Annotated in this window: 201 protein-coding genes, 8 tRNA genes, 2 pseudogenes and 1 riboswitch (2 of these 212 cut by a window edge); of the genes and pseudogenes, 116 read left to right on the top strand and 95 right to left on the bottom strand. The window is 71.0% G+C overall.

The window, feature by feature from the left end:
• The 6 genes from ACFY3I_RS24285 to ACFY3I_RS24260 form a co-directional block, all read right to left on the bottom strand.
• On the bottom strand, positions 1–1,809 hold the 5' portion of the coding sequence (locus ACFY3I_RS24285; RefSeq protein WP_390862593.1) for an ATP-binding protein. 921 nt of this gene lie to the left of the window's left edge; 1,809 of the gene's 2,730 nt are visible here — the first part of the coding sequence; its start codon is at positions 1,807–1,809; the stop codon falls past the left edge of the window.
• A 311-nt stretch (positions 1,810–2,120) separates the two neighbouring features.
• Positions 2,121–2,942, bottom strand: coding sequence for an SDR family NAD(P)-dependent oxidoreductase (locus tag ACFY3I_RS24280; RefSeq protein ID WP_365285584.1), 822 nt, complete (start codon positions 2,940–2,942; stop codon positions 2,121–2,123).
• Positions 2,939–3,748 carry an alpha/beta hydrolase gene (locus ACFY3I_RS24275; protein ID WP_390862590.1) on the bottom strand — a complete coding sequence of 270 codons (810 nt, stop codon included), beginning with the start codon at positions 3,746–3,748 and terminating at the stop codon, positions 2,939–2,941. The genes ACFY3I_RS24280 and ACFY3I_RS24275 overlap by 4 nt, the downstream gene beginning before the upstream one ends.
• Before the next feature lie 217 nt (positions 3,749–3,965).
• Positions 3,966–5,894: a copper resistance protein CopC gene (locus ACFY3I_RS24270; protein ID WP_390862588.1), complete on the bottom strand. Its 1,929-nt coding sequence runs from the start codon at positions 5,892–5,894 to the stop codon at positions 3,966–3,968.
• A gap of 94 nt (positions 5,895–5,988) precedes the next feature.
• Positions 5,989–6,591: a GNAT family N-acetyltransferase gene (locus ACFY3I_RS24265; protein ID WP_365285588.1), complete on the bottom strand. Its 603-nt coding sequence runs from the start codon at positions 6,589–6,591 to the stop codon at positions 5,989–5,991.
• Positions 6,584–8,827, bottom strand: coding sequence for a penicillin acylase family protein (locus tag ACFY3I_RS24260; protein ID WP_390862584.1), 2,244 nt, complete (start codon positions 8,825–8,827; stop codon positions 6,584–6,586). The genes ACFY3I_RS24265 and ACFY3I_RS24260 overlap by 8 nt, the downstream gene beginning before the upstream one ends.
• Before the next feature lie 133 nt (positions 8,828–8,960).
• Here ACFY3I_RS24260 and ACFY3I_RS24255 point away from each other — a divergent pair, with 133 nt between their 5' ends.
• The 4 genes from ACFY3I_RS24255 (at position 8,961) to ACFY3I_RS24240 (ending at position 11,448) form a co-directional block, all read left to right on the top strand.
• Complete coding sequence (locus ACFY3I_RS24255) at positions 8,961–9,635, top strand: HhH-GPD-type base excision DNA repair protein (protein ID WP_390862582.1); 675 nt, start codon at positions 8,961–8,963, stop codon at positions 9,633–9,635.
• Between the two features lie 462 nt (positions 9,636–10,097).
• Positions 10,098–10,823 carry an HdeD family acid-resistance protein gene (locus ACFY3I_RS24250; protein WP_365285594.1) on the top strand — a complete coding sequence of 242 codons (726 nt, stop codon included), beginning with the start codon at positions 10,098–10,100 and terminating at the stop codon, positions 10,821–10,823.
• A gap of 94 nt (positions 10,824–10,917) precedes the next feature.
• A complete protein-coding gene (locus tag ACFY3I_RS24245; protein WP_390862580.1) occupies positions 10,918–11,262 on the top strand; it encodes a hypothetical protein in 345 nt (114 codons plus the stop codon).
• Between the two features lie 57 nt (positions 11,263–11,319).
• Positions 11,320–11,448 carry a hypothetical protein gene (locus ACFY3I_RS24240; protein ID WP_365285598.1) on the top strand — a complete coding sequence of 43 codons (129 nt, stop codon included), beginning with the start codon at positions 11,320–11,322 and terminating at the stop codon, positions 11,446–11,448.
• 84 nt (positions 11,449–11,532) lie between these two features.
• Here the strand turns inward: ACFY3I_RS24240 and ACFY3I_RS24235 are convergent, their stop codons facing one another.
• Complete coding sequence (locus tag ACFY3I_RS24235) at positions 11,533–13,077, bottom strand: helicase HerA-like domain-containing protein (protein WP_390862578.1); 1,545 nt, start codon at positions 13,075–13,077, stop codon at positions 11,533–11,535.
• A 115-nt stretch (positions 13,078–13,192) separates the two neighbouring features.
• On the opposite strand from ACFY3I_RS24235, the gene ACFY3I_RS24230 reads away from it, so the two are divergent.
• Both ACFY3I_RS24230 and ACFY3I_RS24225 read left to right on the top strand, forming a co-directional pair.
• Positions 13,193–13,489: a type II toxin-antitoxin system VapB family antitoxin gene (locus tag ACFY3I_RS24230; protein ID WP_003999914.1), complete on the top strand. Its 297-nt coding sequence runs from the start codon at positions 13,193–13,195 to the stop codon at positions 13,487–13,489.
• 140 nt (positions 13,490–13,629) lie between these two features.
• Positions 13,630–14,274, top strand: coding sequence for a LytR C-terminal domain-containing protein (locus tag ACFY3I_RS24225; RefSeq protein ID WP_390862577.1), 645 nt, complete (start codon positions 13,630–13,632; stop codon positions 14,272–14,274).
• Between the two features lie 236 nt (positions 14,275–14,510).
• Here the strand turns inward: ACFY3I_RS24225 and upp are convergent, their stop codons facing one another.
• A complete protein-coding gene (gene upp / locus ACFY3I_RS24220; protein WP_365285604.1) occupies positions 14,511–15,146 on the bottom strand; it encodes a uracil phosphoribosyltransferase in 636 nt (211 codons plus the stop codon).
• Between the two features lie 116 nt (positions 15,147–15,262).
• Between upp and ACFY3I_RS24215 the strand changes: the two genes are divergently transcribed.
• The 9 genes from ACFY3I_RS24215 (at position 15,263) to ACFY3I_RS24175 (ending at position 21,317) form a co-directional block, all read left to right on the top strand.
• Positions 15,263–15,469, top strand: coding sequence for a hypothetical protein (locus ACFY3I_RS24215; RefSeq protein WP_365285606.1), 207 nt, complete (start codon positions 15,263–15,265; stop codon positions 15,467–15,469).
• 360 nt (positions 15,470–15,829) lie between these two features.
• Entirely contained in the window at positions 15,830–16,357 is a 528-nt protein-coding gene (locus tag ACFY3I_RS24210) for a hypothetical protein (RefSeq protein WP_365285608.1), read from the top strand.
• 56 nt (positions 16,358–16,413) lie between these two features.
• On the top strand, positions 16,414–16,845 hold the full coding sequence (gene tadA / locus ACFY3I_RS24205; protein ID WP_365285610.1) for a tRNA adenosine(34) deaminase TadA: 432 nt from the start codon (positions 16,414–16,416) through the stop codon (positions 16,843–16,845).
• A gap of 273 nt (positions 16,846–17,118) precedes the next feature.
• A tRNA-Ser gene (locus ACFY3I_RS24200) sits at positions 17,119–17,203 on the top strand.
• Positions 17,204–17,427: 224 nt separating this feature from the next.
• On the top strand, positions 17,428–17,598 hold the full coding sequence (locus ACFY3I_RS24195) for a hypothetical protein (protein ID WP_390862726.1): 171 nt from the start codon (positions 17,428–17,430) through the stop codon (positions 17,596–17,598).
• A gap of 22 nt (positions 17,599–17,620) precedes the next feature.
• A complete protein-coding gene (locus ACFY3I_RS24190; protein WP_390862575.1) occupies positions 17,621–17,914 on the top strand; it encodes a Dabb family protein in 294 nt (97 codons plus the stop codon).
• A gap of 204 nt (positions 17,915–18,118) precedes the next feature.
• Positions 18,119–19,000 (top strand): RNA polymerase sigma factor SigF, encoded by an 882-nt coding sequence (locus ACFY3I_RS24185; RefSeq protein ID WP_365285968.1) that lies wholly within the window; start codon positions 18,119–18,121, stop codon positions 18,998–19,000.
• A 548-nt stretch (positions 19,001–19,548) separates the two neighbouring features.
• Complete coding sequence (locus ACFY3I_RS24180; protein WP_365285616.1) at positions 19,549–20,475, top strand: RNA polymerase sigma factor SigF; 927 nt, start codon at positions 19,549–19,551, stop codon at positions 20,473–20,475.
• Positions 20,476–21,074: 599 nt separating this feature from the next.
• Positions 21,075–21,317, top strand: a complete 243-nt coding sequence (locus ACFY3I_RS24175; RefSeq protein WP_365285618.1) for a hypothetical protein — start codon at positions 21,075–21,077, stop codon at positions 21,315–21,317.
• A gap of 142 nt (positions 21,318–21,459) precedes the next feature.
• Here the strand turns inward: ACFY3I_RS24175 and ACFY3I_RS24170 are convergent, their stop codons facing one another.
• Positions 21,460–21,666: a hypothetical protein gene (locus ACFY3I_RS24170; protein WP_365285620.1), complete on the bottom strand. Its 207-nt coding sequence runs from the start codon at positions 21,664–21,666 to the stop codon at positions 21,460–21,462.
• A gap of 194 nt (positions 21,667–21,860) precedes the next feature.
• On the opposite strand from ACFY3I_RS24170, the gene ACFY3I_RS24165 reads away from it, so the two are divergent.
• The 4 genes from ACFY3I_RS24165 to ACFY3I_RS24150 all read left to right on the top strand — a co-directional run bounded on the left by ACFY3I_RS24165 (position 21,861) and on the right by ACFY3I_RS24150 (position 26,483).
• Entirely contained in the window at positions 21,861–22,454 is a 594-nt protein-coding gene (locus ACFY3I_RS24165; RefSeq protein ID WP_390862572.1) for a MarR family winged helix-turn-helix transcriptional regulator, read from the top strand.
• 19 nt (positions 22,455–22,473) lie between these two features.
• Positions 22,474–25,017 (top strand): MFS transporter, encoded by a 2,544-nt coding sequence (locus ACFY3I_RS24160; RefSeq protein WP_390862570.1) that lies wholly within the window; start codon positions 22,474–22,476, stop codon positions 25,015–25,017.
• 111 nt (positions 25,018–25,128) lie between these two features.
• Positions 25,129–25,950 (top strand): YceI family protein, encoded by an 822-nt coding sequence (locus ACFY3I_RS24155; protein WP_365285626.1) that lies wholly within the window; start codon positions 25,129–25,131, stop codon positions 25,948–25,950.
• Between the two features lie 59 nt (positions 25,951–26,009).
• Entirely contained in the window at positions 26,010–26,483 is a 474-nt protein-coding gene (locus ACFY3I_RS24150) for a PPOX class F420-dependent oxidoreductase (protein WP_365285628.1), read from the top strand.
• Between the two features lie 89 nt (positions 26,484–26,572).
• Here the strand turns inward: ACFY3I_RS24150 and ACFY3I_RS24145 are convergent, their stop codons facing one another.
• The 7 genes from ACFY3I_RS24145 to ACFY3I_RS24115 form a co-directional block, all read right to left on the bottom strand.
• Complete coding sequence (locus ACFY3I_RS24145; protein ID WP_365285970.1) at positions 26,573–27,307, bottom strand: TetR/AcrR family transcriptional regulator; 735 nt, start codon at positions 27,305–27,307, stop codon at positions 26,573–26,575.
• A 242-nt stretch (positions 27,308–27,549) separates the two neighbouring features.
• Positions 27,550–29,817 carry a glycosyltransferase family 39 protein gene (locus tag ACFY3I_RS24140; RefSeq protein ID WP_390862568.1) on the bottom strand — a complete coding sequence of 756 codons (2,268 nt, stop codon included), beginning with the start codon at positions 29,815–29,817 and terminating at the stop codon, positions 27,550–27,552.
• On the bottom strand, positions 29,814–31,367 hold the full coding sequence (locus tag ACFY3I_RS24135) for a glycosyltransferase (RefSeq protein WP_390862566.1): 1,554 nt from the start codon (positions 31,365–31,367) through the stop codon (positions 29,814–29,816). The genes ACFY3I_RS24140 and ACFY3I_RS24135 overlap by 4 nt, the downstream gene beginning before the upstream one ends.
• 14 nt (positions 31,368–31,381) lie before the next feature.
• Complete coding sequence (locus ACFY3I_RS24130) at positions 31,382–33,022, bottom strand: ATP-binding protein (RefSeq protein ID WP_390862564.1); 1,641 nt, start codon at positions 33,020–33,022, stop codon at positions 31,382–31,384.
• Complete coding sequence (locus ACFY3I_RS24125) at positions 33,019–33,759, bottom strand: response regulator transcription factor (protein ID WP_186581467.1); 741 nt, start codon at positions 33,757–33,759, stop codon at positions 33,019–33,021. The genes ACFY3I_RS24130 and ACFY3I_RS24125 overlap by 4 nt, the downstream gene beginning before the upstream one ends.
• 306 nt (positions 33,760–34,065) lie before the next feature.
• Complete coding sequence (locus tag ACFY3I_RS24120) at positions 34,066–34,938, bottom strand: DUF2797 domain-containing protein (protein WP_390862561.1); 873 nt, start codon at positions 34,936–34,938, stop codon at positions 34,066–34,068.
• A gap of 322 nt (positions 34,939–35,260) precedes the next feature.
• Complete coding sequence (locus tag ACFY3I_RS24115; RefSeq protein ID WP_390862559.1) at positions 35,261–35,629, bottom strand: HGxxPAAW family protein; 369 nt, start codon at positions 35,627–35,629, stop codon at positions 35,261–35,263.
• Positions 35,630–35,777: 148 nt separating this feature from the next.
• Between ACFY3I_RS24115 and ACFY3I_RS24110 the strand changes: the two genes are divergently transcribed.
• Together ACFY3I_RS24110 and ACFY3I_RS24105 are read left to right on the top strand one after the other, a co-directional pair.
• Positions 35,778–36,281 carry a MarR family transcriptional regulator gene (locus tag ACFY3I_RS24110; protein WP_365285640.1) on the top strand — a complete coding sequence of 168 codons (504 nt, stop codon included), beginning with the start codon at positions 35,778–35,780 and terminating at the stop codon, positions 36,279–36,281.
• Between the two features lie 184 nt (positions 36,282–36,465).
• On the top strand, positions 36,466–36,987 hold the full coding sequence (locus tag ACFY3I_RS24105) for a hypothetical protein (RefSeq protein WP_365285642.1): 522 nt from the start codon (positions 36,466–36,468) through the stop codon (positions 36,985–36,987).
• A 357-nt stretch (positions 36,988–37,344) separates the two neighbouring features.
• Here ACFY3I_RS24105 and ACFY3I_RS24100 read toward each other — a convergent pair whose 3' ends face one another.
• Entirely contained in the window at positions 37,345–37,566 is a 222-nt protein-coding gene (locus ACFY3I_RS24100) for a hypothetical protein (RefSeq protein WP_365285644.1), read from the bottom strand.
• 384 nt (positions 37,567–37,950) lie between these two features.
• Between ACFY3I_RS24100 and ACFY3I_RS24095 the strand changes: the two genes are divergently transcribed.
• Positions 37,951–38,748, top strand: a complete 798-nt coding sequence (locus ACFY3I_RS24095) for a hypothetical protein (protein ID WP_390862556.1) — start codon at positions 37,951–37,953, stop codon at positions 38,746–38,748.
• 73 nt (positions 38,749–38,821) lie between these two features.
• On the opposite strand, the gene ACFY3I_RS24090 is transcribed toward ACFY3I_RS24095, so the two are convergent.
• Positions 38,822–38,894, bottom strand: a tRNA-Arg gene (locus ACFY3I_RS24090).
• A 195-nt stretch (positions 38,895–39,089) separates the two neighbouring features.
• Positions 39,090–39,180: transfer RNA gene (locus ACFY3I_RS24085), tRNA-Ser, on the bottom strand.
• A gap of 168 nt (positions 39,181–39,348) precedes the next feature.
• Here ACFY3I_RS24085 and ACFY3I_RS24080 point away from each other — a divergent pair.
• Together ACFY3I_RS24080 and ACFY3I_RS24075 are read left to right on the top strand one after the other, a co-directional pair.
• A complete protein-coding gene (locus ACFY3I_RS24080; protein WP_390862554.1) occupies positions 39,349–39,762 on the top strand; it encodes an SSI family serine proteinase inhibitor in 414 nt (137 codons plus the stop codon).
• Between the two features lie 268 nt (positions 39,763–40,030).
• Positions 40,031–44,029, top strand: coding sequence for a PAS domain-containing protein (locus ACFY3I_RS24075; protein ID WP_390862552.1), 3,999 nt, complete (start codon positions 40,031–40,033; stop codon positions 44,027–44,029).
• Between the two features lie 111 nt (positions 44,030–44,140).
• On the opposite strand, the gene ACFY3I_RS24070 is transcribed toward ACFY3I_RS24075, so the two are convergent.
• From ACFY3I_RS24070 to ACFY3I_RS24035, 8 genes are all read right to left on the bottom strand, one after another.
• Positions 44,141–45,796, bottom strand: a complete 1,656-nt coding sequence (locus ACFY3I_RS24070; protein ID WP_390862551.1) for a long-chain fatty acid--CoA ligase — start codon at positions 45,794–45,796, stop codon at positions 44,141–44,143.
• A gap of 121 nt (positions 45,797–45,917) precedes the next feature.
• Positions 45,918–46,475, bottom strand: a complete 558-nt coding sequence (locus ACFY3I_RS24065; RefSeq protein WP_365285682.1) for a SigE family RNA polymerase sigma factor — start codon at positions 46,473–46,475, stop codon at positions 45,918–45,920.
• 337 nt (positions 46,476–46,812) lie between these two features.
• Positions 46,813–47,979, bottom strand: a complete 1,167-nt coding sequence (locus ACFY3I_RS24060) for a lipid-transfer protein (RefSeq protein WP_390862549.1) — start codon at positions 47,977–47,979, stop codon at positions 46,813–46,815.
• On the bottom strand, positions 47,976–48,407 hold the full coding sequence (locus ACFY3I_RS24055) for a MaoC family dehydratase (protein ID WP_390862721.1): 432 nt from the start codon (positions 48,405–48,407) through the stop codon (positions 47,976–47,978). The genes ACFY3I_RS24060 and ACFY3I_RS24055 overlap by 4 nt, the downstream gene beginning before the upstream one ends.
• Positions 48,408–48,417: 10 nt before the next feature.
• Positions 48,418–49,461, bottom strand: coding sequence for an acyl-CoA dehydrogenase family protein (locus ACFY3I_RS24050; protein ID WP_390862547.1), 1,044 nt, complete (start codon positions 49,459–49,461; stop codon positions 48,418–48,420).
• A gap of 1 nt (position 49,462) precedes the next feature.
• Positions 49,463–50,407, bottom strand: coding sequence for a bifunctional MaoC family dehydratase N-terminal/OB-fold nucleic acid binding domain-containing protein (locus ACFY3I_RS24045; RefSeq protein ID WP_390862545.1), 945 nt, complete (start codon positions 50,405–50,407; stop codon positions 49,463–49,465).
• Positions 50,391–51,560 (bottom strand): acyl-CoA dehydrogenase family protein, encoded by a 1,170-nt coding sequence (locus tag ACFY3I_RS24040; protein WP_390862543.1) that lies wholly within the window; start codon positions 51,558–51,560, stop codon positions 50,391–50,393. Before ACFY3I_RS24040 ends, ACFY3I_RS24045 begins: the two co-directional genes overlap by 17 nt.
• Positions 51,561–51,731: 171 nt before the next feature.
• On the bottom strand, positions 51,732–52,049 hold the full coding sequence (locus tag ACFY3I_RS24035) for a hypothetical protein (RefSeq protein WP_365285692.1): 318 nt from the start codon (positions 52,047–52,049) through the stop codon (positions 51,732–51,734).
• A 358-nt stretch (positions 52,050–52,407) separates the two neighbouring features.
• Between ACFY3I_RS24035 and ACFY3I_RS24030 the strand changes: the two genes are divergently transcribed.
• Positions 52,408–53,289 (top strand): bifunctional DNA primase/polymerase, encoded by an 882-nt coding sequence (locus tag ACFY3I_RS24030; protein ID WP_390862541.1) that lies wholly within the window; start codon positions 52,408–52,410, stop codon positions 53,287–53,289.
• A 71-nt stretch (positions 53,290–53,360) separates the two neighbouring features.
• On the opposite strand, the gene ACFY3I_RS24025 is transcribed toward ACFY3I_RS24030, so the two are convergent.
• A tRNA-Ser gene (locus ACFY3I_RS24025) sits at positions 53,361–53,447 on the bottom strand.
• A 212-nt stretch (positions 53,448–53,659) separates the two neighbouring features.
• Here ACFY3I_RS24025 and ACFY3I_RS24020 point away from each other — a divergent pair.
• Entirely contained in the window at positions 53,660–53,914 is a 255-nt protein-coding gene (locus ACFY3I_RS24020; protein ID WP_390862539.1) for a DUF6332 family protein, read from the top strand.
• Positions 53,915–54,108: 194 nt separating this feature from the next.
• Here the strand turns inward: ACFY3I_RS24020 and ACFY3I_RS24015 are convergent, their stop codons facing one another.
• A complete protein-coding gene (locus ACFY3I_RS24015; RefSeq protein ID WP_365285698.1) occupies positions 54,109–55,596 on the bottom strand; it encodes a trypsin-like peptidase domain-containing protein in 1,488 nt (495 codons plus the stop codon).
• A gap of 258 nt (positions 55,597–55,854) precedes the next feature.
• Between ACFY3I_RS24015 and ACFY3I_RS24010 the strand changes: the two genes are divergently transcribed.
• The 3 genes from ACFY3I_RS24010 to ACFY3I_RS24000 all read left to right on the top strand — a co-directional run bounded on the left by ACFY3I_RS24010 (position 55,855) and on the right by ACFY3I_RS24000 (position 58,702).
• Entirely contained in the window at positions 55,855–56,682 is an 828-nt protein-coding gene (locus ACFY3I_RS24010; RefSeq protein WP_365285700.1) for a glycerophosphodiester phosphodiesterase, read from the top strand.
• Between the two features lie 229 nt (positions 56,683–56,911).
• Positions 56,912–57,550: an ATP-binding protein gene (locus ACFY3I_RS24005; RefSeq protein ID WP_390862537.1), complete on the top strand. Its 639-nt coding sequence runs from the start codon at positions 56,912–56,914 to the stop codon at positions 57,548–57,550.
• 162 nt (positions 57,551–57,712) lie between these two features.
• Complete coding sequence (locus tag ACFY3I_RS24000) at positions 57,713–58,702, top strand: DUF5926 family protein (protein ID WP_365285704.1); 990 nt, start codon at positions 57,713–57,715, stop codon at positions 58,700–58,702.
• Positions 58,703–59,112: 410 nt separating this feature from the next.
• Here the strand turns inward: ACFY3I_RS24000 and ACFY3I_RS23995 are convergent.
• Positions 59,113–59,658 (bottom strand): annotated as a pseudogene (locus tag ACFY3I_RS23995) (hypothetical protein); the annotation flags it as partial.
• 54 nt (positions 59,659–59,712) lie between these two features.
• The gene (locus ACFY3I_RS23990; RefSeq protein ID WP_365285706.1) at positions 59,713–60,387 is read right to left on the bottom strand and encodes a bifunctional DNA primase/polymerase; all 675 of its coding nucleotides are present in this window, start codon (positions 60,385–60,387) and stop codon (positions 59,713–59,715) included.
• Positions 60,388–61,000: 613 nt separating this feature from the next.
• On the opposite strand from ACFY3I_RS23990, the gene ACFY3I_RS23985 reads away from it, so the two are divergent.
• Positions 61,001–62,386: a PP2C family protein-serine/threonine phosphatase gene (locus ACFY3I_RS23985; RefSeq protein ID WP_365285708.1), complete on the top strand. Its 1,386-nt coding sequence runs from the start codon at positions 61,001–61,003 to the stop codon at positions 62,384–62,386.
• 130 nt (positions 62,387–62,516) lie between these two features.
• Complete coding sequence (locus ACFY3I_RS23980; RefSeq protein WP_390862535.1) at positions 62,517–64,010, top strand: aminopeptidase P family protein; 1,494 nt, start codon at positions 62,517–62,519, stop codon at positions 64,008–64,010.
• A 91-nt stretch (positions 64,011–64,101) separates the two neighbouring features.
• Here ACFY3I_RS23980 and ACFY3I_RS23975 read toward each other — a convergent pair whose 3' ends face one another.
• Together ACFY3I_RS23975 and ACFY3I_RS23970 are read right to left on the bottom strand one after the other, a co-directional pair.
• Positions 64,102–64,677: a GNAT family N-acetyltransferase gene (locus ACFY3I_RS23975; protein WP_390862533.1), complete on the bottom strand. Its 576-nt coding sequence runs from the start codon at positions 64,675–64,677 to the stop codon at positions 64,102–64,104.
• Between the two features lie 38 nt (positions 64,678–64,715).
• Positions 64,716–65,165, bottom strand: a complete 450-nt coding sequence (locus ACFY3I_RS23970; protein ID WP_365285714.1) for an ATP-binding protein — start codon at positions 65,163–65,165, stop codon at positions 64,716–64,718.
• A gap of 240 nt (positions 65,166–65,405) precedes the next feature.
• On the opposite strand from ACFY3I_RS23970, the gene ACFY3I_RS23965 reads away from it, so the two are divergent.
• The 9 genes from ACFY3I_RS23965 to ACFY3I_RS23925 all read left to right on the top strand — a co-directional run bounded on the left by ACFY3I_RS23965 (position 65,406) and on the right by ACFY3I_RS23925 (position 75,519).
• Positions 65,406–66,260 (top strand): hypothetical protein, encoded by an 855-nt coding sequence (locus ACFY3I_RS23965; RefSeq protein ID WP_390862531.1) that lies wholly within the window; start codon positions 65,406–65,408, stop codon positions 66,258–66,260.
• 161 nt (positions 66,261–66,421) lie between these two features.
• The gene (locus ACFY3I_RS23960; RefSeq protein ID WP_390862719.1) at positions 66,422–67,159 is read left to right on the top strand and encodes a YcnI family protein; all 738 of its coding nucleotides are present in this window, start codon (positions 66,422–66,424) and stop codon (positions 67,157–67,159) included.
• 128 nt (positions 67,160–67,287) lie between these two features.
• Complete coding sequence (locus ACFY3I_RS23955) at positions 67,288–67,941, top strand: SCO family protein (protein ID WP_390862530.1); 654 nt, start codon at positions 67,288–67,290, stop codon at positions 67,939–67,941.
• On the top strand, positions 67,938–68,450 hold the full coding sequence (locus ACFY3I_RS23950) for a copper chaperone PCu(A)C (RefSeq protein WP_390862528.1): 513 nt from the start codon (positions 67,938–67,940) through the stop codon (positions 68,448–68,450). The genes ACFY3I_RS23955 and ACFY3I_RS23950 overlap by 4 nt, the downstream gene beginning before the upstream one ends.
• A 14-nt stretch (positions 68,451–68,464) precedes the next feature.
• Positions 68,465–70,558: a copper resistance CopC/CopD family protein gene (locus ACFY3I_RS23945; RefSeq protein WP_390862526.1), complete on the top strand. Its 2,094-nt coding sequence runs from the start codon at positions 68,465–68,467 to the stop codon at positions 70,556–70,558.
• Between the two features lie 8 nt (positions 70,559–70,566).
• Positions 70,567–71,874 (top strand): iron uptake transporter deferrochelatase/peroxidase subunit, encoded by a 1,308-nt coding sequence (gene efeB, locus ACFY3I_RS23940; RefSeq protein WP_365285721.1) that lies wholly within the window; start codon positions 70,567–70,569, stop codon positions 71,872–71,874.
• 107 nt (positions 71,875–71,981) lie between these two features.
• The gene (gene pheA, locus ACFY3I_RS23935; RefSeq protein ID WP_390862524.1) at positions 71,982–72,917 is read left to right on the top strand and encodes a prephenate dehydratase; all 936 of its coding nucleotides are present in this window, start codon (positions 71,982–71,984) and stop codon (positions 72,915–72,917) included.
• 530 nt (positions 72,918–73,447) lie between these two features.
• Complete coding sequence (gene serS, locus ACFY3I_RS23930; protein WP_390862523.1) at positions 73,448–74,725, top strand: serine--tRNA ligase; 1,278 nt, start codon at positions 73,448–73,450, stop codon at positions 74,723–74,725.
• The gene (locus tag ACFY3I_RS23925; RefSeq protein WP_390862521.1) at positions 74,722–75,519 is read left to right on the top strand and encodes an HAD family hydrolase; all 798 of its coding nucleotides are present in this window, start codon (positions 74,722–74,724) and stop codon (positions 75,517–75,519) included. The genes serS and ACFY3I_RS23925 overlap by 4 nt, the downstream gene beginning before the upstream one ends.
• A gap of 51 nt (positions 75,520–75,570) precedes the next feature.
• Here the strand turns inward: ACFY3I_RS23925 and ACFY3I_RS23920 are convergent.
• The 6 genes from ACFY3I_RS23920 to ACFY3I_RS23895 all read right to left on the bottom strand — a co-directional run bounded on the left by ACFY3I_RS23920 (position 75,571) and on the right by ACFY3I_RS23895 (position 79,716).
• Positions 75,571–75,658, bottom strand: a tRNA-Ser gene (locus tag ACFY3I_RS23920).
• 278 nt (positions 75,659–75,936) lie between these two features.
• Positions 75,937–76,134, bottom strand: a complete 198-nt coding sequence (locus ACFY3I_RS23915) for a hypothetical protein (RefSeq protein ID WP_390862519.1) — start codon at positions 76,132–76,134, stop codon at positions 75,937–75,939.
• A gap of 80 nt (positions 76,135–76,214) precedes the next feature.
• Positions 76,215–76,934 carry an ABC transporter permease subunit gene (locus ACFY3I_RS23910; protein WP_390862517.1) on the bottom strand — a complete coding sequence of 240 codons (720 nt, stop codon included), beginning with the start codon at positions 76,932–76,934 and terminating at the stop codon, positions 76,215–76,217.
• Between the two features lie 10 nt (positions 76,935–76,944).
• The gene (locus ACFY3I_RS23905; RefSeq protein ID WP_365285733.1) at positions 76,945–77,856 is read right to left on the bottom strand and encodes an ABC transporter ATP-binding protein; all 912 of its coding nucleotides are present in this window, start codon (positions 77,854–77,856) and stop codon (positions 76,945–76,947) included.
• Entirely contained in the window at positions 77,853–78,761 is a 909-nt protein-coding gene (locus tag ACFY3I_RS23900) for an ABC transporter permease (RefSeq protein ID WP_365285735.1), read from the bottom strand. Before ACFY3I_RS23900 ends, ACFY3I_RS23905 begins: the two co-directional genes overlap by 4 nt.
• Positions 78,751–79,716, bottom strand: coding sequence for an ABC transporter ATP-binding protein (locus ACFY3I_RS23895; protein WP_390862717.1), 966 nt, complete (start codon positions 79,714–79,716; stop codon positions 78,751–78,753). The genes ACFY3I_RS23900 and ACFY3I_RS23895 overlap by 11 nt, the downstream gene beginning before the upstream one ends.
• A 225-nt stretch (positions 79,717–79,941) precedes the next feature.
• On the opposite strand from ACFY3I_RS23895, the gene ACFY3I_RS23890 reads away from it, so the two are divergent.
• From ACFY3I_RS23890 to ACFY3I_RS23860, 7 genes are all read left to right on the top strand, one after another.
• Positions 79,942–80,793, top strand: a complete 852-nt coding sequence (locus tag ACFY3I_RS23890; RefSeq protein WP_390862515.1) for a M24 family metallopeptidase — start codon at positions 79,942–79,944, stop codon at positions 80,791–80,793.
• Positions 80,790–82,550, top strand: coding sequence for an SDR family oxidoreductase (locus ACFY3I_RS23885; protein ID WP_390862513.1), 1,761 nt, complete (start codon positions 80,790–80,792; stop codon positions 82,548–82,550). Before ACFY3I_RS23890 ends, ACFY3I_RS23885 begins: the two co-directional genes overlap by 4 nt.
• Positions 82,547–83,497 (top strand): MerR family transcriptional regulator, encoded by a 951-nt coding sequence (locus ACFY3I_RS23880; protein WP_390862512.1) that lies wholly within the window; start codon positions 82,547–82,549, stop codon positions 83,495–83,497. The genes ACFY3I_RS23885 and ACFY3I_RS23880 overlap by 4 nt, the downstream gene beginning before the upstream one ends.
• Positions 83,498–83,672: 175 nt before the next feature.
• Positions 83,673–84,242, top strand: coding sequence for an RNA 2'-phosphotransferase (locus tag ACFY3I_RS23875; RefSeq protein WP_390862715.1), 570 nt, complete (start codon positions 83,673–83,675; stop codon positions 84,240–84,242).
• 19 nt (positions 84,243–84,261) lie between these two features.
• Complete coding sequence (locus ACFY3I_RS23870) at positions 84,262–84,726, top strand: hypothetical protein (RefSeq protein ID WP_390862510.1); 465 nt, start codon at positions 84,262–84,264, stop codon at positions 84,724–84,726.
• Positions 84,727–84,768: 42 nt separating this feature from the next.
• On the top strand, positions 84,769–85,671 hold the full coding sequence (locus ACFY3I_RS23865; protein WP_390862508.1) for an LLM class flavin-dependent oxidoreductase: 903 nt from the start codon (positions 84,769–84,771) through the stop codon (positions 85,669–85,671).
• A 110-nt stretch (positions 85,672–85,781) separates the two neighbouring features.
• Positions 85,782–86,669, top strand: coding sequence for an HAD-IIB family hydrolase (locus tag ACFY3I_RS23860; protein ID WP_390862506.1), 888 nt, complete (start codon positions 85,782–85,784; stop codon positions 86,667–86,669).
• Between the two features lie 40 nt (positions 86,670–86,709).
• Here the strand turns inward: ACFY3I_RS23860 and cydD are convergent, their stop codons facing one another.
• The 4 genes from cydD to hisC form a co-directional block, all read right to left on the bottom strand.
• Positions 86,710–90,249 carry a thiol reductant ABC exporter subunit CydD gene (cydD, locus tag ACFY3I_RS23855; protein ID WP_390862504.1) on the bottom strand — a complete coding sequence of 1,180 codons (3,540 nt, stop codon included), beginning with the start codon at positions 90,247–90,249 and terminating at the stop codon, positions 86,710–86,712.
• A gap of 22 nt (positions 90,250–90,271) precedes the next feature.
• The gene (cydB, locus tag ACFY3I_RS23850) at positions 90,272–91,279 is read right to left on the bottom strand and encodes a cytochrome d ubiquinol oxidase subunit II (RefSeq protein WP_390862502.1); all 1,008 of its coding nucleotides are present in this window, start codon (positions 91,277–91,279) and stop codon (positions 90,272–90,274) included.
• Positions 91,280–91,297: 18 nt separating this feature from the next.
• Positions 91,298–92,806, bottom strand: a complete 1,509-nt coding sequence (locus ACFY3I_RS23845; RefSeq protein ID WP_390862500.1) for a cytochrome ubiquinol oxidase subunit I — start codon at positions 92,804–92,806, stop codon at positions 91,298–91,300.
• Positions 92,807–93,121: 315 nt separating this feature from the next.
• Entirely contained in the window at positions 93,122–94,201 is a 1,080-nt protein-coding gene (gene hisC / locus ACFY3I_RS23840; RefSeq protein ID WP_390862498.1) for a histidinol-phosphate transaminase, read from the bottom strand.
• A gap of 437 nt (positions 94,202–94,638) precedes the next feature.
• Between hisC and ACFY3I_RS23835 the strand changes: the two genes are divergently transcribed.
• The 3 genes from ACFY3I_RS23835 (at position 94,639) to ACFY3I_RS23825 (ending at position 98,292) form a co-directional block, all read left to right on the top strand.
• Positions 94,639–95,751 carry a LacI family DNA-binding transcriptional regulator gene (locus ACFY3I_RS23835; RefSeq protein ID WP_365285757.1) on the top strand — a complete coding sequence of 371 codons (1,113 nt, stop codon included), beginning with the start codon at positions 94,639–94,641 and terminating at the stop codon, positions 95,749–95,751.
• A 402-nt stretch (positions 95,752–96,153) separates the two neighbouring features.
• Positions 96,154–97,242 carry a metallophosphoesterase gene (locus ACFY3I_RS23830; RefSeq protein WP_390862496.1) on the top strand — a complete coding sequence of 363 codons (1,089 nt, stop codon included), beginning with the start codon at positions 96,154–96,156 and terminating at the stop codon, positions 97,240–97,242.
• A gap of 180 nt (positions 97,243–97,422) precedes the next feature.
• Positions 97,423–98,292: a hypothetical protein gene (locus ACFY3I_RS23825; RefSeq protein ID WP_390862494.1), complete on the top strand. Its 870-nt coding sequence runs from the start codon at positions 97,423–97,425 to the stop codon at positions 98,290–98,292.
• A gap of 39 nt (positions 98,293–98,331) precedes the next feature.
• Here the strand turns inward: ACFY3I_RS23825 and ACFY3I_RS23820 are convergent.
• The 3 genes and pseudogenes from ACFY3I_RS23820 to thiC form a co-directional block, all read right to left on the bottom strand.
• Positions 98,332–98,427 (bottom strand): annotated as a pseudogene (locus ACFY3I_RS23820) (thiamine biosynthesis protein ThiC); the annotation flags it as partial.
• Positions 98,428–98,451: 24 nt separating this feature from the next.
• Positions 98,452–98,979 (bottom strand): hypothetical protein, encoded by a 528-nt coding sequence (locus ACFY3I_RS23815; RefSeq protein WP_390862492.1) that lies wholly within the window; start codon positions 98,977–98,979, stop codon positions 98,452–98,454.
• A 134-nt stretch (positions 98,980–99,113) separates the two neighbouring features.
• Entirely contained in the window at positions 99,114–100,934 is a 1,821-nt protein-coding gene (thiC, locus tag ACFY3I_RS23810; protein WP_390862490.1) for a phosphomethylpyrimidine synthase ThiC, read from the bottom strand.
• Positions 100,927–101,104, bottom strand: a riboswitch (TPP riboswitch). It overlaps the preceding gene by 8 nt.
• Before the next feature lie 71 nt (positions 101,105–101,175).
• Between thiC and ACFY3I_RS23805 the strand changes: the two genes are divergently transcribed.
• Positions 101,176–102,702: a YibE/F family protein gene (locus tag ACFY3I_RS23805; RefSeq protein ID WP_390862489.1), complete on the top strand. Its 1,527-nt coding sequence runs from the start codon at positions 101,176–101,178 to the stop codon at positions 102,700–102,702.
• A 227-nt stretch (positions 102,703–102,929) separates the two neighbouring features.
• On the opposite strand, the gene ACFY3I_RS23800 is transcribed toward ACFY3I_RS23805, so the two are convergent.
• The 4 genes from ACFY3I_RS23800 to ACFY3I_RS23785 all read right to left on the bottom strand — a co-directional run bounded on the left by ACFY3I_RS23800 (position 102,930) and on the right by ACFY3I_RS23785 (position 105,165).
• Positions 102,930–103,367, bottom strand: a complete 438-nt coding sequence (locus ACFY3I_RS23800; RefSeq protein WP_365285771.1) for an SsgA family sporulation/cell division regulator — start codon at positions 103,365–103,367, stop codon at positions 102,930–102,932.
• Between the two features lie 99 nt (positions 103,368–103,466).
• Complete coding sequence (locus ACFY3I_RS23795; RefSeq protein WP_365285773.1) at positions 103,467–104,255, bottom strand: IclR family transcriptional regulator C-terminal domain-containing protein; 789 nt, start codon at positions 104,253–104,255, stop codon at positions 103,467–103,469.
• Positions 104,256–104,465: 210 nt separating this feature from the next.
• Positions 104,466–104,678, bottom strand: coding sequence for a DUF5326 family protein (locus ACFY3I_RS23790; protein ID WP_351748160.1), 213 nt, complete (start codon positions 104,676–104,678; stop codon positions 104,466–104,468).
• 169 nt (positions 104,679–104,847) lie between these two features.
• Positions 104,848–105,165, bottom strand: coding sequence for a cupin domain-containing protein (locus ACFY3I_RS23785; protein ID WP_365285775.1), 318 nt, complete (start codon positions 105,163–105,165; stop codon positions 104,848–104,850).
• A 60-nt stretch (positions 105,166–105,225) separates the two neighbouring features.
• Between ACFY3I_RS23785 and ACFY3I_RS23780 the strand changes: the two genes are divergently transcribed.
• The 5 genes from ACFY3I_RS23780 (at position 105,226) to ACFY3I_RS23760 (ending at position 108,964) form a co-directional block, all read left to right on the top strand.
• A complete protein-coding gene (locus tag ACFY3I_RS23780) occupies positions 105,226–105,603 on the top strand; it encodes a phage holin family protein (protein ID WP_365285777.1) in 378 nt (125 codons plus the stop codon).
• Between the two features lie 7 nt (positions 105,604–105,610).
• Positions 105,611–106,102, top strand: coding sequence for a low molecular weight protein-tyrosine-phosphatase (locus tag ACFY3I_RS23775; RefSeq protein ID WP_365285779.1), 492 nt, complete (start codon positions 105,611–105,613; stop codon positions 106,100–106,102).
• Positions 106,099–107,259, top strand: a complete 1,161-nt coding sequence (locus ACFY3I_RS23770) for a cystathionine gamma-lyase (protein WP_390862486.1) — start codon at positions 106,099–106,101, stop codon at positions 107,257–107,259. Before ACFY3I_RS23775 ends, ACFY3I_RS23770 begins: the two co-directional genes overlap by 4 nt.
• 230 nt (positions 107,260–107,489) lie before the next feature.
• On the top strand, positions 107,490–108,395 hold the full coding sequence (locus ACFY3I_RS23765; RefSeq protein ID WP_390862484.1) for a LysR family transcriptional regulator: 906 nt from the start codon (positions 107,490–107,492) through the stop codon (positions 108,393–108,395).
• Positions 108,396–108,481: 86 nt separating this feature from the next.
• On the top strand, positions 108,482–108,964 hold the full coding sequence (locus tag ACFY3I_RS23760; protein WP_365285785.1) for an NUDIX hydrolase: 483 nt from the start codon (positions 108,482–108,484) through the stop codon (positions 108,962–108,964).
• 4 nt (positions 108,965–108,968) lie between these two features.
• Here the strand turns inward: ACFY3I_RS23760 and ACFY3I_RS23755 are convergent, their stop codons facing one another.
• On the bottom strand, positions 108,969–110,339 hold the full coding sequence (locus ACFY3I_RS23755; RefSeq protein ID WP_390862482.1) for a globin domain-containing protein: 1,371 nt from the start codon (positions 110,337–110,339) through the stop codon (positions 108,969–108,971).
• A gap of 283 nt (positions 110,340–110,622) precedes the next feature.
• Positions 110,623–111,255 carry an HAD family hydrolase gene (locus ACFY3I_RS23750; RefSeq protein WP_390862481.1) on the bottom strand — a complete coding sequence of 211 codons (633 nt, stop codon included), beginning with the start codon at positions 111,253–111,255 and terminating at the stop codon, positions 110,623–110,625.
• A gap of 192 nt (positions 111,256–111,447) precedes the next feature.
• Here ACFY3I_RS23750 and ACFY3I_RS23745 point away from each other — a divergent pair, with 192 nt between their 5' ends.
• Positions 111,448–112,314 carry a GNAT family N-acetyltransferase gene (locus tag ACFY3I_RS23745; protein WP_390862479.1) on the top strand — a complete coding sequence of 289 codons (867 nt, stop codon included), beginning with the start codon at positions 111,448–111,450 and terminating at the stop codon, positions 112,312–112,314.
• Between the two features lie 68 nt (positions 112,315–112,382).
• Here the strand turns inward: ACFY3I_RS23745 and ACFY3I_RS23740 are convergent, their stop codons facing one another.
• On the bottom strand, positions 112,383–112,799 hold the full coding sequence (locus ACFY3I_RS23740) for a heme-binding protein (RefSeq protein ID WP_390862477.1): 417 nt from the start codon (positions 112,797–112,799) through the stop codon (positions 112,383–112,385).
• A 70-nt stretch (positions 112,800–112,869) separates the two neighbouring features.
• Positions 112,870–114,075 carry an MFS transporter gene (locus ACFY3I_RS23735; RefSeq protein WP_390862475.1) on the bottom strand — a complete coding sequence of 402 codons (1,206 nt, stop codon included), beginning with the start codon at positions 114,073–114,075 and terminating at the stop codon, positions 112,870–112,872.
• A gap of 141 nt (positions 114,076–114,216) precedes the next feature.
• Between ACFY3I_RS23735 and ACFY3I_RS23730 the strand changes: the two genes are divergently transcribed.
• Both ACFY3I_RS23730 and ACFY3I_RS23725 read left to right on the top strand, forming a co-directional pair.
• On the top strand, positions 114,217–114,675 hold the full coding sequence (locus ACFY3I_RS23730; RefSeq protein WP_365285797.1) for a MarR family transcriptional regulator: 459 nt from the start codon (positions 114,217–114,219) through the stop codon (positions 114,673–114,675).
• A gap of 9 nt (positions 114,676–114,684) precedes the next feature.
• Entirely contained in the window at positions 114,685–115,137 is a 453-nt protein-coding gene (locus tag ACFY3I_RS23725; protein WP_365285799.1) for a GNAT family N-acetyltransferase, read from the top strand.
• Between the two features lie 64 nt (positions 115,138–115,201).
• On the opposite strand, the gene ACFY3I_RS23720 is transcribed toward ACFY3I_RS23725, so the two are convergent.
• Entirely contained in the window at positions 115,202–116,587 is a 1,386-nt protein-coding gene (locus ACFY3I_RS23720; RefSeq protein ID WP_390862473.1) for a serine hydrolase domain-containing protein, read from the bottom strand.
• A 55-nt stretch (positions 116,588–116,642) separates the two neighbouring features.
• Positions 116,643–118,118: a replicative DNA helicase gene (gene dnaB, locus ACFY3I_RS23715; protein WP_365285803.1), complete on the bottom strand. Its 1,476-nt coding sequence runs from the start codon at positions 118,116–118,118 to the stop codon at positions 116,643–116,645.
• Between the two features lie 460 nt (positions 118,119–118,578).
• Between dnaB and ACFY3I_RS23710 the strand changes: the two genes are divergently transcribed.
• Positions 118,579–119,916, top strand: a complete 1,338-nt coding sequence (locus ACFY3I_RS23710; RefSeq protein ID WP_390862471.1) for an MATE family efflux transporter — start codon at positions 118,579–118,581, stop codon at positions 119,914–119,916.
• Positions 119,917–120,078: 162 nt separating this feature from the next.
• Here the strand turns inward: ACFY3I_RS23710 and rplI are convergent, their stop codons facing one another.
• The 4 genes from rplI to rpsF all read right to left on the bottom strand — a co-directional run bounded on the left by rplI (position 120,079) and on the right by rpsF (position 121,785).
• Positions 120,079–120,525: a 50S ribosomal protein L9 gene (gene rplI, locus ACFY3I_RS23705; RefSeq protein ID WP_351934107.1), complete on the bottom strand. Its 447-nt coding sequence runs from the start codon at positions 120,523–120,525 to the stop codon at positions 120,079–120,081.
• Positions 120,526–120,543: 18 nt separating this feature from the next.
• Complete coding sequence (gene rpsR, locus ACFY3I_RS23700; RefSeq protein WP_006381652.1) at positions 120,544–120,780, bottom strand: 30S ribosomal protein S18; 237 nt, start codon at positions 120,778–120,780, stop codon at positions 120,544–120,546.
• A 46-nt stretch (positions 120,781–120,826) separates the two neighbouring features.
• Positions 120,827–121,420 carry a single-stranded DNA-binding protein gene (locus ACFY3I_RS23695; protein ID WP_365285808.1) on the bottom strand — a complete coding sequence of 198 codons (594 nt, stop codon included), beginning with the start codon at positions 121,418–121,420 and terminating at the stop codon, positions 120,827–120,829.
• 74 nt (positions 121,421–121,494) lie between these two features.
• Entirely contained in the window at positions 121,495–121,785 is a 291-nt protein-coding gene (gene rpsF / locus ACFY3I_RS23690) for a 30S ribosomal protein S6 (RefSeq protein WP_005482942.1), read from the bottom strand.
• A gap of 266 nt (positions 121,786–122,051) precedes the next feature.
• Here rpsF and ACFY3I_RS23685 point away from each other — a divergent pair, with 266 nt between their 5' ends.
• From ACFY3I_RS23685 to ACFY3I_RS23675, 3 genes are all read left to right on the top strand, one after another.
• Positions 122,052–122,354 carry a hypothetical protein gene (locus ACFY3I_RS23685; RefSeq protein ID WP_351934103.1) on the top strand — a complete coding sequence of 101 codons (303 nt, stop codon included), beginning with the start codon at positions 122,052–122,054 and terminating at the stop codon, positions 122,352–122,354.
• 165 nt (positions 122,355–122,519) lie between these two features.
• The gene (femX, locus tag ACFY3I_RS23680) at positions 122,520–123,641 is read left to right on the top strand and encodes a peptidoglycan bridge formation glycyltransferase FemX (protein WP_390862469.1); all 1,122 of its coding nucleotides are present in this window, start codon (positions 122,520–122,522) and stop codon (positions 123,639–123,641) included.
• A gap of 65 nt (positions 123,642–123,706) precedes the next feature.
• Positions 123,707–124,738 (top strand): alanine racemase, encoded by a 1,032-nt coding sequence (locus ACFY3I_RS23675; RefSeq protein ID WP_365285812.1) that lies wholly within the window; start codon positions 123,707–123,709, stop codon positions 124,736–124,738.
• A 99-nt stretch (positions 124,739–124,837) separates the two neighbouring features.
• Here ACFY3I_RS23675 and ACFY3I_RS23670 read toward each other — a convergent pair whose 3' ends face one another.
• Both ACFY3I_RS23670 and ACFY3I_RS23665 read right to left on the bottom strand, forming a co-directional pair.
• Positions 124,838–126,337 (bottom strand): glycosyltransferase family 87 protein, encoded by a 1,500-nt coding sequence (locus ACFY3I_RS23670; RefSeq protein WP_390862467.1) that lies wholly within the window; start codon positions 126,335–126,337, stop codon positions 124,838–124,840.
• Positions 126,338–126,468: 131 nt separating this feature from the next.
• Positions 126,469–128,766, bottom strand: a complete 2,298-nt coding sequence (locus tag ACFY3I_RS23665) for a transglycosylase domain-containing protein (protein ID WP_390862465.1) — start codon at positions 128,764–128,766, stop codon at positions 126,469–126,471.
• 747 nt (positions 128,767–129,513) lie between these two features.
• Between ACFY3I_RS23665 and ACFY3I_RS23660 the strand changes: the two genes are divergently transcribed.
• From ACFY3I_RS23660 to ACFY3I_RS23650, 3 genes are all read left to right on the top strand, one after another.
• Positions 129,514–130,194, top strand: coding sequence for a helix-turn-helix transcriptional regulator (locus ACFY3I_RS23660; RefSeq protein WP_390862463.1), 681 nt, complete (start codon positions 129,514–129,516; stop codon positions 130,192–130,194).
• A 42-nt stretch (positions 130,195–130,236) separates the two neighbouring features.
• A complete protein-coding gene (locus ACFY3I_RS23655; RefSeq protein ID WP_390862461.1) occupies positions 130,237–131,319 on the top strand; it encodes an inositol-3-phosphate synthase in 1,083 nt (360 codons plus the stop codon).
• A 118-nt stretch (positions 131,320–131,437) separates the two neighbouring features.
• Positions 131,438–132,700, top strand: coding sequence for an MFS transporter (locus ACFY3I_RS23650; protein WP_390862459.1), 1,263 nt, complete (start codon positions 131,438–131,440; stop codon positions 132,698–132,700).
• 108 nt (positions 132,701–132,808) lie between these two features.
• Here the strand turns inward: ACFY3I_RS23650 and ACFY3I_RS23645 are convergent, their stop codons facing one another.
• On the bottom strand, positions 132,809–134,254 hold the full coding sequence (locus tag ACFY3I_RS23645) for a CCA tRNA nucleotidyltransferase (RefSeq protein ID WP_390862457.1): 1,446 nt from the start codon (positions 134,252–134,254) through the stop codon (positions 132,809–132,811).
• Positions 134,255–134,542: 288 nt separating this feature from the next.
• Here ACFY3I_RS23645 and ACFY3I_RS23640 point away from each other — a divergent pair, with 288 nt between their 5' ends.
• From ACFY3I_RS23640 to trxA, 7 genes are all read left to right on the top strand, one after another.
• The gene (locus ACFY3I_RS23640; RefSeq protein WP_390862456.1) at positions 134,543–136,981 is read left to right on the top strand and encodes a DUF6049 family protein; all 2,439 of its coding nucleotides are present in this window, start codon (positions 134,543–134,545) and stop codon (positions 136,979–136,981) included.
• Positions 136,982–137,027: 46 nt separating this feature from the next.
• Positions 137,028–139,376 (top strand): murein biosynthesis integral membrane protein MurJ, encoded by a 2,349-nt coding sequence (gene murJ / locus ACFY3I_RS23635; RefSeq protein ID WP_390862454.1) that lies wholly within the window; start codon positions 137,028–137,030, stop codon positions 139,374–139,376.
• A gap of 119 nt (positions 139,377–139,495) precedes the next feature.
• A complete protein-coding gene (locus tag ACFY3I_RS23630; RefSeq protein ID WP_390862452.1) occupies positions 139,496–141,217 on the top strand; it encodes a protein kinase family protein in 1,722 nt (573 codons plus the stop codon).
• Between the two features lie 62 nt (positions 141,218–141,279).
• Positions 141,280–142,005 carry an RNA polymerase sigma factor SigM gene (gene sigM, locus ACFY3I_RS23625; protein WP_390862450.1) on the top strand — a complete coding sequence of 242 codons (726 nt, stop codon included), beginning with the start codon at positions 141,280–141,282 and terminating at the stop codon, positions 142,003–142,005.
• Positions 142,002–142,913, top strand: a complete 912-nt coding sequence (locus tag ACFY3I_RS23620; RefSeq protein ID WP_390862448.1) for an anti-sigma factor family protein — start codon at positions 142,002–142,004, stop codon at positions 142,911–142,913. The genes sigM and ACFY3I_RS23620 overlap by 4 nt, the downstream gene beginning before the upstream one ends.
• Positions 142,914–143,118: 205 nt before the next feature.
• Complete coding sequence (gene trxB / locus ACFY3I_RS23615; protein WP_365285837.1) at positions 143,119–144,087, top strand: thioredoxin-disulfide reductase; 969 nt, start codon at positions 143,119–143,121, stop codon at positions 144,085–144,087.
• 46 nt (positions 144,088–144,133) lie between these two features.
• A complete protein-coding gene (gene trxA / locus ACFY3I_RS23610; protein WP_365285839.1) occupies positions 144,134–144,466 on the top strand; it encodes a thioredoxin in 333 nt (110 codons plus the stop codon).
• A gap of 117 nt (positions 144,467–144,583) precedes the next feature.
• Here trxA and ACFY3I_RS23605 read toward each other — a convergent pair whose 3' ends face one another.
• The 9 genes from ACFY3I_RS23605 to rpmH all read right to left on the bottom strand — a co-directional run bounded on the left by ACFY3I_RS23605 (position 144,584) and on the right by rpmH (position 151,543).
• On the bottom strand, positions 144,584–145,201 hold the full coding sequence (locus ACFY3I_RS23605) for a GNAT family N-acetyltransferase (protein ID WP_390862446.1): 618 nt from the start codon (positions 145,199–145,201) through the stop codon (positions 144,584–144,586).
• A gap of 307 nt (positions 145,202–145,508) precedes the next feature.
• A complete protein-coding gene (locus ACFY3I_RS23600) occupies positions 145,509–146,621 on the bottom strand; it encodes a ParB/RepB/Spo0J family partition protein (RefSeq protein WP_365285843.1) in 1,113 nt (370 codons plus the stop codon).
• Positions 146,618–147,691 carry a ParA family protein gene (locus ACFY3I_RS23595; protein ID WP_390862713.1) on the bottom strand — a complete coding sequence of 358 codons (1,074 nt, stop codon included), beginning with the start codon at positions 147,689–147,691 and terminating at the stop codon, positions 146,618–146,620. The genes ACFY3I_RS23600 and ACFY3I_RS23595 overlap by 4 nt, the downstream gene beginning before the upstream one ends.
• Positions 147,692–147,989: 298 nt before the next feature.
• Positions 147,990–148,706 (bottom strand): 16S rRNA (guanine(527)-N(7))-methyltransferase RsmG, encoded by a 717-nt coding sequence (rsmG, locus tag ACFY3I_RS23590; RefSeq protein ID WP_365285845.1) that lies wholly within the window; start codon positions 148,704–148,706, stop codon positions 147,990–147,992.
• Positions 148,707–148,823: 117 nt separating this feature from the next.
• A complete protein-coding gene (locus ACFY3I_RS23585) occupies positions 148,824–149,333 on the bottom strand; it encodes a R3H domain-containing nucleic acid-binding protein (protein ID WP_365285847.1) in 510 nt (169 codons plus the stop codon).
• Positions 149,334–149,348: 15 nt separating this feature from the next.
• Positions 149,349–150,647: a membrane protein insertase YidC gene (gene yidC, locus ACFY3I_RS23580; protein WP_390862444.1), complete on the bottom strand. Its 1,299-nt coding sequence runs from the start codon at positions 150,645–150,647 to the stop codon at positions 149,349–149,351.
• 3 nt (positions 150,648–150,650) lie between these two features.
• Positions 150,651–151,016 (bottom strand): membrane protein insertion efficiency factor YidD, encoded by a 366-nt coding sequence (yidD, locus tag ACFY3I_RS23575; protein ID WP_351316546.1) that lies wholly within the window; start codon positions 151,014–151,016, stop codon positions 150,651–150,653.
• Positions 151,013–151,384, bottom strand: coding sequence for a ribonuclease P protein component (gene rnpA, locus ACFY3I_RS23570; RefSeq protein WP_365285851.1), 372 nt, complete (start codon positions 151,382–151,384; stop codon positions 151,013–151,015). The genes yidD and rnpA overlap by 4 nt, the downstream gene beginning before the upstream one ends.
• Positions 151,385–151,405: 21 nt before the next feature.
• On the bottom strand, positions 151,406–151,543 hold the full coding sequence (gene rpmH, locus ACFY3I_RS23565) for a 50S ribosomal protein L34 (protein WP_005482975.1): 138 nt from the start codon (positions 151,541–151,543) through the stop codon (positions 151,406–151,408).
• 373 nt (positions 151,544–151,916) lie between these two features.
• Between rpmH and dnaA the strand changes: the two genes are divergently transcribed.
• The 9 genes from dnaA (at position 151,917) to ACFY3I_RS23520 (ending at position 164,784) form a co-directional block, all read left to right on the top strand.
• Complete coding sequence (gene dnaA, locus ACFY3I_RS23560) at positions 151,917–153,896, top strand: chromosomal replication initiator protein DnaA (protein ID WP_390862442.1); 1,980 nt, start codon at positions 151,917–151,919, stop codon at positions 153,894–153,896.
• 945 nt (positions 153,897–154,841) lie between these two features.
• A complete protein-coding gene (gene dnaN / locus ACFY3I_RS23555) occupies positions 154,842–155,972 on the top strand; it encodes a DNA polymerase III subunit beta (RefSeq protein WP_365285855.1) in 1,131 nt (376 codons plus the stop codon).
• 185 nt (positions 155,973–156,157) lie between these two features.
• Positions 156,158–157,033, top strand: coding sequence for a phosphogluconate dehydrogenase (NAD(+)-dependent, decarboxylating) (gene gnd / locus ACFY3I_RS23550; RefSeq protein ID WP_390862440.1), 876 nt, complete (start codon positions 156,158–156,160; stop codon positions 157,031–157,033).
• Positions 157,034–157,062: 29 nt separating this feature from the next.
• Positions 157,063–158,184 carry a DNA replication/repair protein RecF gene (gene recF / locus ACFY3I_RS23545; RefSeq protein WP_365285859.1) on the top strand — a complete coding sequence of 374 codons (1,122 nt, stop codon included), beginning with the start codon at positions 157,063–157,065 and terminating at the stop codon, positions 158,182–158,184.
• The gene (locus ACFY3I_RS23540; RefSeq protein ID WP_365285861.1) at positions 158,181–158,708 is read left to right on the top strand and encodes a DciA family protein; all 528 of its coding nucleotides are present in this window, start codon (positions 158,181–158,183) and stop codon (positions 158,706–158,708) included. The genes recF and ACFY3I_RS23540 overlap by 4 nt, the downstream gene beginning before the upstream one ends.
• Positions 158,709–159,127: 419 nt before the next feature.
• Positions 159,128–161,167 carry a DNA topoisomerase (ATP-hydrolyzing) subunit B gene (gyrB, locus tag ACFY3I_RS23535; RefSeq protein WP_365285863.1) on the top strand — a complete coding sequence of 680 codons (2,040 nt, stop codon included), beginning with the start codon at positions 159,128–159,130 and terminating at the stop codon, positions 161,165–161,167.
• A 42-nt stretch (positions 161,168–161,209) separates the two neighbouring features.
• The gene (gene gyrA, locus ACFY3I_RS23530; protein WP_365285865.1) at positions 161,210–163,822 is read left to right on the top strand and encodes a DNA gyrase subunit A; all 2,613 of its coding nucleotides are present in this window, start codon (positions 161,210–161,212) and stop codon (positions 163,820–163,822) included.
• A gap of 18 nt (positions 163,823–163,840) precedes the next feature.
• Positions 163,841–164,596 (top strand): DUF3566 domain-containing protein, encoded by a 756-nt coding sequence (locus tag ACFY3I_RS23525; RefSeq protein ID WP_390862438.1) that lies wholly within the window; start codon positions 163,841–163,843, stop codon positions 164,594–164,596.
• Positions 164,597–164,707: 111 nt separating this feature from the next.
• A tRNA-Ile gene (locus ACFY3I_RS23520) sits at positions 164,708–164,784 on the top strand.
• Between the two features lie 254 nt (positions 164,785–165,038).
• On the opposite strand, the gene ACFY3I_RS23515 is transcribed toward ACFY3I_RS23520, so the two are convergent.
• The 3 genes from ACFY3I_RS23515 to ACFY3I_RS23505 form a co-directional block, all read right to left on the bottom strand.
• Positions 165,039–169,091 carry a hypothetical protein gene (locus ACFY3I_RS23515; RefSeq protein ID WP_390862436.1) on the bottom strand — a complete coding sequence of 1,351 codons (4,053 nt, stop codon included), beginning with the start codon at positions 169,089–169,091 and terminating at the stop codon, positions 165,039–165,041.
• A gap of 407 nt (positions 169,092–169,498) precedes the next feature.
• Positions 169,499–169,957 (bottom strand): hypothetical protein, encoded by a 459-nt coding sequence (locus ACFY3I_RS23510; protein ID WP_390862435.1) that lies wholly within the window; start codon positions 169,955–169,957, stop codon positions 169,499–169,501.
• Between the two features lie 116 nt (positions 169,958–170,073).
• Positions 170,074–170,523: a DoxX family protein gene (locus ACFY3I_RS23505; RefSeq protein WP_390862433.1), complete on the bottom strand. Its 450-nt coding sequence runs from the start codon at positions 170,521–170,523 to the stop codon at positions 170,074–170,076.
• 182 nt (positions 170,524–170,705) lie between these two features.
• Here ACFY3I_RS23505 and ACFY3I_RS23500 point away from each other — a divergent pair, with 182 nt between their 5' ends.
• The 3 genes from ACFY3I_RS23500 to ACFY3I_RS23490 are packed head-to-tail and all read left to right on the top strand — an operon-like array spanning position 170,706 to position 173,096.
• Positions 170,706–171,917: an amidohydrolase family protein gene (locus ACFY3I_RS23500; protein WP_390862431.1), complete on the top strand. Its 1,212-nt coding sequence runs from the start codon at positions 170,706–170,708 to the stop codon at positions 171,915–171,917.
• A 39-nt stretch (positions 171,918–171,956) separates the two neighbouring features.
• Positions 171,957–172,166: a ferredoxin gene (locus ACFY3I_RS23495; protein ID WP_365285877.1), complete on the top strand. Its 210-nt coding sequence runs from the start codon at positions 171,957–171,959 to the stop codon at positions 172,164–172,166.
• A 3-nt stretch (positions 172,167–172,169) separates the two neighbouring features.
• The gene (locus ACFY3I_RS23490; protein WP_390862430.1) at positions 172,170–173,096 is read left to right on the top strand and encodes an FkbM family methyltransferase; all 927 of its coding nucleotides are present in this window, start codon (positions 172,170–172,172) and stop codon (positions 173,094–173,096) included.
• 54 nt (positions 173,097–173,150) lie between these two features.
• Here ACFY3I_RS23490 and ACFY3I_RS23485 read toward each other — a convergent pair whose 3' ends face one another.
• The 3 genes from ACFY3I_RS23485 to ACFY3I_RS23475 form a co-directional block, all read right to left on the bottom strand.
• Positions 173,151–173,993, bottom strand: a complete 843-nt coding sequence (locus ACFY3I_RS23485; protein ID WP_390862428.1) for a glycosyltransferase family 2 protein — start codon at positions 173,991–173,993, stop codon at positions 173,151–173,153.
• Positions 173,990–174,778 carry a GntR family transcriptional regulator gene (locus tag ACFY3I_RS23480; protein ID WP_390862426.1) on the bottom strand — a complete coding sequence of 263 codons (789 nt, stop codon included), beginning with the start codon at positions 174,776–174,778 and terminating at the stop codon, positions 173,990–173,992. Before ACFY3I_RS23480 ends, ACFY3I_RS23485 begins: the two co-directional genes overlap by 4 nt.
• Before the next feature lie 215 nt (positions 174,779–174,993).
• Complete coding sequence (locus ACFY3I_RS23475) at positions 174,994–175,341, bottom strand: DUF6344 domain-containing protein (protein ID WP_365285885.1); 348 nt, start codon at positions 175,339–175,341, stop codon at positions 174,994–174,996.
• A 362-nt stretch (positions 175,342–175,703) separates the two neighbouring features.
• Between ACFY3I_RS23475 and ACFY3I_RS23470 the strand changes: the two genes are divergently transcribed.
• Together ACFY3I_RS23470 and ACFY3I_RS23465 are read left to right on the top strand one after the other, a co-directional pair.
• On the top strand, positions 175,704–175,832 hold the full coding sequence (locus ACFY3I_RS23470; RefSeq protein ID WP_003999697.1) for a DLW-39 family protein: 129 nt from the start codon (positions 175,704–175,706) through the stop codon (positions 175,830–175,832).
• A gap of 184 nt (positions 175,833–176,016) precedes the next feature.
• Positions 176,017–177,459 (top strand): hypothetical protein, encoded by a 1,443-nt coding sequence (locus ACFY3I_RS23465; RefSeq protein ID WP_390862424.1) that lies wholly within the window; start codon positions 176,017–176,019, stop codon positions 177,457–177,459.
• Here ACFY3I_RS23465 and ACFY3I_RS23460 read toward each other — a convergent pair.
• Together ACFY3I_RS23460 and ACFY3I_RS23455 are read right to left on the bottom strand one after the other, a co-directional pair.
• Positions 177,423–179,063: a protein kinase gene (locus ACFY3I_RS23460; protein ID WP_390862422.1), complete on the bottom strand. Its 1,641-nt coding sequence runs from the start codon at positions 179,061–179,063 to the stop codon at positions 177,423–177,425. The genes ACFY3I_RS23465 and ACFY3I_RS23460 overlap by 37 nt on opposite strands.
• Before the next feature lie 162 nt (positions 179,064–179,225).
• A complete protein-coding gene (locus ACFY3I_RS23455; protein ID WP_390862421.1) occupies positions 179,226–179,774 on the bottom strand; it encodes a helix-turn-helix domain-containing protein in 549 nt (182 codons plus the stop codon).
• A gap of 183 nt (positions 179,775–179,957) precedes the next feature.
• Here ACFY3I_RS23455 and ACFY3I_RS23450 point away from each other — a divergent pair.
• A tRNA-Ala gene (locus ACFY3I_RS23450) sits at positions 179,958–180,030 on the top strand.
• Between the two features lie 118 nt (positions 180,031–180,148).
• Here ACFY3I_RS23450 and ACFY3I_RS23445 read toward each other — a convergent pair.
• Positions 180,149–181,249: a sensor histidine kinase gene (locus ACFY3I_RS23445; protein WP_390862419.1), complete on the bottom strand. Its 1,101-nt coding sequence runs from the start codon at positions 181,247–181,249 to the stop codon at positions 180,149–180,151.
• Positions 181,242–181,940: a response regulator transcription factor gene (locus ACFY3I_RS23440; protein WP_390862417.1), complete on the bottom strand. Its 699-nt coding sequence runs from the start codon at positions 181,938–181,940 to the stop codon at positions 181,242–181,244. The genes ACFY3I_RS23445 and ACFY3I_RS23440 overlap by 8 nt, the downstream gene beginning before the upstream one ends.
• Before the next feature lie 135 nt (positions 181,941–182,075).
• Here ACFY3I_RS23440 and ACFY3I_RS23435 point away from each other — a divergent pair, with 135 nt between their 5' ends.
• A complete protein-coding gene (locus ACFY3I_RS23435) occupies positions 182,076–183,266 on the top strand; it encodes an endonuclease/exonuclease/phosphatase family protein (protein WP_390862416.1) in 1,191 nt (396 codons plus the stop codon).
• A gap of 107 nt (positions 183,267–183,373) precedes the next feature.
• Here ACFY3I_RS23435 and ACFY3I_RS23430 read toward each other — a convergent pair whose 3' ends face one another.
• Complete coding sequence (locus tag ACFY3I_RS23430) at positions 183,374–184,069, bottom strand: DUF5324 family protein (RefSeq protein ID WP_365285899.1); 696 nt, start codon at positions 184,067–184,069, stop codon at positions 183,374–183,376.
• A 325-nt stretch (positions 184,070–184,394) separates the two neighbouring features.
• Between ACFY3I_RS23430 and ACFY3I_RS23425 the strand changes: the two genes are divergently transcribed.
• Positions 184,395–184,928, top strand: coding sequence for a peptidylprolyl isomerase (locus ACFY3I_RS23425; protein WP_365285901.1), 534 nt, complete (start codon positions 184,395–184,397; stop codon positions 184,926–184,928).
• 82 nt (positions 184,929–185,010) lie between these two features.
• Positions 185,011–185,892, top strand: a complete 882-nt coding sequence (locus ACFY3I_RS23420) for a rhomboid family intramembrane serine protease (protein ID WP_390862414.1) — start codon at positions 185,011–185,013, stop codon at positions 185,890–185,892.
• A 264-nt stretch (positions 185,893–186,156) separates the two neighbouring features.
• Here the strand turns inward: ACFY3I_RS23420 and crgA are convergent, their stop codons facing one another.
• Positions 186,157–186,411 (bottom strand): cell division protein CrgA, encoded by a 255-nt coding sequence (gene crgA / locus ACFY3I_RS23415; RefSeq protein ID WP_046727637.1) that lies wholly within the window; start codon positions 186,409–186,411, stop codon positions 186,157–186,159.
• Positions 186,412–186,563: 152 nt separating this feature from the next.
• Here crgA and ACFY3I_RS23410 point away from each other — a divergent pair, with 152 nt between their 5' ends.
• From ACFY3I_RS23410 to ACFY3I_RS23385, 6 genes are read left to right on the top strand one after another with little or no spacing between them, the layout of a single operon-like run.
• The gene (locus ACFY3I_RS23410; protein WP_390862412.1) at positions 186,564–187,352 is read left to right on the top strand and encodes a DUF881 domain-containing protein; all 789 of its coding nucleotides are present in this window, start codon (positions 186,564–186,566) and stop codon (positions 187,350–187,352) included.
• 27 nt (positions 187,353–187,379) lie between these two features.
• A complete protein-coding gene (locus ACFY3I_RS23405; protein ID WP_365285907.1) occupies positions 187,380–188,063 on the top strand; it encodes a class E sortase in 684 nt (227 codons plus the stop codon).
• A gap of 52 nt (positions 188,064–188,115) precedes the next feature.
• The gene (locus ACFY3I_RS23400; RefSeq protein ID WP_351869280.1) at positions 188,116–188,277 is read left to right on the top strand and encodes a hypothetical protein; all 162 of its coding nucleotides are present in this window, start codon (positions 188,116–188,118) and stop codon (positions 188,275–188,277) included.
• Positions 188,274–188,912 (top strand): aminodeoxychorismate/anthranilate synthase component II, encoded by a 639-nt coding sequence (locus ACFY3I_RS23395; RefSeq protein WP_390862410.1) that lies wholly within the window; start codon positions 188,274–188,276, stop codon positions 188,910–188,912. The genes ACFY3I_RS23400 and ACFY3I_RS23395 overlap by 4 nt, the downstream gene beginning before the upstream one ends.
• Positions 188,909–189,919: a class E sortase gene (locus tag ACFY3I_RS23390; RefSeq protein ID WP_390862408.1), complete on the top strand. Its 1,011-nt coding sequence runs from the start codon at positions 188,909–188,911 to the stop codon at positions 189,917–189,919. Before ACFY3I_RS23395 ends, ACFY3I_RS23390 begins: the two co-directional genes overlap by 4 nt.
• Positions 189,920–189,938: 19 nt before the next feature.
• Positions 189,939–190,688: a class E sortase gene (locus ACFY3I_RS23385; RefSeq protein ID WP_365285913.1), complete on the top strand. Its 750-nt coding sequence runs from the start codon at positions 189,939–189,941 to the stop codon at positions 190,686–190,688.
• An 86-nt stretch (positions 190,689–190,774) separates the two neighbouring features.
• On the opposite strand, the gene pknB is transcribed toward ACFY3I_RS23385, so the two are convergent.
• The 6 genes from pknB to ACFY3I_RS23355 all read right to left on the bottom strand — a co-directional run bounded on the left by pknB (position 190,775) and on the right by ACFY3I_RS23355 (position 198,988).
• Positions 190,775–192,769 (bottom strand): Stk1 family PASTA domain-containing Ser/Thr kinase, encoded by a 1,995-nt coding sequence (gene pknB, locus ACFY3I_RS23380; RefSeq protein WP_390862406.1) that lies wholly within the window; start codon positions 192,767–192,769, stop codon positions 190,775–190,777.
• Between the two features lie 169 nt (positions 192,770–192,938).
• The gene (locus ACFY3I_RS23375) at positions 192,939–194,423 is read right to left on the bottom strand and encodes a peptidoglycan D,D-transpeptidase FtsI family protein (RefSeq protein ID WP_390862404.1); all 1,485 of its coding nucleotides are present in this window, start codon (positions 194,421–194,423) and stop codon (positions 192,939–192,941) included.
• Positions 194,420–195,862, bottom strand: coding sequence for an FtsW/RodA/SpoVE family cell cycle protein (locus ACFY3I_RS23370; protein ID WP_365285919.1), 1,443 nt, complete (start codon positions 195,860–195,862; stop codon positions 194,420–194,422). Before ACFY3I_RS23370 ends, ACFY3I_RS23375 begins: the two co-directional genes overlap by 4 nt.
• A 27-nt stretch (positions 195,863–195,889) precedes the next feature.
• Positions 195,890–197,467 carry a Stp1/IreP family PP2C-type Ser/Thr phosphatase gene (locus tag ACFY3I_RS23365; RefSeq protein ID WP_365285988.1) on the bottom strand — a complete coding sequence of 526 codons (1,578 nt, stop codon included), beginning with the start codon at positions 197,465–197,467 and terminating at the stop codon, positions 195,890–195,892.
• A 98-nt stretch (positions 197,468–197,565) separates the two neighbouring features.
• A complete protein-coding gene (locus ACFY3I_RS23360) occupies positions 197,566–198,093 on the bottom strand; it encodes an FHA domain-containing protein (protein ID WP_390862402.1) in 528 nt (175 codons plus the stop codon).
• Between the two features lie 10 nt (positions 198,094–198,103).
• Complete coding sequence (locus ACFY3I_RS23355) at positions 198,104–198,988, bottom strand: DUF3662 and FHA domain-containing protein (protein ID WP_365285924.1); 885 nt, start codon at positions 198,986–198,988, stop codon at positions 198,104–198,106.
• A gap of 408 nt (positions 198,989–199,396) precedes the next feature.
• Between ACFY3I_RS23355 and ACFY3I_RS23350 the strand changes: the two genes are divergently transcribed.
• From ACFY3I_RS23350 to ACFY3I_RS23335, 4 genes are all read left to right on the top strand, one after another.
• Positions 199,397–199,480: transfer RNA gene (locus ACFY3I_RS23350), tRNA-Leu, on the top strand.
• 375 nt (positions 199,481–199,855) lie between these two features.
• Positions 199,856–201,313 carry a DUF2252 domain-containing protein gene (locus ACFY3I_RS23345; protein WP_390862711.1) on the top strand — a complete coding sequence of 486 codons (1,458 nt, stop codon included), beginning with the start codon at positions 199,856–199,858 and terminating at the stop codon, positions 201,311–201,313.
• 256 nt (positions 201,314–201,569) lie between these two features.
• Complete coding sequence (locus tag ACFY3I_RS23340; protein WP_365285926.1) at positions 201,570–202,382, top strand: hypothetical protein; 813 nt, start codon at positions 201,570–201,572, stop codon at positions 202,380–202,382.
• A 39-nt stretch (positions 202,383–202,421) separates the two neighbouring features.
• Positions 202,422–202,751 (top strand): rhodanese-like domain-containing protein, encoded by a 330-nt coding sequence (locus tag ACFY3I_RS23335; protein ID WP_365285992.1) that lies wholly within the window; start codon positions 202,422–202,424, stop codon positions 202,749–202,751.
• Between the two features lie 65 nt (positions 202,752–202,816).
• Here ACFY3I_RS23335 and ACFY3I_RS23330 read toward each other — a convergent pair whose 3' ends face one another.
• Complete coding sequence (locus ACFY3I_RS23330; protein WP_390862400.1) at positions 202,817–203,950, bottom strand: acyl-CoA dehydrogenase family protein; 1,134 nt, start codon at positions 203,948–203,950, stop codon at positions 202,817–202,819.
• 171 nt (positions 203,951–204,121) lie between these two features.
• Between ACFY3I_RS23330 and pepN the strand changes: the two genes are divergently transcribed.
• The 4 genes from pepN to ACFY3I_RS23310 all read left to right on the top strand — a co-directional run bounded on the left by pepN (position 204,122) and on the right by ACFY3I_RS23310 (position 209,725).
• The gene (pepN, locus tag ACFY3I_RS23325; RefSeq protein WP_390862398.1) at positions 204,122–206,557 is read left to right on the top strand and encodes an aminopeptidase N; all 2,436 of its coding nucleotides are present in this window, start codon (positions 204,122–204,124) and stop codon (positions 206,555–206,557) included.
• A gap of 443 nt (positions 206,558–207,000) precedes the next feature.
• Complete coding sequence (locus ACFY3I_RS23320) at positions 207,001–207,798, top strand: DUF5819 family protein (protein WP_390862397.1); 798 nt, start codon at positions 207,001–207,003, stop codon at positions 207,796–207,798.
• Positions 207,795–208,994, top strand: a complete 1,200-nt coding sequence (locus ACFY3I_RS23315) for an HTTM domain-containing protein (RefSeq protein ID WP_390862395.1) — start codon at positions 207,795–207,797, stop codon at positions 208,992–208,994. Before ACFY3I_RS23320 ends, ACFY3I_RS23315 begins: the two co-directional genes overlap by 4 nt.
• The gene (locus ACFY3I_RS23310; protein ID WP_390862393.1) at positions 208,991–209,725 is read left to right on the top strand and encodes a TrmH family RNA methyltransferase; all 735 of its coding nucleotides are present in this window, start codon (positions 208,991–208,993) and stop codon (positions 209,723–209,725) included. Before ACFY3I_RS23315 ends, ACFY3I_RS23310 begins: the two co-directional genes overlap by 4 nt.
• Positions 209,726–209,734: 9 nt before the next feature.
• On the opposite strand, the gene paaN is transcribed toward ACFY3I_RS23310, so the two are convergent.
• A complete protein-coding gene (paaN, locus tag ACFY3I_RS23305) occupies positions 209,735–211,426 on the bottom strand; it encodes a phenylacetic acid degradation protein PaaN (protein ID WP_365285938.1) in 1,692 nt (563 codons plus the stop codon).
• A 148-nt stretch (positions 211,427–211,574) separates the two neighbouring features.
• Here paaN and ACFY3I_RS23300 point away from each other — a divergent pair, with 148 nt between their 5' ends.
• Positions 211,575–213,089, top strand: a complete 1,515-nt coding sequence (locus ACFY3I_RS23300; protein ID WP_390862391.1) for a 3-hydroxyacyl-CoA dehydrogenase — start codon at positions 211,575–211,577, stop codon at positions 213,087–213,089.
• Positions 213,086–213,673, top strand: a complete 588-nt coding sequence (locus tag ACFY3I_RS23295) for a TetR/AcrR family transcriptional regulator (protein WP_365285942.1) — start codon at positions 213,086–213,088, stop codon at positions 213,671–213,673. The genes ACFY3I_RS23300 and ACFY3I_RS23295 overlap by 4 nt, the downstream gene beginning before the upstream one ends.
• Positions 213,674–213,690: 17 nt before the next feature.
• Here the strand turns inward: ACFY3I_RS23295 and ACFY3I_RS23290 are convergent, their stop codons facing one another.
• Positions 213,691–214,191 carry an Lrp/AsnC family transcriptional regulator gene (locus ACFY3I_RS23290; RefSeq protein ID WP_390862389.1) on the bottom strand — a complete coding sequence of 167 codons (501 nt, stop codon included), beginning with the start codon at positions 214,189–214,191 and terminating at the stop codon, positions 213,691–213,693.
• A gap of 175 nt (positions 214,192–214,366) precedes the next feature.
• On the opposite strand from ACFY3I_RS23290, the gene pdhA reads away from it, so the two are divergent.
• The 7 genes from pdhA to ACFY3I_RS23255 all read left to right on the top strand — a co-directional run bounded on the left by pdhA (position 214,367) and on the right by ACFY3I_RS23255 (position 222,396).
• Complete coding sequence (gene pdhA / locus ACFY3I_RS23285; RefSeq protein WP_365285944.1) at positions 214,367–215,512, top strand: pyruvate dehydrogenase (acetyl-transferring) E1 component subunit alpha; 1,146 nt, start codon at positions 214,367–214,369, stop codon at positions 215,510–215,512.
• On the top strand, positions 215,509–216,513 hold the full coding sequence (locus ACFY3I_RS23280; protein WP_390862386.1) for an alpha-ketoacid dehydrogenase subunit beta: 1,005 nt from the start codon (positions 215,509–215,511) through the stop codon (positions 216,511–216,513). Before pdhA ends, ACFY3I_RS23280 begins: the two co-directional genes overlap by 4 nt.
• Positions 216,513–217,862 (top strand): dihydrolipoamide acetyltransferase family protein, encoded by a 1,350-nt coding sequence (locus ACFY3I_RS23275; protein WP_390862385.1) that lies wholly within the window; start codon positions 216,513–216,515, stop codon positions 217,860–217,862. Before ACFY3I_RS23280 ends, ACFY3I_RS23275 begins: the two co-directional genes overlap by 1 nt.
• A gap of 83 nt (positions 217,863–217,945) precedes the next feature.
• The gene (locus ACFY3I_RS23270) at positions 217,946–218,863 is read left to right on the top strand and encodes an NTP transferase domain-containing protein (protein WP_390862383.1); all 918 of its coding nucleotides are present in this window, start codon (positions 217,946–217,948) and stop codon (positions 218,861–218,863) included.
• Positions 218,860–220,254, top strand: a complete 1,395-nt coding sequence (locus ACFY3I_RS23265; RefSeq protein WP_390862381.1) for a molybdopterin molybdotransferase MoeA — start codon at positions 218,860–218,862, stop codon at positions 220,252–220,254. Before ACFY3I_RS23270 ends, ACFY3I_RS23265 begins: the two co-directional genes overlap by 4 nt.
• Complete coding sequence (locus ACFY3I_RS23260) at positions 220,251–221,348, top strand: potassium channel family protein (protein WP_365285954.1); 1,098 nt, start codon at positions 220,251–220,253, stop codon at positions 221,346–221,348. The genes ACFY3I_RS23265 and ACFY3I_RS23260 overlap by 4 nt, the downstream gene beginning before the upstream one ends.
• A 67-nt stretch (positions 221,349–221,415) precedes the next feature.
• Positions 221,416–222,396 carry an NAD(P)H-quinone oxidoreductase gene (locus ACFY3I_RS23255; RefSeq protein WP_390862379.1) on the top strand — a complete coding sequence of 327 codons (981 nt, stop codon included), beginning with the start codon at positions 221,416–221,418 and terminating at the stop codon, positions 222,394–222,396.
• Between the two features lie 83 nt (positions 222,397–222,479).
• Here the strand turns inward: ACFY3I_RS23255 and ACFY3I_RS23250 are convergent, their stop codons facing one another.
• Positions 222,480–222,998 carry a hypothetical protein gene (locus tag ACFY3I_RS23250; protein WP_365285958.1) on the bottom strand — a complete coding sequence of 173 codons (519 nt, stop codon included), beginning with the start codon at positions 222,996–222,998 and terminating at the stop codon, positions 222,480–222,482.
• A gap of 184 nt (positions 222,999–223,182) precedes the next feature.
• Here ACFY3I_RS23250 and ACFY3I_RS23245 point away from each other — a divergent pair, with 184 nt between their 5' ends.
• A complete protein-coding gene (locus ACFY3I_RS23245; RefSeq protein ID WP_365285960.1) occupies positions 223,183–223,725 on the top strand; it encodes a bacterial proteasome activator family protein in 543 nt (180 codons plus the stop codon).
• Between the two features lie 108 nt (positions 223,726–223,833).
• Here the strand turns inward: ACFY3I_RS23245 and ACFY3I_RS23240 are convergent, their stop codons facing one another.
• Positions 223,834–225,468, bottom strand: coding sequence for a protein kinase (locus ACFY3I_RS23240; RefSeq protein ID WP_390862377.1), 1,635 nt, complete (start codon positions 225,466–225,468; stop codon positions 223,834–223,836).
• 330 nt (positions 225,469–225,798) lie between these two features.
• Here ACFY3I_RS23240 and ACFY3I_RS23235 point away from each other — a divergent pair, with 330 nt between their 5' ends.
• Positions 225,799–227,251: the 5' portion of a protein kinase gene (locus ACFY3I_RS23235; protein ID WP_390862375.1), read on the top strand. 125 nt of this gene lie beyond the right edge of the window; only the first 1,453 of its 1,578 coding nucleotides appear in the window; its start codon is at positions 225,799–225,801; the stop codon falls past the right edge of the window.

Below are 227,251 nucleotides of genomic sequence, written 5' to 3'. Positions count from 1 at the left end.
CACCAGGGCGCTCCAGGCGTCCGCGCCGACCGTACGGGCCAGCAGCCCCAGACGTCCCTGGGCCCGCAGCGGCGCGCCGCCGGCCGCCGAGAACGCCCGGGCCAGGTCGAATCCCCCGGCGAGGAGCGCGGCGGTGCTGAGCATCCGGTAGGCGCGGCCGTCGTCGCCCTCCCGCGGGGTGACGTGCCGGGCGCGGTCCAGCACGAAGGCACCGCGGTCGACCGGCGCGGCGTAGGCGCAGATCGCCAGCCTCCACGGATCCAGTTCGTCCAGCTCCATCCGCTCCACGGCCCGCAGGACCCGGCGGCGGCCCTCGGCGCCCGGTTCGGACCAGAAGCACGACTGCGCGGCGCTCCACAGGATCCGCAGCGCCAGCGCCTGGTCCTCGGCGGCCATCTCCTCGGCGAGGGCCGTCAGCGGGACGGCACCGGAGGAGTGGCTGCGCAGCCCCTCGTCGAAGCTGCCGCGCAGCCAGACGACGGTGGCGTGCTGCCGTCGTGACAGCGGCCCGGTGAGCGCCTGGTCCAGCAGTCGGGTCACGGTCTCGGGACGACCGAGCTCGACGGCGAAGTCGGCAGCGCGCAGCAGCCGTTCGGCGCGGTGGTCGGGATCCTCGCTGAGCGCGGCGGCCTGTTCGAGGGCCGTGACGGCCGCCGCGATGCCACCACGGCGTGCGGCCCGGTGGGCGGCCTCCTCCAGTGCGGCGGCCACCGTCTCCTCCGGGCGGTCGGCGGCGGCGGCCCGGTGCCGCGTCTGCCGGTCCGGGTCGGCGTCGAGCACGGTGGCGAGGGCCGCGTGCGCGGCGTGCCGCAGGCCGGTGGGCATGGTCTGGTGGATCGCCGACCGCATCAGCGGATGCCCGAAACGCAGTTCGGTGCCGACGACCTGGACGAGCCGGGCGCGCACCGCCGGTTCGAGGTCCGCCGGCCCGGCCGGCACACCGGTGAACTCCCGGGTCGCGCGGTAGATCTCGGGGAGCGACGGTCTGTCGTCGAGGGCCGCGATCCGAAGCAGGCCACGGGTGGTGTCCGGCAGGGTCTCCAGGCGGTCGGTGAAGGCCCGTTCGAGCCGCTCGGTGAGGGGCAGCCGGGCGAGGTGCGGGTCGGCGGACGCGCCGAGGGTGCGCGACAGCTCGGTCAGGGCCAGGGGGTTCCCGGCCGCCTCGGCCAGGAGGCGGCGGTGCGCGGCCGGACGCAGCTCCGGGGCGCGGCCCGCCAGGAGTTCCGTGGCCTCGCCGTCGGTCAGCGGTGCCAGGTCGACGGTGGTGAGCTCGTCGGCGTTCAGGCGCGAGCGGTAGCCGTCGCGGGCGGCTCCCACCACGACCACCGGCTCCGTGCCGATCCTGCGTGCCACGAAGGCGAGGACGCCGACGGTGGCGTCGTCGAGCCACTGGACGTCGTCGGCCAGGACCAGCACCGGCGCGACCGCGGCCGCGTCGGCCAGCAGGTTGAGTACCGCCAGACCGACCAGGAAGACGTCGGGAACCCCGGCTTCGGCGCGCCCGAACGCGGTGTCCAGGGCCTGCCGGTGCGGCGCGGCCAGTTCGGCGGCTCCCGCGTCCAACGGGCGGAGGAGGAGCTGGAGGCCGGCGTAGGGGATGTCGCTCTCGGCCTCGGCACCACCGGTGCTCAGCACCTGGTGGCCGAGCCGGCCGGCGAGGGCCGCGGTCTCGCCGAGCAACGCCGTCTTGCCGATGCCGGGCGCGCCCTGGAACAGCACCGCGCTCCGGTGGCCGCGTGGCTCGGCCAGCATCCGGCGCAGCAGGTCCAGTTGGTCGTCCCGGCCGACGAGCTTCACGTTGACCCCCATCAGCGGGGTCCCGGGGCTCGGTCCGCCTGGAAGATCAGGATACTGCGCCGCGGCCCGCCGGCTGAGGGAGAAAGCGGGCCGCGGGCAACCCGCCCCGACCGCCCGGCACTTCCGCCGGGCGGTCGGGGGACGGGCGGGCTGCTCCACGACACCTGTCCACGGCGGCGCCGACGCGGGCCCCATGTCGGTGCGACCGTCCTCGAACGGCGCGTCGACCGGGGCCCGCCGGGGCGTACTTCGCCTTCCTTCCCCAGGGATCTACCGCACCCCCCAGGGATCTACCGCACCGGACCGCGCCGGTCGGGTGCTGTTCAGAGCGTGTCGGTCAGGCCTCCGTCGATCACGAAGTCCGCGCCGGTGGTGTTCCCCGAACGCCGGCCGGCCAGGTACAGCACGAGGTCGGCGACCTCGGCGGGGGTGCTGAAGCGGCCGGTGGCCGCCGCCCCGGCGGCGTCGCGGGCGACCTCGGCCGGATCGATGCCCGCCGACCGCCCGACCGTGTCGGCGACGCCGCCCGCGCCCTTCCACAGGCCGGTCTCCACCGGTCCGGGACTCACCGTGTTGACCCGGACGCCCTGCGGTCCGACCTGCTTGGACAGGGCCTTGCAGAAGTTCGTCAGCGCCGCCTTGGCCGCGCTGTAGTCGATGACCAGCGGATCGGGCAGGCGGCCGTTGACGGAGGAGACGGTGACGATCCGTCCGTCGCCGCTCGCGATCAGGTGCGGCAGGGCCGCCCGGGTGGCGCGCACCGCGGCCATGAGGTTGATCGTGAGGGCCCACTCCCAGTCGGCGTCGGTCACCGCCTGGAAGCCGTCCACCCGGGGGCGCACCGCTCCCACGTTGTTCACCAGCACGTCGACTCCGCCGTACGCGGCGACCGCCTCCGCCACCAGCGCGGCCGGGGCGTCCGGCTCCGTCAGGTCCGACTCTACGACGGTGAGTTCGGCACCGGCCTTGACCAGGGCGTCGAGGGCGTCGGTGCGGGTCCTGGAGCCCGCGACGACGCGGGCGCCGGCGCCGAGGAGGGCCTCGACCACGGCCAGGCCGATCCCGCGCCCGGCCCCGGTGACCACGGCGCTCTGTCCGGCCAGCCCGAGGTCGTGGGCGGCGGGGCCGGCGGGGCCGGCCGTCATCGCCCGGCCGCCAGGTCCTGCCAGCCCAGCCAGGCCAGGACCGTGTCGGCGACCTCGCGCCAGCCGCTGTCGATGGTGAGGGAGTGCCCGCGGTCGGGGAAGTTAATAATGTCGGTGACCGCGTCGGAGTGCCGGTACTGCTTGAGGGTGGCGCGGGTGACGGTCTCGGGCACGGTGTGGTCCTTGCCGCCCGAGATCAGCAGCAGCGGGCCGCGGCCGGAGTTCGCGGTGTCCACCTTCGCCGGGGAGTGCGGGTTGAAGTTGGCCGAGGCCGCTTCGTAGAGCGGCTTGCCGGGGGCGGGGATGGTCCAGCGGTCGTACAGCGCCGCGGACTCCTCCTCGGAGACCGCGTTGCCGAAGGCGAACCGGAACTGGTCGGCGGTCAGGGACACCGCGCGGTGCTTGTTGGCGGGGTTCCTGAACACCGGGAGGGTGGCCTTGAGCGCCGACAGCGGCAGCGGCAGGACGCCCTTGATCTGGGCGGCGTCGATCGCGACGGCCGCGGCGGCGCGGTCCTGGCCGAGCAGCTTCTGCGCGATCATGCCGCCGAAGGAGTGTCCGATCAGGACGGGCGGTGCGGGCAGTTCGGCGATCAGTGCCGCGTAGTGCTCGACGACGTCGTCGATGCCGTGGTCGGCGATGCTCTCCGGGTTCGTCCGGGCGTCCGCCACGGTGTCGGGGTCGCCCGGCCAGCCCGGGGCGGAGGGTTCGTAGCCCTCCTGCCGGAACAGGTCGACCCACGGCTGCCAGGAGGCGCTGTGCAGCCACAGCCCGTGGATGAAGTAGACGGGGATCGGGGCGGTCATGGCTCGGCCCTCCAGTGTGACGGCGTGTCGTTCCTGCGGGAGCCCACACAACCGGGTCCGCCGCGCACTCGAACCGTGGTGGCACCCCAGTCCCGCCGGACTGGCGGGACCGGAAGGACTGGACGGACCGGCAGGACCGGACGGACCGGCAGGACCGGACGGACTGGCGGGACCGGCGGACCGGGACGGCCCCGGGCGGACCGGCGGACCCGGACCGTCAGCCGGCGATCCGGATCTTGTGCGCCACCGTCACCTGGTCCAGGTCCGACACCCGTACCGTCAGGTTCATCGTCCACTCGCCCGCGATCGGCAGGCTGACCGAGTCGGTGGCCCAGTAGCCGCCGCGGTCCGTGAGGCCGGCGGGGAGGGGGCCGATCTTCTGGGCGGCGAGGGTGAAGGAGAGGCGGAGTTCGGGGACGGCGGAGATGCCGTCGTCGGGGCCGAAGACGACCGCCTGGACGGAGTTGGGGCCGACCCGGCCCGGATCCAGGGTGATCTGCACCTTGCCGTGGCCGTTCGGGGTGCCGACGTCGAAGGGGACCATCGCCACGGCGGCCGCCGGGATGCCGCCGGCCGTGGCGGCCCCCGTGCCGGACTCGGCCGCCTCGGCGGCGGCGCGGCCGGGCAGGGTGCCGGTCAGGATCGTGGTGACGACCAGGACGGCGACGCCGATGGCGACCTCGGCGAGCACCGAGCGGCGCAGGGCCCGGTGATGCGCCGCCGGGAGCGGCTCCGCCACGGAGACCGGCTCCGCCGCCGAGACCGACTCCGCCGCCGAGACCGGGGCATCGTGGCCCGTCGCCGCCCCCGGACCCGGCGCTGCCTCCTGCGACGGCGCGGCCTCGCGGGCCGGTGCGCCGACCGTCTGCGGGACCCGGTCGCGGATGTCCGCCGCGGCCTCGGCGGGCCCGTTCGCCGGCATCGCCGTCCAGCGGCGGGACTGGGAGGCCGCCGCCAGCAGCAGGGTCACGGCGACGAGCTTCACGAGCAGGAGACGGCCGTACGTCGTACCGGTGAGCGCCTGCCAGGAGCCCAGGCCGCGCCAGGACTGGTAGACGCCGGTCACCACGAGGACCGTCACCGAGGCGAAGGCCACCCGGGAGAACCGGGTGACGACCGCCGCCGGAAGGGGGCCGGCGGTGGACCGGCGCAGGATGGTGAGGAGGGCCGTCAGCCCGCCCAGCCACAGCGACATGGCCAGCAGGTGCAGCACCGAGGACGTCATCGCCAGGGGTACCTGGATGCCGGCCGACGCGTGTTCGGACGCCGCCCAGGTCAGGGTCAGCGCGACGGCGAGGACTGCGGACGTGACCCGGAACGTGCGGGACGACGGACGCAGCCGCTCCGGCCGTCCGCGGAGCGCCAGGACGTACAGCCCCGCCACGACCGCCAGGAGGGCGACCCTGGCCAGCAGGACCAGGCCGGGGCGGCCCGTCGCGGTCCTGGCGAGCGCGGAGAGGTCGAAGGCGGTCGCCGGGGAGCTGCCCTCCTCGTACGGGGAGCGCAGGACGAAGAGGAGGAGCGTGGCCGCCAGCAGGGCCCACCAGGCGGTCCGGACCGGCTTGTGCAGCGGGGCCGGGTCCGGCGGGCGGCACAGGGCCAGGAAGGCGACGGTGCCGATCAGCAGGGCCACGGCCAGGTAGGCGCCGTAGCGGCCGATGTCGTAGAGGCTGCCGGTGACCGGGTTCTCGTCCGGGCCGGCGGGGACGGCCGCCGTGGTCGCCGACGGCTTGCCCACGGAGAAGGTGAGGGCACCCGAGACGGGGTGGCTGTCCGCGGACACGACCCGCCACGCCACGGTGAACGTGCCGGTTCCGAGCTTCTCCGGGAAGGTGATCCGCGCGGTGTCCGCGCCGGCGGGGCCGTGTTCGGGGTCGCCGGTGGTCACGCGGTGGTTGGTGGGGTCGTACACCCGGAACGAGTCGTCGAGCAGGCCGACGGACTCGGTGAAGGTCAGGGTGACGGCCCCGGGCGCCGACTTCAGGACCGCGCCGTCGGCCGGGTCGCTGCCGCGCAGGGCCGCGTGGGCGGAGGCGGGGGCCGCCGAGGCGAGGAGGAGGGCGGTGAGGAGGGCGCCGAGGAGGGCGAGGGCGCGCCACGCTCCGCGGGGAGCCGTCGTGCGTCGCAGGCCGTGTTCTTCGCTCACGTCACCGTCCTGAGTCCGGAAGCAGGCGTTCACGGGTCATACGGATGGGGGGCCTGCAGCGCTCATTGTGCTGAAAGGTCCCCCGGCCGGGTGATCAGGTCGTCGCGACGGCCTCCGGGAAGGCCGCGGACCGGTCGAGAAACGCCAGTTGGGCATGTTTCGCGGGTATCTGGACGTCCGGGAGGTCGATCTCGGGGAGCACCACGGCCGGGCCGCGGGTGAAGCCCTGGCGGGTGAAGCGGGCGATCGCCTTCGCGTTGCGGACGTCCGGGTCCACGACGATGCGGTGGCGGTCGAGGGTGCGCAGGGCGAACTCCGTGAAGGCGGACAGCAGGCCGTCCGTCCAGCCGGGGCGGGGGCCGTCGGGTCCGGCCGGGGCGAGGAGGACGTGGATGCCGATGTCGCCGGGGCGGACGTCGTAGCACTCGCTCACGCGGTCGGCCGCCGGCTCGTACGTCTGCAGGAGCGCGACCGGGGCGTCGTCCCGCTCGGCGAGGAGGGCGAGATAGGCGTGGTGGGTGTCGAGCGTGGCCATGTGGGCGTAGATCCCGGCGACCCGGTCGCGGGTGAGGCCGGTCATGCCCCAGAAGGCGGCGCGTTCCTCGCTGACCCAGGAGTGCACGACGTCCGCGTCCCGTTCCGGGTCCAGCGGCCGGAGCCGGACGGTGCCGAAGCCGTCGACGGTGTGGTCAGTCATCGGTTTCCTCCACGAGTTCCAGGCGGTCCCAGTCGGTGACGACCGGGGTCAGCTCACCCCTGAGCCACAGGGCGAGCTGATCGGTGTGGTGCGGTGCGCCGGGGACGCCGTCGGCGCCGAACGGCACCACCCAGCGGCTGTTGTCGCGGTCGGCCAGGTCCCAGACGTACCGGGCGGCCGGGCCGCGCGCGGAGAGGTCGGTGAGTCCGGGCACGGCCGAGGTGCACAGCACGCAGTCGTGGTCACCGGACAGGGCGGGCCCCTCGTACGACGGCTCGGGCAGCGCCCGCCACGGGGCGAGGCGATGGGTGTCGCCCCAGGTGGCGGCGCGGGGGCCGGTGTCGGTTCCCGGGCCGGTGTCAATACCGGGGCCGGTGCCGGGGCCGAGGTCGGTGCCGGGGTCGGTGCCCGTGGTTCGCTCGGCGGCGGCTTCCTCGACGGCCGCACGGACGAGGGCGGGACGGTCGATGCCGTACAGCTCCTCCGCCCTCAGGAGGTGTTCCAGCGCGAAGGCGACACGCGGGGTGAGGGCCAGCCAGGGGAGCAGTATCTCGGGGTGGCCGGGGGGCTCGGCGAGGGCGGCGAAGGCGGGGTGCGCGGCGAGCCGGCGTACGACCGCGGTGCGCAGGGCGGCGTAGGCGGCGGCGCCGGTGCTGTCGGCGTCCATCCTGCGGTCCCAGGCGAGCAGCAGGTCGCGGAGGCCGCCGGCCCTGGGGGTGAGGCCGTCGAGGGCGGCCAGGCGGTCGAGGAGGGGTGCCGCGGAGGCGAGGTGGGTGTCGGTGTGGATCGCGGACAGGTCGGCGGCGGACCAGGTGGGGCGCTCGCCGAGGAGGGCGCGGATACGGTCGGCGCGGTGCGGCGGGGCGAACTCGACGCCCAGGGGTGCGGCGGGGCCGCGCTGGTTCGCCATCACGGCCACGCCGTCGGTGAGGTCGCCGTACGGCATCTCGTGCCAGCCCTGCCAGGCGTGGCCCGGGAGCCAGGCGGGGGCGAGGCGGGTGCGGTTGGTGCGGGAGCGGACGGGGACCCGGCCCGCGACGCGGTGCAGGGTGCCTCCGGCGGTGTCGGCGGCGTGGACGACGTTGACGGGTTCGGCCCAGAGGTCGAACGCCCGGTCGACGTCGGCGACCCGGCGGGCCCGGAGGAGCGGGAGGAGGGCGCCGAAGCCGAGGTCGGCGGTGACGCGGGGCGGGTAACGCAACGCCAGTGCCTCGACACCGGTCTCGGGGTCCGGCTCGGCACCGGTCTCGGCGCCGGTCCCGACACCCACCTCTGCACCGGCCTCGGGGTCCGGCTCCGCACCGTGCGGGGCAGCGGGCGTGGGGGGTGTTATCAGGGGGCCTCGATCGGTCTCGATCAGTTCGACGCGTACCGGCTCCCGCCCCGCCACCTCCACCGTCTCGGTGTGGCGTTCGGCCCGCCGCCAGCCGCCGTCCGGTCCCAGTGCCTCCACGCCCGCCTCCGTGAAGCGCAGGCGTTCGCGGTAGAGGTCCTGGTAGTCGGCCATGGCGTTGGTGATGGACCAGGCGACCGTGCCCGCGTGGGCGAAGTGGGCGATGCCCGGTACGCCGGGGACGGCCAGACCGATCACGTCGAACTCCGGGCAGGAGAGGCGGATCTGCTGGTAGACGCCGGGTGCCTCGATGAAACGGTGGGGGTCGCCGGCCAGGAGGGCGTGACCGGTGGTGGTGCGGGAACCCGCCAGGAGCCAGCCGTTGCTGCCCGAGGTGCCCGGCCCGTCCGTGGCGAACAGGGGGACCGCGTCCTCGCCGAGATGCCGAATCGCCTCCTCGCGCCACAGCTTGGCGGGGAAGCCGGCGAACAGGATGTGGGCGGTCAGCCAGACACCCAGCGGATGCCAGGGCTCCCAGGTGCCGGGGGTGAGGCCGGTGCGGGCGAACTCGGGGGTACGGGCGGCGCCTGCCGCCAGACCCTCGTTCACGCCGGTCACGTACGCCCGTACCCAGTCCGCGGTCTCCGGGTCGCGTCCCTCCAGCGCCTCGAAGCACCGTCTCGCGGTGTCCGCCAGGCGGGCCCGGCGGGCGAACACGTCCCAGGGCACGGCCGGGGATCCGAGGAAGGACGCGGACGTGCCCTGGGCCCGGTGGCGTTCGACCTCCAGTTGCCAGGCCCGGTCACGGGCGGTGACCCGGCCCTGCGCACGGGCGAGTTCGCGGGTGTCGGTGGCTCGCAGGTGCGGGACGCCCCAGGCGTCTCGGTACGTCGTGATGGTCACCCTGCGGAACCCCTTGTCTAAGGTTAGGCTTGCCTAATCTGAATCCTGGGAATCGTACGTGAGGGGTGCGGGGGCGGGGCGGCGGGGCCTCCGCGAGCGCGCGGGGCGGATGCGGGCACGGGATCATCGACCCATGGACGCCAACGCCAAGGCCACCCCCCGGGCCGACACCGACACGGCCGCCGACACCCACACCGGGGCCCACACCGGGGTCCTGCGCCTCGCCCAGGACCCCGAGGCCGACGAACTCCTCGGCCGCAGCAGGCTCGCCGCACTCATCGGGATGCTGCTCGACCAGCAGGTCCCGATGGAATGGGCGTTCAAGGGGCCGGCCACCATCGCCCGGCGGATGGGGACGGACGAGCCGGACGCGCACGAGATCGCCGCCCAGGACCCCGAGGCGTTCGCCGCGCTGCTGTCCGAGAAGCCGGCGGTGCACCGCTACCCCGGCTCCATGGCCAAGCGCGTCCAGCAGCTCTGCCAGTACCTCGTCGACCACTACGACGGTGACGCCGAGAACATCTGGCGCGACGCCGGCAGCGGCGCGGAACTGCTGAAACGGCTCCAGGAACTGCCCGGGTTCGGCAGGCAGAAGGCGCAGATCTTCCTCGCCCTGCTGGGCAAGCAGCTGGACGTACGGCCGAAGGGCTGGCGGGAGGCCGCGGGCGCGTACGGGGAGGCGAAGTCGTTCCGGTCCGTGGCCGACATCACGGGACCCGAGTCACTGGCGAAGGTACGGGCGTTCAAGCAGGAGGCGAAGGCGGCGGCCAAGGCGGCGAAGGCCGCGGAGAAGCAGCCCGGAAAGTAACTCGGAGAACGGCCGCTCGAACCAGCCCGGTACGCGGCCGGGCGAACCGGCATGACAGGCAGCCAGGCGGACCTTCCCCGCAGGCAGCCGGGCGTACCGGCGTGACACGCGGCCGGGCAATCCGGCCTAACGGGCAGCCAGGCGGATCGGCCTGGTACGCGGCCGGGCGAACCGGCCTGACAGGCAGCCAGGCGGGTCGGCCCGGCAGGCAGCCCCGGGAGGGACGTCCCGGAAAGCGGCCTGGCCGCACCGTCCGGCAGGCGGCCCGGCCTGGGACCCGGAAGGGACGAGCCGGGCAGGCGGCGTGGCGGGACGTCGGCGTGACGGGACGGCGGCATGGCGGGGCGGCTCGGAAAGCGGGCCGGTGAAGCCGTCCGGGAGGCCGGACGGACGGGGACCGGCCGTCACCCGATCGGCCGCTTCCTGCTGGCAGGGGTGAACCCGCAGGTTTCAGCTGGAACCATGACCGAGCCTCCCAGCACCGGCCCCGCCGACGACGACCGCGCGGCTCACGCCACCGCGGCCGCGGCCTCGACCTCAGCCCCCGCGTCGGCGCGCGCCTCCGTCTCCACGCCCGCACATCCGCCGGCCCCCGCCCCCTCCCGGCACGAGCCCGAACCGCCCTTCCAGGGACCCCTGCACGCCCTCTCGAAGGCGGCCTGGGAGACCGTACTGCTCACCGGGCTCTCCTCCCTGATCCTGGGGATCCTGGTCCTCATGTGGCCGGGTGCCTCACTGCTCGCCGCCGGCGTGCTCTTCGGCGTCTACCTGCTGGTCAGCGGTGTCTTCCAGCTGGTCTCGGCGTTCGGCACGCACAAGACGACCTCGCTGCGCGTGCTGGCCTTCATCAGCGGCGCGGTGTCGATCCTGCTGGGCCTGTTCTGCTTCCGCGGTCCGCTGGAGTCGATCCTGCTGCTCGCCCTGTGGATCGGGATCGGCTGGCTGATCCGGGGCATCACCCAGACGATCGCCGCCGTGCACGACCCCGCGATGCCCGCCCGCGGCTGGATGGTCTTCCTCGGGGTCGTCACCTTCATCGCCGGCGTCGTGCTGATCGTCTCGCCGTTCGAGTCGGTCGGCGTGCTGACGCTGGTCGCCGGCATCTGGCTGGTGGTCGTCGGCCTCGTGGAGATCATCTCCTCGTTCGGCATCCGCAGCCGGGCCAAGCACATCCCGCAGACCCTGTGAACGGCGTCAACCTCGCGCCCCACGGGTACGCCGAGCGAGCGGATCTCGTGCCGGGTGCGATGAACACCGCTCGCCGCGCGGGGAGATGACCCTCATGAGCGGCGGTTCCCCCTCCGGGCACCCGCGGCCGGGACACACCTGGCTGCGGGCGCTCGTGCTGCTGCTCGCCCTGCTGCTGGCCGGCGCCCCCACGGCGGCCGGCGCCAGCGCCACGACCACCGCCCCGGCCGCCGCCGCGGAGACGACCGAGCACGACGTCCTCGACACCCCGCTGCGGCTCCCCGCCCGCGCCGTCCACCGCGCCGACGTACCCCAGCGTCCCGCGCCGCTCCCCGACGCGGCGCCCGCGGACCCGGCGGACCGCCACCGCCCGTGCGCGACGGCACCACGCCGGCCCTGCGCCACGCCCCTGCTGCGCACCGTGGTCCTGCGCTGCTGACCGACCGACAGGTCTCGCATCCCTCAGGTCAGTCGGCACTACGCAAGGAACACAGTCATGTCCTCAGACCCGTACGCGGTCCTGCGCGCCCTGCTGCGCGCGGAGGCCGTCCGCAGCACCCCGAAGCCGGAGGCGAAGACGGCGCGACCGCCGAGCCTGCGTCCTCAGGAGCAGAAGCGCGGTTGACCCCGGCCGGCAGCCGGGCGGCCCGTGCGGGGCGCCCGGCCCGCCGTCCGGCGCGCGTTCCGGACCGGCCCGCCCGGGCCCGGCTCACCTGCGCCGGCGTGCCGTTCCGAACAGTGAGCGGGTGATCTCGCGGCCGAGCTGCGTGCCCACCGAACGGGCGAGGGACCTGAACATCCCGCTGCCGACCACCTGTTCGACGAGCGAGGGCTCCGCCCGCGGTGCGGGCTCCGCGCGGGGCGCGGACGCCGGCGTGGCGGCCGGGTCCCGCCGCAGCTTCTCGTACGCCGACTCCCGGTCCACAGCCTGTGCATAACGTCCGTGGAGGGCGGACGCCCGCACCGCCTCGTCGAGTTCCGCCGCGCCCACCGGGGCCATCAGGGACTCCGGGGCCCGCAGCCGGGTCGCGGCGACCGGCGTCGGCGCGCCGTTCTCGCCGAGCACGGTGACCACGGCCTCGCCGGTGCCGAGGCCGGTGAGCAGCTCCTCCAGGTCGTACGACGACTTCGGGAAGGTCTGCACGGTGGCCCGCAGCGCCTTCTGGTCCTCGGGGGTGAAGGCCCGGAGCGCGTGCTGGACACGGTTGCCGAGCTGGGCCAGGACATCGGACGGTACGTCCTTCGGGCTCTGCGTGACGAAGAAGACGCCGACCCCTTTCGAGCGAATCAGGCGCACCGTCCGGGTGATCGAGTCCAGGAACGCCCTGGAGGCGTCCTCGAAGAGCAGATGCGCCTCGTCGAAGAAGAAAACCAGCTTCGGCCGGTCCACGTCGCCGATCTCGGGGAGGTCGTGGAAGAGGTCGGCCAGCAGCCACATCAGGAAGGTGGAGAAGAGCAGCGGCTTCTCCTGCACGGCGGGCAGCTCCAGGACCGAGACGACGCCCCGGCCGTCCGGGGCGGTACGCAGGAGGTCGGCCGTGTCGAACTCCGGCTCGCCGAAGAAGTCCGCCATGCCCTGCGCCTCGAAGGCGGTCAGGGACCGCAGGATCACCCCGGCGGTGGCCGTCGACAGCCCGCCGATGTCCTTGAGTTCGGCCCGTCCCTCGTCCGAGGTGAGGAAGGCGACCACCGCCCGCAGGTCCTTGAGGTCGAACAGCTCCAGGCCCTTGGTGTCGGCGTAGTGGAAGATCAGGCCGAGGGACTGTTCCTGGGTCTGGTTGAGCTGGAGCACCTTCGAGAGCAGGACCGGGCCGAAGCTGGTGATGGTGGCGCGGACCGGGATGCCGTGGCCGAGACCGCCGAGCGCCAGGAACTCCGCGGGGAAGCCGGTCGCCGTCCACTCCTGGCCCACCTCGGCCGCCCGCCCCGCGACCCGTTCGGTGCCCTGACCGGGGCGGGCGATGCCCGACAGATCGCCCTTGACGTCCGTCAGGAACACCGGGACGCCCTGCGCCGAGAGCTGCTCGGCCATCAGCTGGAGCGTCTTGGTCTTGCCGGTGCCGGTGGCGCCCGCGACCAGGCCGTGCCGGTTCAGCACGGCCAGCGGGATACGCACCGGCACGTCGGGACGGCACCGGCCGCCCCACAGAAGGGCGCCGAGGTCCAGGGCCTGACCGGTGCAGGCGTACCCGGCGGCGATCGCGGCGGCGGCCGGGGGAGGATCGCCGGCCGCGGCGGCTTCACCGGCACTCATCATCGGATCCCCTGTTCCCGTTTTGCGTTTTTGATGACCTTTACGGTGTCTTTTCCAGCGTCGCACTCGGCCGCCATGGCTGCGCCCGGAACGTCAGGACCGGTAGGCTTTCCGTGTGATCTTCAAGCGCATCGGAAACGGCCGGCCGTACCCCGACCACGGCCGGGAGAGCACCCGGCAGTGGGCGGACGTCGCACCGCGCCCGGTCCGCCTCGATCAGCTCGTGACGACCAAGGGCCAGCTCGACCTGGAGACCCTGCTCGCCGAGGACTCGACGTTCTACGGCGACCTCTTCGCGCATGTCGTGAAGTGGCAGGGCGACCTGTACCTGGAGGACGGGCTGCACCGCGCGGTCCGCGCCGCCCTCCAGCAGCGCCAGGTGCTGCACGCGCGCGTGCTCGAACTGGACTGACCCGCCCGGCGCGCCGTCGGTCCGGTCGACACCCGCGCGCCGTCCGGCGTTTGACGCGGGTTGCCCCTTTCGGGTTGGACCGAGGGACGTCGGATGATCATCTATTAGTCAACGCACCCGTGGCGCACTACGCTGCGCTCATGAGCATGCTGACTCCCCCCGGCATGGGCGGCCAGTACCGGATCACTGGGGACAAATACCCTCGCATGCGCCCGCGCCGGCGGCGAGCCCGGCTCGTCCTCTCCACGGTCGCCTCCGTCACCGCGCTCGGCCTCGTCGGCTGGGGCACCCTGCAGCTCATCGACGTCTTCACGGGCGGCGACAAAGAGGCTGCGGCGGCCGGTTCGACGGCGTGCGTGAAACAGGCGGCGGCGAGTACGGGCCCCGCGACCGGCGCGGCGGCGCTGCCGAAGCCGGCCCAGATCACGGTGAACGTCTACAACGCGACGACCCGTACGGGCCTGGCCAAGACCACCGCGGACGCGCTCGGGAAACGCGGCTTCAAGATCGGCGACGTCGGCAACGCGCCGGCGAAGTTCGACGCGAAGGTCAAGGGCACGGCGGTACTGCTCGGCCCGGCCACCGCCCTGCACACGTCCCTGCCGGTGCTGGCCACCCAGCTCACGGCACCGGACCAGCGCACGGAGGCCGGCCGCAAGGGTGCCGCGGTGGACCTGATCCTGGGCGACGCGTTCAAGACCCTCACGCCCCAGGCGACGGCCGCGAAGGCCATCACGGCCCTCTCCCACCCCGAGCCGACGGCAACGACCAAGAAACACTGCTGACACCCGGCCACACGAACCGGGGTGAACCCTCCACCCCGGCCCGCACCAACCAGCGTCAGGGGCGCGGGGAACCGCGCGACCGACCACACGAACCCGGGTGAACCCTCCACCCCGGCCCACACCAACCAACCTCAGGGGCGCGGGGAACCGCGCGACCGGCCCAGACGGACCGGTCGCCGCCACACGACCCGCACCCCCCACGGCACCACCGCGAACCGCGCCACCGCGAACGGCCCCTACTCGGCCGCCCCGTACAGGCGGTCACCCGCGTCGCCCAGCCCCGGGACGATGTACCCGTGCTCGTTGAGGTGGTCGTCGACGGCCGCCGTGACCACCGTGACCGGCGTCCCGGCCAGCTCCCGCTCCATGACCTCGACGCCCTCCGGCGCGGCCAGCAGCACCACCGCCGTCACGTCGTCCGCACCCCTCCTGATCAGCTCACGGATCGCCGCGACCAGCGTGCCGCCCGTGGCCAGCATCGGGTCCAGGACGTACACCTGGCGCCCGGAGAGGTCCTCCGGCATCCGCGAGGCGTACGTGGACGCCTGGAGCGTCTCCTCGTTGCGGATCATGCCCAGGAAGCCCACCTCGGCGGTCGGCAGCAGCCGGACCATGCCGTCCAGCATGCCGAGCCCGGCCCGCAGGATCGGCACCACCAGCGGGCGGGGACGGGCGAGCTTGACGCCGGTCGTGCGTGCGACCGGCGTCTGCACGTCGACGGCCTCGGTCCGCACGTCACGCGTCGCCTCGTAGGCGAGCAGGGTGACCAGTTCGTCGGCGAGCCGCCGGAACGTCGCGGAGTCGGTGCGCTGGTCGCGCAGGGTGGTGAGCTTGTGGGCGACCAGAGGGTGGTCGACGACGTGGAGACGCATGCCCACAACAGTAACCGCGCCCGCGCACGCCTCGCGCGGGGCCGCCCGGGGCCCGGCCTGCATCAAACCCCCCGTCCGGGGGAAAGCGGGAGTGACCGGACTGGGGTGGTGTGACCGTGTCTGATCAGACTGAACCGCAGGAGTGGCCCGACCGGGCGTACGGCGCGCCCGAGGGCGAGACGGAAGCCGAACGGCGTCGCCGCCGCGCCCGCTTCCTGCGCGATCTCGCCGAGGCCAGGGCGCTGCGCGACCGGGTCCAGCCCCGCCGCGTCAAGACGGCCCGGCTGCGACACGCCATGCGCATGCGGACGTTCCGCTGGTAGGAGTCGTAAGACCGCGGGAACGGCGAGGGTCGTACGGCCGATCCTCCGGCAAAGATCCACTGCCCGGGGCCCGTTGCGGTCCGTCACGGGCAAGGCCGTGCGTGGACCGCGGGAAAACCCGCGTACGATCCGCAGGTGGCGGCAACGAGTGCGCTGGTGGCTCCGCACGCGGGTACCTGGATGCCTCTTTGCATACGTGCGATCAAAACTGCCAGACACAGGGAGCCGAAGACGTCCCCTGAGCGCCTTGTTTCTGCCACGATTCCGAGTGGGTGGGGCCTGGAGCCCAGCTCTCCCCGCCCATGACCTCCGCCGGGGGGACCCCCAACCGGCACGCCTAAGACCAGTGGGAGAGTCACGGTGTACTTCGCCGCACTGCTCGCGCGCACCGAAGACGGGTGGGAAGCGAGCGACACAGAGCTCGACGATGTGGAGACCCTGTCGGACCTGGCCGACCTGGCCAGGGAATCGGCGCCCGACGCCGACGACACGGTGCTCGTCTTCATCGAGCAGGAGGACGCGTGGTTCGGCGTCGTACGCGTGGACGGCGAGGAGGACCCCCGGGTCTTCGTCTCCAACGCTGCCGCCGCGGCCCGCAGCTCGTACGGCGAGCTCCTGCTCACGGACGAACTGCTCGGAAGGGAGCCCAAGGACGAGGACGACGACCTGGACGCCCTCGACCTCGACGGCACCGAGGACGGTGAACCGGAGGCCGAGGACGACGAGGACTCCGACACGTCCGCCGTGCCGTCCGGTCCGGTCGGTGACAGCGGGATCCTCGACGACCTGGGCGTGAGCGCGAAGGAACTGCTCTCACTCAGCGACGACGCCCTCAGCGAGATCGCCGAGGTGCTGGGCGCCGCCGAGGTCCTGGAGACCGTCCGCTGACCTCCCACGAGGCAGCCGGGTCCGCGGACCCGGTACGCGACCGCTGGCGGGCCGCGATGCGGCTCGCCCTGGACGAGGCCGGACAGGCCGTCCGGGGCGGGGACGTCCCCGTCGGCGCCGTCGTGCTGTCCCCGGACGGCACGACGGTGCTGGCGGCCGGCCACAACGAGCGCGAGGCCACCGGCGACCCCACGGCGCACGCCGAGGTCCTCGCGCTGCGCCGGGCCGCCGCGACGCTCGGGGAGTGGCGGCTCACCGGCTGCACCCTCGTGGTCACCCTGGAGCCCTGCACCATGTGCGCGGGCGCCCTGGTGCAGTCCCGGGTGGACCGGGTCGTCTACGGCGCCCGCGACGAGAAGGCCGGGGCCGCCGGATCGCTCTGGGACGTCGTGCGCGACCGGCGCCTGAACCACCGCCCCGAGGTCGTCGAGGGCGTCCTGGCCGAGGAATCCGCCGGGCTGCTCACGGACTTCTTCCGCGACCGCTGAGAGACCGCCAAAGGGCCGTCGAAGGACCGTCGCGGGGCCGTCGAAGGACCATCGTGGGGCCGTCGTGGGGCCGCTGCGGGACCTCCCCAGGACTCCCCCGAAGGCGTCCTGGGAACCACCCCGGGGACACCGCCGGGGACACCGCCGCGGACACCGCCCGGGACACCCCACCGGCGTACCCCCTGGGACACCCCGGGACGGCTCCCGGTGCCTCTCCAGGGGCCGCGAACAGCGATTTCGGAGCACGGCCTCCCGTGCTGTAAGGTCTCTCTCGGTAGCGTGTCCGAGCGGCCGAAGGAGCTCGCCTCGAAAGCGAGTGTGGCGCAAGTCACCGAGGGTTCAAATCCCTCCGCTACCGCTGGAAAAGGGCCTCGTCGAAAGACGGGGCCCTTTCTGCATTCCCCGCCGGGCGCACGGCCCGTCGCGCGCCCCTTTCACGCCCCCGAACCCGGCAACGGGCTGGGACCAGCGGGCCGTTGGTCCGCCAGGGGGGCGTGAAGGTTACACTCGCGGCCGGCAGCAGGGTCCACAGGCTACGCAGACACGCCGGCAGAGGCAGGCACAGGGGAGGCCGCGGTGGCGGTGAATGCCAAGAAGATCGCCACGTACGTGCTCGTGGTCTTCGCGCTCTACGTGATCATCACAGACCCGGCCAAAGCGGCCGATTACGTCCAGATAGGATTCGAGGGCATCTCGGACGCGGCCAAGGCCGTCGGAACGTTCATGACCTGGCTCGTCAACGGAGCCAAATAGCGCACCACCCCTGGGAGCAACCATGATCCGCCACCTGGTCCTCTTCAAACTCGACGAGGGCGTGGGGCGCGACGACCCGCGGGCCGTCGCGGGCGCCGCCGCCTTCGAGGCGCTCGGCGGCCGGATCGAGGAGCTGCGCTTCTGGGAGTGCGGCTGGAACATCACCGATCGCCCCATCGCCCACGACTTCGCGATCAACTCGGCCGTCGAGGACGCGGACGCGCTGAAGCGGTACCTGGAGCACCCGGACCACCAGGCGGCCGCCGCGCAGTGGCGGGAGTTCGCCACGTGGGTGATCGCCGACTACGAGTTCTGAGCCGCCCCGCGCCCCGCCGCGGCCCTACGGCACCTTCCGGAGACAGGCCCTCCGCCGGGAACGGCGGGGGGCCTTCTGGTTCTTATGCCCCAACTGACCAACTTTCACCCTCAACACGACGCTATGGGGTGCTTGCGCATGGTGCACATGTCTTGTGATGCTATGACCGCTTTTGACGGATGATTGACCGATGAAGAGGTGGCGTTGACCGTGTCGGCCAGTTCTGCGCCGCCCCAGGAAGAGGCGCCCGCCCCCGCTCCCCCCACTGCTCCCCCCACCGCCCAGCCCCCGGCCCAGGCGCCCGCGCCGCCCCCGGAGAAGCGGCGGGGTGCCGACACCCGGGCACTCACCCAGGTGCTCTTCGGGCAGCTGAAGGACCTCAGGCCGGGCACGGCCGAGCACAACCGGGTGCGGGCGGCGCTCATCGAGGCGAACCTCCCGCTCGTGCGCTACGCGGCCGCCCGCTTCCGCTCCCGAAACGAGCCGATGGAGGACGTCGTCCAGGTCGGCACCATCGGGCTGATCAACGCCATCGACCGTTTCGACCCGGACCGGGGCGTGCAGTTCCCGACCTTCGCGATGCCGACCGTCGTCGGCGAGATCAAGCGCTACTTCCGGGACAACGTGCGCACCGTGCACGTCCCGCGGCGGCTGCACGAGCTGTGGGTCCAGGTGAACAGCGCGACCGAGGACCTCACCACCGCCTTCGGGCGCTCGCCCTCCACCGCCGAGATCGCCGAACGGCTGCGGATCAGCGAGGAGGAGGTGCTGTCCTGCATCGAGGCCGGCCGCTCGTACCACGCGACCTCCCTGGAGGCCGCCCAGGAGGGCGACGGCCTGCCGGGCCTGCTGGACCGCATCGGCTACGAGGACCCGGCCCTGGACGGCGTGGAACACCGCGACCTGGTCCGCCACCTGCTGGTCCAGCTCCCGGAGCGGGAGCAGCGGATCCTCCTGCTGCGCTACTACAGCAACCTCACCCAGTCGCAGATCAGCGCGGAACTGGGCGTCTCCCAGATGCACGTCTCCCGTCTGCTGGCCCGCAGCTTCCAGCGCCTGCGCTCGGCGAACCGCATCGAGGCCTGAGCCACCGGCTCCCTGAGCCGCCGGTCCCCCGAGCCACCGGCCCCCTACGCCGCCGGTCCCCCGAGCCTCGCCCGGAGCCCCTTCGCCGGGCCCCTCACGGCCCTCTCGGCAGCCCTCCCGGCCCTCCCGCACCGCCCGGCGGGGCCCCTCGGGAGCCCGCCACACCGCCGACGCGCCGTCGCACGCGCCGTCGCACGGGCCGCCGCACGCACCGGCGCAGCGCCCGCGGAGGCACTCGTTACCGGCCCGAGACACGCTTCGGTCGACTTGGTGCGGCCGTAACCGCAAGCAGGATCGAGCCATCACCGTCGCGAGCGAATCGCTCACCAGCACATTTCCCGACAGCCTGGGGGCGAAATAGCGTCAGACCCCTTGCATCCAGGGCGGATTCACATTTCACATGTCGACATGTCACTACAGCGTGTTGCCGACATGTGACATTCTGCGGGAAGCGCGTTTGCCGGGGCTCCGGCTCCGGTATTCAGGTGAAGGCGCCGTTCCTCGTGAGGGGCGTCGCCGCGACCGTCCCGCGACCCAAAGGGGGTGGCATGTCCGCAGACCAGGGCAGCTCGAAGGTGCTTACGCCCACGATGAGCGAGGCAGCGCCCAAGGAGCTCGACGCCATCGACGTGCTCGACAGCATCGATGGCGCCATCGAAGGCGCTCCGGCGCTGGAGGCCCCTCCGACCCCGGAAGTCCCGGTGGTCTCGGAGAACCTCGACACCCGCACCCTGTCCCGCTCCCTGTTCCTGCGCCTTGCCGCGCTCGACGAGGACAGCCCCGAGCGTGCCTACGTCCGGGACACCCTGATCGAGCTGAACCTCCCCCTCGTGCGCTACGCGGCAGCCCGCTTCCGCAGCCGCAACGAGCCGATGGAGGACATCGTCCAGGTCGGCACCATCGGCCTGATCAAGGCGATCGACCGCTTCGACTGCGAACGGGGCGTGGAGTTCCCTACGTTCGCGATGCCGACGGTCGTCGGTGAGATCAAGCGGTTCTTCCGCGACACCTCCTGGTCGGTCCGCGTCCCGCGCCGCCTCCAGGAGCTGCGGCTGGCCCTCACCAAGGCCAGCGACGAGCTATCCCAGAAGCTGGACCGCTCCCCGACGGTGACCGAACTGGCCGCCGTACTGGGCGTGTCCGAGGAGGACGTGGTCGACGGCCTGGCCGTCGGCAACGCGTACACCGCCTCCTCCCTGGACTCCCCGGCCCCCGAGGACGACGGCGGCGAGGGCTCGCTGGCCGACCGCCTCGGCTACGAGGACACGGCCCTGGAGGGGGTCGAGTACCGCGAGTCGCTGAAGCCGCTGCTGGCCAAGCTGCCGCCCCGCGAGCGCCGGATCATCATGCTCCGCTTCTTCGCGAACATGACCCAGTCGCAGATCGGCGACGAGGTCGGCATCTCCCAGATGCACGTCTCCCGCCTGCTGACCCGCACCCTGGCCCAGCTCCGCGAGGGCCTGATCGCGGACTGAACCGGTACCGACGGGTTCCTAACTGACGGAGCGTCAGTCACACTGGCGCGATGCCTACCCGTAGCACACCGAGTGGCCGCCGAGCCGCTGTCACGGCAGCGTCGGCGGCCGCCCTGTGCTGCCTGGCCTGCACGCTCACGGCGTGCGGAGGCGGGGGCGGCGGCTACACCGCGGTGGGTGCCGCCGCGGGGCCTTCGGGGGTGCCCGGGGGATCGCCGGCGCCCACGGGATCGGTGACGCTGGTCCCGCTGGACGGCTCCCCCGCGGGGACGTCGCACGGGCCGCCCTCCGCCGGAACGGACTCCGCGACCGCGGCGGCCGAACCGGCAGGACCCGCGGGCCCGGCCCCGACATCGCCGCCCGGCTCCTCCGGCGGGGACGGCGCAGGTACAGGCACAGGCACAGGCAAAAGCACCGGGCGGGGCACAGGCACCGGGGACGGGCGGTCCGCACCGCGGACACCGAACCCGCCGCGGTCGACGGCCACTTCGCGCCCGGCCACGTCGCCGTCCGCCACGGCACCCGCCGGCACCTCGCCCGCCGTCCTCACCTGGAGCGCGCCCACCCGCGAGTCCACGGACCGGCGGTGGTGCGAGAAGGTGACGGTCGACTTCGACAACTCGGGCGGTACGGCGGTCCGTTCCGGCACGGTCACCCTCGGCACGCACATCGTCGACCTGCTGGGCATCGACTGGGCGACGATCAGGTCGACGCGGCCCGTGCCGACCCCCGTCGCGCCCCGCTCGCACAGGAGCGGCACCTGGACGGTCTGCGTGGACGACTGGCGGGTGCCCCTGGGCATGCACGTCGAGACCCGCGTGCTGTCCGTCGACTGGAGCTGAGCCGGACCGCCGGACGGAACCCCGCCGGGCCGGCGGGTCCGCAGGGCACGACGAAAGCCCGGGGCGGCACACCCCGGGTTCCTTCGTCGCGCCGCCACCCCGCCCCTCGTACCGCCGGTGGGGCCGGGTGCGCGGCGGGTGCCTACTTGAGCGCCAGCCAGGCCACCGCCGCGACCACGACCACCACGGCGACGACGCCGAGGATCAGGCCGATGCGGGGGCCGCCGGAGGCGGAGGAGGGGGACGCCGTCTGCTGGGAGGTCTGCGGGGCCTCGTCGACGAACGCGCGGAACATCTGGGTGCTGCCGGCGGGGTCGTAGTTGCCCTGGGGGCCCTGGGTGTTAGCCATGGGCCGAGAGACTAGCGAATCCGGTGGTCCGGCCCAAGTGGGGGGCCTCCCGGAAGTACAAGTCGCCCCACCTGTGTGTTTACGATCGCAATACTTGTCTTTGCCAAGTTTTGGCCTGCCCGTCGGCCCACTTATTTGCCTGTAGCAACCAAGCGGTTCTATGGTTGCCCCAAGCAACGAATACGGGAGGTGTGATGGCGGAGCAGGCGCAGTTCGAGGAGCTGGCACGTCAGCTCAGCGCCGTCGGAGCCGTGAAACGGGACCTCGCGCGGATCCTGCCGCACGAATGCCCGGCCGGCTCCGCGGCCGTGCTGACGCTGCTCGGCCGCTTCGGATCCATGCGCATGAGCAAGCTCGCCGAGCTGCTCGCCGTGGACATGTCCGTGACCAGCCGGCACGTGGCGCACGTCGCCGAACGCGGCTGGATCGAGCGGTCCCCGGATCCGGCGGACAAGCGGTCCCGCATCCTGCACCTCACGCCCGCGGGCGTGGAGACGCTGCAGGACCTGTCCCGGCGCAGCACCGAACTGCTCACCGAACGGCTGGGCGACTGGAGCGACGAGGAGGTCGACCAGCTGATCCGGCTGATGACCCGGCTCCGGGACAGCTTCGGCGACTGCCGGACCCCGATCACCCATCCGCGGCCGACCTCGACGGTCACGGCCGCGACGGTCCCGGCCGAACCGGTCCCGGCGGCCCCGAAGGCCGCCGTCGCGGCCACGGTCGCCTCCGCGGCCCGCGCGCCCACCGCCCCCGTATTCGACCCGACCACCCGTACACCCGCGTAAGACGTAGAAAAGGAAGCCCATGGCAACGACCACACCAGCCGGTGTGCGGGCCCATGCAAGGCACGGGGGAGGCTCCGTCGAGCAGGACGCCCCGATGACGCACCGGCAGATCATGGAAGCGATATCCGGGCTGCTGCTCGGCATGTTCGTCGCGATCCTGTCCTCCACGATCGTCACCAACGCCCTGCCGCACATCATCAGCGACCTGGGCGGCGGCCAGTCCGCCTACACCTGGGTCGTCAGCGCCTCGCTGCTGGCCATGACCGCCACCACCCCGCTGTGGGGCAAGCTCTCCGACCTGTACAGCAAGAAGGCGCTCGTCCAGATCGCCCTGGTCATCTACGTCCTGGGCTCCGCGGTCGCCGGCATGTCGCAGAACTCCGGCATGCTGATCGCCTGCCGTGTCGTCCAGGGCATCGGCGTCGGCGGCCTGTCGGCGCTCGCCCAGATCGTCATGGCCGCGATGATCTCGCCGCGTGAGCGCGGCCGTTACTCCGGCTACCTCGGCGCCACCTTCGCCGTCGCCACCGTCGGCGGCCCGCTGCTCGGCGGTGTCATCACCGACACCTCGTGGCTGGGCTGGCGCTGGTGCTTCTACGTCGGCGTCCCCTTCGCCGTCGTCGCGCTGATCGTGCTGCAGAAGACCCTGCACCTGCCCGTGGTGAAGCGGGACGTCAAGGTCGACTGGTCCGGCGCGTTCTTCGTCGCCGCCGCCGTCTCGGTGCTGCTGCTCTGGGTCACCTTCGCCGGTGACAAGTACGACTGGATCTCCTGGCAGACGTACGCGATGGTCGGCGGTTCGATCGTCCTCGGCCTGATCTTCGTGCTCATCGAGTCGAAGGCCAAGGAGCCGATCATCCCGCTGCGGCTGTTCCGCAACCGGACCATCACCCTGGCCTCGCTGGCCTCCCTGTTCGTCGGTGTCGCGATGTTCACCGGCACGGTCTTCTTCAGCCAGTACTTCCAGCTGGCCCGCGACGAGTCCCCGACGATGTCCGGCGTGCTGACGATCCCGATGATCGGCGGCCTGTTCGTCTCCTCCACCGTCTCCGGGCAGTTCATCACCCGCACCGGCCGCTGGAAGGCCTGGCTGGTCAGCGGTGGCGTGCTCGTGACGGCCGGCCTCGGCCTGCTCGGCACCATCCGGTACGACACGGCGTACTGGAAGATGGCCATCTTCATGGCGCTGCTGGGTCTCGGCATCGGCATGATGATGCAGAACCTGGTGCTCTGCACGCAGAACCAGGTCGAGCCCTCCGACCTCGGCTCCGCCAGCTCCACGGTCACCTTCTTCCGGTCCCTCGGCGGTGCCGTCGGCGTCTCCGCGCTGGGCGCGGTCATGGCCCACCGGATCACGCACTACGTGACCCAGGGCGCCGCCGACCTCCCGCACAAGTACCAGGCCGCCCTGGCGGGTTCCAGCTCGTCCAGCGACAGCCTCCCGGACCTCGGCGCACTGCCGGCCCCGCTGCGCATCCTCTTCCAGAGCGCCTACGGCCACGGCATCGCCGACGTCTTCCTGATCGCCGGCTGCCTCGCGGCCCTCGCGTTCCTGATCACGCTGTTCATCAAGGAGGTCCCCTTGAGGACCAAGGGCGCGCTCGCCCAGGCCGCCGCCGCGGAGCAGGGCATCGAGGCCGCTCCGGCCGCAGCCGCCGCCCCCGTCCCGGCCGCCGCCGCCGAGGAGACGGTCCCCAGCTGGGCCGCCCCGGTCGTCGACAGCACCACGGACGCCGGCACGGAGGCCACCCGGCAGTTCGCCGCCGTGGCGACCATCGCCGCCCCCGAGCAGTCGGCGGGCTCCGGCACCCCGGTGCACGGATTCGTGCGCGGCGCCGAGAGCGCCCCGGTCGCCCAGGCCGCGGTCACCCTCATCTCGCTCTCCGGCCGCCAGCTGGGCCGCGCGGTCGCGGGTTACGACGGGTCGTACCGCCTGGACGCCCCCGGCGCGGGCTCGTACGTGCTGATCGCCTCCGCCGACGGCTACCAGCCGCAGGCCTCCACCGTCCTGGTGGGCGAGGAGCCGCTGTCGTACGACATCCTGCTCAGCGGCACCAGCGGGCTCAGCGGTGTGGTGCGCGGCACGAACAGCGCGCTGCCGGTCAAGGACGCGATGGTGATCGTCACCGACGTGCGCGGCGACCTGCTGGCCACCGCGGCCACCGGCGAGCAGGGCCAGTTCGTCTTCGGCGACCTGGTGCCGGGCGTGGTGACGGTCGCGGTGAACGCGGCCGGGTACCGCCCGCGCGCCCTGCCGGTCCAGATCGGCACCACCGGTGTCACCCGGATCGAGGTCGACCTGGACGCCGGAGCCCAGCTCCAGGGTGTCGTACGGGCCCCGCACGGGCCGCTGGCCGACGCCCGCGTCACCCTCGTGGACGCGGCCGGCAACGTGGTCGGCACCTCCACCACCGGCCTGGACGGCGCGTACGCCTTCGCCGACCTGGACGGCGGCGACTACACCGTGATCGCGACGGGCTACCCGCCGGTCGCCACCGCCCTGAACGTCACCGGCGCCGGTGTCGACGGGCACGACATCGAACTCTCCCACCCCGGCGAGTAGTTCACCCCGGCCCGGGGCAGCGATGGTGCATCGACTGCCCCGGGCCGTCACAATCTGCGCAATTTATAGGGCTTTTCGCTCCTCTAGATCGGTTTTCAGGGAGAATTCGGGATGGGACTCACCGCCAGGATCCGCACCCGGGACGGATGGGCCGTGTCGCACGCGGTCGTCACGGTGACCGACATGACCGGCACCCAGGTGCTGCGCGTCGAGGCGGACGAGGAGGGCACGGTGCGGGACCCGAACCCGCTCGCGCCCGGGGCGTACACCGTCATCGTCACCGCCGTGGGCTACGCGCCCGCCGCCTCCAGCGCCATCGTCACCGCCAGCGGCCGGGCCGAGATCGGCAAGGTCACGCTGGCCCGGCAGGGCGGCACCGAGCTTCCGCCGCCCGGCCCGTGGACCGCCGACCCGGCGCACTCCACCGTCGCCGCGGTCGCCCAGCACCTGGGCATCTCCAGCGTCCGCGGCCGCTTCACGGACTTCACCGCGGCCATCGAGATCGCCCCCGACGACGTCACCAAGTCCCGTGTCCAGGCCGTCATCCGGGCCGCCTCCATCGACACCGGCAACGGCATGCGCGACACGCACCTGCGCTCCGCCGACTTCCTGGACGTCGAACGCTTCCCCGAGCTCACCTACACCTCGACGGGCCTCACGGTCGCCGGATCCGACCGCTGGACGGTCCACGGCGAACTGGCCATGCGCGGAGTGGTACGCCCCGTCGACCTGCACCTCGCCTACCTCGGCACCGGCGCCGACCCCTGGGGCGGCACCCGGGCCGCGTTCCGCGCCACGGCCGAGCTGCACCGCGAGGACTTCGCGATGAACTACAACCAGGTCGTCCAGGCCGGCATCGCGGCCATCGGCACCACCCTCAAGGTCGAGCTCGAGATCCAGGCGGTCCAGGGCGAGTCCCTGCCCCAGGCGTAGGACCGACAGGGACAGGCAGTGACCGGGCGAGGCGGGTCGGGTCCCCCTAGGCTGACGGCATGGCACCGAACATCGCGACGAACACCGCCGTCTCCCTCGACGAACTGCTGGACTTCGTACGGCCCCGCCACCGCGCGATCCTGCTCACCCGCCGCGCCGACGGCGGCCCCCAGGGGTCGCCGCTGACCTGCGGGGTCGACGACTCCGGCCGGATCGTGGCCTCCACGTACCCCGAGCGGGCCAAGACCCGCAACGCCAAGCGGGACGAGCGGGTGAGCGTGATCGTCCTCAGCGACGACTGGAACGGACCCTGGGTCCAGATCGACGGCACCGCCGAGGTCGTCGACTCGCCGGAGTCGGTGGAGCCGCTGGTCGAGTACTACCGGAACATCGCCGGGGAGCACCCGGACTGGGACGAGTACCGGGCGGCGATGCTCAAGCAGGGCAAGTCGATCATCCGGATCACTCCGGCGTCGTGGGGGCCGGTCGCCACCGGCGGCTTCCCGGCGCGACTGGCCGCGCCCGAGGCCTGAGAGGGAGAGAGCGTGGCGCGTGCGCGACTGCCGGTCCGTCCCGGCTGGTCGCGCCCGCGCGGCCGAGCCGCAGACGGGACACGGTGGCCCTAGACGGGGCGACTCACCTTGGCCTCGATGCCCGCGATCAGCAGGTCCAGGGCGAAGGCGAAGTCCCGGTCGAGCATCTCGGCGACCGTGTCGCCGCCCCTGGCCGCCATGAGGTCCGCCGACTCCTCGACGATGGCGGCCGTGCGCGGGGTCTCGGTCACCGCGGTCATCGCGGTGTCGAAGTACTCGTCCGCCGTCATGCCGGCCGCCGCCACCCGCTCGGCGAAGTGCCCCTCGATCGTCCCGTAGCCGTAGACGAACTGGAAGACGGCCGAGATCGCGCCGGTCACCCCGTGCGCGGGCAGGCCGGCGCGGCGGACCACCTGCTGGACGGTCCGGGAGAACGCCAGCGAGTGCGGGCCGATGTTGAGGTAACGGCCGGCCAGCGGGGAGAGCCAGGGGTGGCGGACCAGCAGCGCCCGGTACTCCGTGGCCAGCGCCCGCAGTTGCTCCCGCCAGTCGCCCTCGGCCGCCTCCGGCAGGCGCAGTTCGCCGAAGGCCGCGTCGAGGGCCAGTTCCAGCAGGTCGTCCTTGGTGTCGACGTACCAGTACACGGACATGGCGGTCACGTGGAGTTCGGCCGCCAGCCGCCGCATGGAGAACTTGTCGAGCCCGTCGGAGTCCAGCAGCCGGACGGTGACGGAGGTGATGCGGGACCGGTCCAGACCCGACGGCTGACCGCTACGGGCGCCCTTGCGGGCCTTCTCCCCCAGCCACACACTGGCCCGCGCCATCACGGCCTCCTCCACGACGATCACCTCCGACGATGCTACGGCCGCAACGCCCCTTCGGGAGCGGGGGACTGTGCCCGGTGCGCGGCCTCGCCGGGTGGGCGCGACCGGCCGCTCACAACCGGCGCCCCGCCACCCCACCCGTGCCCAGCCGCCTCGCGTGGCATTCCTCCCCGCCCCGCGAAAAGGTGCCGCCGTCACGAACCCGCCGCCCGACCCGGCAGCCCGCGCCGGTCGGGCGCTCGTCAGCCGCCGCTCGTCTTCCGCGTCAGGTCGTAGAAGGTCGACGTTCCGACCGTCACCTTCTTGTAGTTCTTCTCGACCCATGCGGTGATCTGCGACGACGTGCCGCCGCTGCCGCCTCCCATGCCGCCGCCGGTGCCGGAGGAGACGAAGTAGTGGATCTTCCCGGCCGCCACGTACTCCTTGAACTGAGCCGCCGTCGGGGACGGGTCGGTGCCGTTGAAGCCGCCGATCGCCATCACCGCGTCGCCGGTGGCCAACTGGTAGCTCGCCGCGTTCTGGGCGCCGACGGCCGCCGCGACCCAGGTGTACCGGGACGCGTCCTGCTCCAGCAGCTCCTTGGCCTCGGAGCTGACGGTCGCGCCGTTCAGCAGGCCGCCGACGCCACCGCCGCCGGCCATGCCGCCGCCCTCACCCGTCCGGCCGCCGGGGAACCCGTTGCCGTTCTGCGTGCCGCCGTTGCCGTTGCCGTTCTGGCTCTGGCCGCCCGGCATGCCGCCGCCGGGGAAGCCGCCGGTGCCGGTGCCGCCGCCCGGGAAGCCGTTCTGGCCCTGCTGGTTCTGGCCCTGCGGGCCCTGCCGGCCCTGCTGGTTCTGCTGGCCCTGCTGGTTGCGGCCGAAGCCACCACCGCCGAGGCCACCACCGAGGCCGCCACGGCCGCCGCCGGGACCGCCGCCCGCGCCGAATCCCATCATGCTCGCGCCCGCCGGACCGGCCGTCGGGATGGAGCCGGTGTGCGCGGTGCTCACCGTGCTGAGGGTGTACGCCGTCGGGCCCGCCAGCGCGGCCACCAGGCCCACCGCCGCCGCCCCGAGGGCGAGCCGGCGGCCGATCCGGCCCGCGAGGACCAGGCCGAGCGCGGCCGTCAGACCGCCGACCAGGACCAGCCACTTCAGCCAGGGCAGGTAGGCGGAGGTGCGGTCGAGGAGCACGTAGCCCCAGACCGCGGCCGAGACGACGGCGGCGGCCAGGGTGACCGACGCCCACGGCTCGGCGCGCCGCTCCCACAGCAGTCCCGCGCCCATGCCGGTCACGGCGGCGAGGTAGGGGGCGAGGGCGACCGTGTAGTACTGGTGGAAGATGCCCGCCATGTAGCTGAAGACCACCATGGTGATCACCAGCGAGCCGCCCCACACCAGGAAAGAGGCCCGTGTCACCGAGGTCCGCCGCAGCCCGCGCGTCGCCACCAGGCCCGCGGCCAGCAGGATCAGTGCGGCCGGGAGCAGCCAGGAGATCTGACCGCCGGTCTCGGAGTCGAACATCCGGTCCCAGCCGGTGGCACCCCACTGCCCGGAACCGGTGCCGCCGCCACCGCCGCCGACGCTGCCCGTCTCGTCGCCGCTGAGACGGCCGAACCCGTTGTAGCCGAAGGTCAGTGACAGGAAGCTGTTGTCCTGCGAACCGCCGATGTAGGGGCGGGAGGAGGCAGGCCACAGCTCGACGACCGCCACCCACCAGCCGGCCGAGACGATCAGGGCACCGGTCGCGAGGGCGAGCTGGCCGATCCGCCTCTTCCAGGTGTGCGGGCCGACGGCCGCGTACACGAAGGCGAGCGCCGGCAGGATCAGGAAGGCCTGCAGGGTCTTGGCGAGGAAGGCGAGACCGATCGCCACGCCCGCCCACACCAGCCACCCCGTCCGGCCGTCCTCGACCGCGCGGACGACGAGGTAGCAGGCCAGCGCCATCAGCAGGGCCAGCATCGCGTCCGGGTTGTCGAACCGGAACATCAGCGCCGCGACCGGGGTGAGCGCGAGCACGGCGCCCGCGATCAGACCGGCCGCGGGACCGAACCGGCGGCGCACCGAGGCGTACACGACCGCCACCGTGCCGACGCCCATGAGGACCTCGGGGCCGAGGATCGTCCAGGAGTTCAGACCGAAGAGGCGGGCCGCGATCTCCATCGGCCACAGGAACGCCGAGGGCTTGTCGACGGTGATCGCGTTGCCCGCGTCCAGCGAGCCGAAGAACATCGCCTTCCAGCTCTTGGTGCCGGCCTGGACGGTGGCCGAGTAGAAGGAGTTGGACCAGCCGTTCGCGCTCAGGTCGTAGAAGTAGAGCACCGCGGTGGCGAGCAGCAGGCCGAGGAAGGCCGGGCGGGCCCAGCGGGGGTCCTCGGGGCGGCCGCGCCACAGTCTGCGGGCGAGGGGCTGCCCGGGCTCGGCCGGGCCCGACTGCGGCGCCGGCGCGGCCAGGACGTCCGGCGCGGGCGCCGGGGGAGCCTCGGAGGCCGGGCCACGACCAGTCGTACGGCCGGTGTGGGTGCTGCTCATCGGGGGTCCCCCGGATCGGTGTCGTGGGGGCGCACCGGCCACGACCGCACGGTGGCCTCCCCCCAGGTGTCGTCCGCTGCTTCGCCGGCGCGGAGTCGGGTGGTCGTGGTGCCGCCCCGGACGCTCGGCCGGTGCGCCGGGCGCTGCGGAAGCGGGTCGGGCGCGAGCGGGCCCTGCGGGAGCCGGTCAGGCGCGAGCGGGCCCGACGGGAGCCGGTTCTGCGGCCGGTGACCGCCGGGGGCCGTGGCGTACGTCGTCGGCGACGACGGACCGTGCGAGGCCACCACCGTGGACGGCGCCTCCCGTCCGCCGTCGAGGTCCGGGAAGACCCAGGCGCGGAAGAGCAGGAAGCGCAGCACGGTCGCGGCCAGGTTGGCGGCGACCAGCACCGCGAGCTCGGTGGAGTGCGCGGGGCCGGTGCTCGCCGCGTTCAGGGCGGCGAGCGAACCGCTGGTCAGCGCCAGGCCGATGCCGAACACGACCAGGCCCTGCGCCTGGTGCCGGACCGCCCCGCCCCGGCCGCGCACCCCGAAGGTCAGGCGCCGGTTGGCGGCCGTGTTGGCGACGGCCGACACCAGCAGCGCGAGCGCGTTCGCGGCCTGCGACCCGGCGAACTGCCGGAAGAGGCCGTAGAGCAGGAGGTAGAAGAGCGTCGACAGGGCGCCCACCACGCAGAAGCCGACGAGTTGGCGGGCCAGTCCCTTCGGCACGTCCTGGATGTCGCGGTCGCGCGGGTCGTCGCCGAACGGGCGGGCGATCCGGTCCAGCGGCAGCGAACCGGTGGCCAGTGCCTTGCCGACCCGCCACACCCCCCTGAGGTCGTCGGTGGCCGTCCGCACGATGTGCACGGTCGAGTCCGGGTCGTCGACCCAGTCCACCGGTACCTCGTGGATGCGCAGGCCGGCCCGCTCGGCGATCACCAGCATCTCGGTGTCGAAGAACCAGCCGGTGTCCTCGACCATCGGCAGCAGCGCCTGCGCGACATCGTGCCGGATCGCCTTGAAACCGCACTGGGCGTCCGAGAAGCGGGCCTGCAGCGAACCGCGCAGGATCAGGTTGTACGAGCGGCTGATGAACTCCCGCTTGGCGCCGCGCACCACGCGCGAGGAGCGTGCCAGCCGGGAACCGATCGCCAGGTCGGAGTGGCCGGAGATCAGCGGGGCCACCAGGGGCAGCAGCGCGTTCAGGTCGGTCGACAGGTCCACGTCCATGTAGGCGAGGACCGGCGCGTCCGAGGCCGACCAGACGGTCCGCAGCGCGCGGCCGCGGCCCTTCTGCTCCAGCCGGAACGACCTCACCTCGGCGATCTCCGCCGCCAGGCGCCGCGCCACCTGTGGAGTGGAGTCCGTGGACGCGTTGTCGGCGACGGTGATGCGGAACGCGTACGGGAAGGTCCGCTCGAGGTGGTCGTGCAGTCTGACGACGCACGGGCCGAGGTCCTTCTCCTCGTTGTAGACGGGGATCACTACGTCCAGGACAGGCGTACCGGCGTCGGTGGCCGGGAGGTGCTCCCGCGCCGGCAGACTGCCGGGAGAAGAGTCGGTTCGCATGGGAACGACTCTGGTCAAGTGCCCTGTCGCACCCATGTGGTGGCACTGTGGTGCGCCTGTGAGTGCGATTGCCGGTTCGTTTCCGGGTCGGGCCGCGGAACCGGCCCGGCGAGCGCGGGCAGGAAGAGCGTGAACACCGTGCGGCCGGGGCCGCTGTCCACGGTGACCGCACCGCCGTGCGCGGACGCGACGGCCTGCACGATGGCGAGCCCGAGTCCGGTCGACCCGGTGGCCCGCGACCGCGCGGAGTCACCGCGCGCGAACCGCTCGAAGACGTGCGGCAGCAGTTCCGGCTGGATACCCGGCCCGTCGTCCTCGACGTCCACGCACAACCACGGGCCGCGCCGCTGGATACGGGCGGTGACGGTGGTCCCGGGCGGGGTGTGCTTGCGGGCGTTGCCGAGCAGGTTGACCAGCACCTGCTGGATCCGGGTCGCGTCGGCGGCCACCAGGGCCGGCTCGTCGGGCAGGTCGAGGCGCCAGTTGTGGTCCATGCCGGCCGCGCGCGAGTCGCTGACGGTGTCCACGACGAGCGGGACGAGGTCGGTGTGCTCGAACTGCAGCGGACGGCCCGCGTCGAGACGGGCGAGCAGCAGCAGGTCCTCGACGAGCAGGGTCATCCGGCCGGCCTCGGACTCGATACGGCCGAGGGCGTGCCGGGTGTCGGGCCCCACCACCTCACGGCCGCGCCGGGTCAGTTCGGCGTAGCCGCGGATGGAGGCGAGCGGGGTGCGCAGTTCGTGACTGGCGTCGGCGACGAACTGCCGTACCCGCGTCTCGCTCTGCTGGCGGGCGTGCAGGGCGCCGTGCACGTGGTTGAGCATGCGGTTGAGTGCGGCGCCGACCTGGCCGACCTCGGTGTGCGGATCGCACTCCGACTCCGGGACCCGCTCGCTGAGGTTGACCTCGCCCGTGTGCAGGGGGAGTTCGGAGACCCGGGTGGCGGTGTGGGCGACCCTGCGCAGCGGGCGGGTGGCCACGCCGACCATGACGGTGCCGGCCAGGGAGGCGGCGATCAGGCCGGAGAGGGTGAGGCTGATCTCGACGATGATCAGGGTGTTGATCGTGCCGTCGACGTCGGAGGTCGGGATGCCGACGTAGTAGCCGGCGCTGTCGTTGACCGCGTACCTGACGAGATACGAGCCCAGACCCGGCATGTCGACGCTGTGCACGCCCTGGTCGTGGGAGACGGAGCTGATCACCTTGAGCTGAGCGGAGGTGAGCGGCTTGGCACTCATCGAGAAGTCGTCGCTGGACTTCACACCACGCTCGGAGTCGACGACGGCGCCGTCGACGACGGTGACCGCGACGGTGCCGTCCGGCTGGGGGCCCTTGACGAACTTCTCGAGATCCGTGGTCCCGTCGTCGCCGGTGATGCCGTGGCCGCCCCGCTGTCCGCCGGGCGGGCTGCCGGTACCGGGCTTGCCGGTGAGCGGGCCGTCGAAGCCGCGCGGCGCCACGCGGGCCGCCACCTCGTCCAGTTTTCCGTCCAGCTGCCCGTACAGGTGGTCCCGCAGTACGAGGGTGGTGACGGTCCCGATCACCGCGCAGACGACGGCGATCAGGGTCACGGACACGACGACGAGCCGGGTCCGCAGGGTGCGCGGCTGTCCCACTCGCCGCCTCTGCGCCCGCGGCCGTCGCCGCCCGCTCATGACGCGGCGGGCTTGATCAGGTAACCGGCTCCACGCCGGGTGTGGATCATCGGCTCCCGGCCCGCGTCGATCTTCCTGCGCAGGTACGAGATGTAGAGCTCGACCACGTTGGCCTGGCCGCCGAAGTCGTAGGACCACACCCGGTCGAGGATCTGGGCCTTGCTGAGCACGCGCCGCGGGTTGCGCATCAGGAAGCGCAGCAGCTCGAACTCGGTGGCGGTGAGGTGGATCGAGTCGCCGGCCCGCGAGACCTCGTGGCTGTCCTCGTCCAGGGTGAGGTCGCCGACCACGAGCACCGAGTCCGAACGACGGTCGGCCGCACCGGAGCGGCGGATCAGCCCGCGCAGCCGCGCCACGACCTCCTCGAGGCTGAAGGGTTTGGTGACGTAGTCGTCGCCGCCCGCGGTGAGACCGGCGATCCGGTCCTCGACCGCGTCCTTCGCCGTGAGGAACAGCACCGGTACGTCGGGCAGTTCGCGCCGCAGGCGACCGAGCACGGTGAGGCCGTCCATGTCGGGCAGCATCATGTCGAGGACGACGGCGTCCGGCCGGAACTCCCGGGCGGTCTGGACGGCACCCTGCCCGTCACCCGCGCTCCTGATCTGCCAGCCCTCGTAACGCAGGGCCATGGAGAGGAGTTCGGTGATCGACAGCTCGTCGTCCACCACAAGCACTCGGACGGGGCTCCCGTCCGGCCTCAGCAGTTCGGTGCGCCCCTGGGGCGAGGTCGTGGTCATGGTGGACACCCTGTCGGGGCCCTCTGAGAACACGCTTTCAGCAATCTGTGTTTTCCCTGAGAAACACACAGCAGGCTCTCAGGGAACGCCTGGGAATCTCCTCGCCCGCGCACGGTCCTGGGGCCGGGCCCGGCCCCCGGGCTGTGCGGACCGTATCCGTCCGGTGTGCGCCACGGACCGTCGGCGGGATCTCGGCGAACCGCTGTTGAGAGCGTACCCGGGCGGGTGGCGGGGCGCCTGTCGGGTGACGCCGGGCGGACCGCGGCAGGACCCCGCCCCCGGAAGCCGCCCTCGTCTCCGGAGCGGTCAGAACAGCCCCTCCTGGGGCACCGGGAACTCGCGTACGGGCAGGCCGATTTCGCCCTCCCCGCCCACTTCGCCGGCGGTCAGCTCCCACCCGGGCAGCAAGCGCGTGTCAAGGACGAAGACCCCGCGGCGGGTGGCGAGATGCAGGTCGGGGCCGGCGGCCGCGACGAGTTCGCCGCTCACCGCACCGCCCGCCACCAGCTCGACCACCTCACCGACCGCGGCGGGCACCCCGTCCAGCCCGAACACCTTTACATGGTCGACGACTTGGCAGGGCTCGGGAACGAGCGCCTCGGGCCACGCCCCGAGCGTAAGGGCCCGTGCGTGCAGTGCGGCGACCTCGGCGGCCCGCTCGCTCTCGCCTCCCGGCAGGGCGGCCCGTACGACGCGCTTGGTGCCGTAGGGGATCCGGTCGGGCACCTTGAGGGCGGCCCGCAGCAGTTCCTCGGCCCGCCGGGCGGCCATCAGCGGACCCGCGCCCAACCAGCTGAAGCAGACGGCTCCCTGCTCCAGCAGACGCGTCCGGCCGCGCTCGACGGCGGTGATCCCCACCTTGACCATGCCGGGGCCGAACCACGCCAGATACACGTGGTAGGGCCGGGGATCGTCGGCGATGCCGTCCGCGGCCACCGAGTGCGCCCGGTCCAGCCGGGCGCACTCCTCGCAGCGCGCGCCGGTACTCCGCCCGGACACGGACGCGCGCACCGCGCAGGGGGTCCCCCGCGCCCCCACGCACTGCCGGACTCCTCCGGTGGCCGCCCGGAAGGCGACGCGACTGCCCGGCCCGAGCACACTGCGCCGCCCGCCGCTCCACACCAGCACGGGCCTGTCGTCCACCCACCGCAGCCCCGAGCATCTCCACACCTGTGCCATCACTCGCGAGCGTAGAGGCAGGCACTGACATCGGGGGCGGGGCTGCTGTGGGAGCCGTGGGACACGTGGGTTCCGTGGGACCCGTGGCACGGGTTCTGCGGGAGCGGTGCGACGGGGGCGGGTCTGCACCGGCGGGCGGCGGGCGGCGTCCGCCGGCAGGCACCGGGCGGCAGGCACCGGGCGGCGGCGTCCCGGCGCGCGGCGTTCGGCGCGCACCGTCCGGCGTCCGGCGTGCGGCGTCCGGCGTCCGGCGTCCGGCGTCCGGCGTCCGGCGTCCGGCGTCCGGCGTCCGGCGTCCGGCGTCCGGCGGGACCGATGCTCGTCAGCCGGCAGCCCGGGCCGTCGCCGGTTCGGGTCCCCCGGTGGTGGTCACCGGTTCCGGCAGGGAGTCGGTCCGACGCCCGCGGCCCGCGAGCCGGCACCCCACGCAGCCGGCGTGGCCGTCGCGTGCCGCGGTGTCCCGGACCCCGAGGGGCCACTGCGGCCGGGGCCGGGGGCCGGGCGGCTTGCCCCAGCCTGCGAGATGCAGACACCAGGTGACCAGGACGCTCACGGCGGTCACCGCACCCCCTGCGACCAGGGCGGGGACCGAGACGGCGCACACACCCCACCCGATCAGACCGCTTCCGGCGGTCGCGATCGCGGTACCCGTCCACCCGGCGACCGTATGACCTTCATCGTGCAGACTCACGATCCCGCCTTCCCTTCATGGGTATGTTCTCGGGCGTAGAATCCCTCACGGTCTGAGAAATTCACCCCCTATATCTCTCACATGCTAAGAGAAACCGCCAGGGGGCCGCCACATCTGGCCGCCACATCTCCAAGGAATCGGGACGACCATGCACGGCAAGCCGCGACCGCCAGCGGATCCAGCCCGCGCCCTGTCCGCGATGGACCACCTCATCGCGGCCCATGTGATCGGCCAGCAGGAGCTGGCCCGGCGGCTCGGGGTCAACGTCACGGACCTCACCTGTTTCGGCTTCGTCCTGGAGGCGGGCGAGAACCTGTTGACCGCGGGCGACCTGGCCGCGCGGGCCCACGTGACGACGGGTGCCGTGACGGGCATCCTCAACCGCCTGGAACGCGCGGGCTTCGTGACCCGGCGCGCCGACCCCGCCGACCGCCGCCGGGTACGGGTCGCCGCGGTCCCGGACGCGCTCGGCCGCGTCGAAGCGGTGTACGCCGGCCACTACGGACGCCTCGTCGAGCTCTTCGCCGACTACACCCCCGACGAACTGGCCACCCTCACCGACTGGTTCACCCGCGCGACGCGTCTGGCCCACGAGTCCCTGGAAGGGCTGAGCGACGACGAGTCCGGCGGGTCGAGCGGCTCCGGCGGATGAGGGGGCCCCACGGGGCACGCGGGTCTGGCGAACGAGCGGGCCCGACGGGTGGCGCGGGCCCGACGGGCGGGCGGAGCCGGGCTGAGTCCTCCCCCGGGTAGAGCGACCTCATCCACCCGTTTTCCACCCTGCTTCCACCCATGGGTCCACGTGCCGGACGGGTCCGGAACCGGATAGTCGACGCATGACGATTTCGGACTGGATCATCGATGTGGTGCTCATCCTCGTGGTCATCAAGCAGATGCGGGAGGAGAGGCTGACGGCCTTCAGGCTGCTGCTGCCACTGGGCCTGATCACCTGGGTGGCGACCAGCTACCTGCACGACATCCCGACGGCGGGCAACGACCTCGCCCTCATCGCGACGTTCGCCGGCATCGGCGTCGCCTGCGGCGTCGGCGGCGGCCTGCTCACCCGGGTCCGTCTCGCCGACGGGCACGTCCGGGTCAAGGCGAGCCTGGGCGCGGCGGCCCTGTGGGTGCTCAGCATGGGCTTCCGCCTGGGCTTCGCGGTCTACACCTCCCACACCGCCGGCGAGACCCGCATAGCCCACTTCTCCGCCGACCACGACATCACCAGCGGACAGGCCTGGGTCGCCGCGCTGGTCCTCATGGCCGTCAGCGAGGTCGTCGTCCGGCTGGGCATCATCGTCCTGCGCGGCCAGACCCTCCGCGGCCGCGAGCGCACCCGCGTACTGACCGCCGTGTGACTTCGCCGAGTCGTCTCCCCGAGGCAGCTCCCGGGGCGCCGCCCCGAAAACGCCAAAGGCCCCGGACGAACCCGGGGCCTTTGCTGTCGGTTGCCCGACCGCTGGGCGCTAGGCGGCCTTCGGCCCGGCCGCGGGCGTACCCGGGGCGGTTTCCCGCGTGTCCTCGGACCAGGAGGTCTCGTCCTCTCCGAAGTCCGGGGCCTGGAACGGCATGATCGCCGGAGGCGGCGAGACTACGGTGGAGCGGCGGGGTTGCCCTTCCACGGCGGAGAACAGCGACGTCGATTCGATGAGAGGTCTGCCTTTCGTTACAGGTCTCCGAGGAGACCTGGCGTGCCGTGACCGGGCACAGCGGTCCTACAGCTTGGTCATCTTGGCGTACGGGCTCAGAATCCGCATTTGCGTCGAACCGAAGTCCACGAGGGCCGCGGTTCCGTCTTCGACGCCGATGACCCGGCCGAGTCCGTACACGTCATGAGTGACCTGGTCGCCCACCGCGAAGTGCTTGGGAGCCGGTGCGACCGGGGCCTTGAACGGGCTGGTGGGCAGATGGCGCCTCGGCGCCGCAGGCTTTGTCATGGCTCAGTATGAGCCTACGCACACCCCGTTACGCTGTGGTCGTCGGCACAGATCCACAGCCGACACCTCGCATCACGTCTCTGACCTGGTGTTTCCCGTTTAAATATGACCTGTGTATCCGGGAGGCCCGGATCAGCCCATGAGGTTCCGCTCGAACCAGTGGTACGCGTACCGCTCCGGTTCGCTCCAACTGGTTCGGCCGTAAGCCCGTATTCGGCTGTTCGGGCAACGAAGAGGGATGTCGTGCCAGGCGTCGCGGGTGTCACGGGTCCCCGGCCTGTGATCATGAGGCGTCCGTGACGACGATCGACGAGGAGCTCCAGGTCGCGGGGCCGCTGCACCGCCGCCCCGGAGCGCTCCCGGGAACGCTCTGTGGGTGATGCGGTGAACTGGTTGACCTCGCTGCCGGCGGCGGTACTGGTCGCGGGCGGACTCCTGCTCGCCCTCCTGGTCGCGGCCGTCGCCCGGCGCGGCGTGCGGATGCTCGTACCGGCCGAGGAACGGGACCGGGTGCCGCAGATCGCCACTCCCCTGATGCCGACGCTCGGCGCCGCGTTCGCGATCTTCGCGGCACTCTCACTGGCCAGCGAGGCCGGCTACCTGCGCGCCGCCGAGGGGTTGGTGAGCGACGAGGCAGCCGCGTCCTCCCGTCTGGCATGGGCGGCGACGAGTCCGCACGTCCGGTCGGAGCCGATCCACGCCGCGCTGCTGGACTACTTGCGGACCACGCGCGCCAGGGAGTGGGCCGGCGCGGCAGCGGCCTCCGGTGACGACCCGGCCACCGCCCGCGCGATCGCACGGCTGGAACGGACCGTGCGCACGGAGGCGGCCCGGCCCGAGGTGGGAACCACGACGGGCACGGAACTGGTGGTCTCCCTGGACGGCGTCACCAGCAGTCGTCGCGCCCGCGTCGCGGCGGCCTCGCGCGACGTCCCCTCCCTCTACGTCGTCACCCTGGTGGTCAGCGGACTGGCCTTGATCGTGAACTCGGGCGCGCTGGTCTTCCGCAGCAGCCTGCGAACGTCACTACTGGTCGTAGGTGTTGCGAGTGTGGTCGGGCTGAGCCTGGCGCTGCTCTTCGCACTCAGCGCGCCCTGGAGCGGACCGTTCATCGTCAGCGGACATCCGCTGGACGCCACCATCACGGACCTGAAGTCCGGCTTCTTCCACGGCGGGACTTGATCACCGCACCTGGCCGCCCGCACGTACACGCAACGCAAGAGGCCCCGGATCTCTCCGGGGCCTCTTGTCCGTGTGCACTCGGCAGGATTCGAACCTGCAACCTTCTGATCCGTAGTCAGATGCTCTATCCGTTAAGCTACGAGTGCTTGTTGTCTTGCTTTTTTGTCTTCGCTTCCGGCCCTTCCGGCCCGCTCGCGGCGACAGGAAGAACATTACATGACTGCCGCCGCCATGTGAAATCCGTTAGCCGCACCCCTTGTGAGCTGCGGAAACGCCATATCTGGGGGCTCAAACGACTCAGGGAGCCCGGACCGTGATGGTCGGGCTCCCTGAGTCAGGTGCGGAGGCGGAGGGATTTGAACCCTCGATGGGCTTTAAGGCCCAAACCGCATTAGCAGTGCGGCGCCATAGACCGGACTAGGCGACGCCTCCCGCACAGCCGCCCGCGCGAGCGCGAGTGGTGCGTGCAGATGATGACACAGTCGAGCGTGCTGTCACCAATCGGCTCCCACGGTACTAGGCAGCCGGGTCGTAGAGCAAAGCACTTCCCGTGGTCGGGGCGGCGCGCAACGTCCGCGACCCCGGCGCGTTGGACAGGGCATGTCGCACTTCGCCGTGCGGGGCGCCCTCGGGGCCGTCGCCGCCGTTCTCGGATCCCTGCCCGCCTCCGCAACGGCCGCCGGCCAGGGCGACCATCTCACCGTCACCGTCCGGCACGCCGGGGACGGGCGGAACGGGACGTACGAGCTGTCCTGTCATCCCGGCGCCGGGAGTCACCCGGACGTGGGCGGAGCCTGTGACGCGCTCGACCGCAACACCCACTGGGGCCGCGACACCTTCGCCCCGGTCGCTCCCGGCACCGCCTGCACCATGCTCTACGGCGGCCCGGCCACCGCCCATGTCACCGGCACCTGGGCCGGCCGCCCGGTCGACGCGGACTACGACCGCAGCAACGGCTGCGAGATCGCCCGCTGGAACCGGATGGTGCCCCTCCTTCCCGGCCTGGGCGCGTAGGGCCGCTCCACGCGCCCGCCGCCGGCCGTCGGGACGGCACAGGCGTCCCACATCGGACGCCCCGCTTCCGCAGAGGTCCCGCGCGGCGACCACGAAGGTGAAGCCTGTCGGTCACATGTTCGTCGTCACTTCGTCGTGCGACCTCCCTCTCATCCGGCGTCGTGTGCGCAATCGGTGCCTTTAGACTCCCTCGCGTGACACGTCGCGGGCCGGTTGGCAAGATGGCCCGAGCGGTGGGCAAGGTGCGGTAACAGGGAGGAAGCGTCTCGTGAGCAGCAGGCCATCCCGAGGCGCTGCTCGCCTCGCAGCCATACTCGATGCGCTGCCGGACGCGTTGGTGCTGGTCAACGCCAACGGGACCGTCGTCAACGCGAACACGATCGCTCTGGAGGCGTTCGAGGCACCGGGTACCGCGCTGGTCGGGCGAGGGCTGCTGGACCTGCTGCCCGAATTCGACTCGCGGCTGATCCCGGGGTCGATGCGGCGCCCGGACCACATCGACCCGCGCGGCCGCACCAAGCCGACGCGGATGGTCGCGCGGCGGACGGACGGGACCGAGTTCCCGGTCGAGGTGACCAGCGCCAACCTGGAGAACGGCCAGCAGGCCTACGACGGTTACGGCTACGGCGCCGACGAACTGCTGATGCTCGTCGTGCGCGACCTGACCGGCACCGTGGACACCGAGGCCGAGCTGGCCCGCTCGCAGCGGCAGACCGAGATGATCCTGCGGGCCGCCAGCGAGGGCGTCGTAGGGACGGACACGGACGGGCGGATCGTGCTCGTCAACCCGGCCGCCGCCCAGATACTGGGATACCGGGCCGGTGAACTCGGCGGCAAGGAACTGCACAACCTGGTGCTGCACGCCCGCGCGGACGGCTCGCCCTTCCCGTACGCCGAGTCGCCGCTCGCCGACACCCTGCGCTCCGGACGCAAGCACCGGGTGCGCGGACAGGTGCTGTGGGCCAAGGGCGACAAGAAGGTGCCGGTCGACCTGACGACCGCGCCGGTCCGGGACGGCGACCAGCTCGTCGGCGCCGTGATGACCTTCACCGACCGGCGGCCGTACGACACCCTGGCCGAGGAGAAGGACGCCCGGGAGAAGGCGCACTCCGAAGCACTGGAGCGGCTCTCCGAGGAACACGCCTCAGACCTGACCGCGCTGCGCCAGAAGCACGTCACCGAGGTCGAGGAACTGCTGGAGCGGCAGGCCGAGGAGCTGGCGTCCGGCGAGGAGCGGTACGCGGCCCTCGGCGAGCGCGAGAAGGACCGCTACGAGGCCCTCCACGGGCGCCACGAGCAGCTGCTGACCCTGCTGGCGCAGTCGCTGCGCGGCCCGCTCGACGAGCTGCGCCGGGAACTGGCCGCGCTCGCCGCCGACGACGCCGGGCAGCTGTGGCCCGAGGCCAACCAGGTCCTCCACCACCTCTCGGCCGGTTACTCGCGCATCACCCAGCTCATCGACAACGTGCTCGGCTACCAGGCGCTGGACGCCGGGACCGAGGACATCAACCGCACCAAGGTGATGCTGGACGCCGTCGTCGCGGCCGGTGTGGACGGGGCGGTGGAGCTGATCGGGCCCGGACGGGTCCAGTTCGCCGTGCACGCGCCGCCCATCGAGGCCGAGGTCGATCCGCAGCGGCTCGCCGTCGCGCTCGCCCACCTCGTCGCGGACGTCGCCGGTGTCGACGCGACCGGCAACGCCCCGGTCTCCGCGGGCGGCTACATGGACAACACGGTGGTGGTCGCGGCGGCCCAGCGCGGTGAGGTCGTCCGTATCGAGGTGCGCGGACCGTACCCCGGGGGCGACCCGGTGCACGAGCCGATCGTGCGCGGCATCGTGCGTGCGCACGGCGGTGTGCTGCAGACGCACGAGGTGCCCGGCATGAGCGGCAGCGCGTTCGTCCTGGAGGTGCCGATCGGGGGCGGCGCCGGTGCCGTGGCCCAGCCGGTCGGCGCGGCGGTGGCCACGATCCCGGCCGCCGGGGGAGTGGCGTCCGTCGAGGGCGTGCCGGCCGTCGAGGACGGCGGTGCCGGTGGGCGGCGCCGGGCCCGGCGGTCCTCCGTGGACGCCTTCCTGGACGGCGACGTGCCCGGCGGCGAGGCGGGCGACGGCGAGACGTCGGCCGTGGCGCCGACCGGACGCCGGCGCCGGCGTGCCGCCGAGGCGGCGGACCGGAGCGAGCCGGCCGCGATCGAGGACGCCGCGGGCGTCGAGAACGCGGACCCGGCCTCCGGGGGTACCGGACGGCGGCGCGGGCGTCCCGCCGACTCCGACGCGGGTGCCGTCGAACTCGCCGGTGTCTCCGACGGTGCCCTGGGCGCCGTGGTGACGGCGGCGGAACAGGGCGCCGGTACGGCCGCCACGGGCAGCGGGCTCGGCGGCACCGTTCCGCCGCAGGGCGTGCCCGCTCCCGCCGCGGGGCGCCGCGCCCGGCGGGAGCCCGACGAGCGGCAGGCGCTGCCGCCGGCCCTGCCCGCGGCCCCGGCGCAGCAGGACGACGAGGAACAGCCGGGCGGCCGGCGGCGGCGCGCGCTGGCCGCGGCGGCCGAGCGGGCCGAGCAGCAGCAGGCGCAGGCGGGCCCCCGTCCGGTCTTCGCGCTGCCGCCCGCCGAGGCCGACCGCGCTCCGGAGCCGGTCGGGGTGACCGGCGCGGAGGGTCGGCACGACGCCGTGCCGCTCGACCAGGCCGAGGACCACACCCCGCCGCAGCCGCACCCCACCAACGCGCCGACGGGCCGCCGCCGACGGGCCGTCGGCCAGCCCGACGAGGCCGCCCCCGCCATGATGCCCACGGTGCCCGCGCAGGCGGCCGCCCCCGCCCAGCCGGTCGCCCCCGGGCAGCCCGGGCAGGGGGTCCCGGCCCAGGCCGGTCAGCCGGTTCCGCGGGCGCTGCCGTCCGCGGCCCCCGTACCGGCGCAGGCGCAGAGCCCCGCTCCGCAGGCGCCTGGCCTGCCGGTGCCGGCCCAGCCCGCCCCCGTAGCCGAAGCCGTCCCGGCCGGCGGCCAGCCGCTGCCGGCGGAGGCCGGTTCCGTGGCGCCTGTACCGCAGCAATGGCCGGGCGGCGCCGACGAGGTGCCCGCCCCGCGGCCCGCCCGTACCGCGCAGCCGCTGCCCGCCGAGGCGGCGGCCGGGCCCGCGCCGGTCGACCCGGACTCCACGCAGGGCCGCGCGTTCAGCGTGCGGACGCTGGGGCAGGGGGTGCCGTTCTCACGGCAGGCCGCGCAGGTGCAGCAGCCGACGGCGACCCCGCCGCCGCACCAGCCGGGTGGCAACGGCCGCCGCCGCAAGCTGGGCACCCGCGACGAGCAGCAGCCCGAGCAGGCCGCCGCCCGGCCGCATTCGTCGGGCGAGCAGCCGGCCGCCCAGCCCCTGCCGCAGCCGACCGGGCAGTCCCGGCTGGTGGGGGCCACCGAGGGCGCCGGACGGTCGTACGCGATAGGCGCACCGGACGTGAACGCCGCCGAGGGCCCCGAGCCGCTGGACGGTCCGGGCGGGGCGGTCGAGGTCGCGGATCCGCCGCGCCCGCAGCCGCTCGACGACGAACTGCCCCCGGAGCCGCTGGACAACCCGCGCAGGCTGCTGGTGTGGCCCGCGCCGGACGTCACCACCCAGCAGGCGCTGAGCGACCGCGGCTACCGGCCGGTGATCGTGCACTCCCGTGAGGAGGTCGACGCGCAGATCGCCGCGTTCCCGGCGGCGCTGTTCGTGGACCCGCTGACCGGGCCGATCACCCGGACCGCGCTGCAGTCGCTGCGGCAGGCGGCGGTCGCGGCCGAGGTGCCGGTGATGGTGACGGCCGGACTGGGGCAGGCGACGCGCGAGGCGGCGTACGGTGCCGATCCCGCCGTTCTGCTGAAGGCGCTGGCGCCCCGGGACACCGAGCAGCACCCGCCGCGGGTGCTGCTCATCGAGGAGCACGCGGAGATCGCCCTCGCCCTGACCGCGACCCTGGAGCGGCGCGGGATGCAGGTCGCGCGGGCGGCGAGCGACGCGGACGCGGTGACGCTGGCCGGGCAGTTGCGGCCGAACCTGGTGGTGATGGACCTGATGCAGGTGCACCGCGGCCAGGCCGGCATCATCGACTGGCTCCGTGCGAACGGGCAGTTGAACCGGACGCCGTTGGTCGTCTACACGGCCGCCGTCGAGGAGGCCGACCTGCCCCGGCTGGCGTCCGGGGAGACGGTGCTGTTCCTCGCGGAGCGCTCGACGAGCAACGAGGTGCAGGACCGGATCGTGGACCTGCTGGCCAGGATCGGCACGAACTAGGAGAGCTGCGCCCCGTCCGGACGGGGCGCGGGGAACCGGGCGGTCAGCCGCGGGTCGACGGACGGCCCGGGGCCGAACCGCGACGGTTCCCCGCCGTGCGCCCGGCGCCGGTCAGAGACTGGTCACGTCCAGCGTGCCCTCGGCGTACTGCCTCCTGAGCACCTTCTTGTCGAACTTGCCCACACTCGTCTTCGGCACCGCCGCCACCACCGTCCAGCGCTCCGGCAGCTGCCACTTGGCGATTTTGCCCTCCTCGGCGAGGAAGACGCGCAGGGTCTCGAAGGTGGCCGTGGAGCCCTCCCGGAGCACGACCGTCGCCAGCGGACGCTCGCCCCACTTCTCGTCCGGTACGGCCACCACCGCGGCCTCGGCGACGTCCGGGTGGGACATCAGCGCGTTCTCCAGCTCGACGGAGGAGATCCACTCGCCACCGGACTTGATGACGTCCTTCGCGCGGTCGGTGAGGGTGAGGAAGCCGTCGGGGGAGATGGTGCCGACGTCACCGGTCTTCAGCCAGCCGTCCTCGCTGAACTTGTCGGCGGGGCGCATCGGGTCGGCGTCGGGGCCGTTGTAGTAGGCACCGGCGATCCAGGGGCCGCGCACCTCCAGCTCGCCGGCCGACTCGCCGTCCCAGGGGAGGCGCTCGCCGCCGGGGCCGGTCAGCCGGGCCTGCACACCGGCCGGGAAGCGGCCCTGGGTGAGGCGGTAGGCGAACTCCTGGTCCGTGCCGACGGCGTGGGCCGGCGGGCGGGAGACCGTGCCGAGCGGGGAGGTCTCGGTCATGCCCCAGGCGTGGCAGACCCGCATGCCCAGGTCGTCGAACGCGGTCATGAGGGAGGGCGGGCAGGCCGAGCCGCCGATGGTGACCTGGGTGAGCGAGGCGACGTCCCGGGGCCGGGCGGTGAGTTCGCCGAGCAGGCCCTGCCAGATGGTGGGGACGGCGGCCGCGTGCGTGGGCCGCTCGGTCTCGATCATCTCGGCGAGCGGGGCGGGCTGCAGGAACCGGTCCGGCATGAGCAGGTTGACGCCGGTCATGAAGGTGGCGTGCGGCAGGCCCCAGGCGTTGACGTGGAACTGGGGCACCACGACCAGCGAGGTGTCCTGGTCGGTCAGGCCCATCGACTGGGTCATGTTGACCTGCATGGAGTGGAGGTAGATCGAACGGTGGCTGTACACCACGCCCTTGGGGTCGCCGGTGGTGCCGGAGGTGTAGCACATGGCGGCGGCCCGGCGCTCGTCCAGCTCCGGCCAGTCGTACGTGGTCGGCTTGGCGGCGATCAGGTCCTCGTACTCGTGCACCGTCACGGTCGCGCCGTCCAGCAGGGAGCGGTCGCCGGGGCCGGCGATCACGACGTGCCGGACGGGAGCGAGGTGCGGGAGCAGCGGGGCGAGCAGCGGCAGCAGCGAGCCGTTGACGATCACGACCCGGTCGGCCGCGTGGTTCACGATCCAGGTCAGCTGTTCGGCGGGCAGCCGCAGGTTGAGCGTGTGCAGGACCGCGCCCATGGAGGGGATCGCGAAGTACGCCTCGGTGTGTTCGGCGTTGTTCCACATGAGGGTCGCCACGCGGTCGTCGTCCTGGACTCCCAGGTCGTCACGGAGGGCGTGGGCCAACTGGGCGGCGCGGGCGCCGATCTCGGCGAAGGTGCGCCGGTGCGGCTCGGCCTCGCCCGTCCAGGTGGTCACCTGTGAGCCGCCGTGGACCCGTGACCCGTGCGTCAGGATCGTGGAGATCAGCAGCGGTACGTCCTGCATGGTGCTCAGCACGGCGTCCTCCCGGGGGCGACATTGCCTACTCGGTGGTAAAGGGGCTGCGCTGATTCTTCTCACATACCAGTCGGTATGTCACTAGGGCAGGGCCGACCAACACCGGCGGCGGCCGGTCCAGCTACCGCGCGACGCCCAGCTCGGGGTCCTCACGCAGCTTGCCGAGCGCGCGCGACACCGCGGACTTCACCGTGCCCACCGACACCCCGAGCACCTCGGCCGTCTGCACCTCGCTGAGGTCCTCGTAGTACCGCAGCACGACCATCGCCCGCTGCCGCGCCGGCAGTTTCATGATCGCCCGCCACATCGCGTCGTGCAGCGCCTGCCGTTCGGCCGGGTCCTCACCGCCGCCCACCAGCTCCGGCTCGGGCAGTTCCTCACAGACGAACTCGTCGACCCGGCGCTTGCGCCACTGCGAGGTCCGGGTGTTCAGCAGGGCCCGGCGCACATAGCCGTCGAGCGCCCGATGGTCCTCGATCCGCTCCCAGGCCACGTAGGTCTTGGCGAGCGCGGTCTGGAGCAGGTCCTCCGCGTCACTCGGGTTCGCGGTCAACGAGCGGGCGGTACGCAGCAGGACCGGCTGACGGGCCCTGACGTACGACGCGAAGGACGGGTACGGCCGGGTCTGCCTCGCCGAGACAGCGGCGTCCGAAGCGCTGGTGCAGACGGGTGTGGTCATGGCTCCACGCTATGAGCGAACAGTACGACAGCGGATCGGCCGCAGGTCCCGAAGGCGAGTCCGCCTCAGGTTGTAGGGGTGGGGCTGCCTACACCTCCTGAAGGTGGAGTACGTGCGCAGTACTCCTGCGGGTTTTCCCCTGCGGGGAGCGGTGGGGGCGGGCGGCGGGCCGGGGCAGGACAGGGGGTGCCGGGGCCGCGGTGGGGGTCGCTCGCGACGGGCGGGCGCCGGGGCGGCGGTGGAGGTCGGGAGCGGCGGAGGTCGGGAGCGGCGGACGCCGGGAGCGGCGGACGCCGGGGGCGGGGCCCGGGGGCGGGGCCCGGGTCCGGGCGCGGGCTCAGCCGTCCGAGGTCAGTACCAGCCCCGACGTGGGCACACCGGTGCCGGCCGTCACCAGGACCCGGCTCGCGCCCGGTATCTGGTTCACGCTCGTGCCCCGCAGCTGGCGGACCCCTTCCGCGATCCCGTTCATCCCGTGGAGGTAGCCCTCCCCGAGCTGTCCTCCGTGGGTGTTCAGCGGCAGCCGCTCCTCGGCCACGAAGTCCGCGGCCTCCCCGCGCCCGCAGAATCCGAACTCCTCCAGCTGCATCAGCACGAAGGGGGTGAAGTGGTCGTACAGGATCCCCACGTCGATGTCGGCCGGGGCCAGCCCCGAGGTGCGCCACAGCTGTCCGGCCACCGCGGCCGCCTCCGGGAGCCCCGTCAGGTCGTCCCGGTAGAAGCTGGTCATCTGCTCCTGGGCCCGGCCGGCCCCCTGCGCGGCCGCCGCGATCACGGCCGGCGGACGCGGCAGATCCCGTGCCCGCTCCACGGAGGTGACGACGAGCGCCTGTCCGCCGTCCGTCTCCTGGCAGCAGTCCAGGAGACGGAGCGGTTCGACGATCCAGCGGGACGCCGCGTGGTCGGCGAGGGTGATCGGGCGGCCGTGGAACCAGGCGGCGGGGTTGGTCGCCGCGTACTTCCGGCCGGCCACCGCCACCCGCCCGAACGCCTCCGGGGTCAGCCCGTACGCGTGCAGGTAGCGCTGTGCCGCCATCGCCACCCAGGACGCCGGGGTGAGCAGCCCGAACGGCAGCGCCCAGCCGAGCGCCGCGCCCTCCGCCGACGGCTCCCGGTGCTGCACGCCCGAGCCGAACCTGCGCCCCGACCGCTCGTTGAACGCCCGGTAGCAGACGACGACCTCGGCCGTCCCCGTCGCCACCGCCAGCGCCGCCTGCTGGACCGTGGCGCAGGCCGCGCCGCCGCCGTAGTGCACCCGGGAGAAGAAGGACAGCTCGCCGATCCCGCAGGCCTGCGCCACGGTGATCTCCGGGCTGGTGTCCATCGTGAACGTCACCATCCCGTCCACGTCCGCCGGCGTCAGGCCCGCGTCGGCCAGCGCGGCCCGTACCGCCTCCGCCGCCAGCCGCAGTTCGCTGCGGCCCGAGTCCTTGGAGAACTCGGTGGCCCCGATCCCCACGATCGTCGCGCGCCCGCCGAGCGCGTCCCGGCCCCGGACGCTCATGCCCTCTCCTCGTCGTCGGTGACGGTGACGGTCACCATGGCCTCGGCGAAGGTGAGGGTCACCGTGCCGGTCACGTGGTCGCCGATGGAGTTGACGCCGACCACCCGGACCGTCGCGGTCCCCGCCGCGTCGTCCAGCTCCTCGACACGGCCGGTCAACACCATCGTGTCCCCCGGGTAGTTGGGCGCGCCCAGCCGGATGGCGACCTTGCGCAGCCGCGCCGTCGGACCGAAGTGGTCGGTGATGTAGCGGCCGACCAGGCCGTTGGTCGTCAGGATGTTCATGAAGATGTCCGGCGAGCCCTTGCCGTGGGCCAGCTCGGCGTCGTGGTGCACGTCCTGGTAGTCCCGGGACGCGATCGCGCCGGCCACGATCAGTGTCCGCGTGATCGGGATCTCCAGCGGCGGCAGCTCGGCGCCCGCCTCCAGCCGTGCCGTCTCAACTCCCATACGTGATCAACTCCCCCAGTTCCTGGAGCACTTCGCCCCCGCTGCCCAGATACGCGTCCAGCTGGCGCCCCCAAAGGAAGTGCCGGTGGACCGGATGCCCGACGTCGGCGCCCGCACCGCCGTGCAGATGCTGGCCCGTGTGCACGACCCGCTGCCCCGCCTCGGACGCCCACCAGGCCGCGGTCAGCGCGTGCGTGGCGTACGGCAGCCCCGCGTCCCGCCGCCAGGCAGCCTCGTACGCCGTCACCCGTATCGCCTCGATGTCCATGTGGGCGTCGGCGGCCCGGAGTTGCACGGCCTGCCGGGTGGCGAGGGGGCGCCCGAACTGCTCGCGGGCGTTGGTGTGCGCGACGGCCCGGGCCAGCGAGCCCGCGCACACACCGGCCTGGAGCCCGGCGAAGGCGGTGCGGGCGACGGCCAGGACGTCCGCGTAGGCACCGGGGTCCCCGGCTTCCGGCGCGGTGCCCAGGGGCTCGGCGGGAGCCTCGTGGAGGGTGAGCCGGCCGGCCGACCAGGGCGCGGTGAGCTCGATCGCCTCGACGGCGGTGCCCTCCCCGAGCGGCACCAGCCGGAGCCGCCGGCCGGCGTCCGCGACCAGGACATGCGTGGCGTCACGAAGCCAGGGCACCACGGGGACGGTGCCGGTCAGCCCGCCCCGCGCGGAGGGCCGTACCCCCTGCTGGGCCGGAAACGCCCCGGCGACCACCACCGACCCGTCCCCGATCCCCGGCAGCAGCCGCGCCCGCTGCTCGTCGGTGCCGTGCGCGGCGACCGCCAGCAGGCCGTACACGCAGGTCGCCGCGTACGGCACCTGGGCCGTGGCGCGGCCCTGTTCCTCCAGGAGCAGCACCAGCCCGAGCAGGCCCACATCGGCCACCGCGGCCACCAGCCCGGCCGCGGTGAGGGCCTTCCACAGCTCCGGGTCGCTGCCGGTGCCGGCCGCCCGCAGCCGTTCGGGGGTGGCGAGGTCGGCGAAGACCCTGGCGGCCAGGTCACGGGCCTCGGCCTGCGCCTCGGTGGGCGTGAAGTCCATGTCAGGCCTCCCCGCCGGGAGCACCGGGGCCGGCGAGGGTGTCGGCGGCCCGGAAGACGGGCAGGGTCAGTGCCCCCGCCGCGTCCTCGTACCGGCGGAACTCCACCCGTACCGGCAGCCCGATCCGCACCTTGTCGTACGGCACCCCCACCACGTTGCTCACCATCCGCACGCCCTCGGTGAGTTCGACCAGGCCCACCGCGTACGGCGGGTCGAAGGCCGGGAACGGCGGGTGGTGCATCACGACGTACGAGTAGACCGTGCCCTCGCCCGCCGACTCGACCGTGTCCCAGTCGGGACAGCCGCAGGCGGCGCAGCCCGGCAGCCAGGGGTGGCGCAGGGTGCCGCAGCCGGCGCAGCGCTGGATGAGGAGGCGGCCCTCGGCCACGCCCTCCCAGAAGCCTGCGTTGTCCCGGTTGACCACCGGGCGGGGGCGAGGCGGCGCCTTGACCGGTTTCCCCGCGGGCGCGTACTTGAGGACGCGGAGCCGGTGGACGCCCACCGGCTCCCCGCCGGCCCGGATGTCCATGCGGGTGGTGATGAAGTAGCCCGTGCCCAGCCTGGTGGTCTTCCGGGCGGACACCGACTCGATCACCGTGTCGAAGACCAGTTCGTCGCCCGGCCGCAGCGGGCGCAGATACTCCTGCTCGCAGTCGGTGGCGACGATCGAGACACAGCCCGCCTCGTCGAGCAGGGCGGACATCTCGTCGTACGCGCCGGTGCGTGCCGTGTTCCCGGACAGGCCGCCCATCGTCCAGGCCTGGAGCATCGTGGGCGGGGCGACGGCGCCGGCTCCCCGGTACGCCGGGTTGGTGTCGCCCATCGCCTCGCACCAGTGCCGGATCATGGGCAAATTGACCGGGTCCTTGCCGGTGCCCGCCCGGGAGGCCGGCAGCCCCTCGTACGCCTTGAGCCTCGCGCCCAGTTCGTCAGTCTCCCCGGCCACGGCCGCCCCTCCTCATCCCGAGCCGCATCGTCGCGACGATCTCCCGCTGCACCTCGCTCACCCCGCCCCCGAACGTGTTGATCTGCGCCGCCCTGTTGAGCCGCTCCAGCTCGCCGTCCCCGAACGCCCCCGGCGACCCGGACCGGACCGATGCCGCCTCGCCGACGATCTCCTGACACATGCGATACGTCGCGACTGCCGATTCCGTTCCCGCGAACTTCACCCCGCTGGCCTCCGCCGGGGCCACCCGGCCGGCCCCCGCGTCCCCCACCAGACGCCAGCTGAGCAGGCGGTTCGCCGCCAGTCGGGCATGCGCCTCGGCCAGCCGGAAACGCACCCAGGGCTCGTCAACACGGCGTCGGCCCGTCACCGGATCGGGGGTGCGGGCGGCGACGAGCGCGGCGGTGTAGAAGTCCTCGGCCTGCATGGCGGTCGCGGCGAGGGCGACCCGCTCGTGGTTGAGCTGGTCGGTGATCAGGGACCAGCCGTCGTGCTCGGCGCCGACCAGGTGGCCGGCGGGGACGCGTACGCCGTCGTAGTAGGTCGCCGTGGTGACCTGCCCGCCGACCGTCTCGATCGGGGTCCAGGAGAACCCGGGGGCGTCGGTGGGGACCAGGAGGATCGAGATGCCGCGGTGCCGGGGGGCCTCCGGATCGGTACGGCAGGCCAGCCAGATCCAGTCGGCGTGCTGCGCGCCCGAGGTGAAGATCTTCTGTCCGTCGATCCCCCAGCCGTCGCCGTCCCGCACCGCCCGGGTGCGCAGCGAGGCGAGGTCGGTACCCGCGGAAGGTTCGGTGTAGCCGATGGCGAAGACCAGGTCACCGCTGAGGATGCCGGGCAGGAAGCGGGCCTTCTGCTCGTCGCTGCCGTACTTCATGAGGGTGGGGCCGACCGTGTTGAGCGTGACCATCGAGACGGGGGCGCCGGCCCGGTACGCCTCGTCGAAGAAGACGAACTGCTCGTCGGCACCGCGCCCCTGACCGCCGTACTCGACGGGCCAGCCGAGGCCGAGCAGGCCGTCCGAGCCGATGCGACGCAGCAGGGCACGACGTTCCTCGGGGGCCTCGGGAGCAGGAGAGGGGATCAAGGAGCCGAAGTAGGCGCGGAGTTCGGCGCGCAGCCGCTGCTGGCGTTCGGTGGGGGCCAGATGCATGGTTTCTGACTGTCCGTCAGATACGGCCCACTGTCAAGGTCGGACAGACGCCCCGGGGACACCGCGAGGGGAGGCGGTACCGGACAGACGCCTGCGCGGCGGTACCGGAGTACCGCCGCGCAGGCGCGCTACATCCCCACGGAGCACACCCCACCGGCGCTCAGGCGGGGGCTACCACAGCTGGGTGAAGTGGACGGCGACGTTCTCGTTGCCCTGCTGGAGGGCCGTCCACGCGGAGCCGTTGACCTGCGCGGTGTTGCTCTGGTTCGAGGCACCGTTGCCCACCGCGTTCTGCTGCGTGGTGGAGGAGTTGCCGTTGTTGTCGTGGCCGACACCGCTGCCGATGATGCCCGCCACACCGGTGTTGGCGCTCGATCCGTCGTCCGCGATCGCACCGTTGTCAGCGGCCGCCACCCCGGCGAAGAGCGCGGCGGCGAGCGGGAGGGCGGAGACGGCGGCGAGGAGGCGGGCGGTACGGATGCTTGCCATGTTGTTTCCTCTCAGAGCCCGGCTGAGCCGGTAGGTACGTCAAGTACGGCTGTTCCGAGGGCAGTTGGCCGACCGCCTCGGTGATGTCTGCGACGTCGCGAGATCAGAATTGCCCACCGAATCCCCGGTGAACCAGCCCTTCCGGTCTCATTCGCCCTCAAGCGTGATGACAAGTCGATAAACCCCTTTCGCCATTTTTGGTCGACTCCCACCCCAGTCGGCGCGACTCCGGACATCTCCCCTCCAAGCGCCCCAGAGGGAGAACCGATCCGTCACGTTTCCCGGCCGAACCCCCTCACCCGGCGTGCCGCACCGACCCCCTCTTCCTTTTTTCGAACGCACGTACGAACATGGATCCATGGCCACCACCGACCGGCAGGCCACGACGCTGGCCCTCGCACACGCCCTGTCAGCCGCCGAACGCGGCCTGGCCGTCATCCCTCTGTCCCGGACCAAACTCCCGGCCCTGCGCTCCCCGCACCGCTCCTCCCGCCCCGACGAGCCGGCACCCCCGCCCTGCCACGGCGAGTGCGGCCGCCCCGGCCACGGGGTGTACGACGCCACCTCCGACCCGGCCCGCATCCGCGAGCTGTTCGCCGCGGCACCCTGGGCGACCGGCTACGGCATCGCCTGCGGGCTGCCCCCGCATCGCCTCATCGGTGTCGACCTCGACGTGAAGTCCGGCACGGACGCCACCGGATCGCTGCGCGAACTGGCCCTGCGGCACCTGTTCACCATTCCGCCCACGGTCGTCGTGCTCACGCCCAGCGGCGGCCGGCACCTCTGGCTGACCGGACCGCCGGACGCCGTCATCCCCAACTCCGCCGGCCGGCTCGCCCCCGGCATCGACATCCGGGGCGCGGGCGGCTACCTGGTCGGCCCCGGCTCCCGTACCGAACACGGCGTCTACGCCACCGCCCCCGGCACCGAACACCTGGTCCCGGCACCCTGCCCGCCGTCCCTGCTCCGCCTCCTGCTGCCACCCCCGAGAGCGCCCCACCCCTCGACCCACCCCTCGGTCGGCAACCGCGGCCAGGGCCTGGTCCAGTTCGTCCTCGCCGCCCACGAGGGCCAGCGCAACACCCGGCTGTTCTGGGCGGCCTGCCGCGCCTACGAGAACGGCATCGGCCGCGCCCTGCGGGCGCCCCTCACCGACGCGGCGGTCCACACCGGCCTGACGGAACGCGAGGCCCGCGCGACCATCGCCTCGGCGGCCCGCATGACCGGCCACCACCCCTGACACGGGCGCCGTTGGGCGGGCACGCGAAAGGCCCCTGACCGTTCTCCCGGTCAGGGGCCTCGCGGTGCGCGCGGTGGGTGTGGGATTTGAACCCACGGTGACATCGCTGCCACGACGGTTTTCAAGACCGTTCCCTTAGGCCGCTCGGGCAACCCACCTCGGCCCCGTCCCACCTGGGGCGGAGCGGCTACAGACTACCGGGCTCACGCCTTGCGCGGGGCTCGTGGTCCACACCGGGTCCTCCGGCGAGCGCCGATTCCGGAAGAAGACGAACAGAGCCGAACAGATCGGCCGCCGCGCGCTTCCCGGCCCGTGGACGGACGCGCGGGATTTCGGCTACGCGCGCGACGGCCCGTGTGAGACTTGCGGCATGGATGCAGGGCGGGAGTCGCGTTGGGAGAAGGACGCGATGACGGTGGAGATCATGTTCGCCCTGGTGACCGCCGCCGTCCTGGCCGCGGGCGTGTTCGGTGTGCTCTTGGTTCCGGCGCTGATCGTCGGGGTCGGCAAGCCCGCGGGGAAAGCCCTGCTCGTGGTCGGGATCGCGCTGGCGGGCCTGGCCGCGGTGTGGCGTGTGACGCGGGTGCTGCTCCGCTTCGACGCGCAGAGGCGTCGGGGGCGTTGACCCGGGGACACGGATGTCCCCGTCCGACCATCCGACCCGCATGCCGACAGGCTCATCCGTGCGGGACCGCCGAGCGCCCCTCGATGCGGGGCGCTCCTTCCGGCCGTTCCCTCAGGCCGCTTCGGCGTCCCGTCCCGCGCCGACCGAGACCGGCGCGGGGAACGGGGTGACCGTGCGGCACCCGCGGGTGCGGGTCAGTTGTCGCCCACTCGGGAGCCCAGGGTCATTTCGACCGTGTGCTCCGAACCGCTGCGCTTGTAGGTGACCTGGACCTTGTCGCCGGGCTTGTGGGTCCAGATCTCGCCGATCAGGGTGGGGCCGCTGTCGATCACCGAGTCGTCGAGCTTGGTGATGACGTCACCGGGCTTGAGGCCGGCCTTGTCGGCGGGACCGCCCGACTCGACCGCGGCCGCGCCGCCCGAGCCGGAGTCGGTGATCTGCGCGCCGTTGCTGCTGTCCTCCAGGGACACCGACGCGCCGATCTTCGCGTAGACCGGCTTGCCGGTCTGGATGAGCTGCTGGGCGACGTACTTGGCCTGGTTGATCGGGATGGCGAAGCCGAGGCCGATCGAGCCCGACTGCCCCGTGCTGCCCAGACCCCCGCTGGAGGAGGACTGGATCGCGGAGTTGATGCCGATCACCGCGCCGGAGGCGTCCAGCAGCGGGCCGCCGGAGTTGCCCGGGTTGATGGAGGCGTCGGTCTGCAGGGCGCTCATGTAGGACGCCTTGCTGGAGGCGCTGCCGTCGCTGGAGGCCACCGGACGGTTCTTGGCACTGATGATGCCCGTGGTGACCGTGTTGGACAGGCCGAAGGGGGCGCCGATCGCGATCGTCTCGTCGCCGACCGCCACGTTGTCCGAGTTGCCGAGGGGGAGCGGCTTGAGGTCCGACGGCGGGTTCTTGAGCTTGATGACCGCGACGTCGTAACCCTGCGCGTGGCCGACGACCTCCGCGTCGTACTTCTTGCCGTCCGGGAAGGTCGCGGTCAGCTTGCCGCCGTCCAGGGCGTCCGCGACCACGTGGTTGTTGGTGACGATGTGACCCTGGGTGTCGAAGACGAACCCGGTGCCGGTGCCGCCCTCGCCGTTGGTCGACTCGGCCTCGATGGTGACCGTGCTGGGCAGTGCCTTGTCGGCGACCGCCGCGATGGTGCCGGCGGCCCGCTTGACCTGGGTGGCGCCGCCGTCCGCGGAGGCGGAGACGGTCGTGGAGCCCAGGCCGTCGTTGTTCTTGGCCAGGGTGTAGCCGATGCCGCCGCCGATGCCGCCCGCGACCAGTGCGGCGACCAGGACGGCGGCGATCAGACCGCCGCGCCCGCCGCCCTTCTTCGGCGCGGTCTGCGGCTGCTGGAACGGCTGGTGCTGGTAGTGCTGGTGCTGCTGGTCGTAGGACGAGCCCCAGCCGGCGCCGACACCGGCGGCCGCGCCGGTACCCGCACCCGCGCCGGGGTCCGCGTAGGACGGCGTGGCGGGCGGCGGGGGCGGCCAGGACCCCTCGGGGGCCTGCGGCGCCGCGTACGGGTCACCCGCGGGCGCGCCCTGGGGCGCCGGCGGGATCGGGGTGGTCGGCGCTTCCCCGCCGTCGGACGCGGCCGCCTGCGGGGAGGCGGCGGGAGACGTCGGCGGCACAGGAGGTGCGGACGGGGCCGGAGGTACCGGGTTGCCCTCGTTCTCGGTGCTCACAGCTTCTCTCCTCGGTCCACGGCATTTCGTCTCGGTCGCACTCGGTCACGCTCTTTCACGCTTGCTGTCGGTCCGGCGCGATTCAGCTGAGCACGTGCTTTTGTATGCCGTCAGCTTTTCCCACCGGCCGTCAGAGCACCATAAGCGGTGGCTGTGGGTACACTGACAACCTTTATATAGGGCCTGTCCGACAAAAGTTCCCTTTGCTGGCATCCGGGATGCCCCCCACGCGCGCCCGCGCGGTGGCACCATGTCGCGGTGACCCACGCACCACAGCATCGCATTCAGGTCGTCGCCCACCGCGGGGCCTCCGAGGACGCCCCCGAGCACACCCTCGCCGCCTACAAGAAGGCCATCGAGGACGGTGCCGACGCCCTGGAGTGCGACGTCCGGCTGACCGCGGACGGCCATCTGGTCTGCGTCCACGACCGCCGGGTCAACCGTACGTCCAACGGGCGGGGAGCGGTGTCGGCCCTGGAGCTCGCGGAACTGGCCGCCCTGGACTTCGGTTCGTGGAAGAAGGGGCCGGCCTGGCGGGGGCGGGACGAGGAGCCCGAGTGGGAGGTCCGTCCGGAGGACCGCGGGGACACCTCGGTGCTCACGCTGGAACGGCTGCTGGAGCTGGTCGCGGACGCCGGGCGGCGGGTCGAGCTGGCGATCGAGACCAAGCACCCCACGCGGTGGGCGGGGCAGGTCGAGGACCGGCTGCTGACCCTGCTGAAGCGGTTCGGCCTGGACGCTCCGGCCACGGCGGCCGAATCCCAGGTGCGGGTCATGAGCTTCTCCGCGCGGTCGCTGCACCGGGTGCGGGCGGCCTCGCCGACGCTCCCCACCGTCTACCTGTTGCAGTTCCTCTCGCCCCGGCTGCGCGACGGCCGGCTGCCGGCCGGGGTCCGGATCGCGGGTCCCTCGATCCGGATCGTGCGCAACCACCCCGCCTACATCGAGCGGCTGAAGCGCAACGGCCACCAGGTGCACGTCTGGACGGTGAACGAACCGGAGGACGTGGACCTGTGCCTCGAACTCGGCATCGACGCGATGATCACCAACCGGCCGGGGGCGGTGCTGCGGCGGCTCGGCCGCTGAGCGAACCGGGCCACGGGCCCGGGCCGGCCCATGGAGGCCCGGGAGGCCCGGGATAAAGAGTCGCGTAAGGAATACGCACACCCCTTGACCTCACAGCCCACTCACACCATCCTCACGTATCGGCCACACCATCGAAATCAAGCCACACGACGCCGTACCCGGGGGATACGGCGACGAGCCCGTCACAGGGTGTGCTCCGGCGCGTTCGGTCCGTATTCGCTCGTTGCGAGTGCGTCACCGGGCATTCATTGGCCGGTTTCCGGTTCAGGCCGATGGGGCATCCACACCGTGGCGTGGGGCAAAGGAGGTCTCGGGGGTGGCGTTGGTGGTGGCACAGGACGTGCCCACGTCGTCGAGCATGGCCGTACCCCATGGCCCTGCGGGCGTGGGGAAGGCGAGGCACCGCATGCGTGACCAGTTGCGGACTGGTGGCGTATCGGAATCGGTCATCGACGATGCCGTACTTGTCCTTTCGGAACTCTTGAGCAATGCGTGCAAACACGGGCGTCCCCTGGGTGACGCCCTGGCCGGGGACGGCGACGTCCGGGCCGCCTGGCGGGTGGACACGCGCGGCAGGCTGATCGTCGAGGTGACGGACGGCGGCGGACCGACCCGGCCGGCCCCCATGACCCCGTCGGTCACGGCGCACGGCGGCCGAGGGCTGAACATCATCACGGCCCTGGCGGACGACTGGGGTGTCCGGGACGACGCCCGGGGCGAGGTGACGGTCTGGGTCGTGGTCCACAGGGACGTGAGCGATCCCGACGGCGGCGTCCGCCGCGACGCCTTCGCCACGCGCGTCATGGCGCCCGCGGTCCCGGAACCGGCCGGGCTGGACTTCGCCGACGCGTTCGACGACCTGGACTGACCACCCCGGCGCCGGGTCCGTTGGGTCCCGGCGCGGAGCTAGCCGTGGCGGCCTGTCCGGCGGCGCCGGTTCCGCGGCTCCGTCCACAGGTACCCGTGGCCCGGGTCACGAACGGCTAGGCTCCCGCCAGTACGAGACGAGCCGTAACCGGGAGACACCCAGATGGCCAAGAAGCGACCCCAGACGAAGGCCACGCGGCCGCAGCTCAGCGATGCGGCCCGGACCGGTGGCGCTGATGGAGACTTTCCGGTGGTCGGCGCCCGTGAGCCCTGCCCCTGCGGCAGTGGCCGGCGCTACAAGGCGTGCCACGGCCGGGCGGCCGCGCACGCGGCGACCGAGCTGGTGCACCGCCCCTTCGAGGGGCTGGCCGGCGAGGGCGACTGGGTGGCACTGCGCGAGCTGGTCCCCGCCGCCACCGTCGAGCTGGCCCTGAAGGACGGCCTGCCCGAGGGCGTCCCCTCGGTCACGCTCGCCACGGTGCTGCCGATGGCCTGGCCGGCGCTGCGGCGCGAGGACGGCACCGTCCTGCTCGGCCTGCAGAACGACACGTCGTCCGGCGACATCAGCCGCGACCTCGCCGACACCCTCCAGCGGGCCCTCGCCGCCGAGCCGGGCACCCCGGTGCAGGGCCGCCGCGCCCCGGCCGACAGCCCCCGGCTGCAGGATCTCCTCGACCCCGAGGGCGCTTTCGTGCCGGTCGTGCACGACGGCTTCGAGTTCTGGGTGCAGGACGCGGAGAACGCCACCGCCGAGGTGACCGCCTCCCTGGAGCGGGCCAACGCGGCCGCCATCCCGACGGTCAAGCTCACCGGCGTCGACTCCGCCTACTGGTGCGAGACGCCGGAGAAGAACCATCTGCGGTGGGTGATGCCGTACCCCGAGGAGCAGCTTCTGGACGCTCTCGCGCGGCTGCACGCGGCGGGCAGGTCCGGTCTCGGTGAGGGGACCCGGCTGGTCGGTTCCTTCCGTGCCCACGGTCTCATCGTGCCGGTCTGGGACCTGCCGAGCGGGGTCGGCGCCAAGGACGTGGAGAAGCCGGCGGCGGAGTTCGCCGAGCGGCTCGCGACCGCTCTGGCCTCGGAGGAGCCGCTCACGGCGGACGAGCGCCGGGCCCGCGGCGGGCTGACCAACCGGCAGGTCACCCTCAGCTGACGATCAGGGGCGACGGAGGAGGCGGCTGACCGACCGGTCAGCCGCTCCCGGGCCCGTCGACCCGGGTGACTCCTGTCACAACTTCCCTACGCGGCAAGCAGATACATGTCCGAATAGCCGAGACCGAATTTGCGAACCGCCGATCTCTTGTTACCGTCTCAGTAGCCCGGTTGCTGGTGCATCCCCCGTCGCCAGCAATCGGGCCTTTTCATGCCCGCGGCCGGTGTACGGACCGGCGCGATACGTCAACTCCGGCCAGCTGAACCGGAGTTGCTCCCGACAGCACCGGCCGCCTCCGGCGCGGTCCCACCGCTCCCCGAGCCCCTTCCCGGGACGCTCCCCGAGGCGCCCCTGAAAGCGCTTCCCGAGACGTTCGCGGAGTCGCTCACGGAATCGTTCGCGGAGCCGTCTCCCGAGCCGCCCGCGGAGTTGCTGGCGCTGCGCAGCAGCAGCGGCCCGTCGTCGTCGCGCGCCGCGAACTCCGCGACGGCCGTGTAGGCGTCCAGCGAGCCCCGTGTGTGCTCCCGGGGCGTCTCGCAGGAGGCCGGTTCGTCGGCGGAGTCGGCGGCGCAGTGCGTCTGCACGGTGCGGCCGTTCGGGCCCATCAGGCTCAGCACGGACTCCAGGTCCGACCCGGTGGCGTTGCGGTAGTAGGTGCGCGCCCAGGTGTCCGCGCCCTGGGCCATCACGCAGGTCTGCGCCTCGACTCCGCCCGGAGAGGTGAGTTCGGGACCGCAGCGGGCGGCCGTGGCCAGGCCCAGGCCGAGCACCAGGGGGGACCGGACCGGCGCCGGCAGCTTCTCGTCGTCGCTCCGGGCGGGTTGTCCGGCGGCGTCGCCCACCTGTCCCGCGGACGCCACGGCGAGCGGCAGCGCGACCGCGCAGGCCATGACGCCCGCGATGGCGAGCAGACGTAGTCGGGAGTCCAGGGGTTGCCCCCCAGAATTACGCAGCATGAGCGGAAGATAACCAGTGAGGCGCGAAAAGCGGCGTTCTCGCGCCCGACACCCTTACAACTCGGGCGCACTCACACCCGTACGGGTGAGGGCGTCGACCACCGCGTCCACCACGGCCTCCACGTCGGGCACCCAGGGCGTGGCCGAGCCGGGCAGCGGGGCACGCTCCCAGCGGATGGCGCCCTGCCCGGTCTCCGAGGGCGGCAGGGCGAGATAGCCGCCCTCCCCGTGGAAGCGCAGCGAGCCGGGGACGAAGTCCTTGGCGTACAGCAGCTCGCCCAACTGCTCCATGGAGTAGGGCTTGACCAGCAGCGCCCAGCGGGTGGGCGCGGCGACCACCGGGCCGAGGCGCATGCCGCGGCGGTCGAGCAGGGCGAGGGCGTGGGAGGCGGCCAGGGCGGGCAGGCTGACCGCGCAGGGCGCCGTGCCGCCGGCGGCTCCGGTGGCGAGGATGATCGGCGCGGCCGGCCGGTTCCCCCACCACCAGCGCACCATGCGCTCGTCGGTGGTGGCGGCGAGCAGACCGGGATCGAAGGGGTGCGCACCGGGCACCGTGCACTCCGGGTCGGGGCAGGCACACCGGGCCCGGCCCTGCGGGTCCGGAGCCACGCCCGGGAGTACGGGCCACTGCCATTCCGTCGCGAAGGTCAGGGCCGCGCCGAGAAACTCAGACCCCTTGTCTTTCCGCCTGGACAGGAGCCTGCGTCGCCTTCCGAGGATCTCGCGCATGAGCGCTCGTTCCTTTCCGTTGCACCGCTGGCAACACCGAGGACCACATCACATCATGTGTCGATCACTTCACTGTGCGTACCTGTTGGCGCATCACACCCCTGCACCGGCAAGGGGAACCCCTGGGGGTCGAACTGGTGGCCGCGCCCGCATCCAATACTGCGTCCATCAAAAGCACGGCCACGGCGTGGGGGTGGCGAAGTCTGGCGTTTTGCCGTTCCGAGTGTTTCTCTCCGCCGCCACCACGGGAGGATGGGGCACGGTCGTCGGTGGTTAAGACGCCCGGGTCCGTCGCCAGGTTCCGGGTGGTCCCCAACCACCCCTGGCCTTCTCCGAGTACGTACCCATCACGACCGCTGTGACGCTCCGTGGAGCAAGCCCAGTCGACCGCAATGAACGGTTACCCGAGTCAGTTTTAGGCCAACTTTGCTTTTGTGCAAGCCATCCGGGAGAAGTCGCCGGAAGGCGCACGGACACCAGGAATCCCGGCAGGACAATGCTGGACATCTCCTTACGAGTGCGTGTACATGTGGAGACACTGCTGGCAGTGCAGGAAGACATGGGGGTTTGCGATGCTTTTGAGCAATACGCACAGGCCTGAAAGCCGGACGCGGTGAACGCCCCGCACCCTCCGAAAGTGGCTGGAATCGATTCAACGGTCCCCACGCCCGCACACACTGTCGCGCCGGTCTCCCCCGTCCCGGGCGCCCCGCACGTCCCGAAGGCCCCCGCCGCACCGGCGCCCGGCACCCTGCTCCAGGACCGGCTGGCCGGCTGGGTCTCCGACCTCACCACCCTCCATGAGCTGACCGAACGGCTCGCCCGGACCGACGCGCTGGAGCCCGCTCTCCAGGAACTGCTGCGCGCCGGTGCCGGTCTGGTGGGCGCCCGTCGCGGACTCGTGGCACTGGAGCCCGCCGACGGTCTCGGTCCGCGCGCCACGCTCGGTCTCGGACTCGGCCGGGCGGACCTCGGGCACCTGGAGACCGTCCCGGCCGGCGCCCTGCCGTACGACACCGGCGCCGCGGCCGAGATCGTCCACCGCGACCTGTTCGCCGAGGACGGCCTGGACCCCCGGCACCGCGAGGTCGCCGCCCGCCTCGGCTACGCCGCCAGCTACGCGCTCCCCCTGACCACCGACGCGGCCGCCCGCCTGGGCGCGGTCCTGTGGCTGTACGACGCCCCGACCGCGCCGGACGAACGCCGGCGCCATCTCGTCGGCCTGTACGTCCGCTTCGCCGCCGAGCACCTGGCCCGGCTGCTGGAGGTCGAGCGCACGCGCGCGAGCATGGCGACCATCGCCGAGGAACTGCTCCCCTCCCGGCTGCCCCGGGTGGCCGGGGTCCAGCTCGCCGCCCGGCACCGCACCGGCCCGCGTGGCGGCGGCGACTGGTACGACGCGCTGCCGCTGCCCGACGCCGCCCTCGGCCTCGCGGTCGGCTCGGTCACCGGGTCCGGGCCCAGCGCGGTGGCCGCGATGGGGCGGCTGCGCGCCTCCCTGCGCGCGTACGCGGTGATGGAGGGCGAGGACCCGGTCGCGGTCCTGTCCGATCTCGAACTGCTGCTGCGGCTGACCGAGCCGGCACGCTCCGCCACGGCTCTGTTCGCCTACTGCGAGCCCGCGCTGCGCAAGGTCACGCTGGCCGGGGCCGGGCACAGTCCGCCGCTGCTGATCGGGGAGCGCCGCACCGAGTTCGCCGAGACGTCGGTCTCGGCGCCGCTCGGGATGCTGGCGTGCTGGGAGGCGCCCAGCGTGGAGATCGAGGCCGAGGCCGGGGAGACCGTGCTGTTCTACACCGACGGGCTGCTGCACCGCACCGGCGACCCCATGGACCGCGCCTTCGCCCGGCTGCACACCGCCGCCGCGAGCATCCCGCGCGCGCTGCGCCGCGACCCGGGGGCCATCGCCGACCACGTGCTGCGCACGGTGCTGCCGGACGGGCTGGACTCCGCCGACAGCGCGGAGGACGTGGTACTGCTCGCGGCTCGTTTCGACTGACCGGCCGCCACTCCTCCTGACTGATCGGTCAGTCAAAAGGGCAGGTCAACCGGGTGACCACCGTCCGGCTCTGGGGCACCGTCCGGTACGACCGTACGATGGACGGGATCCAGTGCAGTGTCCGAGGAGGATGACCGTGGCCGACGAGCTCACACCGGCAGTACCTGAATTGGCTGCTGACGCAGCGGGCCCGGAGACCGAGCCGGAGGAGCCGACGAAGCAGCGCAAGAACGGCCTCTACCCGGGTGTGTCGGACGAGCTCGCCGAGAACATGAAGTCCGGCTGGGCCGACACCGAGCTGCGCGGCCTCGAGCCCGTCGAGCAGGCCGGGCACACCGCCCGCCGCCGCGCCGAGCTGTCCGCCCGCTTCCCGGGCGAGCGCCTGGTGATCCCGGCCGGCAACCTGAAGACCCGGTCGAACGACACGGAGTACCCGTTCCGCGCGTCGGTCGAATACGTCTACCTCACCGGCAACCAGACCGAGGACGGCGTACTCGTCCTGGAGCCGAAGGACGACGGCCACGTGGCCACCGTCTACCTGCTGCCCCGCTCCGACCGCGAGAACGGCGAGTTCTGGCTCTCCGGGCAGGGCGAGCTGTGGGTGGGCCGCCGCCACTCCCTGACCGAGTCCGAGGCGCTCTACGGCATCCCCGCCGCCGACGTCCGCGAACTCGCCGACAAGCTGCGCGAGGCCACCGGACCGGTGCGGACCGTCCGCGGGTACGACGCCGCCGTCGAGGCCGCGCTGACCGACAAGGTCACCGCCGAGCGCGACGAGGAGCTGCGCGTCTTCCTGTCCGAGGCCCGCCTGGTCAAGGACGAGTGGGAGATCGGCGAGCTGCAGAAGGCCGTCGACTCCACGGTCCGCGGCTTCGAGGACGTCGTGAAGGTCCTCGACAAGGCCGAGGCCACGTCCGAGCGCTACATCGAGGGCACGTTCTTCCTCCGCGCGCGCGTGGAGGGCAACGACATCGGCTACGGCTCCATCTGCGCCGCCGGCCCGCACGCCTGCACCCTGCACTGGGTCCGCAACGACGGTCCGGTGCGCTCGGGCGACCTGCTCCTCCTGGACGCCGGCGTGGAGACGCACAGCCTCTACACCGCCGACGTCACGCGCACGCTGCCGGTCAACGGCACGTACAGCGAGCTGCAGAAGAAGGTCTACGACGCGGTGTACGACGCCCAGGAGGCCGGCATCGCCGCGGTGAAGCCGGGCGCCAAGTACCGCGACTTCCACGACGCCGCCCAGCGGGTGCTGGCCGAGCGGCTCGTCGAGTGGGGGCTCGTGGAGGGCCCGGTGGAGCGGGTGCTGGAACTCGGGCTGCAGCGCCGTTGGACGCTGCACGGCACGGGCCACATGCTCGGCCTGGACGTCCACGACTGCGCCGCCGCGCGGACCGAGACGTACGTGGAGGGCGTCCTGGAGCCGGGGATGGTGCTGACCGTCGAGCCGGGGCTGTACTTCCAGGCCGACGACCTGACCGTGCCGGAGGAATACCGCGGTGTCGGCGTCCGGATCGAGGACGACATCCTCGTGACCGAGGACGGCAACCGGAACCTGTCCGCGGGGCTGCCCCGGCGGTCGGACGAGGTCGAGAGCTGGATGGCCTCGCTCAAGGGCTGACCGAGACGTGACACGGCCGGGTACCTGGACGGGTGCCCGGCCGTCGTCGTGTTCCGCGGCCGCCGCGCGCCCCAGGGAACCGGTGACGCCGTCACAGGGCCGGATCGCGGTGGTGCAGAACCCGCTGGAACAGCCGGCTGTCCCGCCATTCCCCGTTGATGTGGAGATACTGCGGCGCATCTCCGATCGTCTCGAATCCGCATTTCTTCAGCACGCGTTGCGAGGTCGTGTTGTCGATCAGGGTGGACGCCTCGATCCGGTGGAGCCCCAAGTCGTCCCGGGCGATCTCGCACACCCGCTCCAGGGCGGCGGTGGCCAGCCCCCGGCCCTGTTGATCACCGGCCACCCAATAACCGACGTACGAACTGCAGAATGGCCCCAGGGAAATTCCGGAAAGGGTGATCGCGCCGACGATCCTGCGGTCCTGCTCGGCCTGCATGACCCAGGGGACGATGATCCCGTCCGCGGCCTGTCGCAGCAGGCCATCGATGCGTTCGGTCTGGCCCTCGACGGTGAAGAAGGACTCGGGTCTGACCGGCTCCCAGGGTTCGAGATGCCTACGGTTGCCGGCGTACGCGGCAGACAGCGGTTTCGCGTCGTCCGCGACAATGGGACGCAATATCACGCCGGCCAGGATTGCATTTTCTTTAATGTTTTCGAGAATCATGCGCGCACCTTAGCGCGCGACTTATGCACGAGGGAGACTCATGCCGAAAGCAGGGAAGGATCTTTGGTCCACTTGAGGATCTTGTCGAAGCTGACCACCGTGCCGTCGCGGCCGGGCTTGTCACCGATGTGCACGTGATCGGCCAGTTCCCTGATCAGACAGAGCCCTCTGCCGTGCTCGGCGTCCGGGCGGGCGGGGCGGATCTCCTGGGTGCGGGTGAACCCCGGACCGAGCCCCGGACCCGAATCGGCCACCTCGATACGGCACTTCTCGCCGTCCAGGTACGCGGTGACCCGGTAGGCCTCGGACGGGCGGCCCGCCCCGCCGTGCTCCACGGCGTTCGCGCAGGCCTCACTGAGGGCCACGGAGAGGTCGTAGGAGATCTCGGGGTCCACGCCCGCCGTCTCCATCGTGCCGATCAGCAGCCGCCTGGCGAGCGGGACGCTCGCGGCCTCACGCCGCAGATGGAGTGACCACCAGATGCTCATGCTCCAGCCTCCCGGCCGCGGCTCGACATACCGATACCTATTGCCACCCGTGCGCGTGTGTAAGCACTCCGTTCATGTGAGAACGCCCATCCGGAGGATGCGCCCCGGGAGGTTTCGGTGTATGAGCGGGTGGTTCACGGCAAGGACGATCTATCGGTTCTTTCACCCGTTTCACCTGTAACCGAATCTTGTGGACCTGCCGTATGGCGGGTGCGGGCCCAGTGCGATGATGAGCCCGCCATGAACGCCCCCCACCCGCGCGCGGCGCGCACCGGAAGCGGACTGCGGCTCCTGCGGGCCGCGGTGTTCGCCGCGCTCTGCGTCGTACTGGCCGCGGCGGGGCACACCATGGCGTCCTGCGCGACCGTTCCGCTGTGGACGCTCGGCGCGGGTTTCCTGGGCACCCTGGCACTCGTCGTCCCGCTCACCGGGCGGGCCCGTACGCTGCCGGGCATCGTGGCGGTGCTCGCGGTCGTGCAGACCACGCTGCACACGCTGTTCGGGCTCGGCCAGCACGGCGGCGCGATGTCGGCGGCCTCGATGTCGTCGATGCCGTCCATGGCCTCGATGCCGGGCATGCCGGCGAGTGACGCCTCGCTGGTCGAGCGGGCCGCGCGCCTGGTGTGCGGGGCCGGGGCGGCACAGCTCACCCCCGCCCACGCGTACAAGATCCTTTCCGATGCCCACCTCAGCACCGCCGCCGGCCCGACCGCGGGCTCCGGTGCCGCGGCCCACGCGGCGGACGCCACCGGGGCCTCCGGCTCGCTGCTGCCCTCCGTGCCCATGCTGCTCGGACACCTCCTCGCGGCCGTCGTCGCCGGGTGGCTGCTGCGCCGGGGCGATCTCGCGCTGCTGCGGCTGATCGAGCTGTCGACGCACGGGGTCGCCGAGGTGGCACTCGTACGATCCCTGCGCGGGGCGCTCACGCTGGCGTGCGCCCTGTGCACCGGACTCTCGGCGGTGCCCGAGGCACCCGCGCGCAGCCGTCGCACCACGGGCGACGAGCCACCCGCGCCACGCACCGTCGCACTCCAGCACTCGGTGATCCGGCGCGGGCCGCCCACGGCCGCCGCCGAACTCGTTCTCACCGCCTGACGCGACGCGACCAGAGCACTTCCGGGGATCTGTCCTGATCCGGGGGGTCTGTCGCCGTCGCGCGGCACGCGCGCGCCGGCGCTCCCCGCTGCCCGCGCGCCCCCTCGACGACAGAACTCACCCAGAGTGGAGTGCTCCCTGCCATGAAGGCTTTCCGTGCCATGAAGACCTCGCGTGCCGCCGCCGTCGCCGCCGTCGCGGGTACGGCCGTCCTGGCCGTCTCCTCGCCCGCGTTCGCCCACGTCTCCGTACAGCCCGAGGGCACCGCCGCCAAGGGCGGTTACGCGGTCATCGACTTCAAGGTCCCCAACGAGCGCGACAACGCCTCGACGACCAAGGTCGAGGTCAACTTCCCCGCCGACCACCCGCTCGCCTCCGTCATGCCGCAGCCGATGGCCGGCTGGAAGATCGACGTCACCAAGTCCAAGCTGGCCAAGCCCATGGAGATGCACGGCGAGAAGATCTCCGAGGCGGTCACCAAGGTCACCTGGACCTCCCAGGACGACAAGGGGATCGAGCCCGGCTACTTCCAGAAGTTCCCGCTCTCCGTGGGCGCCCTGCCCGAGGACACCGACGAACTGGTCTTCAAGGCGATCCAGACGTACTCCAACAACGAGGTCGTCCGCTGGATCGAGGTCCAGCAGAAGGGCCAGGAGGAGCCCGAGAACCCGGCCCCCACCCTCACGCTGTCCGCCGCCACCGACGACCACCACGGGACCACCACGGCCGAGGACACCGCGGCCAAGACCGAGACCACCGCCTCCGACGACTCCGGTTCCTCGGGCGGCAGTGACACCACCGCCCGCGTCCTCGGCGTCGTCGGCATCGTGGCCGGCGCGGCCGGGGTCGCCTACGGCGTCCTCGCCGGCCGCCGCCGGTCCACCGGCTCCGAGGCCTGAGCTCCACGTCCGTAACGCGCACAGGGGGTCGTGCGAGGCTGTCGGGGCTTGGACGGTTCTCGTACGCCCCGGTAGCCCTCGTACGCCCCCGGTGCGCGCCGGATCTCTCACATCTGGGACATTTTCGTATGCGCAAGAAGACGTTCGCCGCGGCCGCGCTGCTCGCCGCCGCCATCCTCTCCCTCTCCGCCTGCGGCAGCGGCGACGACGCCAAGTCTCCCGTCACCGTGGTCGCCGGGGACACCTCCGACAAGGCGGCGACGGTCCTGGACCAGCCGTTCGCCAAGCCGGACCTGGTACTCACCGACACCCACGGCAAGAAGTACGACCTGCGCGCCGAGACCAAGGGTCTGCCGACGCTCGTCTACTTCGGCTACACGCACTGCCCCGACGTCTGCCCGCTGACCATGAACAACCTCGCGGTCGCCAAGAAGGCGCTGCCCGAGGCCGACCGGGCCAGGCTGCGGGTCGTGTTCGTCACCACCGACCCCGCCCGCGACACCCCGGCCGAGCTCGGCAAGTGGCTCAAGGGCATCGATCCCCAGTTCATCGGCCTGACCGGCGACTTCCCCACCATCCAGGCCGGCGCCCGCACCATGGGCATCTCCATCGAACCGACCCACAAGGACAAGAAGACCGGCAAGACCGTCTCGGTGCACGGCACCCAGGTCATGGCGTTCTCACCGAAGACCGACGGCGGGTACGTCCTCTACAACGAGGACGCCACGGTCGACGACTACACCAAGGACCTCCCCAAGCTGATCAAGGGGGAGAACCCGTGAGGCGCCCGGTCCTGAGACTCCCGGCCCCGACCGGACGACGGCTCGCCCTGACCGGCGTCGCCACCACCGGCATAGCCCTGGCCGGCGCACTGGTCCTCGTGGGCTGCGGCGGCTCGGACGCCTCCGGCTCCACGGGAACCGAACTGACCGTCGGCGCCTCTTACATGCCCCAGCCGGTCTCCGCCGACATGGCCGCCGGGTTCCTCACGATCACCAACAAGAGCGGCACCGAGGACGAACTGACGTCCGTCACCAGCGACTCCGCCGGTCAGGTCACCATGCACGAGACCGCCGGCGGGGCGATGCAGGAGGTCGACTCCTTCGAGGTGCCCGCCCACGGTCAACTCGTGTTCAAAAGCGGTGGCAACCATCTGATGTTCGAAAAGCTGAAGCGCCGCCCGGAACAGGGCGACACGATCACCCTGAAACTGAAGTTCGCCGAATCCGGTCCGCTCACCGTCGAGATGCCGGTGAAGTCCGCCACGTACAACCCGTCGACCGGACACTGAGGGAGGGACCGACCTTGACGCGGACCATCACCCCCCGCCTGCGCACGCTGGTGCTGCTGTTCCTCGCCGTCACCGGCGCGCTGCTGGCCGGCGCCGGGCCGGCCTCCGCGCATGCCGCGCTGACCGGCAGCGACCCCGCCCAGGGGGTGGTGGTTCCGAAGGCGCCCGACCAGGTCTCGCTCACGTTCTCCGAGAACGTGTCGCTGAACGACGACTCGATCCGGGTCCTCGACCCGAAGGGCAAGCGGGTCGACCTGGCCAAGCCGAACAGCCTCACCGGCACGACCTACGGCGTCCAGCTCAAGAGCGGGCTCGGCAACGGCACCTACACCGTCGCCTGGCAGGTCGTCTCGGCGGACAGCCACCCCGTCGCCGGCGCCTACACCTTCTCCGTCGGCGCACCCTCCGCGACCGTCGCCTCGGTCGGCGACCAGGGCGCGGGCGGCGGAGTCGTCGGCTGGCTCTACGGCTTCGGGCGGTACATGTCGTACGCCGGGTTCATCGTGCTCGTCGGCGGCGCGGCCTTCGTCCTCGCCTGCTGGCAGCGCGGCTCGGGCGTCCAGGCCCTGCAGCGGCTGGTCGTCGGCGGCTGGCTGACGCTCACCGCGGCCACCCTCTGGCTGCTCCTGCTGCGCGGCTCCTACACCACCTCCGGCAGCTTCGGCGACATCTTCGACCTCAACCTGCTCGGCCAGGTCCTCCAGACCAAGACCGGCGCGGCCCTGGTCTCCCGGCTGCTGCTGCTCGCGGCCGCCGCGCTCTTCATCGCCGTCCTCTTCGGGGCCTACGACAAGCGCGAGGAGGGCGCGGAGAAGCGGGACCTGACCTTCGGGCTCGCCATCGGCGGAACGGTCGTGGCCGCCGGGCTCGCGGCGAGCTGGGCCATGGCCGAGCACGCCTCCACCGGGCTGCAGCCGGGCGTCGCGATGCCGGTCGACGTCGTCCACCTGCTCGCCGTCGCCACCTGGCTGGGCGGCCTGAGCGCCCTGCTGGTCGCCCTCTACCGGGCCCCGGCCGACCTCCCCGTCGACTCCACCGCCGTACGCCGGTTCTCCCGCGTGGCCTTCGGAAGCGTGGTGGCGCTGATCGGCACCGGGATCTACCAGTCCTGGCGCCAGCTCGGCTCCTGGTCGGCGTTCACCGACACGGCCTACGGACAGCTGCTGCTGGTCAAGATCGCGCTGGTGGCCCTGCTGGTCGGCATCGCGTCCGTCTCACGGCGGTGGACGGCCCGGCTCGCGGACACGGCCGTGACGGAGGCCGACACGGAAGCGGGCGCGGAAGCGGAAGCGGGCGCGGGCGCGGGCGCGGAAGCCGCGTCGAACGCGGAGGCGGGGGAATCGGTCGCGGCGGCGGAGGAGAAGGAGACCGTCAAGGCGTCCGCCGCCACGAAGGAGGCGGCCGTCCGGTCCGGCGCGTCCGGCGCGTCCGGCGCCGAACCCTCCGCAAAGGGCGCCTCCGACGAGGCCGAGCCCGCGGGGAAGGCCGCGTCCGACGAGAACGGACCCGCGGACCCCGACCGCGCCGCCCAGCTGGCCAGGCAGCAGGCCGCCAAGGACACCGCCCGGCAGAAGCGCGTCCGGGACGCCGATCCCCACCGCTTCGGCCTGCGCCGCTCGGTGCTCGCCGAGGCCGGGGTCGCCGTCGCCCTGCTCGCGGTCACCACCGTGCTGACCCAGACCGAACCGGGCCGCACCGAGCAGGACGCCAAGGCCACCGCCTCGGCGGCGTCCTCCTCGTCCTCCTCGGCGTCGAGCTCTTCCTCGGGCGCGCTGACCCTCGACATGTCCTTCGACACCGGCGGCAAGGACGGCAAGGGTGTCGTCCGGGTGGACCTCGATCCTGCGACCGTGGGCCTCAACGAGATGCACGTCTACGTCCAGCGCCCCAACGGCCGGGCCTTCGACATCCCCGAGGTGAAGGTCGCCTTCACGCTCGCCGCCAAGAAGGTCGGGCCGCTTCCCGTCGCCCCCGACCACGTCACCACCGGCCACTGGGCCGCGAACGGGGTGCAGATCCCCATGGCCGGCGACTGGCAGGTCTCCGTGACCGTGCGGACCTCCGACATCGACCAGGTGACCGTCTCCAAGAACGCGCAGATCGGCTGAACCGCATCATGGCTGAACCGTCCTCGTCCCTCCGCCCCCCGGCCTCCGGGACAAACCGTCCCCCGGCCTCCGAGGAGGGCTCAACGGCTCCCCCGGCCGGTGGCGTCAGCCGGCGCGCGCTGCTCGGCACCGCCGGGGCCACCGGACTCGTGCTGGGCACCGCCGGCGCGGGCGTCGGCTACGCGGCCGCGCCCGCCGGCGCCACCCCGCTCAGCTCGGTGGGCTCCGGCCGGGCGATGTTTCACGGGAAACATCAGCCCGGCATCACCGAGGGTCTCCAGGCACGCGGCCACCTCGTCGCCTTCGACCTGGCCGCGGGCGCCGGCCGCAAGGAGGCCGCCGCGCTGCTGCGCCGCTGGTCTACGACGGCCGCGCGGCTGATGGCGGGCGAGGCGATGACACAGGACGACACGGATGTGGCGCGTGACGCCGGCCCCGCGTCGCTGACCGTCACGTTCGGCTTCGGCAACAGCTTCTTCGCCCGCACCGGCCTGGAGAAGCAGCGCCCGTCCGCGCTGGACCCGCTCCCCGACTTCTCCTCCGACCACCTCGACCGATCGCGCAGCAACGGTGATCTGTGGGTGCAGATCGGCGCCGACGACGCCCTGGTCGCCTTCCACGCACTGCGTGCCGTCCAGAAGGACGCGGGCGGAGCGGCCCGGGTCCGCTGGCAGATGAACGGCTTCAACCGCACCCCCGGTGTCACCGCCCACCCGATGACGGCCCGCAACCTGATGGGCCAGCTGGACGGCACCCGCAACCCGAAGCCGACGGAGTCCGACTTCGACAAGCGGATCTTCGTGCCGGCGTCCGGTTCGAGCGACCCGGCCTGGATGGCCAACGGCTCCTACGCCGTCGTACGCCGGATCCGCATGCTCCTCGACGACTGGGAGAAGCTGTCGCTCGAGGCCCAGGAGAACGTCATCGGGCGCAGGAAGTCGAACGGGGCCCCGCTGTCCGGGGGCACCGAGACGACGGTGATGGACCTGGAGAAGGCCAGGTCCGACGGCGAGTACGTGGTCCCGGTCAACGCCCACGCCCGGATCACCCGGCCCGACCAGAACGGGGGTGCGGCCATCCTGCGGCGCCCGTTCTCGTACCACGACGGCATCGACGCCGACGGGACGCCGGACGCGGGGCTGCTCTTCGTCTGCTGGCAGGCGGATCCGCTGCGCGGGTTCGTGCCCGTGCAGCGGAAGCTGGACCGCGGGGACGCGCTCTCGCAGTACATCCGGCACGAGGCGAGCGGGCTGTTCGCGGTGCCGGGCGGGGCGGCCGACGGGGAGTACGTGGGGCAGCGACTGCTGGAGGGCTGAAGGGGCTGAGGCCCGAAAGTTGCGTTTCCAGGTTTCAAACCACTCGGTCGAGTGGTTACCACGGGACAAGTGAGCCCCGTCCTCCTGCGCCCATTAGGGTGAGGGACATGCCAGCGAGCTATGCGTACCTCGGTCCGGAGGGCACCTTCACGGAAGTCGCTCTGCGGACGCTTCCGGAGGCGGCCACCCGGGAGCTGGTCCCCTTCGTCTCGGTGCAGTCCGCGCTGGACGCGGTGCGCAACGGCGAGGCCGAGGCCGCGTTCGTGCCGATCGAGAACTCCGTCGAGGGCGGGGTCACCACGACCCTCGACGAGCTGGTCGCGGGCGCGCCGCTGACCATCTACCGCGAGGTGCTGCTCTCGATCGCCTTCGCGCTGCTGGTCCGCCCGGGCACCAAGCTCTCCGAGATCAAGACGGTCACCGCGCACCCGGTCGCCCAGCCGCAGGTGCGCAACTGGCTGCGCGACCACCTCCCCAACGCCCTGTGGGAATCCGCCGCCTCGAACGCGGACGGGGCCCGGCTGGTCCAGGAAGGCCGGTACGACGCCGCGTTCGCCGGTGAGTTCGCGGCCGAGCGGTACGGCCTGGAGGCCCTGGAGACGGAGATCCACGACGCGCAGAACGCGCAGACCCGGTTCGTCCTGGTGGGGAGGCCGGCCCGGCCCGCGGCACCGACCGGCGCGGACAAGACGTCGGTCGTGCTCTGGCAGAACGACGACCACCCCGGTGGGCTGCGCGACCTGCTCGGCGAGTTCGCCACCCGGGGCATCAACCTGATGTTGCTGCAGTCCCGGCCCACCGGCGCCGGCATCGGCAACTACTGCTTCTGCGTCGACGCCGAGGGGCACATCTCCGACCGCCGGGTGGCGGAGGCCCTGATGGGTCTGAAGCGGATCTGCCGCCAGGTGCGGTTCCTCGGCTCGTACCCGCGTGCGGACATCGGGCCGGGCGAGAGCGCGCAGCCGACGCGACCGGGGACGTCGGACGAGGAGTTCATGGCGGCCTCGGACTGGGTCGCACGCTGCCAGGACGGCCGCTTCTAACCGGCCATACGTTCATATCTGCGTTATCCACAGGAGTTATCCACAGGTCCTCAACTCGACCTGGGGACAAGTCGACAGCAACACTCGACTCTGTCGACAAATCGGCCTACAAGCCTCCGATCGGCCGGTGATCACTCACATCACCCTTCGTCCACTCGTTTCCCATGGTTCATCTTTTGGAGCGACGCCTTTCCACTCGAAAGTGGGTGTTGTCCAGGTTTGGGCGGGGAATTCCCCTCTTCGGGCATCCACCTCGAAGTGATCAATTCGGAAGCCCACACCTTGTCCACACACCCTGTGGATAACCCTCGGGAAGGCATGCGCACCTGTGGACAACCGGACCCCCAAATCCCGTTCTCCACAAGGGAATCAAGTCAACCCCGGCCCTGGCGCATGACCCGTCCCAGGGAGTGAGACACTTTTTATTGACACGCTCGGCAATTTGCTCATAACGCAACGTAAGCCGCGATTCGGGGCACCGGTCATTAGTGATTAGTGGGGGACAACCCCTCACCGGTAGCCTGGGCTCCGTGATTGACCTACGCCTGCTCCGTGAGGACCCCGACCGTGTGCGCGCGTCCCAGCGCGCCCGTGGAGAGGACGTCGCACTCGTCGACGCCCTCCTCTCCGCCGACGAGCGGCGCAGGTCCTCCGGCGTCCGCTTCGACGAGCTGCGCAACGAGCAGAAGTCGCTCGGCAAGCTCATCCCCAAGGCCTCCGCCGACGAGAAGGCCGAGCTGCTGAAGCAGGCCGAGCAGCTGAAGACCGACGTCAGGGCCGCCGACGCCGAGCGCGACGCGGCCGACGCCGAGACCCAGGAGCTGCTGCTCAGGCTCGGCAACCTCGTCCACCCCGACGTGCCCGTCGGCGGCGAGGAGGACTTCGTCACGCTGGAGGAGCACGGCACGATCCGCGACTTCGGCGCCGAGGGCTTCGAGCCCAAGGACCACCTGGAGCTGGGCCAGCTGCTCGGCGCGATCGACGTCGAGCGCGGCGCCAAGGTCTCCGGCTCCCGCTTCTACTTCCTGACCGGTGTCGGCGCCCTCCTGGAGCTGGCGCTGGTCAACGCGGCGATCGCACAGGCCACCGAGGCCGGCTTCACGCCGATGCTGACCCCGGCGCTGGTCCGGCCGCAGTCCATGGCGGGCACCGGCTTCCTCGGCCAGGCGGCCCAGGACGTCTACCACCTCGACAAGGACGACCTCTACCTGGTCGGTACCTCCGAGGTGCCCCTCGCCGCGTACCACATGGACGAGATCATCGACGTGGAGCGCCTCCCGCTGCGCTACGCCGGCTTCTCGCCCTGCTTCCGCCGCGAGGCGGGTTCGCACGGCAAGGACACCAAGGGCATCTTCCGCGTCCACCAGTTCGACAAGGTCGAGATGTTCTCCTACGTCGCCCCCGGCGAGTCGGAGGCGGAGCACCAGCGCCTGCTGGCCTGGGAGAAGCAGTGGCTGACCTCGCTCGAGCTGCCGTTCCGCGTGATCGACGTCGCCACCGGTGACCTCGGCGCCTCCGCCGCCCGCAAGTTCGACTGCGAGGCGTGGATCCCGACGCAGGGCAAGTACCGCGAGCTCACGTCGACCTCGGACTGCACCGAGTTCCAGTCCCGCCGGCTGTCGATCCGGGTCCGGGACGGCAAGCAGGTCAAGCCGCTGGCCACGCTGAACGGCACGCTGTGCGCCGTCCCGCGCACGATCGTGGCCATCCTGGAGAACCACCAGCTGGCCGACGGTTCGGTCCGGGTCCCCGAGGTGCTGCGCCCGTACCTGGGCGGCCGGGAGGTCCTGGAGCCGGTGTCCCGGTGAGCTTCCCCTACGGGCTCGTCGCCACCGACCTCGACGGCACGCTGCTGGGCGCCGGCGAGTCGGTCTCGTCGCGCACCCGTGACGCGCTCGCCGCGGCCACCGCGGCGGGCGCCGCGCACATCGTCGTCACCGGCCGTGCGGTCCCCTGGACCAGGCCCATACTCGACGACCTCGGCTACCGCGGCCTCGCCGTGTGCGGCCAGGGCGCGCAGGTGTACGACGCCGGGTCGCACCGACTGCTGACGTCCGTGACGCTGGACCGACAGCTGGCCGGGGTCGCCCTGGCGAAGATCGAGGCGGAGGTCGGTCCGCTGTACCTCGCCGCCAGTCGTGACGGTCTCGACGGCGAGGTGCTGGTGGGGCCTGGGTACGCGGTGACGGGCAAGCTCCCGTCGACGCCGCTGACGGACGCGGCGGATCTCTGGGCGGCGCCGCTGAACAAGATCTACATCCAGCATCCCCGGCTCGCCGACGACGAACTGGCCGAGGCGGCCCGGCAGGCGGCCGGCGGTTTCGTCACGGTGGCCATGGCGGGCGCCGGGATCGTGGAGCTGCTGCCGCTGGGCCTGTCCAAGGCGACGGGCCTGTCGCTGGCGGCGCGCCGGCTGGGCAAGAAGGCCGCCGACACGATCGCCTTCGGAGACATGCCGAACGACGTGCCGATGTTCGCGTGGGCCTCGTACGGAGTGGCCATGGCCAACGCTCACGACGAACTCAAGGCGGTGGCCGACGAGGTCACGTCCTCCAACGAGGAGGACGGCATCGCGGTGGTGCTGGAGCGTCTGCTGGGCTGAGGCCCGTCTTCTGTCTGCGGTGCGACCGCTCAGGCGCGAAGACACGTTCTGCGGAGGATGCACGGATCGAACGTGCGCGGGCTTTTCAGGCCCGACCACGGCTTAGCAAGCCGGTGCCTTACCACTCGGCCAATCCTCCGGGTGGGCGGCCCACGCGAGAGCGACCATCGCGTGCTCGAAGCGGCCGCCCCGGGCAGCTACACGGCGATCCGCCGACGGCTGCCCTGACGGGAGCGGGACGTACTGTCGTGCATGGACATCGTCCGGCTCCTCTCCCGGCTCATGGGCTGACACAACAACTGTGCCTTCGAGCCGAGTTGGCCGCCACTCATTTAACAGGCGCCCACTGCCCGCGCCCCTTCAGGGGCGCGGGGAACTGCGCGACCAGCCCCCACCGGCCCGCAGCCGACGTACCACCTACCGGCGCCACCACTTACGCCGCCCTTTGCTGAAGAACCACCCGGCCGGAGGCTCGTCCGACCGCCACGGCTGGGGCTCCGGCTTCTCCGCCCGCCACCTCGCCGCCAGCATCCGAGCCCGCGCGGACGGCTCGGAGGCCTCGGCCGACCGTATGAATTCCTCGTTCAGGACGACGCCGTCCCAGTCCTCGGCCATCCCCGTTCCTCTCCGCAGAACGCCCTCCTCTGCCCAGGGTGCCCGGGCAGAGGTCAAGCCCCCGTCAGTAAGGCGGGCGTCTACTCCTCGCCCGCCAGCGTCAGCGAGCGCAGCTTCTGGCCGGCGTACCAGGTGGCCAGGACCGTCACCGCGATCAGCAGCACCGTGGCCGTCGTCAGGGACACGTCGGACGTGACCAGTTCGCCGCCGGTCACCTTGTGGGCGACCGCGAGCGACCACTGCTGGACGCTCAGCGTGCGCGCGCCGGGGACGAGGGAGCCGAACAGGGCCTCCCAGACCAGCGCGTAGACGAGACCGAAGACCACCGCGTGCCGGGACACCGTGCCCAGCAGCAGGAAGAGCGCCGCGTAGGCGATCGACGCGACCAGCGCGGCGACCGTGTAGGCGACGGCGATCTGCTGGCCGTTGCCGTTCAGGACGAAGCCCGCGACCAGCGTCGGCAGGGCCGAGAAGACCATGGTCACGGCGATGGCCACGATCAGCTTGGTGAGGATGATGGTGGGCCGTTTGATCGGCTTGGACAGCAGGTACACCACCGAGCCGTCGTCGATCTCCGGGCCGATCGCGCCGGTGCCGGCGATGACGCCGATGATCGGCACCATGGTGGCGAGCGCGAGGCCGCCGAGCAGGTCGGAGGCCGTCTGGTCGTCGGCGCCGGCCAGGCCGCGGACGACGACGGAGATCACGACGAGCAGCAGGGGCAGCGCCCCCAGGATGAGGGCGCGGCGGCGGCCGAGCAGGGCTCGGTAGGTGAGCCGGGCGACTGTGGGGTCGTACATCTTCGGCCTCCTACGCCGCGACCAGATAAGAGAACACGGATTCGAGGGACTCGTCGGACGGCGAGACCGTGAGCAGCCGGATGCCCTGGTCGCGGGCGACCTTCGGCAGCAGCGTGGTGAAGCGGCCGAAGTCGACGGCCTGGATCCGCAGCGCGCCCTCGGTGAGGTCGACCTCGATGCCCGAGGTGGACGGGTCGGCGATCAGGGCGGCCGCGAGGGCGCGGTCGTCGCTGGAGCGGACCAGGTAGCGGTGCGGGCGGTCGGTCATCAGCCGGCGGATCTTGCGGAAGTCACCGCTGGCCGCGTGCCGTCCGGCGACCACGACCTCGATGTGCCAGGCGAGCTGCTCGACCTCCTCCAGGATGTGCGAGGAGAACAGCACGGTGCGGCCCTCGTCGCCCATCTTCCGCAGCAGGTCCATCAGCTGCATGCGCTGGCGCGGGTCCATGCCGTTGAAGGGCTCGTCGAGCAGGAGCAGCGAGGGGTCGTGCACCAGGGCGGACGCCATCTTCACGCGCTGGCGCATGCCCTTGGAGTACGTCTGGATCTTGCGGTCCTGCGCGTACTCCATCTCGACCGTGGCCAGGGCCTTCTGGGCGGCCTTGGCGCCGAGGCCGTGCAACTCGGCGTTGGCGACGACGAATTCGCGGCCGGTGAGGAAGTCGTACATCGCCTCGCGCTCGGGGACGATGCCGATGTGCTTGTAGATGGCCTCGTTGCGCCAGGTCGGCTGCCCGTCGAGGGTGACCGTGCCGGTGGAGGGGGCGAGGAAGCCGCCCATCATGTTGATGAGGGTGGACTTCCCGGCGCCGTTGGGGCCGAGCAGGCCGGTCACGCCGGGACCGATGGTCATGGTGATGTCGTTGACGGCGACCACGTTGCCGAACCAGCGGGAGACGTGGTCGATGGAGAGCGTGGTCACAGTCCCACCTTCTTGTAGCGGCGCAGCAGCAGGCCGTAGCAGGCGGCGACGAGGCCGGCGATGACGAGCAGGTACACCACGCCCTGGGCGTGGGAGGGGCCGTCGCCGCCCGGGAACGTGTTGGTGCCGCCGAGCAGGGCGGTGCTCAGCCCGCCGACCAGGGTGACCGGCGAGAACAGGCCGATCCACGGGATGGCGCCGGTGCTGCCCTGGGAGTCGGCGATGGCCTGGAGGGTGGAGACCGCGCCGTAGGAGATGGTCAGCACGGCGATCACGGCGGCGATGCCGAAGCCGCGGCGCGGTGTGACCGACGCGATGACCAGGCCGATGCCGGCGAAGAGGAGCGACAGCAGCGCCACCGAGACCAGTCCCTGTCCGAATCCCTCGCTCTGGTCGGCGAAGTCCATCTTGGCGAGCAGGGCGCCCGCGTACAGCACGACCAGCGGGGCGCCGGTGAGGATGAACAGCGCCGAGGCCAGGGCCGCGAACTTGGCCTGGACGTAGTCGGACGTCTCGATGGGCCGTGAGAAGTACAGCGGGATGGTCTTGAAGCGGAGGTCGCGGGAGACCGCCTGGGGTGCCTGCGAGGCCACGTACAGGCTGATGACGGCCTGCATGATGATCGCGTACCGGGTGTAGGTGACCGGGAGGTCGTGCGCCTTGGTGGCGACGGCGACGGCCACCATGATGGCCGCCGGCACGCACATCACCGCGAACAGCAGCATCGGCAGCACCTTGGACTTCACCGAGCGGCCGAGGCCGTAGGAGCCGCGCAGGGTCTGCGAGTAGAGGGAGACGCGGGCGTAGGCACGGCCCAGACGCGGGCCGTCGTAGCCGCGGTAGCCGATGTCGTGGATACGGGACTGGTCACCCGCGGGGGTGGCCAGGGGCTGCTCAACCGCCATGGACGGCCGCCTCCTTCCGCTGCTCGTCGCTGTTGGTGAAGACCTCGGAGATGTGGTGTCTGCGCTGCTCCATGCGGACCAGACCGAGCCCGAGGTCGGCGACGACGTCACGCACCAGGTCGTACGTCTCCTCGCCCTGGGCGGTGAGCAGCAGGATGTGGCCGGCGCCGGGGAGGCCGCCGCCCTGGGCGTTCGTCTCCACCCCGCGCGCGTGCAGCGCGTCGCGCACCGCGCGGGTGCCGTCGGGGTGCTCGTCGCTGTCGGTGACCTCGATCGCGAGGGTGGTGGTGCTCTGCGTGAAGTCGGTGGTGGAGCTGGAGCGCAGCAGCTTGCCGCCGTCGACGACGACCACGTGGTCGCAGGTGCGTTCCAGTTCGCCGAGCAGGTGCGAGGTGACCAGGACCGAGATGCCGAAGTCGGTGTGGATCCGGCGGATCAGGCCGAGCATCTCGTCGCGGCCGACCGGGTCGAGGCCGTTGGTCGGCTCGTCCAGGAAGACCAGTTGCGGGTCGTGCACCAGCGCCTGGGCGAGCTTCACGCGCTGCTTCATGCCGGTGGAGTAGCCGCCGATGGGGCGGTACCGCTCCTCGTAGAGCCCGACATGGCGCAGGGTGTCGGCGGTGCGCTCGCGCGCGGCGGCGGGCGGCAGGCCGGACATGCGGGCCATGTGCACGACGAACTCGGTGGCCGAGACGTCGGGCGGCAGGCAGTCGTGCTCCGGCATGTAGCCCACCCGCTCGCGGATGGCGGCACCCTTGGTCGCCACGTCGAGACCGAGCACCTCGGCCCGGCCCTCGCTGGCGGGGGACAGACCCAGCAGGATCTTGATCAGGGTGGACTTGCCGGCGCCGTTGGCTCCGACGAGTCCGGTCACACCGGGTCCGATGTCCACGGACAGCCGGTCGAGCGCGGTGACCCGGGGGAACCGCTTGCTCAGGCTTTCGGTCACGATCACAGTCACGCCATCGAAGGTAGTGACCTGGACCACGGGGGTCGTCAGACCCGAGAGCCGTCTTGGCCTCACTCTCGAGTATTACGGGACCCTAGGGGATCCCCTGCCTGAGGGCTACGCGGAGTTGTCCACAGGCCCCGCACCTCCTATTGACGTTGCCTCTAACAACTGTCACATTCACCAGTGTCAAGTTACGGACGCGTACCGCAGTCGACGGGGACGGGGCGGATGACGACGACAGTGCAGGACGTACTCTCCGAACGAACCGCGGAGCTCGAGGGTTTCCGGCGCGTGCAGCGGCTCGCGTACGAATGCGCGGAGGCGGTCGCGGCCCGGCTGGAGCCCGGGATCACCGAGCGCGAGGCGGCCCGGATGCAGCGCGAATGGCTGCGCGCCCGCGGCGTGCGGGACTGGTTCCACCTGCCCTTCGCCTGGTTCGGCGACCGCACCGCGTTCACCGGCTTCCGTGTACCGCTGCAGTTCTTCCCGACCGACCGCCGCCTGGAGCCGGGGATGCCGTTCATCCTCGACATGGCCCCGGTGTACGAGGGCAGCACCGCCGACATCGGCTACTCCGGGTCGCTCGGCGTCAACCCGGTGCAGGACCGGCTGATGGCCGACCTCGAGGCGCACCGGGAGCTGATCCTGCGCGAGGTGCGCGAGCGGCGCCCGCTGCGCGAGATCTACGCGGACGTGGACCGCCTCATGGTCCGCCAGGGCTACGCCAACCGGCATCGCGCGTACCCCTTCGGCGTGATCGCCCACAAGGTGGACCGGGTGAGAGAGCGCCGCTGGTCACCGCACCTGTTCGGGTTCGGCACCCAGTCCCTGAAGGGGCTCGCCGCCGACGCCCTGCACGGCCACCGCGAGGGCTGGTCACCGCTGTGGTCGCCGTACCGCTTCTCCGACCATCCGCCCCGGCCGGGCCTGTGGGCGGTCGAACCGCACCTCGGTTTCCGGGGCACCGGCGCGAAGTTCGAGGAGATCCTCGTGGTCACCGACTCCCGGGACCCCGAGCAGAGCGCCTTCTGGCTGGACGACGATCTGCCGCACGTGCGGCGCTGGGCGGAGGACAAGTGACGGAACTGAAGGGCGCGCGCGAGCGGCGGGTGCACACCGGCGGCATCGAGCTGTGCGTGGCGGAACTGGGCGATCCGGCACAGCCGACGGTCGTCCTCGTCCACGGCTACCCGGACTCCAAGGAGGTCTGGTCCGAGGTCGCGTACCGCCTCGCCGAGCGCTTCCACGTCGTGCTGTACGACGTCCGGGGCCACGGCCGCTCCACCGCGCCGCAACCGCTGCGCGGCGGCTTCACGCTGGCCAAGCTGACCGACGACTTCCTCGCGGTGATCGACGCGGTCAGCCCGGACCGCCCGGTGCACCTGGTCGGCCACGACTGGGGCTCGGTGCAGTCCTGGGAGTTCGTCACCGTAGGGCGCACCGAGGGCCGGATCGCCTCCTTCACCTCGATGTCCGGGCCCTCCCTCGACCACTTCGGACACTGGATCGACGCGCGCGTGAAACGCCCGACGCCTCGCCGGGTGGGCCAGCTCCTCGGCCAGGGCGCCAAGTCCTGGTACGTGTACCTGCTGCACACCCCCGCCCTGCCCGAACTGGCCTGGCGCGGCCCGCTCGGCAGGGCCTGGCCGGGCATCCTCCGGCGGGCCGAGGGGCTTCCGGCCGGCAACTACCCGACCGGATCGCTGCGCTCCGACGCGGCGCACGGCGCCTGGCTGTACCGCGACAACGTCCGGCCCCGGCTGCGCCGCCCGCGCGAGGACGCCTACGCGCACGCGCCCGTGCAGCTCATCACGCCCCTGGGCGACGCGTTCCTCTCCGAGCGCCTCTACGACGACCTGGAGCGCTGGGCACCTCAGTTGACCCGCCGCACCCTGCCCGACAAGCACTGGGTCCCGCGCACCCGGCCGGACCAGATGGCGGCCTGGATCGAGGAGTTCGTGATCTCCGTCGAGGACGGCAGGGGCGCCGAGCCCAGGCGGGCGGACCGCCATGCCCAGCGGTTCGGCGGCCAGTTGGTCCTGGTCACCGGCGCGGGCAGCGGCATCGGCCGGGCCACGGCGTTCGCGTTCGCGGAGGCGGGGGCGCGGGTGGTCGCCGTGGACCGGGACACGGAGTCCGCGACCCGCACCACGGAGCTGTGCCGGCTGATCGGAGCGGCGGACGCCTGGGCCGAGACGGCCGACGTCTCCGACGAACAGGCCATGGAGAAGCTCGCCGAGCGGGTCCACCGCACCCACGGGATCCTGGACGTGCTGGTCAACAACGCGGGCATCGGCCTGTCCGGCTCGTTCCTCACGACGACCACGGAGGACTGGCGCAAGGTCCTGGACGTCAATCTCTGGGGTGTGATCCACGGCTGCCGCCTGTTCGGGGCGCGGATGGCCGAACGCGGACAGGGCGGCCACATCGTGAACGTGGCCTCGGCGGCCGCCTTCCAGCCGTCGCGGGCGCTGCCGGCGTACAGCACCTCCAAGGCGGCGGTCCTGATGCTGTCCGAGTGCCTGCGCGCCGAACTCGCGGGCCGCCGGGTCGGCGTGACCGCTATCTGCCCCGGCATCGTCAACACGAACATCACGTCGACCGCCCGCTTCACCGGGGTCGACGAGGCGGAGCAGCAACGCAGGCAGCAGCGCTCGGCCCGGCTGTACGGGATGCGGAACTACCCGCCGGAGAAGGTGGCTTCGGCCATCCTGGAGGCGGTGGAGCACAACCGGGCCGTGGTGCCGGTGACCCCGGAGGCGCGGGGAGCACGGTTGCTGTCGCGGGTGGCGCCGGGGGTGCTGCGCAGGATCGCGCGGGTGGAGCCACGGCTGTGACGGCCGATCCGCCGCCCCGGACGACCTACCGCATCGAGGACCTGGCCCACCTGTCCCGCACCACCGTCCGCACCGTCCGCGCCTACCAGGACAAGGGCCTGCTCCCCCGCCCGGAGCGCCGGGGCCGGGCCAACGTCTACGGCGACGCCCACCTCACCCGCCTCCACCAGATCGCCGACCTCCTCGCCCGCGGCTACACCCTCGCCTCCATCAAGGAGCTCCTCGACGCCTGGGACACCGGCCGCGGCCTGGCCGGCGTCCTGGGTCTCGTCACCGAGGCCGAGGGGCCGTGGAGCGACGAGGAACCGGCCCGGGTGACCCGCGCCGACCTGGACGCCCGCTTCGGCGGCGTCCCCGACGACACGGCCGTGGCCGAGGCGGTGGCCCTCGGCATCCTGGAACCGGTGGCGGACGAGCCCGGCTCCTTCCTCGTCCCGAGCCCGCAAGAGCTCGCCGTGGCAGCCGAGTTGCACGCGGCCGGGGTGCCGCTCACCGCGATCTCCGACCACCTGCGGGAGTTGAGAGTCCAGGTCGAGCACATAGCCGCCCGTTTCCTGGAGTTCACCGCCGAGTACGTCTTCGCCCGCTACCTCGACGATCCGGGCCACCGCACGGACGCGCAGGCGGCCGAGGCGGCCTCGCTGGTACGACGGCTGCGTCCGCTCGCCCAGCACACCGTGGACGCGGAACTGGCGCGGGCCATGCGCCTGTTCGCGACCCGCGAGGTGCGCAGGCGACTTGGCGCGGGGGAGCGGACCGAGCCCCGGGAGGAGACACGTACCGTGTCCCTCCCCGTCGGCACGATCGGGGCCGTGCGCGGCCTTGTTGGCGCCGACCACGTCGCCGAGTTCATCACGCTGGCCGCCGAACGGGAGGTACGGGCACGGCATTTGGACGCACTCGCCGCAGATCCCCTGCCTGTAAACGATCTTGACCAAACACCCTGAATCGCCCGGTCGTTGTCCACAGCATCGCCAAATCCCCTGTGGATAACCACACTTGGTTGTGGATCAAACCTCCGGCGAAAAAGAACTGCGTGATCCACGTCTCCCCCGGCACTCTGGTGGAGTGAACGACGAGAAGAGCCGGAGACGGCCCGACAAAAAGAACAACGATCCGAACATAGGACAGAATGACAGGGAGCGCGACGAACGGCGCACCGTGAAGGTGTCGAAGTACCTCTCGAAGCACCTGCGCCACCAGCCCGAACGCATCGGCCTCACCCTCGACGAGGCCGGCTGGGTGGACGTCGACACGCTGCTCGCCGCCGCCGCGGCACACGGCTTCCCGGTCACCCGCGAGGAACTCGACCACGTCGTCGCCGCCAACGACAAGCAGCGCTTCGCGATCGAGGGCGCCCGCATCCGCGCCAGCCAGGGCCACAGCGTCGAGGTCGAACTCGGCCCGCCCCCGGCGACCCCGCCGCCGTACCTCTACCACGGGACCGTCGCCCGGAGCCTGGACGCGATCCGGGCCGTGGGTCTCCTCCCGATGAGCAGGCACGACGTGCACCTGTCGGCCGACCGCGAGACCGCCACCCGGGTCGGCGCGCGGCGCGGACGCCCGGTCGTGCTCTCGGTGGACGCGGGCGCGATGCACCGGGCCGGCCATGTGTTCCACCTCAGCGCGAACGGGGTGTGGCTCACCCGGCACGTACCACCGCGCTACCTGCGCTTCCCCGACCCGCACTGACCCCGGCATGATGGCCGGTATGGACCGGAGCGACCGCGAGCACCACCTCCCCACGACCGAAGCGGCCGTGACCGCCCTGCACGCGATCGCCGTCGAGTACGGCCGCGAGATCGAGGTGACCCACGACATCGGCGCCGACCAGACCTCCCGGCGCAGCGCTGCGGGATTCGGCGTCACCGCGGACCCGGACGGCTCGCTGCCGCACGAGGCGTACGCCGAGTTCGGCGGGCTGCCGCGGGTGAGCGTGCGGCTCTACCCGGACGACGACGCCCTGATCACGGTGGAGGGCGTCGAGTTCCACGACCTGCCGCGCGACGACGTCCCCGCGTTCCTGCGCTCCGTCTTCGGCGGACTGGCCCAGGTCCGCTCCCGCCGCTTCCCACCGATGGCGTGGCTGGTCGTACCGCTGCCCGGGGACCGCACGTACACGGAGTACCTCGCCGCGCGCTTCCTCACGCCGTGGCTGAGCGGGCGCATACGGTGACCGTTTCGCCCGCCGTCTCGGACGCCCTTTAGTCTCGAGCGCATGAGTCTGCGCCTGAGCACCGTGATCCTGCCCCACCGCCGCTGGAACGAGGGCGGCCGCACCACCTGGACGCGGGCCGAGGAACTGGGCTTCCACACCGCCTACACCTACGACCACCTGTCCTGGCGCAGTTTCCGGGACGGCCCGTGGTTCGGTGCGATTCCGACGCTGACCGCCGCCGCGTGCGTCACCGACCGGCTGCGGCTGGGCACGCTCGTCACCTCGCCGAACTTCCGGCACCCGGTGACGCTCGCCAAGGAACTGATCTCCCTCGACGACGTCTCCGGCGGCCGGGTGACGCTCGGCATCGGCGCCGGCGGCACCGGCTTCGACGCCACCGCGCTGGGCCAGGAACCGTGGACCGCGCGCGAGCGTGCCGACCGGTTCGCCGAGTTCGTGCCGCTGCTCGACCGGCTGCTCACCGAGGACTCCGTGACGCACGAGGGCGAGTTCTACTCGGCCCACGAAGCGCGCGACATCCCGGGCTGCGTCCAGCGGCCCCGGCTGCCCTTCGCGGTCGCGGCCACCGGACCGCGCGGGCTGAAGCTGGCCGCGCGGCACGGACAGGCGTGGGTGACCACCGGCGACCCGAAGCTGTACGAGAACGGCACGCCCGAGCAGTCCGTCGAGGCGCTGCGCACGCAGACGGCGAAGCTCGGCGAGGCCTGCGCGGCCGTCGGCCGGGACGTGTCGGCGGTGGACAGGATCCTGCTCACCGGCTTCACCCCGGACCGGACCCGGCCGCTGGCGTCCCTGGACGCCTTCGTCGACTTCGCCGGACGCCACCAGGAGCTGGGCTTCACCGAACTGGTGATCCACTGGCCCATCCCGGACTCGGACTTCGCCGCCGACGAGAAGGTCTTCGAGCAGATCGCCACGGAGGCCCCGGCCCAGCTGGGCTGAGGCCGCACGGGCACGGAACGGGCCGCCGGGGGCTTCGGGGCCGGTCGGCCGGAGCCTCGGAAGTCATCTGTGTCTCATCTGTGCGCAGCACCGCACTGGCGTGCGGGCATATGCGCGAGAATGACCCGGTGACCTCAGCGACCAGACAGCCCGAGACCTCCGCCCTCGCGACGCCGCCCCGGCTGATCGCCACCGATCTCGACGGCACCCTGCTGCGCGACGACAAGTCGGTCTCGCCGAGGACGGTCGCCGCGCTGGCCGCCGCCGAGGAGGCGGGCATCGCGGTCTTCTTCGTCACCGGCCGCCCGGCCCGCTGGATGGACGTGGTCAGCGACCACGTGCACGGCCACGGCCTGGCGATCTGCGGCAACGGCGCCGCCGTGGTCGACCTGCACGGCGGCCCCGGCGCCCACCGCTTCGTGAAGGTACGCGAACTGGCCAGGGAGAACGCGCTGGACGCGGTACGCCTGCTGCGCGACGCCGCGCCCGGCACGGTGTACGCGGTCGAACAGACGTACGGTTTCCACCAGGAGCCCGCCTACCCCAAGCTGCACCTGGAGACGCCGGACCGGCTGCTGCCCGCCGAGAGGATCCTCGCGGCCGACGGTCCGGGCTCCGGCGAGCCGGTGCTCAAGATCCTCGCCTACCACCCCGACATGGATCCCGACGCCTTCCTCACCCTCGCCCGCCTGGCCGTCGGCGACCGCGCCACCGTCACCCGGTCCAGCCCCAGCGCACTGCTGGAGATCAGCGGCCCGGGAGTCTCCAAGGCCAGCATGCTGGCCCTGGAGTGCGCCGAGCGGGGCATCTCGCGCGAGGAGGTCGTGGCCTTCGGGGACATGCCCAACGACGTCGAGATGCTGACCTGGGCCGGACGGTCGTACGCGATGGGCAACGCCCACCCGGACGTGATCGCCGCCGCCTCCGGCCGCACGGTCGCCAACAACGAGGACGGGGTCGCGGTCGTGATCGAACGGCTGCTGGCCGCACGCGGCTGACACGGCCGTCGCGCCCCGCCCCGCCGCGCCCCGCCGGGCTCTAGACCGCTCCCACCAGGTCTTCCTCCGACCTGGCCGGCGATTCCGTCGCCGCCTCCCGTTCCGCCATCGTCCGCAGCGGACCGGCCACGGCGGCCAGCTCCGCGTACGGCCCGCGCTGCACCACCCGGCCCTGGTCGAGCACGACCACCTCGTCCACGGCCGCCAGGCCCGCCAGCCGGTGGGTGATGAGCACGGTCGTACGGCCCTCGGTGGCGGCCAGCAGATCCGCGGTGAGCGCGTCCGCCGCGGGCAGGTCGAGATGCTCCGCGGGCTCGTCGAGGACCAGCACCGGGAAGTCGGCAAGCAGCGCCCGGGCGAGCGCCAGCCGCTGCCGCTGTCCGCCGGACAACCGGGCCCCGTGCTCGCCGACGAGGGTGTCCAGCCCGTCGGGCAGCGCGTCCACCCACTCCAGCAGCCGGGCCCGGCCCAGCGCGTCCCGCAGGTCCTCCTCGGCGGCGTCCCTGCGGGCGAGCAGCAGGTTCTCGCGCACGGAGCTGTCGAAGAGGTGCGCGTCCTGGGCGCACAGCCCGACGAGCCGACGCACGTCGTCACCGTCCACGGCGTGCGCGTCCACTCCGGCGAGCGTGTAGGAGCCCGCGACCGGGTCGAGGAAACGCAGCAGGACCTGGGCGAGAGTCGTCTTTCCGGAGCCGGAGGGGCCGACCACGGCGATCCGGTGCCCCTCTTGGAGGGTGAGGTCGATCCCCGCGAGCGCGTCCCGGTGCCGGCCCTCGTGACGGGCGGTCAGCCCCTTCAACACGACGGGGAACGGCGCGGCGGGCGCCTGCAGCGGCCGTTCGGGTTCCCGCACCGGCGCCGGCGCGTCGAGTACCTCGTAGACGCGCTCGGCGCTCCTGCGTACCCGCTGCCGGTGCCGCACGGCGAGCGGAAGCCCGAGCACGGCCTCGAAGGCGGCCAGTGGAGTGAGCACGACGACCGCCATCGTCACCCCGCTCAGCCGGCCGTCGTCGACCGCCTGGGCACCCACCAGCGCTGTGGCCGCGACGGTCAGGCCGGTCAGCAGCGCGGTCAGGCCGTCGCCGAGCGCGGTGGCCGTGGCGGCCCGGGAGGCGATCCGGGTGAGCGTGCCGTCGGCCTGCCGGGCCTCGCCGGTGCGGGCGGGCAGCGCCCCGGCGACGGCCAGTTCGGCCGTGCCGGTGAGCAGGTCCGTGACCCGGGTCGCGAGCCGGCCGCGGGCGGGTGCCAGCCGCCGCTCGGCCCGCCGGGCCACGGCGGAGGTCACCAGCGGGACTCCGACGCCGGCCGCCACCAGCCCCACGGCCAGCACTCCTCCCGCCTCGGGCAGCAGCCAGGCGGTGAATCCCACGGCCCCGGCGGACACGGCCACCGCCGCCCCGGCGGGCAGCAGCCAGCGCAGCCAGTAGTCCTGGAGGGTGTCCACGTCGGCCACCAGCCGGCTGAGCAGATCCCCGCGCCTGGCCGCCCGGAGGCCGGCCGGTGCCAGCCGTTCGAGGCGCCGGTACACGGCGACCCGGGTGTCGGCCAGCATGCGCAGGACGGCGTCGTGCGAGACCAGCCGCTCTCCGTACCGGAACACGGCCCGCCCGATCCCGAAGGCGCGAGTGGCCGTCACGGCAACCATCAGGTAGAGCACCGGCGGCTGCTGCGAGGCCCGCGAGATCAGCCACCCGGAGGTCGCCATCAGTCCCACGGCGCTGCCGAGCGCGAGCGCGCCGAGCAGCAGAGCCAGCAGCAGCCGTCCCCGGCGGGGCCCGGAGTCCGCCCGCACCCGCCTCACCGCGTCCCGTCCCGGCACGGCCGGACCCGTCGGACCGGCCGCCGAAGGAACGGGCTGGTCGATCGCTGCGCCTTCCCACCGGCCGGGAGGGGTGGCCGGTGAGTGAAGGGGACGGTGCTCCGGGGGACGGAGCCCCGTGGCGGCCTCGCCGCCGGAGAGCCGCACCACCCGGTCCGCCGCCGCGAGCAGCGCCGGCCGGTGCACCACCAGCAGCACCGTCCGCCCGGCGGCCAGTCGTCGTACCGCCGCCACGACCTCCGCCTCGGTCGCTCCGTCCAACGCGGCCGTCGGCTCGTCCAGCAGCAGCACCGGCCGGTCCGCCAGGAACGCCCGTGCCAGAGCCAGCCGTTGCCGCTGTCCGGCGGACAGTCCTGCCCCGTCCTCGCCCAGCACGGTCCCGGCGCCCTGCGGCAACGCGTCCACGAACTCCAGGGCCCCCGCGTCCCGCAACGCCCGCCGCACCGCCTCGTCGTCGGCCTCGGGACGCGCGAGCCGTACGTTCTCCGCGACCGTCCCGGCGTACAGACGCGGCCGCTGCGGCACCCACGCGATCCGCGACCGCCATGCCGCGAGGTCCACCTCGCCGAGCTCCACCCCGCCGATCCGTACCCGGCCGGCCGTCGGCCTCACGAACCCCAGTACCACGTTCACCAGCGTCGACTTGCCGACCCCGCTGGGGCCGACCAGTGCCACGGTCTCGCCGGGCTCCACGGTGAACGACACTCCGGTCACCGCGTCCGCCGAGCGGCCCGGGTAGCGGACCGTCACCGCGTCGAAGGCGAGGGAGGCCTCGGAAGGGACCTCGCCCGTACCGGACGCGGGCACCGGTGTCTCCAGCACCGCGAAGATCTCCTCCGCCGCCGCGAGCCCCTCCGCCGCCGCGTGGTACTGGGCGCCCACCTGGCGCAGCGGGAGGTACGCCTCCGGCGCCAGCACCAGGATGACCAGCCCGGTGTACAGGTCCATGTCGCCGTGGACCAGCCGCATGCCGATGGTGACCGCGACCAGTGCCACCGACAGCGTGGCCAGCAGTTCCAGCGCGAAGGACGAGAGAAAGGCGATCCGCAGGGTCCGCATGGTCGCCTGCCGGTACTCGCCGGTGATCCGGCGGATGGAATCGGCCTGCGCCTTGGCCCTGCCGAACACCTTCAGCGTGGGCAGCCCGGTGACCACGTCCAGGAAGTGGCCGGACAGCCGGGACAGCAGCCGCCACTGGCGGTCCATGCGCGACTGGGTGGCCCAGCCGATCAGCACCATGAACAGCGGGATGAGAGGCAGAGTGCCGACGATGATCGCCGCGGACACCCAGTCCTCGGTGACGATCCGGGCCAGCACCGCGACCGGAACGACCACCGCGAGCCCCAACTGGGGCAGGTAGCGGGAGAAGTAGTCGTCCAGGGCGTCGACACCACGCGTGGCGAGGGTGACCAGCGATCCGGTCCGCTGACCGCTGAGCCAGCCGGGACCGAGCGCCACCGCCCGGTCGAGAAGGCGCCCGCGCAGCTCGGACTTGACCGACGCGCTCGCACGGTGCGCGGCGAGTTCGGTGAGCCAGGAGACCAGCGCCCGGCCGAGGGCGACGGCCACCAGGAGCAGGAGAGGGGTGCGGAGTTCGGACACCGGGTCGCCGTGCCGGAAGGCGCCGACCACCACGTCGGCGATGAGCATCGCCTGGGCGATGACCAGCCCGGCCCCGACCGTGCCGAGGCCGATGACCGCGACCAGGAAGAGACGGGTGGACCGGGCGTGGCGCAGCAGACGTGGATCGATTGGTTTCACGTGAAACACCCCTCCCCGTGACTCAGTGCGCGGCTTCGGCCGCGATGTGCTGGGTGCCGATCCGCTTGCGGAACACCCAGTACGTCCACCCCTGGTAGAGCATGACGAGCGGGGTGGCGACCGCCGCCAGCCACGTCATGATCTTGAGGGTGTAGGGGCTCGACGAGGCGTTGGAGACCGTGAGGTTCCAGTCCGGGTCGAGCGACGAGGGCATGACGTTCGGGAAGAGCGACAGGAAGAGCATCGCCACGGCGGCCACGATGGTGACGCCGGACAGGGCGAACGCCCATCCCTCACGGCCCCGCAGGTTGGCCACCAGGGCGGCGACCAGCGCGACGACCGCCACCACCAGGGCCACCAGGCTCTTGCCGTCCCCGCTGTCGGCCTGGGTCCACAGCAGGAAGACCAGCGCCAGCACGGCCGCGACCAGCCCGACCCTGGCCGCCAGCTTCCGAGCCCGTACCCGGATGTCACCGACGGTCTTGAGCGCGGTGAACACCGCACCGTGGAAGGTGAACAGGGTCAGCGTCACGAGTCCGCCCAGCAGGGCGTACGGGTTGAGCAGGTCCCCGACATTGCCGACGTAGTCGAAGTGCCGGTCGATCTTCACTCCCCGCACGATGTTCCCGAAGGCCACGCCCCACAGGAACGCCGGGATCAGCGAGGTCCAGAAGATCGCGGTCTCCCAGTTGCGCTGCCAGTTCTCCTCGGGTCGCTTCGCCCGGTACTCGAAGGCGACACCCCGGACGATCAGGCAGACCAGGATGACCAGCAGGGGCAGGTAGAACCCGGAGAAGAGCGTGGCGTACCACTCGGGGAAGGCCGCGAAGGTCGCGCCGCCCGCGGTGAGCAGCCACACCTCGTTGCCGTCCCAGACCGGGCCGATCGTGTTGATCAGCACCCGCTTCTCCGGCCGGTCCCGAGCGAGCAGCTTGGTGAGGATGCCGACCCCGAAGTCGAAGCCCTCGAGGAAGAAGTAGCCGGTCCACAGGACGGCGATCAGGACGAACCAGACGTCGTGAAGTTCCATGACTGCGTCTCCCTGGGCCTAGTACGAGAAGGCCATCGGCTTGTCGGCGTCCCGCGCCTCGCCACCGATCTTCGTGGGCGGATTGAGGTCGTCGTCGGTGAGTTCGGGCGGGCCGGCCTTGATGTACTTCACCAGCAGCTTGACCTCGATGACGGCGAGGACGGCGTACAGCGCCGTGAAGGTGATCAGCGAGATGAGGATCTCGGTCTGGGAGACACCGGGGGAGACGGCGTCACGCGTCTGCAGGACGCCGTAGACGACCCAGGGCTGGCGGCCCATCTCGGTGAAGATCCAGCCCCAGGAGTTGGCGATCAGCGGGAAGCCCAGCGTCCAGATCGCCACCAGCCAGTACAGCCTGCCGAGCTTCGGGCTGAGGGCCTTGTTCCTGAAGAGGACCAGGTGCGGCACCTCGTCCTCACCGACCCGCAGGTGCTGCGGCAGCATGAACTTCCGCCGGGTCAGCCAGAGTCCGGCCAGGCCGATGGCGAAGGAGGCCATGCCGAAGCCGATCATCCAGCGGAACGCCCAGAAGGTGACGGGGATGATCGGACGGTAGTCGCCGGGGCCGTACTTCTGCTGCTCCGCCTTGTTGGTGTCGTTGATGCCGGGGACGTACGAGTTGAAGTTGTCGTCGGCGAGGAACGACAGCACGCCGGGGACCGAGAACTCGACGCTGTTGTGGCCCTTGCTGACGTCGCCGTAGGCGAAGACCGAGAACGGTGCCGAGTGCTGGCCGTCCCACAGCGCCTCCGCTGCGGCCATCTTCATCGGCTGCTGCTTGAACATGACCTTGCCGAGGGTGTCGCCGCTGATCGCGGTGAGCAGGCCGGCGATGACCACGGTGACCAGGCCCAGTCGCAGCGAGGTCTTCATCACGGTGATGTGCTTCTTGCGGAACAGGTGGAAGGCGGCGATGCCGACCATGAACGCGCCGCCGGTCAGGAAGGACGCGGCCAGCGTGTGGAAGGCCTGGGCCAGCGCGGTGTTCTGGGTCAGGACGGCCCAGAAGTCGGTCAGTTCGGCGCGCCCCTTCACCTTGTCGATCTTGTAGCCGACGGGGTGCTGCATCCACGAGTTGGCCGCGAGGATGAAGTAGGCGGACAGGACGGTGCCGATGGAGACCATCCATATGCAGGCCAGGTGGATCTTCTTGGGCAGCTTGTCCCAGCCGAAGATCCACAGCCCGATGAAGGTGGACTCGAAGAAGAACGCGATCAGTGCCTCGAAGGCGAGCGGGGCACCGAAGATGTCCCCGACGAACCGCGAGTAGTCCGACCAGTTCATACCGAACTGGAACTCCTGCACGATGCCGGTGACCACGCCCATCGCGATGTTGATCAGGAAGAGCTTGCCCCAGAACTTGGTGGCCCTGAGGTACTTCTCCTTCTCCGTGCGCACCCAGGCGGTCTGCAGGCCGGCCGTCAGGGCGGCCAGGGAGATCGTCAGCGGGACGAACAGGAAGTGGTAGACGGTGGTGATGCCGAACTGCCAACGCGCCAGCGTCTCCGGCGCCAGGGCCAGGTACACGTCGTCAGTCTCCTTACGTCGCCGGGTTACAGCGGCTTTTGTCCTCTTTGTCCTGCACATCACATACCAAAGAGGACGAGCTTGTGAATGCATTCACATTCACAAGCCATTATGACGTAACGATTTTCAAAGGATCCAGGGGGGTCGTGTCTTCTGCGTCACGTCGCCGCGGCGGCCCCCGGTTTCACGTGAAACCCCACGCAAACGGGGCCGCCCCATGGACGGCCCCGTACGGGTGCGACTGTTCGGCCACCGGAGCCCGGAAGCTCCCCTCCGCGGGAACTCCCCACGGCCTACGGGCCGGGCTCCTTGCGGCTAGAGCTCCTTGCGGAAGTTCTCCGCGGCCTTCAGGAAGATGTCGTTCGCCTCGGTCTCCCCGATCGTCACCCGGACCCCCTCGCCCGCGAACGGACGGATGACCGTGCCGTGCTCCTCGCAGAGCCGCGCGAAAGCCGTCGTACGCTCCCCCAGCCGCAGCCACACGAAGTTCGCCTGGGTCTCGGGCACCGTCCAGCCCTGGGCACGGAGGGAACCCATCACGCGCTGCCGCTCGCAGACCAGCGAGCCGACCCGGCCGAGCAGTTCGTCCTCGGCACGCAGCGAGGCGATCGCCGCCTCCTGGGCCAGCTGGCTCACGCCGAACGGCACCGCCGTCTTGCGCAGCGCCGCCGCCACCGGCTCATGGGCGATCGCGAAGCCGACGCGCAGGCCGGCGAGCCCGTAGGCCTTGGAGAAGGTCCGCAGGACGCAGACGTTCGGCCGATCGCGGTAGATCTCGACACCGTCGGGCACCTCGGGGTCGCGGATGAACTCCCGGTAGGCCTCGTCGAGGACCACCAGCACGTCACCCGGAACCCGGTCCAGGAAACGCTCCAGCTCGGCCCGCTTCACCACCGTGCCGGTCGGGTTGTTCGGGTTGCAGACGAAGATCAGGCGCGTCCGGTCGGTGATGGCGTCCGCCATCGCGTCCAGGTCGTGCACCTCCCCCGCGGTGAGCGGCACCTGGACCGAGCGGGCGCCGCTGATCTGCGTGATGATCGGGTACGCCTCGAAGGACCGCCAGGCGTACATGACCTCGTCGCCGGGACCGCTGGTCGCCTGGATCAGTTGCTGGGCGACGCCGACCGAGCCGGTGCCGGTGGCCAGGTGGCCGAGCGGGACACCGAAGCGGTCCGACAGCTCGTTCATCAGCGCCGTGCACGCCATGTCCGGGTAGCGGTTGAAGGCGGCGGCCGCAGCGGTCACCGACTCCATCACTCCGGGCAGCGGAGGATACGGATTCTCGTTGGAGGAGAGCTTGTAGGCGACCGGTCCGTCGGCCGCGGCGGGCTTGCCCGGCTTGTAGGTGGGGATACCCTCCAGCTCGGCGCGCAGCTTGGGGCTCGTCTCGCTCACCGCAGTCCTCCTCGCGACCACCGGCGGACCGTCCGCACCGCCGGCATCCAATACTGCTCACCTTATGAGGATTCGGCTCCGCTGCGTACAGGAGCGGAGCGACCCGGTAGGCGTGGACCTGACCTCATCCGTCCCACCGGCATCACGGGCATCACCACACGAAGGCGCATTTTTCGGGGGCGCGCCCTACATATATCTACGCGCCGGTGGCTCGCGCCCTGGCGCGCATCACCCGTGAAGGTGAGTTGAGACCTCTTCGAGACATCGGGAACTTGGCAGGCCCATGCGTGCCGACAAGTCACGTCTCACCATTGGATCATTCAACTGACTTTCTTTCTAAGGTAGTTGACCCCCTTTGACCTTGCAGAAACGTGCCTGTCAACGCGTGCATATGCGTCCGCACTACCCCACCGCATGAGCCCTACTATCGGCTCGCCATGACAGCAGCAGGGAAGCACCAGGTGAGCCGCGCGGAAACCACTCGGCGAGGCAGCCGGCCGGGCCGGGCGGGCATCAGAGACGTGGCCGCCGCCGCCGGAGTCTCCATCACGACCGTCTCCGACGCCCTGAACGGCAAGGGCCGGCTTCCGGATGCCACCCGACGCCACGTCCGCGAGGTCGCCGACCGACTGGGGTACCGCCCCTCGGCCGCCGCCCGCACCCTCCGTACCGGCAAGTCGGGACTCATCGGCCTGACCGTGACGACGTACGGGGATGAACCTTTCACCTTCACCGAGTTCGCGTACTTCGCCGAGATGGCCCGGGCCGCCACCTCCGCCGCGCTCGCCCGCGGCTACGCCCTGGTGATCCTGCCCGCGACCTCACGCCACGACGTCTGGTCCAACGTCGCGTTGGACGGCACGGTCGTGATCGACCCCTCCGACCAGGACCCGGTGGTCAGCGAGCTGGTCCGGCAGGGGCTGCCGGTGGTCTCCGACGGCCGGCCGGCCGGGGCGCTCCCCGTCACCGCCTGGGTGGACAACGACCACGAGGCGGCCGTACTCGGCATCCTCGACCATCTCGCCGACGCGGGCGCCCGCCGGATCGGCCTGCTCACGGGCACCACGACGGACACGTACACCCACCTGTCCACCACCGCCTACCTGCGCTGGTGCGAGCGGGTCGGCCAGGACCCGGTGTACGAGGCCTACCCGGCGCACGATCCCTGCGCGGGTGCCGTCGCCGCCGACCGGCTGCTGGCCCGACCGGACCGCCCGGACGCCGTCTACGGCCTCTTCGACCCCAACGGCACCGACCTGCTGGCCGCCGCCCGCCGCTACGGGCTGCGCGTCCCCGAAGACCTGCTGCTGGTGTGCTGCAGCGAGTCGACCGTGTACGCCAGCACCGAACCGCCCATCACCACGCTCTCCCTGAAGCCGCGCCGCATCGGGACCGCGGTGGTCCAGCTGCTCATCGACGCGATCGAGGGGGTCGAATCGGACCAGCCGGTCGAGCAGGTGATACCGACCGAACTGATCGTGCGTACCTCTTCCCAGCGACGCCCGCCGCGCACCACGGTCAGCCCGCCACGGGCACCGGAGGAGGAGTAGCACGAACGGCCCGTACCCGCGGACGGACGCCCCGCACCCCCGCGCGGCCCTTCCGCACCCACACCCCGGCACGCCACCTCGGCGCCCGCGCCGCGGCACGGCTCCTCGGCACCCGCGCCGCGAAGCCGCGTGCGGCCGCCCCGCGGGTCGGCACCCGCAGCGGGGCCGCCGACGCGCCTGCCGCGCGTCGGCGGAAGGCGGCCGGCAGGTGCGCGGCCGATGGTCGAAGCCCTGCCCAACCGGGGCGAAAGCCGCGCTGAAGTGGAGTCCTGCTCCGATTCACCACCCCTGGGTCATCACACGGCGCGACGGGCATTCCTATGATGGGCCCACGACACCGCGGGCCGCTGCGACCAGGCAGTCCGAAGCGGTGCAGATGCGGCGCGATGGTGGAGGGGTCTGATGACTCAGGGGGCCGGTCAGGGACCCGAGGCGGAACGGACGGCGACGGTGCGCGACTTCCGGGTGCCCGCGTACGTCAACGAGACCGGTCCGTACGCCGAGAGCACCCACCCCGGCGACGTCGTCCCGGCGCTCGACGAGCCGTACCCCGACGGCTATCCCGAGGGGTACACGCCCACCCAGCGCGACCTGCCCGTCATCAACAGCGGCGACACGCTCCGGCTGCCGGTCGAGCCGGCCGCCGAACCGGCCGCCCGGACGGACGCCGGTCCCGGCCCGCTGTACGTCGTCGGGGACGTGCACGGCTACCTCGACGAACTGGTCGACGCGCTGCGCGAGCAGGGTCTGATCGACGCGGACGGGCAGTGGTGCGCGGGCACCGCCCGGCTCTGGTTCCTCGGCGACTTCACCGACCGGGGCCCCGACGGCATCGGCGTCATCGACCTGGTGATGCGGCTGTCCGCCGAGGCGGCCGCGGCCGGTGGCTACTGCAAGGCCCTCATGGGCAACCACGAGCTGCTGCTGCTCGGCGCGAAACGGTTCGGCGACACCCCCGTCAACTCCGGCGCGGGCACCGCCACCTTCCAGGCGGCCTGGCTGCTCAACGGCGGCCAGAAGACCGACATGGACCGGCTCCAGGACCACCACCTCCAGTGGATGGCCCGCCTGGACGCGGTCGAGGAGGTCGACGGCTACCTGCTGGTCCACTCGGACACCACCGCCTACCTCGACTACGGCGACTCCATCGAGGCGGTCAACGACAACGTCCGCGAGACCATCACCCGCAACGACGCGGAGGAGGTCTGGGACGTGTTCCGTAAGTTCACCAAGCGGTTCTCCTTCCGCGACGAAGGGGGTGCAGACGCCGTCCGTTCCCTTCTCGATACGTACGGCGGCACCCGCATCGTTCACGGACACAGCCCGATTCCCTATCTGCTGGGGGAGGTCGGCTCCGAGGACGGCGAGGAGAACGCCGGTCCGGTGGTGGAAGGACCGCACGTCTACGCGGACGGGCTGGCCATCGCCATGGACGGCGGAGTGACCATGGCCGGAAAGCTCCTGGTCAGGCAACTTCCGCTCGACGTCTGAGCGTTCGGCGCGTAATTCTGTACCCCGATGTCACACGCGGGCCACCCCCAATTTCCGGCAACCCCCTGTCACCGCGTGCCTTGACGGCTCTACCATCGGTTTATCCGTAGCAGGCTCCCCTCCGTTTCTGCCCGACGGTTCGCCGGCGTGCGAGCCACAAGCCCTACGGAGCATCGGGGGATGCACATGAACAGCGTTCCGCAGCACCTGCACAGCGAGGACCGCCAGGAATACGAGCGGATCCTCGATGAGGCGCTGCGCTCCGCCCCTTACCGTCCCGAACTGGCCGGTGGCGGCCGGCGTCTGAACACCGAACAGCTGCGCACCATGGCGCTCAACGCCACCGCACTGATAACGGCGGCCGCGGCGACCGAGTACCAGCACTATGTGAAGGTCCGCGAGGAACTGCGCAACCCCGCGCGGTCCACCCCGCCCCCCGTTCAGGAGTCCGGCTCCGCGGAGTCGGCCACGGGCGGTGCGACGGGGCTCGCCACCACTCTCGGCGAGGCCGCCGAGACCACGGGCGCCGGCGGCTTCGCCCTCGCCCTGGTCCTGGCGCCGGTGCTGGCCGGCACCGCCGCCGCGATCTTCCTGCTCGTCGGCTACGTCCTGAAGATGCTGGATCCGGCCCCGGCGTTCGCCCAGACCATGCTGACGGCCGGCTGGGTCTTCGGCGTGCTGACCGCGGCCGCGATCATCATGGCCGGCGCGGGGCTGCTGCTCACCGCCCTGCGCAACAGCCCCTCACTGGAGGCCGGAGCCTACGGCGAACCCGGTGGGGAGGTGGCCAAGGCCCGGGACGCGTGGCGGGACACCCTGCTGGAACGCGGCATCCTGCCCTTCCTCCGGGAAGCGCTGGCCACCGAACCCAGCACGGTCGAACCGCGCCGTACGGCCCCCCCGGATCCGGGGAACCGGATGCCGCGTCTGGGCTACGACCGGCCCGGTTTCAGCACCGACGACGGCACCGCCCCCGCCGCCCGGCCGAGCTTCACCAGCCCGGACTACACCAGCCCGGACTTCGGTGGCCCGGAACACCAGCCGGAATAGCCCGGCCTGCGCCCCCGGCCGGGGGCGCAGGCCGGACGCCCGGTCCCCGCCGCCCGCGAACTCCCCGGACTCCTGCGCCATGCCCTCCTCGACCTCCCCTCGACCTCCACCGTGCTCACGACGGATGTCCTGGGATCCAGGAGTGCCGGACAGTCGGCTTCAAAAAGTCGCCCACTCCGAGGACGGGAGACGGTGGTAGACGTCATCGATCCATTCAGACGCCAGGAAGACCGGCCGGGTCAGGACAACGTCTGCGACCCGCTGCACGCAGACCACAAGACCGAGCGTCTGCGAGCCGGGATCGGCCCCAGGCAGGTAGAAGAGTTCGGAGTAGGGCTCCCTGACCTCGGCTCGATCAGTGATCCACTGCTCCAGCTCCGACGGCACACGGCCGACCAGCGCCGTGCCGTCGGCCAAGACCTGAGGCCCGAGACGCGCGTCCGCCGTTGCGCCGGCCAAGCGGTTCTCATCCGCGTAGTAGACCGTCAGGCCCACATCGGTGAAGCTCTCCTTGCGCGTCACGGTGTCACCCCACGGAATGCTCCTCGAGAAGTCCGCCGCCTCCTGGTCAAGCACAGCGGCCACTTCGGTGGGATCCATCCCGAACCTCAAAGGTCCAACGGACACGAACGGTTCCAGCGCCCACCGCAACCGCTCCTCGTCGGGCTTCACATCCCATATGCCCATGCCCGCGGCCCACCTGCTCCTACCGATCCACCGTCAGGCAGTCAGCCTACGGCGGCTTCTGGATCAAGCTTCGCGACGGAGCGCCGCCCCTCGGAGCCTGGCCTTCTCCGGGACGGCGCTTGCACTCGTGTGAGTCAGTCGGCGATCGGCAGATACACCCTGTTCCCGGTAGCTGCGAACTCCTTCGACTTCTGGAGCATCCCCTCCGCGACCTCCTCCGGTGACGCCCCCTCAGCCGCCTTACCGCCGAACTGCTCTGTGATGCTTTGGCTAATCTTCATCGAGCAGAACTTCGGTCCGCACATCGAGCAGAAGTGGGCGGTCTTCGCCGGCTCCGCCGGAAGGGTCTCGTCGTGGAACTCGCGGGCCGTGTCGGGGTCCAGGGCGAGGTTGAACTGGTCCTCCCACCTGAACTCGAAGCGCGCGTCGGACAGCGCGTCGTCCCATTCCTGCGCGCCCGGGTGCCCCTTGGCGAGGTCGGCCGCATGGGCGGCGATCTTGTAGGTGATGACGCCGGTCTTGACGTCGTCCCGGTTGGGCAGGCCCAGGTGCTCCTTGGGGGTGACGTAGCACAGCATCGCCGTGCCCCACCAGGCGATCATCGCGGCACCGATGCCGGAGGTGATGTGGTCGTACGCCGGCGCGACGTCCGTGGTCAGCGGGCCGAGCGTATAGAACGGAGCTTCATCGCAGATCTCCTGCTGAAGGTCGATGTTCTCCTTGATCTTGTGCATCGGGACATGGCCCGGGCCCTCGATCATCGTCTGTACGTGGAAACGCTTCGCGATCCGGTTGAGTTCCCCGAGCGTGCGCAACTCCGCGAACTGCGCCTCGTCGTTGGCGTCCGCGATGGAGCCGGGGCGCAGGCCGTCGCCCAGCGAGTACGTGACGTCGTAGGCGGCGAGGATCTCGCAGAGTTCCTCGAAGTTCTCGTACAGGAACGACTCCTTGTGGTGCGCGAGGCACCAGGCCGCCATGATCGAGCCGCCACGCGAGACGATGCCTGTCTTGCGGTTGGCGGTGAGCGGCACGTACGGCAGCCGCACACCCGCGTGGACGGTCATGTAGTCCACGCCCTGCTCGGCCTGTTCGATCACCGTGTCCTTGTAGATCTCCCAGGTCAGCTCCTCGGCCCTGCCGTCGACCTTCTCCAGTGCCTGGTAGAGCGGCACCGTGCCGATGGGAACGGGGGAGTTGCGCAGCACCCACTCGCGGGTGGTGTGGATGTTCCGCCCGGTGGAGAGGTCCATGACCGTGTCGGCGCCCCAGCGGGTCGCCCAGGTCATCTTCTCCACCTCCTCCTCGATCGAGGAGGTCACCGCGGAGTTGCCGATGTTCGCGTTGACCTTCACCAGGAACCGCTTGCCGATGATCATCGGCTCGATCTCGGGGTGGTTGACGTTGGCCGGCAGCACGGCCCGTCCCGCCGCGATCTCCTCACGGACCACCTCGGGGGAGACGTTCTCCCGGATGGCCACGTACTCCATCTCCGGGGTGACCTCACCCCGGCGGGCGTACGCCAGTTGTGTCACCGCCTCGCCCTCCCGGCCGCGACGCGGCAGGCGGGGGCGGCCCGGGAAGACCGCGTCCAGGTTGCGCAGCCCACCACGCGGTGAGGTGTGCTTGATCCCGTCGTCCTCCGGACGGGCGGGACGGCCCGCGTACTCCGCGGTGTCCCCACGGGTGATGATCCAGTTCTCCCGCAGAGGCGGCAGCCCCCGGCGCACGTCGGTCTCGACGAGGGGATCGGTGTACGGGCCGGAGGTGTCGTAGAGCGTGACCGACTGCCCGTTGGTGAGGTGCACCTGACGGACCGGCACCCGGAGATCGGGGCGCGAGCCCTCGACATACCCCTTGTGCCAGCCGATGGACTTCCCGGCCCCCGTGGATGTTTCGCCCGCAATGGGCTGTTCGTCCTGGCTGAAGGCAGGCGTGCGTACGTCCTTGTTGGTCATGAGACCTACTCCCTACGCCGGCATTACCCGGTAACAGGTTCGGCGGTCGACGCAGCGGCTTCCGTCTGGCGGCGTTCCTTGTGAAACGTCACTCGTTCCACGTGAAACATCGCGAATACGGAGGTCAGCGCCCTCTCAGCCCGGTGCTCCGAGCTCCCGCGTGTGCAAAGGTGCCTCCACGCTAGCGTCAATTCGGGCGCGGTGAACAGAGGGCCCCTGCCGTTCTTGCGATGATCGGGCGGTGACCACGACACAGCAGCACCCCTCTCCGCCCCCCGACCCGAGGCGCGGCAACGGCGCCGCACCGGGCGGCGGAACCGGCCACGGGGGCCACGGTGCCGGTGACGGACACGACCACGTCCAGGACCACTCGTACGACCGTGGGCACGCGCACCGTCACGACGACGGCCATGCCCATGGCCACCCGCCCGGCCGGGGTTCCGGCCAGGGCGGCTCCGGGTCGGGCGGCGGGCACGGTCACTCGCACAGCCACGGGCCCGCCGCGCCGGTCTCCAAGCATCTGCGCAAGGTCATCGCGGCGATCCTCATTCCCTTCACCGCCGCGGTCGTGGTCGGCCTGGTGGCGCTGTGGCCCGGTGGCGCCCCGGCGCACGAACGCACCGGCGTCGGCTTCGACCGTCAGACCCAGCGGGCGACGGTCGCCAAGGTCGTGGCGGTCAGCTGCAAGTCGGTCAACGCCTCCGGGGGCGGCTCGACCGGTGATACCTCCACCCCGGAGGGCAGTTCGGCGAACCAGGAGGAGAGCGGCACCTGCAAGAAGGCCACGGTCCGGGTGGACACCGGCAAGGACACGGGCCGGACGTTCACCGAGATCGTGCAGCCCGACCAGTCGCGCCAGCTGCACCAGGGCGAGAAGGTCGTGGTCGCCTACGAGCCCTCGGCGCCCAAGGACCTCCAGTACTCGGTCACCGATGTGGACCGGAAGTTCCCGATGGCGCTGCTCGCCGGGATCTTCGCGCTCGCCGTCGTCGTGGTCGGCCGGCTGCGCGGTGTGATGGCGCTCGTCGCACTCGCCGTCAGCTTCATGGTGCTGACCCTCTTCATCCTGCCCGCGATCCTCCAGGGTTCGAATCCGCTGCTGGTGGGGGTGGTCGGATCGAGCGCGATCATGCTGATCGCCCTGTACATGTGCCATGGCCTGTCGGCGCGGACCTCGGTGGCGGTGCTGGGCACCCTGGTCTCGCTGTGCCTGATCGGCGTCCTCGGCTCGGAGTTCATCGACTGGGCCGCGCTCACCGGCAACACCGACGACAACACCGGCCTGATCCACGGCCTGTACCCGTCCATCGACATGAGCGGTCTGCTGCTGGCCGGTGTCATCATCGGTTCGCTCGGCGTCCTGGACGACGTGACGGTGACGCAGACCTCGGCCGTCTGGGAGCTGCACGAGGCCAACCCGACGATGGGCTGGCGCGGGCTGTACCGGGCAGGCATCCGCATCGGCCGCGACCACATCGCCTCCGTCGTCAACACCCTGGTCCTGGCCTACGCGGGTGCCGCGCTGCCGTTGCTGCTGCTCTTCTCCATCGCGCAGAGCAGTGTGGCCACGGTCGCCAACAGTGAGCTGGTGGCCGAGGAGATCGTGCGCACGCTGGTCGGTTCGATCGGCCTCGTCGCCTCGGTGCCCGTCACCACGCTGCTGGCCGCGCTGGTGGTGTCGGCGGACCGGCCGGGCAAGGAAGTGTCCGCGGCCGTGGAGACGGCCCCGGCGCGCGGCGGGCGAGGAGGGCGGCGCCGGAAGCGGTGAGGGGGCCCGCGGGACGCGGTGCGGGGCGGAGGGTTCCGTGCGGTGCGGACTGTTTCGGTGTGGGCGCGCGGTCCGGTGCGGCTCACAGCCCCGTGCGGGGCGGGTCCGCACCAGGAGAGGCGTCTCCGGGGAGAGGCGTTCCCGTGGCTTCCCGGGGACGCGCAGAAGCGTTCCTGCGCGCCCTTGTGCGGCCCGGAGGAGCGGCTCGCGCCCCGTGCCGTGACGCTTCAGCCCGCGCTCTGCTCCTCGGCCAGGATCCGGTCCAGAGCCTCTTCGAGATGGGCGTCGAAGTCGGCGAGCGCGCCTTCCTGGCCCAGCGGAACCAGCTTGTCCGTACGGTCGAGGAACGCCACCAGGGGCGGCGCCGAGGACCGGAAGACCGCCTGGTCGCCGCCGACCTGAAGCCTGATCAGGACCTCACCCAGCACCTCGGAGTCGGCGGGAGCGATGTGCACATCGCCCTCCCCGCACGGCCTGCCCACCCCGTCGATCAGCAGCTCACGGCCGAAAGCCCAGGTCACCGGCGCGTCCCCGGGCAGATGGAAGGTGAGCCGCACGGCGTACGGATCACAGGTCTCGTAACGCAACTCCACGGGGATGCGAAATGAGAGCTCCTCCGAGACGAGAAAGCTCATCATGACTTCTGCTTGTACGGACTCGCGCATCGCCTACCCCGTCATATGACACCGACTGGCCGGGTTTTATCCCTTTGATGGTGGTCAAATCTTGCTGAACGTACACAGCAGATCACAAGGAGTAAGTTTTCAGATACTGATAGCGATGGCCAGAGAGCCCAGACGCCGACCCACCTCCGCCTGCAACTGCCGTGCGGCGGGCAGCAACCGGTCGGCCTGCTGCAGGGGCAGGGAGATGGCCACCGTGGCCGCCGTGGTGCCGACCGTGATGGGGATCGCCGCGCACACCGTGCCCAGCGCGTACTCCTGGCGCTCCGCCAGAACCTCCATGCGCCGGGTCCGCTCCAGCCTCCGCAGCAGCGCGTGGCTGTCGCGGGCCGTGTACGGGGTCAGGGTCTGCAGGGGGTACCGGGCGAGATGATCGCGGCGGGTGCTCTCGTCCAGCTGCGACAGCAGGCACTGGCCGATGGCGTGCGCGTGGCCCGTCTCCCGGAAGTCGGCCCATTCCTCGGCCGCCGGGATGGACGGGGAGTCGGCGACGCCCACGACCTCGATCTCGCCGTCCCGGTACATCGCGTAGTACACCGGGGCACCGATCGAATCCCGCCAGTGCGCGAGGGTGTCGACCACCTCGCTGCGACGTTTCTGCTGCGCCCCGCTGCTGCTCAGCCGCTCAGCGGCCTCACCGAGGAAGAACAGGCCCTTGTCGCGCCGCAGATAACCCTCGTGGACCAGGGTGCGCAACAGGTGGTAGGCGGTGGGCAGTGCGAGGCCGGTCTCGCGCGCCAGTTGTTTCGCGGGAGCGCCGTGTTCGTGTCCGGCGGCACACTCCAACAGGCGCATCGCACGCCGCACGGAGCCGATGAGGGTGGCCGAGTGCGGCTGTGCGGGGTCGGACGGGGTCGCCGGCCGCTGCACGGGGGGTGTGCTGGACCGGCGCTGGGTGGGGGGTGGTGGAAGTTCCGTGAGTGCGGAGGGGGCGTCAAGCGTGGCCAAGGGTCACTCCCAGAGCGCGAGGGGGTCAGCGACTCTAACCGTCTGCCACCGCTCCAAGTCGGCCCGTACGGGAAACTTCCCTCCCCCGAGGGAACCGGCGATTCCTGTTACCGGTCACCGATTCCCATGGCCTCACCAGTCGCTTTTCGACGATGAGTTCGACATGAACTTCCGCACGACGTAGATCAGTCCGCCGACCAGCGCCACGAAGATCAGCAGCTTGAAGAGCAGGTAGGCCAGGAAGCCGACGATGGAGCCGATCAGACCGCCGAACACCACCAGCGCTATGACCGGCACCGCGATCCACTTCACCCACCACGGCAGACCCGTGAAGATCTCTCGCATTGCCCTGCCCTCTGCTTTCCCGTGCGCTTCTGCACGTACCGTCGGTCTCGTGCGCGCCGCACGATGCGATGTCCTGCACTCGATGCTAGAGCCGCGAGGGGGGCGTCCGGGGGCCTCTGATCCCTTGTCCTCCCCTGACCTCTCCCCTAGGGAACCCTGAGGGAAGAGGTCACGCCTCGGGCGGAGAGAAGACGACCAGAACCCTCAGGTCCTCGCTGATGTGATGGAACTTGTGAGCCACCCCGGCCGGCACGTACACGACACTGCCCCTGGCCACCTGGGTGGTCTCCATGCCGACGGTGATCGCGGCGCGGCCGCTGACGACGAAGTACACCTCGTCCTGGTTGTGCGGCCTCTGCGGGTCCTGGGCTCCCGCGTCCAGCGCGTAGAGGCCGACGGACATGTTCCGCTCACGCAGAAACTGCAGGTAGGCACCGTCGTTGGCGGCGCGTTCCGCCTCCAGTTCGTCCAGCCGGAATGCCTTCATCGCCGTCGTTCGCCCTCGCCTCACTGCTCGCGTCCGATCTCTTCTGCCACGATCAGACACATGAAGAATTTCGTAGTCAAGACGATCGTGAACGCGGGCGCCCTCGCCGTCGCCGTGTGGCTGCTCGACAAGATCACCCTGACCGGCGACAGCACCACCAAGAAGGTCTGGACGCTGATCCTGGTCGCCCTGGTCTTCGGCGTCGTGAACTTCCTGGTCAAGCCGATCGTGAAGATCCTTACCTTCCCGCTGTTCATCCTCACTCTCGGCCTGATCACCCTGGTGGTCAACGCGCTGATGCTGCTGCTGACGTCGTGGGTGTGCGACAAGCTCGACCTGAGCTTCCACGTGGAGGGGTTCTGGACGGCCGTCCTCGGCGGTCTCATCATCTCGATCGTGTCCTGGGCCCTGAACATGATCCTCCCCGACACGGACTGAGCACCCGATGACCTACCGCGTCTGTTTCGTCTGCACCGGCAACATCTGCCGTTCCCCGATGGCCGAATCCGTCTTCCGTGCCCGCACGGCCGAGGCCGGCCTGGACGACCGTGTCGAGGTCGACAGCGCCGGCACCGGCGGCTGGCACGAGGGCGACGGCGCGGACCCGCGCACCGTGCGCGTCCTCACGGAGCACGGCTACGACGGTGACCACACCGCCCGGCAGTTCCAGGCGTCCTGGTTCGACCGCCTCGATCTCGTGATCGCCCTCGACTCCGGCCACCTCAAGGCTTTGCGCCGGCTGGCACCCACCGAGGAGGACGCCCGCAAGGTGCGCCTGCTGCGCTCCTACGATCCCGATGCCGGCGACGACCTCGACGTACCGGATCCGTACTACGGCGGGCTGGACGGCTTCGAGGAGTGCCTTGAGATGGTGGAGGCGGCGAGCGAGGGCCTGCTCGCCGCGGTACGCGACGACGTGGAGGGAACAGCGGAATGAACGAAACCGGCTCCAATTCCGACGACGGCTCCGGCCTCGTGACGGGTGAGGGCACGCGCGCGGTGCGCGCGGGACTCCCCGAACCGGTCAAGAACGAGCCGACCCTGCCGGGGCCGGTGTTCGCCGCACACTTCCACCTGCCCGGCGAGGTCAGCGGTCCGTACGCCTACGGCCGCGACGAGAACCCGACCTGGACCCACCTGGAGCACGCCATCGGCGAGCTGGAGGCACCCGGTGAGGACGTCGGGACGCTGGTGTTCGCATCCGGCGTGGCGGCCGTCTCGGCCGTGCTGTTCTCGCAGCTGCGAGCCGGGGACGCGGTCGTGCTGCCGTCCGACGGCTACCAGGTGCTGCCCCTGATCCGTGCCCAGCTGGAGGCCTACGGCATCGAGGTGCGCACCGCGCCGACCGCCAAAGACGCCCAGCTCGACGTCCTGGACGGGGCGAAGCTGCTGCTGATCGAGTCGCCGTGCAACCCCGGGCTCGACGTGTGCGACATCCGGCGGCTCGCCGAGGCGGCACACGCGCACGGCGCCGCCGTCGCCGTCGACAACACCCTCGCCACCCCCCTCGGCCAGCGGCCGCTGGCGCTGGGTGCCGACTTCTCCGTGGCCAGCGGCACCAAGCAGCTCACCGGCCACGGGGACATCCTGCTTGGGTACGTAGCCGGGCGCGATCCCGAGGCCATGGCCGCCGTACGCCGCTGGCGCAAGATCATCGGCGCGATCTCCGGGCCCATGGAGGCCTGGCTGGCCCATCGCTCCCTGGCGACCCTCCAGTTGCGGGTGGACCGGCAGAACGCCACCGCCCTGCTGCTCGCCGAGGCGCTCCGCGAGCGGCCCGACGTGACCGGGCTGCGTTACCCGGGGCTGCCGGACGACCCCGCGCACAAGATCGCCTCCCAGCAGATGCGGCGCTACGGCTCGGTGATCTCCTTCACGCTGCCCACGCGCGCGCGTGCCGAGCGTTTCCTGGAAGCCCTGCGGCTGGTCGACGACGCGACGAGTTTCGGCGGGGTGCGCTCCACGGCGGAGCGGCGGCGACGCTGGGGCGGGGACGACGTACCGGAGGGGTTCATCCGGCTGTCGGTCGGGGCCGAGGACCCGGAGGACCTGCTGGCCGACGTGTTCCGCGCCCTCGACGAGTCGGGGCAGTGACCGGATTACGGACACGCGCGCCGGTCCGGCTACGGAAAACGGACGGTCCGAGCCTCCCCCCTCGTGGCTCGGACCGTCCCGGTTCCCGCGCGCCAAGAACCGCGCGACCAAGGCTAGTTGACTCTGCGTCAGTGTCCAATCACTGTAGGGGCAGAGACCTATCGACTTATTTATAGTTGGGTTCCTGCCTCCTGGGCCGGCACGGGGCGGGGACAAGGGAAGGGTGAACGATGGACCTGGCCTTGCTGCGGACCTTCGTGACCGTGCACCGGGCCGGCTCCTTCACCCGCGCCGCCGCCCTGCTCGGACTCTCCCAGCCGGCCGTGACCTCCCAGATCCGGAGCCTGGAGAGACAACTGGGCCGACCGCTCTTCCTGCGGCAGGCCCGGGGGGTGACGCCGACCAGCATCGGCGACGAACTCGCCCACAAGGCCGCCCCGCACCTGGACGCACTCGTGGAGATAGCCGAGCGCGGTCTCGAGGACGACTTCTCGGTGCGCACCCTGCATCTCGCCGGGCCACCCGAGTTCACCGCCGAGCGAGCCCTGCCCGCACTCTCGGAACTCGCCCGCGACGACGGCCAGGGGTTCGCGCTGCGCGCCTCCTTCGGCAACGCCGAGGAGACCCTGGAAGGACTGTCCGCCGGACATCACGACCTGGCCATCAGTACGGCACGGCCGCGTGGTGCCCTGCTCACCGCTACCGCCCTCTGCGACGAGGAGCACGTACTGGTCGCCGCCCCCCGCTGGGCAGAGGAGATCGGCGGCGGGACGGTACTCGACAAGGGCGCGCCGGTCCTGGAGAACCTCCCTGTCGTCGAGGTCCACGAGTCGCTGCCCTTCGTCTCGCGCTACTGGGGTTCCGTCTTCGATGCCCGGCCTGCCGCCTCGGGCACCGTCGTCGTGCCCGATCTGCGTGCCGTCCTCGCCTGCGCTATCGCGGGCGCCGGCCTCGCCGTCCTGCCCCGCTATCTCTGCACGGGCGCGCTGGACCGCGGTGAGGTCATGGCGCTGCACGAGCCGGCGGTACCACCGCTGCGGACCTACTTCCTGGTGGTGCGGACCGGCACGCTCGCCATGCCACATGTGGCGCGGGCGCACGAGTGGCTCCACCACGCGGCCGTGGACTGGGGCTGAGCGCATCGGGCGGTGTTGACGCGATGCGGCCGCACGATGGCGCTTCGCGATGTTTCACGTGGAACAAGCTGGGCCACATTTCTCCCATGACCGTCCGACCCGTGGTCAAGCGCACCGCGCGTGCCGTTCTCCTGGACGGCGACGACCTGATCCTGATCAAGCGCACCAAGCCAGGTGTCGATCCCTACTGGGTCACTCCCGGTGGCGGGGTCGAGCCGGAGGACACCACCGTCGTCGACGCCCTGCACCGAGAGGTGCACGAGGAGCTCGGTGCCAAGATCACCGACGTGGTGCCCTGCTTCGTGGACACCGTGGAACACATCGGCGACAGCGGCAGCACCACCGGGGTGAAGGTGCAGCACTTCTTCGTCTGCCGGCTGGAGTCCATGGACCCCGCCCTGCGGCACGGCCCCGAGATCGACGAGCCCGCGGGCGAGTACGAGATCGTGCGTGTCCCCTTCACCCGTGTCGGGATCGCTTCCGTGCACCTGGTACCGCTCTCCCTGCGGCACTACCTGGACGGAAACATCGAGGGCGTACGAGCCATGCAGGCCCACGACCTCGGGTGACGGATCAGTCGCCGACGACAACCAGCTCTTCGACCGAGTCGTGCCGTATGCGGTGCGCCGGGATGCCGACGTCCCGCAAGGCGTGCACACCGTTGCGGATCATGCCGGGCGGCCCCGACAGATAGGCGTCGTACTCGCTCCACGATCCGTAGGCCCGGATGGCGTCAGGCAGCTGGAGACGCGCCTGCCGGTCGACGACCGGGCGGACCGAGAGCCAGGGGTGGCCCTGCTGGATCCGGAGCAGGGTGTCGATGTCGTACAGGTCGTGGTCGGTGCGGGCGCCGTAGAACACCTCGACCGGGCGGCGCGCGCCGCGTTCGGCGATGTCCTCGACCAGCGCCTTGATGGGGGCGATCCCGGTGCCGCCGCCCAGGCAGAGCAGCCCGTTGTCCCGTGTGTGGTCGACGGTCATCGAGCCGACGGGCGGGCCGAGGCGGACCACGTCACCGGGGCGGGCTCGGTGCACCAGCGCGTTGGAGACCCAACCCGCCGGCACGGCCTTCACATGGAAGGTCAGCAGCCCGTCCGAACGGGGTGCCGAGGCGAAGGAGTAGTGCCTCCAGACCCTCGGCCACCAGGGCGTCTCCATGCTCGCGTACTGCCCCGCGAGGAAGGGGTACGGCTGGTCCGGGCGCAGCGTGAGGACCGCCACGTCGGCGGTCCTGAGGTCGTGTGCGACGACCTGCGCATGCCACCAGGCCGGTGCGCGCAGCTCGTCCGCCGACGCCGCGTCGATCATCACCTGGGACATCGTCGTGTACGCCCGCACCCAGGCCGCTTCCGTGTCCCGGTCCCAGATCGCCAAGGCGTACTTGCTCAACGCTCCGATGAGGCACTCGCCGACGGCCGGGTAGTGCTCGGGGCGGGTGCCGTACTTGCGGTGGCCGCGGCCCAGGTTCCGGAGGTAGTCGACCAGGACGGGTGTGTCGTCGATGTGCTCGGCCGCGGTGAGCAGCGCCTTCAGCAGCCGGTCCCGCTGGGTGTCCATCGCGGCCGGGAACAGGGGACGCAGTTCTGGATGGCGCACGAAGAGCAGTGCGTAGAAGTACGAGGTGACCTTGTCGGCCACCGGGCCGACTTCGGACATGGTGGCCCGGATGCGGACGGCGTCCGGGGAGGCGTCCGTGCTCGGCTGTGCGGGGTCGTGGAGAGGGCCGGGCTCCTGGCTCGGCCCTATTCGCTCCCGGTCCGCTCCAGGCGTGTACGTGCCGCCCTGCGGCGTCCCCTGCCGTCCGCCCGGCCCCCCGACCGGATGTTCGGCGGCTGGCTCGACCGGAGTGTTGTGGGGGGACGTGAACCAGCTGCTTCCGCCGGCCCCGTCGTTGCCCGCCGACGTGGTGGTCGGAGCATCCATGGTGTGCCTCGCCTCGAACATTTTTCGATCGGTCTGCGCACTTCGCTCGGAAGGCGTTTGTGTTCCCCCGTTGACGGTCGGCTCTTCCTGGTGCGGCTTGTGGCCCACATGGCCACATTGAACCCGTGCCCCCTTCGCGTACGGACAAGTAAGGCGAAAGTGTGACATGGACCGCAGTCGCTCCCGCCGAGGCATCTCAACCCGGACAGGAACCGGAGTCGACCCTACCGGCCGCCGTTGTGCACACAAGTCCCGCCTGCCGCCCCCGCACATCCGGCAACGGGCGAACCACAAGGTCCCTCAACTACCGGGCGTCACGCGCCAATTCGTAGGCATCCCACAGATCCCGCCCCGCGTACGAGTACGTGGCGAGACCGGCGAGATGTCCATCCGCGTTGACGGCCACGGACACCGGGACCACCGAGAACAGCGCCCTGTCCGACATCGAGTCCCCATAAGCGACACAGTCAGCCCGGCCGACCCCGAACTCCGCGCACAGCCGGTCGGCGATGGTCACCTTGGCCGCGGCATCGAGGAGGCCGGCCGGGTCCACCGGGTCGACGAACGGCACCGCCGGGAAGAGCGAACCGAAGGTCGCATGGGCTCCCCAGCCCAACAGGCGGTCCACGAAGAACGAAGGCGACAGCGAGACCACCGCGCAATAGTCACCCGCCGCCCTGATCTCGGCCCAGACCTCCGGGATACGGGCCAGCCAGGGCGCTCCGTCGAAGGCCGCCGTCACCTGCGCGTCGGTCAGCTCGGCCCAGAGGGAGTGCACCCGTTCCGCATACTCCGGCGGTGCTATGCGTCCCGCCGAGATCGCGCGATCAAGCTCCACTGCCTGGGCCTCCAGGCCGAGTTGACGGGAGATCTCGACAGGGGCGGAGGTGCCGTGCAGCAACGTGCCGTCAAGATCGAAGAGATGGAGTCTCGCCATGACACCCGAGGCTAACCGGAGGGGGACGCCGCGCCGAGGGAGTTCTCGGAGAGGGGCTCGGGGCGATGTTTCACGTGAAACGTCCCCCGTCTGTCCTACGGCTGTGCAGGGGGCTACGGCATGGCCAAAAGCACGTGTGTCTACCTCGAAACAGGTGGACGCCACGGGTGCGGGTCGGACAGCCTGACCTGCGTGCCCATTCCTGCCGTCGCCTCTCTGCCCATCCGCCGACTGACGCCACGCGACCTCACCGCATGCGCCGACCTGTCCGAGGACCGGGGGTGGCCGCGTGAGGAACACAAGTGGCGGCTGCTCCTCACGGCCGGAACGGGGTACGGCATCGACGACCCCGACGGAGGCCTGGTCGCCGCCTGCGTCGTCACGGAGTACGGCTCGGGGGAACGCCCGGATCTCGGCGCGATCGGCATGGTCCTGGTCGCCGCACGACATGCCCGTCAGGGTGTGGGCCGCCGGCTGATGCGTCACATCGTCTCGGCGATGGGGACGACCCCCCTGACCCTGTACGCGACCCCGTACGGCCGTCCGCTCTACGAGGAGCTGGGGTTCAAGACCACGGGCCGCTCCGAGATGCTGTGCGGCCACTTCACGCCGGACGGCCAGGAGCCCCGGGTGACGACGCGGGCGGCGACGGCCGAGGACCTCGGTCCCATCGTGCGGCTGGACGAGGAGGTCTTCGGCTCCGACCGCACACCTCTCCTCGCCCGTCTGCCCGCGTTCTCGGACCAGCTGCGGGTGGCCATGGACGGCGGCCGGATCGTCGGCTTCGCGGCCGCCTGGCCCAACATGGACACCCAGGTCGTCGGGCCGCTGATCGCCCGCGACACGGCGACTGCGAAGTCCCTCATCTGCTCACTCGCCGCCCACACCGACCGGCCGCTCCGCACCGACATCGACATCCGGCACGAGGAACTGCTGACCTGGGCGAAGGAGCACGGGCTGGCCTCCGTCGCCATGAACTCCGTCATGGCCTACGGCATCACGGAGCTGCCGGGCGACTGGACACGGCGGTTCGCTCCGCTGACGGTGGCCGCGGGCTGAAGGTGCCCCGGTACGGCGAACGCCGGCCCCTGGCAGGGGCCGGCGTTCCGGACTGGCCGGGATGACGGTCAGACGAGCGCCTTCACGGCGTCCGTGGCGAAGCCGTGGTCCTGGTCGGGGGCACCCCCACCGACACCGACGGCGCCGATCAGCCGGCCGTCGCGGTGGACGGGGACACCGCCCGCTATGAAGAGCAGGGGCCGGTCGAGCGCCGTCGGCAGGGTATGGAAGAGACCGCCGGGCTGGACCGCGTCGACGAGGTCGGCGGTAGGGCTGTCGAGCTGGAGCGCCGTGTAGGCCTTGCGGGTGCTGGTCTCGCCGGAGATCAGCACCGCCCGGTCGTCCCGCCGGAAAGCGAGCAGATGACCCCCGGCGTCCAGGACGGTGACGCTGACGGTGACCCCGGCGGCCTCGGCGGCGCGCCGGGCCTCACTGATCAGGAGTTCGGCGTCCTGCGTGGTGAGCGGGGCGACGGTGGTGCTCATGAAGGTGGTTCTCCTTGGGTGGTGCCGCGGGAAACGGCCTGGATGGTGATGAGGCGAGCCGCGGGGCGGCTCAGTGGTGGACCGACGCCCGCTGCTCGCGCACATCGGCGACGGTCGCGGCGCTCGGGGTGCTGTCGCGGCGCTCCAGTGCTGCGGACAGGAACGCGAGCATCAGGGCGGCCGCCGCGAGGACGGCGCCGACCCAGTTGGGGGAGGTGTAGCCGAAGCCCGCGGCGATCACGATTCCGCCGAGCCAGGCGGACAGGGCGTTGCCGAGGTTGAAGGCGCCGATGTTCACCGCCGAGGCCAGGGTGGGGGCGCCATGCGCCTGGTCGAGGACGCGCTTCTGCAGCGGGGGCACGGTCGCGAAGCCCAGGGCGCCGATCAGGGCGACGGTCGCTGCTGCCGCGATCTTGTTGTGGGCGGTGACCGTGAAGAGAGCGAGAACGAGGGCCAGAGCGCCCAGCGACACGTACAGCATGGGCATGAGGGCGCGGTCGGCGAACCTGCCGCCGACGAGGTTCCCGCCGACCATGCCGAGGCCGAACAGGACCAGCAGCCAGGTGACGGAGCCGTCGGCGAAGCCGGCGACGTGGGTCATCATCGGCGCGATGTAGGTGATGGCGGCGAAGACCCCGCCGAAGCCGAGGACGGTCATCGCCATGGCGAGCAGGACCTGGGTGTTCTTGAACGCGGCCAGTTCGTGCCGCAGGTGCACGCCCTGCGGCTTGGGCAGCTCGGGCACCAGCCTGGCGATGCCGGCCAGGCCGACGAGGCCGAGAACCGCGACGATGCCGAAGGTGACGCGCCAGCCGACGTGCTGTCCGACCAGGGTGCCGAGCGGGACACCGACGACGTTGGCGACGGTGAGCCCGGTGAACATCATGGCGATGGCTCCGGCCCGCTTGCTGGGGGCGACCAGTTCGGCGGCCACCACCGAGCCGATGCCGAAGAAGGCGCCGTGGGCGAGGGAGGCGACCACGCGGCCGATCAGCATGACGGCGAAGGAGGGGGCGACGGCGGAGAGCAGGTTGCCCGCGATGAACAGACCCATCAGCAACATCAGCATCCGCTTGCGCGGGATCTTGGTGCCCAGGACGGTCATCAGCGGGGCCCCGATCACCACCCCGAGCGCGTATCCGGTCACCAGCAGACCGGCGGTGGGGATGGAGACCCCGAAGTCACCCGCGACCTCGGGCAGCAAGCCCATGATCACGAACTCGGTCGTTCCGATTCCGAAGGCCCCGATCGCGAGGGCCAGAAGCGCGAGAGGCATGGGGGGACACCTTCCCAGACGATTGCAGGTGCACTTAGCGTGCGTCCACATTAATTGCATGCGCTGGATATTTGCAACCGCCGGATATTGCGGCATTGCTCTATCCTGGTGTCAGCCGCTCCGGGACGGAGGAACACGCCAATGACAGCGACAGACCCCGCGCTCACCGCCCTTGCCCAGGGCTGGTGCGCTCTCTCCCTGCTCCACGGGAGGATCGAGGCGCACATCGAGCGCGCCCTTCAGGGGAAGCACGACCTGAGCGTGCGCGAGTACTCCCTGCTGGACGTCCTCAGCCGGCAGCACGACGACGAAGGCGGCCATCTGCAGATGAAGCAGGTGGCCGACGCGGTCGTCCTCAGCCAGAGCGCCACCACCCGACTGGTGACACGTCTTGAGGACCGGGGCCTGTTGGAGCGCTACCTCTGCCCCACCGACCGCCGCGGCATCTACACGAACGTCACCGAGACGGGGCTGCGGTTGCTCGAGGAGGCTCGTCCCACCAACGACACCGCGCTGCGCGAGGCGCTTGACGAGGCGGCCCGGAGCCCTGAGCTGGCTCCGCTGGTACGGGTCGTGGAATCGCTGAACGTGCCCGCATAGGCTGCGGGCATGGGAGATCTTGAGATACGCGCCGCGGTCGCCGACGACGTCCCGGCCATCGTCGGCATGCTCGCCGATGACCCGCTGGGCGCCCGGCGGGAGTCACCGGAGGATCTGGCCCCCTACCTCAGCGCCCTGGAGCGGCTCGACGCCGACCCCAACCAACTGCTGGTGGTCGCCGAACGCGAGGGCCGTATCGTCGGCACACTCCAGCTCACGATCATTCCTGGGCTGTCGCGGCGCGGCGCCACCCGGTCGATCATCGAGGCCGTGCGCATCCACGCGGACGAGCGTGGAGGCGGGCTGGGCACCCAGTTCATCGAGTGGGCGATCGAGGAATCCCGCCGTCAGGGCTGCCAGATGGTGCAGCTGACCTCGGACGCGTCCCGCACCGGCGCACACCGCTTCTACGAGCGGCTCGGATTCACCGGTTCGCATGTCGGCTTCAAGCTGGAGATCTGACCACCCGGCACCCGGGGCTCACGTCGTACGGGGGGCGTTTCACGTGAAACGCCCCCCGATCCGTCTAACCGATCCCCCGCCACCCCTCGGAGTCCACCCCACCCGGCACAGGAGCTGTCTCCTCGTACGGCTGACGCGTGAACACGAACGAACCGAGGTCCAGGTGGCTCACCGTGCCGTCCGGTCGCCGTACGGGCCGTAGAAGCTCTCCGGCGTAGTAACCCTCGAGGCCGGTCCAGGTACCGTCGCCGTTGGTCCGGAAGCGCGCACGGCGGCCGGCCCCCGACAGCGGCCCGAGCGACACCAGTCCGTCGGCCGTCACCCGCAGGGCGAAGGGATGCGTACCCCAGTACCACTGGCCCGCCAGCTCCAGAACCGACGGCTCGACCCGGGCCGGCGGACGCCACGGCTCGGGAATACGCGGTTCGGCCTCCGCGACGATGCGGACGAGGTCGGCGCCGACGGCGGACAGCATCGGACCCGAGGTGCAGTTCGCTAGCACCACGGCCGCCACGTCGTCGTCCACGCCGATGGTGAGGTTGGCCAGGAAACCGGGCAGGGACCCGGAGTGCCCGACCAGGAGTCGGCCGTCGCGGCGCTGGATCTGGAGACCGAGACCGTAGGTGGCACCGTCCAGTACGTCGGCGGGCTCGGCGGGCGCCGCCGGGATCCGCATCTCCCGCACGGACTCCGCGCTCAGCACCCGGTCGTCACCGGCCGCCAGGAAGACGGCGAACCGGGCCAGGTCGCCGGTGGTCGACCACAGCTGTCCCGCCGGTGCCATCCGGCCGAGATCCTCCAACGGCTCCGGAAGCAGGGCGTCGGCCCAGGGATGGACCGCCCAGCCGCCGGCGTGCGGCGTCTGCGGCTGGGCGCTCGTACGGTCGAGCCCCAACGGTGCGAGCACCTCCCGGCGGAGCACCTCCTCCCAGGGGGCACCTCGGACTTCCTCCACCAGGGCGCCGAGAAGGGTGTAGCCGGGGTTGGAGTAGTGATGCCGGCGGCCGACCGGGTGCAGCAGCGGCTGTTCGCCGAGGACATCGCTGAGCTCCGGCCGCAGCGAGCCCGGAGTCCGCTCCCACCAGGGAGCGGGTGACTCGGCCGCGAGTCCCCCGGTGTGCGCGAGGAGTTCGGCGATCGTCGCCTCCCCCGCTCCGGCGCCCGGCAGGTACTTCTCCAACGGGTCACCGAGGTCGAGCAGGCCCTCGTCGCGCAGCCGGAGCACCAGAACCGCGGTGAACGTCTTGGTGATCGACCCGATCCGGTACTGCACGTCCTCGTCCGGCTCGTGTCCGTCCACCGAACTCCGCGACCCGTGCCAGACCGCCCGCCCGCCCCGTACCACCGCGGCCACCAGTGACGGCGCCCGTCCTTCGGCCTGGGCGACGGCGATCCGATGCAGCAGCGCCCGCCGGGTGGCGGGCAGCAGCTCTTCCTGAAATGTCGTCATGCGCCCAGTCCACCCGGTGGGCGGGGCCGCGTCGAGTTCATTTCGGTGGTGGGGCTCAGGTCTGCGCCATGTCCACGAAGCGGGAGTAGTGACCCTGGAAGGCCACGGTGATGGTCGCGGTCGGACCGTTTCGGTGCTTGCCGACGATGATGTCCGCCTCGCCGGCCCGCGGCGACTCCTTCTCGTAGGCGTCCTCGCGGTGGAGCAGGATGACCATGTCGGCGTCCTGCTCGATCGAGCCGGACTCACGCAGGTCGGACACCATCGGCTTCTTGTCCGTGCGCTGCTCGGGACCACGGTTGAGCTGCGAGAGCGCGATCACCGGGACCTCCAGCTCCTTGGCCAGCAGCTTGAGGTTACGGGACATGTCCGAGACCTCCTGCTGGCGGCTCTCGGAGCGCTTGGACCCGGACTGCATCAGCTGCAGATAGTCGATGATCACGAGCTTGATGTCGTTGCGCTGCTTGAGCCGTCGGCACTTGGCCCGGATCTCCATCATCGACAGGTTCGGGGAGTCGTCGATGTACAGCGGTGCTGCCGACACGTCCGGCATCCGGCGGGCGAGCCGCGTCCAGTCCTCGTCGGTCATCGTGCCCGAGCGCATGTGGTGCAGGGCGACCCGGGCCTCGGCGGACAGCAGGCGCATCGCGATCTCGTTGCGGCCCATTTCGAGGGAGAAGATGACACTGGGCAGGTTGTTCTTGATCGAGGCGGCTCGGGCGAAGTCCAGTGCGAGGGTGGACTTACCCATGGCGGGCCGGGCGGCGATGACGATCATCTGGCCTGGGTGCAGGCCGTTGGTGAGCGAGTCCAGATCCGTGAAGCCGGTGGGCACGCCGGTCATCTCGCCGGTGCGGGAGCCGATCGCCTCGATCTCGTCGAGGGCGCCCTCCATGATGTCGCCGAGCGGCAGGTAGTCCTCGCTGGTCCGCTGCTCGGTGACGGCGTAGATCTCCGCCTGGGCGCTGTTGACGATCTCGTCGACGTCGCCGTCGGCCGCGTATCCCATCTGGGTGATGCGGGTTCCGGCCTCGACGAGACGGCGCAGCACGGCCCGCTCGTGCACGATCTCCGCGTAGTACTCGGCGTTCGCGGCGGTCGGCACCGTCTGCACGAGGGTGTGCAGGTACGTGGCCCCGCCGACCTTGTTGATCTCCCCGCGCTTGGTGAGTTCGGCGCCGATGGTGATGGGGTCGGCCGGCTCACCCTTGGCATAGACGTCGAGGATGGCCTGGTAGATCGTCTCGTGGGCGGGCTTGTAGAAGTCGTGGCCCTTGAGGATCTCGACGACGTCGGCGATGGCGTCCTTGGAGAGCAACATGCCGCCGAGCACGGACTGTTCCGCGTCGAGGTCCTGCGGGGGCACCCGTTCGAAGGTGGCACCTCCGCCGTCCCAGTCACCGCTGTCCCGGCCGCGGTCGTGGCGGTCGTCCCGCCCCCGGCCGCTCTCACCACGTCCACGGGAGGCGGGCAGACGGTCACCGGGACCTGCCTCGGCCCACGGATCGTCCAAGGGCTCGGAAATGCTCACCGAGTCACCTCCTCCCGTCCGCGCGGCGGACCTCGCCGTGGCCTCTTTTCTACGGCACGGCACTGACATACCAGCGCGCCCCATTCCGGTTCTGGGCGCGTCGGTTTTGTGAGGTTTCCGAGGCCGTGAGGAGGAGTGGGCGCCGGACCACGGTAGGCCCGCGGGCACCGTCAGCCAATCTGGTTATCCACAGGCCATGTGGACGACGGCCCTTATGCTGTGGAGAACCCGCCAAAACCTGTGCACGACGCGGTGGACAGCCCTGTGAACAAGCCCTCCATCTTTCTCTGCGACCGGCTCTGAGCTGCACCTTTCCCGTCCACCGGCTGTGCAGAAGAAAAACTTTCCCAGTCGGATCAAGATCGCATCGAACGATGCGTGAAAGCATGGCCCGCGCACGCTGGAGTAAGGGTCATTACTTAATTGCATCTCTTACCTGTGGACGATTAGATTAGTGCCCATGTCACAGGCTCCCGCGATCCCCGAGGCCACCCGACGGCGCCACGACCGAGAGATCGTCGCACTGGCCGTCCCGGCCTTCGGCGCACTCGTCGCCGAGCCGCTGTTCGTCATGGCCGACAGCGCGATCGTCGGCCATCTCGGCACCGCCCAGCTCGCCGGCCTCGGGGTCGCCTCGGCACTCCTCACCACCGCTGTGAGCGTCTTCGTCTTTCTCGCCTACGCCACCACGGCGGCCGTCGCCCGCAGGGTGGGTGCCGGCGATCTTCCCGCTGCCATCCGCCAGGGTATGGACGGGATATGGCTGGCGCTCCTGATCGGTGCCGGCGTCATCGCCGTCGCCCTGCCCTTGGCGCCCGGCATCGTGGACATCTTCGGAGCCTCGGCCACCGCGGCACCCTACGCGACGACCTACCTCAGGATCTCCGCACTGGGCATCCCCGCCATGTTGATGGTGCTCGCCGCCACCGGCGTCCTGCGTGGCCTCCAGGACACTCGCACCCCTCTGTACGTCGCCGTCGGGGGATTCGTCGCCAACGCCGCTCTGAACGCCGGACTCGTCTACGGCGCTGGACTGGGCATCGCGGGTTCCGCCTGGGGCACCGTCATCGCCCAGTACGCCATGGCGGCCGTCTATCTGACGGTCGTCGTCCGCGGAGCCCGCAGGCACGGCGCGTCCCTTCGTCCCGACACCACCGGCATACGAGCCTCCGCCAGGGCCGGTGCTCCCTTGCTCGTCCGCACTCTTTCGCTGCGGGCCGTCCTCATGATCGCCACGACCGTGGCCGCCCGGCTGGGCGATGCCGACATCGCCGCCCACCAGATCGTGCTGTCGCTGTGGAGCCTGCTGGCCTTCGCCCTGGACGCCATAGCGATCGCCGGGCAGGCCATCATCGGCCGCTGTCTTGGCGCGGGCGACACCGCCGGCGCCCGTGCGGCCTGCCGACGCATGGTCCAGTGGGGCATCGCGATCGGGGCGGTTCTCGGCGTGCTCGTGGTGGCCGCCAGGCCGCTCTTCCTGCCGCTGTTCACCAGCGATCCGGCCGTGAAGGACATGGCGCTGCCCGCACTGCTCATCGTGGCGCTCTCCCAGCCGGTCTCCGGTGTGGTCTTCGTCCTCGACGGCATCCTGATGGGTGCGGGAGACGGTCCGTATCTCGCAGGCGCCATGGTGGTGACCCTCGCGGTCTTCACCCCGGTGGCCCTCCTGGTGCCCGCCGTGGGCGGCGGGCTCACGGCACTGTGGGGAGCCATGACGCTGATGATGGCCACGCGGATGCTGACCCTCTGGCTGCGCACCCGTTCGGGCCGCTGGATCGTGACCGGCGCAACCCGCTGATCGCCGCGGCACCCCCGACCGTTTCACGTGAAACGTGAACCACCGCGAGCCGCCACGTTTCACGTGAAACACCCATCGCGTCATTCCGTGGGCCGGCAACCCGAGAGGGCCGCACCCTCACGGGTGCGGCCCTCTCAGTTACTGCTCGATGCGCACGCAGCCTCAGGCCGCGACGACCTCGATGTTGACCTTGGCGGCAACCTCGGGGTGCAGACGCACGAACGTCTCGTGGGCGCCCAGCGTCTTGATCGGCGAGCCCAGCTCGATGCGGCGCTTGTCGACCTCGGGGCCACCGGAAGCCTTGATCGCCGAGGCGACGTCGGCCGGGGTGACGGAACCGAAGAGACGACCGGCGTCGCCGGAGCGGACGGCCAGACGGACCTTGACACCCTCGAGCTGGGCCTTCACGGAGTTGGCCTGCTCGATGGTCTGGATCTCGTGGATCTTGCGAGCACGACGGATCTGCTCGACGTCCTTCTCGCCACCCTTGGTCCAGCGGATAGCGAACTTCCGCGGGATCAGGTAGTTGCGAGCGTAACCGTCCTTGACGTCGACGACGTCGCCGGCGGCACCGAGGCCAGAGACCTCGTGGGTGAGGATGATCTTCATTAGTCGGTCACCCTTCCCTTATCGCGCGGTGGACGTGTAGGGCAGCAGCGCCATCTCACGGCTGTTCTTCACGGCCGTGGCGACGTCACGCTGGTGCTGCGTGCAGTTGCCGGTCACGCGGCGGGCACGGATCTTGCCGCGGTCGGAAATGAACTTCCGCAGCATGTTCGTGTCCTTGTAGTCCACGTACTGGACCTTGTCCTTGCAGAACGCGCAGACCTTCTTCTTAGGCTTGCGCACAGGCGGCTTCGCCATGGTGTTTCTCCTGTGTGATCAAGAAGTGGGGATACGAGCCGACGCCCTAGAAGGGAGGCTCGTCCGAGTAGCCGCCGCCACCGCCGCTGCCGCCGGAGCCGCCGCCCCAACCGCCGCCACCCTGGTTGCCGCCGCCGGCGGGAGCGCCGGAAGCCCAGGGGTCGTCGTTGGGAGCGCCGCCCTGCTGGCCGCCGCCGGAGCCGCCGCCCCAGCCGCCGCCACCCTGGCCGCCACCGCCGCTGAAACCGCCACCCTGGCCACCGCGGCCGCCACCACCGGCGGTCTTGGTGACCTTGGCCGTGGCGCTCCGCAGGCTGGCGCCGACTTCCTCGACGTCCAGCTCGTAGACCGTGCGCTTGACACCCTCACGGTCCTCGTAGGACCGCTGCTTCAGCCGGCCCTGCACGATGACGCGCATGCCTCGCTGGAGCGACTCGGCGACGTTCTCCGCCGCTTGACGCCAGACCGAGCAGGTCAGGAACAGGCTCTCGCCGTCCTTCCACTCGTTGGTCTGCCGGTCGAAGGTGCGGGGGGTGGACGCGACGCGGAACTTCGCGACCGCCGCACCGGACGGGGTGAAGCGCAGCTCGGGGTCGTCGACAAGATTGCCGACGACCGTGATGACGGTCTCGCCTGCCATGGGGGTACCTCTCGGCGGGTTTGCTGCTGGCTGCTTGCTGCTACTCGAAACCCGAGATCAGCTGAGCTGGAAGCTCAGTGGGTCTCGGGACGGAGGACCTTGGTCCGGAGGACCGACTCGTTCAGGTTCATCTGGCGGTCGAGCTCCTTGACGACCGCAGGCTCGGCCTGCAGGTCGATGACCGAGTAGATGCCCTCGGGCTTCTTCTTGATCTCGTACGAGAGACGACGACGGCCCCAGGTGTCGACCTTCTCCACCTTGCCGTTGCCCTCACGGACGACGGAGAGGAAGTTCTCGATCAGGGGGGCGACAGCGCGCTCCTCCAGATCGGGGTCGAGGATGACCATCACCTCGTAGTGACGCATGTGGAACCCACCTCCTTTGGACTCAGCGGCCACGGTCGTTCCGTGGCAGGAGGGTTGTGATGCGTACGCAACGGTATCGGCCGCCACTGACAAGCGGGGGGCTTCCGTCGGGATCCCCGGCCGCGGGCCTGGGCAGACACCGGTGCAGACGGTACACACTACCCGCACACCTGCTTCCGGTTGAAATCCGGCCGCCGCCGCCCTCAATCTGTACACATCGGGTGTGTACGGCGCTACGATGCGCCGCTTTCCGCAGGAGGTGCCCTATGGCACAGGCATTGCGACCCAACACCGCCGGATCCCTGTTCGCCACCGACGGCAAGACCCATCTGCTCCAGGATTCGCTGATGGCCGTGACGCTGGCGCTCGGGCTGATCGCCTTCATCACGTCGTTCTTCCACAGCCTGCACCTGCTCAGCTCGTGGGCCGGGCTCATCGGCATCTTCACCGGCCTGTACGGCCAGTGGGTCTCGATCACCACACGCGAGCGCTTCGGTCTCATCCTGGGTCTCGGTGCCGCGGGCATCGGTTTCTTCATCGGCATGGCGCACGGCGGCCTGTTCGGATAGGCCCCGGACAGCAGTCGCACCACCGCGCTACGCCCCGGCCGCACCGGTGCCGGGGCGTACGGGGTGTACGCCCAGTCGGGCCGCGAACGAGGCGCAGTAGGCTCTGGCGCGAGAGCCGGAGCCCCTGTACCCATGGGGACACACCAGCCCGAGGAGCGCCCCGACATGAGCCTGACCCTGCGGACCATCAGCCGCGAACAGCATCTGGCATACATCCAGAGCCTGCCTGCGGCTAGCCACATGCAGGTCCCGGCCTGGGCGGATGTCAAGGCGGAGTGGCGTTCCGAGAACCTCGGCTGGTTCGACGAGCGCACCGGCGAGATGGTCGGCGCCGGCCTGGTGCTGTACCGCCAGCTGCCCAAGATCAAGCGCTACCTGGCCTACCTCCCCGAGGGCCCGGTCATCAACTGGTTCGCGCCGAATCTCGACGAGTGGATCCAGCCGATGCTGGCCCACCTCAAGCAGCAGGGCGCCTTCTCCGTGAAGATGGGCCCGCCGGTGATCATCCGGCGCTGGGAGGCCAACTCCATCAAGGCCGGCATCCAGAACCCGGACGTGAAGCGCCTGCGTGACATCGAGGCCGACTTCATCGAGCCGCGCGCCTTCGAGGTCGCCGACAAGCTCCGCCGGATGGGCTGGCAGCAGGGCGAGGACGGCGGGGCCGGCTTCGGTGACGTGCAGCCGCGCTACGTCTACCAGGTGCCGCTGGCGAACCGCTCCCTGGAAGAGGTCCACAAGAACTTCAACCAGCTGTGGCGACGCAACATCAAGAAGGCCGAGAAGGCCGGCGTCGAGGTGGTCCAGGGCGGCTACCACGACCTGGAGGAATGGCAGCGGCTGTACGAGATCACGGCCGTGCGCGACCACTTCCGGCCGCGCCCGCTGTCGTACTTCCAGCGCATGTGGACGGCCCTCAACACCGAGGACCCGAACCGGATGCGGCTCTACTTCGCCCGGCACAACGGGGTGAACCTCTCCGCGGCGACCATGCTGATCGTCGGCGGGCACGTCTGGTACTCCTACGGCGCCTCCGACAACATCGGCCGTGAGGTGCGCCCGTCCAACGCCATGCAGTGGCGGATGCTGCGCGACGCGTACGCGCTCGGCGCCACCGTCTACGACCTGCGTGGCATCTCCGACTCGCTGGACGAGACGGATCACCTCTTCGGCCTCATCCAGTTCAAGGTGGGCACCGGTGGCCAGGCTGCCGAGTACCTCGGCGAGTGGGACTTCCCGCTGAACAAGCTGCTCCACAAGGCGCTCGACATCTACATGTCGCGGCGCTGACGTCACGCTTCGTGCTTCTGTAGCCTGAAACACCCCAGCCATCCAGAAAGGTCCCAGGTCCGGCCATGGCGCTCACGCTCTACGTCGACACCGCGCGCTGGCGTGCGCACCACAAGCACGTGCAGGAGCAGTTCCCGGGTCTCGTCCCGGTCTGCAAGGGCAACGGCTATGGCTTCGGGCACGAACGCCTGGCGGAGGAGGCCACGCGTCTGGGCTCGGACATCCTCGCCGTCGGCACGACGTACGAGGCCGCGCGCATCAAGGACTGGTTCGGCGGCGATCTGCTGGTGCTGACGCCGTACCGGCGCGGCGAGGAGCCGGTGCCGCTGCCCGATCGGGTCATCCGCTCGGTGTCGTCGATCGACGGCGTGTACGGCCTGGTGGGCGCCCGCGTGGTCATCGAGGTGATGTCCACGATGAAGCGCCATGGCATCAGCGAGCAGGACCTGCCGCAGTTGCACTCGGCCATAGAGAACGTCCGTCTGGAGGGCTTCGCCATCCATCTGCCCCTGGACCGCACCGACGGCTCGGACGCCGTCGAGGAGGTCATCGGCTGGATGGACCGGCTGCGCGCGGCCCGGCTGCCGCTGCACACGATGTTCGTCAGCCATCTCAAGGCCGACGAACTCGCCCGGCTGCAGCAGCAGTTCCCGCAGACCCGGTTCCGGGCCCGGATCGGCACCCGGCTGTGGCTGGGGGACCATGACGCCACCGAGTACCGCGGGGCGGTCCTGGACGTCACCCGCGTCGCCAAGGGCGACCGGTTCGGCTACCGGCAGCAGAAGGCGGCCTCGGACGGCTATCTGGTGGTCGTGGCGGGCGGTACCTCGCACGGAGTGGGCCTGGAGGCCCCGAAGGCGCTGCACGGCGTCATGCCGCGCGCCAAGGGCGTCGCACGGGCCGGCCTGGCCACGGTGAACCGGAACCTCGCACCGTTCGTCTGGGGCGGCAAGCAGCGCTGGTTCGCGGAGCCGCCGCACATGCAGGTGTCGATCCTGTTCGTGCCGACCGACGCTCCGGAGCCGACCGTGGGCGAGGAGCTGGTGGCCCACCTGCGCCACACCACCACCCAGTTCGACCGCATCGTGGACCGCTGACGGGGTCTTGGAACGCCGGAAGGGCCGTACACGGGTTCCGTGTACGGCCCTTTCCGTCGACAGGGCTGTCGGCTCGGCCCGTCGGCCCAGCCTGTTCGCTCAGAGCGAACTGTCCCCGGAGGCCCGGCTGCCCCACTCCACCTGCGGTCCCTCGAACTGGACGGCGTGACGCCGGGGCCGGGCCGCCGGACCGACCACGAAGACGTCCGGCGCACCGTCCAGCACTCCGCCCGAGGGGTCGTCGTCACCGGAGCGGCGCACCACGTCCCGCTCGGGCAGCAGGATGTCGCGGACGACCATCGCGCAGAGGTAGAGCGTGCCGAGCAGATGCACCGCGATGGCCCAGTGGTAGCCCTGGGTCGGCAGGCCCTTGTGGGCGTCACCGCTGGTCGTGTACGCGAGGTACATCCAGATCCCCAGGAAGTACGCCACCTCGCACGCCTGCCAGATCAGGAAGTCCCGCCACTTGGGCCTGGCCAGCACGGCCAGCGGCACCAGCCACAGGACGTACTGCGGTGAGTAGACCTTGTTCGTGAGGATGAAGGCCGCCACCACCAGGAAGGCGAGCTGGGCGAAGCGCGGCCGCCGCGGGGCGGTGAGCGCCAGGGCGGCGATCCCGAGGAAGCACAGCAGCACCAGGGCCATCGCCGCGTTGTTCACGAAGCCGGTGCTGGGCGGGGTGGTCGTGTTCTGCGCCCAGATCAGCCAGAAGGAGCCGAAGTCGACGCCCCGTTCCTGGCTGAACGTGTAGAACTTCGACCAGCCGTCGAAGGCGAAGATCATCACCGGCAGGTTCACGACGAGCCAGGCGACGACGGCGCCCCCGGCCGCGGTGACGAAGTCCCGCCACTTGCCCGCGCGCCAGCACAGCAGGAACAGCGGCCCCAGAAGGAACACGGGATACAGCTTGGCGGCCGTGGCAAGCCCCAGGAGGACCCCGAAGGCGAGCGGACGGCTCCGGGACCACATCAGCATCGCCGCGGCCGTCAGAGCGACCGCCAGGAGGTCCCAGTTGATGGTGGCGGTCAGGGCGAAGGCGGGTGACAGGGCGACCAGCAGGCCGTCCCAGGGGCGCCGGCGGTGCGTGCGGACCACGCACACCGCGATCACGGCGGCGCAGATCATCAGCATCCCGGCGTTGACGAACCAGTACACCTGCTCCTGGAGCTGGATGCTGCCGCTGCCCGGGGTGAGCCAGGCGGCCACCTCCATGAACACACCGGTCAGCACCGGGTACTCGAGGTAGTCCATGTCGCCGGGGAGCTTGTCGAAGTACGGCACCAGACCGTCGGCGAAACCGCGGCCCTGGTAGAGGTGCGGGATGTCCGAATAGCAGGCGTGGGTGTACTGGGAGCTCGCGCCGAAGAACCAGCCGCCGTTGTAGCAGGGCGCCTTCTGGATCAGACCCAGGGCGAACATGCCGATCGCCACGAGGACCACGACCCTGAGCGGCGTCCACCAGGACGTCCCGAGCAGCGCACGCCGCCCGATGGGGCCACCGATCAGCTCACTGCCGGCCGCGGCGACCGGGTCTTCCCTGGTCGGCCGCACCGGCTCCGGCTCGCGCACGCCCGTGGGCGTCGTCTCTGCACTGGGCATGGGGCCCATCCTGCCGTACCTCTCTAGGAATACGCCGAGGGCCGCCGCACCTCGTCGGATGCGGCGGCCCATGTTTCACGTGAAACACACTTCGGCGGGCGAAATGGTCACCTACCGGTCAGACCTCGCGGCTAGCCGGTCGAGCCGCCGAAGAGATTCCCGTTTCCTCCACCGTTCCCCCCGCCGTTCCCTCCGCCGTTGGCAGAGCCCGGGCCGGTCGATTCCGTGGCCGACGGAGAGGACGTCGTCCCACCCGCTCCACCCGGTCCGCCCGCTCCGCCCGCGTCGGCACCGCCGTCGGTCGAGCAGTTCCAGGCGAACCGGCAGCTCTCGCTGATCGTGGGTGAGGGCGGAGTAGACGGCTCGCTGGGCGTCTCGCTCGGCGTCTCGCTCGGCGTCTCGCTCGGCGTGATGCTCGGGGTCGGCGTCGGGGACGGAGCGCCCGCCTCGTCGGCGATCTGACCGATCTTGGTCGCCTTCGGGAAGCCCAGGTCGTTCTTGCCCTCCAGAGCGGACTTCATGTACTCGGTCCACACCGAGGTCGGGATGTCACCACCATGGATGGACGCCACGCCCGCCGTGCCGTTCATGGAGAGCAGTTCTGCGTCCTTCGGGTTCTCACGGAACATCGCGACCGAGGTCGACAGCTGCTGCGTGTAGCCGACGAACCAGGCCGACTTGTTGCTGTCGGTGGTGCCGGTCTTGCCCGCCGCCGTACGGCCCAGGGCCTTGGCGTTGGTACCCGTACCGTTCTGGATCACGTTCTCCAGCGTGTCCGTCACGTTGTTCGCGACGTTCTCGGGCATCGCCACCGTGGCCTTCGGCTTGTTGAAGCCCGGCAGGTCGGTTCCGGCCTGCTTGACCTCGGTCACCGAGTACGGGTCCGTGTGCTTGCCGGACGCGGCGAAGGTCGCGTAGGCGTCAGCCATGCGGATCGCGCTGGGGGTGGACGTACCGATGGCGAACGACGGATTGAGGTCCTGCGACATGCTGGCGGGCAGGATCCCGGACGCCTGGGCCATGTCCCGCACCTTGGTCATGCCGACGTCCACGCCGAGCTGCACGAACGGCGTGTTGATCGACTGCTCCATCGCCTTTCGCAGGCTGATGTAGCCCCAGGGGTATCCGCTCTCGTTCCTCTGCCGGAAGATCGAGTTGTCCTTGTTCAGGTAGTACGTACCGTCCGGCCGCCGCACCTTGAGATTGTCGTCGCCGTTGTACTTGCTGAGCGGCGAGACCCCTTCGCCATCGGTCTTGTACGTGCCGTGTTCCATGGCCGCGGCCAGGACGAACGGCTTCCACGTCGAACCGACGGGGACACCGGAGGTGTCGGCGTTGTTGGTGAAGTGGTTGTTCTCATAGCCGGCACCGCCGTACAGGGCGACGATCTTGCCGTCATTAGGGACGACCGATGCCGCACCGAACTGGACGTACTTGTCCTTATCCCGGTGCTTGGGGTCGAGGCGCGCCTTCTGGACCTTTTCCACGGCCGCGCTCAGCGCGTTGACCTTGTCCTTGTCGAAGGTCGTGTAGATCTGGAAGCCGCCCTGGTCGAACCGTGCCTCCGTGATGTTGGAGTGCGCGAGGACGTACTTCTTGGCCGTGTCGGCGAGGTAGCTGATCTGGCCGGTCATCCCCCTGGTCGCCTTGCGGCCCTGGGGCATCGGGTACTTCTTGATCGCTTGCTGGTACTCGGCGTCGGTGAGGTGCTGGTCCTTGTGCATCTCCCCGAGGATCCAGCCCCAGCGATCCTGCGACCGCTTCAGGTTGGCTTCCCTGGAGGCCGCGCGGTCGATGTCCGGGTTGCCGGCGGGGTCGTAGTAGGTCGCGCCCTTCAGCAGGGCCGCCAGGACCGCGCACTGGCTCGGCGTGAGCTCCTTCGCGTCCACGCCGTAGTAGGTCTGGGCGGCGGCCTGGATGCCGTACGCCCCACGGCCGAAGTAGGAGGTGTTCAGGTAGCCCTGGAGGATCTCCGGCTTGGTGAACTTGGTGCCCACCTTGACCGAGATGAACATCTCCTTGAACTTACGGGTGATCGTCTGGTCCTGGCTGAGGTAGGTGTTCTTGACGAACTGCTGGGTGATCGTCGAACCACCCTGCGTCTCACCGCCCTGGGCCATGTTGACCAGAGCGCGGGCGATGCCCTTGAAGTCGACGCCGGGGTCCGTGTAGAAGCTCTTGTTCTCCGCCGAGATCACCGAGTACTGCATCGCCTTGGGGATCTGGTCGATGGTGACGTTCTGCCGGTTGATGCCGGTGCCCGCCGTGACCATCTGCTTGCCGTCGGCCCAGTAGTAGACGTTGTTCTGGGACTTGGCCGCGGTGTTCTCGTCAGGGACGCCCACCATGGCGTATCCGACGCCGACCAGCGCCACCAGGCTGCCGAAGAAGGTGATGCACAGGCCGGAGACGAGCTTCCAGGACGGCACCCAGCGATGCCAGCCGAACCTGTTCGCTCTCGGGTAGTCGATCAGGCGCTTCTTGGCGGGCGCCGCGGGCGTCCGGCCTCTGCCACGCCCCGGCCCGGCAGGACCACCGGGACCGCGGCTTGCGTTGTCGGGGGTTCTGCGGCGGCCTCCGGTGTTCCTCTGCGCCGCCCGGCGTGCCTCGGCTCGGCCGCCGTAGGGGCGCTCTTCACCTCCCGAGTCCTGGGAATCCGATCCGTAGGAACGGGACCCATAGGAGTCGGAAGAAGACCCGGTGGCGCCTCGCGGGGCCGCACGGCGGCCGGCGGACGGGTCGGACTGGCCGCGTCGGGCCGCGGCACGTCCGCCTCCCTGCGGCTGCTGCGGTTTGCGACGGTGCTCGCTCATCGAACGATTACTCCTCGGGCAGGCGCACCCGTGCGCGCCTGGAAACGGCGGCTGGTTTCCGGTCCCCCCGAAGTACGGATGTGGTCGGTCCTGCATTCACCCGTACTGCACCGGGGACAGGGACGCCCCCCAGGCGTCACTTGGTTCCCGGTGGTCTGCATGCCGCACAGACTACGCACCGCCAAAACCCGCCGAGCCCCGAAGTTCACCCCAAATCAGGCAAGTTGCCTCCTGCGAATCGGTGATGTGATCCCGTTCACCGTCGTTCCTCTTGTCGCACCGGGATCGCCGATCTATCGTCGTGATGTATCGAGCCGATACATCAGAGCGAGATAAGCGCATCAGAGACGAGAGGAGGCGACCATGAGCCGACGGTCCGGCATCCTTGAGTTCGCCGTACTCGGCCTGCTTCGCGAGTCCCCGATGCACGGCTATGAGCTGCGGAAACGACTCAACACGTCACTGGGCGTCTTCCGGGCGTTCAGCTACGGGACGCTCTATCCCTGCCTCAAGACGCTGGTCGCCAACGGCTGGTTGATCGAGGAACCGGGAAACACCACCGAGGACGCCCTCGCCGCACCGCTCGCCGGACGCCGCGCCAAGATCGTCTACCGGTTGACGGCCGAAGGTAAGGAGCATTTCGAGGAGCTCCTCTCCCAGACCGGCCCCGACGCCTACGAGGACGAGCACTTCGCCGCCCGGTTCGCCTTCTTCGGGCAGACCTCGCGCGACGTGCGGATGCGCGTACTGGAGGGCCGGCGCAGCCGGCTGGAGGAGCGCCTGGAGAAGATGCGCGCTTCGCTGGCGCGTACCAGGGAACGCCTCGACGACTACACGCTTGAGCTCCAGCGCCACGGAATGGAGTCCGTGGAGCGCGAAGTGCGCTGGCTGAACGAGCTCATCGAGAGCGAGCGGGCCGGACGGGACATGAAGAGTCCCGCTTCCGGGGGGTCCGCTCAGCAGAACACCACCAATGGAACGTCGGGCAACCTGCCCCGGTCCGGGGCGACCCGGCCGGATTTGCCCGACGACACCGCCACGTGAGCCCGGTCAGGGCCTCACTCGTACACACAGGGAGCAACCGGAATGGGTTCGGTTCGCGTAGCCATCGTCGGCGTGGGCAACTGTGCCGCGTCACTGGTGCAGGGCGTCGAGTTCTACAAGGACGCTGACCCGGAGACCAAGGTCCCCGGCCTCATGCACGTTCAGTTCGGCGACTACCACGTCGGCGACGTCGAGTTCGTCGCCGCGTTCGACGTCGACGCGAAGAAGGTCGGTCTTGACCTCGCGGACGCCATCGGCGCCTCCGAGAACAACACCATCAAGATCTGTGACGTCCCGAACACCGGTGTGACCGTCCAGCGTGGCCACACCCTCGACGGTCTGGGCAAGTACTACCGCGAGACGATCGAGGAGTCCGCGGAGGCCCCCGTCGACGTCGTCCAGATCCTCAAGGACAAGCAGGTCGACGTCCTCGTCTGCTACCTGCCCGTCGGTTCCGAGGACGCGGCGAAGTTCTACGCCCAGTGCGCCATCGACGCCAAGGTCGCCTTCGTCAACGCCCTTCCGGTCTTCATCGCCGGCACCAAGGAGTGGGCGGACAAGTTCACCGAGGCGGGCGTCCCGATCGTCGGCGACGACATCAAGTCGCAGGTCGGCGCGACCATCACGCACCGTGTGATGGCGAAGCTGTTCGAGGACCGCGGAGTCCGTCTCGAGCGCACCATGCAGCTGAACGTCGGCGGCAACATGGACTTCAAGAACATGCTCGAGCGCGACCGCCTCGAGTCGAAGAAGATCTCGAAGACGCAGGCCGTCACCTCGCAGATCCGCGACCGCGAGTTGGGCGAGAAGAACGTCCACATCGGCCCGTCCGACTACGTCGCGTGGCTCGACGACCGCAAGTGGGCGTACGTCCGCCTCGAGGGTCGCGCCTTCGGCGAGGTCCCGCTGAACCTGGAGTACAAGCTCGAGGTCTGGGACTCCCCGAACTCCGCGGGTGTCATCATCGACGCCCTGCGCGCCGCGAAGATCGCCAAGGACCGCGGTATCGGCGGCCCGATCCTCTCGGCCTCCTCCTACTTCATGAAGTCCCCGCCGGTGCAGTACTTCGACGACGAGGCCTACGAGAACGTGGAGAAGTTCATCCGTGGGGACGTCGAGCGCTAGCTCGACCCAGCGCCGGAAGCTGACGTCCGTCGCTCGCAAAAAATCGCTCCTGCCAGGGCTGTGAGAGTCCCCGGGTCCGCCGACCCGGGGACTTTCCCCATGTGTGAGGCTGTGCCCCATGCCCGTCGTCCGCGACCTGCGTGGCCTGCTGCGCCTGCGGGATTTCCGTTGCCTCCTCACCGTCCGTCTGCTCTCCCAGGGCGCCGACGGTGTCTATCAGGTCGCGCTCGCCACGTACGTCGTCTTCTCCCCGGAGAAACAGACCTCACCGGCCGCCATCGCCTCGGCGATGGCGGTCCTGCTCCTTCCGTACTCACTCGTGGGCCCCTTCGCCGGTGTCCTGCTGGACCGCTGGCGCCGCCGCCAGGTCTTCCTGCACGGCAACCTGATACGCGCGGTGCTCGCCGCGTTCACCGCCGTCCTGATGGCCGCCCAGGTCCCCGACTGGCTCTTCTACGTCTCCGCCCTGTGTGTCACGGCCGTCAACCGCTTCGTCCTGTCGGGGCTGTCCGCCGCCCTTCCGCGTGTGGTCGACACCGACCGTCTGGTGCTGGCCAACTCCCTGTCCCCGACCGCGGGAACCCTCGCCGCGACGGTGGGTGGAGGTCTAGCCTTCGCCGTTCGGCTGCTCGGCTCCGACTCCGATGCCGCGGTGGTTCTGCTGGGCGCGACGCTGTACCTGTCCGCTGCCCTCGCCTCGCTGACCATGGCTCCCGGACTGCTCGGCCCCGACCGGCACCCGGCGCAGCCGAGCCTGGCAACGGCCGTGATCACCACCGCACGTGACCTCCGGGAGGCGATACGACACCTCGCGGCCCCCCGGCGCCGCGAGGCGGTCTGGGCGCTGATCGCCATGACGGTCATGCGCTTCTGTTACGGCGCTCTGCTCGTCCTGGTGTTGATGCTCTGCCGCTACGCCCTCTCGTCCGACCCCGACGACGGGCTCGGGCTGCTGGGGCTGGCGCTGGGCATCTCCGGCGCCGGCTTCTTCACGGCGGCCGTCGTCACTCCGTGGGCGGTGGGACGGCTCGGCTCCGGACGCTGGATCATGGTGTGCGCCGCGGCCGCCGCTGTACTGGAACCAGCTCTGGGACTCCCGTTCACGACGGTCCCCATGCTCGTCGCCTCCTTCGTCCTGGGGCTGATCACCCAGGGCGCCAAGATCGCCACCGACACCATCGTCCAGTCCTCTGTCGATGACGGTTTCCGGGGCCGGATCTTCTCCGTGTACGACGTCCTCTTCAACGTCGCCTTCGTCGGCGCGGCCGGCGTCGCCGCCCTGATGCTCCCGCCGGACGGCCGCTCCGCCACTCTCGTCATCACCGTCGCACTGATCTACGTCGGGGTCGCATCGGGCATGGCCCGCTTCGAGCGCCGCTGAGGTCGGCCGTATCGGCGCCGGTACGACGAGGGGTGATGTTTCACGTGAAACATCACCCCTCTTAACGCACGGCCGGGTCGTGTTTCACGTGAAACATGACCCGAACCCTCAGCCCTGCTCGGCCCACCACTCCTTGAGCGCGCCCACCGCGGCCTCATGCTCCATCGGCCCGTGCTCCAGCCGGAGCTCCAGCATGTGCTTGTACGCCTTGCCGACCTCGGGACCCGGCCGGATCGCCAGGATCTCCATGATCTGGTTGCCATCGAGGTCCGGGCGGATGGCGTCGAGCTCCTCCCTCTCCTGAAGGTCGGCGATCCGCTCCTCCAGGCCGTCGTAGGCACGGGAGAGCGCCGCCGCTTTGCGCTTGTTCCGGGTGGTGCAGTCGGAACGGGTCAGCTTGTGGAGACGGTCGAGGAGAGGACCCGCGTCACGGACATAGCGGCGCACCGCGGAATCCGTCCACTCACCGGCGCCGTAGCCATGGAACCGCAGATGAAGTTCGACCAGCTGTGAGACGTCCTTCACCAGTTCGTTGGAGTACTTCAACGCCGTCATACGCTTCTTGGTCATCTTCGCCCCGACCACCTCGTGGTGATGGAACGAGACACGGCCGTCACTCTCGAAGCGGCGGGTGCGCGGCTTGCCGATGTCGTGCAGCAGCGCGGCGAGACGGAGGGTGAGATCGGGGCCGCTCTGCTCCAGCGCCATCGCCTGCTCCAGGACGATCAGCGTGTGGTCGTAGACGTCCTTGTGGCGGTGGTGCTCATCACTCTCCAGACGCAGGGCCGGGAGCTCGGGCAGGACATGGTCGGCCAGCCCCGTGTCGACGAGCAGCGTCAGCCCCTTCCGGGGATGAGCCGAGAGGATCAGCTTGTTCAGTTCGTCCCGGACCCGCTCGGCCGAGACGATCTCCAGACGCCCCGCCATGTCCTTCATCGCGGCGACGACCTCTGGTGCCACCTCGAAGTCGAGCTGAGCCGCGAATCGGGCGGCTCGCATCATGCGCAGCGGGTCGTCCGAGAAGGACTCCTCCGGTGTCCCCGGGGTGCGCAGGACACGTGTCGCCAGGTCGTCCAGGCCGCCGTGCGGATCGATGAACTCCTTCTCCGGCAGGGCCACCGCCATGGCATTGACCGTGAAGTCACGCCGGACCAGGTCCTCCTCGATCGAGTCGCCGTAGGAGACCTCCGGCTTGCGCGAGGTGCGGTCGTACGCCTCGGAGCGATAGGTGGTGACCTCGATCTGGTAGCCGTCCTTCTGCGCCCCGACCGTGCCGAAAGCGATACCGACCTCCCAGAGGGCGTCCGCCCAGGGACGGACGATCTTCAGTACCTCCTCGGGTCGGGCGTCGGTCGTGAAGTCCAGGTCATTGCCGAGCCGGCCCAGCAACGCGTCCCGGACCGAGCCACCGACCAGGGCGAGCGAGAACCCGGCCTCCTTGAATCGCCGGGCGAGGTCGTCGGCGACGGGCGCGACCCGCAGCAGCTCGCTCACCGCGCGCTGCTGCGCCAGGCTCAGGACAGAGGAAGGGGTGTCATCATTCGCGTTCGGCACAACAGAACAGGGTACGTGCCCCGAGCGCCCCGAAGCTCCTCCATATACCGGCGGCGTCCCACACAGGACCTCCGTACGAGGAGCGTGGGACAGCTCACTCCAAACCCGCACAGGGGCAGCGCTCAGCGCGTACAGGAGTCTCCCGACGATACTGGATATAGGGGACGGTGCGGTCTCCTCCCACGATCTTGTGGAGCACACCGCGGCACTTCCGCTCAGCGCGCCTCGTTACCATGCGTGGACGCACATTCCGACGACCATTGACGATGACGAGGGACGGACGAACGCGTGGCCGAGGCGGCAGACTTCCAGGGGACGCCCTCACCTGCCCGTCGCTGGCTGCGGCGCACCGGGGCACTGCTCGCGAGTGCGCCTCTGCTGGCCGCATTGGCGCAGCTGCCGGCCGCGACGCCGGCCCAGGCGGCCGACTCGGACACCGTGTCCGTCGCCCTGGACTCGCTCAGCCCCAGCGCCCCCAGTGACGGCGGCACCGTGACGGTCTCCGGCACGGTGACCAACAACGGCAAGCAGGCCGTCACAGGCGCCCATGTGGACCTGCGGGTGGGTTCCCGGCTCAGCGCGCGCTCGGCGATCGACGCGGCGGCCCGGCATCCCGACGACCTCCAGTCGGACCTGGGCACCGCGATCGGCGGCAAGTACACCGAGGACTTCGACTCGCTCGTGCCGGGCGTCGCCGAGCACTTCAGCATCTCCGTGCCGGTGGACAAGCTCGACCTCGGCCAGGACGGCGTGTACCCGTTCGGCGTCTCGCTGTCCGGCCAGACGTCCGCTCAGCCGTGGGACCAGGTTCTCGGCATCCAGCGGACCTTCCTGCCCTGGCAGTCCTCCGAGGCGGACACGCAGACCAGGACGACGTTCCTGTGGCCCCTGATCTCCGATGTCCACGTGACGGCGAAGACGGGGGCGGGCGAGCTGCAGACGCCCGTCTTCCTCGATGACGACCTCGCCAAGGAGATCTCGCCCGGCGGACGGCTGGCGCAGATGCTGGCGCTCGGCAAGGACCTGGACGTCACCTGGGTGATCGATCCGGACCTGCTGGCCTCCGTCGACGCGATGACCCGCAGCTACCGGGTCCAGGCCTCCGGAGACGGCACCACGGCGGGCACCCACCAGGCGGTGGCCAAGCAGTTCCTGGCCGACCTGCAGAGCTCGGTGGCGGACAAGGAGGTCGTGGCCCTTCCCTTCGCCGACCCGGACCTCGCCTCCCTGGCGCACAACGGCACCAGCGTGACCGGATCGCTGAGCCATCTCAAGGACGCGACCGACGTCGCGGCCACCACGGTGGAAACTGTGCTCCATGTCACACCGAGCACGGATTTCGCCTGGCCCGTGAACGGCGCCGTCGACCCCTCGATCATCAAGGTCGCCACCTCGGCGGGCGCGGACAAGGTGATCGCCCGCAGTGACAGCCTCCAGGAGACGGGCGGGCTGTCCTACACGCCCTCCGCGGCCCGCCCGATCGGCGGCGGAACGACGGCGGTGGTCGCGGACGCACGGCTGTCCACGGCGTTCCAGGGCGATCTGACCAACGCCGACTCCAACACCCTCGCGGTGCAGCAGTTCCTGGCCCAGAGCCTGGCGCTGAACGCGCAGAACGACAAACAGCGCAGCATCGTCGTCGCACCGCAGCGGATGCCGTCGTCGGCCCAGATCCAGGCGATGGCGACGGCGATCACCGCACTGCAGGACAGCAACTGGTCGCAGCCCCAGGATCTCGCGGCGGCGGCCAAGGGCAAGCCCGACCCCGGCGCGACCACGAAGATCCCCTCGTCGTCCGCCTACCCCTCCTGGCTGCGAAAGCAGGAGCTGCCCCGGACGGCCTTCGAGCAGATCGCCCGCACCCAGGACAAGCTCGACAACTTCCAGGTGATCCTCACCAACCAGTCCCGGGTGGTGACGCCCTTCGGGCGGGCCATAAACCGTGAGATGTCCACGTCGTGGCGGGGCCGTGCCAACGAGGCGGCCACATTCCGCACGGGCGTGGAGTCCTGGCTCGACAGCCTCATCGGCCAGGTCAAGCTGATCGACAAGTCCGAGACCAAGCTCTCCGGCCGCAGCGCCACCATCCCGGTGACCGTCCAGAACAACCTGGTGCAGGGCGTCGACCACCTCGTGCTGCGGCTCAGGTCGACGATGCCCACCCGACTGGAGATCGGCGGCAAGGCCTACTACGAGCAGCCGGTCGAGGTCTCCGGCGGCCACACCCAGTCCGTGAAGTTCTCCACATCGGCCAACGCCAACGGCAGGGTGGAGGTCATCGCCCAGCTCTACACCGAGGACGGCCAGGAGTTCGGCGCTCCCGTGCAGTTCGACGTGAAGGTCACCGAGGTCACGCCCACCGTGATGCTGGTCATCGGCGGCGGCGTGCTGCTGCTGGTGCTCGCCGGGTTCCGGATGTACACCCAGCGCAAGCGGGCGGCCGCCCGCCGCGCCGCGGAAGGCGCCGAGGAGGGCGACGGCCCCGACGAGGCGGGCGAGGAGACCCCGGACGCTCCGCGGAGCCCGGAGGGCCCCGAAGCCCTGGCGGACGCGGAATCCGACGACACCGGCCGCCCCGGGAACTCCCACGGCCATGAGGATCGTCTCCAGGAAGAGTCCGAGGCACGCTCGGGGGCAGACGACCCTGAGCAGCCGAGTGACCCGACACCGGACACCGCACCGGAAAGCGCCGACCCGTCCGGAACGGGTGAGAGAGTGGACCGTTGAGCGATGTCGTGGCCGGTGTGGCCCGGGACGATGAGGTGGGGTAACCATGAACGCGCCGTACGACGGTGAACGCGGCCAGGGCGCGGCCGGTTCGGGCTACCCCGAGCCGCCGCCGGAGGCCGGCCAGGTCCCGCCGCAGCACGCGGCTGACATGTACCTCCAGGACGCCTACGACCAGGACCCCTACCGGGCGCAGGACCTCTCCGCCCAGGACCCCGTCGCCGAGGCGCTCTACGACCGCGCGGCCCACCCGCCACCGCCCCCCGGCATGTACCCGCAGCAGCCGCTGTACGGCCCGCCCGCCCAGTCGCCCTACGCCCCCGACCCCCAGGTGTGGGCCCAGACCCCGGCTCCCGAACCCGCCGGCCCGACCCAGTACCTGCCGTATGGCGACAACCCGCGCACGACCCAGTTCGTGGGGGTGGACGACCTCGTCACGCACTCCGGTGAGGAGCACCACGAGCCGGACGCCTTCGCGCACCTCTTCCGCGACCAGCAGCAGGGCGGCGGCAACCCGCAGACGGACCCCCGGTCCGTTCCCGGTCCCGGAGGCCGGCACCCGGGGACCGCCGGCCAGTACCCCCAGTCGGCGGGCCAGTACCCGCCGGCGCAGCAGGGCCCCTCCCCGCAGAACCAGTACCAGGCTCCCCAGTACGCGCCGCCCCGGTACCCGCAGGGCCCGTCCGGGCCCGAGACCCCCGTCACCGAGCCGGTGTCCGCCCCGGCGGCGCCCACGGCGTCCTCGGCCCCCACGGCCAAGAAGGGCGGGCGCGCCTCCGGGCTGCTGAAGTCCAGTGCGGTGATGGCGGCGGGCACGATGGTCTCCCGCCTGACGGGTTTCGTCCGTTCCGCGCTGATCGTCTCCGCGCTCGGTGTGGGTCTGCTCGGTGACACGTTCCAGGTCGCCTACCAGCTGCCGACGATGATCTACATCCTGACGGTCGGCGGCGGCCTCAACTCCGTCTTCGTACCGCAGCTGGTGCGGGCCATGAAGGAGGACGAGGACGGCGGCGAGGCGTTCGCGAACCGTCTGCTGACCCTGGTGATGGTGGCGCTCGGCCTGCTGACCGCGGCCACCGTCGCGGCCGCGCCCTTCCTCATCCGCCTGCTGTCCGACTCGGTCGCCAGCGACCCGGCGGCGAACGAGGTCGGCGTCACCTTCGTCCGCTACTTCCTGCCCTCGATCTTCTTCATGGGCATCCACGTGGTGATGGGTCAGGTCCTCAACGCGCGGGGCAAGTTCGGCGCGATGATGTGGACCCCGGTCCTCAACAACATCGTCATCATCGTCACCCTCGGCCTGTTCATCTGGGTGTACGGAACCGCCGCCCACTCCGGGATGAAGGTCACCACGATCCCCCCGGAGGGCCAGCGACTGCTCGGCCTCGGAGTGCTGCTCGGCCTGGTGGTCCAGGCCCTGGCGATGATCCCCTACCTGCGCGAGACCGGCTTCCGGATGCGGCTGCGCTTCGACTGGAAGGGCCACGGCCTCGGCAAGGCCGCCACGCTCGCCAAGTGGACCGTGCTGTTCGTCCTCGCCAACCAGGCGGGTGCGCTGGTCGTCTCCCAGCTGTCGACCTCGGCCGGGAAGAAGTCCCCGGTCGACGGCACCGGCTTCGCCGCCTACGCCAACGCCCAGCTGATCTGGGGGCTGCCGCAGGCCATCATCACGGTCTCCCTGATGGCCGCACTGCTGCCCCGGATCTCCCGCTCGGCCGCCGAGGACGACACCGGTGCGGTCCGCGACGACATCTCCCAGGGCCTGCGGACCACGGCCGTCGCGATCGTGCCCATCGCCTTCGGGTTCCTGGCACTCGGCATCCCGATGTGCACCCTGATCTTCGGCTCCTCGGGCACCAGCGAGGCCACCAACATGGGCTTCATGCTGATGGCCTTCGCCCTCGGCCTGATCCCGTACTCGGTGCAGTACGTCGTCCTGCGCGCCTTCTACGCGTACGAGGACACCCGCACCCCCTTCTACAACACGGTCATCGTCGCCGCGGTCAACGCGGGCGCCTCGGTCACCTGTTACCTCCTGCTGCCGGCCCGCTGGGCGGTGGCCGGCATGGCCGCCTCCTACGGCCTCGCCTACGCGATCGGCGTGGGCGTCGCCTGGAAGCGCCTTCGCAAGCGGCTCGGCGGCGACCTGGACGGCTCCCGCGTCACCCGTACCTACGCGCGGCTGTGCATCGCGTCCGTGCCGGCCGCTCTGCTCAGTGGTGCGGCCTGTTTCGGTATCGGCCACACTCTGGGGCAGGGCGTGATCGGCTCCTTCGCCGCGCTGCTGGTCGGCGGGGTCGTCCTGATCGGCGTCTTCTACGTCGCCGCGCGCCGCATGCGGATCGAGGAGCTCAACTCCCTCGTGGGTATGGTGCGCGGGCGTCTGGGGCGCTGAGGTAGGGGTACGCGCACAACCATCGGCCGCCGCCGTGTGTCGTGCATAGCGGCAGACTGTGGGCACAATTGGTTTCGGCGTCGGACAGCGTGCAACGGATGGGGAGGCAGGGAACGACGGTGGCGGAACGCAGCACGGCTGCCGTCGACGTGGCAGACAACAGCGGTGACAAGCCGCTGACCGCCAAGGCGGAGCAGTCCACGGCCGACGGGGTGGCCCAGAACCCGGAGCGGGACACGGACAGCGAACAGGTACAGGGGAACGGCACGACCGCGAGTCAGGCGAAGCAGGTCTCATCTCCCGAACTGCACAGCGGTCACAAACTCGCCAGACGCTACCGTCTTGAGGAGTGCGTCACCCGTCTGGACGGATTCAGCAGCTGGCGTGCGGTCGACGAGAAGCTGCGGCGTGCCGTCGGCGTGCACATCCTGCCGGCCGACCACGTGCGTACCCGGGCCGTGCTGGCCGCCGCCCGGTCCGCGGCGCTGCTGGGAGACCCGAGGTTCGTACAGGTACTGGACGCCGTCGAGGAGAACGACGTCGTCTACGTGGTGCACGAGTGGCTGCCCGACGCCACCGAGCTGACGGCGCTGCTCGCGGCCGGCCCGCTCGAACCGCACGACGCCTACCAGATGGTCAGTCAGATCGCCTCCGCGATGGCGGCCGCGCACCGTGAGGGGCTGGCCCATCTGCGGCTCAACCCCAACGCCGTGCTGCGTACCTCCACCGGCCAGTGGCGCATCCGCGGCCTGGCCGTGAACGCGGCGCTGCGTGGCATCAGTTCCGACACCCCGCAGCGCTCCGACACCGAGGCGATCGGCGCCCTGCTGTACGCCGCCCTCACCCAGCGCTGGCCGTACCAGAGCGACGCCTACGGCCTTCCGGGGCTGCCCAAGGACGTCGGCCTGATCGCCCCCGACCAGGTCCGTGCCGGCGTCCACCGCGGCCTCTCCGAGCTCGCCATGCGGGCGCTGGTCAACGACGGGGCCACCGCCTCCCGCCACGAGTCCCCGTGCACCACGCCGGAGGAGCTGGTGAAGGCGATCGGCGAGATGCCCCGCATCCGGCCGCCGGAGCCCTCGTTCACGGCGCCGCCCGAGTACCAGCGCACCACGTACCAGCAGGGCACCTACGGCCGTCCGGCGACTCCCGGCGGCACCCAGGTCATCCAGACCCCGCCGCCCCCGCTTCAGAGCCGTACCGGCAAGGCCCTCAAGTGGGCGGTCTCCGCCCTGCTGATCGCCGCCCTGGGACTGGGTAGCTGGCAGCTGGCGGACGCCCTGATGGACCAGGGCGACAAGTCCGGCGACACCACGAACACCAAGACGACCGACGACGGCGACAAGAACAAGGTCAACCCGGCGCCCGTCGCCCCGATAAAGATCCAGAACGCCCAGGAGTACGTCGTCGACGGCGGGGCCCAGCATCCGGGCGACGTCAAGCTGACCTACGACGGCAGCACCGCGACCTCCTGGCGCACGAAGACCTTCACCGAAGGTCCGGAACTGGCGCCGTACAAGGCCGGTGTGGGCATCGTGTACGACCTCGGCTCCGCCAAGGAACTGACCACGGCAAGCCTGGGGCTTCGCTACGCTGGCGATCACACGACGGTCGAGTTGTACGCGGCCGACTCGCTGGCCCCCGGGTCACTCGACTCCATGACGCAGATCGGCAAGGTCACGACCACCGGGAACACCGCCACGGTGAAGGTCAGCAAGAAGACCAAGAGCCAGTACGTACTGGTGTGGATCACCGCGGTCCCGAAGTCGGGCCCGGACCCCGCCACGTATTCGGCAGCCGGCTTCAAACAGGCCATCACGGAAGTGAAGTTCACGGGCTGACGCTCACCGCAGGCACTGAAGGCGCAGGCGCTGAGACGGAGGCACCGAAGGCGGAGGGGCACATGGCGGAGGGGGCCGGATACGACGGTGTGAGCGATCAGGATCTGCTCGCCCGCCATGTGGAAGGTGACCCCGACGCCTTCGGTGAGATCGTGCGCCGGCACCGGGACCGGCTCTGGGCGGTCGCGCTGCGGACCCTGGGGGACCGCGAGGAGGCCGCGGACGCCGTCCAGGACGCCCTGGTCTCCGCGTACCGGGCCGCCCACACCTTCCGTGGCCAGTCGGCGGTCACCACCTGGCTGCACCGCATCACGGTCAACGCCTGCCTCGACCGGGCCCGCAAGGCGGCCTCCCGGAAGACCGCTCCCGTCGACGACACCGAACGGCTGGAGCAACTGCTGGAGCCGCATGAATCGGCCTCAGCTCCGGCTGAGCGCAACGATCTGCACCGCCAACTCCTCGAAGCCCTCGGCACGCTCCCGCACGATCAGCGTGCCGCTCTGGTCCTGGTCGACATGCAGGGCTATCCCGTCGCGGAAGCCGCCCGCATCCTCGATGTGCCCACCGGAACGGTGAAGAGCCGCTGTGCTCGTGGCAGAGCCAGACTCCTGCCGCTGCTCACTCATCTGCGGCCGGAAAAAACCGCCGACCAGAAAGAACCCGACCCGGCACGGAACCGGGCGGAGGGGACATCCGTCCCACCGGCAGCGAGGCCCGGGAACGGGGGCTCGCACCAGACCGGGCCGAGTGATTCGGCCGCAGTGAAGGGCGGAGGTGGGCGAGCGTGACTGCCACGACAGACACGACCGGGCACCCGGATGTCACGGAGATCTCCGACCTCACCGAAGGCCTGCTCCCGGACGCCCGCACCGCGGAAGTGCAGGAGCACCTGGACGGATGCGAGCTCTGTGCCGATGTCCACGCCTCCTTGACGGAGATCCGGGGACTGCTGGGCGCACTCCCGGAACCGCCGCGGATGCCGGAGGACGTGGCGGCCCGGATCGACGCCGCACTCGCAGCCGAGGCTGCGTCGAACACCGCGCCGCCCGAGACGCATGTTTCACGTGAAACATCGCCCGTCCCCTCGCCCTCGCCGGACCGTCCCGCCGGACGGTCGAGCGGTTCGACGGGTCCAGGCCGCAAGGGCCGAGGACAAGGACAAGGGCAGGCGCAGGGACAACGTGGCCGACGTGGACGGACCGTCGCACTCGGCGCTGTCCTCACCGCGGCCGTCCTCGGGGCCGGTTCGCTCTTCCTCCACTCGCTCGGCGGCAACGGATCGCCGACCGCCCAGGGCAGTCCCACTCACTCCGCCGAAGGCTTCTCCAGGAGCACCCTGCAGACGGAGGTGGAGAACATCCTCGGCGGGGAGACCGGTCTGCGCGGCTCCAAGAAGCCGGATCTCGGGATCCAGGGCGAGTCCACTTCCCCCGGCTCGACGGACACGCCGTACACCACCCGGATCCAGCCCTCGGTGTCGGTGCCGCAGTGCGTCCGCCAGGGCATCGGCCAGGCAGCCGACGTCATCGGCGCGAAGCGAGGGTCCTACCAGGGCAGGGACGCCTTCCTGGTCGTGCTCCCCGACACGTCCGACAGCTCCCGGGTGACGGTCTTCATCGTGGACGCGACCTGCGAGAGCCGGCTGTCGGCCGGACCCGGCGAGGTTCTGCTGACGGAGTCGCTGGCACGCCCCTGAGCGACCCCGCAGCGGCCTCGGAGCGATCCTCCTCCAGGGGGGACGCATCGTCCGTGCTGCCGTGGAAATCCGTACGGAGTGGGATGCCCGTGTGCCCGGACACAACGGGAATGCGGGGCCCGTAGGATCCGTTGGGTGGGGTGAGAGCTTCTGACAAGGACTCTCACCGGTCGAATGACGTAGACCAGAGACGAGGAATCAAGCCGTGAGCGACGTCCGTAACGTGATCATCATCGGCTCCGGGCCCGCCGGCTACACGGCGGCGCTCTACACCGCGCGCGCGTCGCTGAAGCCCCTCGTGTTCGAGGGCGCTGTCACCGCGGGCGGTGCCCTGATGAACACCACCGAGGTGGAGAACTTCCCGGGCTTCCGCGACGGCATCATGGGTCCCGACCTCATGGACAACATGCGGGCCCAGGCCGAGCGCTTCGGTGCCGAGCTGATCCCGGACGACATCGTCTCCGTCGACCTGACCGGTGAGATCAAGACCGTCACGGACACCGCGGGCACGGTCCACAAGGCGAAGGCCGTCATCGTCACCACGGGCTCCCAGCACCGCAAGCTGGGCCTCCCGAACGAGGACGCCCTCTCCGGGCGCGGTGTCTCCTGGTGCGCCACCTGTGACGGGTTCTTCTTCAAGGACCAGGACATCGCCGTGATCGGCGGCGGTGACACCGCGATGGAGGAGGCGACCTTCCTCTCCCGGTTCGCCAGGTCCGTGACGATCGTCCACCGCCGGAACACCCTGCGCGCCTCCAAGGCAATGCAGGAGCGTGCCTTCGCCGACCCGAAGATCAAGTTCGCCTGGGACAGCGAGATCGCCGAGGTCCAGGGCGAGCAGAAGCTGGCCGGTCTGAAGCTGCGCAACGTCAAGACCGGTGAGCTGTCGGACCTGCCGGTGACCGGCCTGTTCATCGCGATCGGCCACGACCCGCGCACCGAGCTGTTCAAGGGCCAGCTGGACCTGGACGAGGAGGGCTACCTGAAGGTCGCCTCGCCCTCGACCCGCACCAACCTGACCGGTGTCTTCGGCGCCGGTGACGTGGTGGACCACACCTACCGCCAGGCGATCACCGCGGCCGGCACCGGCTGCTCCGCTGCTCTCGACGCCGAGCGTTTCCTCGCCGCCCTCGCGGACGAGGAGAAGGCAGAGCCCGAGAAGACCACCGTCTGATCATCCCCTTTCCGCCTCACCGCACGAACGAGTAAAGGAGCCCGCCGTGGCCGGCACTCTGAAGCATGTGACCGACGCCGACTTCGATGAGGTCGTCCTCAAGAGCGACAAGCCCGTCCTGGTGGACTTCTGGGCCGAGTGGTGCGGCCCGTGCCGCCAGATCGCCCCGTCTCTTGAGGCCATCGCCGCCGAGCACGGCGAGAAGATCGAGATCGTCAAGCTGAACATCGACGAGAACCCGACCACGGCCGCGAAGTACGGCGTCATGTCGATCCCGACCCTGAACGTGTACCAGGGCGGCGAGATCGCCAAGACCATCGTCGGCGCCAAGCCGAAGGCCGCGCTCCTGCGTGACCTCGACGACTTCATCGCCGAGTGACGTTTCACGTGAAACACGAATGGGCCAACCCCTCGGGGTTGGCCCATTCGCTTTGCGCAGCCGCTCCATGAGGAGCCACGCCATGAAAGAACCGATCCGGCCGAGCCCACGGCCACCTCACAGCGGCCGCAGCGCTGGTTCCTTCTGTACGGCCCCCAGAAGCCGGTCCAGCGCCATCTCCACGTCTTCCTTCCAGGAGAGCGTGGTCCGCAGCTCCAGCCGCATCCGTGGGCGCGTGGGGTGCTGCCGTACCGTCTTGAACCCCACGGCCAGCAGATGATCCGCGGGCAGCAGACAGGCAGGCTCCTTGTAGCGAGCATCCCCGAATGCCTCGATCGCCTTGAAGCCCCGCCGCAGCAGATCCTTGGCAACCGTCTGGACCATCACACGGCCGAGTCCCTGCCCCTGATAGCCGGGCATGATGTAGCCGGTCATGAGCTGGACGGCGTCGGGCGAGACCGGGCTCGTGGGGAACGCGGTGGAGCGCGGAACATAGGCGGGCGGTGCGTAGAGCACAAAGCCCACGGGTGCGTCATCGACATAGACCACCCGGCCACACGATCCCCAGTCGAGCAGGACGGCGGAGATCCAGGCTTCCTTCTCGGCCGCGGGCGTGCCCGCCCTTACCGCTGCTTCGCCGCTGACGGGGTCCAGCTCCCAGAAGACACACGAGCGACAGCGCTTGGGGAGGTCCTGGAGGTTGTCCAGCGTGAGCGGTACGAGCCGACGGCCCATGAAGGCTGTTCCTCGCTTCCTTCGCCCGCGGCATCGCGAGCGGCTGTCAGAGCACTGCGTTCTCTGAGGAGACTGCCGACGAATCCGACGGTCGCGCCCAGTCCCAGGACCGCGCTCACCAGTCCGGTGCGGCTCATCGATCGCATGGCTCCCGCCTCCCGTTCAGAGGTGCTGCCAGCCGTCAGGTGGATCCGCCATACCCGAACGCATCGTATCCACACAGCGATTCCATCGATACCGCCTAAAAGCAAAGAGCGGATCGTGTTCCGGTACACACCGGGACACGATCCGCTCTCCTCGAGACCTGTCAGTCCTCGAACTCGTCAGAGTCCGCGGAATCGCCCTCGGGGATCCCTTGCTGAAGAACCGGACCCTCACCCGGGGCGAGCGTCCCGAGGATCCGCTCAAGGTCTTCCATCGAGGCGAACTCGACGGTGATCTTGCCCTTCTTCTGCCCCAGATCGACCTTCACCCGCGTCTCGAAGCGGTCCGAGAGCCGGGTCGCAAGATCGGTCAGTGCCGGCGAGACCCGGCCGCCCGCTCGCGGTCCCTTGGCCCGGGTGGTCGCCTGCGGCCGCGAACCCATCAGGGTCACGATCTCCTCGACGGCCCGCACCGAGAGTCCCTCGGCCACGATCCGGTGAGCCAGCCTGTCCTGCTCCTCCGAGTCGTCGACGGAGAGCAGCGCCCTGGCGTGCCCGGCAGACAGAACTCCGGCGGCCACCCTGCGCTGGACGGCCGGCGAGAGCTTCAGCAGCCGCAGGGTGTTGGAAACCTGGGGCCGCGAGCGCCCGATACGGTCGGCCAGCTGGTCGTGCGTGCAGTTGAAGTCCTTGAGCAGCTGGTCGTAGGCGGCGGCCTCTTCCAACGGGTTCAGCTGGGCACGGTGCAGGTTCTCCAGCAGCGCGTCCAGGAGGAGCTTCTCGTCGTCCGTCGCCCGGACGATCGCCGGAATCGCCTCCAGGCCGGCCTCACGGCAGGCCCGCCAGCGCCGCTCGCCCATGATGAGCTCGTAGCGCGCGGGACCCAGCTGGCGCACGACGACGGGCTGCAGGAGGCCGACCTCCTGGATGGAGGTGACCAGCTCCTGCAGAGCGTCCTCGTCGAAGACCTCACGCGGCTGACGGGGGTTGGGCGTGATGTCGTCGAGGGGGATCTCCGCGAAGTGCGCGCCCATCGGTGACGTCGGCGTCTCCGGGGCCACACCGAAGACCGAGGGCTCCTCGGTCTCATGTGAGACCGCCGGCAGCGTCGTCACCTTGGCAGCCGCGACCCCACGCTCGGTCGTCAGCACCGGCCCCGCTGCGGGGGACGGGGATCCCGTGCCGCCCACTGCTGCCTGCGCCGGGTTCTTCTCGGTCGGGGCAGCTGGGATCAGTGCGCCGAGGCCACGCCCCAGCCCCCTCCGTCGCTCGCTCACTGAATGCCCTCCACCATGCTCGAATTGCTCTGGGCGCCGATATGGGTCTGCGTCGGGTCGTAGTTGACTCCGATGCCCCTCAGCGCGATTTCCCGGGCCGCCTCAAGGTAGGAGAGGGCACCGCTCGATCCAGGATCGTAGGTCAATACCGTCTGCCCGTAGCTCGGCGCCTCGGAGATACGGACCGAGCGGGGAATGCTCGTCCGCAGCACCTCGTCACCGAAGTGGCTGCGCACCTCGTCCGCGACCTGGGAAGCGAGACGCGTCCGGCCGTCGTACATGGTGAGCAGGATGGTCGACACGTGCAGGTCGGGGTTGAGGTGCCCCCGGACCAGGTCGACATTGCGCAGCAGCTGGCCAAGGCCTTCCAGAGCGTAGTACTCGCACTGGATCGGGATGAGCACCTCGGCCCCCGCGACCAGGGCGTTGACCGTCAGCAGGCCGAGCGAGGGCGGGCAGTCGATGAGGATGTAGTCCAGCGGCTGCTCGTACGCCTGGATCGCCCGCTGGAGTCGGCTCTCACGTGCCACCAGGGACACCAGCTCGATCTCCGCACCGGCGAGATCGATCGTGGCGGGGGCACAGAAGAGGCCTTCGACATCCACCACCGGCTGGACGACCTCGGCCAGCGGCTTGCTCTCGACCAGCACGTCGTAGATCGACGGAACTTCGGCGTGATGGTCGATGCCCAGCGCAGTGGAGGCATTGCCCTGTGGGTCGAGGTCGATCACCAGAACGCGGGCGCCGTGCAGAGCCAGCGACGCGGCAAGGTTGACGGTCGTCGTCGTCTTGCCGACACCGCCCTTCTGGTTGGCAACCACCATGACTCGGGTCTGCTCCGGACGTGGCAGACCTTCGCCGGCGCGGCCCAGAGCTTCTACCGCGAGTTGGGCAGCGCGACCGATGGGAGTGTCGTCCATCGGAGGCGGTGTTTCACGTGAAACATCCGCCCCCATCGACTCGGTACGGGGACCGGGGACCGGATAGGTCATCGGTCCCGCGATGTTGGCGTCGGACCGCAAGGATTCACTCTCCTCGACTTCAGGCTCGCAATGAACAGAGCCTCCCATGCCATCGGGGTCGTGAACCAGTGAGGCCTGGTCTTCTGTGGAGAAATCCACCTCTGTGGACAACTCCGTGCCCCGCAGGGAGGACGGAGTGTTACCGGAGGCTCCCTCTCTGAGGGAGCCGAGAGGCTTTCGGTCGCGTGGTTCGGCCGCGGCGCGACCCCGGCCGATAATGCCGTGCAACAGTGAGCGACGTTTCACGTGAAACACGATGCACAGCCAGCGGTACCGAAAAGCCGCGACACTCCGTCATGCGTAGGTTTGGCAGCTTGTGTGGAGTACGTCGGACGGTCGGGACAGATCAGCGGCGCCTACGTGTCCGGCCGGTGCGAGCGGCCTTCGCTCGCTTCGCCGCGAAGCGCACGCCGCCCGGGCTCTCTCCGACCTCGACCCGCACGAGCGTGGACGGCGGATCCACCACGCCCTCACCCACATGCAGGATGGATGTGGACACCGCACCGAGCTTCGTCAGCGCCGTGGCGGCCGCCTTCAGCTCCTCCTCCGCCGTGTCCCCCTTGAGAGCGAGCATCTCGCCGTAGGGACGCAGCAGCGGGATACCCCAGGTGGCCAGCCGGTCCAGCGGTGCCACGGCACGGGCCGTCACCACATGCACCGGAGGCACCTTGCCCATGACCTCCTCGGCGCGGCCACGCACGACGGTCACATGGTTCAGCCCGAGCAGCTCCACGACCTCCGTCAGGAAGTTGGTGCGTCGCAGCAACGGCTCCAGCAGCGTGATGTTGAGGTCTTCCCTGACCAGTGCCAGCGGAATGCCCGGCAGACCCGCACCGGACCCGACATCGCACACCGTCACCCCTTCGGGAACGGCCTCGGAGAGCACCGCGCAGTTCAGCAGGTGCCGCTCCCACAGTCGGGGTACCTCGCGAGGGCCGATCAGACCACGCTGCACGCCTGCCTCGGCGAGCAGCTCCGCATAGCGCACCGCATCGGCGAAGCGCTCGCCGAACACTTCCCGGGCCTGCTCAGGCGCCGGGGGGAGCTCCGCAGCCTCCGTCACGGGGACCGTCCTTCCGTACAGCGCCGGCGCTGCGCGCACCGGCCACCAGAACTACCAGGCTGACAAAGTTCGGCCCCGCCTGCTCAACAGACGGGGCCGGTGAAACGGGGCGACCGATCAGGCGGGCAGCACGACGACGAACCGCTGCGGCTCCTCGCCCTCCGACTCGCTGCGCAGTCCGGCGGACTTGACCGCGTCGTGCACGACCTTGCGCTCGAACGGGCTCATCGGCTTGAGCTTCACGGGCTCACCCGTGTTCTTCACCTCGGCCGCGGCCTTGGCACCCAGCTCGGAGAGTTCAGCACGCTTCTGGGCGCGGTAACCGGCGATGTCGAGCATCAGCCGACTACGGTCACCGGTCTCCCGGTGTACGGCAAGCCGGGTCAGCTCCTGGAGCGCCTCCAGCACCTCGCCGTCACGGCCGACCAGCTTCTGCAGGTCGCGGCCGCTCGAGTCGCTGATGATCGACACGGAGGCGCGGTCGGCCTCGACATCCATGTCGATGTCACCGTCGAGGTCGGCGATGTCCAGCAGACCCTCGAGGTAGTCCGCCGCGATCTCGCCTTCCTGCTCCAGGCGGCTCAGGGTGTCCGCACCCTCGGCAGCGGAGGTGGTGCCTTCCGTCACGGGATGAGCTCCTTCTTACTTCTTGGACGGGGACTTGGGGCGCTGCTGACCGCCCTTGCGCTGACCGGACTGCGCCCTGCTGCGGCCGTTGGAGCCGCCCTTGGGGGGCTGCTGGCCGGCCGGCTTGGCGTCCTGCGGCTCGTCGGACTTCTCCAGCGAGGTGGTCGGCTCGGAGGGGTCCTCCTTGGCGTCGGAGGCCGACGGCTCACCGGCCGTCCTCGTGGCACCGGACTGACGCTGGGCCTTGGACTGGCGCTTGGGCTGCTGGCGCCTGGCGGCAGCGGTCGTCGCGACGCCGTCCTCGGTCTGCGCGGCGGCCTGGGCCTCGCCCTGCACCACGGTGCCGTCGGTCTGGGCGACGAGGCCCGCCTTGGTCAGCGCGTTGATGAACTTGCGCTCGAACTCGTTACGGTCCCGGCCCTTGGCGACGATCGCCTTGATGATCGTGCGCTCGCTGCGCTTGCCGGCCTTGCCGTGGTGCGTGACGTGCTTGGTCAGGCGCTCCAGGTAGGCGGCCTGGGCCTTGGAGCCCGGGGTCGGGTTGTTGCGGATGACGTACATCTGCTGACCCATGGTCCACACGTTGGTGGTCAGCCAGTAGACGAGGACACCGACCGGGAAGTTGATGCCGAAGACGGCGAACATGACCGGGAAGACGTACATCAGCATCTTCTGCTGCTGCATGAACGGCGTCTTCACGGTGGTGTCGACGTTCTTCGTCATCAGCTGACGCTGCGTGTAGAACTGCGACGCCGACATCAGGACGATCATGATCGCGGTAACGACACGGACGTCGGTCAGGGAGGCGCCGAGCGCCTCCACCTTCGACGAACCGTCCGTGAACTTGGCCGCGAGCGGGGCACCGACGATGTGCGCCTTACGGGCGCTGGCGAGCAGCGACTCGTTGATGACGCCGATCGTCGAGCCCGTGGCGATGCCGTTGAGCACGTGGTACAGGGCGAAGAAGAACGGCGACTGAGCGAGGATGGGAAGGCACGAGGAGAGCGGGTTGGTACCCGACTCCTTGTACAGCTTCATCATCTCTTCGGACTGACGCTGCTTGTCGTTCTTGTAGCGCTCCTGGATCTTCTTCATCTCGGGCTGCAGCGTCTGCATGGCCCGGGTCGCCTTGATCTGCTTCACGAAGAGCGGGATCAGGCAGATGCGGATCAGGATCACCAGAGACACGATGGACAGGCCCCAGGCCCAGCCCGTGTCGGGACCGAAGATCTTCCCGTACACCGCGTGGAACTGGACGATGACCCATGAAACGGGTGTCGTGATGAAGCTGAAGAAGCTGGCAATCGTGTCCACTAATCATGCTCCTTGGGCATGGGACGAAGTCTCTGCGGCCGGGCTCGAAGGAAGCTCTGGTGCGAGCTTCTCCTCGGTGGCCGGTTCGGCGGCGGAGGGCCCGCCCTTGCGTGCACGCCAGGCGTCACGCAGCATTTCGTGCCACCGCGGTCGCTTACGCGGAGGAACATGATCCACACCGCCGAGCGACCACGGATTGCACCGCAGGATGCGCCAGGCAGTGAGCGCCGTCCCCTTGATCGCACCGTGCCGGTCGATGGCTGTGTAGCCGTAGTGGGAACACGACGGGTAGTACTTGCACACCGGCCCCAGCAGCGGACTGATCGTCCACTGGTACAGCTTGATCAGAGCCAGCAGTGGGTACTTCATCGCGCGCCCCCTCCCAGTAGCCGTTCGATGGCGGCGTCCAGGTCTCGGGCCAGCTGTCCATGGTCGGCGTCGCCCGCTCCGGGCAGCGCTCGTACGACTACCAGGCTACCGGGGGGGAACAGGACGACTCGGTCGCGCATCAGGTGACGCAGTCTGCGCTTGACCTTGTTGCGCACGACCGCGCCACCGACGGCTTTGCTCACGACGAAACCCGCACGCGTCGAGGGAGCGCTCTCCCCAGGCGCGTGCGGGTCCGTGTCACCGCTACGAAGGTGGACGACGAGGGACGGGCGGCCGGCCCGGCGACCTCGTCGTACCGCGGTCGCGAAGTCCTCGCGCCGCCTCAGCCGATGCTCGGTAGGCAGCACGACGTCATGACCTGATCAGGATCAGGCGGACAGGCTGGCGCGACCCTTGCTGCGGCGGTTCGCCAGAATCGCGCGACCGGCACGGGTGCGCATCCGCAGGCGGAAGCCGTGGGTCTTGGCGCGACGACGGTTGTTCGGCTGGAAGGTGCGCTTGCTCACTCGGGGGCTCCAGAAATCAAATCGGTGTGGCGGGTGCCGTCCTGGCTGTCACCGTGCGCCCACGAGTAGCTCGCATCACGCCCGAGTGCACCGCTTCCCGATCACCTTCAGCGATCTGTGCCCATCGGAGGCAGGCGGCAGCAGCCATCGACAACTCGACCTGGTTACGGTACGCGGGGCTACGCCATTCGGTCAAACCAGCAGTCACCGAGAGACACTATCCACAGGCTGGGGACAACAACTTGAACCGCACCCGCCACGCTGACTACCGTGGCTGAACTCCGATTCGTTCCTTTATCCCCGCCCGACCCGATATTCATCCCGACCCGTCCGCGAACCACACGTTCGTGGGACCTGTGAGAGAGCGTGCCCTGTGGCTGACGTACCTGCCGATCTTGCCGCAGTGTGGCCACGAGTACTGGAGCAGCTCCTCGGTGAGGGCCGCGGTCAGGGTGTGGAGGGCAAGGACGAGCACTGGATCCGGCGCTGCCAGCCACTCGCGCTGGTCGCGGACACCGCCCTGCTCGCCGTACCGAACGAATTCGCGAAGAACGTACTGGAGGGCCGGCTCGCCCCCGTCGTCAGCGAGAGCCTGAGCCGCGAGTGCGGGCGCCCGATCCGGATCGCGATCACCGTGGACGAGTCCGCGGGCGAACCCCCGACCCCGCCGGCGCCGCCCGCGCAGCCCCAGCGTTACGAGGGGAACGAGCTCCCCTCGCAGCAGTACGAGGGCGGATACGGCAGGCACCGCGCCGACCACTCGCCCGAGCAGGGTGGCCGCGACCAGATGCCGCCCCCGCGCGCCGATCAGCTGCCCACCGCCCGCCCGGCCTACCCCTCCGAGTACCAGCGCCCCGAACCCGGCGCCTGGCCGCGCCCCGGGCAGGACGAGTACGGCTGGCAGCAGCCCCGGCTCGGTTTCCCCGAGCGCGATCCCTATGCCTCCCCGTCGCAGGACACCTACCGCTCGGACGGTTACGGCGACTCCTACGCCCAGGAGTACCGGCCCCAGCAGCCGATGGACCGGCCGCCGTACGAGCAGCCGCGCACGGAGTACGAGCCGCCGCGCCCCGAATACGACCGTCCGGACTACGAGCGGCCCGACTACAAGCAGACCGATTACGACCGCTCGGAGTACGACCGCTCGGAGTACGACCAGCGCGACGCCGGCCGCCGTGACCGGTCGGAGCCTCCGGGCGGGCCGGGACAGGGCCGCCGGGGCGGTCCGGGACGTCCGGACCTGCCCGCGGCCGCCGGCGGCCAGGGCGCGCCGGGACCGCTGGGCGCCAAACCCGCACCGTCGCCGGGGCCCGGCGAGCCGACCGCCCGCCTCAATCCCAAGTACCTCTTCGACACGTTCGTCATCGGCGCGTCCAACCGCTTCGCGCACGCGGCCGCGGTCGCCGTCGCCGAAGCACCCGCGAAGGCCTACAACCCCCTGTTCATCTACGGGGAGTCGGGGCTCGGCAAGACGCACCTGCTGCACGCGATCGGGCACTACGCGCGGAGCCTGTACCCGGGCACCCGGGTGCGCTACGTGAGCTCGGAGGAGTTCACCAACGAGTTCATCAACTCGATCCGCGACGGCAAGGGCGACAGCTTCCGCAAGCGCTACCGCGAGATGGACATCCTGCTCGTCGACGACATCCAGTTCCTCGCGGACAAGGAGTCGACGCAGGAGGAGTTCTTCCACACCTTCAACACGCTCCACAACGCGAACAAGCAGATCGTGCTCTCCAGCGACCGGCCGCCCAAGCAGCTGGTCACCCTGGAGGACCGGCTGCGGAACCGTTTCGAGTGGGGTCTGATCACCGACGTCCAGCCGCCGGAGCTGGAGACCCGTATCGCGATCCTCCGCAAGAAGGCGGTGCAGGAACAGCTCAACGCGCCCCCGGAGGTGCTGGAGTTCATCGCCTCCCGCATCTCACGCAACATCCGTGAGCTGGAGGGCGCGCTGATCCGGGTCACGGCGTTCGCGTCGCTCAACCGGCAGCCGGTCGACCTCGGCCTGACCGAGATCGTGCTCAAGGACCTGATCCCCGGTGGGCAGGACTCGACGCCCGAGATCAGCGCGACGGCGATCATGGCGGCCACCGCGGACTACTTCGGCCTCACGGTCGACGACCTGTGCGGGAGCTCGCGCGGCCGGCAGCTGGTCACGGCGCGGCAGATCGCCATGTACCTGTGCCGTGAGCTGACGGACCTGTCGCTGCCGAAGATCGGGGCGCAGTTCGGCAACCGCGACCACACGACGGTGATGCACGCCGACCGGAAGATCCGGGCGCTGATGGCGGAGCGCCGGTCGATCTACAACCAGGTGACGGAGCTGACCAACCGCATCAAGAACGGATAGCGGTCCGGCCGACGGCCGTACGGCGCTCCAGGCGCCCTCGGGAGGGTTCCCGAGGGCGCCTTCTCGCGTCCGGGGGCGGTCCGGACGGGGGCCGGTGGCGGTCGTCGGGGGCCGGGCGCGCGGTTTCCCACGCGCCCGAGCGGTGCTACACCGAGGCCCGCTGTTCGATTACCCGCCGGGTTACGGGCGTCCTCCACAGATTTGCCAACTTTCTTGCGTCCACACCCTGGGGACTGCGAAGTTGTCCCGAACGCCGTCCACAGGCCGCCGGGTGAAACAGCATCAGGCCAGCTCAGAGGGGTGTGGATTCGTGGACGACGGATCTCCACAGTCTGTGGACGAAGAACTGATCCACAGGCTGTGCATGAAGTTGTCCACCGCTACCCCACAGGCTGAAGGGCAGTTGTCCCCAGCGATCCCCAGCTTCTCCACATCGCTGTCCACTGTTCGGCAACGTGACGCGCCTGCTCACCGTGTCGAGTGAAAGGCGTCACACGAAGCTGCCGGGTTGGGCTGTGGGAAAGGCGGGTAAAGCTGGGGACGGCGTTGGGGAGAAGTGCCCTCACCCTGTGCACGGGATGTGCAGAACTTTCTGTTCTCCACAGAGACACCGAGTTGTCCACCGGCTGAACCCACAGGGGCAGTGGACAAAATCTGGCCCCTGAGCTGGGAAAACGGGGTTATCCACGGTATCCACAGCCCCTACTACTACTGCCAACTAGAGAGAGCTGGGAATCCGTTTCGAAGAGGGCCCTGTGCACAACTCGCTCTTCGGCCCCTGACCGCGCCTCGTCACGACTTGACCCCGAGAGGCACCAGCTGTCAGTGCGGTGCGTCAGACTGGTCCCCGGTGTTCTTCCCCTCCCAGGGACCGACGACACCGAGTCAGACGACGAAGACGCACCAGGGCGAGAAGCCCCGGCAGCAGCAGGAGGCGGGCTTACGGTGAAGATCCGGGTGGAACGCGACGTACTCGCGGAGGCAGTGGCCTGGGCGGCACGCAGCCTCCCGGCCCGTCCGCCGGCGCCGGTCCTCGCCGGCCTGCTGCTGAAGGCCGAGGACGGCCAGCTGAGCCTGTCCAGCTTCGACTACGAGGTCTCCGCGAGGGTCAGCGTCGAGACCGAGGTCGAGGAGGAGGGCACGGTCCTGGTCTCCGGGCGCCTGCTCGCCGACATCTGCCGTGCCCTGCCCAACCGGCCGGTGGAGATCTCCACAGACGGTGTACGGGCGACGGTGGTCTGTGGATCGTCCCGCTTCACGCTGCACACGCTGCCGGTGGAGGAGTACCCGTCCCTGCCGCAGATGCCGAACGCGACGGGCACCGTCCCCGGTGAGGTCTTCGCCTCCGCCGTCTCCCAGGTGGCCATCGCCGCCGGGCGTGACGACACCCTCCCGGTGCTCACGGGTGTGCGCATCGAGATCGAGGGCGACACGGTCACCCTGGCCTCCACCGACCGCTACCGCTTCGCGGTCCGCGAGTTCCTGTGGAAGCCGGAGAACCCCGAGGCGTCCGCGGTGGCCCTGGTGCCCGCCAAGACGCTCCTGGACACCGCCAAGGCCCTCACGAGCGGCGACAGCGTGATCCTGGCGCTGTCCGGCTCGGGCGCCGGCGAGGGACTCATCGGTTTCGAGGGCGCGGGCCGGCGGACGACCACGCGGCTGCTCGAAGGCGACCTGCCCAAGTACCGCACCCTGTTCCCGACCGAGTTCAACTCCGTCGCGGTGATCGAGACGGCCCCCTTCGTGGAGGCCGTCAAGCGTGTCGCCCTGGTCGCCGAGCGGAACACCCCGGTGCGGCTCAGCTTCGAGCAGGGCGTGCTGATCCTGGAGGCGGGCTCCAGCGACGACGCACAGGCTGTGGAGCGGGTGGACGCGCAGCTGGAGGGTGACGACATCTCGATCGCCTTCAACCCGACCTTCCTGCTCGACGGCCTGAGCGCGATCGACTCCCCGGTCGCCCAGCTGTCGTTCACGACGTCGACCAAGCCCGCTCTGCTGAGTGGCAAGCCGGCGCTCGACGCGGAGGCGGACGACGCGTACAAGTACCTGATCATGCCGGTGCGGCTGAGCGGCTGACCGCCCGGAGTTGTCCACAGCTGTGCACGGCGTAGCCCCGCCCCTGTGGGCGGCGGCCGCTGTGCACAGGTGGGTTTCCCCAGGTGAGCGGCTGTGCCCACAACTGTGCACAAAGGGTCGCGATTAGGCTCGGGCGCGGCACGCGAGTGCCTCTCCTGCCCCACCGCAACCTAAGGAACCAACTGATGGAGCTCGGTCTCGTCGGCCTCGGCAAGATGGGCGGCAACATGCGCGAGCGGATCCGCCGCGCGGGCCACACCGTCGTCGGATACGACCGCAACCCGGACCTCGCCGACGTCCACAGCCTGGAAGAGCTTGTGGGCAAGCTCGGCGGGCCGCGCGTGGTGTGGGTGATGGTCCCGGCCGGAGCGCCGACCCAGTCCACGATCGACGAGCTGGCCGAGCTCCTCGAGCCCGGTGACGTGGTCGTCGACGGCGGCAACTCCCGCTGGACGGACGACGAGAGGCACGCGGAGGAGCTCGCCGCCAAGGGCATCGGCTTCGTCGACTGCGGGGTCTCCGGAGGCGTCTGGGGCCTGGAGAACGGCTACGCGCTGATGTACGGCGGCGACGCCGAGCACGTCGAGAAGGTCCGGCCGGTCTTCGAGGCGCTCAAGCCCGAGGGCGACTTCGGCGCAGTGCACGCCGGCAGGGTCGGCGCGGGCCACTTCGCGAAGATGGTCCACAACGGCATCGAGTACGCGATGATGCAGGCTTACGCTGAAGGCTGGGAACTGCTGGAGAAGGTCGACTCCGTCACGGACGTGCGCGAGGTCTTCCGCTCCTGGCAGGAGGGCACGGTCATCCGTTCCTGGCTGCTGGACCTCGCGGTGAACGCCCTCGACGGGGACGAGCACCTGGACCAGCTGAAGGGTTATGCACAGGACTCCGGCGAGGGCCGGTGGACTGTGGAAGCCGCCATAGACAACGCGGTGCCGCTGCCCGCGATCACCGCCTCGCTGTTCGCGCGGTTCGCCTCCCGTCAGGAGGACTCGCCGCAGATGAAGATGATCGCCGCGCTGCGCAACCAGTTCGGCGGCCACGCGGTGGAAACGAAGTAGCAGGTCACGGGGAGGTCGGCGGAACACCCATGCACGTCACGCATCTGTCGCTGGCCGACTTCCGTTCCTACGCCCGGGTCGAGGTCCCGCTCGACCCGGGCGTCACCGCCTTCGTCGGTCCCAACGGCCAGGGCAAGACCAACCTGGTCGAGGCCGTCGGCTATCTCGCCACCCTCGGCAGCCACCGGGTCGCCACCGACGCCCCGCTGATCCGGATGGGCGCCGAGCGGGCGATCGTCCGGGCCCAGGTCCGCCAGGGCGAGCGGCAGCAACTGGTCGAGCTGGAACTCAACCCCGGCAAGTCCAACCGCGCCCGCATCAACAGGTCCTCGCAGGTCAGGCCGCGGGACGTGCTGGGGATCGTACGGACGGTGCTGTTCGCGCCGGAGGACCTCGCCCTGGTGAAGGGCGATCCGGGCGAGCGCCGGCGCTTCCTGGACGAGCTGGTCACCGCGCGGTCGCCGCGGATGGCGGGGGTGCGGTCGGACTACGAGCGCGTCCTCAAGCAGCGGAACACCCTGCTGAAGTCCGCGGCCCTCGCCCGGCGGCACGGCGGCCGTTCCATGGACCTGTCCACCCTCGACGTGTGGGACCAGCACCTCGCGCGCGCGGGAGCCGAGCTGCTCGCCCAGCGGCTCGACCTGGTCGCCGCGATCCAGCCGCTCGCCGACAAGGCCTACGAGCAGCTGGCGCCCGGGGGCGGCCCGGTCGCGCTGGAGTACAAGCCGTCGGCGCCCGGCGAGGCCCACACCCGTGAGGACCTGTACACCCAGCTGACGGCGGCCCTCGTGGACGCCCGCAAGCAGGAGATCGAGCGGGGCGTCACGCTGGTCGGACCGCACCGCGACGACCTTCTCCTCAAGCTGGGGCAGCTGCCCGCGAAGGGGTACGCCTCGCACGGCGAGTCCTGGTCCTACGCGCTGGCGCTGCGCCTGGCGTCGTACGACCTGCTGCGCGCGGAGGGCAACGAGCCGGTGCTGGTGCTGGACGACGTGTTCGCCGAGCTGGACGCCCGGCGCCGGGAGCGGCTGGCTGAGCTGGTCGCGCCCGGGGAGCAGGTGCTGGTCACCGCCGCGGTGGACGACGACGTGCCGCATCTCCTCACCGGTGCGCGGTACGCGGTGGCGGACGGGGTGGTGGAGCGGGCGTGAGCACCGAAGGACCGGTTCCCGGGAAGGAGCCCTCCGGAGTCGACCTGGCGCGGGTGGCGCTCAGGGCGGCGAAGGAGGCGGCGCGCGCGCGTGGCGACGCGGCGCAGCAGAAGAAGCAGGCGCGGCGTGGTGGTCTGCGCTCCGGCGCGCGCGCCGACGGCCGCGATCCCATGGCGCTGGGCTCCGCGATCAACCGGCTGATCACCGAGCGCGGCTGGGAGACGCCGGCCGCGGTCGGCGGGGTGATGGGCCGCTGGCCGCAGATCGTCGGCGAGGACCTCGCCAAGCACTGTGTGCCCGAGCGGTACGACGAGGACGAGCGGGTGCTGGTCGTGCAGTGCGACTCCACGGCCTGGGCGACCCAGCTGCGCCACCTCGCGCCGGCGCTGGTCGCCCGTCTGAACGAGGACCTGGGCCACGGCACCGTGCGCATGATCAAAGTCCTGAATCCCGGCGGTCCGACCCGGCGCTACGGCCCCTTGCGCGCCCCCGGAAGCACCGGTCCCGGCGATACCTACGGGTGACTTACGTCACGCGATGAGCCGAGCGCGGACCCCTCGTCGGGCCCCCTCGGCCGGTCGGCGTACCACCGCACGCGGTTGCGAATCGCGATCTGACCCCGGAGTAGTCAAGGGTTGACAGCCGGAAGCGCTGAGTGCCTCCGTGAGCCTCTTGGAGCCCCCATCCGTATATCGGGAGTCGGCGGCGACCGGTTCAGGGCGGCACATGCGGACTCAGGTACCGGCAAACCCCCATCACTGTCGGCGCTACCGGTAGACTGGAAGACAATCCCGCCCCGACCGTGGGGACCGCCCGGGAAAAGCTGAGCAACGCTGATCAAGGCTTACCAACGCAACATGCCGCAGCCGCTCCGGCAGCCCTCTCCCGAGGGGGATCCCCAGGAGTCAGGCTCGTGCTGTGCCAGTGCCAGAAAGGGCGCTTCGTGGCCGATTCCGGCAACCCCAACGAGAACATCCCGTCCACCGACATCGGCACGAACGGTGAGGTCACCGCCTCGTACGACGCGAGTGCCATCACCGTGCTCGAAGGGCTGGACGCGGTCCGCAAGCGACCCGGTATGTACATCGGTTCCACCGGCGAGCGCGGTCTGCACCACCTGGTGTACGAGGTCGTGGACAACTCCGTCGACGAGGCGCTGGCCGGCCACGCGGACACCATCGACGTGACGATCCTGGCCGACGGCGGCGTGCGCGTCGTCGACAACGGCCGTGGTATCCCGGTCGGCATCGTGGCGTCCGAGGGCAAGCCGGCCGTCGAGGTCGTGCTGACGGTCCTGCACGCGGGCGGCAAGTTCGGCGGTGGCGGGTACGCCGTCTCCGGCGGTCTGCACGGTGTGGGTGTCTCCGTCGTGAACGCCCTGTCGTCCAAGGTGTCCGTCGAGATCAGGACGGACGGCCACCGCTGGACGCAGGACTACAAGCTGGGCGTTCCGACGGCTCCGCTGATGCAGCACGAGGAGACGGCCGAGACCGGCACCTCGGTCACGTTCTGGGCGGACCCGGACATCTTCGAGACCACCGAGTACTCCTTCGAGACGCTGTCGCGGCGCTTCCAGGAGATGGCCTTCCTCAACAAGGGCCTGACGATCCGGCTCACCGACGAGCGCGAGTCGGCGAAGGCCGTCGCCGGCGCCGACGAGGCGGGTGCGGACGAGAAGGCCGAGGTCAAGACCGTCACGTACCACTACGAGGGCGGCATCGTCGACTTCGTGAAGTACCTCAACTCCCGCAAGGGCGACGTGGTGCACCCGACGGTGATCGACCTGGAGGCCGAGGACAAGGACAAGAGCCTGTCCCTCGAGGTCGCCATGCAGTGGAACAGCGGCTACAGCGAGGGCGTGTACTCGTTCGCCAACATCATCCACACACATGAGGGCGGTACCCACGAGGAGGGCTTCCGCGCCGCGCTGACCTCGCTGATCAACAAGTACGCGCGCGACAAGAAGCTGCTCCGCGAGAAGGACGACAACCTCACCGGCGACGACATCCGCGAGGGTCTGACCGCGATCATCTCGGTCAAGCTGAGCGAGCCGCAGTTCGAGGGGCAGACGAAGACCAAGCTGGGCAACACGGAGGCCAAGACCTTCGTGCAGAAGGCGGTCTACGAGCACCTGAACGACTGGCTGGACCGCAACCCGGTCGAGGCGGCGGACATCATCCGCAAGGGCATCCAGGCGGCCACCGCGCGCGTGGCGGCCCGCAAGGCCCGCGACCTCACGCGCCGCAAGGGCCTGCTCGAGTCGGCGTCCCTGCCGGGCAAGCTGTCCGACTGCCAGTCGAACGACCCCACCAAGTGCGAGATCTTCATCGTCGAGGGTGACTCCGCCGGCGGTTCGGCCAAGTCCGGCCGCAACCCGCAGTACCAGGCGATCCTCCCGATCCGGGGCAAGATCCTCAACGTCGAGAAGGCGCGGATCGACAAGATCCTGCAGAACCAGGAGATCCAGGCGCTGATCTCCGCGTTCGGCACGGGTGTGCACGAGGACTTCGACATCGAGAAGCTCCGCTATCACAAGATCATCCTGATGGCGGACGCCGACGTCGACGGCCAGCACATCTCCACCCTGCTGCTGACCTTCCTGTTCCGCTTCATGCGGCCACTGGTCGAGGCCGGGCACGTGTACCTGTCCCGCCCGCCGCTCTACAAGATCAAGTGGGGCCGGGACGACGTCGAGTACGCGTACTCGGACCGCGAGCGCGACGCGCTCCTCGAGATGGGGCGCCAGCGCGGCAAGCGGGTCCGCGAGGACTCGATCCAGCGCTTCAAGGGCCTCGGCGAGATGAACGCCGAGGAGCTGCGGGTGACCACCATGGACCAGGAGCACCGGGTCCTCGGCCAGGTCACCCTGGACGACGCCGCCCAGGCCGACGACCTGTTCTCGGTGCTGATGGGCGAGGACGTCGAAGCCCGCCGCGCGTTCATCCAGCGCAACGCCAAGGACGTCCGGTTCCTCGACATCTGAGTCGGTCTCAGCTGACCGCACAGGGAAGGATCTTCACCAGCAATGGCCGACGAGAACACTCCCGCCACCCCTGAAGAGGGCGGCGAACTCGCGATGCGTGTCGAGCCCGTCGGGCTCGAGACGGAGATGCAGCGCTCGTACCTGGACTACGCGATGTCCGTCATCGTGTCCCGCGCGCTGCCCGACGTCCGGGACGGTCTCAAGCCCGTCCACCGCCGGGTCCTGTACGCCATGTACGACGGCGGCTACCGCCCCGAGCGCGGCTTCTACAAGTGCGCGCGCGTGGTCGGCGACGTGATGGGCAACTACCACCCGCACGGCGACAGCTCGATCTACGACGCCCTGGTCCGCCTCGCCCAGCCCTGGTCGATGCGCATGCCGCTCGTCGACTCCAACGGCAACTTCGGCTCGCCGGGCAACGACCCGGCGGCCGCCATGCGGTACACCGAGTGCAAGCTCGCGCCGCTGTCGATGGAGATGGTCCGCGACATCGACGAGGAGACCGTCGACTTCACGGACAACTACGACGGCCGCTCCCAGGAGCCGACCGTCCTGCCCGCCCGCTTCCCGAACCTGCTGATCAACGGCTCCGCCGGTATCGCGGTCGGCATGGCCACCAACATCCCGCCGCACAACCTGCGCGAGGTCGCGGCCGGCGCCCAGTGGTACCTGGAGAACCCGGAGGCCTCGCACGAGGAGCTCCTGGACGCGCTGATCGAGCGGATCAAGGGCCCCGACTTCCCGACCGGCGCGCTGGTCGTCGGCCGCAAGGGCATCGAGGAGGCCTACCGCACGGGCCGCGGCTCGATCACCATGCGCGCGGTCGTCGAGGTCGAGGAGATCCAGAACCGCCAGTGCCTGGTGGTCACGGAGCTGCCGTACCAGACCAACCCCGACAACCTGGCGCAGAAGATCGCCGACCTGGTGAAGGACGGCAAGGTCGGCGGCATCGCGGACGTCCGCGACGAGACCTCCTCGCGCACCGGTCAGCGCCTGGTCATCGTGCTGAAGCGGGACGCGGTCGCCAAGGTCGTCCTGAACAACCTCTACAAGCACACCGACCTGCAGTCCAACTTCGGCGCCAACATGCTGGCGCTGGTCGACGGCGTGCCGCGCACCCTCTCCCTGGACGCGTTCATCCGGCACTGGGTGACGCACCAGATCGAGGTCATCGTCCGCCGTACGCGCTTCCGGCTGCGCAAGGCCGAGGAGCGGGCGCACATCTTGCGCGGTCTGCTGAAGGCGCTGGACGCGATCGACGAGGTCATCGCGCTGATCCGGGCCAGTGAGACGGTCGAGATCGCGCGCACGGGCCTGATGGGGCTCCTGGAGATCGACGAGATCCAGGCCAACGCCATCCTGGAGATGCAGCTGCGCAGGCTGGCCGCACTGGAGCGCCAGAAGATCATCCAGGAGCACGACGAGCTCCAGGCGAAGATCACCGAGTACAACGCGATCCTGGCCTCCCCGGAGCGCCAGCGCGGGATCGTCAGCGCCGAGCTGGCCGCGATCGTGGAGAAGTTCGGCGACGACCGCAAGACCATGCTGGTGCCCTACGACGGTGACATGTCCATCGAGGACCTGATCGCCGAGGAGGACATCGTCGTCACGGTCTCGCGCGGCGGGTACGTCAAGCGGACCAAGACGGTCGACTACCGGGCCCAGAAGCGCGGCGGCAAGGGGGTGCGCGGGACGAAGCTGAAGGAGGACGACATCGTCGACCACTTCTTCGTCTCCACCACCCACCACTGGCTGCTGTTCTTCACCAACAAGGGCCGGGTCTACCGGGCCAAGGCGTACGAGCTGCCGGACGCCGGCCGGGACGCCCGCGGCCAGCACGTGGCGAACCTGCTGGCCTTCCAGCCGGACGAGGCGATCGCCGAGATCCTCGCCATCCGCGACTACGACGCGGCGCCCTACCTGGTGCTCGCCACCAAGGCCGGGCTGGTCAAGAAGACGCCTCTGAAGGATTACGATTCGCCCCGCTCCGGCGGCGTCATCGCGATCAACCTGCGCGAGCGGGAGGACGGTTCCGACGACGAACTGATCGGAGCCGAACTGGTCTCGGCGGACGACGATCTGCTTCTGATCAGCAAGAAGGCGCAGTCGATCAGGTTCACCGCCTCCGACGACACGCTGCGTCCCATGGGCCGTGCCACCTCGGGTGTCAAGGGCATGAGTTTCCGCGAGAGCGATGAACTTCTGTCGATGAATGTTGTTCGACCCGGTACGTTCGTGTTCACTGCCACTGACGGGGGGTACGCGAAGCGGACCCGTGTCGACGAGTACCGCGTCCAGGGCCGTGGCGGCCTCGGAATCAAGGCCGCCAAGATCGTGGAGGACCGCGGCTCGCTCGTGGGCGCGCTGATCGTCGAGGAGAACGACGAGATCCTCGCCATCACCCTGTCCGGCGGTGTGATTCGTACGCGAGTCAGCGGGGTCAGGGAGACGGGCCGTGACACCATGGGCGTCCAACTGATCAACCTGGGCAAGCGCGATGCCGTGGTCGGCATCGCACGTAACGCCGAGGCCGGCAGCGAGGCGGAGGAAGTCGACGGCGAGGACGTCGTCGACGAAACCGCGGAGACCGCCGAGACCGTCGAAGGTGTCGAGACCAGCGGTACGGACGAGGGTGAGGCGCCCTCGGCCGAGTAGCACGAGGAGAGAGTCATCGTGAGCGGAGCCACGGGCGCCGGGTCGGCCGGTACCTCTACGGGTACGGACGCGGACGGCGGCGGCCGTGGCTCCGCCGCGTCCGGCGGGGCCACCGAGGGCGGTGCGCAGCCGATGGACACGCACACCACCCAGCTGAAGGCGGTCAAGGCGTCCACGCCGGACGCGCAGGGAACCCAGGGGGGCACCGTGACCGACACCCGAGGCGGCCAGCCGGCCGCCGGGCAGCAGCCGAGCGTCTCCCCGCTGCCGGGCGAGCGGCGCCCCGAACAGCCCGCCGGGCCCTACCACCCGCCGCAGGCCTACCCGGCCGGGCAGGCCGCCCAGGCGCCCGCAGGGGCGGTACGACGGCCGCGCACCGGTGCGGGGACCCGGACCGCCCCCCGCACCCGCAAGGCGCGGCTGCGGGTCGCCAAGGCCGATCCGTGGTCGGTGATGAAGGTCAGCTTCCTGCTCTCCATCGCGCTCGGCATCTGCTCGATCGTGGCGTCGGCGGTGCTGTGGATGGTCCTGGACGCGATGGGTGTGTTCTCGACGGTCGGCGGCACGATCTCGGAGGCGACCGGCTCGAACGAGTCGAACGGCTTCGACCTCCAGTCGTTCCTGTCCCTTCCGCACGTCCTGATGTTCACGGCGATCATCGCGGTCATCGACGTCGTCCTCGCGACGGCGCTGGCGACCCTCGGCGCGTTCATCTACAACCTCTCCGCGGGCTTCGTCGGCGGCATCGAGCTGACCTTGGCCGAGGACGAGTAACCGGAGTTCAAACCTCTGCTGTCGGTCCCCCGACAACCGATTTTGGGACTGCCCCGGTCGTGCGCTAATCTTCAGGAGTCAGCGCGCGGGACACACACCGCAAAGCGCGGCGGGGCTATAGCTCAGTTGGTTAGAGCGCATCCCTGATAAGGATGAGGCCACAGGTTCAAATCCTGTTAGCCCCACCAGTACGAAGACCCCCGATCCGCCCGGATCGGGGGTCTTCGGCATTGTCGGCCGGGCTGCGGTCGGTGCCGTGTCGTCGTGGCGTGTCCGGCCGTCGCCGGGCATGGAAAAGCCCGGTCGCTGGCGACGGGGGATGCACCAGCGACCGGGTTGTGGTCAGCCTAACAAGGTGACCTGTGCGGCGGGAGTCAACTTCTCGGCCGTCCTGAGCAGTTGTGATCGGGATCACTCAAAGGTCGACACCGGGCGGGTCGGTTCAGTCGGCGCAGGGCGGGTCGTAGTCCAGGCGGGGGAGGTACTCCCGCCACTTCGCCTCGGTCAGGACGTTCCGGGTGGCCGAACAGATGCGGCTGACGGCCCGGTCGACGTCCAGGCTCCACAGCCGGACCGTGCCCGAACCGCTGGAGACGCCCAGCATGTTGCTCTTCGGGCTGAAGGAGAGGAAGTTGCCCGTCTTGGCGTTGGGACTCATGGACTGGCCGATGGGGTGGGCGGAGGACGGTGAGGAGACGTTCCAGAGGCGGACCGTGTTGTCGTTGCCGCCGCTGGCCAGGATCCGGCCGTTCCGGCTGAAGGTCAGGGACACCACCGCCTCGGTGTGGCCGGTGAGGGCCGCGCCCAGCCGGGTCGCGCGGCCCGGCTCGGAGACGTTCCAGAGGCGGACCGTGTCGTCGTCGCTGCCGCTGGCGAGGGTCGCCCCGTCAGGGCTGTAGGCCAGGGTGTTGATGGGGCCCAGATGGCCGGTGAGGGGCCCGCCCAGGGGCCTGACCCGCTTCCGGTCGGAGACGTCCCAGAGCCGGACCGTGCCGTCCGCGCTGCCGCTCGCCAGTGTCCGGCCGTCGGGGCTGAACGCCAGCGCGTTCACGTAGCCGGTGTGTCCCTCGAGGGGGCCGCCGAGCCGTTCGGGGTGCGCCGGGTCGGTGATGTCCAGGAGCTGGACCGTGCGGTCGTCGTAGTCGGCGGCCAGGGTGCGGCCGTCCGGGCTCAGCGCCAGCGCCTCGGCGCCCGCGTAGCGGGTCCTGAGCCGGACGGGCGCACCGTACCGTCTGGGCCGCGCCGGGTCGGAGACGTTCCACAACTGCACCCGGTTGATGTTGTTCTCGCCGGTCAGGATGACGAGGGTGCGGCCGTCCCGGGTGAACACCGTCGAGCGCAGGTCCCGCCATCCCGTCCTGAACGGCTTGCCGAGTGCCGTGGGCCGGGCCGGGTCCGTGATGTTCCACAGCCGCATCCGGCTGTCGCCGCCGCCGGTGGCCAGGACGCGGCCGTCCGGGCTGAACGCCCCCGTCTCGCCGGTCATGTCCGCCCCGGGGATCGACCACAGCCGCACCTTGCCGTCACCGCTGCCGGTGGCGAGGGTGCGGCCGTCCGGGCTCCAGCCGATGGCGTACATCTCCCCGCTGCTGCCCGCGAGCGGCTCGCCCACCTGGGAGGGGAAGGCCGGGTCGCCGACGTTCCACAGGGTGGCGGTGGAGTCCGCGCTGCCCGCGGCGAGCATCGAGCCGTCGGGGCTGAAGGCCACCGACCAGACGGGCCCGGTGTGCCCGGTGAGCGGCGCGCCGAGGGCCCTGACGCGCGCCCGGTCGGTGACGTCCCACAGCCGGACCGTGTCGTCCCCGCTGCCACTGGCCAGGGTGCGGCCGTCCGGGCTGAAGGCCACCGTGTGCACGGTCCCGGAGTGCCCGGTCAGCGCCGGCCCGACGCGCTGCGGCCGGCGCGGGTCGGACACGTCGTACAGGACGACCGAGTTGTCGTCGCCGCCGGTCGCGAGGGTACGGCCGTCGGGGCTGAACGCGAGGGAGCGGACGGCTTCGGTGTGGCCGGTCAGGGTGCCGATCGAGGCGGGGCGGCGCGGGTCGCGCACGTCCCACAGGCGGACGGTGTGGTCCTCGTCGGCGGTGGCCAGGGTCCTGCCGTCGGGGCTGAAGGCCACCAGGTAGATGGTGCCGTCGTGCCCGCTCGACGGGGCGCCCAGGGATTCCGGGTGGGCCGGGTCGGAGACGTTCCACAGGCGTACGGTGCCGTCGTCTCCGGCGCTGGCCAGGGTCCGGCCGTCCGGGCTGAAGACCGCGCTGGAGACCCAGCTCGTATGGCCGCGCAGGGGTGCGCCCAGCGCCTTGGGACGGCTGGGGTCGCTCACGTCCCACAGGCGGACCGTGCGGTCGTAGGCGGCGGTGGCGAGCGTGGTGCCGTCGGGGCTGAAGGTGGTGAGGTAGACGGCTCCGGTGTGGCCGAGCAGCGGAGTCGCCAGCGGTGCGTTGACGATCGACACCAGCCGGTTGTTGGCGCCCTCGTCGTCCGGCCGCAGGCCGTGTGCGACCAGGTCCAGCTGGGCGGAGAGCGCCGGGTCCGAGTACTGGAACCGGTCGGCCTCCGCGACCACCTGCTCGAACATCGCGTCGTCCCGCTGCTGCCGGGCGACCACCGCGGCGCCCGCGGCCAGCACCGCCAGCACGACGAGCGCCGACACGGCGGCCCTGCTGATCCACACCGTGCGCCGCCGCAGTCGTACGGAGGCCGCCAGGAACTGCACCGCGCTGCGCGTCAGGAAGGTGTCGTCGGCCGACTTCGTCCAGGCGTGGGCCTGTTCCAGCCGCGAGCCCCGGTACAGCAGCGCGGAGTCGTGGCCGGACTCGTCCCAGGACCGGCCGTCCTCCTCCAGGCGCTGACGCAGCAGATTGCCCTTGCGGTCCGCGTCGAGCCAGTCACGCAGTCGCGGCCAGGCGTGCAGCAGTGCCTCATGGGTGATCTCCACCGTCTCCGCGTCCAACGTCACCAGACGGGCCTGTACCAGCGCCTCGAGCGACTCCTCCGTCTTGTCGGGGTCGGTGGACTCGGCGGCCAGCTGGCGCCGGGTGCCGCGCCTGCGGGTCGCCTGGGTGTCCTCGCCGAGCCGGACCAGCCGGAGCAGCAGCAGCCGGGCCGCGGTGCGGGCCGCCGGGTCCAGGCCCGTCCAGGCGCGCTCGGCGGTCGCGGCGACCGCACCCTGGATGCCGCCGGCGGCCCGGTAGCCGGCCAGCGTCAGACGGCCCCCCTTGCGGCGCTGCCAGGTGGCGAGCAGGGCGTGCGAGAGCAACGGGAGGACCCCCGCGTCATGGGCGCCCCGCGGACCGTCTGCGCTCACCTCACGGACGATCAGTTCGGTGAGGCCGGGCTCCAGTTCCAGGCCCACCGCCTTGGCCGGAGCGGTCACCGCCTCGCGGAGTTCGGCGGTGGTCAGCGGACCCAGCACCATGTGCCGGTGCTGGAGCGCGTCGGCCAGCTCCGGATAGCTCAGGCACTGCTCGTAGAAGTCGGCGCGGATCCCGAGGACGACCAGGGCGGAGGCCGGTTCGCCGGGGTGGGCGGAGGTACCGATCGTGTGCAGGAGCCGAACGAAGGCGCGTCGCCGGGTCTCCTCGGCGCAGAGGGTGAAGGTCTCCTCGAACTGGTCGACGATCACGACCGGGCGGGCCGGGGCGGATTCCGAGGATGTTTCACGTGAAACATCGGCCTCCCCGCGGCCGGCCCAGGTCCTGACCGCCGCCCGTATCGCCTCCGGATCGTCCGGGTCACCCGGCTTGGCCGGCTCGGTCGGCTCGGCCAGCTCGGGTATGCGACAGGTCAGTTCGCCGACCGGATCCGTTCCCGGTACGAGCTGCAGGACCCGGTGCGGGCCGGTCTCCTCCTCGGCCAGGGCGCCGTTCTGGAGCGCGGTCACCACGCCGGCGTTCAGCAGGGACGACTTCCCGGCGCCCGAGGCGCCGACCAGCATGACGAGACCGCCGGTGGCCTTCGCCGACCGGAGCTGGCCGATCAGGGCGTCGGTGCTGCGGTCACGGCCGAAGAACCAGCGAGCGTCCTCCCTGCGATAGGAGGCCAGGCCCCGGTACGGGCAGACGCCGTCGACGGGTGGCGGTGCTTCCGTCTCCTCCGGGGCCTCGGGCAGGGACAGCTCGCCGGCCGGATCGGCCACGGCCCGCTCCCACAGCTTCTGCCACTGGGACAGCTCGTAGAGCCCGGAGGAGACCGGAGCCGGCTGGGCGCGGCGGGCCTGGGGGATGAGGACCTGGAGCACGGCGGAGAGTGCGGCGAACTGTGCGGGGACGTTCTTGGCCCGCCGCCAGTCGCTGATCCGCTGGGCGGAGACCCGTACGGGCCGGCCCCGTTCGTCGACGCGGTGCAACCGGTCGACCGCCTCGGCGACGCGCTTGAGCGGTGGGTTGCCGGCCTCCTTGTAGAGCAACGCGAGTCGTTCCGCGAAGGCTGTCCGTGCCCCTGCGTCGGGACCCAAGGCGCTCCACCCCTTACTTCCCCCGCTGCTGGTCATCCGGACCGGAAAACTCACTTTATACGGCTGACCTGCGGCGAAGCCCTGGTCCGGACGTCCTGGACTCCTCAGATGCGCACCCTGACTGGCAGGATTTCGCTCCAGCAAGGCGGTGGCCGGGCGTCGCCCGGCGGGCCGACCAGCTCAGCTCCGTGGAGACAGCGCACGACACCGCATGTTCTCGGTCAGGTTCCACCGGCGATTACCCGCCGGAGTGGCGCGACGACGGCAGCTGCTCTCTCCGACTGAGCGGGCCCCGTGGGGCCCGAGGCCGCCCGCGCCGTTCGGCACCGGTCCCCACGAGGGGAGGGACCGGTGCCGAACGGCACGGGGACACCGTTCGGGATGCGACGGTGCGGTGCCCGGAGCGACACGGGGGAGCCCGGACGCGGGTCGGCCACGCGCCCTCAGTCCGGCATCCAGCCCGCCGTACGGGCCGCCTCGACCGCCTGCTCCTCCGCCTCGTCGGCCGCCGTGTTCAGGGCCGGATCCTGTCCCGCCGCGGTACCCCCGGCCGCCATCGCGGCGGCCCGGGACGCGGTGAGGGCGGCGGTCAGAGCCGCGGCCGCCTCGGGCCGTCGGTCCAGTGCTCCGGCCACCTGGGTGGCCAGTGCCGCGGTGGCGGCGGCGTTGCGGGCGCAGCGGGCGTCGGCCGCCGGGTCCGGTGCGGTCTCCGTCAGGGCGGCGAGGGACCGGGCCGACAGTCGGAGCGCGTTCGCGGCCCGGCCGACCGGGCCGGTCGGCACGGTCTGGGCGGCGTCGCCGTCGATCCCCGCATGGCTGCAGACGGCCAGTGCGCGTCCGTACGCGCGATGCGCACGGGCGGAGTGCACCTCTCTGAGCGACTCCGCCGAGGGAACGGTCATCTCCGCCTCCTTGCCGCGAGGGCTTCGCCGGGTGGGCCGTGAAGTGGGTCGTACGGGCTTCGCCGAATGGGCCGTGAAGCCGTGGGGCTCGTGAAAGGGCCGTGCCGTGCCGGGGGTTATCCGAACAGGCCGAGCGTCGAGTCCAGGGACCAGGTCTGCCAGGACATGGCGAAGAGGCCGACCGCCGAGATCAGGGCCATCATCAGGTTCTGGCCCTGTTCCGCCCAGTCGTGGATCATCAGGGCCAGGTAGACGAGGTTGAGCAGGAACCCGGCCGCCAGGGCGACCGGCGTGAGGAAGCCGAAGGTCAGGCCGAGGCCCAGGGCGAGTTCCGCGTACGCCACCACGTGGGCCATCAGCCGGGGACGTGGCGCGACCACGGTGTCGAAGCCCCGCCGGACCACGGGCCAGCGGTGCTTCTCGGCGACACCGGCCGCCCACCGGATCCCCCCGCCGCCGAACCACTGCTTCTTGTCCTTGTGCCGCCAGCTCTCCAGCCACCACAGGCCGAGCCCGATGCGGAGCACCGCGAACCACTCGGCACCGCTCAGCAAGGCTGATCGCATCCCGCAACCCTCCCGGATCGGTCAACTGTCTGACGATCCGTCAGTTCAGCGGAAGGCGGCGCGGGTCGCAAGAGGTCCGGCGGCTCTTGCTGGCATCGCCCGCCGGGCCTAGCCTGAGAGCCGAGCCAAATCTGATGGACCGTCAGTTTAGTGGATGTCCAAGCAGGCAGCAGGGGGTAGGCATGGCAGAGAACGCGACCGGTACCCAGGATCTGCCCAGGGTCGTCAGCGTGGACGACCACGTGATCGAGCCCGCGCACCTCTTCGAGAGGTGGCTGCCGGGCAAGTACCGCGACAAGGGACCCAAGCCCTTCACCGCCGGCATCGGCGAACTCGCCTACGTCGGCGGCAAGTACCGCTTCACCACCGACCCGGCGGGCCAGATCACCGACTGGTGGGAGTACGAGGGCCTGCTCTTCCCCTACAAGCGGATCATCGCGGCCGTCGGCTTCTCCCGCGACGAGATGACGCTCGACGGCATCACCCGGGAGCAGATGCGCCGCGGCTGCTGGGATCCCAAGGCCCGTCTGGACGACATGGACATGAACCATGTGGAGGCCTCCCTCTGCTTCCCCACCTTCCCCCGGTTCTGTGGACAGACCTTCGCCGAGGCCGAGGACAAGGAGGTCGCGCTGGCCTGCGTCCGCGCCTACAACGACTGGATGGTCGAGGAGTGGTGCGGTGACAGCGGCGGCCGGCTGATCCCGCTCTGCCTGATCCCGCTGTGGGACATCGACCTGGCCGTCGCCGAGATCCGGCGCAACGCCGAGCGGGGCGTCCGGGCGGTCACCTTCAGCGAGATCCCCACCTACCTGGGACTGCCGTCCATCCACTCCGGCTACTGGGACCCGTTCTTCGCGGTCTGCGAGGAGACCGGGACGGTCGTCAACATGCACATCGGCAGCAGCTCGCAGATGCCGGCCGCCTCCCCCGACGCCCCGCCCGCCGTGCAGGCCTCGCTGAGCTTCAACAACGCCATGGCCTCCATGATGGACTTCCTCTTCTCCGGCATTCTGGTGCGGTTCCCCCGGCTCAAGCTGGCCTACAGCGAGGGCCAGATGGGCTGGATCCCGTACGCCCTGGAGCGTGCCGACGACGTCTGGGAGGAGCACCGTGCCTGGGGCGGCGTCAGGGACCTGATCCCGGAGCCGCCCTCGACGTACTATTACCGGCAGATCTTCTGCTGCTTCTTCCGCGACAAGCACGGCATCGAGGCGATCGAGACGGTCGGCGTGGACAACGCGACCTTCGAGACGGACTACCCGCACGTCGACTCGACCTGGCCGGAGACCAAGCGGGTGGCCCAGGAGCACGTGGGCGGGCTGGCACCGGAGGTGGCCTACAAGCTGCTGCGCGGGAACGCGATCCGGATGCTGGAGCTGCCCTTCACGTGACCCGGTTCGGCGGGGCCCGCGGTGGGCAGGGGAGTCCCCATGAAGGTCTCCGTCTCGGTCGACGCCGATGTCTGTTACGGGTCAGGCGAATGCGCCTTCCGGGCGCCCGCCGTGTTCGGCTTCGAGGACGGGTACGGTTTCGTCCTGCCCGGACGGGAGGAGCCCGGGGACGACGAACTGCTCCGGGACATCGCCGAACGCTGCCCGTCCCAGGCGATCCGGATCAACGGCAAAAGGGTCACTGACTAGCGGATGAGCGGCACCGGCACGGAACTCACCGAACTCCTGGCCACCCTCGGCCGCGGCTACGTCCGGGACTTCCCGGGCCCCTGGGGCAAGTCCCGTGCCGCCCGGGTGCTCAACGCACACCTGCGGGACCATCCGCGCCGGCGGGTCGTCGAGACGCGCTCCGGTGCCCGGTTCGCGGTCGACACGCAGGACCTCATCCAGCGCTACCTGTACCTCTTCGGGGTGTGGGAACCGCACCTGACCGGCTGGCTGCGCGGCAGGCTGGCGCCGGGGGACTGCTTCGTCGACGTGGGCGCCAACATCGGTGTCTTCAGCGTCCTCGCCTCCGCACTGGTCGGTGAGCGGGGCCGGGTCGTGGCCGTGGAGGCCTCCCCCGCCTTCCACCGCCGGCTCGAACAGCAGAGCGCGCTCAACGGCTGCCGGAACGTCCGGGCGGTCAACGCCGCCGTCTCCGACGCCCACCGGACCCTCACCTTCGTCCTCGCCAGCTCCGCGAACATGGGTGCCAACAGCATCGTTCCGTGGGACGGTCCGGCCGAGTCGAGCTTCGACATCGAGGCCGTGCCGCTGCCCGAGCTGCTGCGGCCGGAGGAGATCGAGACCGCGCGGGTCATCAAGATCGACGTGGAGGGCGCCGAGGGCGCGGTGGTGCGGGGGCTGGCGCCGCTGCTGGGGAAACTGCGCCCGGACGCCGAGATCACCGTCGAGGTCACTCCCGACCGCATGGCCCGGCTGGGCGACTCGGCGGACGAACTGCTGCGCACGATGACCGACGCCGGGTACCACGTCTACCGACTCGCCAACAGCTACGCGCCCGACAGCTATCCCCGGGCGCTGCACGGCGAGCCGCTGGCCCCGGTCCGCTGGGACGGACCGGTGACGGAGGAGAGCGACCTGATCTTCTCCCGCACGGACGCGGCGACGCTGTAGCCGCGGGCTGCGGGCCGCGGGCCGCGGGCTGCGGGCCGGGCCGGGTCGGGTCGGTCACACGGGTCGGTGTTCCCGTGGCGCGGTGTGGTCGTGTACCTGGGGGTGGTCGTGTACCTGGGAGGCCGGTGCCGGGGCTCGCCAGTCGAGGTGCGCCAGTGCCCGTGCGCGGGCTGCCACGACCGCCATCCTGGCCTGCCGTTCGGCCGGGTCGGTGTGGGCGGGCAGGCCGGTGACCTGGCCCGGCCACTTGCGGTAGAGCATCCCCGCCTCCGCCGTGAACCAGCCCCGGCTCACCGCGTTCAGCGCGAGCAGCAGCCCGGTGTCCTCGGAGGCGGGCAGCGCCATCCAGCCGCCCAGGGCGAGCAACAGCTCACGGCGGACGAAGAGACTGGCCGGATGGACGGGCGCGCGGAAGTCGTTCGCCGTCCAGGAGCCGAGCACCGTCCCGCGCTCGATGGGGCCTTCGGCCGGGTCGCCGGGGAAACCGGCCGTGGAACCGTCGGGCAGCAGGTCGAGGACGCGCGAGGTGGTCCAGCCGATCGAGGGGTGGGTCTCCAGTACGGCCAGGTCACGGGCGAGCGCGCCCGGCGTGAGCTGGTCGTCGGCGTCGAGGACCCGGACGTACGGCCCTTCGGCCCGGGCCAGCGCCAGGGTTCGGGCGACCCCGGGGCCGCCGGTGCGTCCCTGCCGGAACGACACCCGGGCGTCGTCCGGCAGGTAGGGGCCGACCTCGTCGCCGTAGCCGTCCTCCTGGATCAGCCACTGCCACCGCCAGCCGTCCGGCAGCCGCTGCGCGCACAGCGACCGGTAGGCCTCGGGCAGGAAACGGGCCGACGGCGCGTGGACCGCGGTGACGACGGTGACGACGGCGGCACCACGGCTCACGGCGGCGCTCACCACCTTTCCAGGTACGTGGTGAAGAGCAGTTCCGTGCGGTCGCCGGGAAGCGTGACGACGGTGACGTCCACGACGCGGTCGTCGACGTCGTACGACGTCTTGCGCAGCAGGATCACCGAGGTGCCGGCCGGCAGATCCAGCTCCCGGGCCTCCTCGGGCGTCGGCGGCCGTGCCGTGAGGCGTTCCTCGACACGGGCGACCTCGATGCCGACCGTGTACAGCTGGTTCTGGGTGCCGCCCGGCCAGGGTTCGCGGGTCTCGTCCAGCAGCGCCGGGTTCGCGGCGATCATGTCCCGGACGAGACAGGAGCTCACCAGGCTGAAGGGCGCGGGCTCGGCCGAGCAACGGGTCCGGTAGGTACGTTCCAGGAGCGCCGTGCCCTCGGGTACCCCGAACGCTTCGGCGAGGTCGAAGGGCGCGGTCAGCTCGCGGTAGCGGGCGAAGAAGACCAGATCGTCGAGGACCAGCCCGGTCTCGTGCTCGGTCGCGCCGGTGGCGGCCCTGGTCGCCTCCGGCATCCTGGCGCGGTCCTTCTCCCACTGGTACCGGGCGTTGTCGCGGACCGCCCGGGTACGGGGCCCGCGCACGAAGGTGCCGCGGCCGTGCCGCCTGTCGATCAGGCCCTCCGCGCTCAGCATCCGTAGGGCGTTCTGCACCGTGGGTACGCTCCGGCCGTAGTGCCGGGCCAGCGCCGCCTCGGAGGACAGCCGCTCACCGGGCGTGAGCCCGCCGGCCCTGATGGAACGGCGGAGGTCGTCGGCGATCTCCTCGTATGCCTTGGGCACGGCTTCAGCCTACGACTCCTCAGGAGGACTCGAGGAGCCGAGGAGCCGAGGAGCCGGGTGTGCCCCCTGGCGGGCGTGGCCGGACGCGCCGACGGGGTATGGCCGAACGTGCGAAGACCCGCGGCCGGGTCCCGGTCGCGGGTCTGTGTCGCAGTAGGCGCTGGTACGTACGCAAGTCGCCCTTGCGCCGTTGCGTCTGAGCCGTCTGGGGAGGATCAGCAGTCGAGCGGTGCCGCCGGGGGCTCTGCCGGGTTCTCGGACTCGGTGGTGTCCAGGGGCCGGTGGCGGCAGCTCGGGGACTTGCCGTGGGCCTCGGCCCGGATGCGCTGCTTCATCGTGGGGGGCAGGGACCTTGCCTGGGACCAGAGCCAGTGGGTCTGTGCCGGGATCATCACCCGGCCGGCCGGGCCGCGCTCGTCGCCGCTGTTGCTGTTGCGCGGGGTCTCGGTCTGCGGTACCGCGGCGGCGGTGGTGGCGGAGACGAGTCCGAGCGCCGTGCAGAGCGCAAGGAAGGCGGTGACGAAGGCGGTCCACAACTTCATGACCTTGGCGTTCCGGGCCATGGCCCCTCACTTTCAGGTTGGGCGATTTGCGTACTTTCCTCATGATGTGTATGTGGATCGCGAAGTGGGGGACGTCGACCTGTGGCGCGGCGATGTTCTGATGAACACCACCCGGTCGGACGCAAGGGGACCGAAAAATCAGAAGAAAGGCCCGCGAAAGTGGGCGAAAGTCGCAAAGTAACCGTCCGTGGAGGTGTGATCACCCTCCGATCGGAACGGCCCGCCGCTCTGCCGTACGCCGTGCAACACCTTGTGGTGAGCCGGAGTTGGGGGCTGGATGCCAGGTCACCGATCGATATCGGTCGGTGTGTATAGTCGGGCGCCAGAGGTCCCCTACGTCAAGGAAGAGACGAGGTCGCGCGGTGAAGAAGCTTCTCCTGGTCGCACTGGCCGCCATCGGCGGGCTCCTCGTGTACCGCCAGATCCAGGCGGATCGCGCCGAGCAGGATCTGTGGACGGAGGCGACTGACTCCGTGCCCACGGGTTCGTGAGTACCGACAACGAACGACACTGAGACCCCGACCGCCTCGCGGTCGGGGTTTTGCGTTCTCCCGGGCCGTGTGAGGCGGGTGTTTCGGACGGCCGTGTGAATCGCCGGGTGGCGCGGAGACGCGAGCGGCAGTATGGGGCCGGTCCGGGACTTCGACGGCGGACGAGCGACGGCTGGGAGCGCGCGTGATACGACGGTGGCGCAGGGCGGGACGGCGGTGGCCTGCGGCCGGACCGCGGTGGCGCACGGCAACACGGCTTCGCGGCGGCGGCAGCAGCGTTGGCAGCAGCAGCAGCAGCAGCAGCGGTGGCGGCAGCGCCAGCGGCGGCAGCGCGCGGGCCGCCGCCCTGGCCGCGACGGCGGCGCTCACCGGACTGCTGACCGCGCTGCTGCCGGCCTCTCCGGTTGCGGCGGACAGCGGCAGCGGTTACGCCTTCGCCCCGGACGCCCGCACGATCACCGGAGCGACGGGCACCGCGGCCGCCGTACCCCTGGAGGCCGGCAGGACCTACCGCAGCGCCCTGCCGGAGAAGGGCAGGCGCTACTTCCGGCTCGAACTCGCCGCCGACAGCACCGCCTACGTCCCCGTCACGGCCGTCCCGCCGGCCGGTGCCACCGTCTCGGCGAGCGACGGCATCGGGGTCTCCGTGGAGGACGCCAACGGTGTCTCCTGCGGATACGACGGCGCCCGCTTCGGCGCCGGACTCAGCCCCCGGCCGGTCACCGCGCTGGGGCGGCGGGACGCGGGCAGGACACTGTGCCGGCAGGCGGGCACCTACTACGTGATCGTCGAACGGCTCACGTCCGGCTCACGGACCACCACTCCGGGCAGCTGGGACCTGGAGATCGCGCCGGTGACCGAACCGGGCCTGGCCGGGGCGGCCGCCACCACCGCACCGGAGACCTGGAACTCCGCCTCCCCGGAGGCGGTCACCGGCGACCCCCGGCGCCGCGCCGCCGGCGCCGGTTTCGCCACCGCCCGCACCCTGGGCGCGGGCGCCTGGGAGACCGGGATCACCCCGGGCCGGACCCTCTACTACGCGGTCCCGGTCGACTGGGGACAGCAACTGCACGCCACCGTCGAACTGGGCAGCATCGGCGACGGCGCCCACGGCTACGTCAGCGCCGCACTCAACCTCTCCCTGTACAGCCCGGTCCGCGGCTACGTGGACGACCTGTCCCTCGGCTACGACGGCAGGCAGAAGACGTCCTCGCTCGCCACCCTGCCACCCGTGGCCTACGCCAACCGCTACGCCGCCCTCGGAGCGGAGAACTCCGTCCGCTTCGCCGGCGCCTACTACCTCGTCGTCCACCTCACCGAACAGACGGCGGACACGTTCGGACAGGGGCCCTACGACGTCACACTCCGGGTGCGCGTCGACGGCACGCCGGAATCCGGCCCGCACTACGCCGGTTCACCCGTTCCGAAGGGCGTCTTCGACCCTCCGTCGGACCAGTTCGGCGGCCTGGACACCGCGGCCGGCGGCGAAGCGGACCCGACGGCGATGCGGGTGCTCGCGGCCGGCGGGATCGGCACGGGCACGGCCCTGCTCCTGGGCCTGGGCGTGTGGACGCTCACCGCCCGCCGCGCTCAGATCCGGGTCAACGCCCAGAAGCCCACGGCGTAACAGGCCAGCGCCAGCAGCAGGACGGGTACGACCGCCTTCGCCGGAGGCCCGGGTCGGCGGGCCCGCCGCCGACGCCGGCCGTGGGTACGCACCGCCGCCGGCGGGGCCTGCTCCGGTGGCCGCGGGTCATGGGTGGTGTAGGTGGCCGTGTCGGTGGTGCCGGTGCCGCCGGTGTGCGGGTGTGGGGCGGGGGCGTCCGGGAAGGGGGGCAGCCGCGAGTACGACGACGGCTGGGACCGGGGCTCCGGCTGCTGGTGGGAGGCGTACGGCGGGTACGACGGAAACGCCCGATCCGGCGCCTGCGGGTACGACACTTGCGGGTACGGGGTCGGTGGTACCGGCGCCTGGGGCAGCGGGAGCCGGAAGCTGCCGGTGTCGGACATGCCGGGCGAACCTTCCGGCGTGGTGCCCGGTGCGGTACCCGGCGCAGCCGTGATGTGACCCGGCGCACCGCCACCCGCCGCACCCGCGTCGGCCCCCGAGTCCGTCCCCTCTCCCGACGCCATGCCCGACCTCGGATCCGGTCCCGTCCCCGAGACCGCATCCGGTCCCGTCCCCGAGACCGCATCCGTGTCCGTGGTGTCCGCACGCGCCGGATCGGGCGTTTCCGCCGTGCTCGCCGTGCTCTCGCCAACGCCCGGTCCCGTCAGCCCTGTTGGCTCCGTCGGCTGGGTCGGCTCGGTCGCCGACGGCGTTGCCCTCAGATCGATCCCCGAAGCCGCCCGCAACGGTCCTTCGGGGCCGAACCCCGTCGGCAGTGGCCCGAGTTGGTCGAAGATCTCGATCAACTCGTCGTCGGCGCCGGGCTCGGGAAGGAGTTCCATGGCCTGGGCGAGGGCCTTGCGGGCGCCGGTGGCCGTGCGGAAGCGGGCCTCGGGATCGGGCTGGAGGAGGGTGGCGACGGCCTGCCACAGCGGATCCGGGATGTTCTTCGGCGCGCCCGGTGTGCCGTGTTCGGCGAAGTGCTGCACGAGCGCCTTGGCGTCGGGCTTGGCGCCCTCCAGGAGGAACACGGCGACCAGGCCCACGGCGAACAGGTCGGCCGTGAAGTCGGGTTCCGCGCCGAGGAGTTGCTCGGGCGCGATGTAACCCGGCGTGCCGACCACGAGGTTGGTCTCGGTCAGCCGGGCCTCGCCGAACCGCATGGCGATGCCGAAGTCGGACAGGCGAAGGCGCGGGCGTGCGGTACCGCTGGCCTCCAGCAGGATGTTCGCGGGCTTGATGTCCCGGTGGACCACGCCCTCGGCGTGCACCGCGGCCAGCCCGGAGAGCAGTTGGTCGAGGAGCGTGCACACGAAGGCGGGCGGCAGGGGACCGTAGTCCCCCACCAGGTGGAGCAGTGAGCCGCCGGCGACCAGGTCCATCGTGAACAGGACCTTGTCGTCGTCGGCGGCCCAGCTGGCCGGAGCCAGGACATGGGGATGGTCGATGCGCAGCGCCTGCTCCCGCACGAAGCGCAGGAGTGCGTGGGCGTCGCTCTGCTGGAGCACCTTGGCGGCCACGTAGCGCTTGCGCCGATGGTCCCAGGCGCGCCAGACGGCGCCCACTCCGCCGTGGCCGATCGGGTCGGCCAGTTCGTACCGGCCTGCGAAGACCTCACCCATGACTGCCCGTAGCCCTCCCCCTGTGGTCCCCTCGGTCCCCCTGCCTCACACCCCCGTTGCCTTCCCCCCGATGAGCGATACGACCCCTCGCGCCCGATCCCCTCGGGCAGGGCCTGGTCCCGCCCGGTCCACCGGACCCCCTCCGGTGTACCGGGCCGTGACTCAGCTCTGGTGCGACTGGTAGTGCGTGACCGCGTCGGCGGTGCGGCCGGCGCCGTAGACGCGCAGGAACTCCGCGAGCTCCGGATGGGTCGGAGCCAGCGTCTCCGCCGCGTCGATGATGTCACCGGCGGCGGCCACCGAACGCAGCAACGACTGGATCTCACGGACCACCCGCTTGACCGTGGGCGCGCCCGAACCGCTGGTCGTCTGCGTGGTGTTGCTGAGCACCGAGCCCCCCTGGGACTTCTTGATCTCGTCCATCCGCTCGGTCGCCTCGGCCGCGCTCATGCTGCCGTCCGCGGCCTGCGCGGCCAGGTCCTGGAGCAGCTGCACCCGCTGGACCACGGCCGGGTTGCCGATCTTCGCCCGCTGTCCGCTCATCAGCTGCGACAGCATGGGCGCGGACAGTCCGAGGACCGCCGCGAGACGTGCCTGGTTGAGGCCCAGGTCGTCGATGAGCTTACGGAAGAGCGCCCCCAACGGCTCTCCGTACCAGTTCCGCTGCAGCTCCCGCGCTCTGGCGGTGGCTTCCTGCTGTGCGGCGTCCATTGCGTCTCCCCATCGCTTCCCCAAAAAATCCACGGTTCGCTACAGCGAACCTCGCCGAGCATCTTACGGAGCGTGGTCATCTGGGGGGACCCCCAATCTTTTTGCGAGGTACGGGGGGTGACCCGGTACTCTGGTCTGCGGCACCGACCGGTGGAACTCCGCTGGTTCGGCTGCTTCCCGTACGGGGCCTTAGCTCAGTTGGTAGAGCGCCGTCTTTGCATGGCGGATGTCAGGGGTTCGACTCCCCTAGGCTCCACCCCGTGAGACCCCTCTGAACTGCGGAAACGCAGTCGGAGGGGTCTTTTTGTCGAGGTGGGCGCGGGTCCACCGCGGGTAGCCGGGTGACCGCGTCGGGTGAGCGGCCGCACGGGCCCTCACTTCCGGCGGGGATCCTGTGCGTCCGGATGCGGGGAGGGCGCGGGCAGTTCGACGGTGACGCGGATCCCGCCTTCGGTACGCGGGGTGAGGGTGAGCGTCCCGCCGTGGGCATGGGTGATGGTCCTGACGATGGCCAGGCCGAGGCCGACCCCCGCGTGGTCGCTGCGGACGCGCTCGGTGCCGCGCTGGAACGGCTCGGTGAGGGTCGAGGTGAGCTCCGGGGTGAGGGTCCGGCCGGTGTTCTCGACGGTGAGCACCGCGGTCCCGGCGCGGACGCCGGTAGCGACCCACACCGTGCCCCGGGCGGGCAGGTTGTGGACGATCGCGTTGTGCACGAGGTTCGTGGTCAGTTGCAGCAGGAGGGCCGGCGACCCGGTGGCGGGCGTGACGTCGCCGGAGGTCTCGATGGTGACGCCGTGCTTCTCCGCCAGGGGGAGGAGCGTCTCGGTGGCATCCTCCGCCATGAGGGACAGGTCGACGGGCTCCCGGGTGAAGGACCGCCGGCCGGCCCGGCTGAGCAGCAGCAGTGCCTCCGTGAGGTCGATCGCCCTCGTGTTCACGACGCTGAGGCGTTCGATGATCTCGTCGGTCCGGCGGTCGGGATCGCTGCGGGCCACGTCGAGGAGCGCCTTCGAGACGGCGAGCGGGGTACGCAGTTCGTGGGAGGCGTTGGCCGCGAACCGCTGCTGCTCGGTGACGTGTGCTTCGAGCCGCGCGAGCATCGTGTCGAAGGCGTCGGCGAGTTCGCGGAGCTCGTCCATGCGGCCCGGCAGCCGGATCCGGTGGGACAGCGATCCGTCCGTGGCCAGGCGGGTGGCGTCCGTGATCCGGGTCAGCGGGGCGAGCATCCGGCCGGCGAGGAGCCACCCTCCCAGGAGACCGAACACCAGCAGGAACGTCAGCACGGAGACGGCCGTCGGGGCGAAGGTGCGCACGACGGCCAGGCGGTAGTCGGGCACGATGATCAGCCCGGGGTGCGGCACCCGGTTCAGGAACACCCACACCGCCGCCAGCAGCAGGGTGCCGCCCAGCACGACGAATCCGGCATAACTGAGGGTGAGTTTGAGGCGGACGCTCGGGCCAGGGGCTCTATCCACGGTCCCGGTCTCCCTCCGTCGCGTCCTCCGGCCGTCCGTCGATCCGGTAGCCGACGCCCGGCACGGTGGCGATGACCCAGGGTTCGCCGAGCCGCTTGCGCAGCGCCGAGACGGTGATGCGTACGGCGTTGGTGAACGGGTCGGCGTGCTCGTCCCAGGCGCGGGCCAGAAGGTCCTCGGCGCTGACGACCCCGCCCTCGGCGGCCACGAGGACCTCGAGCACGGCGAACTGCTTCCTGGTCAGCGCGACGTAACGGCCGTCCCGGTAGACCTCCCTGCGGAACGGGTCGAGGCGCAGACCGGCGATGTCCCGCACGGGAGGCCTGTGGTGGGCGCGCCTGCGGTCGAGAGCCCTGAGCCTGAGCGCGAGTTCCCGCAGTTCGAACGGTTTGGTGAGGTAGTCGTCGGCGCCGAGTTCGAAACCGGAGGCCTTGTCGTCGAGACGGTCGGCCGCCGTGAGCATGAGGATCGGCATGCCGCTGCCGGAGGCGACGATGCGCCTGGCGATCTCGTCCCCGGAGGGCCCGGGGATGTCGCGGTCGAGGACGGCGATGTCGTACGTGTGGAGGCCCAGCAGCTCCAGGGCGGTGTCGCCGTCGCCCGCGATGTCGGCGGCGATCGCGGCCAGGCGCAGGCCGTCGCGGATGGCTTCCGCCAGGTAGGGCTCGTCCTCGACGATCAGCACACGCATGCGACCGATGCTATGAGTCGGCCCGTATCGTCCGCGTATCGAAAACCGCATACGCGTGGGCGACACCTCGTTGCCTTGACTGGTGCCACGAGGTCGGGAGCCGGCGGCTCCCGCCGGAGGGATCGAGGACGGACGATGACGCGGTTGGGCGGGCCGGGCAGGTCGGGCGAGGCCGATGCGGTCGACACGGCGGATGCGGTCGATACGGCGGATGCGGTCGACACGGCGGATGTGGCCGACACGGCCGATGCGGTGGGGAGCGGGCAGGGCGGCTTCGGGCGCCGGGACACCGGCGCCGGCACCCGTACCCGTACCCGGCCCGTACGGTTGCGTGCGGGGGTCCGCCGGGTGGCGGGGCCCGGACCGTGGAAGCGCGGCCCGGTGCTCGCCGCCCTGGCGCTGCTGCTGGGTCTGCTCATGCTGCTGCATGCCCGGATCCCGAACCGGATCGGCAATCTCGGCAGCCTGGTGGAGAGCCTCCTGCCGTGGTTCGGCCTGGGCGTCCCCGTGCTGCTGGCGGGAGCGCTGTGGCGCCGGTCCGCGGCCGCGGTGACCGCGCTGTCGCTGCCGGCCGTCGTGTGGCTGAGCCTGTTCGGCGGCCTCCTCGCCGACAAGTCCCGTCCGGGCGGCGATCTCACCGTGGTCAGCCACAACGTCGACGCCGACAACCCCGACCCGGCCGGTACCGCCCGTGCCCTGGCCGCCTCCGGCGCGGACGTGCTGGCTCTGGAGGAGCTGACCGGACGGGCCACGGGCACCTACGAGAAGGTGCTGGCGAAGACGTACCCGTACCACGCGGTGCTGGGCACGGTCGGGCTGTGGAGCAGGCTGCCGCTGTCGGACACCGGGCCCGTCGACGTCAAGACGGATCAGGGGCCGCTGGCCGACAGCATCCCGGCCGACGTCAAGGCGGGGTACAACCGGGCGCTGCGCACCACGGTCGCCACCCCCCACGGGCCGCTCGCGGTGTACGTGGCACACCTGGGATCGGTGCGGGTGATGCCCCGGAAGGGCTTCTGGACCTCGCAACGGGACGCCGGCGCGCAGGCCCTCGCCGAGGCCGTCGCCGCCGACCGGAACGAGCGGGTGGTGCTGCTCGGCGACCTGAACGGCACGATGGACGACCGCGCGTTCGCCGGCCTGCGTGACCAGATGCGCTCGGCCCAGGACGCGGCCGGCGCCGGCTTCGGCTTCAGCTGGCCGGCGGCCTTCCCGGTGGCTCGGATCGACCAGATCCTCGTGCGTGGCGTACGACCGCGGAGCTCATGGGTGCTGCCGGCCACCACCGGCGACCACCTGCCGGTGGCGGCCCGGATCAGCTGGTGAATCCCCTGGCGCCCCCGTACCCGCGCGGACGCCGGGCAGAGGGCGAACCCCCGCGCCGCGCGTCCGCGCGGGTACGGGGGTCCGTCGGTTTCACGTGAAACGCCGGCTCAGCGCCCGTTGTCGTCCCGGGAGGTCTGCTCCTCCGCCTCCTTGGCCTGGACCTCGGGGTGCAGGGAGGAACTTCCGTCCACCGAGCTGAGACGGCCCGAATCCGGGACCTCCGTGGCAGCGGGCGGCTCGACCAGCCAGTCCGGGTTGGCCTGCTTGTCCCACCACTTCCAGGTGGCAAAGGCCGCACCGGCCAGCACCCCGGCCACGGCGAAGGCCTTGAACGCCCGGCCGAACGACGAGCGCCGCTGGTTCCTGCGCGCCAGCTTCTCGATCTCCTCGGCCGAGACGTTGCCGCGCAGTGCCGCCAGCGCGGCCGCACCGCGCGCTGTGGCCTCGTCCCGGACGGGCCCGGCCGCCGCCACGGCCTGCTCGATCCTCGGGCGCGAGTAGTCGGCGGCCTGCCGGGCGGCCTTACGGGTCAGATCGGCGGCGTCGTGCGCCGCCTGGTCCACCATCGGTGGCACATGCGTCCGCGCCTGCTCCAGGCGCGGGACGAGACGGGCGTCGTACTGGACGCGGGCCTGCTCGGCGGCCTGCGACATCACGGGCGCGAGCCGTACGCGTGCCTCCTGCGCGTAGTACGCGGCACGCTCCTTGGCCGTGTCGGCGTAGGGCGCCACCACTTCCGCGGCGTGCCGCACGCTGTCCTTCGCCGAGCTGGTCGCGTTGCGCACGCTCTCTTTGCGGGTCACGGGTTTCCTCCTCCTCGGTGGCGTACGGTAATTCGACTTTCCACCCTTTTAGGGATCATGCCTGTCGACGGGCCGACCGGCGCGCGAGGACGGGCATACGGGTGCAACCGGAGCTGAGAGGGGCTTGCCGTCGACAATGCCACGGAACGCCCCCCAGCGCTCCCGCCCAGTGGGAACCCCGCCGCATTTCCGCAAGTGATTCGTGAGGATCCGCGCAGGGACCCGCCAGGCGGGTCACCCGGCCGTCGTACCGTGCGAGGATCGTGAGGGCGAACCCATCACCGGGTTACACGCGAGCACACGAGAGCACAACGGAAGGCGGATCGTGGCCGAGCAGCTCTACGCCACCCTGAAGACCAGTCTCGGCGACATCGAGATCCGGCTCTTCCCGAACCACGCGCCGAAGACGGTCAAGAACTTCGTCGAACTGGCGCGGGGTGAGCGTGAGTGGACCCACCCGGCCACCGGCGCGGTCTCCACCGACCCGTTGTACGACGGCACGCTCTTCCACCGGGTGATCGGCGGTTTCATGATCCAGGGCGGCGACCCGCTCGGCACCGGCATCGGCGGACCCGGCTACAAGTTCGAGGACGAGTTCCACCCGGACCTGCGCTTCGACCGCCCCTACCTGCTGGCGATGGCCAACGCGGGACCCCGCACCAACGGGTCGCAGTTCTTCATCACCGTCAATCCCGCGCCCCACCTCAACCGCAAGCACACGATCTTCGGCGAGGTCGTCGACGCGGACAGCCAGAAGACCGTGGACCGGATCGCCTCCGTCGGCGTCAGCGGGCCGAACAAGCGCCCCGAGACCGACGTCGTCATCGAGACGGTCGTCGTCGAGAAGCGCGAGAGCTGATCCGGCGAAGGGAACCAAACGCCCCGCCCGTCCGTAAGGATGTGCGGGGCAGAGTACTGCGCACGAGGAACGAGGGGACCCCATGGAGGACCAGGCGACAGGCAGCGCGCGCGACGCCCACAGCCTGCCCATGTGCTACCGGCACCAGGACCGGGAGACGGGCGTGCGCTGCACCCGGTGCGAGCGCCCCATCTGCCCCGAGTGCATGGTCAGCGCCTCGGTGGGCTTCCAGTGCCCGGACTGCGTTCGGGGCGCCACCCCCGGCGTGAGCGGCCCGCCCCCCGCCGACACCCGCCCGCGCACCATCGCCGGCGGCACCGTCGCCGCCGACCCCCGGCTGCTCACCAAGATCCTCATCGGCGTCAACCTCGCGGTCTTCCTGGTCCAGATCGCCGTCGGCTGGACCTTCACCGGCGACTTCGAGCTGTTCGGCAGGATCGGGACGGAGGGCGTCGCGGAGGGGCAGTACTACCGGCTGCTGACCGCGATGTTCCTGCACGATCCGCAGAACTACATGCACATCGTGTTCAACATGCTCAGCCTGTGGTGGATCGGCGGCCCCCTGGAGGCGGCCCTCGGCCGCGCCCGCTACCTCGCGCTCTATTTCGTCTCGGGCCTGGCCGGCAGCGCCCTCACCTATCTGCTGGTCGCCCCGACCGGCGCCTCGCTCGGCGCGTCCGGGGCGATCTTCGGCCTCTTCGGCGCGACCGCGGTCCTCATCCGCCGGCTCAACTACGACATGCGGCCGATCATCGCCCTGCTGGTGATCAACCTCATCTTCACCTTCCACGGCGGTATCGCCTGGCAGGCCCATATCGGGGGGCTGGTCGCCGGTGTCGTCACCGGCTACGCGATGGTGCACGCCCCGCGCGAGCGACGGAACCTCATCCAGTACGGGACCTGTGCGCTGGTGCTGCTCCTGACCCTGGTGATCACGGTCGTCCGGACCGCGCAGCTCGGCTGAACCGCATCACGTCGGCGCACCGCACCGATACCGAACCGTTGTCCACAGACTGTCGCGGATCTTGTGCATAGAGTCCGCGCACAGTTGCGCCCCCTGTCTCTCACCTGTGTTTGCGCAGGTGGGGCAGGGGGCGAACGGTTTTTCGGCGGGCGTTGTGGTAGTCGTACCGGCGTCAACGCCCGATGGGTTATCCACAGATCGTCGTCTTTTCCCCAGGTCCATGCACAGGCCTGTGGATAACTCAGCGGATAACCGTGGGCAGAGCTACTTCCACTGCGTGGAGACGCCGAAGCCGGCCGCGATGAAGCCGAAGCCGACGACGATGTTCCAGTTGTCGAGGCTGTCGATGGGCAGCGAGCCGTCGGTCACGTAGAAGACGACGATCCAGGCCAGTCCGATGAGGAACATGGCCAGCATCACCGGCGCGACCCAGGCACGGCTGTTCAGTTTGATGGCGGTCGCCTGCTTCGCCGGGGGCGGCGTGTAGTCGGCCTTCTTGCGGATACGTGACTTCGGCACGAGGGTCTCTCCTGTCGATGCGCTGCGTGGCCGCGCAGGTAACTGGGTCGGGCTCGGAGCAGCGTACAAGGGGACAGTAAGGGCGCACTGACCGCTCCCCCGGGCGTCCGTTAGCGTAGTGCTTCCGCGGCGCCGAAGGAGATAAGGGTACGTTGAGCAATTCTGCCGACTCCAATGCCACCGGATCAACGGGGGCGGACCCGGCGCGCAGGGGAGGCCTCCGGCCGGTACGGATTCTCACCGTGGCCGTCTTCGCCCTGGCCGGTCTTCTCTTCTTCACCAGCTTCAACACGGCCAAGGGCACCGACATCCGCTCGGACGACAATCTGCTGAAGCTGTCCGACCTGATCCAGGAGCGCAGCCGCAAGAACAAGGAGCTGGACGAGTCCAACGCCGGCTCACGGGACCGCAACGAGAAGCTCGCCGAGCGGGACGACGGCTCCAGCAAGGCCGAGGACGACAAGCTCGCCGCCCTGGAGAAGGACGCGGGCACCCAGAAGCTGTCCGGCGACGCGATCACCGTCACCCTGAACGACGCCCCGCCGAACGCCACCGCCAAGCTCCCCGGATATCCCGAGCCGCAGCCCGACTACCTGGTCATCCACCAGCAGGACCTGCAGGCCGTCGTGAACGCCCTGTGGCAGGGCGGTGCCCGGGGCATCAAGGTCATGGACCAGCGTCTGATCTCCACCAGTGCCGTGCGGTGCGTGGGCAACACCCTGATCCTCCAGGGCCGGGTGTACTCGCCGCCGTACAGGATCCAGGCGGTGGGGGACCCGGCGAAGATGCAGAAGGCGCTGGCGGACTCCGAGGCGATCCAGAACTACATGGTCTACGTCAACGTGTACGGCCTCGGCTGGAAAGTCACCGAGGACGGGACGGTGACTCTTCCGGGCTACTCGGGCACAGTGGATCTGCACTACGCGAAGCCCGTGGGGTGAGCAGCCCGTCGTCTTCTGGAGCCGCCGGTGCGCGTGATCGTCAGGACCGTCAGCGAGCTCTGCATCACCGTCGGCACCCTCATGGTCCTCTTCGTCGTGTACGTGCTGTTCTGGACCGGTGTGAAGGCCGACGGCGTCATGCACGACCAGATCGACCGGCTGCAGCGGCAGTGGTCGGCCGGCGCCACGGTGCCCGGTACGGGCGGGGCGGCCGCCACCCCCGCCGAACCGGCCGCGTACCACTACGGCAAGCCGTTCGCGATCATGTACATCCCCCGGTTCGGTTTCACGTGGAACAAGCCCGTCCTGGAGGGCACCGGGACCGACGTGCTGCAGAAGGGCCTCGCCCACTACGCGCGCACCGCCCGGCTGGGTCAGGAGGGCAACTTCGCCGTCGCCGGTCACCGGCGCACGTACGGCGATCCGTTCCTGGACTTCCCGCAGCTCCGCCGGGGTGACGCGGTCGTCCTGACCGACGGTACGACCTGGTTCACGTATCGGATCGACAAAGGCCCATACAAAACAGTTCCGACGGACGTTGAAGTGATCGACCCTGTGCCACGTAAGTCCGGGTATACGCGTCCAGGCCGCTATCTCACGCTGACCACGTGCGATCCGGAATGGGGGCACAGTCATCGGCTGATCGTCTGGGCGCACCTGGACTCCACACAGCCTGTGGAGGCAGGCAGACCCAGGGCGTTGCGCCGTTAGTCTGGTGCAGTACGGCGGGATTCTGGTGCCGTGGTGGAACGGAAGGGACGGCATGTACGGCTGGATCTGGCGGCATCTGCCGGGCAGTGCGTGGGTGAGGGCGTTGATCTCGCTCGTGCTGGTCCTGGCCGTGGTCTATGTCCTCTTCCAGTACGTCTTCCCCTGGGCCGAACCACTGCTGCCCTTCAACGATGTGACGGTGGACAACCAGTGAGCGCGCGGATTCTCGTCGTCGACAACTACGACAGCTTCGTCTTCAACCTGGTCCAGTACCTGTACCAGCTGGGCGCCGAGTGCGAGGTGCTGCGCAACGACGAGGTGTCCACGGCCCACGCCCAGGACGGCTTCGACGGCGTCCTGCTGTCGCCCGGGCCCGGCACGCCGGAGCAGGCGGGCGTCTGCGTGGAGATGGTCCGCCACTGCGCCGCCACCGGCGTCCCCGTCTTCGGCGTCTGCCTCGGCATGCAGTCGATGCAGGTGGCGTACGGAGGTGTGGTGGACCGGGCTCCGGAGCTGCTGCACGGCAAGACCTCGCTGGTGGAGCACGAGGGCAGGGGCGTCTTCGCCGGACTGCCGACGCCGTTCACCGCGACCCGCTACCACTCGCTCGCCGCCGAGCCGGCCACCGTGCCGGCCGAGCTGGAGGTCACGGCCCGCACCCACGACGGGATCATCATGGGCCTCAGGCACCGTGAACTCCCGGTCGAGGGAGTCCAGTTCCATCCCGAGTCGGTGCTGACCGAGCACGGGCACCGGATGCTGGCCAACTGGCTGGCGGAGTGCGGTGACCAAGGAGCCGTGGCGAGGTCGGCGGGGCTCGCCCCGGTGGTGGGCAGGGCCACGGCGTGACCGCGCTGCGCCCCGAGCGCGAGACCGGTACCCCGTACGGGGATCAGTCGTACGGGGGATCGAACGCGCTCGGAGGCACGGCATACATCCCGCCGGCCGACGACGAGACCGTGGCGCTGCGAATCCCCGACCCACCGCCCATATCGGCGTCTGCGGGCACATCGGCATCACCAGCCCCTGGACTACCGGAAGGCGGCCGAGCGGCCCGCAGGAAGGCAGCCAGGCGGCGTGGTGGCCGTCATGGCGGCGCACCGGAGAGCGCGCCGCCGGAGAACACCCCGTCGGGCAGGCCGCTCTCCCGGGTGGAGGCACGCCGGCAGGCGCGGCTGCGCAAGCCGAGTCCGGCCGTCGTGGCGAGCCGGGCGATAGGCGAGGTGTTCATCACCACCGGTGTGCTGATGCTGCTGTTCGTCACCTACCAGCTGTGGTGGACCAACGTCCGGGCTCATGCCCAGGCGGGCAGCGAGGCCAGCAGCCTCCAGAAGGACTGGGCGAGCGGCAAGCGCGCGCCCGGTGTCTTCGCGCCCGGTCAGGGGTTCGCCATCCTGCACATCCCCAAGCTGGACGTGGTGGCGCCGATAGCCGAGGGCGTCAGCAACAAGAAGGTCCTCGACAAGGGCATGGTCGGCCACTACGGCGAGGGCGTGCTCAAGACCGCGATGCCGCAGGACAAGACCGGTAACTTCGGCCTGGCCGCGCACCGCAACACGCACGGCGAGCCGTTCCGGTACATCAACCGGCTGACGGCCGGTGACGCGGTCGTGGTCGAGACGCAGGACGAGTATTTCGTGTACAAGGTGACGTCGATGCTGCCGGTGACGTCGCCGGGCAACGTGAGCGTGCTGGACCCGGTCCCGAAGGGCTCGGGCTTCACCGCGCCGGGCCGGTACATCACCCTGACCACCTGCACGCCGGAGTTCACCAGCAAGTACCGGCTGATCGTGTGGGGCAAGATGGTCGAGGAACGTCCGCGCAGCAAGGGCAAGCCAGACGCGCTCGTCGAGTAAGGGCAGAGGCAGAGGAACAGTGGCAGCGACCGCCGACGACACCCAAGAGCAGAGCGACGCGCAGGACGCGGTGCCCGGACCGGGCCGCCGGCCGATCGGACCGGTCGCCATGGCGGTCAGCGTCTTCGGTGAACTCCTCATCACGGCGGGGCTGGTGCTCGGCCTGTTCGTCGTCTACTCGCTGTGGTGGACGAACGTCATAGCGGACCGCAAGGCCGACCGGGAGGGCGACCGGGTCCGTGACACCTGGGCCCACCAGGACACCGGGCCGGGCGCGCTGAACACGAAGAACGGCATCGGCTTCCTGCACGTGCCGTCCATGCGGAACGGCGAGGTGCTGGTGGAGAAGGGGACGTCGACGGACGTCCTCAACGACGGGGTGGCCGGCTACTACACCGACCCCGCCAAGGCGATGCTCCCCACCACCGGCAAGAAGGGCAACTTCACCCTCGCCGCCCACCGCGACGGCCACGGCGCGAAGTTCCACAACATCGACAAGGTGAAGGTCGGCGACCCGATCGTCTTCGAGACGCGGGACGACTGGTACGTCTACAAGGCCTACTCGGTCCTCCCCGAGACCTCGAAGTACAACGTCAAGGTCCTCGCCCAGATCCCCAAGGAGTCCGGCAAGACCAAGCCGGGCCACTACATCACCCTGACGACCTGCACGCCGGTGTACACGAGCCGGTACCGGTACGTGGTCTGGGGCGAACTGGTCCGCGTCCAGAAGGTCGACAGCGAGCGGACGCTGCCGGAGGAACTGCGCTAGCGCGACGACGTCGACGGTGAAAGGCCGGAGCCCCGGTCCCCTTCCGCACGGAAGGGGACCGGGGCTCCGGCTTGCGCGGGGTGGTCTCAGCCGTTGTTGCCGCCGAAGAAGCCGCCGCCGCCGCCGTTGTTCCCGCCGTTGTTCCCGTTGCCGCCGCCGCCCACCGTGGTGAGGGTGATCGTCGTGCCGCCCGGGTTGTCCACGGGGGTGTTGGCCGGCGGGTTCTGCTGGGCGACGAAGGCGTTGTCGCTTGAGTCGCCGTTGAACTGGAACTGGGTGAAGCCGGCCGCCTGCAGGGTCTGCTTGGCCTGCTGGACGGTCTGGCCGACCACGTTAGGAACGGGGGTCTGCTGCTGCTTGGCCTTGCCGATCTGGATGTTCACCGTGGAGTTCTTGTCGACCTGCCTGCCCGGCTGAGGGTCGGTCGAGACGACCTTGCCGGCCAGGTTGGGGTCGTCGGTGTCGACCTCCGTGCAGTTGCCGACGAGGTTGTTCTGCTTCATCTGGTCCTTGGCCGCGTCACAGGTCTGGCCGCTGACGTCGGGGACCGTCGACTTCTCCTCGGCCTTGGCGATGGTGAGGGTGATCGTGGTGCCCTTCTGGACCTCCGTGCCAAGGGTCGGATTCTGCTCCAGGACGGTGCCGGGGTCCTCGCCGGAGGTCCGCTGCTTCGTCTTGACGACGAACTGGTACTTGTCGCCCTCGAGCGTCGACTTGGCGTCGTCGATGTTCTGACCGAGGACACTCGGTACCGCCACCTTCGGCGCGCCCGTCGACACCACCAGGTTGATCGTGTCGCCCTTGTTGACGTCCGTGCCGGCGGTCGGGTCCTGGGAACAGACCTTGCCCTTGGGCGCCTTCTCACAGGGCTTGCGGGTCGGGTCCGCCAGTTTCAGGCCGGAGTTGTCGGCCATCTTCTGCGCGTCCGAGTAGGTCTGGCCCACGAAGTTCGGGGCGGCGAAGGGCTTGTCCCCGCCGTTGCCGCTGACCACCCACTTGCCGATCAGGATCGAGCCGACCAGCACCAGGATGCCGGCGACCACGAGCAGGATCGTGGAGGTGTTGCTCTTCTTCTGCTGGCGGCGGCGGTCCGGACGCTCGTCGTAGCCGTAGCCCCCGTCGTCCGGGTTCATCGGCGGGAGCATCGTCGTGGCGCCGCCGTCGGAGCGCAGAGCCGTCGTCTGCTGGTCGTCCGGGTAGCCGTAGCCCACCGAACCCATCGCCGCGGTGGCGGCGACCGGCTGGCCGTCGAGGCAGGCCTCGATGTCGGCACGCATCTCGTCGGCCGACTGGTAGCGGTAGTTCGGGTCCTTGACCAGGGCCTTCAGGACGATGGCGTCCATCTCGGGCGTGATCTCGGGGTCGAAGACCGAAGGGGGCTGCGGTTCCTCGCGGACGTGCTGGTAGGCGACGGCCACCGGGCTGTCACCGACGAACGGGGGCCGTACCGTCAGCAGCTCGTAGAGGAGGCAACCCGTCGAGTACAGGTCCGAGCGGGCGTCGACCTGCTCGCCCTTCGCCTGCTCCGGGGAGAGGTACTGGGCCGTGCCGATGACCGCGGCCGTCTGGGTCATGGTCATGCCGGAGTCGCCCATGGCGCGGGCGATGCCGAAGTCCATCACCTTGACCTGGCCGTTGCGCGTGAGCATGACGTTCGCCGGCTTGATGTCACGGTGCACGATGCCGCTGCGGTGCGCGTACTCCAGGCCCTGGAGGATGCCGATGGTCATTTCCATCGCGCGCTCGGGCAGCAGCTTGCGCCCGGAGTGCAGCAGCTCACGGAGCGTCGAGCCGTCCACGTACTCCATGACGATGTACGGGATCGAGACCCCGTCGATGTAGTCCTCGCCCGTGTCGTAGACCGCGACGATCGCGGGATGGTTGAGCGAGGCGGCCGACTGGGCCTCCCGGCGGAACCGGGCCTGGAAGGACGGATCGCGCGCGAGGTCCGCGCGCAGCGTCTTCACCGCCACCGTGCGGCCGAGCCGGGTGTCATGCGCGAGGTAGACCTCCGCCATGCCACCACGGCCGAGCACGTGGCCCAGTTCGTACCGGCCGCCTAGGCGACGCGGCTCTTCCATAGTTCCCTACCAGCCCTCTCCGTCGGTCCCGACCGGCACGGGTGTGCGGTCGGAGGCTGCCGTCCGGGCCTACCGTACCCGGCTGTGTTTGTGTGACCTGGCCAAGCCCGTAACCCGATACAGGACCGGTATGTCAACGTGCACCGATGTGAAGGGGACGTGAGCGGGGTCACTTCCTGGAGTTGATGACCGCCTCCATCACGCTCTTCGCGATCGGGGCCGCGAGGCCGCCGCCGGAGATGTCGTCGCGGTTCGCCTGGTCGTCCTCGATCACCACGGCGACGGCCACGGGCTTGCTGCCGTCGGGGAGCTTGGCGTACGAGATGAACCAGGCGTAGGGGTTCTCGCTGTTCTCCACACCGTGCTGCGCGGTGCCTGTCTTGCCGCCCACGGTGGCGTCGCTGATCTGGGCGTTCGTGCCGGTGCCCTCCTTGACGACCGTCTCCATCATCGACTGGAGGATCTGGGCGTTCGCGGAGGACAGCGGCTGGCTCATCTCCTCGGGGTCGGTCTGGGAGATGGTGTCCAGGTTCGACGACTGCAGCTTGTCGACCATGTAGGGCTTCATCAGCTTGCCGTCGTTGGCGACCGCCGAGGCGACCATGGCCATCTGCAGCGGGGTCGCGGCGGTGTTGTACTGGCCGATCGAGGACAGCGCGGTCTGCGACTGGTTCATGTCGTCGGAGAAGACCGAGGCGCTGGAGCGGACCGGGGTGAACTGCTCCTCGTCGAAGCCGAACTTCTTGGCCTCGGCGAGCATCTTGTCGTTGCCGAGGTCGGCGCCGATCTTGCCGAAGACGGTGTTGCAGGAGTACCGCAGCGCGATCCGCATGGTCGCGTTCTTGCAGGGGATGCTGCCCTCGTTCTTCAGCTCGGTCGTGGTGCCCGGCATGACGTACGGCAGGGGGGACTTCGTGGCCTGGTCCGCGGAGGTGTACAGCCCGTTCTGGAGGGCGGCCGCGGCGGTGACGACCTTGAAGGTGGAGCCGGGCGGGTAGGTCTCGCGCAGCGCCCGGTTCAGCATCGGGTCGTTGGGGTCGTACTTCTTCTGCAGCTTCTTCCAGGCCTCGGCGTCCTTGTCCGAGGTGCCGGCGAAGGCGGAGGGGTCGTACGACGGGTAGGAGGCCAGGGCCAGGATCTTGCCCGTGGCGGGGTCCAGGGCGACGACGGCGCCCTTGCCGCCCTGCTTCTTCAGCCCGTTGTAGGCGGCGTTCTGGGCGGCGGCGTTGAGGGTGGTGACGACGTTGCCGCCCTGCCGCTGCTTGCCCGTGATCATGTCGAGGGTGTTGCGGAAGAAGAGCCGGTCGTCGTTGCCGGTGAGGATGCCGTCCTCGAGGCTCTCCAGCTGGTTGGCGCCGAAGGCCTGGGAGGCGTACCCGGTGACCGGGGCCCACATGGGGCCGTTCTTGTACGTCCGCTTGTACTTCAGGTCGTTGAGTCCCGACGAGCCGGACGCCGTGGAGCCGGTGACCGGGTCGCCGTCGACGATGAGGTCGCCGCGCGGGGTGGAGTAGCGGGCGATGGTGACCCGGCGGTTCTTCGGGTCGGTCTTGAGGGTGTCCGCCTTGACGTACTGGAGCCAGTTGTCGCGCAGCAGCAGGGTGAGGACCAGCAGGCCGCAGAAGAGCGCGATCCGGCGCAGGGGCTTGTTCATGAGGGGCGGACCACCTGGGTCATCTCGGCGTCGGGGGTGCTGGCGGGCGCGGGCGCCGGGCGGCGCGCGGTGTCGCTGATCCTGATGAGGATGCCGATCAGCGCCCAGTTGGCGAGCACGGAGGAACCGCCGTAGGCCATGAACGGCATCGTCATACCCGTCAGCGGGATGAGACCCATGACACCGCCGGCGACGACGAAGACCTGGAGGGCGAAGGCGCCGGACAGGCCGACCGCGAGCAGCTTGCCGAAGGGGTCGCGGGCGGCCAGCGCGGTGCGTACGCCGCGCTCCACGATCAGGCCGTAGATCAGCAGGATCGCCATGATCCCGGCCAGGCCGAGTTCCTCGCCGAAGGTGGCGAGGATGAAGTCCGAGTTGGCGGCGAACCGGATGAGGTCGGAGTGGCCCTGGCCGAGGCCGGTGCCGAGGGTGCCGCCGGAACCGAAGGCCCACAGCGCCTGCATGGACTGCTCGGAGTGGCCGATGACGCCCTGCTGGCTGAGCGTGTACTCCTTCATCGGGTCGAGCCAGGCCTGGACACGCTGCTGCACGTGCGGTTCGAAGCTCGCCACACCGACGGCGCCGGCCGCGGACATCAGCAGACCGAAGAAGATCCAGCTGGTCCGCTCGGTGGCGACGTACAGCATGATGACGAACATTCCGAAGAACAGCAGCGAGGTGCCGAGGTCGGTCTCGAAGACCAGGATCAGGATCGACATCAGCCAGACGACGAGGATCGGACCGAGGTCGCGGCCACGCGGCAGGTACAGGCCCATGAAGCGGCGGCTGGCCAGGGCCAGTGCGTCGCGCTTCACCATCAGGTAGCCGGCGAAGAAGATCGCCAGGGCGATCTTCGCGAACTCACCGGGCTGCAGCGAGCCCAGGCCCGGGACCCGGATCCAGATCTTGGCGCCGTAGATGTTGGCGCCGAGGCCCGGCACCAGCGGCAGGACGAGCAGCACGAGGGCGCCGAACATCGAGATGTACGTGTAGCGCTGCAGGACGCGGTGGTCCTTCAGGAAGATCAGCACGACGACGAACAGGCCGATGCCCAGCGCGGTGTACAGCAGCTGGCGGGGCGCGGCCTGGAAGTAGTTGGGCAGCGACTGCAGCAGCTTCGACTGGTCGAGCCGCCAGATGACCACCAGACCGAGGCCGTTGAGCAGGGTGGCCAGCGGCAGCAGCAGCGGGTCCGCGTACGGGGCGAACTTCCGCACGGCGAGGTGACCGACCGCGGCCAGCAGACCGAGGCCCAGGCCGTAGCTCAGCAGTCCCGCGGGGACCTTGTCGCTGACGGCCAGGCCCACGTTGGCGTAGGCGAAGACCGGGATGGCGACGGCGAACACCAGCAGCGCGAGCTCGGTGTTGCGCCGGCTCGGGGTCCCGATGGAGCCGATGGTGGACGTGTGGTTCGTCGACGTGTTGGTAGTACTGCTCATCGTGTGACAGGGCCTCTCACGGCTTGCCTACTGCTTACCGCACAGCGAGACGACCTTCTGCTCATCCTCCGAGAGGGTGGGGCCGGGGCTGGGGGTCGCTGAGGTGGACGGGGACGGTGACGCCGTGGAGGACGCCGAGTGCGAAGGGCTTGGCGAGGCCTTGGACGTGAGAGAGGTCTTGGTGGTTCCCGAGGTGCCGCCGGTCTCGCCCTGACCGGTCTTGGACCCGGTGGTGGAGCCGGTCTTCGACCCGGACGCGGAGCGCTCCGACTCCTTCTTGCAGGCGGAGGCCTGCACGGCCAGCTCCTGGACCTTCGACTGGGCGTCGGTGAGACCGCCCTCGGCGATGGTGGCCTTGACCTGCTTCTGCTGGTAGGGCGGCAGGTACTTGAGTTCGATCTCGGGGTGGTCCTTCTCCACCTTCGAGAGCGAGACCCACGCCAGGTCCTGGCTGATGCCCTGGTACAGCGCGACGTGCTCGCCGTTGACGCCGACGTAGTACTGGGTCTGCGTCCAGCGGTAGCCGCCGTACAGGCCGCCGCCGATCACGGCGAGGGCGAGGATGCCGAAGAACGATCTCTTCAGCCACCGGCGGCCCTTGCGGGGCTTGACGAAGTCGTCGTCGGTGTAGTCGCCGAAACTGCCGGCCGGGTCGTACCCGGTGGTGTCGCCGGAGCCGGGCGGCCCGAACTCGCCGCCCCCGCCCTGCCCGGGCACCTGCCGGCCGAGGTTCGCGGCCCGTCCGGCCGGGGTCTGCATGAAGCCGTTGTCGTGCAGGTGCTGCTGGTTCTCGGCGACCGCGCCGACCACGACCGGGGTGTCGGAGAGCTGCCCGGCGAGGGTGTCCCCGGTGTCCAGGTCGAGGACGTCCGCGATGATGACCGTGATGTTGTCCGGGCCGCCGCCGCGCAGCGCGAGCTGGATCAGCTCCTGCACGGTCTCCTGCGGTCCCTGGTAGCTGGCGAGGGTCTCCTCCAGGGTCTGGTGGGAGACGACCCCGGAGAGCCCGTCGGAGCAGATGAGATAACGGTCACCGGCGCGCACCTCGCGGATCGACAGATCCGGCTCGACGTGGTCGCCGCTGCCGAGCGCCCGCATCAGCAGCGAGCGCTGCGGGTGGGTGGTGGCCTCTTCCTCGGTGATCCGGCCCTCGTCGACCAGCCGCTGCACCCAGGTGTGGTCCTGGGTGATCTGCGTGAGCAGGCCGTCCCGCAGCAGGTACGCGCGGGAGTCGCCGACATGCACCAGGCCGAGCCGCTGGCCGGTCCACAGCAGGGCGGTGAGGGTGGTCCCCATCCCCTCCAGCTGCGGGTCCTCCTCGACCATGGCGCGCAGCTGGTCGTTGGCGCGCTGCACGGCGTGGCCGAGGGAGGTGAGGATGTCCGAGCCGGGCACGTCGTCGTCGAGCGTCACCAGGGTGGAGATCACCTCCGAGGAGGCGACCTCGCCAGCGGCCTGGCCGCCCATGCCGTCGGCGATGGCGAGCAGGCGCGGTCCGGCGTAACCGGAGTCCTCGTTGCCCTCCCGGATCATGCCTTTGTGCGATCCGGCGGCGAAGCGCAGTGACAGACTCATGCGCACCTCGCCCGTCGGCTCCGGGTACATCCGCACGGTGCCCACCCTCCGGTCGGGAGCGCGCCGGCGACCGGTGTCCGGTCCGCCGCTGCGTGCTCGCTCCGCTCGCGCCTATCCATGATGTAGCACTACTTCCGCAGCTCGATGACGGTTTTGCCGATGCGGATCGGCGCGCCCAGCGGGATCGGCGTGGGAATCGTCAGCCGGGACCGGTCCAGGTACGTGCCGTTCGTGGACCCGAGGTCCTCGACGATCCACTGACCGTCGCGGTCCGGGTAGATCCTGGCATGGCGGCTGGAGGCGTAGTCGTCGTCCAGCACGATCGTCGAGTCGTGGGCGCGGCCCAGGGTGATGGTCTGGCCCTGGAGGGCGACCGTCGTGCCCGTGAGCGTGCCCTCGGAGACCACGAGCTTGCTGGGCGCGTTGCGCCGCCTGCCGCCGCCCCCGGCCGCCTGCTGCTGGCCGCGCTGCTGCGGTGGTGCGGCCTGCTGGCGGGCGGCGGGCTGCTGCCGGCGTCCTTCTTCCCTACGCGATCCGCGCTGGGTGACGCGCGTACCGAACAGGTCGCTGCGGATGACCTGCACGGCCACGATCACGAACAGCCACAGTACGGCCAGGAAACCCAGCCGCATGACCGTGAGGGTCAGCTCTGACATTGCCCCCGCTTCACCCTTCGGCTTGCCGGTAAATGATGGTGGTGCTGCCCACGACGATCCGCGAGCCGTCGCGGAGCGTAGCGCGGGTGGTGTGCTGCCCGTCCACCACGATGCCGTTGGTGGATCCGAGATCCTGGATCGTCGAGGGCGTTCCGGTCCGGATCTCGCAGTGCCGGCGGGAGACGCCGGGGTCGTCGATCCGCACGTCGGCCTCGGTGCTGCGGCCCAGCACGAGCGTCGCGCGGGAGATCTGGTGGCGGTTGCCGTTGATCTCGATCCAGTAGCGGGTCCGGGAGCCGGGCGCCGGGGCGCCGACCGGTCCGGAGGGGCCTGCGGGCCGCTGGGCGGCGGGCTGGCCCGGCTGCGGGTAGCCGTAGCCGCCGGGGCGCTGCGGGGCGCCGGGAGGCGGTGCGCTGGGCATGGGCGGGGCCGCGGCGGACTGCGGGTAGCCGTAGCCGCCCGAACGCTGCGGGGCGCCGCCGGCCGCGGGAGCGCGCTCCGGAACGTCCTGCTGGTTGCTGGAGGAGGCGAGGGTGCGGCTGCGCACCCGGTACAGGCCGGTGTCCAGGTCCTCGGCCTTCTCCAGGTTGACCTTGATCGGCCCCATGAAGGTGTAGCGCTGCTGCTTGGCGTAGTCGCGGACCATCCCGGCGAGCTCGTCGCCGAGCTGCCCGGAGTAGGGGCTGAGGCGCTCGAAGTCGGGCGCGCTCAGCTCGACGATGAAGTCATTGGGTACGACGGTCCGGTCGCGGTTCCAGATGGTCGCGTTGTTGTCGCACTCGCGCTGCAGCGCACCGGCGATCTCCACGGGCTGGACCTCGGACTTGAACACCTTGGCGAAGGTGCCGTTGACCAGACCTTCGAGACGCTGCTCGAACTTCTTCAGGACTCCCACAGGGCACCTCCTCTGTCGCGTTGCCCGTACGGCTTGCCTTACCGCTACTGCTCACTGATCGTATCTACGCGCCCGGCAATCAGCCGGTTCCCCCAGCGGCCCCCCTTCGAACTCCTCGGCGTGCTTCTCCCTGCCCGGGATCGGCACTTCCGCTGCCAAGGATCGTAGAGGCGGCCCCTCACCAGTGTCCCGCACCCGACTGCGGACCTGATCCGTCTCGTGTACAGATGGCCTGGACCGGTACGAGGTTGATACGTGAACGCCGACTGCCCGGTACGTGGGCGTCGGGTGAGCGCTGCCCGCAGACAAGGGATGTGAACCCACCCCTCCCCACGTGCTAGTGTTCTGCATGTCGGAAGGCGACGCGCCGAAGGAAACACAGGGGCGGGACCGGAAGACACACCCAATGCGCGGGTGGCGGAATAGGCAGACGCGCTGGATTCAGGTTCCAGTGCCCGCAAGGGCGTGGGGGTTCAACTCCCCCCTCGCGCACAGAGGCAGAAGGCCCATCGTGATCACGATGGGCCTTCTGTTCGTATCCGGGGGCGACTTGATCCGGTCCGCCGCGGTGTGATGTTCCTTCCGGTGTGAGGTCTCTCTCACTGGAGCGCCGCGGGGCGGCGAGGTGGCCATGACCACACCCGGCGCGGCGGACTCCGGGCGGTGAGCACACGGGCCGTGGGCACGGGGTGCGACCGGACGGTCACACACGGACGCCGGCGGGCGCCGGGGCCGGCGATCGTCAGGAGCCTGCGCAGCCGGGCCGGTTGCCGGTGAGCGGCGGCTCGGCCGGCGAGGGCGCGGCCGTGCCCCGCGTCCACAGGGTCTGACGGGTTCCGGCCCCTCGCTGTACCGTTCCCCGAGTTGATGTTCGTGCGGGCGGGGAGTGCGGGGGAGGCGGTCGGCGTGACCGGAGGGGAAGAGCCGAGGAGGGGCGAGGCGCGCAAGCTGCCCGCGCCCAGGGGCTTCGCCCGGTGGCCGGTGAAGGGCTCGCCCAAGGAGGAGGGCAAGGCGCTGCGTTCGGCCGTGCCGCGCGGTGTGCACGCCGCCCTGGACCTGGACGGCTCCCGGCCCGACGCGGTGAGCGCCGTCGAGGAGTCCAACCGCGACCGCATCCCGGAGCTGGTCCCGATCAGGGTCGGCAGGATGGCGGCGAGCCCGTTCGCGTTCCTGCGCGGCTCGGCCGGTCTGATGGCGCACGACCTGGCCCGCACTCCGATGACCAGGATCGCCACCCAGATCTGCGGTGACGCCCACGCGGCCAACTTCGGTCTGTACGGCGACCCGCGCGGCGAACTGGTCATCGACCTGAACGACTTCGACGAGACGGTGCCCGGCCCCTGGGAGTGGGACCTCAAGCGGCTCGCCGCCTCCCTGGTGCTGGCCGGCCGCGAGGCGGGCGCCGACGAGGACACGTGCCGCAAGGCGGCCGGTGACGCGGCAGGCGCCTACCGCCGCACCATGCGTCTGCTGGCGAAGCTCCCGGTGCTGGACGCGTGGAACGCCATCGCGGACGAGGAACTGGTCTCCCACTCCGACGCCCACGACATGCTCGGCACCCTGCGACGGGTCTCGGAGAAGGCCCGCGCCAACACCAGCGGCCGGTTCGCGGCCCGCTCCACCGAGCCCACCGAGAACGGCGGGCGCCGCTTCGTGGACGCGGCGCCGGTGCTGCGCCGGGTCGCGGACGAGGAGGCGGAGGCGGTCGTGGCGGCCCTTGAGCACTACGTCACCACGCTCTCCGAGGACCGCCACCCGCTGCTCTCCCGGCACGCGCCGCACGACGTCGCCTTCCGGATAGTGGGCACCGGCAGTGTCGGCACCCGGTCGTACGTCGTGCTGCTCCTGGACCATCGCGGCGAGCCGCTGATCCTGCAGGTCAAGGAGGCCCGCCCGTCCGCGCTCGTCCCGCACCTGGCGACGGCCGGATTCGACGCGCCGGCCGTCGACCACGAGGGGCGCCGGGTGGTCCTCGGGCAGAAGCGGATGCAGGTGGTCAGCGACATCCTGCTCGGCTGGACCACGGTGGCGGGCCGTCCCTTCCAGGTCCGCCAGTTCCGCAACCGCAAGGGCAGCGTCGACCCGGCCGCCCTGGCCCCCGACCAGATCGACGACTACGGGCGGATGACCGGCGCCCTGCTGGCCCGCGCCCACTCGCACAGCGCGGACCCCCGCCTGATCGCCGGTTACTGCGGCAAGAACGAGGAACTGGACGAGGCGATCGCCGCGTTCGCGGTGGCCTACGCCGACCGTACGGAGGCCGACCACGAGGTCCTGGCCACCGCGGTCCGGACGGGCCGGATCCCGGCGGAAACCGGGGTGTGACCGCTGGACGGGCGCCCATGGGCCGGGCGGCCGTTCGCGGGCCGGGCGGCTGTCCGCGGCCGGGCGGCCGTTCGCGGGCCGGGGGGCCGTTCGCGGGCCGGGCGGTCCGGAACCCGTCCTCGCCCGCGGAGGCCGGGTCGCCGGGCAGGGCGCCGTCAGGACGCCGCGTGGTCGCCGAGCCGGTGCTGGGCGGTGGTGGACCGGCGACGGGCGGGTGTCGGCCACTCGTGGGGACGACAGGCCCTAGTCTGGTCGGGTGACGACCCCGGAAGCTGAGCAGCCCGACGCCCCGCGGCCCGAGGAGCGCCTGGAGCGGTCCGTGCGGGCCGCCGAGCAGGCGTTGATCGAGTACGAGATCGCGGTCGAGACCTTCCGCGTCGAGGTGGAGAACTTCGCTCGCCTGCACGAGCAGAAGCTCGGCCCGCTCTATCTGCGTCTGGAGGAACTGGACGCGCGGATCGCCGAGGCGAAGGCCGCCCGTACCGGTGATCCCGAGGACATCCGCGCCGCCGAGGAGGCGCGGGCCCGGGTGCTGCCCATTCCCGGCGTCGAGGAACTGCTGCACGGCTGGATGGACGGCGACGGGCTGTTCCCGGAGGCCGTCGCGATGCTCACCGAGCAGGAGGTGCGGCCCCCGCAGCGGGTGCGGCCCAGCGAGGAGGCCCGGCGGCTCTACCGCGAGCTGGCCCGCAAGGCCCATCCCGACCTGGTGCAGGAGGGGCCCGAGCAGCAGCGGCGCGAGGAGTTCCTCAGCCGGGTCAACGCGGCCTACGCCCGCGGTGACGAGGTCCTGCTGCGGGAGCTGGCCGCGGAGTGGGAGGCCGGCCCGGTCCCGCCCGAGCGCAGTCCCAGCCGCGCCGAGGAGCTGTACGCCCGCCTCGAGTGGCTGGCCGAGCGCAAGGAACTGCTCACCCTGGTCGCCAAGGAGCTGGAGGACGGCCCCATCGCCGGCATGCTCCGGCTGGCCCCCGAGGACCCCGACCGGCTCCTCGACGAGATCGCCGAGAGGCTGTACAAGGACGTCGCCGAGCGGGAGGCGGAACTGGCCGCGCTGCTCGCCCAGGAGTAGCGGTCGGGTAGCGTCGGAGCCATGAACTTCGCAGCGCGTGTGCCCACGGTCGAGGTCGCGGACCTCAAGGACGGCGACTTCCTGCTCGACGTCCGCGAGGACGACGAGTGGCAGGCGGGTCACGCCGCGGGCGCCCTGCACATCCCGATCAGCGAGTTCGTCGGCCGCTACGGCGAGCTCACCGAGGCCGCTCCCCAGGACGGCCGGGTCAACGTCATCTGCCGTTCCGGCGGCCGCTCGGCGCAGGTCACGATGTACCTGGTCCAGCAGGGCATCGACGCGGTGAACGTGGACGGCGGCATGCAGGTGTGGCAGGCGGCGGGCCGCGAGGTGGTCACGGACGGGGGAGAGCCGGGCTTCGTCGTCTGAGCCGGCTCGGCAGGCCCGCGCGCCTCCCGGCCGCGCCCCCCGGCCGCGCCTCCTGTCCGCGCCGCCTATCCCAGCGGATGCGCGGCGAGCAGGTCCCCCAGCGCCTCCTCGTGGGCCCCCGCGGACCCGAGCGCCAGCTCGATCTGCTTGGCCCAGGCGTGGTACCGGTGCAGCGCGTACTCCGTGTCGGCCCCGAACCCCCCGTGCAGGTACTGCGCCGTCTGCACCACCCGACGGACCCCCTCCGACGCCCAGATCTTCGCGACCGCCACGTCCCCGGCCACCGGCAGGGCGCCGACCGCCCCGGAGGCCAGCCGCCACGCGGCCTGCCACAGCGTGGCCTCCATGGCGCGCAGGTCGATGTACCGGTCGGCGGCCTGCACGGCGACCGCCTGGAACGTGGCGACGGGATGCCCGAACTGCTCCCTCTTGCCGGTGTACTCGCTGGTCATCCGCAACACCCGCTCACCCACCCCGAGCGCCAGCGCACAGGTCCCGGTCGTCAGCAGCTCCCGCAGCCACTCCCAGGCCCCCTCGGCCGTCACCACGTCCCGCCCCGCGACCCGCGCCGACTCCAGCCGCAGCTCACCGAGCCGTTCCCCGCTGGTCGACACCTGCTCGGCGAGCGTGACCCCGTCGGCCGACGGCGCCACCAGCGCCAGCACGCTGCGGTCGCCGTCGGTGTGCGCCGGTACGACGACGAGATCGGCGTCGTGAACCCACGGCACCGCCGTCTGCACCCCGTCGAGCACCCACCCGGCGCCGTCCCGGCGCGCGGTCACCGCCAGCTCGGCCGGGTCGTGCCCGGTGCGCCCGCTCGCGGCGACGGTCAGTACCAGTTCGCCCCGCCCCGCCCGTGGCAGCAGCCGGCCCCGCTGCTCCTCGTCCCCGTACGCCTGTACGGCCGCCATGGCCGCGCTGTTCTCCAGCAGCGGCACCCGGGCCAGCACCTTCGCCGACTCCCGCAGCACCAGGCAGAGCGCGATCGCGTCCAGCCCGGCTCCGCCGTGTTCCTCGGCCGCCGACAGGCTCAGCAGGTCGGCGGCGGCCAGCCTGTCCCAGAGCTCCCGGTCGAAGTGGTCGGACACGGCGCCGGTGGTCAGCGCGGGGCTGGGCACCGCGTCCGGCGCCACCGCGTCGAACACCCCGCGCGCCGCCTCGGCAGCCGCCAACTGCTCCTCGCTCAAGGTGAAGTCCACGGTCCTGTCCTCCCGGCCGGTCGGTCCGTCTGTCGGTCCGTCTGACGGTCCGTCAAGATAGAACAGGTTCTAGAAGAAGGGAACCGAAAACCGCTGCGATCACCGTCTCCTTCCGTCGTAGGCTGACGGCCGCTGTCCGCCGGCGTGGGTCGGACACACGAAGGAGGACGCATGGGGATCCGAAGCCTGACCCGCACCGAGGCCGAGCGCCGGGCCGCACTGGTCGCCGTGGAGCGGTACGACGTCGACATCGACTTCACCGGCCTGCCCGAAGGGCCGGAGGTCCGCTGCGTCTCGACGGTGACCTTCACCTGCTCCGAGCCGGGCGCCGAGACCTTCGTCGACTGCGCGGCCGAGGTCCGCTCCGCCACCCTCAACGGAACCCCCCTCACCCCGTCCGGCGACGGCCGGATCCCGCTGCCCGGCCTGGCCGCGCACAACGTGCTGCGGGTCGAGAGCGTGCAGGCCGAGACCACCGCAGGCGAGGGCGTGCACAAGGCCACCGACCCCGCCGACGGCGAGGTCTACGTGTGGACGAGCTTCGAACCCGACGAGGCGCACTCCGTCTGGGCCTGCTTCGACCAGCCCGACCTCAAGGCCCCGCACGCCTTCACCGTCACCGCTCCGGCCGCCTGGACCGTCCTCAGCAACTCCGGCGACCCACGCGTCGAGGAGCAGGGCGCGGCCCGCCGCTGGAGCTTCCCGGACACCCCGCCGCTGTCCGTGTACAACACCGTCGTCAACGCGGGCCCCTTCCACCAGATCCGTCGCGAGGCCGACGGCCATGACCTCGGCATCTTCGCCCGCCGCTCGCTCGCCGAGGTCCTGGAGCGGGACGCCGACGAGATCTTCACCCTGACCCGCCAGGGCCTCGCCTTCTACGCCGAGGCCTTCGCGATGCCGTTCCCGCAGCGCACCTACGACCAGGTGTTCATGCCCGAGTTCGGCGGCGCGATGGAGAACTACGGCTGTGTGACCTGGTCGGACGCGTTCCTGCGACGGTCCACGCCGACGCACGCCGAGCGCGAGGTGCTGGCGCTCGTGCTGCTGCACGAGATGGCGCACATGTGGTTCGGCAACATCGTCACCATGCGCTGGTGGGACGACCTCTGGCTGAACGAGGCCTTCGCCGAGTTCGCCTGCCACTGGGCCGCCGAGGGCGCCACCCGCTACACCGACGTCTGGGCCGGCCACCTCGCCGGCGGCAAGCTCAGGGCCTACCTCGCCGACCAGGGCCCCATCTCGCACCCGATCCACCAGCCCATCCACGACGTGGCCGAGGCCGCGTCGATCTTCGACAGCATCACCTACCCCAAGGGCGCCTCCGTCCTCCAGCAGTTGATGACCTATGTCGGCGAGGACCGGTTCCGCACCGGTATGGCCGCCTACTTCGCCCGTCACGCCTGGGGCACCACCACCCTGCAGGACCTGATCGACGCCCTCGCCGAGGCCGGCGGCCGGGACCTCGGTGCCTGGCGGAAGGCCTGGCTGGAGACGGCCGGCACCGACCGCTTCACCCTGGAGCACGACGGTGACGCCGTCACCCTGGTGGCCGACGGCACCCCGCGACCGCAGGTCCTGGCGGTCGGCGCGTACGACCGCGCGGGCGACGCCCTCGAACGCAGCGCCCTGGTCCGAGTCGAGGTGACCGAGTCCCGTACGCCGGTCGAGGGCCTTCCCGCCGGCTCCGACCTCCTCCTGATCAACGACGACGACCTCACCTTCGCGACCAGCCGCCCGGCCGCCGCGACCCGGGAGGCCCTCTTCCACTCGGCGGCCCGGCTGCCCACCGCGATCTCCCGGGGCGCCGCCGCCGCCACCGTCTGGGACATGCTCACGGCCGGTGAGGCCACGGCGGCCGAGGCCGGACGGTGCCTCACCGCGGTCCTCGCCGCGGAGACGTCCGACGCCGTGATCGAGCCCCTCCTGACGCTCGTCACCAACATCGCCGAACTCTGGGCACCGGACGCCGACCGTCCGGCGCTGACGGAGGCCGTGGCCGGGGCCTGCCTGCGGCTCGCCGAGGACCCGAACCGCCGCCAGGTGGCCCTGCGCGGCCTGGCCCGCACCGCGTCGGGTCCCGAGGACCTGGCCGGGCTGCGCGAGCGGGCCGGTGACGACGTGGACCTGCGCTGGCGCGCCCTGGTCCGGGAGGCCGAACTCGGTGGCGACGTCTCCGCCGAGTCCGCCGCCCTGCTCGACCGGGACCCCGACCCCGACGCCTGGGTCCGGGTCCTCATCGTCCGCGCGGCCGTGCCCGACCCGGCCGCGAAGGCGGAGGTCTGGCAGCGGCTGGCCGTGGACCGCACGGTGCCCGTCCAGTCGGTGGGCGCGGTGGCGGCCGCCTTCTGGCGCCCCGGCCAGGACGCCCTGCTCGCCCCCTACGCCGAGCGCTACCTGGCCGAGATCCCCCGGCTGGACCAAGGCGGAATGATCCCGGCGATGGCCTACACCTCCCAGCTCTTCCCGCTGTACGCCGTCGACTCCGCGTACGTCGAGAAGGCCCGGCAGGCGGTCCGGGAAGCGGCTCCCGTGGTCCGCAAGACCCTCCTGGAACGCTCCGACACCGTCCTGCGCATGATCCGCACGCGGACCGCGGACGCCTGACACACCCGTCACCTCCCCCGGTACGTCCGCCAGGCCCGGGATCGGGTCCGGCGGGGCTGATCCACAGTTTCAAGGGGGAGGTCCACGGCTTCAACCGCTGTGGAAAACCTCCGGCGCGGCCTGTGGACAACTCGCGGGACCGGATTCCGCGGGCCGCCCCTGTCCGTCGCGGAACCCCCTGTGACCTGTGCGGCAGACCCCGGCGGACGACCGCCGGGACCCGGTCCGGGCCTCGGCGGACGGCCACCGGGACCCGGCCCGGGTCGGCCGGAGTGGTGATGGCCACGCTCCCCGGCCGCTCCCCGGGGCTGCGCCCGACGGCCGCTGCTGAGTACCGTTCCGTGCGAGTGCCCCGCAGCGGCACACCGGACGGCCCCGAACGGGCCGTCCCGGGCCGTCCGGTCGGGACGGGACGACACGGCGGTACCGGAGAACGGGGCGGCATGGACGCGTACGACGGCGACTCGGACGCCCGGCACGGGCCGGAGGGTCCGGACGGGCCCCGGCCGGACCCGGCGTCCGCCGGACCCGTCGCCCCCGTCGCCCCGGAGCCCGAAGAGGTCCGCCGGGATCGGGAACCCCCTGTCCCGCCCCGCACCGGGGTCGCCGCGCTCTCCCCCCGCTACCAGGTCGGCGCGGCCTTCGCGGTGGCCCTGGTCGCGGTCGCCGCCTGTGTGCACCTCGGGATGGTGTTCCTGAGCGTCGCGCCGGCGAACACGGTGACCAAGCAGCACGGCAAGGCGATCGAGGAGTGGGTGTACCCGGAGTTCGAGCAGAACTGGAAGCTGTTCGCGCCGAACCCGCTCCAGCAGAACATCGCAGTGCAGGTGCGCGCCGACGTCCGGACGCGGGACGGGTCCACGACCACCACCGGCTGGAACGACCTGTCCGCGCAGGACGGCAGGGCCATCGACGGCAGTCTGCTGCCGAGCCACACCGTGCAGAACGAACTCCGCCGGGCCTGGGACTTCTTCGTCAGCACGCACGGCAACGACAACCGCGCGATCGGTCTGCGCGGCTCCCTGTCCGAGCAGTACCTGCGCCGGATCGTCGTGATGCGGCTGTACGAGGGCGACGCGACCGCGCGGAAGGGCACCGTCGAGCGCGTGCAGGTGCGCTCCAGCACCACCAACGTGCCCCCGCCGGACTGGAGCGGCGAGAAGGTCTCCGACGCCCCGGTCTACCGGGTGCTGCCCTGGTGGACGGTCACGGCGGACGACGCCGAGGGAGGTGTGCGATGAGCCGCCTCGCCCTGTGCCTGTCCCGCGCCGTCGCCCGGGTCACCGGGTCGGTGCTCGGCCCGTACCAGACGGCCGTCGTGCGCATCGGGTTCGCCGCGACCTGGCTGCTGTTCCTGCTGCGCGAGTACCCGCACCGCCAGGAGCTGTACGGCCCCGACGGCCCCTGGAGCTTCGGTCTCGCCCAGCAGCTGACCGCGGACAACCACGCCTTCACGGCCCTGCTGGCCGCCGACGGCCGGGCCTACTTCGAGGTCTTCTACCTCCTGGCCGTTCTCTCCAGCGCCCTTCTCCTGGTGGGCTGGCGTACCCGGGCGACCTCCCTGCTGTTCATGGTCGGCGTGCTGTCCCTGCAGAACCGCAGCGTCTTCGTGGGCGACGGCGGCGACAACGTGCTGCACCTGATGTCCTTCTACCTGGTGTTCACCCGCTGCGGTCAGGTGTGGTCCCTGGACGCGCGGCGGGCGGTACGCGCGCGTGCGGAGCGGCGGCCGGTCACCGACCGGGCCGGACCGGCACTGTGGGCGGTGTCCGGGGTCCTGCTGACCGTGGGGGCCCTGACCGGCCGTACCGGCGGCGGCTGGCTGGTGCCGGCCCTCATGTGGGCCACCTGGGCGGGCACCGCGCTGTGGTGGGCGGCGGGCCGCTGGGCGCGTTCCCCCGAGCCCCGGATCCTGCTGGACGTCGTCGCCAACGTCCTGCACAACGGCGCCCTGTTCGTGATCATGGCCGAGGCCTGCCTGATCTACGCCACGGCCGGCTGGTACAAGATCCAGGGCTCCCGCTGGCAGGACGGCACCGCCGTCTACTACCCGCTCCACCTGGACTACTTCTCGCCCTGGCCGGCCCTCGCCGACCTGCTCTCCGCCAACGGGACCCTGGTGCTGCTGGTGACCTACGGGACGGTCGTCGTGCAGGTCGCCTTCCCGTTCACGCTGTTCAACCGCCGGGTCAAGAACGTGCTGCTGGCGGCGATGATGACCGAGCACGCGGTGATCGCGGTCGTCCTGGGACTGCCCTTCTTCTCGCTCGCCATGATCGCGGCGGACTCGGTCTTCCTGCCGACGGTCTTCCTGCTCCGGCTGGGCGGCTGGTCGGCCCGCGCGCGCGACCGCGTCCTGCGGCGCGATGCTCCCGTGCTGCCGCCCGCCCGCACCCCGGAGGCCGACGAACAGCCCCGCGTAGGCTTCGGGGCATGACCGACCCCCTCGACGAATGGGCGCTGCTGGCGGGTTCCGCCGTCCTCCTGGACGGCTTCCACGCCCTCAAGCACGCCCTGCGCTTCGACGCGCGGGTGCCGGTGGCGGTCACCGCGGACCGGGCGGCCACGCTGGCCCTGGCCGACGAACTGGCGCCGGACGTGGTGGAGCGGCTGGCCGCGCTGCTGACGGAGGTGCCGTCGGCGACGTACGCGTCGCTCGTCCCGCGCCCGCACCCCACGGCGGTGGCCGCCCTGGCGGTGCGGCCGCCCCGCGAGGCCAATCTGCGTGCGCTGGCCCACCTCCCGCGCACCGCCCCGGTCGTGGTCCTCGACGAGCCGCGCAACCTGGGCAACGCGGGCGCCGTGATCCGCCTGGCGGCGGGCTTCGGAGCGACCGGGGTCATCACCACCGGAACCCTCGACCCCTGGCATCCGACGGTCGTCAGGGGCGGCGCGGGTCTTCACTTCGCCACGGCGGTGGAGCGTCTGACCGTGCCGGAGCTGCCGCCGGGCCCGGTGTACGCGCTGGACCCGGAAGGCGAGGACATCCGGGACACGAAGCTCCCGGACAACGCGATCCTCGCCTTCGGATCCGAACGGACCGGCCTGTCGGCGGAGCTGCGAGCGCGTGCCGATCACCTGCTGCGCCTGCCGATGCGCCGACAGGTCAGCAGCTACAACCTGGCGACCAGTGTGGCCATGACCCTGTTCCACTGGAGCGCCGCGTAACGGCTGCGGCTACGCCTCCCGGCGCACCTCGATCACCCGGAACCGGTTCGCCACGAACGCCCCGTCGCACAGGGCCGCGTTGGCCGCCGCGTTTCCGCCGGATCCGTGGAAGTCGGAGAACGCGGCCGTCTGGTTGACGTACACCCCGCCGACCAGGTTCAGGGACAGCTGGGCCGCCTCCTCCAGGCAGACCTCCTCCACGGCGCTCTCCACGTCCGGGTCGACCGTGTAGGCGCCGACCGTCATGGCGCCCTTCTCCCGGATCGTGCGCCGCAGCAGTTCCACCGCGTCGGCGGCCGAGTCGACGGCGACCGCGAAGGAGACCGGCCCGAAGCACTCGCTCATGTAGGCGGCCTCGCTGTCCGGCTTGGCGCCGTCCAGCTTCACGATCACCGGGGTGCGCACGACCGCGTCCGGGAACTCCGGGTTGACGACCTCGCGGGAGGCGAGGGCGACCTCGCCGAGTCCGGCGGCGGCCTCCAGGCGGGCCTTGACGTCGGGGTTGACGATCGCGCCCAGCAGCGCGTTCGCGCGGGCGTCGTCGCCGAGCAGGCCGTCGACCGCGCGGGCGAGGTCGGCCACCACCTCGTCGTACGTCCTGGGACCCTCGTCGGTGCGGATGCCGTCGCGGGGGATCAGCAGGTTCTGCGGGGTGGTGCACATCTGGCCGCTGTAGAGGGAGAGAGAGAACGCCAGGTTGGAGAGCATCCCCTTGTAGTCGCCGGTCGACTCGACCAGGACCGTGTTGACGCCGGCCTTCTCGGTGTACACCTGGGCCTGCCGGGCGTTGGCCTCCAGCCAGTCGCCGAAGGCGGTCGAGCCCGTGTAGTCGATGATCTTGATCTCGGGGCGGGTGGCGAGCGTCTTCGCGATGCCCTCGCCGGGGCGCTCCGTCGTCAGGGCCACCAGGTTCGGGTCGAAGCCGGCCTCGGCGAGCACCTCGCGGGCGACCCGCACGGTGAGGGCGAGCGGCAGCACCGCGCGGGGGTGCGGCTTGACCAGGACCGCGTTGCCCGTGGCCAGGGAGGCGAACAGGCCCGGGTAGCCGTTCCACGTCGGGAAGGTGTTGCAGCCGACGACCAGCGCGATCCCGCGCGGGACCGGCTTGAAGGTCTTGGTCAGCGCGAGCGGGTCCCGCTTGCCCTGCGGCTTGGACCACTCGGCCGTGTCGGGGGTGCGGACCTGCTCCACGTACGCGTAGGCCACAGCCTCCAGGCCGCGGTCCTGGGCGTGCGGGCCGCCCGCCTGGAAGGCCATCATGAACGCCTGGCCGCTGGTGTGCATGACCGCGTGCGCGAACTCGTGGGTCCGGTCGCTGATCCGCTTGAGGATCTCCAGGCACACCACCGCGCGCGCCTCCGCGCCCGCGTCGCGCCACGCGCGCTGCCCGGACTTCATGGCCGGAAGCAGTGTGTCGACGTCGGCGTGCGGGTAGGTCACGCCCAGCTCGATGCCGTACGGGGAGGTCTCGCCGCCCAGCCAGTCGTCGGTGCCGGGCTGGCCGAGGTCCACGCGGGTGCCGAGGAGGGCGTCGAAGGCGGCCTTGCCGGCCGCCGCGTCCAGGCTGCCGTGCTCGCCGTAGGCCTTGGGGTGCTCGGGGTGGGGGGACCAGTACGCGCGCGTGCGGATCGCCTCCAGCGCCTGGTCAAGCGTGGGCCGGTGCTTGGCGATCAGCTCGTGCACGGTGAGTTCGGCGGTCATGCGGGACCAACTCCTCGTCTGATGAGCTCCCCTTCGAGCTCATGACCTGGGCGGAAACGGCCGGACAGAGTTAGAGTAACCGAACGATCGGTCGGGACAAGGGGGCCTGCCGCATCTGTGGAAATCCCCGTGCGGGAGGATCGCGCACATGACAGCACTCGACCTCAGCAGCCCCGTGGGGGTCGCCGGCGCCGGCACCATGGGCCAGGGCATCGCCCAGGTCGCACTGGTCGCCGGCCATCCCGTCCGGCTGTACGACGCCGTCCCCGGGCGGGCCGCGGAGGCCGCCGCGGCGATCCGCGCCCGGCTCGACCGGTCGGTCGAGAAGGGCCGCATGACGGCCGCCGACCGGGACGCGGCCCACGCCCGGCTGCTGCCCGCCGGCGAACTCGCCGATTTCGCGGACTGCACCCTGGTCGTGGAGGCCGTCCAGGAGCGGCTCGAGACCAAGCAGGAGCTGTTCCGGGCCCTGGAGGACATCGTCGACGACGACTGTCTGCTGGCCACCAACACCTCCTCCCTGTCGGTGACCGCCATCGGTGGCGCCCTGCGCAGCGCGGCCCGCCTGGTGGGCCTGCACTTCTTCAACCCGGCCCCGCTGCTGCCGCTGGTCGAGGTGGTCTCCGGGTTCGCCACCGACGTCACGTCGGCCACGCGCGCGTACGAGACGGCCCGCGCCTGGGGCAAGACGCCGGTCGCCTGCGCGGACACCCCCGGCTTCATCGTCAACCGGATCGCGCGGCCCTTCTACGCCGAGGCGTTCGCGGTCTACGAGGCGCAGGCCGCCGACCCGGCCACCATCGACGCGGTGCTGCGCGAGAGCGGCGGCTTCCGGATGGGCGCCTTCGAACTGACCGACCTGATCGGCCAGGACGTCAACGAGTCCGTCACGCACTCCGTGTGGCAGGCGTTCTTCCAGGACGTCCGCTTCACACCCTCCCTGGCCCAGCGCCGGCTCGTCGAGTCCGGCCATCTCGGCCGCAAGTCCGGACACGGCTGGTACGACTACGCGGACGACGCCGAGCGCGCCGAACCGCACACCGCCGAACCCGCCGAGCGCCCCGCCTATGTCGTCGCCGAGGGCGATCTGGGTCCGGCGGCCGAGCTGCTCGCGCTGATCCGCGAGGCGGGCGTCCAGGTCCGCGAGGAGGACGAGGACCACGGCACCCGGCTGGTCCTGCCCAGTGGCGGACAGCTGGTCCTCGCCGACGGCCAGACCTCGGTGGAGTTCCGGGACGTCGTCTACTTCGACCTGGCGCTCGACTACCGCCGCGCCACCCGCATCGCCCTGTCCGCCGGACACGACACCCGGCCCAGGACCCTCGGGGAGGCCATCGGTCTCTTCCAGGCGCTCGGCAAGCAGGTCAGCGTCATCGGTGACGTGCCCGGGATGATCGTCGCCCGTACGGTCGCCCGGATCATCGACCTCGCGCACGACGCCGTCGCCAAGGGCGTCGCCACCGAGGAGGACATCGACACCGCGATGCGCCTGGGGGTCAACTACCCGCTCGGCCCCTTCGAGTGGAGCCGCAGCCTGGGCCGCGACTTCGCCTACGACCTGCTCGACGACCTCCACCTGCGCGACCCGAGCGGCCGCTACGCGCCCTCCCTCGCGCTCTACCGCCACGCGTACGCCACCGAGAAGCGGGAGGGTGCCTCATGACCACCGCCAAGCGCGACACGTACACCCCGGAGACCCTGCTCTCGGTGGCCGTGCAGGTCTTCATCGAGCGCGGTTACGACGGCACCTCCATGGAGCACCTGTCCAAGGCGGCCGGCATCTCCAAGTCGTCCATCTACCACCACGTCGCCGGCAAGGAGGAACTGCTGCGCCGGGCCGTCAGCCGTGCCCTGGACGGCCTGTTCGGGATCCTCGACGAGGAGCACGCGCGCGTGGGGCGCGCCGCCGAACGCCTGGAGCACGTCGTACGCCGCATGGTCGAGGTGCTGATCACCGAACTGCCGTACGTGACGCTGCTGCTGCGGGTGCGGGGCAACACCGGCACCGAGCGGTGGGCGCTGGAGCGGCGCCGGGAGTTCGACCACCGGGTGGCCGACCTGCTGAAGGCGGCCGCGGCCGAGGGGGACGTGCGCGGCGACATCGAGGTGCGCCTCGCCACCCGGCTGGTCTTCGGCATGGTCAACTCGATCGTGGAGTGGTACCGCCCGGACGGGCGCGGTGCCACCGAGCGTGAGGTCTCCGACGCGGTGGCGCGCCTGGTGTTCTCGGGACTCCGCGCGGCCTGATCCCGGGCAGTGCGGCCTCAGCCGCCCGGGCCGAGGTCCTCCTCCTCGAACACCAGCAGCGTGCGGGTGCTGAGCACCTCCGGGATCGCCTGGAGCCGGGTCAGCACCAGCTCGCGCAGCGCCCTGTTGTCGGGCGTGTGCACCAGGAGCAGGACGTCGAAGTCCCCGCCCACCAGGGCGATGTGGTCGGCACCCGGCAGCTGCCGCAGCTCCTCGCGCACGGTGCGCCAGGAGTTCTGGACGATCTTCAGCGTGATGTAGGCGGAGGTGCCGTGGCCGGCCCGCTCGTGGTCCACCCGGGCCCCGAAGCCGCGGACCACTCCGTCCTCGATGAGCCGGTTGATACGCGCGTAGGCGTTGGCGCGCGAGACGTGGACACGTTCGGCGACCGACCGTATCGAGGCCCGGCCGTCCGCCTGGAGGATCTGCAGGATGTCCTGATCAATGGCGTCCAGCGGACGGGCGGGCGGCAGCCCGACGCGGTCCTGCGGGCCCTCGGCCATTTGTTCAGGTGGCATGTCCCCCCGCCTTCCGGTCATGGACGTACTGCGTTCATTCCAGGCTGTGGAGAACCGTTTGTCCACAGCCTGGAGCCGCCTGTAGCCAAAATGTGCCGACGACCGAACAATCGGTAGGTGAGACGGGTCACAGCCGACCCGTCTCCCGTAGCCACCCCCACGAGGAGGTGCCGTCATGACGGTCCTGGAGCAGCGAGGCGCATACCGCCCGTCGCCGCCGCCCGCCTGGCAACCCCGGACGGACCCCGCGCCCCTGCTGCCCGACGAGCGGCCCTTCCGCGTCCTCGGGACCGAGGCGGCCGGCAAGGCCGACCCGGAGCTGCTGCGCCGGCTCTACACCCGGCTGGTGCACGGCCGCCGGTACAACACACAGGCCACCGCCCTCACCAAACAGGGCCGTCTCGCCGTCTACCCCTCCAGCACCGGCCAGGAGGCCTGCGAGGTCGCCGCCGCGCTGGCCCTGGAGGAGCGTGACTGGCTCTTCCCCAGCTACCGCGACACCCTCGCGGTCGTCGCCCGGGGCGTGGACCCCGTGGAGGCGCTCACCCTGCTGCGCGGCGACTGGCACACCGGCTACGACCCCTACGCCCACCGCGTGGCCCCGCTCTCCACCCCGCTCGCCACGCAACTGCCGCACGCAGTCGGCCTCGCCCACGCGGCCCGCATCAAGGGCGACGACGTGGTCGCGCTCGCCATGGTCGGCGACGGCGGCACCAGCGAGGGCGACTTCCACGAGGCGCTGAACTTCGCCGCCGTCTGGCGCGCCCCGGTCGTCTTCCTGGTCCAGAACAACGGCTTCGCCATCTCCGTCCCGCTCGACAAGCAGACCGCCGCGCCCTCCCTGGCCCACAAGGCCGTCGGATACGGCATGCCGGGCCGCCTGGTCGACGGCAACGACGCGGTGGCCGTGCACCAGGTGCTCTCCGACGCCGTGCGCCACGCGCGCGAGGGCGGCGGCCCCACCCTGGTGGAGGCGGTGACCTACCGGATCGACGCCCACACCAACGCCGACGACGCCACCCGCTACCGGGGCGACGCCGAGGTGGACGCCTGGCGCGACCACGACCCGATCCTGCTGCTGGAGCGCGAGTTGACCGACCGCGGACTGCTCGACGACGACTTCGCGCAGAACACCCGGGACGACGCCGAGACCATGGCCGCCGACCTGCGCGAGCGCATGAACCGCGACCCGGAGCTCGACCCCATGGCCCTCTTCGACCAGGTGTACGCCGAGACCACCACGCAGCTGCGCGAGCAGCGCGGCATGCTGCGCGCCGAGCTCGAGGCCGAGCAGGACGACCGGGAAGGCGGCGACCGATGACGACCGTCGCCGTCAAGCCCGCCACCATGGCACAGGCCCTCAACCGCGCACTGCGCGACGCGATGGCCGCCGACCCCGCCGTGCACGTCATGGGCGAGGACGTCGGCGCCCTCGGCGGGGTCTTCCGGGTCACCGACGGCCTCGCCAAGGAGTTCGGCGAGGACCGCTGCACCGACACCCCGCTCGCCGAGGCCGGCATCCTCGGCACCGCGGTCGGCATGGCCATGTACGGGCTGCGTCCCGTCGTGGAGATGCAGTTCGACGCGTTCGCCTACCCCGGGTTCGAGCAGCTGATCAGCCATGTCTCGCGGATGCGCAACCGCACCCGCGGCCGGATGCCGCTCCCGATCACCATCCGCATCCCCTACGGCGGCGGCATCGGCGGTGTCGAGCACCACAGCGACTCCTCCGAGGCCTACTACATGGCCACCCCCGGCCTGCACGTCCTCACCCCGGCCACGGTCGCCGACGCCTACGGCATGCTGCGCGCCGCCATCGCCTCCGACGACCCGGTCGTCTTCCTCGAGCCCAAGCGCCTGTACTGGTCCAAGGACACCTGGAACCCCGAGCAGCCGACGGCCGTCGAGCCCATCGGCCGGGCCGCGGTGCGCCGCCCCGGCCGCAGCGCCACGCTCATCACCTACGGCCCGTCGGTACCGGTCTGCCTCGAAGCCGCCGAGGCCGCGCGGGCGGAGGGCTGGGACCTGGAGGTCGTCGACCTGCGCTCGCTGGTGCCCTTCGACGACGAGACGGTCTGCGCCTCGGTACGGCGCACCGGCCGCGCGGTCGTCGTGCACGAGTCGGGCGGGTTCGGCGGACCGGGCGGGGAGATCGCGGCCCGGGTCACCGAGCGCTGCTTCCACCACCTGGAGGCGCCGGTGCTGCGCGTGGCCGGCTTCGACATCCCCTACCCGCCGCCGATGCTGGAACGCCACCATCTGCCCGGTGTGGACCGCATCCTGGACGCGGTGGCGCGTCTGCAGTGGGAGGCCGAGGGCTGATGGCACAGGTGCTGGAGTTCAAACTGCCCGACCTCGGGGAGGGGCTGACCGAGGCGGTGATCGTCACCTGGCTGGTCCAGGTCGGCGAGGTCGTCGCGATCGACCAGCCGGTCGTCGAGGTCGAGACGGCCAAGGCGATGGTCGAGGTCCCCTGTCCCTACGGCGGTGTGGTCACCGCCCGCTTCGGCGAGGAGGGTGCCGAACTGCCCGTCGGCGCCCCGCTGCTGACGGTCGCCGTCGGCGAGGCCGCCCCGGCCCCCGAGTCCGAGGGCTCCGGCAACGTCCTGGTGGGCTACGGCACCGGGGCGCCCCCGGCGCGCCGCCGCCGGGCCAGGCCCACCGCACCGGAGCGGGCCAACGGCACGGCGGGGAGGGCGGCCGTCGCGGAGACGGCGGTCCACGCGTCCGTGCCCGCACCGCCCACCGTCACCGAGGGCCCCGTCCCGGTGATCTCCCCCCTGGTCCGCAGGCTCGCCCGGGACAACGGCCTCGACCTGCGCGGACTGTCCGGTTCGGGCCCCGACGGCCTGATCCTGCGCGCCGACGTCGAGGACGCCCTGCGGGTCGGCGTCGTCCGCACCGCCACCAGGGCCCCGGCCGCGCCGCCGGACTCCGTCGCCATTCCGGCGGACGCCACACCCGGCACGGCGACCGACCGGGCCGGCACCCGTACACCCCTCAAGGGCATCCGGGGCGCGGTCGCCGACAAGCTCTCCCGCAGCCGCCGGGAGATCCCCGACGCGACCTGCTGGGTGGACGCCGACGCGACCGAGCTGATGCGCGCCCGGACCGCGATGAACGCGGCGGGGGCGCCGAAGATCTCCCTGCTCGCGCTCCTCGCCCGGATCACCACCGCCGCCCTGGCCCGGTACCCCGAGCTGAACTCCTACGTCGACGTCGAGGCACGCGAGGTCGTCCGGCTCGACCAGGTGCACCTGGGCTTCGCCGCGCAGACCGACCGGGGCCTGATGGTCCCCGTGGTGCGGGACGCCCACACCCGCGACGCCGAGTCCCTGACGGCGGAGTTCGCCCGGCTGACCGAGGCGGCGCACGCCGGAAGGCTCACCCCCGGCGAACTCACCGGCGGTACCTTCACGTTGAACAACTACGGCGTCTTCGGCGTCGACGGCTCGACGCCGATCATCAACCACCCCGAGGCGGCGATGCTGGGCGTGGGCCGCATCGTCCCGAAGCCGTGGGTGCACGAGGGTGAACTGGCGGTCCGTCAGGTCGTCCAGCTGTCCCTCACCTTCGACCACCGGGTCTGCGACGGCGGCACCGCGGGCGGCTTCCTCCGCCACGTGGCCGACTGCGTGGAGAACCCGGCGGTACTGCTCAGGAAGCTCTAGCCGAGGCGTCCGTCGGCGGCGCCCGGCAGATCACCGGCCCGCTATCGGTTCCCAGTGATCCACCCTCCCCCCATACTCGAAAGGTGACCGACACCGAGCCGCCGGCCTACGACGCCATCGTGTTGGCCGGCGGCGCCGCGAGACGCCTCGGCGGGGCCGACAAACCCTCCGTGCGGGTGGGCGGACGTGCCCTGCTCGACCGGGTGCTGACGGCTTGCGCCGGCGCCCGGAACACCGTCGTCGTGGCGGCCCCGCGCGCCACCGTCCGCCCGGTGCGCTGGACCCGCGAGGACCCCCCGGGCGGCGGCCCGGTGGCCGCCCTGGACGCCGGACTGCGGCACACCACAGCCGACCGGTTGGCCGTGCTCTCCGCGGACCTCCCCTTCCTCGAACAGCTGACAGTGGAGCGGCTGTTGGCGGCCCTGGACGCCACCGGCGCCGATGCCGCCCTGCTCAGCGACGCCGACGGCCGGGACCAGCCGCTCGTCGCGGCCTACCGCACGGCACCGCTCCGCCGCGCTCTGTCGGCCCTGGCCGAGGGCGATCCCGACGCGGGCGCGGCTCCGGGGCTCACCGGCCTCCCGCTGCGGCGCCTGACCGCCGCACTCGATCTCACCCGCGTCCCGGACCCCCTCGCGTCCTTCGACTGCGACACCTGGGACGACATCGCCGACGCCAGGGCACGCATCAGGGAGCATGGTCACGTGTTGGATGAATGGATCTCCGCAGTCAAGGACGAACTGGGCATCGACCTGGACGTCGACACCGGCCTCCTGCTCGACCTGGCCCGGGACGCGGCGCACGGCGTGGCCCGCCCGGCCGCCCCGCTGACCACCTTCCTCGTCGGCTACGCCGCCGCACGGGGAGAAGGAGGCCCCGAGGCGGTCGCCGAGGCCGCGCGCAAGGCCGTCGCGCTGGCCCTGCGGTGGGAGGAGGAGGCGAACGCGGCCGAGCGGTCCGCCTCCGGGAACCCCGCCTCCGGCTCCGGGCCCGGCCGGTGACCGCCCCCGGGATCCGGGTGGGCGTGTCCGCCGGGGACACCGGTGACGATCTCGACGTCGAGGAGGCGCTCGCCCTCGTGAGGGAACCCAGGGAGCGCAGGCAGTTCGCGGAGGGCGCCCCCGGCGGGCAGCAGCGTCCGCCGGCCGGCCAGGACGAGCTGGAGCGGAGCGGCGGCTCGGCGCACCAGCACCGTGCCACCTCCTGGCCGCGGGCCCGGGAAGCAGCCGCCCGTGCCGCGCGCTCGGGTGCCCGACGGGCCCCCGTCTCCGTGCCGCTGGCCGATGCCCTGGGTCTGGCCCTGGCCGCACCGCTGGACGCGCTCACCGACCTGCCGTCCTTCGACACCTCCGCGATGGACGGCTGGGCGGTCGCGGGTCCCGGGCCCTGGGACGTGCGCGAGGAGGGTGTGCTGGCGGGACACGCGCAGCCCGAGGCGCTCACCGACGGCGAAGCGGTACGGATCGCGACGGGTGCCCGGATCCCGGCGGACACCACCGCGGTGCTGCGCAGCGAACACGGGCGTGCCGACAGCCAGGGCCGGCTGCACTCCACCCGTGAGGTGGTGCACGGTCAGGACATCCGACCGCGCGGCCAGGAATGCCGCAGCGGCGACCAGTTGCTGTCCGTCGGAACGCTGGTGACCCCGGCCGTGCTCGGCCTCGCCGCGGCCGCCGGGTACGACACCGTCACGGTCGTCCCCCGGCCCCGGGCCGAAGTCCTGATCCTCGGCGACGAGTTGCTCGCCGAGGGGCTTCCGGGCGAAGGACGTATCCGGGACGCGCTCGGCCCGATGCTGCCGCCCTGGCTGCGTGCGCTCGGCGCCGAGGTCAGTGCCGTGCGCCGGATCGGGGACGACGCCAAGGCCCTGTACAAGGCGATCACCTCGTCCGCCGCCGATCTCGTCGTCACCACCGGCGGCACCGCGTCCGGCCCGGTCGACCATGTCCACCCCACCCTGGAGCGCATCGGAGCCGAACTCCTCGTGGACGGCGTCGAGGTCCGCCCCGGCCATCCCATGCTGCTGGCCCGCACCCAGCAGAACCAGCACCTCGTGGGCCTCCCCGGCAACCCCCTCGCCGCCGTCTCCGGCCTGCTCACCCTCGCCGAACCCCTGCTGCGCACCCTGGCGGCCCACCCCGCGCCCGAGCCGTACGCGGCGCCCCTGGCGGAGGCGGTGCAGGGACACCCGTACGACACCAGACTCATCCCGGTCGTCCTGCGCGGTGACGCGGCCGTTCCGCTGCACTACAACGGCCCGGCGATGCTCCGTGGCATCGCCGCGGCCGACGCGCTCGCGGTCGTACCGCCGGGCGGGGCGCAGCGCGGAGAGGAGACGGAACTGCTGGACCTGCCGTGGGCGGCCGCGGGGATCGAGGTGTGTTTCACGTGAAACTTCCGGGCCATGACGCCATCGCCCGCCAGGCGGACGAACATCTGATGACCCGGCGGGTGAAACTCCCGACGAAAGTGGTGGAGCGTCCGTTCCGCCAGGTCGCCAAACGGCTGTCACTGGCCCTGCTGGTGCTGGTCGCCACCGCCTTCATCGTCTGGGCCGACCGTGAGGGCTACAACGACACCTCGGACGGCGGCGTCGACCTCCTCGACGCCTTCTACTATGCGACCGTCACCCTCTCCACCACCGGATACGGCGACATCACCCCGGTCAGTGACGCCGCCCGGCTCACCAACATCTTCGTCATCACGCCGTTGCGCGTGCTGTTCCTGATCATCCTGGTCGGCACCACGCTCGAAGTCCTCACCGAACGCACCCGGGAGGAATGGCGCCAGAACCGCTGGAGGTCCGCCTTGCGGGATCACACCGTCGTCGTCGGGTTCGGGACGAAGGGCCGGTCGGCGGTCCAGACCGTCTGCGTGACCGGGCTGAAGACCGATCAGGTGGTCGTGGTCGACCCCAGTACCAAGGCGATCGACGCGGCCACCGCGTTGGGATACGCCGGGGTGGTCGGGGACGCGACGCGCAGCGAGGTGCTCAAGCGGGCCGAGGTGCAGCGGGCCCGGCAGGTCATCATCGCGACCCAGCGGGACGACACGGCCGTTCTCGTGACCCTGACCGCCCGGCAGCTCAACAAGGGCGCGAAGATCGTGGCCGCGGTCCGTGAGGAGGAGAACGCGCCGCTGCTCAAGCAGTCCGGCGCCGACGCCGTCATCACCAGCGCCAGCGCCGCCGGACGTCTGCTGGGGCTGTCCGTGCTCAGTCCGGCCGCCGGCATGGTCATGGAGGACCTGATCCAGCAGGGCACCGGCCTGGACCTGGTGGAGCGCCCGGCGGTCAAGGCCGAGGTCGGCAAGACCCCGCGGGAGACGGCCGACCTGGTGGTGAGCGTGCTGCGCGGACACCGGGTGCTCGGCTACGACGACCCGTCGGTCGGCACCATCCAGGCGACGGACCGGCTGATCACGATCGTGCGGGCCACCCCGGGCAGCCAGACCGCTCCGGACATACGGCCGCTGCCCCGGGCCTGAGCGCGACATACGGCCGTTTCCCCGGCCTGACCGGGAGCGCGGCCGGTCGAGGGGTAGCGTCGGCCGCATGTATGCGATCACGATTCCCGAACCTGGTGGTCCCGAGGCGCTGGTGTGGGACGAGGTCCCCGATCCCGTGCCCGGCGAGGGCGAGGTGCTGGTCGAGGTGGTGGCCAGCGCCGTCAACCGCGCCGACATCCTGCAACGGCAGGGCAACTACAACCCCCCGCCGGGCGCTTCCGCCTATCCCGGTCTGGAGTGCTCCGGCCGGATCGTGGAGATCGGCCCCGGTGTCCCCGGCTGGTCGGTGGGCGACGAGGTGTGCGCCCTGCTCGCGGGCGGCGGTTACGCGCAGAAGGTCGTCGTACCGGCCGGACAGCTGCTGCCGGTGCCCGAGGGTGTGGACCTGAGGCAGGCCGCCGCGCTGCCGGAGGTGGCCTGCACGGTCTGGTCGAACGTCTTCATGATCTCCCACCTCCACCCCGGCGAGACGCTGCTCGTGCACGGCGGCAGCAGCGGCATCGGCACCATGGCCATCCAGCTGGGCAAGTCGGTCGGCGCCAAGGTCGCGGTCACCGCGGGCTCCAAGGAGAAGCTGGACTTCTGCGCGGAGCTGGGCGCGGACATCCTCGTCAACTACCGCGACCAGGACTTCGTCGCCGAGGTGCGGCAGGCCACCGACGGCGCCGGGGCCGACGTCATCCTCGACAACATGGGCGCGAGCTACCTGGACCGGAACGTACGGGCTCTCGCCGTCAACGGACGGCTGGCGATCATCGGCATGCAGGGCGGGGTGAAGGGTGAGCTGAACATCGGAGCCCTGCTGGGCAAGCGGGCCGCGATCAGCGCGACCTCGCTGCGCGCCCGTCCGCTCGCCGAGAAGGCGGCCATCGTCGCCGCCGTGCGGGAGCACGTGTGGCCGTTGATCGCGGGCGGACATGTGCGGCCGGTCGTCGACCGGGAGCTGCCGATGGCCGAGGCGGCCGAGGCACAGCGGCTGGTGGAGGCCAGCGGGCACATCGGCAAGGTCCTCCTCGTCGCGCCTTGAGCCGTCGCGCCTTGAGCCGTCGCGCCCTGAGCCGTCGGGCCCCGAGCCGTCGGGCCCCGGGTGTCGTCCCCGGGGCCCGTCGGCTAGCTCCGCCGCACCCGTAGGGCCACGAAGGCGAGGCCGAACCCGAGGCCGATCAGGATCAGGCCGCTGCCCAGCGGAAGGATGTGCAGCACGGGCTCGGAGCCGTCGTCCTCGCCGGGGGCCGCGGCCTGGTGGGCGGTGTTCGGGCGGGGGGTGCCGGGGATCACTCCGGCGTCCTGGGACGGCGGAGCCGAGCCGGCGGACGGACCTGTCGTGCCGGTCTCGTCCTCGTCATCGTCCTCGTTCTGTCCCTGGACGGCCGCCGCCGGACCCTGGGGCCGTCCCGGTCGCAGTCTGCCCTCACCGGCCGGGCTGCCGGCCCGGGACGGTTCGGGGGACGGGGAGGCCGAGGCGCTCCCGGAGGGCGAGGGTGCCGCCTCGGGGTCATGGGCGACGACGGGGCCGGGGTCGTACGCGACAGCCGTGCCGTACGGCAGCAGGACCGTCGCGAGGACCAGCAGCAGGCGGGGCAGGGCGAGCCGTACGCCGCCGGTGGTGGATCGCGGCCTTGGAGTCACGGGGGTGACCTCCTGGAACACAGTCGTCAGAGCCGACGATCACCAGCCTCACACTCGCCGGCGGGCCCGGCATGTCTGATTCGGCCGATGGGTCTACGTCCGGCGGAGACCGCTCGATGTGGTGGATCGGCCCCAGCGGGGGGCACCACGGTGGTGAGGTGTACCGGTGCGAGAGAATGGCGGCATGGAGATGCCGAGGAACGAACGGTCGCCCGAGAATCCGCAGATTCTGGTCGTGGGCCAGGACGGGATGGCACTCGGGGGCGGCAACGGGGACGAGGACTCCCGCGAGATCCCGGTGACGGAGATGGTGGAACAGCCCGCCAAGGTCATGCGGATCGGCAGCATGATCAAGCAGCTTCTCGAGGAGGTGCGCGCGGCACCTCTCGACGAGGCCAGCCGGGTCCGGCTCAAGGAGATCCACGCCAGCTCCGTCAAGGAACTGGAGGACGGTCTCGCGCCGGAGCTGGTGGAGGAGCTGGAGCGGCTCTCGCTGCCGTTCACCGAGAACTCGACCCCGTCCGATGCGGAACTGCGCATCGCGCAGGCCCAGTTGGTGGGCTGGCTGGAGGGCCTCTTCCACGGCATCCAGACGACCCTATTCGCCCAGCAGATGGCCGCCCGCGCCCAGCTGGAGCAGATGCGCCGGGCGCTGCCGCCCGGCGTCGGCCACGAGGGCGAGGAGGGCGGGCCGGCGGCCGGGCGCTCCGGAGGACCGTACCTCTAGGACACCCGGACGGGCGTCCTGGTCCCAGAGGCCGCCCGAGCAGGATTCCCGAGACGGCCGAGGGCCCGGCGGTGGTACCGCCGGGCCCTTACTGCTGCGGTCCGCGTCTCAGCCGGTGGGCGGGTTGCCCGTGGAGACCTTGAGCTCGATGGTCGGCATGTTCCTGGGGTCGACATCCGTGCCGGCGGGCGGGAACTGGTCCATGACCGTGCCGTCGCCGAAGGTGTTCTCGTCCGTGGAGGTGGGCTTCATCCGCCAGCCGGCGGCCTGGAAGCACTCCTTGACGGACCTGATGTACTTGAACTTGAACTCGGGCACCTGGATCTTGTCGGGGTCGTCGTACGACTCCTGCGGCTCGGTGCACACGGTCTTCGCGACGGTCTTCGAGGTGTCCGGGCCGCGGTAGCCCGAGGCCCGCGAGGCCGATGTGCTCGTGGTGGCGCCGCCCTTGTCGCTGCCGCCGCCCCTGTCGTCGTCACCGCCGCCGCTGTTCAGCACCAGCGCGACGACCAGGCCGACCACGGCGATCAGCGAGACCGCGACCGACCCGATGACCACCGGCCGGTTGCCCCGGCCACCGCCGCCGGACGGCGACGTCCGGGTCGTGAGGTCGTAGGGCGGCGGGGTCGACTGCCCGCCGTATCCGGCGGGCGCCTGGTAGCCGGACTGCTGCGGATAGCCGTACGCCGGAGCGGGCCCCGGAGCCGGGGTGCCGTACGGGTTCGGCGTCGGGTGGTACGGCGTCTGCACCGGCCCCGGAGGCGCCGGAGCCGTCTGGTCGACCGGCGGGAACACCGCGGAGCCGACCCCGGAACCGCTCTGCGTGGGCGGGATGCCCGGGACGATGCTCGGCGCGGCCGGCTGGAGCGAGGCCGCCACCCGAAGGCACTCGTCACGCATCGCCTCGGCGGTCGGGAAGCGCTCGTTCGGGTTCTTCTTCAGGGCGCGGGCGACCAGCGCGTCCACGGCCGGCGGCAGCGCACGGTTGACCGAGGACGGCGCGACCGGCTCCTCCTGGACGTGCGCGTAGGCGATCGCCAGCGGTGAGTCCGCGTCGAACGGCAGCCGACCGGTGACCAGCTGGAACAGCATGATGCCGACCGAGTAGAGGTCGGAGCGGGCGTCCACGCCCCGGCCGAGCGCCTGCTCCGGGGAGAGGTACTGCGGGGTGCCGACGACCATCCCGGTCTGGGTCATGGAGGTGACCCCGGACTGCATGGCACGGGCGATGCCGAAGTCCATGACCTTGACGACCCCGCGCTTGGTCATCATCACGTTGCCGGGCTTGATGTCACGGTGGACCAGCCCCATCTCGTGGCTGATCTCCAGCGCGGCCAGGACGTCGGCGGTGATCTTCAGCGCCTTGTCGGCGGGCAGCGCGCCGAACTGCCGTACGTCCTCGTCGAGCACGGAGCCGAGCGGGCGGCCCTCGACGTACTCCATGACGATGTACGGCATGGTCGAGCCGTCGAGGTTCTCCTCGCCGGTGTCGAAGACGGAGACGATGTTGGTGTGCGTGAGCTTGGCCACTGCCTGGGCCTCGCGGCGGAAGCGTTCGCGGAAGGCCTGCTCCCGGCCGAGTTCGGTGTGCAGGGTCTTGATCGCGACCTGGCGGTCCAGGACCGTGTCGTACGCCAGGTGCACGGAGGCCATGCCGCCCGCGCCGAGCAGGTCGCGCAGTTGGTAACGGCCACCCGCCAGAGCCCGCCCGACATAACGGCCGTCCGCACCGTCCTGGCCCATTTCGCCCGTCCCCCGTCGGGCGCGCAGGCACCCTTGTTGATCGAATGTCCCATTCCTGGTCAAGTTCCGGCCCAAGTCTGCCCGAGGGCACTGACACGTCAAGCGCGGTGCCCGTTCCGTGACCGTACGCGAAAGAAGAGGCGCGGAAGCGTTACACCTGCTGTACGCCCGGTACACAGAATTTGCGTGACCGCGCGGGGTACCGGTTTGATGGCCGGTCCGTCCATGGGACGGAACCCGGACCTGGGGGTTGCGCGGAGGCTGTAGCGTGGCCGACGGAGACCGTGACAACACCGCGCGCACCGCGGGCAGAAACGACGGCGAGGACCGATGGCACAGACGCACAGCGCCCAGGGCCCGTCCGACCCCGAGGCGACTGGCGGCGGCATGTCAGACACGCCGGAGATGTGGGGCAACGGCGGCCTGGTCGGCGACGGCCGTTACCGGCTCACCCACCGGCTCGGCCGGGGCGGTATGGCCGAGGTGTTCGCCGCCGAGGACGTACGGCTCGGCCGGACCGTGGCCGTCAAGCTGCTGCGCGCCGACCTCGCCGAGGACCCGGTCTCCAAGGCCCGCTTCACCCGCGAGGCACAGTCGGTCGCCGGGCTCAACCACCACGCGATCGTGGCGGTCTACGACTCGGGCGAGGACGTCGTCGGCGGCCAGTCCGTGCCGTACATCGTGATGGAGCTGGTCGAGGGCCGCACCATCCGCGACCTGCTGATCAACGCCCAGGCCCCGGGCCCCGAGCAGGCCCTGATCATCACCTCCGGGGTGCTGGAGGCGCTGGCCTACTCGCACCAGCACGGCATCGTGCACCGCGACATCAAGCCCGCCAACGTGATCATCACGAACACCGGCGCGGTCAAGGTGATGGACTTCGGCATCGCCCGCGCCCTGCACGGCGCGTCCACGACGATGACGCAGACCGGCATGGTCATGGGCACGCCCCAGTACCTCTCGCCGGAGCAGGCGCTCGGCAAGGCCGTCGACCACCGCTCCGACCTGTACGCCACCGGCTGTCTGCTCTACGAACTGCTGTCGCTGCGGCCGCCGTTCATCGGCGAGACCCCGCTGTCGGTGGTCTACCAGCACGTCCAGGACATCCCGGTGCCGCCGTCCCAGAGTTCCGAGGGCGCCGCCCCGCCGGAGCTGGACGGCCTGGTCATGCGCTCCCTCGCGAAGGAGCCCGACGACCGCTTCCAGACCGCCGAGGAGATGCGCGGGCTGGTCCAGTACGGCCTGCAGATGCTGTACGACCAGGGCGCCCACACCGGCACCTGGAACACCGGCCCGGTCACCGTGCACGACGGCCGGCACGCGGCGGGCGGTTTCGCCGGCACGACGGCGATGCAGAACCCGATGAACTCCGCCGGGACCTCGCAGATCCCGCAGCCCATCCTGCCGTCCGGTTACGGCGGCGGCGACGAGGGCGGCTTCGAGGGCCACGGCAACAGGGGCAGCGGCCGCGGCAAGCTGTGGATCCTGGCCGTCCTCGCGGTGATCGCGATCGCGGCGGGCGTGGCGCTGGCCCTGAACAAGGGTGGCGGTGGCGGCGCCGACCCGGGCACGTCCACGTCGCCGAGCGTCACGCACTCCACCAAGGACGACACCCCGAGCGCGAGCCCCTCCGACAAGGCCAGCGACAAGGCCACGGACACGGAGACCGACACCAGCGGCTCGGGTGACGGCGGCGGCTCCCACTACACGCCGTCGCAGACCCCGTCGTACACCCAGTCCGAGACGGAGAGCAGCAAGCCGTCCGACGAGCCCTCGGACACGG

The organism is Streptomyces sp. NPDC001068 (genome assembly GCF_042897315.1).
In the GTDB taxonomy this organism is placed as follows: Bacteria; Actinomycetota; Actinomycetes; order Streptomycetales; family Streptomycetaceae; genus Streptomyces.
The sequence above is the reverse complement of the archived record's forward strand: the minus strand, read 5'-3'. Positions and strand labels throughout refer to the sequence as shown.

What these genes read in the sequence shown, in the direction of transcription:
- ACFY3I_RS24280 (WP_365285584.1), bottom strand. Translation starts at nt 2,942, where the DNA reads ATGACGGCCGGCCCCGCCGGCCCCGCCGCCCACGACCTCGGGCTGGCC.
- ACFY3I_RS24275 (WP_390862590.1), bottom strand. Translation starts at nt 3,748, where the DNA reads ATGACCGCCCCGATCCCCGTCTACTTCATCCACGGGCTGTGGCTGCAC.
- ACFY3I_RS24265 (WP_365285588.1), bottom strand. Translation starts at nt 6,591, where the DNA reads ATGACTGACCACACCGTCGACGGCTTCGGCACCGTCCGGCTCCGGCCG.
- ACFY3I_RS24255 (WP_390862582.1), top strand. Translation starts at nt 8,961, where the DNA reads ATGGACGCCAACGCCAAGGCCACCCCCCGGGCCGACACCGACACGGCC.
- ACFY3I_RS24250 (WP_365285594.1), top strand. Translation starts at nt 10,098, where the DNA reads ATGACCGAGCCTCCCAGCACCGGCCCCGCCGACGACGACCGCGCGGCT.
- ACFY3I_RS24245 (WP_390862580.1), top strand. Translation starts at nt 10,918, where the DNA reads ATGAGCGGCGGTTCCCCCTCCGGGCACCCGCGGCCGGGACACACCTGG.
- ACFY3I_RS24240 (WP_365285598.1), top strand. Translation starts at nt 11,320, where the DNA reads ATGTCCTCAGACCCGTACGCGGTCCTGCGCGCCCTGCTGCGCGCGGAG.
- ACFY3I_RS24235 (WP_390862578.1), bottom strand. Translation starts at nt 13,077, where the DNA reads ATGAGTGCCGGTGAAGCCGCCGCGGCCGGCGATCCTCCCCCGGCCGCC.
- ACFY3I_RS24225 (WP_390862577.1), top strand. Translation starts at nt 13,630, where the DNA reads ATGAGCATGCTGACTCCCCCCGGCATGGGCGGCCAGTACCGGATCACT.
- upp (WP_365285604.1), bottom strand. Translation starts at nt 15,146, where the DNA reads ATGCGTCTCCACGTCGTCGACCACCCTCTGGTCGCCCACAAGCTCACC.
- tadA (WP_365285610.1), top strand. Translation starts at nt 16,414, where the DNA reads ATGCGGCTCGCCCTGGACGAGGCCGGACAGGCCGTCCGGGGCGGGGAC.
- ACFY3I_RS24190 (WP_390862575.1), top strand. Translation starts at nt 17,621, where the DNA reads ATGATCCGCCACCTGGTCCTCTTCAAACTCGACGAGGGCGTGGGGCGC.
- ACFY3I_RS24180 (WP_365285616.1), top strand. Translation starts at nt 19,549, where the DNA reads ATGTCCGCAGACCAGGGCAGCTCGAAGGTGCTTACGCCCACGATGAGC.
- ACFY3I_RS24170 (WP_365285620.1), bottom strand. Translation starts at nt 21,666, where the DNA reads ATGGCTAACACCCAGGGCCCCCAGGGCAACTACGACCCCGCCGGCAGC.
- ACFY3I_RS24165 (WP_390862572.1), top strand. Translation starts at nt 21,861, where the DNA reads ATGGCGGAGCAGGCGCAGTTCGAGGAGCTGGCACGTCAGCTCAGCGCC.
- ACFY3I_RS24160 (WP_390862570.1), top strand. Translation starts at nt 22,474, where the DNA reads ATGGCAACGACCACACCAGCCGGTGTGCGGGCCCATGCAAGGCACGGG.
- ACFY3I_RS24155 (WP_365285626.1), top strand. Translation starts at nt 25,129, where the DNA reads ATGGGACTCACCGCCAGGATCCGCACCCGGGACGGATGGGCCGTGTCG.
- ACFY3I_RS24150 (WP_365285628.1), top strand. Translation starts at nt 26,010, where the DNA reads ATGGCACCGAACATCGCGACGAACACCGCCGTCTCCCTCGACGAACTG.
- ACFY3I_RS24145 (WP_365285970.1), bottom strand. Translation starts at nt 27,307, where the DNA reads ATGGCGCGGGCCAGTGTGTGGCTGGGGGAGAAGGCCCGCAAGGGCGCC.
- ACFY3I_RS24140 (WP_390862568.1), bottom strand. Translation starts at nt 29,817, where the DNA reads ATGAGCAGCACCCACACCGGCCGTACGACTGGTCGTGGCCCGGCCTCC.
- ACFY3I_RS24135 (WP_390862566.1), bottom strand. Translation starts at nt 31,367, where the DNA reads ATGCGAACCGACTCTTCTCCCGGCAGTCTGCCGGCGCGGGAGCACCTC.
- ACFY3I_RS24130 (WP_390862564.1), bottom strand. Translation starts at nt 33,022, where the DNA reads ATGAGCGGGCGGCGACGGCCGCGGGCGCAGAGGCGGCGAGTGGGACAG.
- ACFY3I_RS24125 (WP_186581467.1), bottom strand. Translation starts at nt 33,759, where the DNA reads ATGACCACGACCTCGCCCCAGGGGCGCACCGAACTGCTGAGGCCGGAC.
- ACFY3I_RS24120 (WP_390862561.1), bottom strand. Translation starts at nt 34,938, where the DNA reads ATGGCACAGGTGTGGAGATGCTCGGGGCTGCGGTGGGTGGACGACAGG.
- ACFY3I_RS24110 (WP_365285640.1), top strand. Translation starts at nt 35,778, where the DNA reads ATGCACGGCAAGCCGCGACCGCCAGCGGATCCAGCCCGCGCCCTGTCC.
- ACFY3I_RS24105 (WP_365285642.1), top strand. Translation starts at nt 36,466, where the DNA reads ATGACGATTTCGGACTGGATCATCGATGTGGTGCTCATCCTCGTGGTC.
- ACFY3I_RS24100 (WP_365285644.1), bottom strand. Translation starts at nt 37,566, where the DNA reads ATGACAAAGCCTGCGGCGCCGAGGCGCCATCTGCCCACCAGCCCGTTC.
- ACFY3I_RS24080 (WP_390862554.1), top strand. Translation starts at nt 39,349, where the DNA reads ATGTCGCACTTCGCCGTGCGGGGCGCCCTCGGGGCCGTCGCCGCCGTT.
- ACFY3I_RS24065 (WP_365285682.1), bottom strand. Translation starts at nt 46,475, where the DNA reads ATGACCACACCCGTCTGCACCAGCGCTTCGGACGCCGCTGTCTCGGCG.
- ACFY3I_RS24060 (WP_390862549.1), bottom strand. Translation starts at nt 47,979, where the DNA reads ATGAGCGTCCGGGGCCGGGACGCGCTCGGCGGGCGCGCGACGATCGTG.
- ACFY3I_RS24050 (WP_390862547.1), bottom strand. Translation starts at nt 49,461, where the DNA reads ATGGACTTCACGCCCACCGAGGCGCAGGCCGAGGCCCGTGACCTGGCC.
- ACFY3I_RS24040 (WP_390862543.1), bottom strand. Translation starts at nt 51,560, where the DNA reads ATGCATCTGGCCCCCACCGAACGCCAGCAGCGGCTGCGCGCCGAACTC.
- ACFY3I_RS24035 (WP_365285692.1), bottom strand. Translation starts at nt 52,049, where the DNA reads ATGGCAAGCATCCGTACCGCCCGCCTCCTCGCCGCCGTCTCCGCCCTC.
- ACFY3I_RS24030 (WP_390862541.1), top strand. Translation starts at nt 52,408, where the DNA reads ATGGCCACCACCGACCGGCAGGCCACGACGCTGGCCCTCGCACACGCC.
- ACFY3I_RS24020 (WP_390862539.1), top strand. Translation starts at nt 53,660, where the DNA reads ATGGATGCAGGGCGGGAGTCGCGTTGGGAGAAGGACGCGATGACGGTG.
- ACFY3I_RS24000 (WP_365285704.1), top strand. Translation starts at nt 57,713, where the DNA reads ATGGCCAAGAAGCGACCCCAGACGAAGGCCACGCGGCCGCAGCTCAGC.
- ACFY3I_RS23990 (WP_365285706.1), bottom strand. Translation starts at nt 60,387, where the DNA reads ATGCGCGAGATCCTCGGAAGGCGACGCAGGCTCCTGTCCAGGCGGAAA.
- ACFY3I_RS23980 (WP_390862535.1), top strand. Translation starts at nt 62,517, where the DNA reads ATGACCGTGGCCGACGAGCTCACACCGGCAGTACCTGAATTGGCTGCT.
- ACFY3I_RS23975 (WP_390862533.1), bottom strand. Translation starts at nt 64,677, where the DNA reads ATGATTCTCGAAAACATTAAAGAAAATGCAATCCTGGCCGGCGTGATA.
- ACFY3I_RS23970 (WP_365285714.1), bottom strand. Translation starts at nt 65,165, where the DNA reads ATGAGCATCTGGTGGTCACTCCATCTGCGGCGTGAGGCCGCGAGCGTC.
- ACFY3I_RS23965 (WP_390862531.1), top strand. Translation starts at nt 65,406, where the DNA reads ATGAACGCCCCCCACCCGCGCGCGGCGCGCACCGGAAGCGGACTGCGG.
- ACFY3I_RS23960 (WP_390862719.1), top strand. Translation starts at nt 66,422, where the DNA reads ATGAAGACCTCGCGTGCCGCCGCCGTCGCCGCCGTCGCGGGTACGGCC.
- ACFY3I_RS23955 (WP_390862530.1), top strand. Translation starts at nt 67,288, where the DNA reads ATGCGCAAGAAGACGTTCGCCGCGGCCGCGCTGCTCGCCGCCGCCATC.
- efeB (WP_365285721.1), top strand. Translation starts at nt 70,567, where the DNA reads ATGGCTGAACCGTCCTCGTCCCTCCGCCCCCCGGCCTCCGGGACAAAC.
- pheA (WP_390862524.1), top strand. Translation starts at nt 71,982, where the DNA reads ATGCCAGCGAGCTATGCGTACCTCGGTCCGGAGGGCACCTTCACGGAA.
- ACFY3I_RS23915 (WP_390862519.1), bottom strand. Translation starts at nt 76,134, where the DNA reads ATGGCCGAGGACTGGGACGGCGTCGTCCTGAACGAGGAATTCATACGG.
- ACFY3I_RS23910 (WP_390862517.1), bottom strand. Translation starts at nt 76,934, where the DNA reads ATGTACGACCCCACAGTCGCCCGGCTCACCTACCGAGCCCTGCTCGGC.
- ACFY3I_RS23900 (WP_365285735.1), bottom strand. Translation starts at nt 78,761, where the DNA reads ATGGCGGTTGAGCAGCCCCTGGCCACCCCCGCGGGTGACCAGTCCCGT.
- ACFY3I_RS23890 (WP_390862515.1), top strand. Translation starts at nt 79,942, where the DNA reads ATGACGACGACAGTGCAGGACGTACTCTCCGAACGAACCGCGGAGCTC.
- ACFY3I_RS23870 (WP_390862510.1), top strand. Translation starts at nt 84,262, where the DNA reads ATGGACCGGAGCGACCGCGAGCACCACCTCCCCACGACCGAAGCGGCC.
- ACFY3I_RS23865 (WP_390862508.1), top strand. Translation starts at nt 84,769, where the DNA reads ATGAGTCTGCGCCTGAGCACCGTGATCCTGCCCCACCGCCGCTGGAAC.
- ACFY3I_RS23860 (WP_390862506.1), top strand. Translation starts at nt 85,782, where the DNA reads ATGCGCGAGAATGACCCGGTGACCTCAGCGACCAGACAGCCCGAGACC.
- cydB (WP_390862502.1), bottom strand. Translation starts at nt 91,279, where the DNA reads ATGGAACTTCACGACGTCTGGTTCGTCCTGATCGCCGTCCTGTGGACC.
- ACFY3I_RS23835 (WP_365285757.1), top strand. Translation starts at nt 94,639, where the DNA reads ATGACAGCAGCAGGGAAGCACCAGGTGAGCCGCGCGGAAACCACTCGG.
- ACFY3I_RS23830 (WP_390862496.1), top strand. Translation starts at nt 96,154, where the DNA reads ATGACTCAGGGGGCCGGTCAGGGACCCGAGGCGGAACGGACGGCGACG.
- ACFY3I_RS23825 (WP_390862494.1), top strand. Translation starts at nt 97,423, where the DNA reads ATGCACATGAACAGCGTTCCGCAGCACCTGCACAGCGAGGACCGCCAG.
- ACFY3I_RS23815 (WP_390862492.1), bottom strand. Translation starts at nt 98,979, where the DNA reads ATGGGCATATGGGATGTGAAGCCCGACGAGGAGCGGTTGCGGTGGGCG.
- thiC (WP_390862490.1), bottom strand. Translation starts at nt 100,934, where the DNA reads ATGACCAACAAGGACGTACGCACGCCTGCCTTCAGCCAGGACGAACAG.
- ACFY3I_RS23800 (WP_365285771.1), bottom strand. Translation starts at nt 103,367, where the DNA reads ATGCGCGAGTCCGTACAAGCAGAAGTCATGATGAGCTTTCTCGTCTCG.
- ACFY3I_RS23790 (WP_351748160.1), bottom strand. Translation starts at nt 104,678, where the DNA reads ATGCGAGAGATCTTCACGGGTCTGCCGTGGTGGGTGAAGTGGATCGCG.
- ACFY3I_RS23785 (WP_365285775.1), bottom strand. Translation starts at nt 105,165, where the DNA reads ATGAAGGCATTCCGGCTGGACGAACTGGAGGCGGAACGCGCCGCCAAC.
- ACFY3I_RS23780 (WP_365285777.1), top strand. Translation starts at nt 105,226, where the DNA reads ATGAAGAATTTCGTAGTCAAGACGATCGTGAACGCGGGCGCCCTCGCC.
- ACFY3I_RS23775 (WP_365285779.1), top strand. Translation starts at nt 105,611, where the DNA reads ATGACCTACCGCGTCTGTTTCGTCTGCACCGGCAACATCTGCCGTTCC.
- ACFY3I_RS23770 (WP_390862486.1), top strand. Translation starts at nt 106,099, where the DNA reads ATGAACGAAACCGGCTCCAATTCCGACGACGGCTCCGGCCTCGTGACG.
- ACFY3I_RS23765 (WP_390862484.1), top strand. Translation starts at nt 107,490, where the DNA reads ATGGACCTGGCCTTGCTGCGGACCTTCGTGACCGTGCACCGGGCCGGC.
- ACFY3I_RS23760 (WP_365285785.1), top strand. Translation starts at nt 108,482, where the DNA reads ATGACCGTCCGACCCGTGGTCAAGCGCACCGCGCGTGCCGTTCTCCTG.
- ACFY3I_RS23755 (WP_390862482.1), bottom strand. Translation starts at nt 110,339, where the DNA reads ATGTTCGAGGCGAGGCACACCATGGATGCTCCGACCACCACGTCGGCG.
- ACFY3I_RS23750 (WP_390862481.1), bottom strand. Translation starts at nt 111,255, where the DNA reads ATGGCGAGACTCCATCTCTTCGATCTTGACGGCACGTTGCTGCACGGC.
- ACFY3I_RS23740 (WP_390862477.1), bottom strand. Translation starts at nt 112,799, where the DNA reads ATGAGCACCACCGTCGCCCCGCTCACCACGCAGGACGCCGAACTCCTG.
- ACFY3I_RS23735 (WP_390862475.1), bottom strand. Translation starts at nt 114,075, where the DNA reads ATGCCTCTCGCGCTTCTGGCCCTCGCGATCGGGGCCTTCGGAATCGGA.
- ACFY3I_RS23730 (WP_365285797.1), top strand. Translation starts at nt 114,217, where the DNA reads ATGACAGCGACAGACCCCGCGCTCACCGCCCTTGCCCAGGGCTGGTGC.
- ACFY3I_RS23725 (WP_365285799.1), top strand. Translation starts at nt 114,685, where the DNA reads ATGGGAGATCTTGAGATACGCGCCGCGGTCGCCGACGACGTCCCGGCC.
- ACFY3I_RS23720 (WP_390862473.1), bottom strand. Translation starts at nt 116,587, where the DNA reads ATGACGACATTTCAGGAAGAGCTGCTGCCCGCCACCCGGCGGGCGCTG.
- ACFY3I_RS23710 (WP_390862471.1), top strand. Translation starts at nt 118,579, where the DNA reads ATGTCACAGGCTCCCGCGATCCCCGAGGCCACCCGACGGCGCCACGAC.
- rplI (WP_351934107.1), bottom strand. Translation starts at nt 120,525, where the DNA reads ATGAAGATCATCCTCACCCACGAGGTCTCTGGCCTCGGTGCCGCCGGC.
- rpsR (WP_006381652.1), bottom strand. Translation starts at nt 120,780, where the DNA reads ATGGCGAAGCCGCCTGTGCGCAAGCCTAAGAAGAAGGTCTGCGCGTTC.
- ACFY3I_RS23695 (WP_365285808.1), bottom strand. Translation starts at nt 121,420, where the DNA reads ATGGCAGGCGAGACCGTCATCACGGTCGTCGGCAATCTTGTCGACGAC.
- rpsF (WP_005482942.1), bottom strand. Translation starts at nt 121,785, where the DNA reads ATGCGTCACTACGAGGTGATGGTCATCCTCGACCCCGATCTGGAGGAG.
- ACFY3I_RS23685 (WP_351934103.1), top strand. Translation starts at nt 122,052, where the DNA reads ATGGCACAGGCATTGCGACCCAACACCGCCGGATCCCTGTTCGCCACC.
- femX (WP_390862469.1), top strand. Translation starts at nt 122,520, where the DNA reads ATGAGCCTGACCCTGCGGACCATCAGCCGCGAACAGCATCTGGCATAC.
- ACFY3I_RS23675 (WP_365285812.1), top strand. Translation starts at nt 123,707, where the DNA reads ATGGCGCTCACGCTCTACGTCGACACCGCGCGCTGGCGTGCGCACCAC.
- ACFY3I_RS23670 (WP_390862467.1), bottom strand. Translation starts at nt 126,337, where the DNA reads ATGCCCAGTGCAGAGACGACGCCCACGGGCGTGCGCGAGCCGGAGCCG.
- ACFY3I_RS23660 (WP_390862463.1), top strand. Translation starts at nt 129,514, where the DNA reads ATGAGCCGACGGTCCGGCATCCTTGAGTTCGCCGTACTCGGCCTGCTT.
- ACFY3I_RS23655 (WP_390862461.1), top strand. Translation starts at nt 130,237, where the DNA reads ATGGGTTCGGTTCGCGTAGCCATCGTCGGCGTGGGCAACTGTGCCGCG.
- ACFY3I_RS23650 (WP_390862459.1), top strand. Translation starts at nt 131,438, where the DNA reads ATGCCCGTCGTCCGCGACCTGCGTGGCCTGCTGCGCCTGCGGGATTTC.
- murJ (WP_390862454.1), top strand. Translation starts at nt 137,028, where the DNA reads ATGAACGCGCCGTACGACGGTGAACGCGGCCAGGGCGCGGCCGGTTCG.
- sigM (WP_390862450.1), top strand. Translation starts at nt 141,280, where the DNA reads ATGGCGGAGGGGGCCGGATACGACGGTGTGAGCGATCAGGATCTGCTC.
- ACFY3I_RS23605 (WP_390862446.1), bottom strand. Translation starts at nt 145,201, where the DNA reads ATGGGCCGTCGGCTCGTACCGCTCACGCTGGACAACCTCCAGGACCTC.
- ACFY3I_RS23595 (WP_390862713.1), bottom strand. Translation starts at nt 147,691, where the DNA reads ATGGGAGGCTCTGTTCATTGCGAGCCTGAAGTCGAGGAGAGTGAATCC.
- yidD (WP_351316546.1), bottom strand. Translation starts at nt 151,016, where the DNA reads ATGAAGTACCCACTGCTGGCTCTGATCAAGCTGTACCAGTGGACGATC.
- gnd (WP_390862440.1), top strand. Translation starts at nt 156,158, where the DNA reads ATGGAGCTCGGTCTCGTCGGCCTCGGCAAGATGGGCGGCAACATGCGC.
- recF (WP_365285859.1), top strand. Translation starts at nt 157,063, where the DNA reads ATGCACGTCACGCATCTGTCGCTGGCCGACTTCCGTTCCTACGCCCGG.
- gyrA (WP_365285865.1), top strand. Translation starts at nt 161,210, where the DNA reads ATGGCCGACGAGAACACTCCCGCCACCCCTGAAGAGGGCGGCGAACTC.
- ACFY3I_RS23515 (WP_390862436.1), bottom strand. Translation starts at nt 169,091, where the DNA reads ATGACCAGCAGCGGGGGAAGTAAGGGGTGGAGCGCCTTGGGTCCCGAC.
- ACFY3I_RS23510 (WP_390862435.1), bottom strand. Translation starts at nt 169,957, where the DNA reads ATGACCGTTCCCTCGGCGGAGTCGCTCAGAGAGGTGCACTCCGCCCGT.
- ACFY3I_RS23505 (WP_390862433.1), bottom strand. Translation starts at nt 170,523, where the DNA reads ATGCGATCAGCCTTGCTGAGCGGTGCCGAGTGGTTCGCGGTGCTCCGC.
- ACFY3I_RS23500 (WP_390862431.1), top strand. Translation starts at nt 170,706, where the DNA reads ATGGCAGAGAACGCGACCGGTACCCAGGATCTGCCCAGGGTCGTCAGC.
- ACFY3I_RS23495 (WP_365285877.1), top strand. Translation starts at nt 171,957, where the DNA reads ATGAAGGTCTCCGTCTCGGTCGACGCCGATGTCTGTTACGGGTCAGGC.
- ACFY3I_RS23490 (WP_390862430.1), top strand. Translation starts at nt 172,170, where the DNA reads ATGAGCGGCACCGGCACGGAACTCACCGAACTCCTGGCCACCCTCGGC.
- ACFY3I_RS23475 (WP_365285885.1), bottom strand. Translation starts at nt 175,341, where the DNA reads ATGGCCCGGAACGCCAAGGTCATGAAGTTGTGGACCGCCTTCGTCACC.
- ACFY3I_RS23460 (WP_390862422.1), bottom strand. Translation starts at nt 179,063, where the DNA reads ATGGGTGAGGTCTTCGCAGGCCGGTACGAACTGGCCGACCCGATCGGC.
- ACFY3I_RS23455 (WP_390862421.1), bottom strand. Translation starts at nt 179,774, where the DNA reads ATGGACGCCGCACAGCAGGAAGCCACCGCCAGAGCGCGGGAGCTGCAG.
- ACFY3I_RS23440 (WP_390862417.1), bottom strand. Translation starts at nt 181,940, where the DNA reads ATGCGTGTGCTGATCGTCGAGGACGAGCCCTACCTGGCGGAAGCCATC.
- ACFY3I_RS23435 (WP_390862416.1), top strand. Translation starts at nt 182,076, where the DNA reads ATGACGCGGTTGGGCGGGCCGGGCAGGTCGGGCGAGGCCGATGCGGTC.
- ACFY3I_RS23420 (WP_390862414.1), top strand. Translation starts at nt 185,011, where the DNA reads ATGGAGGACCAGGCGACAGGCAGCGCGCGCGACGCCCACAGCCTGCCC.
- ACFY3I_RS23400 (WP_351869280.1), top strand. Translation starts at nt 188,116, where the DNA reads ATGTACGGCTGGATCTGGCGGCATCTGCCGGGCAGTGCGTGGGTGAGG.
- pknB (WP_390862406.1), bottom strand. Translation starts at nt 192,769, where the DNA reads ATGGAAGAGCCGCGTCGCCTAGGCGGCCGGTACGAACTGGGCCACGTG.
- ACFY3I_RS23375 (WP_390862404.1), bottom strand. Translation starts at nt 194,423, where the DNA reads ATGAACAAGCCCCTGCGCCGGATCGCGCTCTTCTGCGGCCTGCTGGTC.
- ACFY3I_RS23370 (WP_365285919.1), bottom strand. Translation starts at nt 195,862, where the DNA reads ATGAGCAGTACTACCAACACGTCGACGAACCACACGTCCACCATCGGC.
- ACFY3I_RS23365 (WP_365285988.1), bottom strand. Translation starts at nt 197,467, where the DNA reads ATGTACCCGGAGCCGACGGGCGAGGTGCGCATGAGTCTGTCACTGCGC.
- ACFY3I_RS23360 (WP_390862402.1), bottom strand. Translation starts at nt 198,093, where the DNA reads ATGTCAGAGCTGACCCTCACGGTCATGCGGCTGGGTTTCCTGGCCGTA.
- ACFY3I_RS23345 (WP_390862711.1), top strand. Translation starts at nt 199,856, where the DNA reads ATGTTCGTGCGGGCGGGGAGTGCGGGGGAGGCGGTCGGCGTGACCGGA.
- pepN (WP_390862398.1), top strand. Translation starts at nt 204,122, where the DNA reads ATGGGGATCCGAAGCCTGACCCGCACCGAGGCCGAGCGCCGGGCCGCA.
- ACFY3I_RS23320 (WP_390862397.1), top strand. Translation starts at nt 207,001, where the DNA reads ATGGACGCGTACGACGGCGACTCGGACGCCCGGCACGGGCCGGAGGGT.
- ACFY3I_RS23315 (WP_390862395.1), top strand. Translation starts at nt 207,795, where the DNA reads ATGAGCCGCCTCGCCCTGTGCCTGTCCCGCGCCGTCGCCCGGGTCACC.
- ACFY3I_RS23310 (WP_390862393.1), top strand. Translation starts at nt 208,991, where the DNA reads ATGACCGACCCCCTCGACGAATGGGCGCTGCTGGCGGGTTCCGCCGTC.
- paaN (WP_365285938.1), bottom strand. Translation starts at nt 211,426, where the DNA reads ATGACCGCCGAACTCACCGTGCACGAGCTGATCGCCAAGCACCGGCCC.
- ACFY3I_RS23300 (WP_390862391.1), top strand. Translation starts at nt 211,575, where the DNA reads ATGACAGCACTCGACCTCAGCAGCCCCGTGGGGGTCGCCGGCGCCGGC.
- ACFY3I_RS23295 (WP_365285942.1), top strand. Translation starts at nt 213,086, where the DNA reads ATGACCACCGCCAAGCGCGACACGTACACCCCGGAGACCCTGCTCTCG.
- ACFY3I_RS23290 (WP_390862389.1), bottom strand. Translation starts at nt 214,191, where the DNA reads ATGCCACCTGAACAAATGGCCGAGGGCCCGCAGGACCGCGTCGGGCTG.
- pdhA (WP_365285944.1), top strand. Translation starts at nt 214,367, where the DNA reads ATGACGGTCCTGGAGCAGCGAGGCGCATACCGCCCGTCGCCGCCGCCC.
- ACFY3I_RS23280 (WP_390862386.1), top strand. Translation starts at nt 215,509, where the DNA reads ATGACGACCGTCGCCGTCAAGCCCGCCACCATGGCACAGGCCCTCAAC.
- ACFY3I_RS23275 (WP_390862385.1), top strand. Translation starts at nt 216,513, where the DNA reads ATGGCACAGGTGCTGGAGTTCAAACTGCCCGACCTCGGGGAGGGGCTG.
- ACFY3I_RS23255 (WP_390862379.1), top strand. Translation starts at nt 221,416, where the DNA reads ATGTATGCGATCACGATTCCCGAACCTGGTGGTCCCGAGGCGCTGGTG.
- ACFY3I_RS23245 (WP_365285960.1), top strand. Translation starts at nt 223,183, where the DNA reads ATGGAGATGCCGAGGAACGAACGGTCGCCCGAGAATCCGCAGATTCTG.
- ACFY3I_RS23240 (WP_390862377.1), bottom strand. Translation starts at nt 225,468, where the DNA reads ATGGGCCAGGACGGTGCGGACGGCCGTTATGTCGGGCGGGCTCTGGCG.